Source organism: Sphingomonas sp. P3_C5, assembly GCF_056402635.1.
Genome location: NZ_JBFUHA010000005.1, coordinates 1 through 227,422, shown reverse-complemented (window position 1 = coordinate 227,422; position 227,422 = coordinate 1). Strand labels below are relative to the sequence as shown.

At 64.6% G+C, this 227,422-nt stretch carries 219 protein-coding genes and 2 tRNA genes (1 of these 221 cut by a window edge); 110 read left to right on the top strand and 111 right to left on the bottom strand.

Annotated features, from left to right (window positions below; translation table 11 throughout):
* Nucleotides 1-521, bottom strand: the 5' portion of a protein-coding gene (locus tag AC1DVS_RS14505; protein WP_478024145.1) for a hypothetical protein. Its footprint begins 46 nt before the window's first position; 521 of the gene's 567 nt are visible here — the first part of the coding sequence; its start codon is at nt 519-521; its stop codon lies beyond the left edge, outside the window.
* Nucleotides 522-649: 128 nt separating this feature from the next.
* On the opposite strand from AC1DVS_RS14505, the gene AC1DVS_RS14500 reads away from it, so the two are divergent.
* Nucleotides 650-737 (top strand) — tRNA-Ser (locus tag AC1DVS_RS14500).
* A 118-nt stretch (nt 738-855) separates the two neighbouring features.
* Here AC1DVS_RS14500 and AC1DVS_RS14495 read toward each other — a convergent pair.
* The 4 genes from AC1DVS_RS14495 to AC1DVS_RS14480 all read right to left on the bottom strand — a co-directional run bounded on the left by AC1DVS_RS14495 (nt 856) and on the right by AC1DVS_RS14480 (nt 4,413).
* Nucleotides 856-1,278 carry a YybH family protein gene (locus AC1DVS_RS14495; protein ID WP_478024144.1) on the bottom strand — a complete coding sequence of 141 codons (423 nt, stop codon included), beginning with the start codon at nt 1,276-1,278 and terminating at the stop codon, nt 856-858.
* Entirely contained in the window at nt 1,271-1,840 is a 570-nt protein-coding gene (locus AC1DVS_RS14490) for an alpha/beta fold hydrolase (RefSeq protein WP_478024142.1), read from the bottom strand. The genes AC1DVS_RS14495 and AC1DVS_RS14490 overlap by 8 nt, the downstream gene beginning before the upstream one ends.
* Before the next feature lie 860 nt (nt 1,841-2,700).
* Nucleotides 2,701-2,955, bottom strand: a complete 255-nt coding sequence (locus AC1DVS_RS14485) for a DUF6356 family protein (protein ID WP_478024140.1) — start codon at nt 2,953-2,955, stop codon at nt 2,701-2,703.
* A gap of 36 nt (nt 2,956-2,991) precedes the next feature.
* Nucleotides 2,992-4,413 (bottom strand): glutamate ligase domain-containing protein, encoded by a 1,422-nt coding sequence (locus AC1DVS_RS14480; RefSeq protein ID WP_478024139.1) that lies wholly within the window; start codon nt 4,411-4,413, stop codon nt 2,992-2,994.
* A 56-nt stretch (nt 4,414-4,469) separates the two neighbouring features.
* Between AC1DVS_RS14480 and AC1DVS_RS14475 the strand changes: the two genes are divergently transcribed.
* From AC1DVS_RS14475 to infC, 5 genes are all read left to right on the top strand, one after another.
* The gene (locus AC1DVS_RS14475; RefSeq protein WP_478024137.1) at nt 4,470-5,315 is read left to right on the top strand and encodes an LD-carboxypeptidase; all 846 of its coding nucleotides are present in this window, start codon (nt 4,470-4,472) and stop codon (nt 5,313-5,315) included.
* A 207-nt stretch (nt 5,316-5,522) separates the two neighbouring features.
* Complete coding sequence (locus tag AC1DVS_RS14470) at nt 5,523-5,894, top strand: protocatechuate 4,5-dioxygenase subunit alpha (protein WP_478024135.1); 372 nt, start codon at nt 5,523-5,525, stop codon at nt 5,892-5,894.
* On the top strand, nt 5,891-6,733 hold the full coding sequence (locus AC1DVS_RS14465) for a class III extradiol dioxygenase family protein (protein WP_478024134.1): 843 nt from the start codon (nt 5,891-5,893) through the stop codon (nt 6,731-6,733). The genes AC1DVS_RS14470 and AC1DVS_RS14465 overlap by 4 nt, the downstream gene beginning before the upstream one ends.
* Nucleotides 6,734-7,218: 485 nt before the next feature.
* Nucleotides 7,219-9,210, top strand: a complete 1,992-nt coding sequence (thrS, locus tag AC1DVS_RS14460) for a threonine--tRNA ligase (protein ID WP_478024133.1) — start codon at nt 7,219-7,221, stop codon at nt 9,208-9,210.
* Between the two features lie 133 nt (nt 9,211-9,343).
* Nucleotides 9,344-9,880 (top strand): translation initiation factor IF-3, encoded by a 537-nt coding sequence (infC, locus tag AC1DVS_RS14455; protein WP_343891954.1) that lies wholly within the window; start codon nt 9,344-9,346, stop codon nt 9,878-9,880.
* 13 nt (nt 9,881-9,893) lie between these two features.
* On the opposite strand, the gene AC1DVS_RS14450 is transcribed toward infC, so the two are convergent.
* Entirely contained in the window at nt 9,894-10,283 is a 390-nt protein-coding gene (locus AC1DVS_RS14450) for a VOC family protein (protein ID WP_478024131.1), read from the bottom strand.
* A 29-nt stretch (nt 10,284-10,312) separates the two neighbouring features.
* Complete coding sequence (locus AC1DVS_RS14445) at nt 10,313-13,060, bottom strand: [protein-PII] uridylyltransferase (RefSeq protein ID WP_478024449.1); 2,748 nt, start codon at nt 13,058-13,060, stop codon at nt 10,313-10,315.
* A gap of 253 nt (nt 13,061-13,313) precedes the next feature.
* Here AC1DVS_RS14445 and AC1DVS_RS14440 point away from each other — a divergent pair, with 253 nt between their 5' ends.
* The 10 genes from AC1DVS_RS14440 to AC1DVS_RS14395 all read left to right on the top strand — a co-directional run bounded on the left by AC1DVS_RS14440 (nt 13,314) and on the right by AC1DVS_RS14395 (nt 19,862).
* Complete coding sequence (locus AC1DVS_RS14440; RefSeq protein WP_478024130.1) at nt 13,314-13,721, top strand: hypothetical protein; 408 nt, start codon at nt 13,314-13,316, stop codon at nt 13,719-13,721.
* Nucleotides 13,718-13,927 carry a helix-turn-helix transcriptional regulator gene (locus AC1DVS_RS14435; RefSeq protein ID WP_478024128.1) on the top strand — a complete coding sequence of 70 codons (210 nt, stop codon included), beginning with the start codon at nt 13,718-13,720 and terminating at the stop codon, nt 13,925-13,927. Before AC1DVS_RS14440 ends, AC1DVS_RS14435 begins: the two co-directional genes overlap by 4 nt.
* Nucleotides 13,924-14,862: an alpha/beta fold hydrolase gene (locus AC1DVS_RS14430; RefSeq protein WP_478024126.1), complete on the top strand. Its 939-nt coding sequence runs from the start codon at nt 13,924-13,926 to the stop codon at nt 14,860-14,862. The genes AC1DVS_RS14435 and AC1DVS_RS14430 overlap by 4 nt, the downstream gene beginning before the upstream one ends.
* 390 nt (nt 14,863-15,252) lie before the next feature.
* Complete coding sequence (locus AC1DVS_RS14425) at nt 15,253-15,996, top strand: alpha/beta hydrolase (RefSeq protein WP_478024124.1); 744 nt, start codon at nt 15,253-15,255, stop codon at nt 15,994-15,996.
* A 14-nt stretch (nt 15,997-16,010) separates the two neighbouring features.
* Nucleotides 16,011-16,751 carry a tetratricopeptide repeat protein gene (locus AC1DVS_RS14420; protein ID WP_478024122.1) on the top strand — a complete coding sequence of 247 codons (741 nt, stop codon included), beginning with the start codon at nt 16,011-16,013 and terminating at the stop codon, nt 16,749-16,751.
* 74 nt (nt 16,752-16,825) lie between these two features.
* Nucleotides 16,826-17,242, top strand: a complete 417-nt coding sequence (locus AC1DVS_RS14415; RefSeq protein WP_478024120.1) for a VOC family protein — start codon at nt 16,826-16,828, stop codon at nt 17,240-17,242.
* A gap of 1 nt (nt 17,243) precedes the next feature.
* Nucleotides 17,244-18,302, top strand: a complete 1,059-nt coding sequence (locus AC1DVS_RS14410; protein ID WP_478024118.1) for an NAD(P)H-dependent flavin oxidoreductase — start codon at nt 17,244-17,246, stop codon at nt 18,300-18,302.
* A complete protein-coding gene (gene gloB, locus AC1DVS_RS14405) occupies nt 18,299-19,033 on the top strand; it encodes a hydroxyacylglutathione hydrolase (RefSeq protein ID WP_478024116.1) in 735 nt (244 codons plus the stop codon). The genes AC1DVS_RS14410 and gloB overlap by 4 nt, the downstream gene beginning before the upstream one ends.
* Nucleotides 19,034-19,080: 47 nt before the next feature.
* The gene (locus AC1DVS_RS14400; RefSeq protein WP_478024115.1) at nt 19,081-19,476 is read left to right on the top strand and encodes a hypothetical protein; all 396 of its coding nucleotides are present in this window, start codon (nt 19,081-19,083) and stop codon (nt 19,474-19,476) included.
* Nucleotides 19,473-19,862, top strand: a complete 390-nt coding sequence (locus AC1DVS_RS14395; RefSeq protein ID WP_478024113.1) for a hypothetical protein — start codon at nt 19,473-19,475, stop codon at nt 19,860-19,862. Before AC1DVS_RS14400 ends, AC1DVS_RS14395 begins: the two co-directional genes overlap by 4 nt.
* Before the next feature lie 79 nt (nt 19,863-19,941).
* Here AC1DVS_RS14395 and AC1DVS_RS14390 read toward each other — a convergent pair whose 3' ends face one another.
* Entirely contained in the window at nt 19,942-23,055 is a 3,114-nt protein-coding gene (locus AC1DVS_RS14390; RefSeq protein WP_478024111.1) for a TonB-dependent receptor, read from the bottom strand.
* A 385-nt stretch (nt 23,056-23,440) separates the two neighbouring features.
* On the opposite strand from AC1DVS_RS14390, the gene AC1DVS_RS14385 reads away from it, so the two are divergent.
* On the top strand, nt 23,441-24,223 hold the full coding sequence (locus AC1DVS_RS14385; RefSeq protein WP_478024110.1) for a FadR/GntR family transcriptional regulator: 783 nt from the start codon (nt 23,441-23,443) through the stop codon (nt 24,221-24,223).
* A 70-nt stretch (nt 24,224-24,293) separates the two neighbouring features.
* Here the strand turns inward: AC1DVS_RS14385 and hslU are convergent, their stop codons facing one another.
* Together hslU and hslV are read right to left on the bottom strand one after the other, a co-directional pair.
* Nucleotides 24,294-25,589 (bottom strand): ATP-dependent protease ATPase subunit HslU, encoded by a 1,296-nt coding sequence (gene hslU, locus AC1DVS_RS14380; protein ID WP_478024109.1) that lies wholly within the window; start codon nt 25,587-25,589, stop codon nt 24,294-24,296.
* 123 nt (nt 25,590-25,712) lie between these two features.
* Nucleotides 25,713-26,267 (bottom strand): ATP-dependent protease subunit HslV, encoded by a 555-nt coding sequence (gene hslV / locus AC1DVS_RS14375; protein ID WP_478024107.1) that lies wholly within the window; start codon nt 26,265-26,267, stop codon nt 25,713-25,715.
* 47 nt (nt 26,268-26,314) lie between these two features.
* Between hslV and AC1DVS_RS14370 the strand changes: the two genes are divergently transcribed.
* Complete coding sequence (locus AC1DVS_RS14370) at nt 26,315-26,968, top strand: TMEM175 family protein (protein WP_478024106.1); 654 nt, start codon at nt 26,315-26,317, stop codon at nt 26,966-26,968.
* 59 nt (nt 26,969-27,027) lie between these two features.
* A complete protein-coding gene (locus AC1DVS_RS14365; RefSeq protein ID WP_478024105.1) occupies nt 27,028-27,264 on the top strand; it encodes a hypothetical protein in 237 nt (78 codons plus the stop codon).
* Nucleotides 27,265-27,285: 21 nt separating this feature from the next.
* Here the strand turns inward: AC1DVS_RS14365 and AC1DVS_RS14360 are convergent, their stop codons facing one another.
* Together AC1DVS_RS14360 and AC1DVS_RS14355 are read right to left on the bottom strand one after the other, a co-directional pair.
* A complete protein-coding gene (locus tag AC1DVS_RS14360) occupies nt 27,286-27,624 on the bottom strand; it encodes a hypothetical protein (RefSeq protein WP_478024103.1) in 339 nt (112 codons plus the stop codon).
* Between the two features lie 100 nt (nt 27,625-27,724).
* Nucleotides 27,725-28,957, bottom strand: coding sequence for a hypothetical protein (locus AC1DVS_RS14355; protein WP_478024102.1), 1,233 nt, complete (start codon nt 28,955-28,957; stop codon nt 27,725-27,727).
* 135 nt (nt 28,958-29,092) lie between these two features.
* Here AC1DVS_RS14355 and AC1DVS_RS14350 point away from each other — a divergent pair, with 135 nt between their 5' ends.
* Nucleotides 29,093-29,689: a DUF4126 domain-containing protein gene (locus AC1DVS_RS14350; protein WP_478024100.1), complete on the top strand. Its 597-nt coding sequence runs from the start codon at nt 29,093-29,095 to the stop codon at nt 29,687-29,689.
* A 6-nt stretch (nt 29,690-29,695) separates the two neighbouring features.
* Here the strand turns inward: AC1DVS_RS14350 and AC1DVS_RS14345 are convergent, their stop codons facing one another.
* Nucleotides 29,696-30,334 (bottom strand): SOS response-associated peptidase family protein, encoded by a 639-nt coding sequence (locus AC1DVS_RS14345; protein WP_478024098.1) that lies wholly within the window; start codon nt 30,332-30,334, stop codon nt 29,696-29,698.
* Nucleotides 30,335-30,465: 131 nt separating this feature from the next.
* On the opposite strand from AC1DVS_RS14345, the gene AC1DVS_RS14340 reads away from it, so the two are divergent.
* From AC1DVS_RS14340 to AC1DVS_RS14315, 6 genes are all read left to right on the top strand, one after another.
* Nucleotides 30,466-30,864 carry a hypothetical protein gene (locus tag AC1DVS_RS14340; protein ID WP_478024097.1) on the top strand — a complete coding sequence of 133 codons (399 nt, stop codon included), beginning with the start codon at nt 30,466-30,468 and terminating at the stop codon, nt 30,862-30,864.
* Between the two features lie 61 nt (nt 30,865-30,925).
* Nucleotides 30,926-32,014 carry a phosphatidylinositol-specific phospholipase C1-like protein gene (locus AC1DVS_RS14335; RefSeq protein WP_478024096.1) on the top strand — a complete coding sequence of 363 codons (1,089 nt, stop codon included), beginning with the start codon at nt 30,926-30,928 and terminating at the stop codon, nt 32,012-32,014.
* 85 nt (nt 32,015-32,099) lie between these two features.
* Nucleotides 32,100-33,458 (top strand): methyl-accepting chemotaxis protein, encoded by a 1,359-nt coding sequence (locus AC1DVS_RS14330; protein ID WP_478024094.1) that lies wholly within the window; start codon nt 32,100-32,102, stop codon nt 33,456-33,458.
* A gap of 136 nt (nt 33,459-33,594) precedes the next feature.
* Complete coding sequence (locus AC1DVS_RS14325; protein ID WP_478024092.1) at nt 33,595-34,710, top strand: extracellular catalytic domain type 1 short-chain-length polyhydroxyalkanoate depolymerase; 1,116 nt, start codon at nt 33,595-33,597, stop codon at nt 34,708-34,710.
* A gap of 87 nt (nt 34,711-34,797) precedes the next feature.
* Nucleotides 34,798-35,637 (top strand): CE1 family esterase, encoded by an 840-nt coding sequence (locus AC1DVS_RS14320; protein ID WP_478024090.1) that lies wholly within the window; start codon nt 34,798-34,800, stop codon nt 35,635-35,637.
* A gap of 55 nt (nt 35,638-35,692) precedes the next feature.
* Nucleotides 35,693-36,181 carry a hypothetical protein gene (locus AC1DVS_RS14315; protein ID WP_478024089.1) on the top strand — a complete coding sequence of 163 codons (489 nt, stop codon included), beginning with the start codon at nt 35,693-35,695 and terminating at the stop codon, nt 36,179-36,181.
* A 17-nt stretch (nt 36,182-36,198) separates the two neighbouring features.
* On the opposite strand, the gene AC1DVS_RS14310 is transcribed toward AC1DVS_RS14315, so the two are convergent.
* Nucleotides 36,199-36,657 (bottom strand): PA2169 family four-helix-bundle protein, encoded by a 459-nt coding sequence (locus AC1DVS_RS14310; protein WP_478024087.1) that lies wholly within the window; start codon nt 36,655-36,657, stop codon nt 36,199-36,201.
* A gap of 180 nt (nt 36,658-36,837) precedes the next feature.
* Between AC1DVS_RS14310 and AC1DVS_RS14305 the strand changes: the two genes are divergently transcribed.
* From AC1DVS_RS14305 to AC1DVS_RS14290, 4 genes are all read left to right on the top strand, one after another.
* Nucleotides 36,838-37,992 (top strand): site-2 protease family protein, encoded by a 1,155-nt coding sequence (locus tag AC1DVS_RS14305; protein ID WP_478024085.1) that lies wholly within the window; start codon nt 36,838-36,840, stop codon nt 37,990-37,992.
* A 146-nt stretch (nt 37,993-38,138) separates the two neighbouring features.
* Nucleotides 38,139-38,582: a UrcA family protein gene (locus AC1DVS_RS14300; RefSeq protein ID WP_478024083.1), complete on the top strand. Its 444-nt coding sequence runs from the start codon at nt 38,139-38,141 to the stop codon at nt 38,580-38,582.
* Between the two features lie 22 nt (nt 38,583-38,604).
* On the top strand, nt 38,605-38,874 hold the full coding sequence (locus tag AC1DVS_RS14295) for a hypothetical protein (RefSeq protein WP_478024082.1): 270 nt from the start codon (nt 38,605-38,607) through the stop codon (nt 38,872-38,874).
* 190 nt (nt 38,875-39,064) lie between these two features.
* The gene (locus AC1DVS_RS14290) at nt 39,065-40,264 is read left to right on the top strand and encodes a hypothetical protein (protein ID WP_478024080.1); all 1,200 of its coding nucleotides are present in this window, start codon (nt 39,065-39,067) and stop codon (nt 40,262-40,264) included.
* Nucleotides 40,265-40,312: 48 nt separating this feature from the next.
* Here AC1DVS_RS14290 and AC1DVS_RS14285 read toward each other — a convergent pair whose 3' ends face one another.
* From AC1DVS_RS14285 to uvrA, 5 genes are all read right to left on the bottom strand, one after another.
* Nucleotides 40,313-40,906 carry an NIF family HAD-type phosphatase gene (locus tag AC1DVS_RS14285; protein WP_478024078.1) on the bottom strand — a complete coding sequence of 198 codons (594 nt, stop codon included), beginning with the start codon at nt 40,904-40,906 and terminating at the stop codon, nt 40,313-40,315.
* A gap of 104 nt (nt 40,907-41,010) precedes the next feature.
* Nucleotides 41,011-42,807: an AAA family ATPase gene (locus tag AC1DVS_RS14280; RefSeq protein WP_478024077.1), complete on the bottom strand. Its 1,797-nt coding sequence runs from the start codon at nt 42,805-42,807 to the stop codon at nt 41,011-41,013.
* Between the two features lie 383 nt (nt 42,808-43,190).
* A complete protein-coding gene (locus tag AC1DVS_RS14275; RefSeq protein WP_478024076.1) occupies nt 43,191-44,453 on the bottom strand; it encodes a hypothetical protein in 1,263 nt (420 codons plus the stop codon).
* Between the two features lie 157 nt (nt 44,454-44,610).
* A complete protein-coding gene (locus AC1DVS_RS14270; protein ID WP_478024075.1) occupies nt 44,611-45,267 on the bottom strand; it encodes a hypothetical protein in 657 nt (218 codons plus the stop codon).
* Between the two features lie 388 nt (nt 45,268-45,655).
* Nucleotides 45,656-48,742, bottom strand: a complete 3,087-nt coding sequence (gene uvrA / locus AC1DVS_RS14265) for an excinuclease ABC subunit UvrA (RefSeq protein WP_478024074.1) — start codon at nt 48,740-48,742, stop codon at nt 45,656-45,658.
* A 196-nt stretch (nt 48,743-48,938) separates the two neighbouring features.
* Between uvrA and AC1DVS_RS14260 the strand changes: the two genes are divergently transcribed.
* The 6 genes from AC1DVS_RS14260 to AC1DVS_RS14235 all read left to right on the top strand — a co-directional run bounded on the left by AC1DVS_RS14260 (nt 48,939) and on the right by AC1DVS_RS14235 (nt 54,784).
* Nucleotides 48,939-49,130 (top strand): hypothetical protein, encoded by a 192-nt coding sequence (locus tag AC1DVS_RS14260; RefSeq protein WP_478024073.1) that lies wholly within the window; start codon nt 48,939-48,941, stop codon nt 49,128-49,130.
* 85 nt (nt 49,131-49,215) lie between these two features.
* Nucleotides 49,216-50,226, top strand: a complete 1,011-nt coding sequence (locus tag AC1DVS_RS14255; protein WP_478024072.1) for a hypothetical protein — start codon at nt 49,216-49,218, stop codon at nt 50,224-50,226.
* On the top strand, nt 50,226-50,612 hold the full coding sequence (locus AC1DVS_RS14250; RefSeq protein ID WP_478024071.1) for a hypothetical protein: 387 nt from the start codon (nt 50,226-50,228) through the stop codon (nt 50,610-50,612). Before AC1DVS_RS14255 ends, AC1DVS_RS14250 begins: the two co-directional genes overlap by 1 nt.
* Nucleotides 50,613-50,784: 172 nt before the next feature.
* On the top strand, nt 50,785-52,320 hold the full coding sequence (locus AC1DVS_RS14245; protein ID WP_478024069.1) for a PQQ-binding-like beta-propeller repeat protein: 1,536 nt from the start codon (nt 50,785-50,787) through the stop codon (nt 52,318-52,320).
* 271 nt (nt 52,321-52,591) lie between these two features.
* The gene (locus tag AC1DVS_RS14240; RefSeq protein ID WP_478024067.1) at nt 52,592-54,247 is read left to right on the top strand and encodes a tyrosinase family protein; all 1,656 of its coding nucleotides are present in this window, start codon (nt 52,592-52,594) and stop codon (nt 54,245-54,247) included.
* A 69-nt stretch (nt 54,248-54,316) separates the two neighbouring features.
* The gene (locus AC1DVS_RS14235) at nt 54,317-54,784 is read left to right on the top strand and encodes a GFA family protein (RefSeq protein WP_478024066.1); all 468 of its coding nucleotides are present in this window, start codon (nt 54,317-54,319) and stop codon (nt 54,782-54,784) included.
* Between the two features lie 14 nt (nt 54,785-54,798).
* Here AC1DVS_RS14235 and AC1DVS_RS14230 read toward each other — a convergent pair whose 3' ends face one another.
* Nucleotides 54,799-55,431, bottom strand: coding sequence for a trimeric intracellular cation channel family protein (locus tag AC1DVS_RS14230; protein WP_478024064.1), 633 nt, complete (start codon nt 55,429-55,431; stop codon nt 54,799-54,801).
* A 118-nt stretch (nt 55,432-55,549) separates the two neighbouring features.
* Here AC1DVS_RS14230 and AC1DVS_RS14225 point away from each other — a divergent pair, with 118 nt between their 5' ends.
* The 3 genes from AC1DVS_RS14225 (at nt 55,550) to AC1DVS_RS14215 (ending at nt 58,415) form a co-directional block, all read left to right on the top strand.
* Nucleotides 55,550-56,257: a YoaK family protein gene (locus AC1DVS_RS14225; RefSeq protein ID WP_478024063.1), complete on the top strand. Its 708-nt coding sequence runs from the start codon at nt 55,550-55,552 to the stop codon at nt 56,255-56,257.
* A 170-nt stretch (nt 56,258-56,427) separates the two neighbouring features.
* The gene (locus tag AC1DVS_RS14220; RefSeq protein WP_478024061.1) at nt 56,428-56,700 is read left to right on the top strand and encodes a helix-turn-helix domain-containing protein; all 273 of its coding nucleotides are present in this window, start codon (nt 56,428-56,430) and stop codon (nt 56,698-56,700) included.
* Nucleotides 56,701-56,702: 2 nt separating this feature from the next.
* Nucleotides 56,703-58,415: a SulP family inorganic anion transporter gene (locus AC1DVS_RS14215; protein ID WP_478024447.1), complete on the top strand. Its 1,713-nt coding sequence runs from the start codon at nt 56,703-56,705 to the stop codon at nt 58,413-58,415.
* 14 nt (nt 58,416-58,429) lie between these two features.
* Here AC1DVS_RS14215 and lpdA read toward each other — a convergent pair whose 3' ends face one another.
* The 8 genes from lpdA to AC1DVS_RS14175 all read right to left on the bottom strand — a co-directional run bounded on the left by lpdA (nt 58,430) and on the right by AC1DVS_RS14175 (nt 67,426).
* Nucleotides 58,430-59,821 carry a dihydrolipoyl dehydrogenase gene (gene lpdA, locus AC1DVS_RS14210; protein WP_478024059.1) on the bottom strand — a complete coding sequence of 464 codons (1,392 nt, stop codon included), beginning with the start codon at nt 59,819-59,821 and terminating at the stop codon, nt 58,430-58,432.
* Nucleotides 59,822-59,870: 49 nt separating this feature from the next.
* Nucleotides 59,871-60,362 carry a YfbM family protein gene (locus AC1DVS_RS14205; RefSeq protein WP_478024057.1) on the bottom strand — a complete coding sequence of 164 codons (492 nt, stop codon included), beginning with the start codon at nt 60,360-60,362 and terminating at the stop codon, nt 59,871-59,873.
* A 10-nt stretch (nt 60,363-60,372) separates the two neighbouring features.
* Entirely contained in the window at nt 60,373-61,608 is a 1,236-nt protein-coding gene (gene odhB, locus AC1DVS_RS14200; protein WP_478024056.1) for a 2-oxoglutarate dehydrogenase complex dihydrolipoyllysine-residue succinyltransferase, read from the bottom strand.
* A 74-nt stretch (nt 61,609-61,682) separates the two neighbouring features.
* Complete coding sequence (locus AC1DVS_RS14195; protein ID WP_478024054.1) at nt 61,683-64,616, bottom strand: 2-oxoglutarate dehydrogenase E1 component; 2,934 nt, start codon at nt 64,614-64,616, stop codon at nt 61,683-61,685.
* A gap of 116 nt (nt 64,617-64,732) precedes the next feature.
* Nucleotides 64,733-65,617 (bottom strand): succinate--CoA ligase subunit alpha, encoded by an 885-nt coding sequence (gene sucD, locus AC1DVS_RS14190; RefSeq protein ID WP_478024052.1) that lies wholly within the window; start codon nt 65,615-65,617, stop codon nt 64,733-64,735.
* 89 nt (nt 65,618-65,706) lie between these two features.
* Nucleotides 65,707-66,669, bottom strand: a complete 963-nt coding sequence (mdh, locus tag AC1DVS_RS14185; RefSeq protein WP_478024051.1) for a malate dehydrogenase — start codon at nt 66,667-66,669, stop codon at nt 65,707-65,709.
* A 134-nt stretch (nt 66,670-66,803) separates the two neighbouring features.
* On the bottom strand, nt 66,804-67,100 hold the full coding sequence (locus tag AC1DVS_RS14180; protein ID WP_478024049.1) for a hypothetical protein: 297 nt from the start codon (nt 67,098-67,100) through the stop codon (nt 66,804-66,806).
* Complete coding sequence (locus tag AC1DVS_RS14175; protein ID WP_478024047.1) at nt 67,100-67,426, bottom strand: YbjQ family protein; 327 nt, start codon at nt 67,424-67,426, stop codon at nt 67,100-67,102. The genes AC1DVS_RS14180 and AC1DVS_RS14175 overlap by 1 nt, the downstream gene beginning before the upstream one ends.
* 97 nt (nt 67,427-67,523) lie before the next feature.
* Here AC1DVS_RS14175 and AC1DVS_RS14170 point away from each other — a divergent pair, with 97 nt between their 5' ends.
* On the top strand, nt 67,524-68,681 hold the full coding sequence (locus AC1DVS_RS14170; RefSeq protein ID WP_478024045.1) for an acyltransferase family protein: 1,158 nt from the start codon (nt 67,524-67,526) through the stop codon (nt 68,679-68,681).
* Here AC1DVS_RS14170 and zapE read toward each other — a convergent pair.
* The 3 genes from zapE to AC1DVS_RS14155 are packed head-to-tail and all read right to left on the bottom strand — an operon-like array spanning nt 68,620 to nt 71,007.
* The gene (zapE, locus tag AC1DVS_RS14165) at nt 68,620-69,732 is read right to left on the bottom strand and encodes a cell division protein ZapE (RefSeq protein WP_478024043.1); all 1,113 of its coding nucleotides are present in this window, start codon (nt 69,730-69,732) and stop codon (nt 68,620-68,622) included. The genes AC1DVS_RS14170 and zapE overlap by 62 nt on opposite strands.
* 5 nt (nt 69,733-69,737) lie before the next feature.
* Nucleotides 69,738-70,214, bottom strand: a complete 477-nt coding sequence (locus AC1DVS_RS14160) for a PaaI family thioesterase (protein WP_478024042.1) — start codon at nt 70,212-70,214, stop codon at nt 69,738-69,740.
* Nucleotides 70,215-70,221: 7 nt separating this feature from the next.
* A complete protein-coding gene (locus AC1DVS_RS14155; protein WP_478024040.1) occupies nt 70,222-71,007 on the bottom strand; it encodes a succinate dehydrogenase iron-sulfur subunit in 786 nt (261 codons plus the stop codon).
* Between the two features lie 209 nt (nt 71,008-71,216).
* Here AC1DVS_RS14155 and AC1DVS_RS14150 point away from each other — a divergent pair, with 209 nt between their 5' ends.
* Nucleotides 71,217-72,368: an alpha-hydroxy acid oxidase gene (locus AC1DVS_RS14150; RefSeq protein WP_478024039.1), complete on the top strand. Its 1,152-nt coding sequence runs from the start codon at nt 71,217-71,219 to the stop codon at nt 72,366-72,368.
* Between the two features lie 168 nt (nt 72,369-72,536).
* On the opposite strand, the gene creD is transcribed toward AC1DVS_RS14150, so the two are convergent.
* The 7 genes from creD to sdhC all read right to left on the bottom strand — a co-directional run bounded on the left by creD (nt 72,537) and on the right by sdhC (nt 79,292).
* Nucleotides 72,537-73,925, bottom strand: coding sequence for a cell envelope integrity protein CreD (creD, locus tag AC1DVS_RS14145; RefSeq protein ID WP_478024037.1), 1,389 nt, complete (start codon nt 73,923-73,925; stop codon nt 72,537-72,539).
* Nucleotides 73,926-74,485: 560 nt separating this feature from the next.
* Nucleotides 74,486-75,049, bottom strand: a complete 564-nt coding sequence (locus tag AC1DVS_RS14140; RefSeq protein ID WP_478024035.1) for an ATP-dependent Clp protease proteolytic subunit — start codon at nt 75,047-75,049, stop codon at nt 74,486-74,488.
* A gap of 76 nt (nt 75,050-75,125) precedes the next feature.
* Nucleotides 75,126-76,001, bottom strand: a complete 876-nt coding sequence (locus AC1DVS_RS14135; protein WP_478024034.1) for a glycoside hydrolase — start codon at nt 75,999-76,001, stop codon at nt 75,126-75,128.
* Between the two features lie 23 nt (nt 76,002-76,024).
* Complete coding sequence (locus tag AC1DVS_RS14130; protein ID WP_478024032.1) at nt 76,025-76,684, bottom strand: hypothetical protein; 660 nt, start codon at nt 76,682-76,684, stop codon at nt 76,025-76,027.
* A 1-nt stretch (nt 76,685) separates the two neighbouring features.
* A complete protein-coding gene (gene sdhA / locus AC1DVS_RS14125) occupies nt 76,686-78,488 on the bottom strand; it encodes a succinate dehydrogenase flavoprotein subunit (RefSeq protein WP_478024030.1) in 1,803 nt (600 codons plus the stop codon).
* Nucleotides 78,488-78,874: a succinate dehydrogenase, hydrophobic membrane anchor protein gene (gene sdhD, locus AC1DVS_RS14120; RefSeq protein ID WP_478024029.1), complete on the bottom strand. Its 387-nt coding sequence runs from the start codon at nt 78,872-78,874 to the stop codon at nt 78,488-78,490. Before sdhD ends, sdhA begins: the two co-directional genes overlap by 1 nt.
* A gap of 1 nt (nt 78,875) precedes the next feature.
* A complete protein-coding gene (sdhC, locus tag AC1DVS_RS14115; protein ID WP_478024027.1) occupies nt 78,876-79,292 on the bottom strand; it encodes a succinate dehydrogenase, cytochrome b556 subunit in 417 nt (138 codons plus the stop codon).
* Between the two features lie 205 nt (nt 79,293-79,497).
* Here sdhC and AC1DVS_RS14110 point away from each other — a divergent pair, with 205 nt between their 5' ends.
* Genes AC1DVS_RS14110 through AC1DVS_RS14090 form a run of 5 tightly spaced genes read left to right on the top strand, consistent with a single transcriptional unit; the run spans nt 79,498 to nt 84,574 of the window.
* Nucleotides 79,498-80,841, top strand: coding sequence for a methyl-accepting chemotaxis protein (locus AC1DVS_RS14110; protein WP_478024445.1), 1,344 nt, complete (start codon nt 79,498-79,500; stop codon nt 80,839-80,841).
* A gap of 22 nt (nt 80,842-80,863) precedes the next feature.
* Complete coding sequence (locus AC1DVS_RS14105; protein ID WP_478024443.1) at nt 80,864-82,234, top strand: methyl-accepting chemotaxis protein; 1,371 nt, start codon at nt 80,864-80,866, stop codon at nt 82,232-82,234.
* A 45-nt stretch (nt 82,235-82,279) separates the two neighbouring features.
* Complete coding sequence (locus AC1DVS_RS14100) at nt 82,280-82,978, top strand: SDR family NAD(P)-dependent oxidoreductase (RefSeq protein WP_478024025.1); 699 nt, start codon at nt 82,280-82,282, stop codon at nt 82,976-82,978.
* Entirely contained in the window at nt 82,968-83,666 is a 699-nt protein-coding gene (locus AC1DVS_RS14095) for a hypothetical protein (protein ID WP_478024023.1), read from the top strand. The genes AC1DVS_RS14100 and AC1DVS_RS14095 overlap by 11 nt, the downstream gene beginning before the upstream one ends.
* Nucleotides 83,666-84,574, top strand: coding sequence for a 50S ribosomal protein L11 methyltransferase (locus AC1DVS_RS14090; RefSeq protein ID WP_478024019.1), 909 nt, complete (start codon nt 83,666-83,668; stop codon nt 84,572-84,574). Before AC1DVS_RS14095 ends, AC1DVS_RS14090 begins: the two co-directional genes overlap by 1 nt.
* 152 nt (nt 84,575-84,726) lie before the next feature.
* On the opposite strand, the gene phhA is transcribed toward AC1DVS_RS14090, so the two are convergent.
* Nucleotides 84,727-85,602, bottom strand: a complete 876-nt coding sequence (gene phhA, locus AC1DVS_RS14085) for a phenylalanine 4-monooxygenase (RefSeq protein ID WP_478024016.1) — start codon at nt 85,600-85,602, stop codon at nt 84,727-84,729.
* A 23-nt stretch (nt 85,603-85,625) separates the two neighbouring features.
* Between phhA and AC1DVS_RS14080 the strand changes: the two genes are divergently transcribed.
* Entirely contained in the window at nt 85,626-86,336 is a 711-nt protein-coding gene (locus AC1DVS_RS14080; RefSeq protein WP_478024015.1) for a TIGR02117 family protein, read from the top strand.
* A gap of 5 nt (nt 86,337-86,341) precedes the next feature.
* Entirely contained in the window at nt 86,342-87,067 is a 726-nt protein-coding gene (locus AC1DVS_RS14075; RefSeq protein WP_478024013.1) for an esterase/lipase family protein, read from the top strand.
* Between the two features lie 359 nt (nt 87,068-87,426).
* Here AC1DVS_RS14075 and AC1DVS_RS14070 read toward each other — a convergent pair whose 3' ends face one another.
* Nucleotides 87,427-87,681, bottom strand: coding sequence for a hypothetical protein (locus AC1DVS_RS14070; protein WP_478024011.1), 255 nt, complete (start codon nt 87,679-87,681; stop codon nt 87,427-87,429).
* A gap of 13 nt (nt 87,682-87,694) precedes the next feature.
* A complete protein-coding gene (locus AC1DVS_RS14065; RefSeq protein ID WP_478024009.1) occupies nt 87,695-88,786 on the bottom strand; it encodes a glycerophosphodiester phosphodiesterase in 1,092 nt (363 codons plus the stop codon).
* Nucleotides 88,787-88,855: 69 nt separating this feature from the next.
* On the opposite strand from AC1DVS_RS14065, the gene AC1DVS_RS14060 reads away from it, so the two are divergent.
* The 5 genes from AC1DVS_RS14060 to AC1DVS_RS14040 all read left to right on the top strand — a co-directional run bounded on the left by AC1DVS_RS14060 (nt 88,856) and on the right by AC1DVS_RS14040 (nt 94,174).
* Nucleotides 88,856-89,374 (top strand): 2Fe-2S iron-sulfur cluster-binding protein, encoded by a 519-nt coding sequence (locus AC1DVS_RS14060; protein ID WP_478024007.1) that lies wholly within the window; start codon nt 88,856-88,858, stop codon nt 89,372-89,374.
* On the top strand, nt 89,371-90,345 hold the full coding sequence (locus AC1DVS_RS14055; protein WP_478024006.1) for an FAD binding domain-containing protein: 975 nt from the start codon (nt 89,371-89,373) through the stop codon (nt 90,343-90,345). Before AC1DVS_RS14060 ends, AC1DVS_RS14055 begins: the two co-directional genes overlap by 4 nt.
* Nucleotides 90,342-92,549 (top strand): molybdopterin cofactor-binding domain-containing protein, encoded by a 2,208-nt coding sequence (locus tag AC1DVS_RS14050; RefSeq protein ID WP_478024004.1) that lies wholly within the window; start codon nt 90,342-90,344, stop codon nt 92,547-92,549. Before AC1DVS_RS14055 ends, AC1DVS_RS14050 begins: the two co-directional genes overlap by 4 nt.
* Before the next feature lie 114 nt (nt 92,550-92,663).
* A complete protein-coding gene (locus tag AC1DVS_RS14045) occupies nt 92,664-93,602 on the top strand; it encodes an XdhC family protein (protein ID WP_478024003.1) in 939 nt (312 codons plus the stop codon).
* Nucleotides 93,599-94,174, top strand: a complete 576-nt coding sequence (locus AC1DVS_RS14040) for a nucleotidyltransferase family protein (protein WP_478024001.1) — start codon at nt 93,599-93,601, stop codon at nt 94,172-94,174. The genes AC1DVS_RS14045 and AC1DVS_RS14040 overlap by 4 nt, the downstream gene beginning before the upstream one ends.
* A 153-nt stretch (nt 94,175-94,327) precedes the next feature.
* On the opposite strand, the gene AC1DVS_RS14035 is transcribed toward AC1DVS_RS14040, so the two are convergent.
* The 13 genes from AC1DVS_RS14035 to AC1DVS_RS13975 form a co-directional block, all read right to left on the bottom strand.
* Nucleotides 94,328-95,536 (bottom strand): ABC transporter permease, encoded by a 1,209-nt coding sequence (locus AC1DVS_RS14035; RefSeq protein ID WP_478023999.1) that lies wholly within the window; start codon nt 95,534-95,536, stop codon nt 94,328-94,330.
* Nucleotides 95,537-95,582: 46 nt separating this feature from the next.
* Complete coding sequence (locus tag AC1DVS_RS14030) at nt 95,583-96,317, bottom strand: ABC transporter ATP-binding protein (RefSeq protein WP_478023997.1); 735 nt, start codon at nt 96,315-96,317, stop codon at nt 95,583-95,585.
* Nucleotides 96,307-97,686, bottom strand: coding sequence for an efflux RND transporter periplasmic adaptor subunit (locus AC1DVS_RS14025; RefSeq protein ID WP_478023996.1), 1,380 nt, complete (start codon nt 97,684-97,686; stop codon nt 96,307-96,309). The genes AC1DVS_RS14030 and AC1DVS_RS14025 overlap by 11 nt, the downstream gene beginning before the upstream one ends.
* A gap of 2 nt (nt 97,687-97,688) precedes the next feature.
* On the bottom strand, nt 97,689-99,110 hold the full coding sequence (locus AC1DVS_RS14020) for an efflux transporter outer membrane subunit (RefSeq protein ID WP_478023994.1): 1,422 nt from the start codon (nt 99,108-99,110) through the stop codon (nt 97,689-97,691).
* Between the two features lie 111 nt (nt 99,111-99,221).
* A complete protein-coding gene (locus AC1DVS_RS14015; RefSeq protein WP_478023992.1) occupies nt 99,222-101,240 on the bottom strand; it encodes an ATP-binding protein in 2,019 nt (672 codons plus the stop codon).
* On the bottom strand, nt 101,241-101,477 hold the full coding sequence (locus tag AC1DVS_RS14010; protein ID WP_478023990.1) for a hypothetical protein: 237 nt from the start codon (nt 101,475-101,477) through the stop codon (nt 101,241-101,243). It abuts the gene before it with no gap.
* On the bottom strand, nt 101,474-102,460 hold the full coding sequence (bioB, locus tag AC1DVS_RS14005; protein WP_478023988.1) for a biotin synthase BioB: 987 nt from the start codon (nt 102,458-102,460) through the stop codon (nt 101,474-101,476). Before bioB ends, AC1DVS_RS14010 begins: the two co-directional genes overlap by 4 nt.
* A 125-nt stretch (nt 102,461-102,585) precedes the next feature.
* Nucleotides 102,586-104,727 (bottom strand): methylmalonyl-CoA mutase, encoded by a 2,142-nt coding sequence (scpA, locus tag AC1DVS_RS14000; RefSeq protein WP_478023986.1) that lies wholly within the window; start codon nt 104,725-104,727, stop codon nt 102,586-102,588.
* Entirely contained in the window at nt 104,724-105,089 is a 366-nt protein-coding gene (locus AC1DVS_RS13995) for a 3'-5' exoribonuclease domain-containing protein (protein WP_478023985.1), read from the bottom strand. Before AC1DVS_RS13995 ends, scpA begins: the two co-directional genes overlap by 4 nt.
* A 177-nt stretch (nt 105,090-105,266) precedes the next feature.
* Nucleotides 105,267-106,037 (bottom strand): enoyl-CoA hydratase-related protein, encoded by a 771-nt coding sequence (locus AC1DVS_RS13990; protein ID WP_478023983.1) that lies wholly within the window; start codon nt 106,035-106,037, stop codon nt 105,267-105,269.
* A gap of 11 nt (nt 106,038-106,048) precedes the next feature.
* Nucleotides 106,049-106,468, bottom strand: a complete 420-nt coding sequence (gene mce, locus AC1DVS_RS13985; protein WP_478023982.1) for a methylmalonyl-CoA epimerase — start codon at nt 106,466-106,468, stop codon at nt 106,049-106,051.
* Entirely contained in the window at nt 106,465-107,004 is a 540-nt protein-coding gene (locus tag AC1DVS_RS13980) for a hypothetical protein (protein ID WP_478023980.1), read from the bottom strand. The genes mce and AC1DVS_RS13980 overlap by 4 nt, the downstream gene beginning before the upstream one ends.
* Before the next feature lie 109 nt (nt 107,005-107,113).
* Nucleotides 107,114-108,640: an acyl-CoA carboxylase subunit beta gene (locus AC1DVS_RS13975; protein WP_478023978.1), complete on the bottom strand. Its 1,527-nt coding sequence runs from the start codon at nt 108,638-108,640 to the stop codon at nt 107,114-107,116.
* Between the two features lie 105 nt (nt 108,641-108,745).
* Between AC1DVS_RS13975 and AC1DVS_RS13970 the strand changes: the two genes are divergently transcribed.
* Nucleotides 108,746-110,143, top strand: a complete 1,398-nt coding sequence (locus AC1DVS_RS13970) for a helix-turn-helix domain-containing protein (RefSeq protein ID WP_478023976.1) — start codon at nt 108,746-108,748, stop codon at nt 110,141-110,143.
* 40 nt (nt 110,144-110,183) lie between these two features.
* Nucleotides 110,184-110,927, top strand: a complete 744-nt coding sequence (locus tag AC1DVS_RS13965) for an HD domain-containing protein (RefSeq protein ID WP_478023974.1) — start codon at nt 110,184-110,186, stop codon at nt 110,925-110,927.
* Here AC1DVS_RS13965 and AC1DVS_RS13960 read toward each other — a convergent pair.
* The 5 genes from AC1DVS_RS13960 to AC1DVS_RS13940 form a co-directional block, all read right to left on the bottom strand.
* Nucleotides 110,924-111,676, bottom strand: coding sequence for a DUF6058 family natural product biosynthesis protein (locus AC1DVS_RS13960; protein ID WP_478023972.1), 753 nt, complete (start codon nt 111,674-111,676; stop codon nt 110,924-110,926). The two genes, AC1DVS_RS13965 and AC1DVS_RS13960, sit on opposite strands and share 4 nt — an antisense overlap.
* A gap of 64 nt (nt 111,677-111,740) precedes the next feature.
* On the bottom strand, nt 111,741-112,079 hold the full coding sequence (locus AC1DVS_RS13955; protein ID WP_478023970.1) for a hypothetical protein: 339 nt from the start codon (nt 112,077-112,079) through the stop codon (nt 111,741-111,743).
* A gap of 19 nt (nt 112,080-112,098) precedes the next feature.
* A complete protein-coding gene (locus AC1DVS_RS13950) occupies nt 112,099-112,656 on the bottom strand; it encodes an SRPBCC family protein (RefSeq protein WP_478023968.1) in 558 nt (185 codons plus the stop codon).
* A gap of 11 nt (nt 112,657-112,667) precedes the next feature.
* On the bottom strand, nt 112,668-113,270 hold the full coding sequence (locus AC1DVS_RS13945) for a TetR/AcrR family transcriptional regulator (RefSeq protein ID WP_478023966.1): 603 nt from the start codon (nt 113,268-113,270) through the stop codon (nt 112,668-112,670).
* Between the two features lie 167 nt (nt 113,271-113,437).
* Nucleotides 113,438-114,451: an SDR family oxidoreductase gene (locus AC1DVS_RS13940; protein ID WP_478023964.1), complete on the bottom strand. Its 1,014-nt coding sequence runs from the start codon at nt 114,449-114,451 to the stop codon at nt 113,438-113,440.
* A 110-nt stretch (nt 114,452-114,561) separates the two neighbouring features.
* Here AC1DVS_RS13940 and acs point away from each other — a divergent pair, with 110 nt between their 5' ends.
* From acs to AC1DVS_RS13915, 5 genes are all read left to right on the top strand, one after another.
* Nucleotides 114,562-116,502, top strand: a complete 1,941-nt coding sequence (gene acs, locus AC1DVS_RS13935) for an acetate--CoA ligase (protein ID WP_478023962.1) — start codon at nt 114,562-114,564, stop codon at nt 116,500-116,502.
* 50 nt (nt 116,503-116,552) lie between these two features.
* Complete coding sequence (locus AC1DVS_RS13930) at nt 116,553-116,879, top strand: ArsR/SmtB family transcription factor (RefSeq protein WP_478023960.1); 327 nt, start codon at nt 116,553-116,555, stop codon at nt 116,877-116,879.
* Nucleotides 116,876-117,337 carry an SRPBCC family protein gene (locus tag AC1DVS_RS13925; RefSeq protein WP_478023958.1) on the top strand — a complete coding sequence of 154 codons (462 nt, stop codon included), beginning with the start codon at nt 116,876-116,878 and terminating at the stop codon, nt 117,335-117,337. The genes AC1DVS_RS13930 and AC1DVS_RS13925 overlap by 4 nt, the downstream gene beginning before the upstream one ends.
* Entirely contained in the window at nt 117,334-118,005 is a 672-nt protein-coding gene (locus AC1DVS_RS13920) for a glutathione S-transferase family protein (protein ID WP_478023957.1), read from the top strand. The genes AC1DVS_RS13925 and AC1DVS_RS13920 overlap by 4 nt, the downstream gene beginning before the upstream one ends.
* 79 nt (nt 118,006-118,084) lie before the next feature.
* Nucleotides 118,085-119,182: an AbrB family transcriptional regulator gene (locus AC1DVS_RS13915; protein WP_478023955.1), complete on the top strand. Its 1,098-nt coding sequence runs from the start codon at nt 118,085-118,087 to the stop codon at nt 119,180-119,182.
* On the opposite strand, the gene gor is transcribed toward AC1DVS_RS13915, so the two are convergent.
* The gene (gor, locus tag AC1DVS_RS13910) at nt 119,179-120,531 is read right to left on the bottom strand and encodes a glutathione-disulfide reductase (RefSeq protein WP_478023953.1); all 1,353 of its coding nucleotides are present in this window, start codon (nt 120,529-120,531) and stop codon (nt 119,179-119,181) included. The two genes, AC1DVS_RS13915 and gor, sit on opposite strands and share 4 nt — an antisense overlap.
* A gap of 109 nt (nt 120,532-120,640) precedes the next feature.
* Nucleotides 120,641-122,140 carry a glucose-6-phosphate isomerase gene (gene pgi / locus AC1DVS_RS13905; RefSeq protein WP_478023951.1) on the bottom strand — a complete coding sequence of 500 codons (1,500 nt, stop codon included), beginning with the start codon at nt 122,138-122,140 and terminating at the stop codon, nt 120,641-120,643.
* A 109-nt stretch (nt 122,141-122,249) separates the two neighbouring features.
* On the opposite strand from pgi, the gene lepB reads away from it, so the two are divergent.
* On the top strand, nt 122,250-123,128 hold the full coding sequence (gene lepB / locus AC1DVS_RS13900) for a signal peptidase I (protein ID WP_478023949.1): 879 nt from the start codon (nt 122,250-122,252) through the stop codon (nt 123,126-123,128).
* Nucleotides 123,125-123,805, top strand: coding sequence for a ribonuclease III (gene rnc / locus AC1DVS_RS13895; RefSeq protein WP_478023947.1), 681 nt, complete (start codon nt 123,125-123,127; stop codon nt 123,803-123,805). The genes lepB and rnc overlap by 4 nt, the downstream gene beginning before the upstream one ends.
* 378 nt (nt 123,806-124,183) lie before the next feature.
* Here the strand turns inward: rnc and AC1DVS_RS13890 are convergent, their stop codons facing one another.
* Nucleotides 124,184-124,417, bottom strand: a complete 234-nt coding sequence (locus AC1DVS_RS13890) for a hypothetical protein (RefSeq protein WP_478023945.1) — start codon at nt 124,415-124,417, stop codon at nt 124,184-124,186.
* A 258-nt stretch (nt 124,418-124,675) separates the two neighbouring features.
* On the opposite strand from AC1DVS_RS13890, the gene era reads away from it, so the two are divergent.
* Entirely contained in the window at nt 124,676-125,578 is a 903-nt protein-coding gene (era, locus tag AC1DVS_RS13885; protein ID WP_478023943.1) for a GTPase Era, read from the top strand.
* A gap of 172 nt (nt 125,579-125,750) precedes the next feature.
* Here era and AC1DVS_RS13880 read toward each other — a convergent pair whose 3' ends face one another.
* Both AC1DVS_RS13880 and AC1DVS_RS13875 read right to left on the bottom strand, forming a co-directional pair.
* Complete coding sequence (locus AC1DVS_RS13880) at nt 125,751-126,452, bottom strand: NAD-dependent deacylase (RefSeq protein ID WP_478023941.1); 702 nt, start codon at nt 126,450-126,452, stop codon at nt 125,751-125,753.
* Between the two features lie 68 nt (nt 126,453-126,520).
* Entirely contained in the window at nt 126,521-127,495 is a 975-nt protein-coding gene (locus tag AC1DVS_RS13875) for a hypothetical protein (protein WP_478023939.1), read from the bottom strand.
* Nucleotides 127,496-127,854: 359 nt separating this feature from the next.
* On the opposite strand from AC1DVS_RS13875, the gene dapB reads away from it, so the two are divergent.
* From dapB to AC1DVS_RS13840, 7 genes are all read left to right on the top strand, one after another.
* Nucleotides 127,855-128,583 (top strand): 4-hydroxy-tetrahydrodipicolinate reductase, encoded by a 729-nt coding sequence (gene dapB, locus AC1DVS_RS13870; RefSeq protein ID WP_478023937.1) that lies wholly within the window; start codon nt 127,855-127,857, stop codon nt 128,581-128,583.
* 15 nt (nt 128,584-128,598) lie between these two features.
* Nucleotides 128,599-129,270: an endonuclease III gene (gene nth, locus AC1DVS_RS13865; protein WP_478023936.1), complete on the top strand. Its 672-nt coding sequence runs from the start codon at nt 128,599-128,601 to the stop codon at nt 129,268-129,270.
* A gap of 17 nt (nt 129,271-129,287) precedes the next feature.
* Nucleotides 129,288-129,659, top strand: coding sequence for a hypothetical protein (locus AC1DVS_RS13860; RefSeq protein WP_478023934.1), 372 nt, complete (start codon nt 129,288-129,290; stop codon nt 129,657-129,659).
* A gap of 59 nt (nt 129,660-129,718) precedes the next feature.
* Nucleotides 129,719-129,795, top strand: a tRNA-Arg gene (locus AC1DVS_RS13855).
* Nucleotides 129,796-130,070: 275 nt separating this feature from the next.
* On the top strand, nt 130,071-130,583 hold the full coding sequence (locus AC1DVS_RS13850) for a MarR family winged helix-turn-helix transcriptional regulator (protein WP_478023932.1): 513 nt from the start codon (nt 130,071-130,073) through the stop codon (nt 130,581-130,583).
* Between the two features lie 218 nt (nt 130,584-130,801).
* A complete protein-coding gene (locus tag AC1DVS_RS13845; RefSeq protein WP_478023930.1) occupies nt 130,802-132,829 on the top strand; it encodes a M13 family metallopeptidase in 2,028 nt (675 codons plus the stop codon).
* Nucleotides 132,798-133,277 carry an iron chaperone gene (locus AC1DVS_RS13840; protein ID WP_478023928.1) on the top strand — a complete coding sequence of 160 codons (480 nt, stop codon included), beginning with the start codon at nt 132,798-132,800 and terminating at the stop codon, nt 133,275-133,277. Before AC1DVS_RS13845 ends, AC1DVS_RS13840 begins: the two co-directional genes overlap by 32 nt.
* Nucleotides 133,278-133,422: 145 nt before the next feature.
* Here AC1DVS_RS13840 and AC1DVS_RS13835 read toward each other — a convergent pair whose 3' ends face one another.
* Nucleotides 133,423-134,010, bottom strand: a complete 588-nt coding sequence (locus AC1DVS_RS13835; RefSeq protein WP_478023926.1) for a cysteine hydrolase family protein — start codon at nt 134,008-134,010, stop codon at nt 133,423-133,425.
* 77 nt (nt 134,011-134,087) lie between these two features.
* On the opposite strand from AC1DVS_RS13835, the gene AC1DVS_RS13830 reads away from it, so the two are divergent.
* Together AC1DVS_RS13830 and pncB are read left to right on the top strand one after the other, a co-directional pair.
* The gene (locus AC1DVS_RS13830; RefSeq protein ID WP_478023924.1) at nt 134,088-134,789 is read left to right on the top strand and encodes an NUDIX hydrolase; all 702 of its coding nucleotides are present in this window, start codon (nt 134,088-134,090) and stop codon (nt 134,787-134,789) included.
* Between the two features lie 26 nt (nt 134,790-134,815).
* Nucleotides 134,816-136,120 (top strand): nicotinate phosphoribosyltransferase, encoded by a 1,305-nt coding sequence (pncB, locus tag AC1DVS_RS13825; RefSeq protein WP_478023922.1) that lies wholly within the window; start codon nt 134,816-134,818, stop codon nt 136,118-136,120.
* Nucleotides 136,121-136,218: 98 nt separating this feature from the next.
* On the opposite strand, the gene AC1DVS_RS13820 is transcribed toward pncB, so the two are convergent.
* Nucleotides 136,219-136,593 carry a hypothetical protein gene (locus AC1DVS_RS13820; RefSeq protein WP_478023920.1) on the bottom strand — a complete coding sequence of 125 codons (375 nt, stop codon included), beginning with the start codon at nt 136,591-136,593 and terminating at the stop codon, nt 136,219-136,221.
* Nucleotides 136,594-136,750: 157 nt separating this feature from the next.
* Nucleotides 136,751-137,095, bottom strand: a complete 345-nt coding sequence (locus AC1DVS_RS13815) for a hypothetical protein (protein WP_478023918.1) — start codon at nt 137,093-137,095, stop codon at nt 136,751-136,753.
* A 123-nt stretch (nt 137,096-137,218) separates the two neighbouring features.
* Here AC1DVS_RS13815 and AC1DVS_RS13810 point away from each other — a divergent pair, with 123 nt between their 5' ends.
* Together AC1DVS_RS13810 and lgt are read left to right on the top strand one after the other, a co-directional pair.
* Nucleotides 137,219-137,617, top strand: a complete 399-nt coding sequence (locus AC1DVS_RS13810; protein WP_478023916.1) for a hypothetical protein — start codon at nt 137,219-137,221, stop codon at nt 137,615-137,617.
* Between the two features lie 223 nt (nt 137,618-137,840).
* Nucleotides 137,841-138,722, top strand: coding sequence for a prolipoprotein diacylglyceryl transferase (gene lgt, locus AC1DVS_RS13805; protein ID WP_478023904.1), 882 nt, complete (start codon nt 137,841-137,843; stop codon nt 138,720-138,722).
* An 86-nt stretch (nt 138,723-138,808) separates the two neighbouring features.
* Here the strand turns inward: lgt and AC1DVS_RS13800 are convergent, their stop codons facing one another.
* Together AC1DVS_RS13800 and AC1DVS_RS13795 are read right to left on the bottom strand one after the other, a co-directional pair.
* Nucleotides 138,809-139,861 carry a 4-oxalomesaconate tautomerase gene (locus tag AC1DVS_RS13800; protein ID WP_478023903.1) on the bottom strand — a complete coding sequence of 351 codons (1,053 nt, stop codon included), beginning with the start codon at nt 139,859-139,861 and terminating at the stop codon, nt 138,809-138,811.
* A gap of 266 nt (nt 139,862-140,127) precedes the next feature.
* Nucleotides 140,128-140,799, bottom strand: coding sequence for a 4-carboxy-4-hydroxy-2-oxoadipate aldolase/oxaloacetate decarboxylase (locus AC1DVS_RS13795; protein ID WP_478023901.1), 672 nt, complete (start codon nt 140,797-140,799; stop codon nt 140,128-140,130).
* Between the two features lie 95 nt (nt 140,800-140,894).
* On the opposite strand from AC1DVS_RS13795, the gene AC1DVS_RS13790 reads away from it, so the two are divergent.
* The 7 genes from AC1DVS_RS13790 to AC1DVS_RS13760 all read left to right on the top strand — a co-directional run bounded on the left by AC1DVS_RS13790 (nt 140,895) and on the right by AC1DVS_RS13760 (nt 147,326).
* On the top strand, nt 140,895-142,094 hold the full coding sequence (locus tag AC1DVS_RS13790) for a LysR family transcriptional regulator (RefSeq protein WP_478023899.1): 1,200 nt from the start codon (nt 140,895-140,897) through the stop codon (nt 142,092-142,094).
* A gap of 54 nt (nt 142,095-142,148) precedes the next feature.
* Nucleotides 142,149-142,991 carry an NAD(P)-dependent oxidoreductase gene (locus tag AC1DVS_RS13785; protein ID WP_478023897.1) on the top strand — a complete coding sequence of 281 codons (843 nt, stop codon included), beginning with the start codon at nt 142,149-142,151 and terminating at the stop codon, nt 142,989-142,991.
* Nucleotides 142,988-144,007: an amidohydrolase family protein gene (locus AC1DVS_RS13780; protein ID WP_478023895.1), complete on the top strand. Its 1,020-nt coding sequence runs from the start codon at nt 142,988-142,990 to the stop codon at nt 144,005-144,007. The genes AC1DVS_RS13785 and AC1DVS_RS13780 overlap by 4 nt, the downstream gene beginning before the upstream one ends.
* 18 nt (nt 144,008-144,025) lie before the next feature.
* Nucleotides 144,026-144,910 (top strand): amidohydrolase family protein, encoded by an 885-nt coding sequence (locus AC1DVS_RS13775; RefSeq protein WP_478024441.1) that lies wholly within the window; start codon nt 144,026-144,028, stop codon nt 144,908-144,910.
* The gene (locus AC1DVS_RS13770) at nt 144,907-145,854 is read left to right on the top strand and encodes a Gfo/Idh/MocA family oxidoreductase (RefSeq protein WP_478023893.1); all 948 of its coding nucleotides are present in this window, start codon (nt 144,907-144,909) and stop codon (nt 145,852-145,854) included. The genes AC1DVS_RS13775 and AC1DVS_RS13770 overlap by 4 nt, the downstream gene beginning before the upstream one ends.
* Nucleotides 145,851-146,237, top strand: coding sequence for a hypothetical protein (locus AC1DVS_RS13765; RefSeq protein ID WP_478023891.1), 387 nt, complete (start codon nt 145,851-145,853; stop codon nt 146,235-146,237). The genes AC1DVS_RS13770 and AC1DVS_RS13765 overlap by 4 nt, the downstream gene beginning before the upstream one ends.
* Nucleotides 146,238-146,321: 84 nt before the next feature.
* Nucleotides 146,322-147,326 (top strand): aldo/keto reductase, encoded by a 1,005-nt coding sequence (locus AC1DVS_RS13760; protein ID WP_478023889.1) that lies wholly within the window; start codon nt 146,322-146,324, stop codon nt 147,324-147,326.
* Here AC1DVS_RS13760 and AC1DVS_RS13755 read toward each other — a convergent pair.
* The gene (locus tag AC1DVS_RS13755; protein WP_478023887.1) at nt 147,323-148,438 is read right to left on the bottom strand and encodes a 5-methyltetrahydropteroyltriglutamate--homocysteine S-methyltransferase; all 1,116 of its coding nucleotides are present in this window, start codon (nt 148,436-148,438) and stop codon (nt 147,323-147,325) included. The two genes, AC1DVS_RS13760 and AC1DVS_RS13755, sit on opposite strands and share 4 nt — an antisense overlap.
* A 122-nt stretch (nt 148,439-148,560) precedes the next feature.
* Here AC1DVS_RS13755 and AC1DVS_RS13750 point away from each other — a divergent pair, with 122 nt between their 5' ends.
* The 7 genes from AC1DVS_RS13750 to AC1DVS_RS13720 all read left to right on the top strand — a co-directional run bounded on the left by AC1DVS_RS13750 (nt 148,561) and on the right by AC1DVS_RS13720 (nt 160,699).
* Nucleotides 148,561-149,439: an ABC transporter ATP-binding protein gene (locus AC1DVS_RS13750; RefSeq protein ID WP_478023885.1), complete on the top strand. Its 879-nt coding sequence runs from the start codon at nt 148,561-148,563 to the stop codon at nt 149,437-149,439.
* A 3-nt stretch (nt 149,440-149,442) separates the two neighbouring features.
* On the top strand, nt 149,443-153,036 hold the full coding sequence (locus AC1DVS_RS13745) for an ABC transporter permease/M1 family aminopeptidase (RefSeq protein WP_478023883.1): 3,594 nt from the start codon (nt 149,443-149,445) through the stop codon (nt 153,034-153,036).
* Nucleotides 153,037-153,276: 240 nt separating this feature from the next.
* Entirely contained in the window at nt 153,277-153,891 is a 615-nt protein-coding gene (locus tag AC1DVS_RS13740) for a TetR/AcrR family transcriptional regulator (RefSeq protein ID WP_478023881.1), read from the top strand.
* 330 nt (nt 153,892-154,221) lie between these two features.
* A complete protein-coding gene (locus AC1DVS_RS13735) occupies nt 154,222-154,629 on the top strand; it encodes a hypothetical protein (protein WP_478023879.1) in 408 nt (135 codons plus the stop codon).
* On the top strand, nt 154,626-155,894 hold the full coding sequence (locus AC1DVS_RS13730) for an efflux RND transporter periplasmic adaptor subunit (RefSeq protein ID WP_478023877.1): 1,269 nt from the start codon (nt 154,626-154,628) through the stop codon (nt 155,892-155,894). Before AC1DVS_RS13735 ends, AC1DVS_RS13730 begins: the two co-directional genes overlap by 4 nt.
* A gap of 186 nt (nt 155,895-156,080) precedes the next feature.
* A complete protein-coding gene (locus AC1DVS_RS13725; protein WP_478023875.1) occupies nt 156,081-159,266 on the top strand; it encodes an efflux RND transporter permease subunit in 3,186 nt (1,061 codons plus the stop codon).
* Nucleotides 159,267-159,277: 11 nt separating this feature from the next.
* Nucleotides 159,278-160,699 carry an efflux transporter outer membrane subunit gene (locus AC1DVS_RS13720; RefSeq protein WP_478023873.1) on the top strand — a complete coding sequence of 474 codons (1,422 nt, stop codon included), beginning with the start codon at nt 159,278-159,280 and terminating at the stop codon, nt 160,697-160,699.
* 6 nt (nt 160,700-160,705) lie between these two features.
* Here AC1DVS_RS13720 and AC1DVS_RS13715 read toward each other — a convergent pair whose 3' ends face one another.
* From AC1DVS_RS13715 to AC1DVS_RS13655, 13 genes are all read right to left on the bottom strand, one after another.
* A complete protein-coding gene (locus tag AC1DVS_RS13715) occupies nt 160,706-161,965 on the bottom strand; it encodes an adenosylmethionine--8-amino-7-oxononanoate transaminase (protein WP_478023871.1) in 1,260 nt (419 codons plus the stop codon).
* Complete coding sequence (gene bioD / locus AC1DVS_RS13710) at nt 161,962-162,591, bottom strand: dethiobiotin synthase (RefSeq protein ID WP_478023869.1); 630 nt, start codon at nt 162,589-162,591, stop codon at nt 161,962-161,964. Before bioD ends, AC1DVS_RS13715 begins: the two co-directional genes overlap by 4 nt.
* Nucleotides 162,588-163,712, bottom strand: coding sequence for an 8-amino-7-oxononanoate synthase (locus tag AC1DVS_RS13705; protein ID WP_478023867.1), 1,125 nt, complete (start codon nt 163,710-163,712; stop codon nt 162,588-162,590). The genes bioD and AC1DVS_RS13705 overlap by 4 nt, the downstream gene beginning before the upstream one ends.
* Nucleotides 163,713-163,802: 90 nt before the next feature.
* A complete protein-coding gene (locus AC1DVS_RS13700; RefSeq protein WP_478023865.1) occupies nt 163,803-164,048 on the bottom strand; it encodes a hypothetical protein in 246 nt (81 codons plus the stop codon).
* 166 nt (nt 164,049-164,214) lie between these two features.
* Nucleotides 164,215-164,844 carry a PilZ domain-containing protein gene (locus tag AC1DVS_RS13695; RefSeq protein ID WP_478023863.1) on the bottom strand — a complete coding sequence of 210 codons (630 nt, stop codon included), beginning with the start codon at nt 164,842-164,844 and terminating at the stop codon, nt 164,215-164,217.
* A 333-nt stretch (nt 164,845-165,177) separates the two neighbouring features.
* Nucleotides 165,178-166,815, bottom strand: a complete 1,638-nt coding sequence (locus AC1DVS_RS13690; RefSeq protein WP_478023862.1) for a glycoside hydrolase family 43 protein — start codon at nt 166,813-166,815, stop codon at nt 165,178-165,180.
* Nucleotides 166,812-168,134, bottom strand: coding sequence for an MFS transporter (locus AC1DVS_RS13685; protein ID WP_478023860.1), 1,323 nt, complete (start codon nt 168,132-168,134; stop codon nt 166,812-166,814). Before AC1DVS_RS13685 ends, AC1DVS_RS13690 begins: the two co-directional genes overlap by 4 nt.
* A gap of 116 nt (nt 168,135-168,250) precedes the next feature.
* Nucleotides 168,251-169,123 (bottom strand): RDD family protein, encoded by an 873-nt coding sequence (locus tag AC1DVS_RS13680; RefSeq protein WP_478023858.1) that lies wholly within the window; start codon nt 169,121-169,123, stop codon nt 168,251-168,253.
* Nucleotides 169,120-170,139 (bottom strand): stage II sporulation protein M, encoded by a 1,020-nt coding sequence (locus AC1DVS_RS13675; RefSeq protein WP_478023856.1) that lies wholly within the window; start codon nt 170,137-170,139, stop codon nt 169,120-169,122. The genes AC1DVS_RS13680 and AC1DVS_RS13675 overlap by 4 nt, the downstream gene beginning before the upstream one ends.
* On the bottom strand, nt 170,136-171,491 hold the full coding sequence (locus tag AC1DVS_RS13670; RefSeq protein WP_478023854.1) for a DUF58 domain-containing protein: 1,356 nt from the start codon (nt 171,489-171,491) through the stop codon (nt 170,136-170,138). Before AC1DVS_RS13670 ends, AC1DVS_RS13675 begins: the two co-directional genes overlap by 4 nt.
* A complete protein-coding gene (locus tag AC1DVS_RS13665) occupies nt 171,488-172,444 on the bottom strand; it encodes an AAA family ATPase (protein ID WP_478024439.1) in 957 nt (318 codons plus the stop codon). Before AC1DVS_RS13665 ends, AC1DVS_RS13670 begins: the two co-directional genes overlap by 4 nt.
* The gene (locus tag AC1DVS_RS13660) at nt 172,441-173,652 is read right to left on the bottom strand and encodes a hypothetical protein (RefSeq protein ID WP_478023852.1); all 1,212 of its coding nucleotides are present in this window, start codon (nt 173,650-173,652) and stop codon (nt 172,441-172,443) included. The genes AC1DVS_RS13665 and AC1DVS_RS13660 overlap by 4 nt, the downstream gene beginning before the upstream one ends.
* The gene (locus AC1DVS_RS13655; protein ID WP_478023850.1) at nt 173,649-174,353 is read right to left on the bottom strand and encodes a DUF4129 domain-containing protein; all 705 of its coding nucleotides are present in this window, start codon (nt 174,351-174,353) and stop codon (nt 173,649-173,651) included. The genes AC1DVS_RS13660 and AC1DVS_RS13655 overlap by 4 nt, the downstream gene beginning before the upstream one ends.
* Nucleotides 174,354-174,567: 214 nt before the next feature.
* Between AC1DVS_RS13655 and AC1DVS_RS13650 the strand changes: the two genes are divergently transcribed.
* From AC1DVS_RS13650 to AC1DVS_RS13620, 7 genes are all read left to right on the top strand, one after another.
* Nucleotides 174,568-175,017: a cupin domain-containing protein gene (locus AC1DVS_RS13650; RefSeq protein ID WP_478023848.1), complete on the top strand. Its 450-nt coding sequence runs from the start codon at nt 174,568-174,570 to the stop codon at nt 175,015-175,017.
* Nucleotides 175,018-175,026: 9 nt separating this feature from the next.
* Nucleotides 175,027-176,202: a Gfo/Idh/MocA family protein gene (locus tag AC1DVS_RS13645; RefSeq protein WP_478023846.1), complete on the top strand. Its 1,176-nt coding sequence runs from the start codon at nt 175,027-175,029 to the stop codon at nt 176,200-176,202.
* A 12-nt stretch (nt 176,203-176,214) separates the two neighbouring features.
* Entirely contained in the window at nt 176,215-177,597 is a 1,383-nt protein-coding gene (locus AC1DVS_RS13640; protein WP_478023844.1) for a Gfo/Idh/MocA family protein, read from the top strand.
* A 22-nt stretch (nt 177,598-177,619) separates the two neighbouring features.
* On the top strand, nt 177,620-178,630 hold the full coding sequence (locus tag AC1DVS_RS13635; RefSeq protein ID WP_478023842.1) for an alpha/beta hydrolase: 1,011 nt from the start codon (nt 177,620-177,622) through the stop codon (nt 178,628-178,630).
* Nucleotides 178,631-178,653: 23 nt separating this feature from the next.
* Entirely contained in the window at nt 178,654-181,293 is a 2,640-nt protein-coding gene (locus tag AC1DVS_RS13630) for a glycoside hydrolase family 3 C-terminal domain-containing protein (protein ID WP_478023840.1), read from the top strand.
* Between the two features lie 384 nt (nt 181,294-181,677).
* A complete protein-coding gene (locus AC1DVS_RS13625) occupies nt 181,678-182,721 on the top strand; it encodes a rod shape-determining protein (protein ID WP_478023838.1) in 1,044 nt (347 codons plus the stop codon).
* A gap of 120 nt (nt 182,722-182,841) precedes the next feature.
* Complete coding sequence (locus AC1DVS_RS13620; protein ID WP_478023836.1) at nt 182,842-183,870, top strand: hypothetical protein; 1,029 nt, start codon at nt 182,842-182,844, stop codon at nt 183,868-183,870.
* Here AC1DVS_RS13620 and AC1DVS_RS13615 read toward each other — a convergent pair.
* Nucleotides 183,848-184,942 (bottom strand): hypothetical protein, encoded by a 1,095-nt coding sequence (locus tag AC1DVS_RS13615; RefSeq protein WP_478023834.1) that lies wholly within the window; start codon nt 184,940-184,942, stop codon nt 183,848-183,850. The two genes, AC1DVS_RS13620 and AC1DVS_RS13615, sit on opposite strands and share 23 nt — an antisense overlap.
* Nucleotides 184,943-185,033: 91 nt before the next feature.
* Here AC1DVS_RS13615 and AC1DVS_RS13610 point away from each other — a divergent pair, with 91 nt between their 5' ends.
* Nucleotides 185,034-185,975, top strand: a complete 942-nt coding sequence (locus tag AC1DVS_RS13610) for a LysR substrate-binding domain-containing protein (protein WP_478023832.1) — start codon at nt 185,034-185,036, stop codon at nt 185,973-185,975.
* Between the two features lie 82 nt (nt 185,976-186,057).
* Here the strand turns inward: AC1DVS_RS13610 and AC1DVS_RS13605 are convergent, their stop codons facing one another.
* From AC1DVS_RS13605 to AC1DVS_RS13590, 4 genes are all read right to left on the bottom strand, one after another.
* Nucleotides 186,058-186,429, bottom strand: coding sequence for a response regulator transcription factor (locus AC1DVS_RS13605; protein WP_478023830.1), 372 nt, complete (start codon nt 186,427-186,429; stop codon nt 186,058-186,060).
* Nucleotides 186,426-187,298 carry a S1C family serine protease gene (locus AC1DVS_RS13600; RefSeq protein ID WP_478023828.1) on the bottom strand — a complete coding sequence of 291 codons (873 nt, stop codon included), beginning with the start codon at nt 187,296-187,298 and terminating at the stop codon, nt 186,426-186,428. Before AC1DVS_RS13600 ends, AC1DVS_RS13605 begins: the two co-directional genes overlap by 4 nt.
* 104 nt (nt 187,299-187,402) lie before the next feature.
* Nucleotides 187,403-188,185: an energy transducer TonB gene (locus AC1DVS_RS13595; RefSeq protein WP_478023826.1), complete on the bottom strand. Its 783-nt coding sequence runs from the start codon at nt 188,183-188,185 to the stop codon at nt 187,403-187,405.
* A gap of 172 nt (nt 188,186-188,357) precedes the next feature.
* Nucleotides 188,358-190,349 (bottom strand): hypothetical protein, encoded by a 1,992-nt coding sequence (locus AC1DVS_RS13590; protein ID WP_478023824.1) that lies wholly within the window; start codon nt 190,347-190,349, stop codon nt 188,358-188,360.
* 473 nt (nt 190,350-190,822) lie between these two features.
* On the opposite strand from AC1DVS_RS13590, the gene AC1DVS_RS13585 reads away from it, so the two are divergent.
* The 6 genes from AC1DVS_RS13585 to AC1DVS_RS13560 all read left to right on the top strand — a co-directional run bounded on the left by AC1DVS_RS13585 (nt 190,823) and on the right by AC1DVS_RS13560 (nt 194,270).
* A complete protein-coding gene (locus tag AC1DVS_RS13585) occupies nt 190,823-191,551 on the top strand; it encodes a Crp/Fnr family transcriptional regulator (protein WP_478023822.1) in 729 nt (242 codons plus the stop codon).
* A gap of 33 nt (nt 191,552-191,584) precedes the next feature.
* A complete protein-coding gene (locus AC1DVS_RS13580; RefSeq protein WP_478023820.1) occupies nt 191,585-191,827 on the top strand; it encodes a DUF6894 family protein in 243 nt (80 codons plus the stop codon).
* Between the two features lie 83 nt (nt 191,828-191,910).
* Nucleotides 191,911-192,369 carry a group III truncated hemoglobin gene (locus AC1DVS_RS13575; protein WP_478023818.1) on the top strand — a complete coding sequence of 153 codons (459 nt, stop codon included), beginning with the start codon at nt 191,911-191,913 and terminating at the stop codon, nt 192,367-192,369.
* 125 nt (nt 192,370-192,494) lie between these two features.
* The gene (locus tag AC1DVS_RS13570; protein WP_478023816.1) at nt 192,495-192,971 is read left to right on the top strand and encodes an Hsp20 family protein; all 477 of its coding nucleotides are present in this window, start codon (nt 192,495-192,497) and stop codon (nt 192,969-192,971) included.
* 78 nt (nt 192,972-193,049) lie between these two features.
* Complete coding sequence (locus AC1DVS_RS13565; protein WP_478023814.1) at nt 193,050-193,565, top strand: Hsp20/alpha crystallin family protein; 516 nt, start codon at nt 193,050-193,052, stop codon at nt 193,563-193,565.
* Nucleotides 193,566-193,640: 75 nt separating this feature from the next.
* Nucleotides 193,641-194,270, top strand: a complete 630-nt coding sequence (locus tag AC1DVS_RS13560) for a MarC family protein (protein WP_478023812.1) — start codon at nt 193,641-193,643, stop codon at nt 194,268-194,270.
* A gap of 15 nt (nt 194,271-194,285) precedes the next feature.
* Here the strand turns inward: AC1DVS_RS13560 and AC1DVS_RS13555 are convergent, their stop codons facing one another.
* The 4 genes from AC1DVS_RS13555 to AC1DVS_RS13540 all read right to left on the bottom strand — a co-directional run bounded on the left by AC1DVS_RS13555 (nt 194,286) and on the right by AC1DVS_RS13540 (nt 197,490).
* Nucleotides 194,286-195,560, bottom strand: coding sequence for an NRAMP family divalent metal transporter (locus AC1DVS_RS13555; RefSeq protein WP_478023810.1), 1,275 nt, complete (start codon nt 195,558-195,560; stop codon nt 194,286-194,288).
* 81 nt (nt 195,561-195,641) lie between these two features.
* Nucleotides 195,642-196,730: a winged helix-turn-helix domain-containing protein gene (locus AC1DVS_RS13550; RefSeq protein ID WP_478023808.1), complete on the bottom strand. Its 1,089-nt coding sequence runs from the start codon at nt 196,728-196,730 to the stop codon at nt 195,642-195,644.
* A gap of 77 nt (nt 196,731-196,807) precedes the next feature.
* A complete protein-coding gene (locus AC1DVS_RS13545; protein ID WP_478023806.1) occupies nt 196,808-197,068 on the bottom strand; it encodes a hypothetical protein in 261 nt (86 codons plus the stop codon).
* Between the two features lie 2 nt (nt 197,069-197,070).
* Entirely contained in the window at nt 197,071-197,490 is a 420-nt protein-coding gene (locus AC1DVS_RS13540) for a secondary thiamine-phosphate synthase enzyme YjbQ (protein WP_478023804.1), read from the bottom strand.
* A gap of 29 nt (nt 197,491-197,519) precedes the next feature.
* Between AC1DVS_RS13540 and AC1DVS_RS13535 the strand changes: the two genes are divergently transcribed.
* The 4 genes from AC1DVS_RS13535 to AC1DVS_RS13520 all read left to right on the top strand — a co-directional run bounded on the left by AC1DVS_RS13535 (nt 197,520) and on the right by AC1DVS_RS13520 (nt 201,073).
* The gene (locus AC1DVS_RS13535) at nt 197,520-198,203 is read left to right on the top strand and encodes a sulfite oxidase-like oxidoreductase (protein ID WP_478023802.1); all 684 of its coding nucleotides are present in this window, start codon (nt 197,520-197,522) and stop codon (nt 198,201-198,203) included.
* A gap of 128 nt (nt 198,204-198,331) precedes the next feature.
* Nucleotides 198,332-199,219 carry a class A beta-lactamase gene (bla, locus tag AC1DVS_RS13530; protein ID WP_478023800.1) on the top strand — a complete coding sequence of 296 codons (888 nt, stop codon included), beginning with the start codon at nt 198,332-198,334 and terminating at the stop codon, nt 199,217-199,219.
* A gap of 74 nt (nt 199,220-199,293) precedes the next feature.
* A complete protein-coding gene (gene dinB, locus AC1DVS_RS13525; protein WP_478024437.1) occupies nt 199,294-200,343 on the top strand; it encodes a DNA polymerase IV in 1,050 nt (349 codons plus the stop codon).
* Nucleotides 200,344-200,410: 67 nt separating this feature from the next.
* Nucleotides 200,411-201,073: a DUF2490 domain-containing protein gene (locus tag AC1DVS_RS13520; protein ID WP_478023798.1), complete on the top strand. Its 663-nt coding sequence runs from the start codon at nt 200,411-200,413 to the stop codon at nt 201,071-201,073.
* A gap of 1 nt (nt 201,074) precedes the next feature.
* Here AC1DVS_RS13520 and AC1DVS_RS13515 read toward each other — a convergent pair whose 3' ends face one another.
* The 16 genes from AC1DVS_RS13515 to AC1DVS_RS13440 form a co-directional block, all read right to left on the bottom strand.
* Nucleotides 201,075-202,073 carry an inorganic phosphate transporter gene (locus tag AC1DVS_RS13515; RefSeq protein ID WP_478023796.1) on the bottom strand — a complete coding sequence of 333 codons (999 nt, stop codon included), beginning with the start codon at nt 202,071-202,073 and terminating at the stop codon, nt 201,075-201,077.
* Nucleotides 202,074-202,080: 7 nt separating this feature from the next.
* Nucleotides 202,081-203,196 (bottom strand): DUF47 family protein, encoded by a 1,116-nt coding sequence (locus tag AC1DVS_RS13510; protein WP_478024436.1) that lies wholly within the window; start codon nt 203,194-203,196, stop codon nt 202,081-202,083.
* Between the two features lie 87 nt (nt 203,197-203,283).
* Nucleotides 203,284-203,997 (bottom strand): haloacid dehalogenase type II, encoded by a 714-nt coding sequence (locus AC1DVS_RS13505; RefSeq protein WP_478023794.1) that lies wholly within the window; start codon nt 203,995-203,997, stop codon nt 203,284-203,286.
* Between the two features lie 52 nt (nt 203,998-204,049).
* A complete protein-coding gene (locus AC1DVS_RS13500; RefSeq protein WP_478023792.1) occupies nt 204,050-204,793 on the bottom strand; it encodes a hypothetical protein in 744 nt (247 codons plus the stop codon).
* 33 nt (nt 204,794-204,826) lie between these two features.
* A complete protein-coding gene (hisC, locus tag AC1DVS_RS13495; protein ID WP_478023790.1) occupies nt 204,827-205,927 on the bottom strand; it encodes a histidinol-phosphate transaminase in 1,101 nt (366 codons plus the stop codon).
* 220 nt (nt 205,928-206,147) lie between these two features.
* Entirely contained in the window at nt 206,148-207,839 is a 1,692-nt protein-coding gene (locus AC1DVS_RS13490) for a DEAD/DEAH box helicase (protein WP_478023789.1), read from the bottom strand.
* 64 nt (nt 207,840-207,903) lie between these two features.
* Entirely contained in the window at nt 207,904-209,082 is a 1,179-nt protein-coding gene (locus AC1DVS_RS13485) for a BaiN/RdsA family NAD(P)/FAD-dependent oxidoreductase (RefSeq protein WP_478023787.1), read from the bottom strand.
* A 160-nt stretch (nt 209,083-209,242) separates the two neighbouring features.
* Nucleotides 209,243-210,814, bottom strand: coding sequence for a sensor histidine kinase (locus AC1DVS_RS13480; protein WP_478023785.1), 1,572 nt, complete (start codon nt 210,812-210,814; stop codon nt 209,243-209,245).
* A complete protein-coding gene (locus AC1DVS_RS13475) occupies nt 210,811-211,497 on the bottom strand; it encodes a response regulator transcription factor (protein ID WP_478023783.1) in 687 nt (228 codons plus the stop codon). Before AC1DVS_RS13475 ends, AC1DVS_RS13480 begins: the two co-directional genes overlap by 4 nt.
* A gap of 373 nt (nt 211,498-211,870) precedes the next feature.
* Nucleotides 211,871-212,395: an SRPBCC family protein gene (locus AC1DVS_RS13470; protein ID WP_478023781.1), complete on the bottom strand. Its 525-nt coding sequence runs from the start codon at nt 212,393-212,395 to the stop codon at nt 211,871-211,873.
* Nucleotides 212,388-212,828, bottom strand: coding sequence for an SRPBCC family protein (locus tag AC1DVS_RS13465; protein ID WP_478023779.1), 441 nt, complete (start codon nt 212,826-212,828; stop codon nt 212,388-212,390). Before AC1DVS_RS13465 ends, AC1DVS_RS13470 begins: the two co-directional genes overlap by 8 nt.
* Complete coding sequence (locus AC1DVS_RS13460; RefSeq protein ID WP_478023777.1) at nt 212,825-213,154, bottom strand: ArsR/SmtB family transcription factor; 330 nt, start codon at nt 213,152-213,154, stop codon at nt 212,825-212,827. Before AC1DVS_RS13460 ends, AC1DVS_RS13465 begins: the two co-directional genes overlap by 4 nt.
* A 502-nt stretch (nt 213,155-213,656) precedes the next feature.
* Entirely contained in the window at nt 213,657-214,316 is a 660-nt protein-coding gene (locus tag AC1DVS_RS13455; protein ID WP_478023775.1) for an MAPEG family protein, read from the bottom strand.
* A 6-nt stretch (nt 214,317-214,322) separates the two neighbouring features.
* Entirely contained in the window at nt 214,323-215,690 is a 1,368-nt protein-coding gene (locus AC1DVS_RS13450; protein ID WP_478023773.1) for a dihydrolipoamide acetyltransferase family protein, read from the bottom strand.
* A 1-nt stretch (nt 215,691) separates the two neighbouring features.
* Nucleotides 215,692-216,696: an alpha-ketoacid dehydrogenase subunit beta gene (locus AC1DVS_RS13445; protein ID WP_478024434.1), complete on the bottom strand. Its 1,005-nt coding sequence runs from the start codon at nt 216,694-216,696 to the stop codon at nt 215,692-215,694.
* Between the two features lie 62 nt (nt 216,697-216,758).
* Nucleotides 216,759-218,048: a thiamine pyrophosphate-dependent enzyme gene (locus tag AC1DVS_RS13440; protein ID WP_478023771.1), complete on the bottom strand. Its 1,290-nt coding sequence runs from the start codon at nt 218,046-218,048 to the stop codon at nt 216,759-216,761.
* Between the two features lie 227 nt (nt 218,049-218,275).
* Here AC1DVS_RS13440 and AC1DVS_RS13435 point away from each other — a divergent pair, with 227 nt between their 5' ends.
* Together AC1DVS_RS13435 and AC1DVS_RS13430 are read left to right on the top strand one after the other, a co-directional pair.
* Nucleotides 218,276-219,004: an ImuA family protein gene (locus AC1DVS_RS13435; protein WP_478023770.1), complete on the top strand. Its 729-nt coding sequence runs from the start codon at nt 218,276-218,278 to the stop codon at nt 219,002-219,004.
* A gap of 289 nt (nt 219,005-219,293) precedes the next feature.
* On the top strand, nt 219,294-220,814 hold the full coding sequence (locus AC1DVS_RS13430; RefSeq protein ID WP_478023768.1) for a DUF6504 family protein: 1,521 nt from the start codon (nt 219,294-219,296) through the stop codon (nt 220,812-220,814).
* 2 nt (nt 220,815-220,816) lie between these two features.
* Here the strand turns inward: AC1DVS_RS13430 and AC1DVS_RS13425 are convergent, their stop codons facing one another.
* Nucleotides 220,817-221,224, bottom strand: coding sequence for a type II toxin-antitoxin system VapC family toxin (locus tag AC1DVS_RS13425; RefSeq protein WP_478023766.1), 408 nt, complete (start codon nt 221,222-221,224; stop codon nt 220,817-220,819).
* Nucleotides 221,221-221,514, bottom strand: coding sequence for a type II toxin-antitoxin system Phd/YefM family antitoxin (locus AC1DVS_RS13420; RefSeq protein ID WP_478023764.1), 294 nt, complete (start codon nt 221,512-221,514; stop codon nt 221,221-221,223). The genes AC1DVS_RS13425 and AC1DVS_RS13420 overlap by 4 nt, the downstream gene beginning before the upstream one ends.
* A gap of 57 nt (nt 221,515-221,571) precedes the next feature.
* Between AC1DVS_RS13420 and AC1DVS_RS13415 the strand changes: the two genes are divergently transcribed.
* Nucleotides 221,572-224,913, top strand: coding sequence for an error-prone DNA polymerase (locus AC1DVS_RS13415; RefSeq protein WP_478023762.1), 3,342 nt, complete (start codon nt 221,572-221,574; stop codon nt 224,911-224,913).
* Between the two features lie 160 nt (nt 224,914-225,073).
* On the opposite strand, the gene AC1DVS_RS13410 is transcribed toward AC1DVS_RS13415, so the two are convergent.
* Nucleotides 225,074-226,075 (bottom strand): fumarylacetoacetate hydrolase family protein, encoded by a 1,002-nt coding sequence (locus AC1DVS_RS13410; RefSeq protein ID WP_478023760.1) that lies wholly within the window; start codon nt 226,073-226,075, stop codon nt 225,074-225,076.
* A gap of 121 nt (nt 226,076-226,196) precedes the next feature.
* Between AC1DVS_RS13410 and AC1DVS_RS13405 the strand changes: the two genes are divergently transcribed.
* Nucleotides 226,197-227,351: an acyl-CoA dehydrogenase family protein gene (locus AC1DVS_RS13405; protein WP_478023758.1), complete on the top strand. Its 1,155-nt coding sequence runs from the start codon at nt 226,197-226,199 to the stop codon at nt 227,349-227,351.
* Nucleotides 227,352-227,422 lie beyond the last annotated feature (71 nt).

Genomic DNA, 227,422 nt, shown 5'->3' with positions numbered 1-227,422 from the left:
TTCATGAGAAAATCAATCAGGTCCAATAGCGTATCGGCAGGAGCAGAGCCGAAATCAATCGTCAGATACCAAAGCTGTCCATTCGATTCTATCGGCGTAACCGAATGTATTGAGTTCGCCGCACCGGATGGAGACGCCGCCAAGTCGCTTACGTCTAACCACTGAGTCAACAAAGCTTCAAGCCGATCGACATTCGGTAGCGGGCGATCAAACGCAATTTGTGTTGCGCACCAAGTAAACGGATAAATCTCGATACCAACCGGACCGAGCTGAAAACCACGGGCCTCGGCGTCCTCCGCCGGATCAAGCCAAGCCTCAAAAACCTGGTCGGCATCATTTGGATTCTTGGTAATGAAATCGGCACGAATGTATCTATAGGGGTATGCCAATGTCTCATTGTTGATTGAGATGAGCAGTTCCCGCGCGAATGGTTTGCCGCTCGACTTAATTTCTTCCGACAGTTTCTCGAAATAGGCCACGTAGCGGTCCCGCTCAGCAGCAATCATTGATACCACGGACATTGCGTAACCTTCCCCCGGTCGTCTGTGCGCGACAATATCCCGGCTTGTGGCGTCCGCAACTGCGAAAGAGCGCGGCCTCAAGGCAAATCCGCACTTTGGTGCGTTTGCTGCGTAAGGCCACAATATCGGGAGTGTGATCCAGCGAAGGTCGCTGGCTTCGCCTGCTAAGCGAGAGGTGCCGCGCGGCATTTGGTTCGATCCCAGCGCACTCCACCAGTTACAGGACCTCTAGCTCAACAGGCAGGAGGCGACACCCTCAAAAGGTGGACAGTGAGGGTTCGACTCCCGCCCCCGGCACCATTCTTCCTTCACAAACGGCGACGGCGGATCGGCCTCAAGGCGCCAAATCCGTGAGAGGCCGGCCGTTCTCAAGATCCGCCGGGATAGAAGCATGATCGTGCACGATCAGCCAGACCCCGTCGATCTTCCGGAAACACCCCGTCCAGCGCAGCCACAGCGTAGAGGCCTCACCATTGGCCAGTGTCCCGCTCACGCGGTTCAGGCTGTGCGCGAAAGCCAGATCGCCCTGCGCCGTGACGTCCAGCTCATGTACGTCATAGCCGATCGGCCCCTCATAGCCGGCAAGGGCCTCTCGCCAGGCCCGCCGCTTCTTGTCGGCGCCGGCATAGCGCAGCGACGCCACGATATCGAACGACACGATGTCAGGCGCGTAGAAGGACAGGATCGCCTCCAGGTCCCGGTTGCGAAGCGCCGCCGCCCAATCCTCGACGCGCTGCCTGATCACGTCCTCAGTCACATGTCTCCTCCTCGACGGCGTGTCGGATGTCTCGCGCGACCTGGCGCAGGTCGTTCCCGAGCTGGTGATCCGCGCCTTCGAGCGTGCGGACCAGGGCGTGCGGAATCGCTTTCGCATAGAGATGAACATGCGCCACGGGCACTTCGGCATCGTCCACGCCATGATAGAGACAGACAGGAAGGTCGCGCGGCAGGCGCTCAGCGAAGTCCGTGCGACCGTCCATCTCGTCGCTCGGCCATCCGCCTTCGCCGATGAAGGGCGCGGCAATCAGGAACAGTCCACCGATCCTGAATTTCGGTGCCTGCTCGGCAAGCGCATGGATCAGCACGGTGCCACCGACTGAGTGGCCCACCAGAATTGCCCCGTCCGTCAAGGAGGCGAATTCTTCCGTCAGCGCAGCCTTCCAGGCGGCATAGCGGGGGTCTTCCTCGCCCGGCATTCGGGGATAGCGGACGGCATAGCCTCGTCCGAGTTCATGCTCGAGGCTCGCCACGAGCTTGTTGTCCCAGCTGTCATGGACGTCCTTGCCGGCGCCCTGAACGAAGAGGATCTGTCTGGCCATCGCTCAACCAACTGGTCCCGTGTCAATTGCCGGACCAAAGCCCTCCCGACCCGAAAGGTTCCAGGTCGGCCTTGAGCGCCGCTAGCCTCGTCTCACACCCGCCGCGGCGAGAATGCCGGAGCTCGCTGATGTGTCAGGCGAATGGCCCTAAGCTCGACGCACTATCAGATGAAGGTCCTTCTCGATCAGCCTCCGCCGTCATGCCGGACTTGTTCCGGCATCCACCGTGCCGCACACCCACCGACATTGTGGTTTGCGGCGCGGTGCGTTCGAGCGAGATTGTGTTCCCCGAACACAATCTTGGCTTTCCGGGGGAAAGCCAAAGCTCGAACGCCGGAACAAGTCCGGGGTGACGGCTCAGGGCCGTCGTAAAATTGCATAACTATTTGAATTATAATAATAATGTCGCACGTGACATTCGTTGGAAATGTCAGCGCCGCATGACATCTCCAACAGACGCGCCGGCACCCGCGCCGCCTTCTTCCTTGATTCAACCCGAACGGAAGATGCCGCATAAGCTGGAGAACGGGGCGCTCTGCGTACCCGTCACGCTCTTTCTCAGAACCTCGAAGATGTTGCGAATGCGGCCGATCTCCCTGCTCCGGAAAGCCCCTTCCCTGTTATGTCCAACACTGCTCCCTGTTAATTCCAACAAGGCTCCCTGTTATTTCCAACATCTTCCCTGTTATGGAATTAACAGGGAAGGGCACAATATCTCTTTGATTCTAAACGCTAAAAATGGTGTTTTTTCGGGAAAAACGGCCAATAACAGGGAAGAAAAGTTTTTTCTTCCCTGTTCCGCGCTCGGAACAGGGAAAGATCGCGACTTCGCTCGCCCGGCGACTCGGCCGAGCAGCGCCTCAGATCACATATTCGACAGTCGCCATCTGGGTCTGTGCCGCGCGCGCAGCGTTGCGCTTGGTCACCAGCTCGGCGTGGAGCGCGGAGACCGTGTCGCTGCCGGCAGTCTTGAACAGGAAGGGCAGGAAGGCGTGGAGTGCACAGCGCGCGCCGCCCCACATCATCTTGAAGCCGAAGCGCGAGGCGACGCCGAAATGCGCGCCATAGCTTTCACCGACCGATGTGGGGTGATCGAGAAACAGGCGGCGGAACATGGGCGAGACCTCATCGATGGGCGAAGGCCCCCGATATCACGCCTGCGCGTCGTTGCCAGCCTTGTTCGCGATTATTGCCAGCATATCCGCCGCGAGCTGGCTGAGCGTATCGTCGCGCGCGCCCATCACGACGATCCGGTCGCCGGGCCGCGCCTCGGCCGCGAGATGCGCTGCCGCCGCGTCGCGCGCCGGGATATGGAGCGCGTGCCGGCCGGTCGCGGCGACATCGGCGATGATGTCGGCGCTCGTCACCTCGCGGTTGACGGTGCCGCCCATATAGACCGGGTCGGGCAGGACGAGCAGGTCATCAGCACCGAGCTTGGTCGCGAGCGTCGCGACCAGTTCGCTGCGCATCACCTTGAGCGGACCATAGCCATGCGGCTGGAACAGGATCAGCAGCCGTCCGGGAAAGGCGTGGAGCGTGTCGAGCGTCGCCGCGATCTTGTCCGGATTGTGCCCGAAATCGTCGATTACCGCGACGCCGCCCGCCTCGCCGACCAGCTCCATCCGGCGCCTGAGCCCGGTAAAGCCCGCGATCGCCCGCACCGCCTCCACCAGCGGCACGCCAGCCGCCCGTGCCGCGCCGATCGCGGCCAGCGCGTTCGAGACATTGTGGCGCCCGGGCACCATCAGCGACACCGCAATCGGCGGCGCGCCGCGCTCGGACAGCAGGAAATCCACGCCGAACGGCCGCTCGACCAGCCTGGTCGCTGTGAGATCGGCCGGCCGCCCGATCGAAAAGGTCAGGCGGCGCTCGGGCGGCAAGGTCATCGCCAGCGCCGCGCCGTCGCCATTGTCCATGTTGATCACCGCGGTCGCCGCCCGCGCGATGAAGGCGCCGAAGAGCGTCCGCAATTCATCGAGCGATTTGTGATCGAGACTGACATTGTTGAGCACCGCGATCTTCGGCCAGTAGAGCGCGATCGAGCCGTCACTCTCATCGACCTCACTGACGAAAGCCGCGCCCTCGCCGACCAGCGCGCTGGCGAAGGGCGCATCCTCGGCCACGAAGTTCTTCATCACCGCGCCGTTCATCACCGTCGGGTCGCGGCCCGTCGCATGCAGGATCCAGCCGATCATGCCCGTCACGGTCGATTTGCCGCTGGTGCCGGCGATGCCGATCGCAAGGCCGCTCGCGTTGAACAGGCTGGCGAGCAATTCGGCCCGGCTCATCCGCGCCGCGCCCACCGCGTCGGCAGCGACGATATCGGCGACGGTCGACTCGACCGCAGCGGAGGCGACCACGATCTGGTCAGCCGAGACGATCCCGCTGCCATCCTGCGGGAACAGCCTCACGCCCTTAGCGCGCAGGTCGTCGAACTTGGCGGGAAGCCGCGCCTGGTCGAGCGTCCGGTCGGATCCGGCAACGGTCGCGCCCTTGCCGGCGAGGATCATCGCGAGGGGCATCATGCCGCTGCCGCCGATGCCAACGAAGAAGTAGGATTTGCCGTCGTGCATGGCTGGGGGCTATCGCGGGATTTCAGGCACGGGGCAAGCAGGCGCGGGAGACGGAAATGAGGATCGGCATCGTCGCCCCGGCAAGGCCGATCGACAAGGTGGTCGTCGCGCGCGCTGAAGCGTTTGCCGCGATCGCCTTTCCGACCGTGGAGCTCGTCTTCCATCCGCAATGCTTCCTCAGCGATGGCGGCCATTTCGCCGGCACCGACCAAGTCCGCGCGGCTGCCTTTCTCGAATTCGCCAATGATCCCGGTTTCGACGCCCTGTGGTTCGCCCGGGGCGGCTATGGCGCGAACCGGATCCTCCATAGCGTGATGGGCAATCTCGCCCCCGCCGCCTCGGCCAAGAGCTATTGCGGCTATTCCGACACCGGCTTCCTGCTCGGCGCGCTCTATGCGCGGAAGATCGGCCATAGCATCCACGCGCCTTTGGTCGGCGAAATCAACCGCGCCGGCGGCGACGCGGCGATCGGCCGGACGCTCGACTGGCTGGTCCGCCGAGACCCGTCAGCGCTCGAGCCGAGCGTCGGCGATCGGCCGACCATCGCGTTCAACCTCGCCATCCTGAACGCACTGATCGGCACGCCTTATTTGCCCGACCTCACCGGCCATGTCCTGATGATCGAGGAAGTGTCGGAGCCGCTCTACCGGATCGACCGGATGCTCTTCCAGATGGCCCATGCCACCCAGCTCAAGACTATTGCCGGCGTGAGGCTCGGCCGCGTCAACGACGTAATCCCCAACGATCCGCCCTTTGCCGAAACCGTCCAGCAGATCATCGAACGCTGGTGCCGGGAGATGGGCGTGCCATTCCTGGGTCCGGCCGATATCGGCCATGACGTGGAGAACAAGGTCGTGCCGTTCGGGCGCTTACAGGGTGCCGCCGCCCGCCCCTTAAAGTAGATTTAGCCGTCATGCCGGACTTGTTCCGGCATCCACCGTGCCGCACACCCATCGAGCTTTGGTTTGCGGCGCAGTGGACCCCGGAACAAGTCCGGGGTGACGATTGAGCGTGGCGCAGTCACCCCTTGAATATCCGCGTTTGATTTTCGTCAATGATGCCGCGCTCCGGTCGGCAGATGCTTCGCATCATTGGGAGGCGAAAAGCACATGGCACAGGCATTGGCACGGCCGGCTCGCGAGGAGATCGCGGGTACGACCATCTTCGACGGCGCGATGGCGCAACGCGGCTATGCCCTGAACGCCATGTGCTTCAGCTTCAACGACGCCGCCAACCGCGACGCATTTCGCCGCAATGAGGCAGCCTATTGCGATCGGTTCAAGCTGAACCCCGAACAGCTACAGGCAGTCGCCGACAGGGACGTGCTCGGCCTGATCGCGGCGGGCGGCAACATCTATTATCTGGCAAAGCTCGCCGGCATCTGGGGTCTGAACGTGCAGGACGTCGGTGCCGCCCAGACCGGGATGAGCGTGCCGGAATTCAAGGCGATGCTGCTCTGCCAGGCGGAGGTGGCGCGATGAGCGAGATCCTGGGCGGCTATTTCACCAGCCACGTCCCCGCCATCGGCGGCGCGATCGTTCGTGGCGATGAGGAGGATCCCTATTGGAAGCCCTTTTTCGACGGCTTCCCGGCGGTGCGCGACTGGCTTGCGCGCAAGCGGCCGGAGATCGCGGTGGTGTTCTACAACGACCACGGCCTCAATTTCTTCCTCGACAAGATGCCGACCTTCGCCATCGGCGCGGCGCCCGAGTATCGCAACGCGGACGAGGGCTGGGGCCTTCCCGTGTACAAGCCGTTCCGCGGCGCGCCCGAGCTGAGCTGGCACATCATCGAGTCGCTGGTCGAGCAGGAGTTCGACGTGACGATGTGCCAGGAAATGCTGGTCGATCACGCGCTGTCGATTCCCTTCGAACTGGCCTGGCCTGATTGCGACGCATGGCCGGTCAGGCTCGTGCCGATCGCGATCAACACGGTGCAGCACCCGCTGCCCTCGGCGAAGCGCTGCCTGGCGCTGGGTCGCGCGGTCAACCGCGCTCTCCGCAGCTGGCCCGGCGAGGAGCGCATCGTGGTGATCGGAACCGGCGGTCTGTCGCATCAACTCGACGGCCAGCGCGCCGGCTTCATCAACCCGGTCTATGATCGGTTCTGCCTCGATAATCTGGCGTTGAAGCCCGATCTTCTGACTCACGACAGCGTTCGCCAGATCGTCGCGAAAGGGGGCACCCAAGGCGTCGAGATCCTGAACTGGATCGCCGCACGCGGCGCTCTCGGCGACGTTGCGCTGCACGAGGCGAGCCGCAACTATCACATCCCGATCAGCAACACCGCCGCGGCGACGGTCATCCTCGAACCGGCCTGATTGCCGGGGGATCGTCCTCCTGTTGCAGCCGCGCAAAGAATGCCAGGAATCGCGCATGGGTGTCGTTGCGGGTGCTCTGGCGCCGGACAGGGCAATCTCTTATATGCGTGCCATGCAACGCCGGTTCGCCATCGTCACGACTACCACTCCCTCGGGTCCCCGGGGGTTCTTCGGCGTGCGCATCTTCAACTGACGTTATCGCCGAAGACTTCACCCGGAAACGGGTGAGTCGGCGTCTCTCCCCGTTTCCGCTTTCATCAAGGCGCCAGGAACGGATACCGAGACATGCGCTACTATATTGATGCTGAATTCAACGGGAATGGCGGCCGGTTTATCAGAACCGCGCTGGCTCGGCGGGACTGCGCCGAGTCGCGCGATGATGGAGGGCGCTTGAGATGAGACAAGTCCAAGCGCCTTGCCTATATGAGCCGGGCGAAGGCATAAGCCGCGCTCCCGATACCCCCTCCGATAGAAAGTCCAATCCCGTGTCTGAGATGTTCCGCATAACGCTGCCCGACGGTTCCGTCCGTGAGGTAGCCCCGGGGACTACCCCGGCGGACATCGCTGCGGCGATCGGTCCGGGCCTTGCCAAGGCGACGATCGCCGCGCGCGTCGATGGCGATCTGCGCGATGCCATGCGTCCGTTCGACGGCGACGCAAACCTCGCGCTCGTCACGGCGCGGGATGAGAAGGATGCGCTTGAACTCGCCCGCCATGATTTCGCGCATGTGCTGGCGGAAGCGGTGCAGAACCTGTTCCCCGGCACCCAGATCACCTTCGGTCCCTCGACGGACGATGGCTTTTATTACGACTTCGCGCCCAAGGACCGCCCCTTCACAGAGGAGGATCTGCCGGCGATCGAGGCCGAGATGCGCAAGATCATCGCCGCGGACAAGCCGATCAGGCGTGAGGTCTGGAGCCGCGAGCAGCTCATCACGCGCTGGCGCGAGCAGGGCGAGAGCTTCAAGGCCGAATGGGCCGCCGAACTCCCCGAGCATGAGGAGCTGACGGTCTATTGGTCGGGTGGCGACTGGCTCGACATGTGCCGCGGCCCGCATCTCGCCTCGACCGGCAAGCTCGATCCCCAGGCGTTCAAGCTCACGCGCGTCTCGGGCGCCTATTGGCGCGGCGACCAGGCCAACGCCATGCTCAGCCGCATCTACGGCACCGGCTGGCTGAGCAAGAAGCAGCTCGACCAGCACCTCTTCCGGCTGGAAGAGGCGGCGAAGCGCGATCATCGCAAGATCGGCCAGGAGATGGACCTGTTCCATCTCCAGTCCGAAGCTCAAGGGTCGGTGTTCTGGCATCCCAAGGGCTTCATCCTGTGGCGCCAGCTCGAGGCCTATATGCGCCGCCGGCTCGATGCGGCCGGCTATGTCGAGGTCAAGACGCCGCAGCTGATGGACGCGCGCCAATGGGAGCAGTCCGGCCATTGGGGCAAGTACCGCGAGAACATGTTCATCGTCCCCGACGAGATCCCCAATGCCGAGGAAGAGGGCCCGATCCTCTCCGGCAAGGCGGAGCTGATGGCGCTGAAGCCGATGAACTGCCCCGCGCATGTCCTGATCTTCCGCCAGGGGATCAAGTCGTACCGCGATCTGCCGATCCGCATGGCCGAGTTCGGCTGCTGCCACCGCAACGAGCCGCACGGCGCGCTGCACGGCATCATGCGCGTCCGCCAGTTCACCCAGGACGACGCGCATATCTTCGTGCGCGAGGATCAGCAGATCGAGGAGATCAAGGCGTTCTGCGATCTGCTCGACAGCATCTACCGCGATCTCGGCTTCGAGAATTACGCGATCAAGCTGGCGCTCCGCCCCGAAAAGCGCTTCGGTAGCGAAGAGATGTGGGACCGGGCCGAGCAGACGCTGCGCGATGCGGTCGAAGCGACCGGCCGTGCGACCGCAGACTATGGCTGGGAGGAGCTGCCCGGGGAAGGCGCCTTCTACGCGCCGAAGCTTGAGTTCCATCTGACCGATGCGATCGGCCGGACGTGGCAGGTCGGCACGATGCAGGCCGATACCGTGCTGCCGGAGCGACTCGATGCGAGCTATGTCGGCGAGGATGGCAATCGCCACCGGCCGGTCATGCTCCACCGCGCGATCCTCGGCACGTTCGAGCGCTTCCTCGGCATATTGATCGAGCACCATGCCGGCCGCTTCCCGCTCTGGCTCGCGCCGGTACAGGCAGTGGTCGCGACGATCGTCTCGGACGCTGACGATTATGCGAAAGAGGTCACGGCGAAGCTGGCCGCGGCCGGCCTGCGAGTGGAGACCGATCTGCGCAACGAGAAGATCAACTACAAGGTGCGCGAGCACTCGCTGGCCAAGGTCCCGAACCTGCTCGTCGTCGGCAAGCGCGAGGCCGAGGAAGGTACCGTCGCGCTGCGCCAGCTCGGCAGCGAACGGCAGCAGATGCTGAGCCTCGACGAGGCTATCGCGATGCTCAGGAAAGACGCGACCCCGCCCGATCTGTGACGCCCTTGCCACCATTCCCGCCACTTCGGGGATGGTGGCTCGGATGCCGGCAAAGCAGCACCTTTCATAACGCACTAAAAATCACTATATGCCGCCGCCTAACCTCCAAGGAGCAATACCTATCCGTCCTCCCATGATCCGGCGTCCGCAAGGGGCGCCCGTGCCGATGAACGGCCCGCGCTTCAACGAATTCATTGTCTCGCCCAAGGTCCGCGTGATCGATCAGGACGGCGAGAACCTCGGTGTGATGTACACCCGCGAAGCGATGGAGCAGGCACAGAGCGTCGGGCTCGACCTTGTCGAAGTGTCGCCCAACGCCGATCCGCCCGTCGCCAAGTTCCTCGATGTCGGCAAGTTCAAATACGAGGCGCAGAAAAAGGCGAACCTCGCGCGCAAGTCGCAGAAGACGCAGGAGATCAAGGAGATCAAGATGCGTCCGAACATCGACGACCATGATTACGACACCAAGATGAAGAAGGTGCTCGAGTTCATCGACGAGGGCGACAAGGTGAAGATCACCCTGCGCTTCCGCGGCCGCGAGCTCAGCCATGGCCAGCTCGGCATGGCGCTGCTCCAGCGCGTCCAGGCCGATGTCGTCGAGACCGCCAAGGTCGAAGCCTATCCGCGCATGGAAGGCCGTCAGATGCTGATGGTACTCGCGCCCAAGTAACGTCTCGCGCCGGTCAGTCAGCGGCTGCCGGCGGTTCCCATAGCTCGATCGCATTGCCCTCGGGGTCGTGGATTCGCGCGAACTGGCCGATCGACGGGTCGTTCCACTCGGGCTTGGTGATGATCTCGACGCCGGCGGCGTTCAGCTGCTCAAGCAGCGAATCGAGATCGCTGACCCGCAGGTTGATCATCCATTGCTTGTCGGCGGCGAAATAGTCGGTGGTCTCCTTGAACGGCCCGAACACCACTGGCCCGCCCTCGGTCTGCCACGACCATTCGTCAGCCGTGCCGCCAGCCGTCGCGACGCAGCCCGAGCCCACATTCAGATGCTCGCGATACCAGGCATTCAGCGCGTCGGGATCCTTTGCGCGAAAGAACAGCCCGCCAATTCCCAATACCGGCATCGCACTCTCCTTCAGTTCGGGCCTTCAGTTCAGGCAGCTTCCTTGATCGGCGTACCCGCCGCTGCTTCGAGCAAACGCCGCTCGATCGCCTTCAGCCGCGCCGCGCCGGCAATCTTGTCACCAATCAGATCAGTTAGATAGAAGGTATCGACCGCGCGCTCGCCATAGGTCGCGACATGCGCCGAGTGGATCGTCACCTTGGACTGGAACAGGCCGTGCGCGAGCTGGTGGAGCAACGCCGGCCGGTCGCGCGCATTGACCTCGATCACGGTGAAGCGGTTCGAGGCGCGGTTGTCGATCAGCACATTGGGGGCGATGTCGAAGGCTTCGGCGCGGGTCCGCGGCAATGGCTTGGCCATCAGCCGGTCGGCGAGCCGGGAGCGGTTGGCGAGCGCGTCCTCGATCGCCCCTTTCAGCCGGTTGAGCTGGACGGTGTCGTCGAACGGCCGCCCGACCGGATCCTGGACGAGGAAATTGTCGAGCGCCATGCCGTCCCGCGTCGTGTGAATCCGCGCATCGATGATGTTGCCGCCCGCGACGCTGATCGCGCCCGCGATCCTGTAGAACAGGCCCGGATGGTCAGCGGCATAGACGGTGACGAGCGTCGCGCCGCGCTCGGGATAGACCTGTGCTGCAATGAAGAGCTGCGCATCGCCCGCCTCCTCGATAACGCGCGCGTTGCGGACCAGGATGTCCTCGGGCTCGGCGACCCAATAGGGTTCGGGCAACCGCTTCACCAAAGCGGCGAAACGCTTCTCGTCCCAGCCGAGCGCTGTCTTGAGCGCCTCCTGCTTGGCGGCGATGCGCTCGCTGCGACCCTTCTGCTTGTGGCCGAGGCGCAGCACTTCCTCAGCTGACTCATACAGGTCGGACAGGAGCTGACGCTTCCAGCCATTCCACACCCCCGGGCCCACCGCGCGGATATCGACCACCGTCAGCGCCAGCAGCAGCCGGAGCCGTTCCGGGCTTTGCACGATGTCGCAGAAATCGAGGATCGTCTTAAAGTCCGAAAGGTCGCGCTTGAAGGCGGTCGCCGACATCAGGAGATGCCAGCGCACCAGCCACGCGACCGTCTCGGTCTCGGCCGGTGACAGCCCGAAGCGTGGCCCCAGCCGGTTCGCAACCTCAGCGCCGAGCAGCGAATGGTCGCCGCCACGCCCCTTGGCGATGTCGTGCAGCAGCACCGCGACATAAAGCACGCGGCGCGAGACGATCTGCTTCATGATCGCGGCCGAAAGCGGATGGTCCTCGTTGAGCTCGCCGCGCTCGATCTTCGACAGCAGCCCGATCGCCCGGATAGTGTGCTCGTCGACCGTGTAATGGTGGTACATGTCGAACTGCATCTGCGCCACGACGCGGCCGAAATCGGGCACGAAGCGGCCGAACACACCCGCCTCGTTCATCCAGCGCAGCACTGTCTCCGGATCACGCGGGCTGGCCAGCACATCGAGGAACAGCGCATTGGCCTTGGGGTCGCGGCGAATATCGTCGGCGAGCTTGGCGTCGCGCGCAGCAGCCCGCATCGCCAGCGGATGGATCTCGAGGCGATGCTTGTCGGCGAGCGCGAACATCTCGATCAGCCGCACCGGATCCTTTTGCAGGAAATCGTCGGACGGCAGCGCAATCCGCCCGCGCACCAGGGTGAAGCCGTTGAGCTTGCCCGGCGAGCGCCGCAGCGTCGGAAAGCCGAAGCGGCTCCCGCGCGCCGCGAACTTCTCGTCGAGATGGGCGAGGAACACCCCGGTCAGATCCCCCACCGTCTTCGCCTGCAGGAAATAATACTGCATGAACCGCTCGACGCTCGATTTGCCGGGCCGGTCGGCAAAATGCATCAGCTCGGCGATCTCGCGCTGCAGGTCGAAGGTCAGCCGGTCCTCGGCGCGGCCGGCAAGGCTGTGGAGATGGCAGCGCACCGCCCAGAGGAAATTCTCGGCGCGGTGGAACTGGCGGTATTCGGCGCGGCTCAGCAGCCCTGCCTCGACCAGCTCGGCGGGCTCTGTGACGTTATAGGCGTATTTGCCGATCCAGAAGAGCGTGTGGAGATCGCGCAGGCCGCCCTTGGCTTCCTTCACATTGGGCTCGACGACATAGCGGGTGTCGCCCATCTTCTTGTGGCGCTGGTCGCGCTCGATCAGCTTGTCGGCGATGAACTGGCGCGCGGTGCCGGCCTGCACCTCGGCGCGGAAGCGCGCGGCCGCCTCGTCATAGAGCGGCTGGTCGCCCCACACATAGCGCGCCTCGAGCAAGGCGGTGCGGATCGTCACGTCGCTCTTCGCCTGGCGCACCATCTCATCGAGCGAGCGGCTCGAATGGCCCACCTTCAGCCCGAGATCCCATAGCGCATAGAGCATCGTCTCGATGATCTGCTCAGCCCAGCCGGTCTGCTTCCACGGGGTCAGGAAGCCGATATCGATGTCCGAATAGGCGGCCATCTCGCCGCGCCCATAGCCGCCGACCGCGATCAGGGTGAGTCGCTCGCCTGCGGTCGGGTTGCTGCTGCGATAGAGGCGCTTGGTGGTGAAATCATAGAGCAGCCGCAGCAGCTGATCGGTTAGAAAGGCCTGCGCTGCCGCCGCTTCGAGCCCGCGCGAGGGATGTTCGATCAGCCGCCGCGCGATCTCGGCGCGTCCGGCGTCGAGCGCGACCTTGAGGATCGCGGTGGCGTCCCGGCGCAGCACCGTCTTGTCGTCGCCCTCGATCGCGGCGAGCGCATCAGCGAGCCCCCGGCGATCAATGATGGCGCGGCGATGGGGCAGGGTGTCGAAACGGCTTGGCATGATCAGCAGATAGGGCTTCCTGGGGGTCACGTCATCTTATTCCAGGGCGCGCAGTCAATCCCGTCTCTCTCTGGTCGATCCGCGCAGGAGGCACGCAATCTCCCGATCCTAAAGGTCTACGGCATTGCGGACTCCGACAGCAATGACCCGGATTTCCCTGACAAACACACACGTCCATTTGACAACCTTGCTTGACAGGCAGGCGACCTTGACTGTAAAGCTTCCTTCACTGATTCGAAAGGAGCCTTTACCCGTGACCAAGAACCAAGCCGTCAAGCGCTACAACCGGAGCGTCATCATCCTGAGCCTGATCTACGCCCTGCTGCTGTGCGGCGCGGTATATCTGTTCGTCCATCATTTGCTGAGCGGGCCGGTCGCCTATGTCGCTGCGGTGCTGCCGGCGCTGCCGATCATCGGCATCTTCGTGGTGATCGGCCGCTATCTCGTCGAGGAGACGGACGAGTATCTGCGCGACCAGTTCGTCCGCAAGGCGCTGATCGCCAGCGGCTTTACGCTCAGCGTCGCCAGCGCCTGGGGGTTCCTCGAGAATTTCGATCTCGTGCCCCATGTCTATGCCTATTACGCCGCGATCCTGTGGTTCGCCGGGCTTGGGCTCGGCTCCTGCTTCAACGCATTTCAGACACGGCGAGGTGAGGCATGAAAAACCGCCTCAAGGTGCTCCGCGCCGAGCGCGACTGGAGCCAGGGCGACCTTGCCGACCGGCTCGAGGTTTCGCGCCAGAGCGTGAACGCGATCGAGACCGGGCGCTACGACCCCTCGCTCCCCCTCGCCTTCAGGATCGCCGAGCTTTTCGAGCTCTCGATCGAACAGATTTTCACCAGCCCTTCCAGGGAGAATGACCAATGACGCCCGCCAATAAAGGCCGCCTGATTGCCGCTTTCGCTTTCCCGCTGTTCCTGCTCAACGCCAATCCGGCGCACGCCGCGCCGGCAGCTGCGGTCACCGCCCCTGATGGGCGTTGGCACATCGCCGTGGTGATGGACCATATCTCGATTGAGGTGACGGGCAAGGGATCGCCGATTTTCCTGATCCCCGGCCTCGCCAGCCCGCGCGCGACCTGGGAGGGCGTCGTGCCTGAACTGGCAAAGACCCACCGTGTCTATCTCGTCCAGGTCAACGGCTTCGGTGGCGATGCGCCCGGCGCCAATCTGAAGCCTGGGATTCTCGACGGCGTGGTCGCCGATCTCGATAGCTTTATTGTGGAGAGCAACATCAAGGGCGCGGCGATCGTCGGCCATTCGATGGGCGGGCTGGTTGGCCTGATGTTCGCCAAGGCGCATCCAGACCATGTCTCGCGGCTGATGATCGTCGATTCGCTGCCCTTTTTCGGCATGCTGTTCGGCCCGACTGCGACCGTCGCAATGGTCGAGCCTCAGGGCAAGGCGATGCGTGACCAGATGGCCGCCACTTATGGCAAGCCGGCCGATCCGACGCAGGCGGAGGCTACGGCGAACCGGCTTGCACTGAAGCCTGAGTCGCGGGCCAAAGTGAAGGCTTGGGTGATGGCGGCTGATCCCCGGGTTTCGGGCGAGGCTATGTATGAGGATCTGACCACGGACCTGCGGGAAGATCTGGCGAGCATCAAGACGCCGATCACTTTGGTTTATCCATGGGCAGAGACTGGGCCGACCAAGGCCATGGCGGATCCGCTTTATCGCGGCGCCTATGCGGCTGCGCCGAATGTTACCTTTGTCGATGTCGGGGATTCAGCGCATTTCGTGATGCTTGATCAGCCGGCGGCGTTTGCGGCGGCGCTGAAGGTGTTTGCTGAGGGGAAGTGACTCTGTTCCTCCCCGAGCTTGCTCGGGGAGGGGGTGCGCGAGCTTTGGATTGCCCCCGGCAATCCAAGATCCTGTCCGGGGGACACGATCTCGCTCGCACACCCGCTTCTTCAGCGGGTGGTGGAGGGGCTTGGAGCGTGGCAATCTCGCCGCGCTCCAAGCCCCTCCACCATTCGCCAGAAGATGGCGAATGCGTCGGAGCGAGATCCTGTCCCCCGGACAGGATCTTGGCCTGCCGGGGGCAGGCCAAAGCTCCAACGCCCTCCCCGCGCCGKGGAGGAACTAAGGGACGCTTGACCCTTCTCCGGGCCGCGCTCCATCCGGGCGCGGCCGGGGGATTTCGGTTCTGACGGGGTGACGCTGCCGGACGCATCTCGTAGATAGCCGGCCATGTCCGACTCCCCTCTCTCAGCATCTCCCCCAGGCCGCCCGGCGCTTGCCTATCATCTGACCAAGGGCTCTGGGCCGACCATCGTCTTCCTGCCGGGCTATGCCTCCGACATGTCGGGCACCAAGGCGCTTGCGCTCGAGGCCTGGGCAAGAGCGGCGGGGCGGGGGTTTCTGCGGTTCGATTATAGCGGCTGCGGACAAAGTGAGGGCGTGTTCGAGGAGCAGAGCCTGGCGGGGTGGCGCGACGATGTGGTGACGATGCTCGACCAGCTGGTCGAAGGGCCGGCGGTGCTGGTCGGATCGTCGATGGGCGGGTGGCTGATGCTGCTCGTTGCGCGCGATCGGCCGGAGAAGGTGGCGGCGCTGGTCGGCGTTGCGCCGGCGCCCGACTTCACTGACTGGGGCTTCACCATGGAGGAGAAGATGGCGCTGCTCCAGACCGGTCGCCTGGAACGGCCTTCCGCTTATTCGGACACGCCGACGCTTTATACCGCGAAATTCTGGCAATCGGGCGAGGCGAACCGGCTGATGTTCGGGCAGATCGCCATCGATGTGCCGGTGCGCCTGCTGCAGGGTCAGGCCGATACCGATGTGCCGTGGACTCGCACCACACGGCTCACCGAGCTGATCCGTTCAGCCGATGTGCAGACAATACTCATCAAGGACGGCGACCACCGCCTGTCCCGCGATCGCGATATCGCTTTGCTCATCCAGGCAGTCGAGGATGTGATCCAGCGCCTATGATCCTGCTTCTACCAATGCTTCTGCAAGCCGCCGCTGCCCCGCAGGCAGGGCCGCCCGATCCGGTCGAGCAGCGCTTCGAGCGGTGCGTCAACCTCGCATCGAGCGATCCGGTCAAGGCCGAGGGCGACGCCGGCCAATGGCAGCGCGATGGCGGCGGATTCCTGGCGCATCAATGCCTTGGCATCACCTATGCGGCCGAGTTGCGATGGAGCGCGGCGGCGGCTGAGTTCGAATCGGCGGCGCGCGGCGGCGAGATCGCGCATGACAGGCGCGCGGCGAATTACTGGGCTCAGGCGGGTAATGCCTGGCTCGCCGCGGGCCAACCGCTGAACGCGCGCGGCGCGCTCAACGCGGCGCTGGCAAGCGGTACGCTCGAGGGCCTGCAGCGCGGTGAGGCCAATCTCGACCGGGCACGGGCGTTCGTCGCGAGCGGCGACCTTGCGAGTGCCCGCGCCGACCTGGATCGCGCCTGTGTCGATGCCGCGAGCGACCCGCTTGCCTGGCTGCTTTCGGCGACGCTCGCGCGGCGGATGGGCGAGGTGCCGCGGGCGAAGAAGGACATCGCCCAGGCGCTCCACCTTGCCGGCGACGATGCCTCGGTGCAGCTCGAGGCGGGCAATATCGCAGCGCTCGCAGGTGACGAGCCGGGCGCGAAGCTGGCCTGGCAGCGGGCGGTGAGCATCAAGCCGGACGGCGCTGCGGGCCGCGCTGCGCGCAATGCCCTGAGGCAGTTCGATCCGCCCGCAAAACCATAGGGTTCGGGGCTGTCGGGGCTGGCAAGAACGGCCGTCCGGCCCTATCTGGCTGTGGTCCCGACTGGAGCCTGACAATGCAATATCTCCACACCATGATCCGTGTCTCCGATCCCGATGCGACGATCCGTTTCTTCGAGCTGGTCGGCCTGAAAGAGGTGCGGCGGATCCAGAGCGAGCAGGGGCGCTTCACCCTGATCTTCATGTCGGTGCCGGGCGAAGAGGGTAAGGCCGAGGTGGAGCTGACGCACAACTGGGACCCGGAGGAATATGGCGGCGGGCGCAATTTCGGGCACCTCGCCTACCGCGTCGATAATATCTACGAGACCTGCCAGCGGCTGATGGACGCCGGCGTGACGATCAATCGCCCGCCGCGCGACGGCCATATGGCGTTCGTCCGCAGCCCGGACAATATCTCGGTCGAGCTGCTGCAGGACGGGCATCTCGCGCCAGCCGAGCCATGGGTATCGATGCCGAATACGGGCGTCTGGTAGCATGAGCGCGGCGGCGCGCGCCTTTCTGGCGATGACCGGCGCGCGCTTGCCGATCGTGCAGGCGCCGATGGCGAATTTTGCCGGGACCGAGCTGGCGATCGCGGCGATCGGCGCGGGGGCGGTTGGATCGCTGCCCTGCGCGGTGCTGGATGCCGAGGCGGTGGCGGCGCAGGCGGCGACGGTGCGGGCGGCCGCAAGCGGGCCGCTAAACCTCAATTTCTTCTGCCATCATCTCGGCCCGGCGCCTGACGAAACGCTGTGGCGGCAGAGCCTTGCGCGCTTCTATGCCGAGGAGGGCATCGCGCAGCCGACCGACAGCCCACCGCTGCGCCGGCCTTTCGATGCTGCGCTGGCGGATGCGGTCGAGGCAGTGCGGCCGGAGATCGTGAGCTTCCATTTCGGCTTGCCTGATGACGCCCTGCTGGCGCGAGTCCGAGCGAGCGGCGCGCGTGTTTTCGGCAATGCCACCACCTTGGCCGAAGCGATCTGGCTCGCAGAGCATGGCTGCGACGCGGTAATCGCACAGGGTTTCGAGGCGGGCGGGCATGCCGGGCATTTCCTGTCGGGCCATCATCCGGTCGGGCTGTTCGCACTGGTCCGCCAGATCGTCGAGGCGGTTCGCGTGCCGGTGATCGCGGCGGGCGGCATTGCCGATGCGCGCGGTGCGGCGGCGGCGATCGGGCTGGGTGCGGCGGCGGTCCAGATCGGGACCGCCTATCTGCGGACGCCCGAGGCCAAGCCGAGTGCGGTCCACCGCAAGCGGCTTGAGACCGCGACGGCTGACGACAGCGTCTTCACCAATGTGTTCACCGGCGGGCTCGCACGGGGCCTGCGCAACCGGCTGGTCGACGGGCTCGGGCCGGTAAGCGATGCGGCACCGCCCTTCCCTTATGCGAGCTCAGCGCTCGCCCCGTTGCGCGCCCATGCCGAGGCTGAGGGACGGGATGATTTCTCGCCGCTCTGGGCGGGCCAGGGCGTGGCACTGGCCCGCGCCGAGCCCGCGGCCGTCCTGACCGAGCGCCTCGGCGGCGCCGCCCTTTCTTCCGGGAGCTTTGCATGACCAATCTCGAAATCGTCCGGATCCCGGCGCTCAGCGATAATTATATCTGGTTGGTCCATGATTCGGTGTCGGACCAGACGATGGTGGTCGACCCCGCAGAAGCGGCACCGGTGCTGGCGGAAGCCGACCAGCGGGGCTGGCGGATCGGGCAGATCTGGAACACCCACTGGCACCCCGATCACACCGGCGGCAATGCTGCGATCAAGGCGGCGACCGGGGCCTTGGTCTTCGGTCCCTCCACCGAGGCGGAGCGCATCCCGACGCTCGACATCCCTTTGCGCGAGGGCGACACGGTGCGGCTGGGCACTCACGTTGCGACCGTGCTGGAGACGCCGGGCCACACCGCCGGCCATATCGTTTTCCATCTCCCCGGCGACGCAGTCGTCTTCACCGGCGATACCCTGTTCGCGATGGGATGCGGACGACTGTTCGAGGGCGATGCCGAGCAGATGTTCGACAATATGCAGCGGCTGGCGGCGCTCCCGCCCGAGACGATCGTCTATTGCGCGCATGAATATACCCAGGCCAATGGCCGCTTCGCGCGGGTCGCCGAGCCCGACAACCATGCAGTCGCCGATCGTATGACTGAGGTCGATGCAGCGCGCGAACGCGGCGAGGCGACGGTGCCGACGACGATCGCCGAGGAGCGCGCGACCAACCCGTTCCTCCGCGCCACTTCAGCTGAAGAGCTCGCCGAGCGACGCGCGGCAAAGGATGCTTTTCGCGGCTGAATGCGCTATGGGACAGGTGGCGGGGGCGTCGCACGAAGGAGCTTGTGATGCGTGTCCTGATCTCGCTGCTCGCAGTCGCTCTCGCGGGGTCGGCGGTTGCTGCCGATCGTGCGCCGCGCCAGACCGATGAGGAGAAGCTCGCCGCCGCGCTGAAAGGCCTGGTTCCCGACAAGCCGATGGACTGTCTCACCGATCGGACTCAGCCGTCGCAGCTCGAAGCTTATGGCTCGACGATCCTCTACAGGGTCAGCAAGAACCTGGTGTATCGCAACGACACTGGTGGCGGCTGCGAGCACATCGCGAGTGGCGACATCCTGGTCACGCAATCGATCTCGGGCCGGCTGTGCCGCGGCGATATCGGCCGGACCGTCAGCCCCTCGCCGCGTTTCCAGACCGGAAGCTGCTCGCTCGGCAGCTTCATCCCCTATCGGAGGCCGAAATGACCAAACTCCCCCTTCTCGCGCTTATCTTCGTCGCAGCGGGCGCAATGGCCGCCGACAGCAACCGCGATGAACGCGATCTCGCCAAGGCGCTTGCCGGCCGCACACCCGGAAAGCCCGCCGATTGTATGAGCTCGTCCTGGACGGACGGTCCGCAGATTATCGGCAACCGCACCCTGATCTATCGCGCGGGTAGCCGGGTCTGGCGCAACGACCTGCCCGCTGCATGTCCGGGGCTCGATGATGATTCGATCATCGTGGCCGAGATCCATGGCAGCCAGCTGTGCCGCAACGACCTTTTTTATACGCTCGAGCGCGGCGGCTCCCGCATCCCGGGCCCGCATTGCCGGCTGGGGATGTTCACCCCGTACGAGAAGCCGAAGAGCTGAGACCTGCCGCCGCGCTCGGTAAGGCAACCTGATCAGGAAGGAGACGGGGGCGCGGTTCAGTGCGCCCCCGGCCTGTCAGCTAGAAGGTACCGCGCAGCCCGACCAGCACCTGACGGCCCGGCTTGTACTGCGTGAAGGTGTCGTTGCTGAACTGGAAGTATGAGCGCAGCGTCGCATCAGTGAAGTTCGATACGTTGACGGTCAGCTGCGGCAGATGCGGAACGCCCAGGATCTTGTCGAGATCGAAGGCCGAGGAGAAGTCGTAGGTCGTATAATTGCTGTTGAACAGCGCCGCGGCCGGGATGCCGTTCTGCGCCGGACCGGAGCTCTGCGAACCACGCCGCGACGTGGTCGAGACGCGCAGCATCACGCCGTGCTTCTCGTAATAGCCGGTGATGTTGTAGGTGAACGGCGCGACGCCGAAGGCGACCGCGGCGCCCTTGGTCGTCTGATCGACGATCGTCGCATTGGCGTTGAAGCCGAAGCCGGTCACGCCGATGTGGCGGGTCAGGAAGTCGAGCGGCTGGACCCACTGGAATTCGAGGCCGTTGATCGTCAGCTTGTCTGCCACGTTGATCTGTGAGGTCAGCTGGACCTGCGCCGCGGTGGGGCCGCCGCGCGAGGTGATCGCGATCTGCTGAGTGGGATTCAGCGTGTCATAGGTGATGCCGTATTGGGCAAGCGACGTGAACGGCACGGTGGTGATGTTGGTGGTCGTGAAGCCAGTGATCGCCTTGCGGAACGCATTGAAACTGATCACGCCCTCGCGCCCGGTATAATATTCGAAGCCGAGATCGAGATTGGTTGACAGATAGGGCTTGAGCGCCGGGTTGCCGATCGTTGCCTGGTCGGCCGATGGCGCGCCGAAGTTCACGCCCGGAAGCTGCGCCGAGGGATCGGGCCGGGTCATGGTACGCGATCCGGCGAGGCGGACAACGGCGTGCTCGCCGATATCATAGGCGAAAGTCGCCGCCGGCAACCAGTTCGTATACTGGTTGCGGGTCGTCACCTGGTTGACGATATTGGGATAGCGGCTGCCATCCGGGATAGTCGCACCGCCGGCAGTGGTATTGCGCGGATCGGGCAACGAGACCCGGCCCCTGATCGTCTGGATCGTGTTGACGTAGCGCAGACCCACATTGAAGCGCAGCGTATTGCCGCCAAGCTCCTGCGAGCCGTTCAGGGTGGCGAAGGCGGATTTCACCACCTCACGAATAAAGCCGCCGCTTGCACCGGTATTGGCGCCGCCCGTGTCAGGCTCATTGTCGTGATAAAATTTGTAATTGGTCGCCTTGGCGAAGGCCGGGAAATTCACCGTCACAAAGCCTGCAGGACCAGGCATGAGATAGCCTGGGAAGGCCGAATTCGGCACCAGCGAACCGCCATAGGTCACCGGGCCTGTCAAGCCTGACGTATAGCCGGTGCCATATCCAGGATAGGTCGGATAGCCGGCGGGGGCAGCGCCCGGCGCATTCAGTCCGACACAGGGTGGCTGAGTGTTGGGGGAAGGCACAAACACATTGGGATTGTTGCCGCAGGCCGCGTTCTGCCACGCCTGGGTATTGTCGAAGCCCTGGATAAGGCGCGACACATCGTCAAAGGCGGCGCCGACCTTCAGGTTGAGCGCCGCGCTGCCCCAAATGACATCCCCGCGCACGCCCTTGGTCACATAGCGGCGGCGTTCGTCCTGGAGATTGACGCGCGCGCCGGTATTCCAGCCGAAATTCGCCGGATTGTTGAGGTCGATGCTCGATTTGATGATCGGGACGCCGCCGGTATTCGTATAATCGACTGTCGTGCCGAGGCCGAGAGGAGTCGTCCCGCCCACGGTCGGGCTCTCGCGATGGAAGGTCGAGCGGGAATAGTTGCCTTGGACCTCGACCTTCAACGAGTCGGAAACCTCCCACTCGCCGCCCGGGTTGATGTTGAACAGGCGAGTCGTCTCGATATAGGGACGGAATTCATCGAAGAACTGCGTATTGGCAAAGGTGCCGCTGGTCACCGAGCAGCCGGCGCTGCAATCCGATTTGTCGAATTTCAGATTGAGCGGGATGATGGCGCTGTTGCGCACGATCCAGGCCATATCTTCGCGGATCAGGTCGTTGTGCTTGTAGCCATAGAGCCCGTCGACATAGAAATGCAGCGTGTCGGTGGGGCGGAATTCCAGGCTGACAATGGCGTTGAAGCGGTCTCGCGTGCCGCGCTCGTCCGCAGGACGGCCAAGGCGCGGCAGCAGTGCATTGTCGATCTGCTGGATCGTCGCGCCCGGATTATGGGCGAGCAGAAAGGCCTGGTCGATGACCGTGCCGGCGACAAGCCCGCCGCCCGCGCCCACCGGAACGACCGCCGGAATGGTCCAGTTGCCGCCGCCCGTGCTGTTGCAACCGGTGGCGGCGCCGCACTGCGCGGCCGAGAGCGCTGGATTGGTATAGCCGATCGTCTCGAAACCCCGCGTCTCGGTGTGCAGGCGCTGGCCGGAGAAGCCTGCGAGGATGCCGATCGTATCGGTGTGCCAGCTGCCGAGCAGCGATCCGCGAACGCCGAGGGCATGTTCGATGCCCTGCTGTGATCCCTGAACATTGTAGCTGATATAGTTATTGGCACGGTCGAACGGACGCGCCGCGCGCAGATCGACATTACCGGCCGCGCCGCCCTCGAGCAGATCGGCTGTGTAGCTCTTGTTGACCGTCAGCTTGGTGAAGAGATCCGTCGGGAAAAAGCTGAGATCGACCGAGCGATCGGTGCCCTGAGCATCGGTCGCGCCGGAGGACGCTACGGGCATTGGCGATCCGTTCAGCGTCACGTTGGTGAAATTAGACCCCAGTCCGCGGATCGCGACGTTCACGCCTTCTCCGGTGATATCGCGGCTGATCGTGATGCCCGGGATGCGGTTGAAGGATTCGGCGATGTTGGTGTCGGGAAATTTGCCGATGTCTTCAGCGAAGATCGAATCGGTGAAGCCGGTGGATGCACGCTTGGCGTCAGTCGATTTGGCGAGGCTCGAGCGGTAGCCAGTCACGACGATATCTTCCGTCGCGCCCTGTGCCGGCGGGCTCGCATCCTGCGCTGCGGCGGCTTGGTCCTGCGGGGGCGCGGTTTGCGCGCTCGCGAAACTGATGGGGAGCACCGCGGCTGCGGTGGCGCAGAGCAAGGCAGCGCGGGTGAGGCGTTGGCGGGATTCAATCTGAAGCATTTCGGTATCCTCTCTGAGTTTCGCCGCCTCTTCATGAAGCGCGCGACAGCTGTGGGCGGGTGAAAGCGGTCGTTAGGGACTGGATCGGGCACTTGCCGGGGCGCGACTATTCGATGGCCTGCACTGGGCGCCCGATAATCGGGGGCAAAACCGCCATGACACCGGATATAGCCACATCACTGAAATCCCGCCCCTGTCATAACATTTTATGATAGCGCTATCATGCTATAGGATTGGTCATAATGTCAATCGCGCATTGGCAAGGCCAATTTAGCCTTTATTGGCACGGCAGACTCGCCACTTGGCGTGGATTCCGATCAGGCCATGTAGATTATAGGCGCGGATGTGATATCGCTCGGCAGCTTCAACCAACCAGGACATGCCCATGGCGTCGCGACCCAATCTCCTGGACTCTCAAGACCGGCGCGGCGGGGATCGCCTTTATCAGCGCCTTGCTCGAATCCTGTTTGACGAGCTCGCGACGCGCAAATACGCCGTTGGCGATCGCCTGCCGGCAGAGCGCGAACTTTCGCTCGAACACGGGGTCAGCCGTCCTGCTGTTCGCGAGGCCCTGATCGCGCTCGAGGTGCAGGGTTATGTCGAGGTGCGCCTTGGAGCCGGCGCCTTTGTGCGGCGGTTGCCGGGAGACGAAGAACATCAAGGCTTTGCCATTACGGCGTTCGAGCTGACTGAAGCGAGGCTGGTTTTCGAAGGTGAAGCAGCCGCATTGGCTGCAGTGCATATCACTGACGAGGAACTTGATGAGCTCGACGCCCTGGTTGAGCAGATCGGCCGCGAAAACCTGAAAACGGAGGTGACGGAGGACGCTGACCGCGAGTTTCATTTCGCCATCGCCAAGGCGACGCGCAATGCGGCGATGGTGATGACGCTGGAAAATTATTGGCGGGTGCGCTCCACTTCACCCGAATGCGCCTTGCTCCATGACAAGGCCCGCAGTGCCAAGGTGCGGCCGGTCGTGTCCGAGCACAGTGCGATCGCGGTCGCGTTGCGCGCGCGCGATCCCATGGCAGCGCGCGCTGCGATGCGCGCGCATTTGTCCGCCGTGATGGAGCACCTTCTCTTCACCACCGAAAAGCTGGCGGTCGAAGAAGCGAGGCGGACTGCAGCGACGACGCGTGAGCGCTACCGCGCGGCGGTCCAGGCCTAGCCGCGATCGGGTAACCAAAACGCAGAAACTGGTAGGACCAGTATGCTGTTCAGTACGTCCTGACTCAGACCTACAGCACGAACCGCGAGAGATCGGTGTTGCGGGCGATCGCGGCCAGCTGCTTGTCGACATAGGCGCCGTCGATCACCAAGGTCTCGCCGCGGCGATCCTCAGCGTTGAAGCTGACCTCCTCGAGCAGTTTCTCCATCACCGTCTGCAACCGGCGGGCGCCGATATTCTCGATCTCGCCATTCACCTCGGCGGCGATGCGCGCCACGGCACGGATGCCGGTCTCGGCGAATTCGATCGTCACCCCCTCGGTGCCAATCAGCGCAACATATTGCTGCGTGAGCGATGCCTTGGTGTCGGACAGGATCGCGACGAAATCCTCCTCGGTCAGCGCCTTCAGCTCGACGCGGATCGGCAGGCGGCCCTGGAGTTCGGGGAGCAGGTCGCTCGGCTTGGCGACATGGAAGGCGCCTGACGCGATGAACAACACATGGTCGGTCTTCATCGGCCCATATTTGGTCGCGACCGTGGTGCCCTCGATCAGCGGCAACAGATCGCGCTGCACGCCTTCGCGACTGACCGAGCCGCCACGCACGTCCGACACAGCGATCTTGTCGATTTCGTCCAGGAAGACGATGCCGTTCGCCTCAGCATCGGCAAGCGCGACGCGGCTGACCTCATCCTGGTCGAGACGCTTGTCCGCCTCTTCCTCGATCAGCTTTTCCCAGGCGCTGGGGACGGTGAGCTTGCGGCGCTTGAGCGGTGCGCCGCTGCCGAACGCCTTGCCCATCATCTCGCCGAGATTGATCATGCCGATCTGGCCAGGCACCTCGAACGGCATTTGCGGCTGGGCTTCGAGCTCGACCTCGATCTCGGTATTCTCGAGATGGCCGTCGCGGAAGCGCTGGCGGAAGGCCTCGCGGGTCGCCTCGCTGGCGCCCTTGCCAGTCAACGCGTCGAGCAGGCGCGCCATCGCGGCCTCCTCGGCCTTGTCCTTCACCGCGACGCGGCGGCGCTCCTTTTCGAGCCTGATCGCTTCCTCGACGAGATCGCGCGCGATCTGCTCCACATCGCGGCCGACATAGCCGACCTCAGTGAATTTGGTCGCCTCGACCTTCACGAAAGGGGCGTCGGCGAGCTTTGCCAGGCGGCGGCTGATCTCGGTCTTGCCGCAGCCGGTCGGGCCAATCATCAGGATGTTCTTGGGGGTCACCTCATCGCGCAGATCGGCACCGAGCTGCTGGCGGCGCCAGCGATTGCGCATCGCAACCGCGACCGCTTTCTTGGCGTCGGCCTGGCCGATGATGTGCTCGTCGAGCGCTGCGACGATGGTCTTGGGTGTGAGTGCTTCGTTCATTTTCTACTCTTTAGCCCCTCCCCTTCAGGGGAGGGGTTGGGGTGGGGCAATGTGTCATGATGCGGGGGCGGAGGAGAGTCCCCCACCCCCAACCCCTCCCCTGAAGGGGAGGGGCTTTTGAAGTCAGGTCGCGCTGTCGAGCGCCTCAACGGTCAATCGGTCATTGGTGTAGACGCAGACCTCGGCCGCGATGGCCATGGCCTTGCGGCAGATCTTCTCGGCGTCGTCCTCGTAATCGACGAGCGCGCGCGCGGCCGCGAGGGCATAGTTGCCGCCCGAACCGATCGCCGCGATCCCCGCTTCCGGCTCGAGCACATCGCCGTTGCCGGTGAGGATCAGAGTCACATCCTTGTCGGCGACAATCATCATCGCTTCGAGGTTGCGGAGATATTTGTCGGTGCGCCAGTCCTTGGCCAGTTCGACCGCTGCCCGCAGCAATTGGCCGTGATGCTGCTCGAGCTTGCGTTCGAGCCGCTCGAACAGGGTGAAGGCATCGGCCGTCGCCCCGGCGAACCCGCCGATCACCGATCCGTCACCGAGGCGGCGGACCTTCTTCGCATTGGGTTTCATGACTGTCTGGCCCTGAGTCACCTGGCCGTCTCCGGCGACGATGACGCGTCCATTCTTGCGCACGGAGAGAATTGTCGTGCCGTGCCACGTGTTGTCGTTCCCGCTCATGGGCGGCATATGGGATGGAGAATGCGGCTGTGCAATCCGGGGGCGACATGACGACAGGCAGCGGGAAAGCCAGTGGGGACAGGCCCGACCATCCGCTCGAGCGGCTGATCTTCTTTTCTGACGCGGTGTTCGCGATCGCGATCACCCTGCTGATCATCGATGTGCATGCGCCCGAAGTGCGATTGGGGTCGCCGGACCAAGCCTATATCCACGCACTGCTCCATCTGACGCCGAGCCTGTTCGGCTTCTTCATCAGCTTCTTCGTGATCGGCGCCTTCTGGGCTGGGCATCACCGCGCCTTTGCACTGGCGGGCCATTATTCGGAAAAGCTCAACGGGCCGAACCTCATGTTGCTCTGTTCAGTGGTGTTCCTGCCCTTCAGCACATCCTTTATGAGCCACAATATCGGCACGCTCGTCCCGGTCCAGGTCTACAACCTGTCGCTCATCGCGGCCGCGCTGCTGAACATTCGGCTGATTCGAATCGTCACCGCACCCCCGATCGTCTCCGAGGCGGTGAGCGCCGAACGGATTGCGATTGTCCGGGCGCGCGGCCCGTCGGTCGTGCTCGGCGCCCTGTGCGCGATGCTGGTCGCCATCTGGGATCCGCGGTTCAGCCAGATGGCGCTGGTGACCATCCCGCTATGGCTGCGCCTGTTGCGCGTGTGGACGCAAAGGCGGTTCGCGGCGGCGGTCGCCTGAACGATCGGGCCAAGGAACAGGGCGCGCCGAAGCGGGTTGATCGGGCGAGGAGACCCGCGATGACCCATGACAGCGACGTCAAGCCGACCACCACCCAGCCTGCCCCCAACATCTCGACCGAGCGCCCGCGCGGCGATGATCATGGCGCCGACCAGACCGAGACTCAGCCAGCACCCAACCTTTCGACTGAGCATCAGGAGGAGGGCGATGCGCGCTTTCCAGCCGCCGGGCTCGATCGCGGCAAACCGGCGGAGGATGATGGCGGCCGGAAGAGTTCGCTGACCAAGAACGCCTGAGTGCGGTCGTACTCCGGCGCGTCAGCCGTTCGCGCCGGCCGTTGCCGAGTTCATTGCCCCGCGATCTTCGACCAGCGAAGGTGCCGGCCCGGTAGCGGGGCGAAGCGCGTCGCGCTCGCCTGGCGGGACCGGCGCGGTCGGATCCGGACGGAAGTCGATCGGCGCACGGGCGTCGGGCCCGGGATGCGGCTGATCGAGCGCGAGATCCGGCGCCGGGTGTTCGGCCGAGCCGGCACTATCCCGGCGGCGCGCAAAGATCGCCGCAATCGCGCCGCCGATCGCCAGCACGGCTGCGCCCACTGAAACTGCGGTAACGGTGCGGTTCGGCTTCGACGACTTCGCGGATTTCTTGCTCGCCATGCTCGGGGGTCCAGCTGTCAATGGGATCGACCGCACCAACGGACCTGAGCCGCCGGTGTTCCTCTCTACGCGGCCAAGCGCTGCAAGACTGAGAGCGCCCCTACGAACAGGCCTGGCCGACGGGGATGAAGCGATAGCCGATATCCTGCCGCACGCGATTGCTGCGGAAGCGCATGCGCGCGACCATGTCGGACTCGCAGCGTCCGCTCGTCTCATAATACCAGAGCCCTTCCGGATCGCCCCGCAACGAACATTCGCCGACATAGGAATCCGCGCCCCGCGCCGGATCGGCGCAAAGGCGGTAGCCGGCGGGAACCGGCACATTCTCCGACCAGTCCTTGCGCGCCGCCGATACATTGCCGGGCTTCGGCACCACCGCCAGCGCCTCGGTCGCAGCCGCTTCCTTGCGCGCCTCGACATGCGCCTGGACGCCCGCCAGTGCCGAATCATATTTCTGGCCGACCCAGCCGGTCAGCGTGGTGCGGTCCTTCTGAGCATTGGCGACGATCGCTTCGTCCTCCGGCGTGAGCGGCTCGCCCGCCTCTATCTTGAGGCGGATCGCGTGGAGCTGCGCCGCGCGCGCCTCGTTCTTGCGCTGCTCGATCAACGCCTCCACCCGGGCAAGCTCCTCGTCCTGCGGGCGTGCGGCTCGCAGCCAGGCGGGGATGCCGAGCGCAGCCAATGTATTCGGCGGGATGAGCATATTCCCGCCCGCGACCAGCAGCGCACCGAGCGGAAGCCCGACGAACACGGCCTTCTCCACCTTTGGCGCCACATGGCCGAACAGCCAGAGCGCGATCGCCGCGACCGGCACCAGCGCGAGAAAGCTGAGCGAGGTGCCAAGCGAGCGGTCCCCAGGTGCCAGCGCGAACACCAGCAAAGGCACCAGAAAGACGAGGAAGCAGCGGCCAAGCAGCTTCGCATAACCAAGCAGTGCGGCCCGTGCCCCATCAGCGCCCTTTGCAATGCCCGCGCCGCCGCCGAGCAGCAGCACGCCAGCGATATGGATCGGGTTGAGAAAGGCATAGAGCGCGCCGATGCAGAACAGCGCGATCAGCAGATAATTGAGCTTCGGGAAATCGAGGCTGCGGAAGACCGCACCAAGCAGCAATATGCCGATCAGCGCTGCAACCACCAGGAGGAGGCGGCGATGGACTGCCTCGATCGTGGTGCCGGCCTGGTGCAATTCCTCGGACAAGCCGGCCTGGGTCCTGCCCCACAGCCCAAGCGCGCGCTGCTGCAAGGGTATGGCGGAGGTGCCCACGGTTTGCGGCACGACAGCACCGCCACTTTGCGGGGTGCCGTCACCGGCATTCGACGGAACGTCGTTCATTGCTTTCCCCCGGGGGCGCCGGCGGGCGCCGGTCAGGGGTGCAAGTGTACCGCAGGAATCGAATGGATCAACATCTGGCCGGTTCGGGCTGATCAGCGTTGCGCCCGCCGGGATGGCATGTGATCCTGCACGGCGATGGGCGCGAGCGAGATCCTGGGGGTAGCGGCGAGCGTCAGCCTGTTGTCAGGCTGGCGGCTATATCTCTGCGTGTTCGCGACCGGCCTCGCGATGCGCGGCGGCTGGATCGCGCTGCCTGAGCATCTCCATCAGCTCGACGTGCTCGCTAACCCCTGGGTGATCGGGGTCGCCGGCGTAGCGGCCTTGGCTGAGTTCCTCGCCGACAAGGTGATGTGGATCGACACGCTGTGGGATGCTGTCCACACGCTGATCCGGCCGATCGGCGGCGCGCTGCTCGCACTGGCCATCGTCGATCCGAGCGATCCGACCTGGCAGGTCATCGCTCTGATCCTTGGCGGCACCGCCTCGTTCCTGACTCACAGCGCCAAGGCCGGGACGCGGGCTGCGGCGAATATGAGCCCAGAGCCGGTGAGCAATCTGCTGCTTTCAACCGGGGAGGACGTCGCGACCAGCGGGCTGCTGTTCCTGGCGCTGGCGCATCCGATCGCGGCGATTGGTGTGGCGGGCGTGCTGGCTGCGGGGGCGATCGGGGTATTGCTGTTGCTGCGCAAACTCTTCGGCAAGCTGATGGGGCGGCGCGCGAAACCCTCCTGAATCGCCTTAGCGCGCCGGCGCGACGGACAAGGTGCCTGCCGGAGTCGGGCGAATTAGCTCGGGCGCCGGGACGGTGCCGGAGAGCCAGTCGCCCCAATGGGCGCGAGGCATCAGCACGATCTGGCGGTGATGATAGGGTGCGATGTCGGGTCCCGGTTCGCAGGTCAGCATACTGAACGCCTCGCCGACCTTCGCATCGACGCGCCACACGCCGGCTACGCAGAAGAAGTCGCTGCCCATGATGCTGCCGGGCGCCAGCGTGAACAGCCATTTGTCCTTTTTCTGGCGCTTCGGTTTCGGCGCATCATCGGCCGGTGTGCCGGGCTCGGTGAATTCGTAGAAACCATCGAGCGGGATCAGGCAGCGGCCGCCGGTTGGCGAATTGTGGAAGGAGCGCCCCTCGCCGCGATAATTATAGACCGGCTTGCCGCTCGGGCCGGGCCAGCTCCAGCGGCGCTGGACCAGTTCAGCCGCGTTCGCGCCTGCCGGGGCAGCTCGGACGATCACGCTAGGGTCAGTGATGCGGATGCTGTCGAGCGCGGCGAGGTTGGGCAGCCCGTCCGGGAAGAGCAGCGGGATGCGGAGTTCCTTGAACGCGTCGTGGATCTGATCGACCGAGACGCGGCGGGCGGCTTCATTGCACATGCGCCGGATGATGGGGTGGACGCCCGCGCGAGGCAAGCGCCGCCCTCGGCCAGCCGGACGGGAAACAGGCCGGAGGGGAACGGCCGGAGCCGTCTGTCCGTTTACCCCGCCCGACCTTTCGGAGAATGATCATGAAGATCGCCAGCCTCGCCATCGCCGCGGCCCTGATGGGCATCGCGACCGCCGCGCCGGCCCAAACCGCCCCTGCACCCGCGCCCGCCGACACGCCTGAGGCAGCCGCCAACCGTGATGTCGCAGCGCAGGCAGCTGCCCGGCAGCAGACGGTGGAGGCAGCGCAGGCCGATGCCGCCGCCGCGAGCCAGGACCAATATGAGGCAGACATGGCATCGTACCGCGCGGCATTGCGGGCGCATCGCCGCGCCGTCGCCGCCGATGCCCGAATCGCCGATCGCCAGCAACGCGCTTATGCCGATGCCATGGCGGTGTGGCGGCACCAGGTTTACGCCTGCAAGCATGGCGACAATCGCGCCTGCAAGGCACCGACGCCCGATCCCGCCGCCTTCTGGTGAGGGGCCTTGCGGCGCCTCGCTGTCGCCATATACCGGCGTCCGGAGATGCGAGGGGCGAGCAATGAGCCGGGATGAGCCCGAGAGCACCAACCTGTTGCGATGGGCTCTTCTGCCGCTGGCCGCCTTGCTCTCCGCAGAGGCGCCCGCCGAGCTGCGCCTCAATGACATCAGCGTGGTCGGCACGCACAACAGCTACAAGAAGGCGATGCCGCCCGAGACGATGGCGAAGGTGCGCGCAGTCAGCATCGCGATCGCGGATTCGCTCGATTATGCGCATCGCCCGCTGGCCGAGCAGCTCGACGCTGGCGCGCGGCAGCTCGAGATCGACGTCAATTACGATCCAAAGGGCGGGCATTATAGGAAGGGATCGAGCGATCCCGCGCTGCTCCGCCCGGGCTTCAAGGTGCTGCATATTCCCGGCATCGACACTTCGAGCAGCTGCGTGCTGCTGACCGACTGCCTGCGGATTATCCTGCGCTGGTCCAATGCGCATCCGCGGCATGTGCCGATCATGCTGATGTTCAACGCCAAGGACGAGCAATATGCAGCGCGTGGCGGGATCGACGCCCTGCCCTTCGATGCCGCCGCCTGGGACGCGCTCGACGCCGAGATCCGGTCAGTCATGCCTGCGCGAAAGCTGATCACGCCGGACGATGTCCAGGGCAGCTATCCCACGCTGCGAGACGCGGTGCGCGCTGACCATTGGCCGACGCTCGCAAAGGCGCGCGGGCGGTTCCTGTTCGCGCTTGACGAAACGCCCGCCAAGGTGGCCGCCTATCGCGGTGCGCGGCGGTCGCTCGAGGGGCGGATATTCTTCATCAACACTGACGAGGATTCGCCCGCCGCCGCCTATCTCACGCTCAACGACCCGATCGCTGACGGCCCCCGCATCGCGCGCGACGTGGCGGCGGGCTATATCGTGCGCACCCGCGCCGATGCGGACACCAAGGAAGCTCGCTTCAATGACGCCAGGCGACGCGAGGCGGCGCTGGCGAGCGGTGCGCAATATGTCTCGACCGACTATCTCTGGCCTGATCCGCGCTTTCCTGGAGGCTATCAGGTGCGGCTGCCGGGCGGCGTAGTGGCGCGGTGCAACCCGGTGCGCCGCGAGCCCGATTGCAGCAACCGGGATCTCGACCCGGTGCGGTGAGACCGTAAACACATATAATGTAAATCGAAATTAAACGATGATCGTCCACAAGCACCCGTGCGGGAAGGGAGGGCGATGATCGATGATGGCAAACCAGCACAAAGACGGCGCTGAAGCCGGAATGATGTCCGACCGGGACATCGCCCTGCGGCTGAAAATCTATAATCCCGACAACGCGCTGGGGAAGGCATTGGCCGAGGCCTGGGCCGCCGCCGGGCCGATCATTGTCGAGACCCAGCGCGAATGGCTGACGGCAGCCTTGGACAATGCCGGGCCCAGCGGCGCCACGCCACAGGCTGAGCGAGATGCCACTCTCGCCGGCGCGATGCAGGCGCTGCATCACAAGTTCGAACGGCCGGTGGACGCCAGATGGGTGCAATATATCGCCGAGGAAGCGATCGCCATGACGCGGCGCTCCACGCCGATTCCGGTTATCATCCGGAGCAAGACCAGGATCGTCAGCAGCACCGTCGCGCGCATCCGTAAGGATGTGGACGATCGCGAGCTTGCCCCGCGGATCTGCGAGACCCTGCGGGAACTCTGCGCCTTCGAGTGCGAAATCCTCTCATGGCAGGTCGGCGAGCTGCGCCGGTGGGAGGCAGCGGCCGAGCGGATGGAGAGGAGCGAGGCATTCCACCGCGAGGTTTCGACCACGCTCGCCGGCGCTCTCGACGATGCACGCGCCTTCCAGACCCTCACCGACACGACGATCAAATCCACCCGTGACACGCTCGAGCAGATCGCCGAAGTCGCCTCTGCCGCCGAGCAGTCAGCTGACGCGATGAACAGTGCGGCGCGCACCGCGGCCGGCCTGAACGGCGTATTGTCCGAACTCAACGACCAGTTGAAGGACGCGACCAAGATCACCTTGCTGGCCGCTGACCGGATGAACCACACGGTCGATGCCTCCGGCACCCTCTCCGAGGAAGTGCAGGAGATCACCTCGATCATCGGGCTGATCCGCGAAATCGCCGGCCATACCAACCTGCTCGCGCTCAACGCGACGATCGAGGCTGCCCGGGCGGGCGATGCCGGCCGCGGTTTCGCGGTGGTGGCGCAGGAGGTGAAGTCGCTCGCAGCGCAGACTGCGCACGCCACTGACGCGGTCTCGGCGAAGATCGTTGCGATCCAGGCAGCGAATGCCGAGTCCGTCGCTTCAGTCGCTTCCGCTCAGCACACGATCGCCGAAGTGCGTGTGACGGCGGAGCGGATGGCGGAGAAGGTGGCCGGGCAGAGCCAGCAGGTCTCGCATATCGCCGAGGCAGTCGATGAGACGGCGCTCACGGTGCGCACCGTCTCGCAGCTCGTGGCATCAATCACTGACCGGACGCGCGGCATGGCCGATGACGTGGTGCGCCTGGGCGAAGGCTTTGGCCGGGTCGACGGCCAGCTTGCGCGCATGGATGCGGTCACGACCAGTTTCGTCGACGCACTCGCCGCGTGAGAGCCGGAGAAGCGCCGGACGCCATGCGCGCGCGGCGCCTCATCCTTTTTGTGCAGTGCAGCAACCAAATTTCTGGGGTAACGTTCTATTCGAGTCGGTGCCGTTCCCCGGGCATTGCGATGGAGCAGGTGGCGGCATGAGAAGCATTACCGACACGATGGCGCGCCTCGCCGCATTTCGCGAGCTGACGCCCGGCGGCCATGCCCAGCGCGGAGCCGGGCCGGTCGTCCCACCGCGGCTTGCGACGCTCACTGCGTTCGGCACCAACCCCGGCGCGCTGGTGGCGAGATATCATGTGCCGGCCGGGCTACGGTCCGCCGCGCCGCTAGTCGTGGTGCTGCATGGCTGCACGCAGACGGCGGATGGCTATGATCATGGTGCCGGCTGGTCGACGCTCGCCGACCGCGAAGGCTTTGCGGTGTTGTTCCCCGAACAGACACGGGCGAACAACCCGAACCTCTGCTTCAACTGGTACATGTCCGAGGACATTGGCCGCGAGGGCGGCGAGGCGCAGTCGATCCGCCAGATGATCAGGGCGATGATCCTCGCGCATGATCTCGATCCGGCGCGCATCTTCGTCACCGGCCTGTCGGCGGGCGGCGCGATGACCTCAGTGATGCTGGCGACCTATCCCGAGCTGTTCGCTGGCGGCGCGATCATCGCCGGGCTGCCCTATGGATCAGCGCATAATGTGCCTGAGGCGTTCGACCGGATGCGCGGGCATGGCGGGCCCGACGATGGCGAACTGGCCGCGCTGGTGCGCGAGGCATCGCGCGGCCATCGCGGCGATTGGCCGACGATCTCGGTCTGGCACGGCACCGCCGACCATACGGTCACTGTCGCCAATATGGGCCGGATCGTCGCTCAGTGGCGGGACCTGCACGGCACCGACGAGGCGGCCGATATGGTCGAGGTCCTGGGCAAGGATACGCACTCGGTGTGGCACGATGCCGATGGCCGGGTGGCGATCGAGCAGCATGAGATCGCCGGGATGGGGCACGGGACACCGATCGACCCGCGCGGGCCTGATGGGCTGGGCAATGCGGCGCCGCACATGCTGGATGTGGGGATATCGAGCACCGCGCAGATCGCCAGGTCCTGGGGAATCGCGGAATGCAGGCCCGCGACGATGAACGCGCGCCCGGCGCCCCGGCGGCATGAGCCCGCTGCTGAGAAGGAGCCACGCGAGCGGGTGAACGGGCCTCAGAAGGTCATCGAGGATGCACTGCGCGCGGCTGGCCTTTGGCGGTGACGACCCAGGGCTGGACTGGAACGACCCCCCTGCCCTTGCCGATCGGCGCCTGATAAACCCTTCCCGGACTATCGGGAGGGACGCGCGATGATCCTGTTTCGGAACTGGTGTTTGCTGGCGTTTGCGGGTGCGGTGATCGCGCCGATATCGGCCCAGGCTGCCGATACGGTGGACCATTATGGCGGGCGGGATATGGTCGTCCATGTGCCGGCGCGATTGCCGTCCAGCGGATCGCGCGCGCTGATCGTCGTGCTGCACGGCGGGATGGGCAATGCCGACCGGATCGCCAACAGCCAGTCCGAGAGCGGGCTCAACCTGGACGCCGAGGCGGACCGGGACGGCTTTGTCGTGGTCTATCTGAACGGCACGGCGGTGACGCGCCTGCTCAGTGCCAAGGCGCTGGGATGGAATGCCGGTGGCGGGTGTTGCGGGCAGCCGGCGCGGAACGGGACTGACGATGTCGCCTATATCAGCGGGGCGGTCGGTTATCTGGCAGGGAAATACGGCATCGACCGTGCGCGTGTCTTCGGCATCGGCCATTCGAACGGCGCGATGATGACTCAGCGGATCCTGTGCGAGACCAGCCTCTACGCGGCGGGCGTCGCGATCTCCGGTCCCCTCAATCTGGAGGCCGCCCATTGCCCCGGCGCCAAGGGCAAGCGCATCCTCGCGATCCACGGCGCCGACGACCAGAATGTGCCGATCGCCGGCGGGCGCGGCACCAGGGGACTGGCGCAGGTGGCCTGGAGCTCCGAAGCGCGGGCACGGCAGGTGATGACGGGTTCGGGCGCGACCTATGATCTGCAGATCGTGCCGGGCGCCGACCATATGCTCGACCATCTCTCCGCGGCGATCGCGAAGAGCGAGGGCGTGACGATCGCGAGGAAGGCGGCGGCGTTTTTCGGGCTCGCGGGAAAGAAGGGCTGACGCCGGGCGTTACGGGAGCGCGTTCAGCGCTTTCAAGGGATGAGGGAACACGGAAATGATATCTGCCAGATCCAGCTCAGTCTCGTCCCTGATGGCGGCTCTGGCGGTGCTGGCGGCGCTGCCGGCATCCGCGCAGACCGTCCAGAAGGAGTCGAACGTCAAACAGGCCGGAGAGGTCGTTTCCCAGCCGGTGCGCGATGTCGGCCTTGCCAAGACCAAGATCCCGCCGCTGCTGGTGGAGGTGAGCGAGGATCCCTATGGCCCGGACGGCACCGCGACATGCCGGCAGATCGCGGCCTCGATCCGCGACCTCAGCGCGGTGATCGGCCCTGACTATGAGAGCACGGCGGCGCCGAAGAAGCAGAGCCTCATCAAGGCCGGCGGCCAGGCGGTGGTGAACTCGCTGATCCCGTTCCGCGGCATCGTCCGCGAGGTGAGCGGCGCGGCACCGGCCGAGCGGCGCTATGCGGCGGCGGTCACCGCCGGCTTTGCGCGGCGCGGCTTCCTGCGCGGGCTGCAGCGGGCGCGGAAATGCGGGGACTGATCCGGCTCGTGGCCTGATCAGGCAGCGACGGCGAGCTCGTTCTCGAGCTCTTGCATCTCGACATGCCCGTCGCGGATTGCGGCGAAGCTGGCGCGGACCACCGCCTCGACCGGAAGCGGGAGCGCGTCATCGGCAAGGGCGCTTTCGAACATCGCCTCGAGATGCTCCTCGCCACGCTCGACCTCGTCCAGGATCGCGCGAAGATCATTGCGGATCACCGCTGTCTTCAGTGTGAGGAAGTTGCGGTGCAGGCCGGCCAGGAGAGTGCCCTGCTCCTCCGGCTCGCCGCCGAGACGCACGACCTCGGCCTGAAGGTTGCGGATCACGGCGCGACGCTCATTGGCGTGAGCGCGGAACATGCCGCCGAGACGCTTGTCCTTGGCGTTCTCGGCCGCGACTGTGAAGCCATCCATGCTGTCGAATGTGTTGGCGATCAGCCCATTCAGCGTGCGGATTTCGTGGCTGCTCCCTGTCATTGCGGTATCTCCCTTTAGTGCCAATCGGCGGTAACGCACGAACCGGCCTCCGGGCCCGGACATGATCGATTTTTCGTCGCAAATCTGACGATCTTCGTATTTTCCGCCGCGCTGGCCGGGGACCATTCTGCTCCTGCCGAGGCTTTCGGCATCAGCAGCGCGGTTGGCAGCGATCAAGGCGTGATCTATGCCCTGGCGGATGCCGCTTCCGATTGCCAGGGCCCCGTCGTGAACCAGGGCGACAAGGCCGCACTTCCCTATTGGCAGGAATTCCTCCAGCGGACCCTTGCGATCGGGTGGTGGATTGCGATCCTTGCGGTCTACGTCGCCGCTTACCGCCATCAGCCGCACGTCATTCTTGTAGCGCTCTCTCTTCTGGTCGGAGCGTTTATCTGCACTCTCGCGCATGAGGCCGGGCATGCTGCGGCGGCTCTCGCATGCGGGTGGCGGATCATCGTTTTTGTAGTGCGGCCGTTGGCCTGGCAGATCCCCAACCGCAATCTCGTCGTGCTGCCGCGCGACTTCAAGAAACAGTTTCGCGGCTGGGTGGCGACCGTGCCCAACCAGTTCGATTCCAGGGAAAAGGAGCAGTGGTGTACCATATTGGCGGCCGGCCCCGCAGCCAGCCTGGCACTCGCGCTGATCGCTTTTTTCGGGTGCTGGCTTTTTTCGGAGGAGCCGGACCATGCGGGCATTGCTTTTAGCGGGGTCGCGCTTGGCCTGGGGCTCCAGTCGCTGAAGGTCTGCGTGTTCGCCATATTGCCGTCGGCGGCTGACGGCGTCGCGTCGGACGGAGCCCAGTGGCGGGCAGCACGGCGGACAGACAGCAATTATGAGGCTAGCAAGGCACTGCAGTGGATCGGCACGATGCTGCATTATAATGTCCGTCTTCGCGATCTGCCTGAGTGGCTGCTTGCCAGAGTGGAGGATATCCCTGCACCATTAGCGGAAGTCTCACGAGCTTGCGCCACGCTGCGGATCGGTCAGGTTCTTGACTCGTCGCCCGTCGATGCCGCGCTTGCCCGACGCCTGATCGATCAGTTTCGCGCGAGCAACGAGTCGAGCGAATGGCTCACGGCATGCGACACCTATCTGACGGCGATGTGGGAGGCGGACCTTGATCGCGCTCGAGCCTTGCTGGCCGAGCGCGCCGACCTCCCCGTCACGACGCCCGTTTTCATGGCGGCGGAAGCGGCTGTCGCGGCGCGGGCGGGGGAGCGGGATGTTGCGCGAGAGAGAGTGAAGGCGATGGTATCGGCACGCCGACGCGAATCGCCGTTCCGCGACCCCACCTTCCGCGATATCCGAAGCCAGATCGAGGCGTTGCTCGCCTGACGCCTGTCGGCTGGCGTGCGATCATATCCCGCGCCGGCGACAGCTTGCGCGCTTTTGGGGAACATGGCGCGGGGCCTGCGGGTTTTGACGGTGCGGGGGTTCGACCGCGCAGGCTTTGGCCGCGCCTTGAACCAGGAGAAGCACCCATGAAAATGCCATTGATCGCGCCCGCGTGTTGCGGGCTGCTGACCGCTATGGCCATGATGACCGCGGCGACGCCGGCCGTGGCGCAGGACGAACCGGAATATCAGGACGATATCGTCATCACCGGCCATTACGGCCGGCTGCCCAGCGATGTGGAATCGGCGTCACAGCATGTGAGCTATGCCGATCTTGATCTGAGCTACCGCGAGGACCGCGCCGAATTGCGGCGCCGGATCAGCCTGACCGCGCGCTATCTCTGCGACCGGCTCGGCGAGGACGACAGTAGCTCGGTGCTCGAGCCGAGTTGCCGCGAGGCGGCGACGCGAGATGCTCTGCGGCGGGTCGGCAGGATCGAGGCGCATTTCGCGCCGCGCGGCACGGCGTGGGTCGCACCCGCGCGCTGGCAGGCGCCCTATCCGGACGACTGGGGGAGCGACTATCCCTGAGGCGGGATCGGAACAGGCGGATTTGGTCCTCGTCGGCCCGGTTGCTTCCCTGTTCCTCCCTGTTCCTCCCTGTTCCTCCCTGTTATTCGCCGAAAAAACTTTTGCGGCTGCCCCGCCCGACGCCTCATCTGGCGATATTTCCATTATCCTTCAGCAAGTTCTGCGGATCCAGATGCTCCTGATGGCGGTAATTTTGTTGGAATTAACAGGGAAGCTGTTGGAATTAACAGGGAAGATCGCTTTCCCTGTTATCGCCGGAACAGGGAAAACCGGTTCCCTGTTCCGGCTATAACAGGGAAGCCGTGGGCTGCGTCTCGGTCATGTGAAGGAGCTCCGCGACTGTTGTACCACCTGTAGCAGCACGATGCCCGAAGCCGATCGCGAGTTGAATCAATAAGGTTACGTAATAAGATAACATAACGCATTGACAGGCAGGCTCGTCAGCGCCAGCCTTGGCCGCGTCGACAAGCGGGAGAGGCGAGATGATGCGGACTTTGTGGCTGGCCTGGCTTTTCGCGCTGATGTGCCTGCCTTCGTTCGCGCGCGCCGACAGCTGGGCGCCGGCCACGCGCCAGACCTACCTCTCCGCCGATCAGAATGCGCGCTTCACGGTCGAGCCGCGTCAGATCAAATCGCCGCTGGCCTTTTTCAAGGACAAGGTGAAGGACAAGGAACTCGCCGGCCAGCAACGTGGCGGCCCCACCAAGGCGGAAGGATGGCTTGAGCGCCGGGGGCCGGACGGCAGCTGGACGATCCTGTGGCGCAAGCCGCTGGTCAACGACGTGGCGCCGGTGAGCGCGCTTGTCTCGAACGACGGCGCGCATGTGATCACTTTCGACAATTGGCACAGCCTGGGCTGGGGCGACGACGCGGTGGTGATTTATGGCGCCGACGGCACTCCGGTACGTGCCATGCCGCTGACGGCGTTCCTCCCGAAACACTATGTCGCCGTATTGCCGCACTCGGTCAGCTCGATCCACTGGCGCGGCGAGCCGTCCCTGTCCGCGGCGGGCGAGCGGCTGATCCTGCCGGTCACGATTCCGCCGGAGGGTGACGACCCGGAGGCCAGGGCCTTCGTCCGGATCGAGATCGACCTCGCGACGGGCCGGGTCATCCCGCCAGCCGGTCCGGCATGGGAGGCAGCGCTGGCGCAGGCGCACCGCGTGGCGACAGCGCAACAGGCATACGAAGCGGCGCGGATCAAGGCGCTGATCGACCCTCTGTACGGGCCCAAGACGCAGGGGGAGCGCGAATGGCACGATTATCTGCGCGAGGCCTTTATGCGGACCGACGCCGGATGGATGGAACCCAATAGCTCGACCACCGTGCTGCGCGATCCCACAGCAGAGGATTATGGCGCTTCAGAGACCTGGGTGCACGACGCCCTCAAGGAAGGTGGGAAGGGCGACGTGGTCTCGATCGCTTCGGTTGGCCCGCCAGACAATCTTGTGCGCGTGCTCGGCGATGCCGCGCGCGCGGTGAAGCCCGGAGCCTTGAAGGGCGCGCGCCTTTACATCGTCACCACTGACCAGGATCGCGACCGTATCGCGGCCATCCTTGCACCGACCGGTGCGACGTTCATCCAGCTCGACCCCACCCGGCCGATCCCGCAACGCAAGGAGCGCATCCCCGGTTCGGAGGAGGAGAAGAAGGCGCGGGCGAAGATGATGCGGCGGTGGTAGAAATAGGCGCCGCGCGGATCAGCAATTGTCGCCCGCGCCTGACATGCGCTAGTGCCCGACGATCCGTTCGCGCCAGCGACGCTTTTCGATCGTCCTCACATTCGGCTCGTCCTTCAGGGTCGCGAGATAGGTGGCGAGGTGCTTCAGCTCGTCATCGCCCTCGGCGCCCTCGAACGGGCGCGGATAGATCGCGTTGCCGAAATTCCGGACGCATTTTTCCGGCGTGTCATCGACGATGAGCACGCGCTCGAGCCGCCATCCCGCCTTCCGCACCTTGGTGAGCGGCTTGATGTAATGAAGATGGTCCCAGGGATCGAGCATATAGCCGTCGTCATAAGGCGACATGCGGCGCAACGACGCGCGGCTGCGGCCCCAGACGAAGTGCAGCGCGGCGGGATCGGGGAAGATGTGCTCGACCACGGCCCGAACATAGTCGTCGGACGCCGAGGACCAGACGGCCAGTTCGAAATGCCGGGCGCATTCGGCGATGAAGGCGTCGAGATGGGGGCGGCGATAGACGTGATAGCCATAGACGGAGAAGTCCGCGGCGCGATCGAGCGGCTGCTCGGCGGCGTGGATCAGCGTCTCGTCCAGATCGAGGATGAGTAGGGTTCGCGGCGGGGATGGGCTTGGGGGCGGCATGGGTGTGTGGGTTAGCGTAGTTTTGCGCGGATTGCCCCGTCTTCGCAAGCGAGCTTAATTTGTCATTTTTCTGCATGCGTGACGGAAATTAAGCTACGGTCCGATTAGCCTTTCTTCTTTTTCAATTTATTGATTATTATCCGAATGTATCTTTGGAGCTCTCGAATATCCTTCGGGTTAGCATTCTTTATTTCTATAAGAATTTCAGAAGAATGCTTCGTTTTACGAAACTCAACTCTATTTTCAGATAATTCTGCGAATAAATCGCCAATTAATCTTGCTCCATCCACTCGTTTAAGCCAGTCTCGGTCGGTTATCTCACCCCTCCAAAACTTAGAGGCACTATAAATTTCTTTTCCGCCATTTTCTACGAGCCATTTTCTGACAATTTCCTCGGAAACGAGGTTTTCTTTGATGTAACTATTAATCACCGTCGTTATCGCATGGCAATTTATTAAATAGCATTCTATATTTCTTCGCGGCAATAAATAAACTTTGTCTTTAAAATTAGACTGGAATAAATTTACCGTCTCATCAGACAAATCTTCGCGATCAAACGAAAAAACCATTCCCTCTATGAGAGGAACGACCGACGACACCACTGAATTATACAGATCAATTATCATCTTTTTTGTTCGTTTTTTTGCGGTAAAATCGCCCGTAGCGGGCACAGCTTTTATTATTATTCCAGACATATCTTCAGTGTCATTCAATAATAATGGGAAGCAAATCTCTTCAGTCTGCCCCTCTACCCAGAATATTCTGTCAGCCCCAAACACATCCATCATAGATACACCGAGAGATCGGTATATTGATCTGGCATCTTCTATCTTTTTTAGATCTAGAGATTTTGCGCTACTAACGAATCCCGTTTTTTCAACAAAATAAGCAGTAGAGGGTGACGCGAACGCTATAACATCAGCGGAATGCGTAGAAACAATATACTGATGTTGATTATAGTATTCTCGCAGAATAGATATGAGTGATCTTACTGCGCGCGGATGCAAGAAACTATTTATCTCGTCAATTAATATGCATGATGGAAAACCAGAAGAAGCAGCAACTAATATTGTTAGACACTGCGCGACGCCTGTTCCACTATCGCTAAGTCTAAATGACAATTCTTCTCGATCCATTCGGTCGGTAGGCCAAATCATTATTTCGCACCCGCTTCCGCGCGGCACAACAGTAATCTCGTGGACATTTCCTATTATGGAATTTAGGTGAACCACGATCTCGTTGAAGACATCTGGCCTCTTGTTCTGTAGGAATGTCAATACGAGTTGCAGATTATCTCCATTAGGCGTAAGTACGCTTGCCTCGCCGTACGGTAAAATTTCCGGAGCGACCCTTTGCGGCCTTAGATAGAATATAGTATTCGTAATATTGTGATCGAATAACTTGGCGAGACTATTTTCATCACCTACGTAGCCAGACACTGTAACAGCAGCGTTAACTATGCTTAGGTAAGCGTACGTATTAGCCTTGTTTAAATACGAAAAAGGGACAGGATTAGAGAAGCGGCTCGGATTACCGCGAGTCACACTAAATGATATGTGCTCCGTATTATCAAAGAAATCAATTGCAGATTGCTTCGATTCCGGCTCCTGACCTTCCAGCGGTATAGTCATTCTTTGCGAGGTCTCGGCTAATAGCTCGGATATTTCAGCGCCGGTAGTTATAATCTCTAGTCCGATCGCAGTTTCAGTCGTATCTCCGCGCAGATAACCGTCCAAGCCTCTGTGTGGATTTACCTCCACTGGCGTAGTAATCGATTTCAAAATCGCCGTTTTTCCAGAGTTATTGGCTCCAATAATAAGGTTGATGCCCGGCGCGAATTCGAGTTCCGTCCGGTCTCCGAACGAGGCGAAACTTTCAACAGACAGGCTTTTAATCCACATGAATGCCGTCCCCCGTTTTTCCTTGCTCCACCGCGATGCGTTCACCGCACTCCAACCACAAGCCAGATACCGCGCGCCGAGAGTGTCTTTCGCCTTGACCCCCGGCGTGTGCGCCTTCAGCTAAGCTCCGCGTTAGCGTTTAAGATCAAAAATCTAATCAGCCGCCCCGATCTCGATTTTGTCCACGATTGCAACAGTATTCCTGCCATCCATCAAATGTCCACCGCTCCGGCGACGCAGTTACGGTGCGCAGTTACCAGTTACCGTGCTACGCGCAATAAGCCTTCCGGGCTCATTCGTGTTGTCTCCGATTTCGGTGAACGCACGGCAAGTCTTTTTCTCATGTCGCTCGCAGATGTGGTGCATTGAGGGGTTATTATTAATCACAAAAACCCCTTCGCCTTCAGCTCCGCAAACGCATGATCCAGTATCTTCTTCGACCGCGCCTGGGCGTTCTCGCTGTCCTTGAGCATCACCATATGCTTGCCGCTATAGACATATTCCCAAAGCTGCTTGTTGAGCATGGTATCCATCAGCTGGAACCGCACGTCATAAAAGCGCCAGACGCCCGAGGTGGTGAAGTTGGACGGGAAGATGGTCAGCCGGAAGCGCGCGCCGGATACATGTTCGTCGTCGAAATTGCGCGCGATGGTTTCGCCGACCGGGACTGACCTGCTGCTGTCCCCATAGCCCGTCTTCTGGGCGTAGGTTTCCTCCTTGCCGCGGCTGCTCTCGTTGAAGCGGAGGATCTTGCTGGAGATGTGCAGCGCGCCGAGCCGTGCGGTCAGATCGGCATCGAACTGGCCGAGCACCTTCGGCGTATATTCGTCCTCGCGCACATCGAGGAACGAATAGACATAGACGAAGGAACCCTGCAGCTTCGCGGGAAGCGCGGCGGCGGACCCGGGCGGGGGCGGCGCCAATGGCGGAATGGGCGCGTCCGCATAGAGCTCCAACAGGCCCCTTTCCTGCGCGTAGAGATTGGCTTCGCGGTGGGCCAGCTTGAAGGCGTTGGTGCCGATGTCGACGATCGCCTTATGATCCTGCTCGAGCAGCGGTGTCATCGAGCGCTGATACGCGCCAACCTTGTTCACGAGCGCGACACCGCCGGGCGTCCGCGCCAGGGCCATCTGCCCGGCGCGCAAGCGCTGGTTCCACGCCGCGGGCTCCGGCGGAATGCGGTCGACAATGTCTTTCATCGTGTCGCCGGGACGGACCTCGATCCTGAGGCCCCGAGCTTCTTCGACGGAGACGGCCAGGGTGCGCGCGAGACGGGCGAGATCGGCCGGCGAAACCTGGGCGGCCCAATAGGTGCGGACCTGATCCTGACGACGGTCGAGCACCCCGGCCATCTCGATGTCGCAATGCGATGCGGCTGCCTTGACCATCCGATCAATGATGCCTGGAAGCACTTTCTGGATGTTCGCCATTTCCGGATCGCCGACCAGCGCGGTGCGGAAGGCCGTGTCGCACATCTCGCGGCTCATCGCGAGAATCGCCCTTCGGGGAACGAAGAAATCCGCCATGAGATCGAGTTGGGCGGTGCGCGAAAGCGCGGGCACCGCGGCGGGACGAGTCTGGGCCGGCGCCGCCGACGCAGCCGGCAGCGCGAGAATGAGACACGCGGCGACGCGCAGGAATTTCATGTGACAGGCCCCCCTTGGGCTGACGTTACCCGAAGTTCGAGCAGGTTCAAGCAGTTGCGGTGGTGGGAGCGGCGCGTTGGTCAGGAGCCCCGCGAACCGGTTCACGGCGGCGCTACGCGGCGTTCACGCAAGGCAGCTCAACGCGGCGGGGGAGCCTTCACGAAGCCGGCTTCTGCAGAAGGCGGTTGCGCAATTCCTCCATCGTCACGCCGGCGACCGCCGCCGCCCGGTCCGTGGCACTGAGGACGGCGGCGAGATGGCTGAGGGCCTGGCAGCCGAAATCGAAGCGCTGCAGCGCCTCACCGTAGCGCTGGAGCAGCTCCATATCGTCGCTGAGTTCATCGCCGACGGTCTCCAGGAGCCGTCGCACGACTTCGATCTCCTCGGCAATGCGCTGGTCCAGATCGGCAACCGCGACCGGCATGCTTGGCGGCGGCGCTTCTTCGGGTGGCGCCTCGCCACGGCGCAGCGCGAACTGGATCGCATCGACCCGCGCCTGGCCGGGCACCACGAAGCGCTGCGGCAGGCAGTTGCCCGCCACCCAATCCTCCACCGACACCTTGCCGGCAAACGAGATATCGCAGCGCCCGGACTCGCACCACATGACCGTGGCGGCGACGTCGAGCTGGAGCCGGCGCAACGTCAGCACAGTGCCGGGATCGGGCAGCACAGTGCCGTCCAGCATCGCCGCGCTCTCCGACAGGCTTCGAATCCGCACCGGCACCTTGAGCGCGCCGGATTCGATGGTCGCGGACAGCAGCACATTCTTGCGGGGCGGAGCCACTTGCGCGTCGATACCGGCTTGATCAGTCACTCTGAGTATTCACCCGATCCGGAGTAGTGCTTCTGCTACAAGGCGGCTTTCGATTTTGATTATAGTCTTAGCTACCTAAAATTTTGGAAACGATTCATGAACAGATCCCTAATTCGGCTGTTTGCGGCGAGACCTGCTACTTTCTGAGGGTGCCGCAGGAACCTGCTGACTGGACGGAATATTTTGTTCCACTAGTGCGTCACGGGGAGTGGCGGTGACCAGGGCAGTTACAACCGAAGGCGTGATATCTTGCCCGGTCGATCGGGAGCGGCCCGATGGCCCAGCGCGCTCGTTGCCCGGCTTGATTTAACCCTGTGCCGAACGCGGTTCGGCCTTTCCGGCAGGCGCACTGATCCGCCTGGATACAGAAGCGGGAAGCGGACGGAGACTATTCCGCCGCCACGCTCTCCCGCCCGCGCTCGAGCAGTGGCTTCAGATAATGTCCGGTGAATGACCCCTTTGCCTTGGCAACCTGTTCCGGCGTACCTTCCGCCACGATCTCCCCGCCCTTCACGCCACCCTCGGGGCCGAGGTCGAGCACCCAGTCGGCGGTCTTGATCACGTCGAGATTATGCTCGATCACCACCACCGTATTGCCGTGATCGACCAATGCGTGGAGCACTTCCAGCAGTTTGCGCACATCCTCGAAGTGAAGCCCGGTGGTGGGCTCGTCGAGGATATAGAGCGTCTGGCCGGTCGCGCGGCGAGAGAGTTCCTTGGCGAGCTTCACGCGTTGCGCCTCGCCGCCAGAGAGCGTCGTGGCCTGCTGGCCGACCTTGACGTAACCCAGGCCGACCTCGGCCAGCATTGCCATCTTGTCGCGGATCGGCGGGACGGCCTTGAAGAACTCGACTGCGTCCTCGACGTTCATGTCGAGCACATCAGCGATCGACTTGCCCTTGAATTTCACCTCCAACGTCTCGCGATTGTAGCGGGCGCCGTGGCAGACGTCGCACGTGACATAGACGTCGGGCAGGAAGTGCATCTCGATCTTGAGCAGGCCATCGCCCTGGCAGGCCTCGCAGCGGCCACCCTTGACGTTGAAGCTGAAGCGGCCCGGCTTGTAACCGCGCGCCTGGCTTTCGGGGAGGCCGGCGAACCAGTCGCGGATCTGGGTGAAGGCGCCGGTATAGGTTGCCGGATTCGAGCGCGGGGTGCGGCCGATCGGCGACTGATCGATGTCGATCACCTTGTCGAGATATTGGAGGCCGGTGACCTTTTCATGCTTGCCGGCGAGGACGCGAGCGCCGTTCAAGGAGCGCGCGGCGGCGGCGTAGAGCGTGTCGATGGTGAAGCTCGACTTGCCCGAGCCGGACACGCCAGTGACGCAGGTGAAGGTGCCGAGCGGGATGCTTGCCGTCACGCCGCGCAGGTTGTTGGCGGTGGCATTGTGGACCGTCAGCTTCTTGCCATTACCCTTGCGGCGCTTGTCCGGGAGGGGGACTTCGCGGGTGCCGTTGAGATAATCGGCGGTGATGCTGCCCTTGGACGCCAGCACCTCGTCGAGGGTGCCCTGTGCCACGACCGCGCCGCCATGGACGCCGGCGCCGGGGCCCATATCGATGATATAGTCGGCGGTACGGATCGCATCCTCGTCATGCTCGACGACGAGGACGGTGTTGCCGAGATCGCGGAGCCTTCTGAGCGTCTTCAGCAGCATGTCGTTGTCGCGCTGGTGGAGGCCGATCGAGGGCTCATCGAGGACGTAGAGCACGCCCGACAGGCCCGAGCCGATCTGCGATGCGAGGCGGATGCGCTGGCTCTCGCCGCCCGAAAGCGTGCCGCTGGTGCGATCGAGATTGAGATAATCGAGACCGACATTGTTGAGGAAGCCGAGCCGCTCGAGGATTTCCTTGAGGATGCGCTCAGCGATCTCGCGCTGCTGGCCGGTAAGGACTTCCGGAACGCCCGTGAACCAGGCGAGCGCATCGACCACCGAGAGGCGGGTGACCGAGGAGATATCGCGCATGCCGATCTTGACCGCGAGCGCCTCGGGCTTGAGGCGTGCCCCGTGGCAGACCTCGCAGGGCGCGCTGCTCTGATATTTGGAGAGTTCCTCGCGCATCCAGGCGCTCTCGGTCGAGAGCATGCGGCGGTTGAGGTTGCCGATCACGCCTTCGAAGGGCTTCTTCACGTCATAGGATTTGCGGCCGTCGATGAAGGTCAGCGTGACCGGCTTGCCCTTGGTCCCGTAGAGGATGATGTCGCGGATCTCCGCCGGGAGATCCTCCCAGGGCGTATCGAGGCTGAAGTCGAATTCGCGCGCGAGGCTGCCGAGCACCTGCATGTAATAGGGGCTGGGCGGGTTGGATTTCGCCCAGGGGACGACGGCGCCCTTCTTGATGCTGAGCGCATGGTTGGGGACGACGAGCTCCTCGTCGAACAGGAGCTTCTCGCCGAGACCGTCGCATGTCGGGCAAGCGCCTTGCGGAGCGTTGAAGGAGAAGAGGCGCGGCTCGATCTCGGCAATGGTAAAGCCGGAGACGGGGCAGGCGAATTTTTCCGAGAAGACGATGCGATTGGCCGGGATGCCAGTGTTTTTCATTTTTCCTTCGGTGACGAAGGTTTGAGGCATTTCACGGACGGCGTTCTTAAGCCCCTCCCCTTCAGGGGAGGGGTTGGGGGAGGGGGACTCACTCGCGCCAGAGTTTGAGGCACTGCCCCACCCCAACCCAGCATCGCTGCCCTTTGTCCTTTCCGGGGGAAAGGACTGCAGCGATGCTCCTGAAGGGGAGGGGCTTAGCTGAGCCACCGTCGTATCGACCAGGTCCACATAAGCCAGCCCTTCGGCCAGCTTCAGCGCGGTCTCGAAGCTGTCGGCAAGGCGTGTTGCCATATCGGGCCCGACCACCATCCGGTCGACCACCACCTCGATGTCATGCTTGAACTTCTTGTCGAGCGCCGGCGCCTCATCGATCTCGTACAACTCGCCATCGATGCGGACGCGGGTGAAGCCCGCTTTCTGCCACTCGAGCATCTCCTTGCGATACTCGCCCTTGCGGCCGCGTACGACGGGGGCGAGCAGATAAAGCCGCGTGCCCTCGGGCAGCGCCATGACGCGGTCGACCATCTGGCTGACCGTCTGCGCGGCGATCGGCAGGCCGGTCTCGGGCGAATAGGGAATGCCGACGCGCGCCCATAACAGGCGCATATAATCATAGATCTCGGTGACGGTCGCGACCGTGGAGCGCGGGTTGCGGCTGGTCGTCTTCTGCTCGATCGAGATGGCGGGGCTGAGGCCCTCGATATGATCGACATCGGGCTTCTGCATCAGCTCGAGGAACTGGCGCGCATAGGCCGAGAGGCTCTCGACATAGCGTCGCTGGCCTTCCGCATAGATGGTATCGAAGGCGAGGCTCGACTTGCCCGACCCCGACAGCCCGGTGATGACCGTGAGCGTGTCGCGCGGGATGTCGATCGAGACATCCTTGAGATTGTGCTCGCGCGCGCCGCGGACGGAGATGTGGGTCAGCATAAACCGCTCTGTTCCAGATTTGTTCTAGCGATAATGGAGGCCGCGCCGGAGGTCAACGCGTGAAGCGCGGATGTGGGGGTGCGCGGGCGCGGTGGCAAGGCCGCGCGATCGTTGCGGGGGGCGTGATGGCCGTCACATGCGAGGGTGTGCGCCGCCGACACCGCGCCTGGCACGGAGCGCGACCGCGATCAAGGACGTGGCCGAGGCGCTCAAGGAGCCGATCGCTGCTTTGTCGGCGGCAACAGTCTGGCTCGCGCTGTTCGGCGCGGGCATCATGCTGTTCTGGCTTCCAGGTAACGCCCTGGAGGGCTGCCCGGCCTCAATGAACAAGGAGCCCGTCAAGAGCCATGCCTCCCTCGTGCCACCCCCCGGCGACAGCCAAGGATAACACCAATCCGGTGGCAATTCGGACGAGCCACTTTCACATCGGGCGTTTTTGGATCAGCCTGTGTGAACGACGGGGAGGCGGGTTTATGAACAGAGGCTTGGCGCGAAGAAGCCGGATCAATCGGCTGCGCACGATATTGGCGGTCGCCGCCGCCACGGCGCTGCTGGGCGGCTGCATCAACACGACCTATCGCGACTCGATCGGTCAGTTCGGCACGCTCACCAAGGAATCAGTCGCGATCCAGAACCAGCGGCTGACTGCCCTCGCTGCCGCCGAGAGCGAGCGGATCCATCAGGCCCTGGCGGACAACCATGTCGATCTGCGCCTCTCGCCACAGTGCGCGCTGTTGCTCCTGCCGCCCGATCCGACAGCAACAACACCGCCAGCGCCGTGCACCCTGGTCGATGCAACGGGCAAGCCGATCGAGAAGATACCGACCTACTCGAACATCAAGGCGCTCGACCAGGCGCTGTCCGACTATTCCGACAACCTGATCCTGCTCGCGGCCGACACCACCAAGGATCAGGCGGCGTTTTCCGATTCGGTGACCGGGCTTGCCACGTCACTTGGCAATCTCGACGGAGCGATCCGCAAGGCGACCGGCGCGCCGCCTGGCACTTCGGGCGCGAAAATCGGCGCTGTCGCCGCGGTCGTCGCCAAGGCCGGCGGGCTAATCCTGGCGGCACAACGGGGGCGCGTACTGAAGAAGATCGTTATCGCCGGCGACCCGCTGGTGCAGGAAGCCACCAACATCCTGGCGGACGTTGATGACCGGCTGAACCTCTATGATTCGGTCGGGCTGTTACAGGCGGCCAATGCCGCGCAGACTGCGGCATCGCGTCTTGCGGCGGCGTCGGCCCCGCCGTCGGACCTGCGCGCGGCGCAGGACGCGTTGTTCGCCAGGGTCGCTGATTTCAACGCACGCAGCAGCGAGCAGCAGCGCTATCTGGCGATCGGCAAGGCCCATGCGAAACTCGCCGAGGCGGCGCGGACCGGCAACACGATCGATTTCGAAGCGGCGATCAGCGCGGTGATCGAACTGGCCAGCGTAACGAACACCGCGGTCGACGCACTCAAGAAGAAGGAGGGCGAGTGATGCCGGTCAAAATCCAGACACTCGGCGCCTGGGCGCAGACGCGCAACACGCTGGTCCAGGACCTGACGATGTCGATGCAGATCCTGCAATCGGCACCCTTTTCGGACGATCCGAACTCCGATTTCCAGCGTGCCACCGCGACCGACAACAAATTGCTCGACGCATTGCGTCGGCACGCCGTGCTTGGCATCAACCAGATCGACGACGCCATCGCCTCCGGGCCGCTGATCAGCGAGATCAATAGCTTGTCCAAGGCGGCGAAGAAGGAAGCCGACCGGATCCAGGCAATCGCCCACACGATCGCTGACGTGGCCGGCGTGGTCGACAAGGTGACGGGAGTGGTGACCAAATTCGCCGCCCTGCCCTTCATCGGCGGCGCGGCATGAGTCGCTTGCTGCAACGTCGCCAGGCGGCCGCCATCCAGCGGCGGTGCTCGCGCTTATGGCAAGACTGCACGTCGTGCATTTCAAGTTTCCCAATGGGTTGGCGGGAATCTTAAGACTTGGCCGCCCATTATTTCGACGCGGCGAGCGCGGTGGCGGTTCAGGGGAATATATGATGCGTGTGGTTTTCGGGATGATCGCGGCGCTGGTCGCGGCAGGTGCTGCGCCTGTGATGGCCCAGACAACGCCGACGCTTTTCCCTTCGACACAGACTGCGAGCGTCACCGAGGGTGCGACTGATACGGCGGTCCAGTTCGACGCGGTGACGCCAGGCTATGACAAGCCGCTCTTCCCCGATGTGCAGTTCGATTCGGCCAAGCTGACCCAGGACGGCCCGATATCCTCCGCGGCGCCGAACACTTATCACGCCGCGTTCAAGACGGTCGCGACCTTGCCGGGCGGCGTGACGACCGGCACCATCACCTTCCGTATGTGCCGCGACAGCCCCTGTACGCGTCCGTGGCCGGGTACTGAGCAGGTCTTCACCTACACGATCAACGTCGCGCTGAAGGACTGGGTGACGTATCAGCGCGATGCCGGGCATAGTGGCTATGTCCATGCCAGCTATGCAGGCGTCATCAAGAAGCGTTGGGTGTGGCAGCCATCGAGTACCTACAGATTCACGCGGGTTGCGACGAAGGGGAGCACGATCCTTGTCGGGAGCGAGGATAACAGAGGCCCCACCAGCGTCGTTGCGCTGACGATGCAGGGAGCGCCGATCTGGGTTTCTCCGATTGGACTGGCGCCCTGGGTCGGGCAGCCGGCGGTTTCAGGCGACACGGTCTATTTTCCCTCCATCCCCGTGTCTGGCAACGACAATCCGATCAGCGCCTTCGACGTGGCCACGGGCGCGCCCGTCACCCCGGCGATAACGTTCGATTCGCAATATTCGCCGCTCCTCGCGCCGACGCCGTTCGGCGACAGTCTTTACGTCGCAGCGGGATATAATGGGAACGAGGTCATCTCCTACGACCTCGCAGCAGGAACGCGGCGCTGGACTTCCTACGGCCAGGGCGCGTGGATCTGGGGTGGCGAAACCCCGGCGGTCGATGACGGCCATGTCTATTATTACAGCGGCGGCTATGTCGATTTTTTCGATCGGGCCACGGGCCAGCGCACCATGTCCATCCGGGACCCCAATTACGACTTCGCCAGTCATAGCGGCTCTTCCGACCATTATTATTACAGTGCCCCGATGCTGGGCACCGGCGGAAATGTGATTCTGCCCAATGACGCCGCCGGGCAGGTTCCGCTGGTGAAGTTCACGCCAGCGGGAGTTGCGACACAACTCGGTTCAGGCACCTATCAGGCTCCGCCGGCCTTCGCGAATGGTGTCATCTATGCGGCGGGCACCCAAAACGGCACGGCGCACCTCGAAGCGGTGAACGAGGCCGATGGAGCGATCCTGTGGACCTGGTCGCCGCCGGCGGACGACCAGACCTCAGTTACAGACAATGTCATCGCGACGGATACGCTGATTTTCGTGAGCACTCTGTCGAAACTTTATGCGGTCTCGGCAACCGATCCAGCGCACCCAGTGGTGTGGTCGGCGGCGACCCCAGGTTCAATCGCGATTTCGCGCGACAGTCTGTTGCTGGTCACGACCACGCTGAACGGGCACGCTGCGCTGGTGGCCTATAGCGTGAAGTGAGGGCCGCGCGTCTGATTCGTCCCGTCAAGACGGAGCCAATCCAAAGTCCCTCGACGGATTGAGCGTTGACACCGGCAATGCGTGCGAAGTCGCAATATGGTTTTCCCACCAGACCGGCGTTATCTCTCCAAGACCAGCTCGCTACTAAATTGTACCATGATCACCGCGACGGCGAAGTGGAATCGCCGCGAGTCGGAGGGTTGGCGCCGAGGTCGACTGATCCGCTATTTGCATGTCGGCGACATGCGCGTCCGGTTGAGGGGTATCCGTCATGAAAATCCAGGCAAGCATGTGCTCCATCCTATTTTTCGGCGCGGCGGCACTCGCGGTGCCCACCGCTGCCCAAGCCGGGGCGCCCGGTACCGGCCCGGTGGCTGCGCGGCTCCCAGCAAGCCCGTTGCTGCGAGCGAACGAAGCGCAGCGCGAGCAGTGGATGTGGGCATTCGCGGCCGCGCGGCTGCAGGCCGTTGCCGCCGATGCGTTGGGGACGACCGTTGCCGCGATGCCGCCTCCCCCGCCGCCGCCGCTCAACATCACCCGCAAGTCGATCACCTTGCTCAGCGCGACCGAGCTCGCCAGCCTGCGCCGGGGCATCGCGCAGATGATCGCGTGGAATTCGGCGCCGCATGGCAGCGCCAATTTCAAGCGCAGCCTGCGTTACTGGGCGAACATGCATGCTTATATCGGTGCCGGCTGCTCGAAGGATTCGGGGCTCAGCTATCCCGGCATGAGCGGGCTATCGCTGCAATCCAAGGCCACGCCCGACGAGATCGCGACATGGTGCACGTGCCAGCACGGCACCATCCAGTTCCTGACCTGGCACCGCATGTACCTCTTCTATTTCGAGCAGGTGCTGCAACAGGCCTCGGGCGATCCGAACCTTCGCCTGCCCTTCTGGGACTATGAGACCGACGGCCATCTCCCGCCCGCCTATCGCGCGCCGACCTATGTGGATGGCGGGGTGACCAAACCCAACCCGCTTTATATCGCCAATCGCCAGGCCCAGCTCAATGCCGGCACGGCGGCGCTGACCTCAGCGGTGACCTCGACCGCGGGCGCGATGCCGAGCACGACCTATTCGCCGTTCAACACAGCGCTCGAGCAGACGCCGCATGGATCGGTGCACTGCGCGACGGGCGTGGCGAGCTGCCCGAGCGGCTATATGGGCTATGTGCCCTCGGCCGGGAACGATCCAATCTTCTACAGCCACCACGCCAATATCGACCGTCTCTATGAATGCTGGCTGCGGGTGAACCCGGCGGCGCGGCTGCCGAACAATGCGGCGCAGCTCGCGGCGCATTTCAGCTTCATCAATGGCAGCGGTACACTCGTCTCGAGCAAGGTCGGCGACATGGTGACGCTGGCCCAACTCCATTATCGTTATGCCTCGGGCGGCGGCTGTCCGCTGATCATCAAATTCCCGCCAATCTATGCGCAGCTGGAAAGGCCGTTTCACGTGTATCCGCTGACTGGCCCGATCAAGTTGCAACGCGGGACCACGACGGTGCCGCTCAAGCTTGCGCCGACTACGCGCAAACAGATGCTGACGGCGCCGGTGCCGAAGGGCCGGGCGCTGCGCTCGATGCTGGTAATCGACGGGTTGAGCTATGACGAGCCGCCGGGCGTGCTCTACGAGGTCTATGTTCAGGGCGCCGACGGCAAGCGGGCGCTGGTTGGCGTGATCAACTTCTTCAACGACACAGCACCGCACCATGACGACATGAAGGGCATGGAAGATATGGCTGACACGGCATCGCGCACCTTCGATGCGACAGACGCGCTTGCCTCGCTCGGGGTCAGCGGTGACGCTTCGCTGGTGCTCGTACCGACGACCGGAGTCACCGGCGTTACCGCGCTCAAGGCGGCGGAGCGAATCAGCCCGCGCGCCAATGTGCGCTTCAAGGAGGCCCGGATCGAGCAGCGCTAGCGGCTTGCTGCCTCGGTACTTGTGACCCCGTATCGGTGCGATATGATCGCGCCGATGCAGGAGGTGTCGATGACCGAATTTTCCGGCGGCTGTGCGTGCGGCGAGATCCGCTATCGGCTCATTTCAGCGCCGATGTTCGTGCATTGCTGTCACTGCACCTCCTGCCAGACCGAGACAGGATCGGCCTTTGTGATCAACGCGATGATCGAAAGCGATCGGGTGGAGGCCATCAGGGGCGGGCCTGAGCCGGTGTTGACGCCGTCGGAAAGCGGCAGGGGGCAGCAAATATGGCGTTGCCCCACTTGCCGGGTTGCGCTGTGGAGCAACTATGGCGGCGCGGCCGATATCCTGCGCTTCGTGCGGGTCGGCACGCTCGACAAACCGGGCGGTCTGCCGCCCGACATCCATATCTATACCCGCTCGAAACTGCCGTGGGTGCAGCTGCCCGAGGGCGTGCCCGCGGTCGAGGCCTATTATGACAGCAAGACGCTCTGGCCCGAGGCGAGCCTTGCGCGGCGCAAGGCGCTGTTCGGATAGGCTTGGCGGCGCGCTCAGCGGCGCCCGCGATAGCTTGGCAGCGCCAGTTTCCAGTGAATCGCGGCGGCGCGCAGTCCGAAGCCTGCGGTGGCGGCGATGATGGCGGCCACGAATGCAGGAAGGCCGGCGACGACCAGCATGACGTGAAGCCCGGCGGCGAGCGCCGCCGCGGTAACATAGAGCTCGGGCCGCATCAGGATCGAGGGCTCGCCGGCGAGGACATCACGGATGATGCCGCCGACACAGGCGGTGATGACGCCCATCAGCGCGGCGGGCACCGGCGGGACGCCGAACGCAAGCGCCTTGGCGGCACCGAACACCGCATAGGCGGCGAGGCCGGCCGCATCGAGCCAGTCGAGCGCGGCGTCGCGCCACCAGCCTTGTGGCGTCACCCAGACAAGCGCCGCGACTGCGAGGCAGATCCCGGCGACGAGCGGATCGTGCACCCAGAAGACGGGCGCCCCGATCAGCAGGTCGCGGATCGAGCCGCCGCCGACGCCCGTCACCAGCGCGAAAAACGCGGCGGTAACGAAAGTCTGGGCACGGCGCGTCGCGGCGAGCGCGCCGGTGGTCGCGAACACAGCGATGCCGAACAGATCGAGCCAGGGCAGGATCGAGCCGAATTGCCAGAGGAGCGGGGCGTGCATCGGCACTCTCTACGCCCGGCGCAACGCGACGCCAAATCGCTGCGGCGGATCCAGGTTTTTGTCGTTAGGTCACGAAAGCCGAAAACCTGTGGTCAGTTTTCAGCAGGAGACTCTAGCGATGCGGAGCGTGCTGACACATATGGACGCGATGCAACGCACCCAGTCGCCGATGATCGTCCTCGCCGTCTGCCTCGCCGCTCTGGCGGGATTCGTCGATGCCCTGGTCTTTTCGAGCCTCGGCGGCTTCTTCGCCGCCTTCATGAGCGGGAACACGACCCGGCTCGGGGTTTCGCTTGCGGCCGGTCGCTATGATGAGGTGCGCATGGCTGGGGCGCTGATCCTGAGCTTCGTCAGCGGGGCGATGATCGCCACGGTTATCGCCAGGCATTGGCCACAGCGCGCCCAGACGATGGCAATGATCGGCGTCACGCTGCTGATCGGCTTTGCGGCTATGCTCGCGCAACACCAGCCCGACACAAGGACGCTGCTGCTGCTCGCCGGTGCGATGGGTCTCGAGAATGGCGGGTTCGCACGCGGACGCGAGATCGGTGTCGGGCTCGCGCGGATGACCGGGTTGCTGGTGCGGATGGGCGAAGGCCTGGCGGGTGCGCTGATGGGGGATGCCGATCGCTGGGGATGGCTGCGCCATCTCCTGTTGTGGCTCGCATTCCTGTGCGGCGTGGTGATGGGCGCGCGTTGCTATGGGGCGTTCGACAGCAAGGCGCTGTGGCTCGCGGCGGGTGCCGCCGGAGCGCTGGCAATCTCGATCGCGGCACTCTCCCGTGCGGGTGCGCAAACCGGCCCCTGGGGACCGCGCGCCGTCTGACGCGCCGGCCGCAATGGCGGCATATCGAGCCAAGCCTTCATTTCAATGCGTAAAAGTCCGCTGGCAGTGGCTTGTGTGAAAACATGCAGAACTGGTGTCTTGAGTATTATCACTAATATATTGAACATCTGTCATGATGTATGATACATGCCTGCCCACCGAGGGAACAGATGATCACATCCGCCCAGATGCGCGCCGCACGCGCCCTAGCCGGGATCGACCAGCGCCAGCTTGCCGAGCTCTCCGGCGTTTCGCTCCCGACCATCCAGCGCATGGAAGCCAGCGGGGGCAATGTGCGCGGCGTCATCGATACGCTGACCAAAGTCGTCGAAGCCTTTGAGCGCGCGGGCGTTGAGCTCATCGGCGAGGGCATGGAAAGCCGCGACGGCGGCAGGGGCGTACGGCTCAAGCAGGGCGGGCGCGTCGACAGAGCCAGCCGGTGACGATGCAGGCGCGGCATTCCCCGCGCTTTCTCGATCTCTACACCCCCAAGCTCGTGACCGTCCTGCGCGAGCGCTATTCATGGACTGACCTGAAAGCAGATGCGCTTGCCGGGCTGACCGTTGCGATCGTCGCCCTGCCGCTCTCGATGGCGATCGCGATCGCCTCTGGTGTGACGCCGGATCGCGGGCTTTACACCGCAATCGTCGGCGGGTTCTTCGTCTCGGCGCTCGGAGGCAGCCGGTTTCAGATCGGCGGGCCGGCCGGCGCCTTTATTGTGCTGGTTGCCGCGACTGTTGCGAAATATGGTGTCGACGGGTTGATCCTCGCGACGATGCTCTCGGGCCTGATCCTGCTGGTGGTGGGCTTTCTTCGGCTCGGCACCTTCATCAAATATATCCCCTACCCGGTGACGGTCGGCTTCACTTCAGGGATCGCGGTCATCATCTTCGCGAGCCAGCTCAAGGACCTGCTTGGATTGACGCTGGCCGGCACCGAGCCCGGGCCCTTTCTGCCCAAGCTCCTCGCACTCGGCGGAGCTTTGCCGAGCCTCAGCATCACCGCCGCGACGATCGCCGGGGTTTCCGTGGCGGCGATCCTGGTATTGCGCCGCCTGCGACCGCACTGGCCGGGCTTTCTGATCGCGGTTGCACTAGGCGCACTTGCCGTCTGGCTGCTGGCATTGCCGGTCGAGACGATCGGGACGAAGTTCGGCGGAATCCCGCGCTCGCTGCCGATACCGCATCTGCCCGACCTGTCGCTGGCGAGGATCGAGGCAGTGCTGCCGGCGGCCTTGTCCTTTGCTCTGCTGGGGGCGATCGAAAGCCTGTTGTCCGCAGTCGTCGCCGACAGCATGACGGGGCGGCGCCACCGCTCGAATTGCGAACTGGTCGCGCAAGGGGCGGCGAATATCGCCTCTTCCCTGTTTGGCGGGATCTGCGTGACCGGCACCATCGCCCGGACAGCGACCAATGTCCGCGCCGGCGCACGCGGGCCAATCGCCGGGATGCTTCACTCGCTGATCCTGCTCGGCTTCATGCTGGTAGCAGCTCCGCTGGCGAGCCTGATCCCGCTTGCGTCGCTCGCGGCGGTGCTCGCCGTTGTCGCATGGAACATGGCCGAGAAGCACGAGTTCGCGATCCTGTTGCGCGCGTCACGGGGTGACGCGGTGGTGCTGATCACAACCTTCCTGCTCGTCATCTTCCGCGACCTGACCGAGGGCATCCTGGTCGGTTTCGGCATCGGTGCCCTGTTGTTCCTGCACCGCATGGCGCAGGCGGTGGAGATTGAGCAGCCGGCGTTGCGCGTCGAAGGAGACCTGAGCGACGATGCCGAGGGCGACGATCGCACGCCTTATGATGCGGCGCTCGCAACCGACCCGGACATCATCGTCTATCGCATCACCGGAGCCTTCTTCTTCGGCGCAGCGGGTGCGGTCGCGGCCGCGCTCGACCGGATCGGCGAGCATCCCAAGGCCTATGTGATCGATGTCTCCAATGTGCCGGTGCTCGATTCAACCGCTGCCGCCACGATCGCCGGTTTTGCGCGCCAGGCACATCGGCACGGCGCGACCGTCTATGTCGCGGGGGCGCGTGCGGCGGTGCGCCGCCTGCTGCTGTTGCATGGCGGGCGGCCGCCTGAAGTGCGTTACCGCACGACGATCGAGGACGCCGTCTCCGCCGCGCGGCGGCATGAGGCCGGAGTGGCTGAGGACTGAACTGCGCGTGCCGATCAGATGTGGATCGGTTTCCCTAACACCGCCATCGCCGCTTCCTTGATCGCTTCCGAATGCGTCGGATGGGCGTGGCAGGTATAGGCGATGTCCTCCGAGGTCGCGCCGAACTCCATCGCCTGCGCGGCCTGGGCGATCATCGTGCCGCCGACCGAGGCGATGACCCAGACGCCGAGCACTCGGTCCGTCTTTGCATCCGCAATCACCTTCACGAAGCCGTCAGGCTCGTGATTGGTCTTGGCACGCGAATTGGCGAGCATCGGGAATTTGCCGACCTTCAGTTCCCCGCGCTCCTTCGCCGCTTCCTCAGTGAGGCCGACGCCGGCGATCTCCGGGCTGGTGTAGACCACGCTCGGGATCACGTCATGATTCACGATGCCGGTGAGGCCGGCGATGTTCTCGGCGACCGCGATCCCTTCGTCCTCGGCCTTGTGCGCGAGCATCGGACCGGGGATGACGTCGCCGATCGCCCAGATGCCGTCGACTGAAGTCTTGAAGCGGTGGTCGGTTTCGATTTGGCCACGCTGGTTGGTCGCCAGGCCGGCGGCATCGAGGCCGAGGCCGTCGGTGTTGGGACGACGGCCGATCGAGACGAGCACGGCATCGGCCTCGATCGTCTCAGGCGTTCCGCCGGCGGCTGGCTCGACGGTGAGCGTCGCGGTGGCGCCGTCGACCTTCACGCCGGTGACCTTGGTCGAGAGGCGGAATTCCAGCCCCTGCTTCTTCATGATCTTGTTGGATTCCTTGCGGACCTCGCCATCGAAGCCGGGCAGGATCTGATCGAGGAACTCGACGACCGTCACCTTGGCGCCGAGCCGGCGCCAGACCGAGCCGAGCTCGAGCCCGATCACGCCGCCGCCAATCACCACCATGTGCTTCGGCACGGCCGGAAGTTCGAGCGCGCCGGTCGAATCCACCACGATTTTCTGGTCGATGGTGACGCCGGGCAGCGGGGTGACTGAGGAACCGGTGGCGATGATGATGTTCTTCGCGCGGACTTCGCGGTCGCCGACCTTGACGCTGTCCTTGCCGGTGAAGCTGGCATAGCCCTTCAGCCATTCCACCTTGTTCTTCTTGAACAGGAACTCGATGCCGCCGGTGAGCTGCTTGACCGCGTCCTTGCGCTGGCCGTGCATGGTGTCGAGATCGAGGCTGGTCTCGACCTTCACGCCAAGCTTGGCGAGCCGGCCGGAGACGGCTTCGTCATAGAGCTCGGACGCGTGCAGCATCGCCTTGGAGGGAATACAGCCGACATTGAGGCAGGTGCCGCCAAGCGTCTCGCGACCCTCGATGCAACCGGTCTTGAGCCCGAGCTGTGCAGCACGGATCGCGGCGACATAACCGCCCGGGCCGGAGCCGATTACCAGGACGTCGAAATCATAGTCAGCCATTGTTGGTTTCCAGTTCTTGCGCACCGCGAGCGGCCCGTCTCGTAACGTGTCAGGTTATCCAGATAGCGATTGCGGAGCCGGTCTCAACGCTACGATCCAGAAGGGAGCGGAGTTCAGGCATGCTCTGCATCACATATTCCCAGCCCGTCTCTCCCTCATCGGCGAGGGAGCTCGCAATGTAGACGTCCTGAGCGGCCATCGCTGCAGGGTCATAGCGGCGCCGGAGCTCGTCGTCGCTGAGCTCCGCCAAGGCATCACGAAACGCCCGGACCTCGGTTGGTGCAGCGAGACGGGTGGGGCCATAGCCGAAGTCTTCGCCGATCGGTGAGCCTGCGTGCAGCAGGAAGGTGAGCGGGCCGCTCCCCTCCCATGGCGATCCGGTCAGGAGGAAGTGGATCGCTTGCCACGCCTTATCGAAATCGACGAGATCGCCGGCAGCCTCGGGTTCGTTGAGAAATTCATAGAATCCGTCGGGGTCGACGACTTTTTCCCAAAGCGCGGGGACGTCTGCGACGCGCCGGAGGCAAAGCACCATTCCCATCCCGAAATCCTTACAAGTCGATCAAAATCCGGGTCGGATCCTCGATCGCGTTCTTGAGCGCGACGAGGAATGTCACTGCCTCGCGGCCGTCGATCAGGCGGTGATCGTAGCTGAGCGCGAGGTACATCATCGGGCGCACCACGACCTGACCGTCGCGGACGACCGGGCGATCCTCGATGCGGTGAAGGCCGAGCACCGCCGACTGGGGCGGGTTGATGATCGGGGTCGACATCAGTGAACCGAACACGCCGCCATTGGAGATGGTGAAGGTGCCGCCCTTCATCTCTTCCATCTTGAGCGTGCCGTCCTTGGCGCGCTTGCCGAAATCGCCGATCGTGCGCTCGATCTGCGCGACCGACATCTGATCAGCATCGCGCACGACGGGGACGACCAGGCCGCCCGGGCCGGACACCGCGACCGAGATATCGGCATAATCATGATAGACGATCTCGTCGCCGTCGATCGAGGCGTTGACGCTCGGCACGTCCTTCAGCGCGAGGCAGGCTGCCTTGGCGAAGAAGCCCATGAAGCCGAGCCGGACACCATGCTTCTTCTCGAACAGATCCTTGTACTTGGTGCGCGCCTCGATCACCGCCGTCATGTCGACGTCGTTGAAGGTGGTGAGCATCGCGGCGGTGTTCTGCGCTTCCTTGAGACGCTTCGCGATCGTCTGGCGGAGGCGCGTCATGCGGACGCGCTCTTCCTTGCGGCCCGAGGCGGCTACAACCGATGGTGCGAGCTGCGGCTCGGGTGACGGCGCGGGAGCCGGAGCGGCGGGCGTCGCAGCGGCTGCGATCACATCGTCCTTGGTGATGCGGCCGTCCTTGCCGGTGCCCTTGACCGTCGACGGATCGACACCGTGCTCGAGCACCGCGCGGCGCACCGACGGCGAAAGGGCCGCTGGGCCGTCACCGGCGGCGGGTGCCGGCTGGGCGGCGCTGGCCAGGACCGGCGCTGGCGATGCGGTTACGGCCGGCTGCGGCGCGGTCGCCGCGGCGGGAGCGCCGCTGCCTGCGTCGATCGTCGCGATCATCGCGCCGACCTGGACGGTATCGCCGACCTGCACCGCATGCTGACCCATCACGCCGGCAACCGGGCTCGGCACCTCGATCGAGACCTTGTCGGTCTCGAGGCTGGCGATCGGCTCATCGGCCTTCACCGGATCGCCCGGCTGCTTCAGCCATTCGCCGAGGGTCGCTTCAGTGATCGACTCGCCCAGCACGGGCACTTTGACTTCGGTTGCCATCTTCTCTTCCTGTTGTGCCCCACAAGCGCGGGGCGCCAGACCGGGCTCCCGCATTCGCGGGAGCATGAATATCGTCAGTTCTTGCGCGTCCGGCGGATCTCTTCGCGGACATTATGGCCGAGCGCGTCGGCGACGAGCGCGGCCTGTTCCATCTGGTGGCGTTTCATCAGGCCGGTCGCGGGCGAAGCGGCGGCGGCGCGGCCGGCATAGCGGGCACGCTGCGGCTTGATCGCGGCTTCCTTCAGGCATTCCTCGATGAAGGGCTCGACGAAGGACCAGCCGCCATTGTTCTTCGGCTCTTCCTGCGCCCAGACCACTTCTTCCAGATTCGCCATCTTCTTGAGGCGGATCGTCAGCGGCTCGCTCGGGAAAGGATAGAGCTGCTCGACGCGGACGATGGCGGTGTTCTTGTCGCCGGCAGCGTCGCGCGCCTCCATCAGATCATAAGCGACCTTGCCGGTGCACAGCACCAGCCGCTTCACTTCTGCGTCAGCGGGCGCCGAAGGATCCGAGAGGATTCGCATGAAGTGGCTCTCGCCCTGGAAATCCTGCGCCTTCGACACCGCGAGCTTGTGGCGCAGCAGCGATTTGGGCGTGAAGATGACCAGTGGCTTGCGGAACGAGCGGTGCATCTGCCGGCGCAGCAGGTGGAAATAGTTGGCCGGGGTGGTGCAGTTCGCGACCTGGATATTGTCCTGGGCGCAGAGCTGCAGGAAACGCTCGACGCGCGCCGAGCTATGCTCCGGCCCCTGCCCTTCATAGCCATGCGGCAGCAGCATCACGAGGCCGTTGGCGCGCAGCCACTTGGCCTCGCCGCTGGCGATGAACTGATCGATCATGATCTGCGCGCCGTTCATGAAATCGCCGAACTGCGCTTCCCACAGGACCAGAGTCTTGGGGTCGGCGAGTGCATAGCCATATTCGAAACCGAGCACGCCATATTCGCTCAAGGGGCTGTCGAGCACCTCGAAGCGGCCATGCTCGATCTGCGCGAGCGGCAGATATTTATGCTCATCCTTCTGGTCGATCCAGACGGCATGGCGCTGGCTGAACGTACCGCGCCCCGAATCCTGGCCCGACAGACGGACGCCATACCCTTCCGAGAGGAGCGAGCCATAAGCGAGTGCCTCGCCCGTCGCCCAATCGAAATTGGCGCCGGATTTGAACATCTCGCGCTTGGCATCGATGACGCGGGCAAGCGTCTTGTGGATGGTCAGATCGTCCGGGACGGTCGTGAGCGTGCGGCCGATCGAATCGAACAGCTTGGTCTCGATCCCGGTCTCGACATTGCGGCGTCCGCTCTCGCTATCCGCCGGCGCGTGCAGGCCCGACCAGCGCCCGGCGAACCAGTCAGCCTTGTTGGGCTTATAGGCGGCGCCAGCTTCGAACTCGCCTTCGAGCAGGGTGGTGAATTGCGTGATGTTATCGTCGATCCAGGCCCGGTCGACCACGCCCTGCTCGATCAGGCGCTTGCCATAGACTTCGCTGACCGGCGGGTGCGCGCGGATGCGATCGTACATCAGGGGCTGGGTGAAGCCGGGCTCGTCGCCTTCGTTATGGCCGAAGCGGCGGTAGCACCACATGTCGATGACGATGTCGCGGTGGAAGCGCTGGCGGAACTCGATCGCCATCTTGCAGGCGAAGGTGACTGCCTCGGGATCGTCGCCATTGACGTGGAAGATCGGCGCCTGGACACCCTTCGCCACATCCGACGGATAGGGCGAGGAGCGCGCGAATTGCGGGCTGGTCGTGAAGCCGATCTGGTTGTTGATGACGAAGTGGATGCAGCCGCCGGTATTATAGCCGCGAATCCCTGAGAAGCCGAGACACTCCCAGACGATCCCCTGCCCCGCGAACGCCGCGTCGCCATGGATCAGCACGGGCAACGCGCCCTTGTGCTCGGCGAGATCATTGTTGATCGTCTGGATCGCGCGGGTCTTGCCGAGCACGACCGGATCCTCGGCCTCGAGATGCGAAGGGTTGGCGACCAGCGACATATGGACGCTGATCCCGTCGAACTCGCGGTCAGTCGAGGTGCCGAGGTGATATTTGACGTCGCCCGAACCGGCGACATCATCGGGATTGTCGGAGCCGCCGCCGAATTCGTGGAAGATCACGCGGAACGGCTTGGCCATCACGTTCGACAGCACGTTCAGACGGCCGCGATGCGCCATGCCGAACACGATCTCGCGCACGCCGAGCTGGCCGCCATATTTGATGACCGATTCGAGCGCGGGGATCATGCTCTCGCCGCCATCGAGGCCGAAGCGCTTGGTGCCGACATATTTGCGGCCGAGGAATTTCTCCCACTGCTCCGCTTCGATCACCTTGTTGAGAATCGCCTTCTTGCCCAGGGCTGAGAACTCGATCGCCTTATCCTTGCCCTCCATCCGCTCCTGGAGGAAGCGGCGCTCCTCGACATCAGCGATGTGCATATATTCGAGGCCGACATTGCCGCAGTAATTCGCGCGCAGGATGTCGACCAGCTCGCGCACCGTCGCCCATTGCAGGCCCATCGTGCCGCCGAGATAGATCGGCCGGTCGAGATCGGCATCAGAAAAGCCGTGATATTCCGTGGTGAGATCAGCCGGCATCTCGTGCTTCGACAGGCCGAGCGGATCGAGATTGGCGGCGAGATGGCCGCGCACACGGTAAGTGCGGATCAGCAACATCGCGCGGATCGAATCGGCGGCGGCGCGGGTGATATCCTCCTGCGACGGTGTCGCGGCAACGGGCGCAGTCGTTGGCTTGCCGCCTTTCGCGGGCTTGGGCGCAGGTTCCATCTGAGTCGGATCGAGCGCCGCGGTCAGATCGTCGGTAGTCGAGGACGGCCAATTGGCCTGTTCCCAGCTTGGGCCCTGGGCGGAACCCTCGAGCCCCTCGAACCAGGAGCGCCATGACGGCTCGACGCTGTCGGGCGACACTTTGTAGCGCGCGTACAGAGTCTCGATAAAGGCGGGGCTTACCCCGCCTGCGATATCCGCGAAATCCTGGCCTTCATAGCCCATCGTCTTCGTCCTTCCTTCCCTCCCCTGCAGAGGAGGGGGCGAGGGTTACGTTACCGCTACCATTCGCCCATTTAGCGCTTCAGCGCCACCTCCTGCCCAACGGCAGAAGGTTTTTGTTAGCCCTTCAATACTGCGAGCAGCGTCGTCCCGAGTTCCGAGGGACTGTCCGCCACCCTGATCCCTGCCGCTTCCATCGCCGCGATCTTGTCCTCGGCGCCGCCCTGGCCGCCCGAGACGATCGCACCGGCATGGCCCATGCGGCGCCCCGGAGGCGCGGTGCGGCCGGCGATGAAGCCAGCCATCGGCTTCGAACGGCCGCGCTTCGCTTCGTCGCGGAGGAACTGCGCCGCTTCTTCCTCAGCCGAGCCGCCGATCTCGCCGATCATGATGATCGACTTGGTCTCGTCGTCAGCGAGGAAGAGTTCGAGCACGTCGATGAAGTTCGTGCCGTTGACCGGATCGCCGCCGATGCCGACCGCGGTCGTCTGGCCGAGGCCCGCATTCGACGTCTGGAACACGGCTTCATAGGTAAGCGTGCCCGAGCGGCTTACAACGCCGACCGAACCCTGCTTGAAGATGGAGCCGGGCATGATGCCGATCTTGCACTGGCCGGGGGTGAGGACGCCTGGGCAGTTCGGGCCGATCAGCCGCGACTTCGAGCCCGACAGAGCGCGCTTGACCTTGACCATGTCGAGCACCGGGATGCCCTCGGTGATCGTCACGATCAGCGGCACCTCGGCGTCGATCGCCTCAAGGATGGAGTCAGCGGCGAAGGGGGGCGGAACATAGATGACGGAAGCGGTAGCACCGGTCTTCGCGACGGCCTCCGCGACGGTGTCGAACACCGGCAAGCCGATATGCTCAGTGCCGCCCTTGCCGGGCGTGACACCGCCGACCATCTGCGTGCCGTACGCCAGCGCCTGCTGGGTATGGAAGGTGCCGGTTTCGCCGGTCATCCCCTGGGTGATGACCTTGGTGTTCTTGTCGACGAGGATGCTCATTCGGTTTTCTTCCTCATTGTTCCCTGGCCGACGCCGGGGCTCATCTGGGTTCGGGAATGCCGTACGCCCTTGCGGGGGTACGAAAAGGATCAGGCCAGCGAGCCGTCGATCGCCTTGCAGGCGACCAGCAATTCCTTGACCGCCTCGACCGAGACGTCGAGATTCTTCTTGGCTTCGGCGTCGAGCTTGATCTCGATGACCTTCTCGACACCGCCGGCGCCGATGATCACCGGCACGCCGACATAAAGATTGTCGACACCGTACTGGCCGGTCAGGTGAACGGCCGCCGGGAGCAGGCGCTTCTGATCGTAGAGATAGGCTTCGGCCATCGAAATCGCGCTGGTGGCGGGGGCATAATAGGCCGAGCCGGTCTTGAGCAGGGCGACGATCTCGCCGCCGCCCGAGCGGGTGCGCTGGACGATCGCGTCGATCCGCTCCTGGGTGGAAAGGCCCATTTCGATCAGGTCGGGAACCGGAATGCCCGAAACGGTCGAGTAGCTGATCACCGGCACCATGGTATCACCGTGCCCGCCGAGCACGAAGGAAGTGACGTCCTTGACCGAGACCTTGAATTCTTCCGCGAGGAAGTGGCTGAAGCGCGAGCTGTCGAGCACGCCGGCCATGCCGACCACCTTCTGGTGCGGCAGGCCGGAGAATTCGCGCAGCGCCCAGACCATCGCATCGAGCGGGTTGGTGATGCAGATGACGAACGCGTCGGGGGCGTTGGCGGCGATGCCCTCGCCGACTGCCTTCATGACCTTGAGGTTGATGCCGAGCAGATCATCGCGGCTCATGCCCGGCTTGCGGGCGATGCCGGCAGTGACGATGATGACATCCGCGCCCTTGATGTCAGCGTAATCATTAGAGCCGGTGATCGTCGCATCGAAGCCCTCAACGGGCGAACACTGGCTGAGATCGAGCGCCTTGCCCTGGGGGACGCCTTCGACCACGTCGAACAGGACGATGTCGCCCAGACCCTTCAGGGCTGCGAGATGGGCGAGCGTGCCGCCGATATTCCCAGCGCCGATCAGCGCGATCTTCTTGCGGGCCATTCATCGTCCTTTCGGAGGTGCTATCGCCGCGCGCGCGGCCAAACTGCGCGGCGGCTTAGGCGCGTTTTGACGTGGGGGCAACCGGTAAAGACTAGCAATTATGCGAGCATGATGCGAATGCTTCGCAACTGCATTTAGAGCGGCGTATCGCCTTCAATATCGACATAGCGGCGCTCGCCGGTTGCTTCATTATACCAGACCGCAACTGGGCGGCCGCTCGCATCGTCTATGAAACGCTCGGATGTCTCGCGCCAGGCGGAGCTGGCGGGCCGGGCTTGGGCGGCGCCGTAGCGCCTGCGCTCGAAGAGGATTCCGGCAAGCAGGACGGTGGCGGCGATCAGCGTTGGCCAGACCGCGGGATCGACCACTACGCCGATTGCCGCTGCCGTGAAGAACAGCATCGCCGCGACCAGGACGAATGTGCGCAGCATCATTCCGGCGCGGGATCGAGGATGACGGCGGTGCCATAGGCCACCACCTCGTTCATCGATTGCGCAAGCTCGCCCGAATCAAAGCGCATCATGACCACCGCATTAGCGCCCATCAACGCGGCGTTGGTCACGAGCCGGTCGATCGCGTGGCGGCGGGTGTCCTCGACGAGCTGCGAATATTCGCGGATTTCGCCGCCGACGATCGAGCGCAGGCCGGCCATCAAATTGCCGCCCAGGCCGCGGCTGCGGACGACGACGCCGAACACCTGGCCGAGCGTCCTGGTGACAGTGTGGCCCGGTACATTCTCTGTGGTGGTGACGAGCATCGAATCCCCCTCTGGTGACGCCCCATCCTAGCGATTCTCGCGCTCCGGTGCGAGCGTTACACGCGATCTTAAAACCTGATCGGGCATCGGAGCATGGATGGCCAGTCCCAAGCCCCGCGAGATCATCGCCCTTGATCTGTTGCGTTTCGTCAGCGCGTTGCTGGTGGTTGCCTTTCATTTCGGCTGCGCGTTCGCGCGGGCTCCGGGCTGGGCGAATGTGGAGATGCTCGGAGGATTGCCGATCTCCGATGTGGCCACGCCCTGGACCTGGTTCGGGTGGATCGGCGTCGAGCTGTTCTTCGTGATCTCGGGCTTCGTCATCGCCATGTCGGCCGAAGGCGCGAGCCGGGGTGTGTTCCTGCGCCGCCGCGCGCTGCGGTTGCTGCCCGCCGCCTGGATCTGCGCGACCGCGACATTGCTGGCGCTGATGATCGTCGCGCAAGGGCCGGGGCTGATCCGTGAGTGGCTGCGCTCGATCAGCTTCTGGCTGCAAGGGCCATGGATCGATCCGTCCTATTGGACGCTGGGGATCGAGGTGGTCTTCTATGCGGTGATCGCGGCAACGCTTGGCCGCGCCGGCCGTGCCGAGACGATCGAGCGCAGCGCGGTGCTGCTCGGAGCCATCTCCAGCGCTTTCTGGCTGTTCGCGGTGATGGCGGGATGGGCGGCGACGCCGCTGATGGACTATCGTCCGGCTCAGTTGCTGTTGCTGCCGCATGGATGCTTCTTCGCGATCGGCGTGCTGGCCTGGGCGATGCTGAACCGGGGCGTGACGGCAGGCCGGGTGCTGATGCTTGCCATCTTCTTCGCGACCGCACTGACCGAGATCGCGGGGCGCACCGTGGAACGCACCCACGCGCTGGGTATCACTGCCGGGCCGCTGGTGCCGATCCTTGCGTTCACCGTCGGGCTCGGCGTCGTGCTTGGCTCGGCGCGACTGCAGGGGCTGCTTGGCAGGCGGATCGATGCGCGGCTGGCGGCAACCCTGGGACTGATGACCTATCCGCTTTACCTGCTCCATCAGGAGGTCGGTGCGGCGATCGTCTCCGCGTTGATGCGGCAGGGGGTGCCGTTCGCGGTTGCTATCATGATTGCGCTGGCGACGGTGCTGGTTTCTGCCTGGGGGGTCGTGCGGGTGGCCGAACCGGTGCTGCGTGCCCGGCTCGCCGCGCTGATCGACGGCGCGGTGGCGATCAGTGCGCGCCGTGGCCCTGTTCGAGATACTCGTCCGAGCGCATCTCCTCCAGCCGGCTGATCGTGCGTTCGAACTCGAAGCGGCCGTCCCCTTTTTCATAGAGCTCGCCGGGCTGAGCGTCGGCCGCGGCGAGCAGCTTGACCTTATGCTCGTAGAGCGCGTCGATCAGCGATACGAAGCGCGCCGCCTCGTTGCGGTTCTCGGGGCCGAGCTTCGGGATGCCGACGATGATCACGGTGTGGAACCGCCGCGCGATCGCGAGATAGTCAGCCGCCCCCCGCGCCTCGCCGCAGAGCCGCTTGAACGAGAAGACGGCGACGCCCTTCAGGCTCTTCGGCACGTGCAGGGTGCGACCGCCGCCGAGCGGCAGGTCCTCGGCCGGAACGTTCTTGCGGTCCTCAGGCGGATAGTCGGTCAGGCGGAAAAAGGCAGCGGAGAGCTGGGCGGTCGCCTCGGGGCCGTTGGGAACGAGCCAGGTCTCTACCTGGCCGAGCCGATCGCGGCGATAATCGACCGGGCCGTTCAGCCCGAGCACGTCCATCTTAGTCTCGATGAGATCGATGAAGGGGAGGAAATGCTCGCGGTTCAGGCCGTCCTTGTAGAGATCGCGCGGCGGGCGATTCGAGGTCATCACAACCGTGACGCCCTCGCGCAGCAGCTCAGTGAACAGGCGCGACAGGATCATCGCATCGGGGCTGTTGGTGACCATGATCTCGTCAAAGGCGAGCAGCCGCACTTCGTCGGCGATCGCGGCTGCGACCGGCAGGATCGGATCGCCGACCTCTTTGACGCGCTCGACGCGGAGGCGGGCGTGAATGTCGAGCATGAATTCGAGGAAATGGGTGCGCTGCTTGCGGCGGACATCGAGGCAGGTGAAGAACAGGTCCATCAGCATCGACTTGCCGCGGCCGACCCCACCCCAGAGATAGATGCCGCGCGGCGGATCGGGCCGCCGGCCGAGCGCGCGCCACAACACGCTGCCGCGCTTCGGTACTGTTTCCAGTTCGGTAGCGAGCTGGTCGAGGCGACGCGCCGCTTCGGCCTGTTCGGGATCGGGTTTGAGTTCGCCGGCTGCGACGAGCGCTTCGTAGCGGGCAAGGACGTTGGGCAATGCCGTCAGCCCTCGGCCTGGGGAATGGTCTTGGCCGACTTGCGGATCGTGCCGGAAAAGCTTGCGACCTTCTCATCGCCCTGCACGACCAGGCCGCGCAGGAAGAGGAGGCGGCCGGTTTCCTTCAGGAGTTCGACCTGGGCCTCAAGCAGCTCGCCGATGCGCCCGCCGCCGATGAACTGGACGGAGAGGTCGAGCGTCACGGCCGATCCGGCCGTGATCAGCCCGAAGCTGCGCGAGGCGGCGAACAGGGCGACGTCGATGAAACCGAGCATCGCGCCGCCATGGACATTGTCGCGCAGGTTCGAATGGCGGCGCTCGGGCGTCATGCGGACGAGGGCGATACCGGCGTCGACCTTCACCAGCATCGGGCCGAGAAAGCTGTTGTACCGCGTCGGATCCGTGAAGCCCCAGCGCATCCAGCCGGGATGATCGGGATCTTCCTCATAGAGGAAGGTGGCTGGCCTGGCTTCCTCCGTCATTACGGCCTCAGACGACTCGCTCGGCTTCCATCTTCTTGATCTCGGCGATCGCCTTGGCGGGGTTCAGGCCCTTGGGGCAGACATTCGCGCAGTTCATGATCGTGTGGCAGCGATAGAGGCGGAATGGATCCTCGAGCTCATCGAGACGGTCGCCGGTCATTTCGTCGCGGCTGTCGGCGAGCCAGCGATAGGCCTGCAACAGGATGGCCGGGCCGAGGAACTTGTCGGAATTCCACCAATAGCTCGGGCAGGCGGTCGAGCAGCAGGCGCACAGGATGCACTCGTACAGCCCGTCGAGCTTTTCGCGGTCAGCCGGCGACTGGAGGCGCTCCTTGCCCGAGGGCGGCGGCGTGACGGTCTGCAGCCACGGCTTGATCGAGGAATATTGCGCGTAGAAATGCGTGAAATCCGGCACGAGATCCTTGATCACGTCCATATGCGGCAGCGGGCTGATCCGGATATCGCCCTTCACGTCCTCGATCGCGGTGGTGCAGGCGAGGCCGTTCTTGCCGTCGATGTTCATCGAGCAGGAACCGCAAATCCCCTCGCGACACGAGCGGCGGAAGGTGAGCGACGAATCCTGCTCCGACTTCATCTTGATCAGCGCGTCGAGCACCATCGGCCCGCAGCTGTCGAGATCGACCTCGAACGTGTCGTAATGCGGATTCTCGCCGGCATCGGGATCATAGCGGTAGATCTTGAAGTTCCGGACCCGCTTTGCGTCCGCCGCTGCCTTATGGACCTTGCCGCCCTTTTTGGGTCGGCTGTTCGGGGGCAGTCTGAATTCGGCCATGCCTGAAACTCTCCGGCGGATGCGAAATGGTGCGTCGCGGTAGCGGCTATGCCTTTCGGCGCGCGCGTGCAACCCTTTGGCGTACTCAGCGGCACCAACAATATGACGGGTTGCGGAACGCGGGGCGGAGCGGGCACCATCACCGGCGTTGCGACCGCTGGACGCGGACCGTAAGGCGAAGTCCAGAATATGGGCGAATGGGGCAAAATATGAGACTGAGCGATTGCCATAATGTCGAGGATTTCCGGACCCTCGCCCGCAAACGCCTGCCCGGGCCGGTCTATCATTATATCGACGGCGCCGCAGACGACGAGACGACCAAGGCGCGCAACACCAGCGCGTTCGACGATTGCGACCTGGTGCCGCGCGTGCTCGCCGGCGTCGAGACGATCGACATGAGCACGACCGTGATGGGCCGCAAGATCGCGATGCCCCTGTTCCTGTCGCCGACCGCCTTGCAGCGGCTGTTCCACTGGCAGGGCGAGCGCGGCGTGGGCCGGGCGGCGGAGAAGTTCGGTACCTATTTCGGCATCTCCAGTCTGGCGACAGTCGGCATCGAGGAGATCGGCCGGACGATATCGACCCCCAAGATGTTCCAGCTCTATATCCATAAGGACAAGGGTTTGAATCACGCGCTGGTCGAGCGGTGCAAGGAAGCGAAGTTCGATTGCATCGCGCTGACCGTCGATACGATCGTCTCGGGCAATCGCGAGCGCTGCCTGCGCACCGGCTTCAGCTCGCCGCCGCGGCTGACGCCCTCCTCCGCCATCAGCTTTGCGACTCACCCGCGCTGGACGCTCGACTATCTGTTCCGCGAGAAGTTCGAGCTGACCAATCTCAAGGACCATGTGTCCGAGGGGACCAATGTCGCGCTGTCGGTGGCCGACTATTTCAACAAGATGCTCGACCCGTCGATGGACTGGAAGACGGCGGAGAATGTCCGCGCGCAATGGGGCGGGGAATTCTGCCTGAAGGGGATCATGTCAGTCGAGGATGCCAGGCGCGCGGTCGATATCGGCGCGACGGCGATCATGGTGTCGAACCATGGCGGACGACAGCTGGACGGATCGCGGGCGCCGTTCGATCAGCTCGCCGAGATCGTCGATGCGGTCGGCGACAAGATCGACGTGATCTGTGACGGCGGCATAAGGCGCGGCAGCCATGTGCTGAAGGCGCTGAGCGTTGGCGCCAAGGCGTGTTCGGGCGGGCGAATGTATCTCTATGCGCTGGCGGCGGCGGGCCAGGCCGGGGTCGAGCGGGTGCTCGGGCGGCTGCATGACGAGATCGAGCGCGACATGAAGTTGATGGGGGTGAAGTCGGTTGCCGAGCTTGGCCGGGGGAATTTGAGGTGGCGCAACTAAGCCCCTCCCCTTCAGGGGAGGGGTTGGGGGTGGGGGCGTGCGTGTGCACGCTCAAAAGACTCTGCAACGCCCGTAAAAAGCAACGAACAGGGCATCGAGCCCTGTTCGTTGCTGCCCCACCCCTTGCCCCTCCCCTGAAGGGGAGGGGTTGAAGAAGCGGATGCGCGCTCACTCCGCTGTAAGCGCCTCCTCCATCTCCGGCGCAGCGCCGCCCCAGTCGATCCCCCGGGTGAGGTACATCACTGCGGCGAGGGCCAGGAAGAGCAGCACCGAGCCGGCGAGGAGCGACAGGTCCTCCAGGCTGAGCAGCAGATAGAGGATGCCGTAGAGCGACGAGAGCAGGACCGCGATGAACATACCGCGCTTCCGGCTGGCGAGCACCGCCGCCGAATAGAAGGTGAGCAGCGAGATGATCGCGCCGCCAGCGATCAGATAGGCCGGCGTGAAGCCGACGACTTCGGCAAAAGCGAGCAGCATCACGAAAAACAGCACCAGCCCCGAGCCCACCAGCGCATATTCGATCGCCGAGACCCGCACGCCGCCGATCACGTCGAACATCAGGAAGGCGAGGAAGGTGAAGCCGATGAACAGGAAACCGTATTTCACCGAGCGATTGACCTGACTGTAGATATCCACCGGCGTGACGAGGTCGACCCGCGCGACCAGAGCGCCATTGGGGCTTACGATCGCGTCCGACCGCGACGAAATATCGGCACTCTCGGCGCGCGGGGGATCCGTCTGCGGCACATCGACTGCGACGAGCGCCTTGCCGAGCGCGAGGTTACCGCCGCGCCAGGTCGCCGAGAACCCCGTATCGTTGATCACCGGCGTAGCGCTCGGCAGGATGCTGCCCTGGAAGCTTGGGCTTGTCCAGGACGAGGCCATCTTCCAGCTCGTGTCACCGGCGTTTGGAACGAAGGACAGCGATCCGGTGCCGCGCACGCCATATTCGAAGGTCACGGCGATCGACCGGGCCTTCAACTGGCTCGCATCGACAAAGGCCGAAAAGCCCGACCCGCCGGTTTCACGCACACCGTTGCCGGGCTGGAGGGCGAGGCGCTTGCCGTCCGCAACGACTGCGGGCGGGGCCCCGAACAGCCCATGCGCATCGCTGATGCCGAAGCGAAGCTGGGCGCGATCGAAGGCCAAAGTGTCGGGCGTTATCCCCGAGCGATCGAGATCGGGCGGCAGCATAAAACGCACGCTGCCGCGATTGTGCGCCTCATAGACGACCACATCATAGATCGAACGGTGGCGCACATTGGGCGTGAGATCAGTCTTCAGATCAGCCATATCGGGCGAGAGCATCATATCGTGCCACTCAGTGCTGACCTTGGTGGTGCGCTTGCCGTCTTCGCCGGTGATGGTCTCGCTGACCTGCTTCGACCAGGGGATGACGAGCACCGGCCCCGCAATCACCTGCGGCCCGCCCGACCCCTGGGCGATCGAGGTCTGCGCAGTCTCGGACTGCGCCTGGCGATCATAGACGAGCAGATAGATCGCAAAGAGCGGGATCGCGAGCAGCGCGCCGATCAAGGACGGAAGCAAAAGCTTCATCGTCGGCGAGCGTTCGGATGCAGATCGAGCGGACATAGTGAACCTCCCTGTAGGAGGCTCCGGGATAGGGAGGCGCGATCGGAGGGGCCAAAGTCGATCGCGAGGAATGATTGTGCAGATCGGGTGCAGGCGGAGAATGCTCGACCGGAGTGGCGTTACTTTCGATTCGTTCGTTCAAACTGGCGGCGGGCGCGCGGACTGCTCGGGGACACGGCGGCGATGCAAATTCCCTGTTCCGCCGCCGTTAACAGGGAATTTTTTCTTTTTTTCGATGCCGCTTCCAGTTGAATTCTCCGAAATGTTCTTATTCAACAATAACTTATATAAAACTTCATCCTTCTGTTGGGCCCCGGAACAGGGAATAACAGGGAAATAACAGGGAATTTTCAGGGAAATCGCGCGCGCAGGCGATGACGCCGGCGCAGCGAAACACGTTCAGGATCCGACGATGAGAAAGAACTTTTCGGGCTTCTGAAGCGTCCCGTGCCTATCCCATGACCGATCTCGCGCTGCGTTTGAATCGCCGCATTCGCAGAGAACCGAAGACCCGTATCTCCGGATCAGATCACGTCGAGGACCAGCCCCAGATCGCGCGCTTCTTCGGCCTCGATATACCAGTTGGCCGGCGCTTTTTCGCGCAGATCCTCGAAATCGACCCGGCTGCCCTTCACGATATCGCGAAAGCCCTCCTCCTCGATCAGGATCGAATGCTCGATCTCGTGAAGCGCCGCCTTGATCGACGCGACGCACATGCGGAGCGGCCCGTTGATATTGAGCTGCTTCGAGATGATCCGCTCATGGATCATCAGTCGCGTGTGCCGGGTTAGGAAGCGCCGGTCGACCGGGAACGCAGCCATGAAGGTCGCCCCCGCCGAATAGACAGCGACCTTGCCGAGGAACAAAATCTCGCGGCCATCATGATCCTCGAGCAGGCGGATATCGTCGGCCATGGTGCGGGCGACTTCGGGGTCACCGCCGAGCGTGGTCAGCGCGATCACGAGCGCGCCTTCCTCGGGGCAAGCGTCGAGTTGCTGGCGGAAGCTCTGGTACATGAACTGATCGACGGTTCCCGACAGGCGAATATGTGGCCTGGCGAGGAGCGGGTATCTGGCAGTATCTGGCATGGGGCGCCCAACTGCGCGCTGGCGTCGATGTTCCGGAGGTGAGCCGAAAAACCCGCTCCCCCGGATCAATCCGCCCTCAGCATTCCTCCGCGGTGTTAGCTGGGAGTGGGCCGGGTGGGACCCGTGCTTCGCTCATGTAGAAGGGGTCGGCGTCGATATGGTGGTTCGTGCCATAAGCCTTTTCCAGCACCGAATAGAGCGCTGGATCATAGGCTTTGAGATCGGCATCATTGAGGATGCGGCGGTTGTTGAAGATCACCACCCGCCCGGAGTTGAACCAGAACTGGCTGCCCACCGCCCAATATTCGTCGATCGTCGTCGAGGCATATTCACCCTTCCAGCGGCCGGCCCGACGCGCAGCGGCATAAGCGCGGCCGACCTCGGCATAGAGGTGCGGATCGACCGCGCGGATCGCCCAGAGCAGGTTGTGGGAGAATTCGTGGAGGAAGATCGTCTGGCCATAATAGCGCGAATTGCGCTGGCCGAGCAGATCCTCGACCGAGCCGCTGGTGAGCGCGCCCGACATGCCGCGCGCGCGGGCGTTCCAATAATCGCGGTCAGTCAGGCGACCGATCCGCTCGTCATAATGTTTGCGTTCGCACCGGGTGAGCCGCTTGTCGTCGCGCGCAGGCTTCTTCCAGTCCCGCTGTTCGGGAAGATCCAGCGTGCTCTCATCCTCCGCCATGATCGCGACGCGGAATTTCCAGGCGACCAGCACGCGTGCAAGGTCCGGCCGATGGGCGAGCAGCCCCTCGACGATCGCCTTCGCCCTCAGCAGTGCGCGATCCGGGACCTTGGCCGAGGACAGGACCGGGATGCCGTCCGCGTCGACATATTTGGCGTAGAACGGGTCAGCGAAGCCGGGCGGGGGCGTGGTGATGGGGCTTGCGGAACCTATCAAGAAGATGGCGAGCGCGATCGAAGGCAGGCGACGGGCCGTGTGTGGAGACAAGCCGGCAGCCGGCACCACGATCTTCAGCGTGCCAATCCGCAGCTCTTTCCGGAGAGTCCGACATCCGGAATGCGTTGCCGCATGACCCGATAACGTGTCGGAACGACGGAATCCTTTAGCGAGGCGACGCTGAAGATATTGCCGGCCGGCAAGACATTCATAATGGCGTTCGGCTCGATCTGAAAACATGGCGCCGGCGATCCATTCTTCGCCGACCAGATCGATCGGACGATCACGCCATGCGCATCTATCGCATAGAAGCGCGTAAATCTCGTATCCGTGATCCTGACCACATCGAGCCGGCCATATTTGCCGGTGACTGGCGCAAGCCGATCGGTCGCGATCACATCGGGGGCATCGACGATGCCGCAAGCCCCCTTGTAGATGTCGGGCGCCTTTTGGAGCTGCTGACTTTCGACATCAAAGGCGTAGCCAACATGCGTTCGGCAGTTAGCGATGACGCGAAACTTCGCGCTCTCATTGCGATGCCAGTCTCCCGAATGAAATTCAGCGGCCCAGCCATTATCGGCATCGCCGTCATCGGTGAGTGCAAAGACGCGGGAATAGGTCGCGTAGGTAGCGCTGGTGGTACGAGTCCGCCCCACGACGGCATCGGCGCCATCATTTGCGGCAGCGACCAATGTCAGCAGCAGCAGGCTCGCCGTTCCTGCTACTATGCGCACCTCAGTAAACCCGCTTCTTAGGTTTGATATATTCGATATCGTCCGTGAGCGTGTAATCGTGCACCGGGCGATAGCCGATATTGGTGGCGCCGCCTGTCCCAGCCCAGCCGGTGAAGGTCGCGGTGGTGTGCTTCATCCAGTTGGCATCGTCGCGCTCGGGGAAATCCTCGTTGACGTGTGCGCCGCGGCTTTCCTTGCGGTTGGCCGCCGAGTTCATCGTCACCACCGCCTGGGCGATGAGATTGTCGAGCTCGAGCGTCTCGACCAGATCGGTGTTCCAGATCAGCGAGCGGTCCTGGATGCCGATGTCGGTCATGCGGCTGTAGGTGCCGGCGATCTTGGTGACGCCTTCGTTGAGCAGCTCGTCCGAGCGGAACACAGCGCAATGCTTCTGCATGGTGCGCTGCATTTCGAGGCGAACCTCGGCGGTGGGTGAACCGCCCTTGGCGTTGCGGAAATGATCGAGCCGGCCCAGCGCCAGTTCTTCCGAGCCCTTGGGCAGCGGGTTGTGCGACGTGTTGGGCTTGAGCGTCTCCTTGAGTCGCAGGCCGGTCGCGCGGCCGAACACGACGAGATCGATCAGCGAGTTGGAGCCGAGCCGGTTGGCGCCGTGGACCGAAACGCAGGCCGCCTCGCCGACCGCGAACAGGCCGGGGACGACCGTGTCCGGATTGCCGTCCTTGAGCTGGACGACCTCGCCGTGGAAGTTGGTCGGGATGCCGCCCATATTATAATGCACGGTCGGCGTGACCGGCAGCGGTTGGCGGGTCAGATCGACGCCGGCGAAGATCTTGCCGGTTTCGGTGATGCCGGGCAGGAGTTCGTGCAGCACGTGGGGAGGGATATGGTCGAGATGGAGATAGATATGATCCTTCTCCTTGCCGACGCCCCGCCCCTCGCGGATTTCCATTGCCATCGAGCGTGACACGACGTCGCGCGAGGCGAGGTCCCTGGCGCTCGGGGCATAGCGCTCCATGAAACGCTCGCCCTCGGAGTTGGTAAGATAGCCGCCTTCGCCGCGTGCGCCCTCAGTGATGAGTACGCCAGCGCCGTAAATGCCGGTCGGGTGGAACTGGACGAATTCCATGTCCTGCAACGGGAGCCCGGCGCGGAGCACCATGCCGCCGCCGTCACCCGTGCAGGTATGCGCCGATGTCGCCGAGAAATAGGTGCGGCCATAGCCGCCGGTCGCGAGCACGACCGCATGGCTGCGGAAGCGGTGGATCGATCCGTCGTCCATGCACAGCGCGATCACGCCGCGGCACTGGCCGTTCTCCATGATGAGATCGAGCGCGAAATATTCGATGTAGAAGTCGGCGTCGTACTTCAGGCTCTGCTGATAGAGCGTGTGCAGCATGGCGTGACCGGTGCGGTCCGCGGCGGCGCAGGTGCGCTGCGCGGGTGGGCCCTCACCCATATTCTGCATCATGCCGCCGAATGGGCGCTGGTAGATCTTGCCCGCGTCGGTGCGGCTGAACGGCATGCCGGCATGTTCGAGCTCGTAGACTGCGGCCGGCGCCTCGCGCACCATATATTCGATCGCGTCCTGGTCGCCGAGCCAGTCCGAGCCCTTGACGGTATCGAACATGTGCCAGGTCCAGTGATCGGCGCCCATGTTTCCGAGGCTGGCCGCGATGCCGCCCTGTGCGGCGACGGTGTGGCTGCGGGTCGGGAAGACCTTGGTGATGCAGGCGGTCTTGAGGCCGCTCTCGGCGATGCCCATCGTCGCGCGCAGGCCGGAACCGCCGGCGCCCACGACCACGGCATCATAAGTGTGGTCGATGATCTTATAGGCATCAGCCATTATGCTGGAACTCCGGCGAGCGCGATCTTGAGGATCGAGAAGATGGCGATCGCTGCGGTCGCGATCACGAAGAAGTTGAGCAGCACCATCGTCACGACGCGGCTTTCGCCATGCTGGTAATCCTCGATGAGGACCTGCAGGCCCAGGCGGAAATGGTAGAAGACGGAGACGATCAGCAGGATCATCGGGATCGCTACCCAGGCCGAGGCCATCCAGGCATGGAGCGCGCCGAAATCATAGGCCGGCTGGCGCGCGACCGAGATGACCAGCCACAGCATCAGGAACAGGTTGGAGCCGGCCGTCAGCCGGTGGTGCCACCAGTGATGCGTGCCCTCTTTCGCCGAGCCGAGGCCGCGAACGCGACCGAGTTCAGTGCCGTTCCCCATCTTACTTCCCCATGATCAGATAGGCCCAGTACAGGACGGTGAGCGTGACGGAGGCAATGACCGTGGCCCATGCGCCCATGCGATTGACCTTCAGCTCGAAGCCAGCGCCCGCGTCCATCACGAGGTGGCGGATGCCGCTCGACATGTGCTGGAAGAAGGACAGGGTCAGCCCGACGCCGATGATATAGCCGAGGATGTTCAGCGCGCCGTTCGAATAGGTGAAGACATCGACGAACTTGTCATAGGCTTCCTTGCCGCTTGCCAGCGCCGCGAGCCACCAGACGAGCAACAGCGTCCCGACCGTCGCCATTCCGTCTCCGGTGATGCGGTGGACGATCGAGACGGTCATGTGGATGCCCGGCTTCCACGCCGTGAGATGCGGCGAGAGCGGACGGGCGGGATTGCGTGGGCTGGCCAAGGCGTAGGGTCCTCTCGGGCGATAGTGGCGCCGTATTAGTCCGCACGCCCCATGATGCAAGCGCCTCCGGGATGCCTCTTTTAGGGAGGGGCACGGATATCGCGCCCTAACGCCCCCTTAACCTAATCATACTAGCCCGTACTCAGGACCGCCAACAGGCGAATAGTTGCCACACACGGAGTTTCACCCTTTGACCCCTTCCGACTTGCCCGTTCCCGGCACCATCGCTGCGACGATCGATGTCTCCGCGCGGCTGCGCGTCTTCGATGTGGATGGCTCACTGGCAAGCGCCAGCCGAGACACCTGGAAAGTGATCGAGCCGGAAATCCGCTCGATTTCAGAGGCCTATTGGCAGCAATGGCAGCGCTGTTTCGCCGACAACGGCGCATGGCAGTCGCACGAAACCGAAAAGATGATCGAGGTCGGCTGCACGTTCCTCAAGAATCGTTTCCTGGATACCTCGGGCCGCGCCTGGATCGAATCGATCGAGCGTTCGGTCGCCGCCGCCTATGTCGGCGAGGTATCGCCGCTTGCCTTGCTGTCGATGATCAACGCCAGCGACCGCGTCGCGCTCGATGTGATCACCCGCGCCGTAGATCGCACCGACGTAAAGCTGCCGGTGCTGGTCGACACGCTGATGCGGCTCTCGGCGATCGAGGGCGAGATCACCGTTGCGCTTTATAACGGCTATCGCGAACATCTCGCTCAATCCGGCCGCGACAAGCTCGCCGCCGAATTTCGTGACGGCATCGCCTCCATGGTTGAGCATGCGACTGAGGAATCGACTGCGCTACGTGGCCAGTCGATGCGCACTTCCACCTCTGCCCGCGGGATGCTGGGCAAGACATCAGAGGTCGCGGCGGCCGCCGAGCAATCAGCGGTGGCGATGCGAGAAGCGGCCCAGACCGCTGCGGGCCTGATCCGCGCGATCGAGGACGCCCGTACGGAAGTCGAAGCAGCAGCCGAGATCGCAACGCGCGCAGCGACGCAGGCAGGCGCCGCTGTCGGAATGTCCGAGGCACTCTCCGAACATGCCCAGTCGATCGAATCGATCCTGAGCCTGATCCGCGACATTGCCGGGCAGACCAATCTGCTCGCGCTCAACGCGACAATCGAGGCGGCACGCGCAGGCGACGCAGGGCGCGGCTTTGCTGTCGTCGCTCAGGAAGTGAAGAGCCTCGCCAACCAGACCGCGCGCGCAACCGACGATATCGCCGGCAAGATCGCCGCGATCCAGTCAGCGACCCGCTCGACCGTCGACACCAACGCATCGATCAAGTCGACCGTCTCCGAGGTGCAGGAAAGCGCCAACCGAATCCGCTTCGCGATGGAAGCGCAGGCGCAGACGGTGACCGCGATCACCGCAGCCGTCGATGAAACGGCGTTGGCCGCCGATTCGATGGCGAACACGATCGCCGCGATCCGCGAGGACACCGAAACCGTGGCCTCCGACATCGAGCATTTCGGCCAGGGATTCGATTCACTGGATAGTAGGCTTGGGACTTTAAAGCACAGCGCAGGCGAGTTCGTCGCCAAAGTTGCTGCGTAAGCAAGGTGGGGGTGTCGAACTGATGGCGCAAAATCACGCTGAGGATCTGGGCGGATGGGGCGGGCAATCGCGCAGCATCGCCGACCGGGTGAGGGAATATGACTGGGACGGGGCGATGGGCCCCGCGACCGCCGAAATCGCCCGGCTGATCGAAGGCCAGGAAGAAGCCATTTCGACCGCCTTCTGGAAGCATTATCTTTCGCTGCCGGCCGCAGCACATCTCCGCCACCATTTCGACGCGGACCGGCTCGCTCGCGAGGCCACGAAGAGCGCCCAATATACGCGCATCAAATTCATGCATGTCTTCGACGACCAGTGGATGACGATGGCGTTCGGCCACGCCGCCGAGTCGCAAAAGGCGAGTGTCCCGCTCCAGGTCCTGCTGGCATCGCTGAGCGTCGCGCACAGCCGCACGCTGGAGGTGATCGAAGAAAAACTGGGAGAAGACCGCGAGCGCTTCCGGTTGCTATCCGATGTCGTCCAGCGGATGGCGCTGGTCGAGGCCGATGTGATGGCATCGCACCTCGGCACGCGCGATGCCGAAATGGCCCGTGACGAGCGCCGGACGCGGTCGGCCCAGTTCAGCGAGAGCATCGCCCGGTCGATCGAGGGCACTGCCTCGCTCGGCAACCGGCTTCGCGTGCAGGCGCAGACCGCGTCTGCATCAGCGCGCGGCATGCTGGGCAAGACCTCCGAAGTCGCCGCCGCCGCCGAGCAATCCGCCGTGGCGATGCGCGAGGCGGCGCAGACTGCCACCGGGCTGATCCGCGCGATCGAGGATGCCCGTACCGAGGTTGAAGCTGCAGCCGAGATCGCGACGCGCGCCTCCGCTCAGGCGGGGGCCGCTGTCGGCATGTCCGAAGCGCTCAGCGACCATGCCCAGTCGATCGAATCGATCCTGAGCCTGATCCGCGATATCGCCGGACAGACCAATCTGCTTGCGCTCAACGCAACCATCGAGGCGGCACGGGCCGGCGATGCCGGCCGCGGCTTTGCCGTCGTCGCGCAGGAAGTGAAGAGCCTCGCCTCCCAGACCGCGCGGGCGACCGACGATATCGCCGCCAAGATCGCGGCGATCCAGTCGGCGACCAAGGGCACGGTCGACACCAATGCCTCGATCAAGGCGACGGTGGCCGAGGTGCAGGAAAGCGCCAACCGGATCCGCTTTGCGATGGAAGCGCAGGCGCAGACGGTGACTGCGATCACCGCAGCCGTTGATGAGACCGCGCTTGCGGCTGATTCGATGTCGAACACGATCGCTACGATCCGTGAGGATACCGAAAGCGTGGCCACCGAAATCGACTCGCTCGAGCGCGACTTCGGCGAGGTCGATGACCGGCTGAGCAACCTCAAGGGCGCTGCCGACAGTTTCTCGGAGAGCGTCGCGGCCTGACCGCCTGGGGTGACGGATGGGGGTCGCCGGGGCTAAGAGGCCCCGATGACCCATATTCTCCTGACCGGCAGCAGCCGGGGGATCGGCGCGGCGATCGCTGCCTCGCTTATCCGACCCGATGTGACCCTTGTCGGCCATGGCACAGCGAGCGGCATTCCCGCCGATTTCGCCGATCCGGCGGCGCCGCATGCGCTATGGGACGCCGCGCTCGCCCGGCTTGATGGGCGCATCGACGTGCTCATCAACAATGCTGGCATCTTCGAGGCGAACCCGATCGACCGGCCGCAGGGCGAATGGGTCGCTGACTGGGAGCGGACGATGCGGATCAACCTGACCGCGTCTGCCGAGCTTTGCCGGCTCGCCATCCTGCACTGGCAGCAGCGCGGATCGGGCGGGCGGATCGTCAACATCGCCAGCCGCGCCGCCTATCGCGGCGACAGCCCGGCGCACTGGCATTATGCCGCTTCCAAGGCCGGCATGGTCGCAATGACCAAGAGCATCGCGCGGGGCTATGCGGCCGAGGGCATACTGGCCTTTGCTGTCTGCCCTGGCTTCACCATGACCGGGATGGCCGAGGATTATCTCGCGAGCCGCGGCGGCGACAAGCTGCTGGCCGACATACCGCTCGGCCGGGTGGCGGCGCCCGAGGAGATCGCCGAGACAGCGCGCTTCCTTGCGCTCGACGCCCCACCGTCGATGACGGGCGCGGTGATCGATGTGAATGGAGCAAGCTATGTCCGCTGAACCAGCGCCGGCCGGTTCGGGCATTTTCGCCAAATGGACGATACGCAGCTTTGCCGCGCTCGGGCTACTTGGCTGCCTCGCCTTTGTCGCCATCATGGTTATCATTATGCTTGTAGAGATGAATAGCCCGAGACGCGCGCCCGCGGCGGTGGAAGCTGCAGCCACGCATGAAGTTTTCACGGTCGAAAACATCAACCCTGTCCCGCACACTGACCTGATCAGCATGGAGGTCCACCCCTCGGACGAGCAAAGTGGCGCATCGGGCTATAGCGTTCGCGGATCTGGCACCGACCGGCGCAACATCGTCCTGCTCAATACGGTGACGGGTGCCAGTCGCCGCATACTTCCGGACAATCATCGCCACATCGACGAATATGGCTTCCTGCCGGGCGATCACGGTAATCGCGACGAGGTAACGGTCGGAGATCCCGCATCGAAACCAGCGACAAGCTATTACCTGGTCATTGCCCAGCCGGGCGATACCCATCTCGTCGACCTGATGGTGGGATCGATCGCGGGCGAAAGGCAGGCGCTCGTCCTGAACGGGATCGACGGCGTCGACTCGGTCTGGATGCCGGATGCGGGACATGTCGCCATTATCGTGCGCGACAAGCGCAGGCTTTTCTATCGGATGATCGACATGAGCAATTTCAAGGTCACCGCCTCGCATTCGATTGCGATCGACTGATGACCACCAGCTGGAAACTCACCTTCCCCTGCACACGCGCGGAAGCCGAGGCGATCGATGTCGATATGGACGCGCTGGCGATGCTCGAGCCGCCCCCGGTGCTGATGACGACCGAGGAGGTGGTCGACGACGCCGAGCGGTGGCGGCTCGATGCCTATTTCGACGCCAAGCCCGACAAGGCGACGATTGCCGCGATCCGCGCGCTGGTGCCGAGTGCGGCCGGGAGCAAGGCGAAGGCCGAGCCCGTGGCTGATGCGGATTGGGTTACGTTGAGTCAGGCTGGCCTGGAGCCGGTCCGCGCGGGTCGGTTTTTTGTTCACACGGCCGAGTATGCGGGCGCGATTCCGGCCGATGTGCGGGCGTTCGCGATTCCGGCGGGGCTGGCGTTCGGGACCGGGCATCACGAGACGACCACCGGCTGCCTGACGATGCTCGATGCGATGAAGCGGAGCGGCTCGCGGGTTGAGAATCTGATCGATCTCGGCACCGGTACCGGCCTGCTCGCCTTTGCCGCGCTGCATTTGTGGCCGCGCGCTTATGCGACCGCGACGGATATCGATGCGATCGCGATCGATGTGACGCGCGAGAATGCCGAGGCGAACGGCGTGGCTTTGGGGCAGCGCCAGGGCCGGGTGGCGCTGGCCGTTGCCGATGGCACCGACGACTCGCTGGTGCAGCGGCGCGCGCCCTATGATCTGGTGATCGCGAATATCCTTGCCGGGCCGCTGGTCGAGATGGCCGCGGATATCGCCGGCATCATGGCGCCGCGCGGGCAGCTCGTGCTGGCGGGATTGCTGAAGACCCAGGCTGACGGCGTTGCGCGGGCCTATCGGCGGCAGGGGCTGCGGCTGGCGGCGAGGCTGGACCTTGGGGATTGGGCGATTTTGCGGTTGCGGATGCGGGCCTGACGTTCCTCCCCGGCACGGGGAGGGGGACCGCCCGCTTCTTCAGCGGGTGGTGGAGGGGCTTGGAGCGCGGCACCGTCGCCGCGCTCCAAGCCCCTCCACCATTCGCCAGAAGTGGCGAATGGTCCCCCTCCCCGAGCAAGCTCGGGGAGGAACTAAGAAGTCGCCGCCTTCTCTCGCGCGTAATTCTGGGAGCCGTAGGTCAGCACGATATCGTCCGGCGCGATCGCGGCGACGGGGATGTCGGGCTCGGCCATGATCTCCTGGTAGAGCGGTGCGAAGTCAGTCTCGACTGTCACGCGGAGGAGTTCGTTAAAGCTGGGGATAACGAAGTAATTCTGCTGGAAATCGTCGATCCGATACTCCGTGCGCATCACGCGTTTGAGATCGAAGGCGACGCGGTTGGGGCTTGGATCGTCGAGGGCGAAACGGCTTTCGGCAAAGCTGCTGACAATGCCGGACCCGTATATGCGCAGGCCCTCGGGCTCCGCGATCAGGCCGAATTCGACTGTGTACCAATAAAGCCGGGCGAGATGCTTCAGGGCGCCCAGTTCGAGCGCGCGCCGGCCACCCTGGCCGTAGGCGACGAGATAATCCGCGAACACAGGGTCGGCGAGCATCGGCACATGGCCGAACACGTCGTGGAAGACGTCCGGCTCCTGCAGATAATCGAGCTGATCGGGGCGGCGGATGAAATTGCCTGCGACGAAGCGGCGATTCGCCATATGCTCGAAGAACACCGCGTCGGGGACCAGCCCAGGCACCGCGACGACCTGCCAGCCGGTGAGCTTCATCAGCCGTTCGGACAGCTCCTCGAAATCGGGGATGCCGGGCTTTGAGAGCTTGAGCACATCAAGCCCGCGCAGATAGGCTTCGGAGGCGCGGCCGGGGAGCAGGCTCGCCTGGCGCGCGAACAGCTTGTCCCAGACCGCATGCTCGTCGGCCGAATAATGCGACCATTCCTGTGGCACGGTCCAGTCCGCCGCGGCGCCTTCAGGAGGGCGATCGAGAACATGCGTTTCGTCTGACATCAAAATGCCATATCATATTCCCGATGGAGCCGAAAACCTCAGCCGCGCGAACCGGCCTCAACCACGGGATGCGCGCGGCGAGATGGGCTGCCACGGGTCTTGTCCTCCTGTTTGCGAGCTATGGCGCGGCCGGGATGGTGGGCGGCGCGATCCCCTCCAATGCCGGCTGGCGTGCGCCTGAAACGGGCGTGCGCATCTATGTCGAGAGCAACGGCATTCATACCGGGCTCGTCGTGCCGATGGTCGCCGAAGGGGTGGACTGGCGCGATCTGCTCAAGCCCGAGGATGTACGCGATCCGCGCTATGCCGGGTACAGCCATGTCCTGATCGGCTGGGGCGAGCGGACCTTCTATCTCGAGACACCGACCTGGGGTGATGTCCGGTTCAAGACCGTGGCCGCAGCCGCGATCGGCAGCGACCGGACGGTGATGCATGTGGATCACGTGCCCGAACCGCGCCTCGGTGCCGATGACGATATCCGCGTCATCACCCTGCGACCCGAGGAATATCGTCGTCTGGCTGAATATATTCGCGGAAGTTTCAGCAGCGACCGGAGGGAACGACCTGCCCACCAATATGGTTATGACGTTTATGACGTTTTTTATACAGCGCGGGGTCATTACAGTGCTATTACAACCTGTAATACATGGACAGGCGATGCGCTGCGCCACGCCGGCGTTCGCATCGGGGCGTGGACACCCTTTCCTGTGACCGTGTTGGGATGGTTCGCGTAATGGATATGATCGGGACTGCAGACGGAACGATGACGGTAAGGGCGCCGTCCAAGCTGCTCTGGGCTGCCGAGGTGCCGCGCGGTGCCTTCGGGCTTGCCTCGCTGCTCTGGGCGGGCGCTAAGCTGGCGGCGGGCGCGAAGGGCGATGGCCGGCCGATCCTGCTTCTGCCCGGGCTGGTCAATTCGGATCGCTCGAACTTCCTGATGCGGCGCTATCTGAAATGGCTCGGTTATCGGGTCGAAGGCTGGGGCCTCGGCCGGAACCTTGGCACAAAGGCGATCGGCACCAATGGCGAGAAACTGATCGAGCGAATCAGCGCGCTTCACGCCGAGACGGGTCAGCCGGTCACGCTGATCGGCATCAGCCTGGGCGGGATCATGGCGCGGTTCGCGGCGCACCGCGCGCCCCATCTGGTGCGCGAGGTGATCACCATCAGCGCGCCTTTCGCTGGCTCGCCGCGGGCGACCAATGTGTGGCGCGCCTTCGAATTCCTGACCGGCGACCGGATCGACAGCGACCATGTCCGCGCCCAGGCGGCGGAGATCGCGCAGCCCTTGCCGGTCAAGGCGACTGCGATCTGGAGCCGGACCGACGGGCTGGTCAACGGGCTGATCTGCCGCGCGAACGACCCCGGTTGCCGCAATATCGAGATCCGGAGCAGCCATCTCGGTGTGCAGGTGCGGCCGGAGACGTTGCGCACGCTCGCCGACGTGTTGTCGGGGAAAGACTGAGTCAGTCGAGACCGTGGCAAATGTCAGACGCGGACACATTTCCGACCGGCGCCTAAGCCGCAACAAATTACCTGTTTAATCAGTGACTTACGCAGAATCGGCTATCGTCTGCCGAGGCGGAGAGATGCTGCCTTTGGCAAACTATGTACAATGTTCTGTACATGTAGGAAATGTCAGCTACCCCTCATGACATTTCCAACAAAGCGATGCCATTCCCTGCGCCGGCGGCACTACCGACGCGATTCAAACACGGTGCGAAATCGGCCATAACGGCAAGGTCACGGATGCCCGAGGCCACCGCGTCTGTTCTTTCACATGACTGAAACACCTGATGTCGGGCGAAACACCGGCCCGTTGCCCTAGCGCGCGTCGTCCCGATAGCGTTCGCAATCGGGGCCGCCGTGTTTGCGGCATTCCTTTGCGGCCCTCTCCCGCTCCTTGCGGGCCTTGCGGCCGGCATTGCGATCGGCTTCGCTCTGGCTTGTCGTCGTCCAATCGACGGCCTTGCTGGTCGCCTTGACCGGAAAGGTTACGACATCGAAGGCGGTTTTTGCAGCACAGCCGCCGGCCAGCATCGGCAGCAGCGCGGCGGCGGGGAGCAGATATCGGCGCATCGCGAAAAACTCTTCACTGGCCCGGGCCATTCCGGGCGGCGGCGTCGCGGGCCTGGACACCGATATAGGTAAAATCGGTGAAGAAGCCGTCGATGCCAAGTGCCAGATAACGCTGAATTTCGTCAGAAAGACGGCCATGGCCGCGCGGATTTATGCCGACCCGGAGCGATGACGGCAGGAAGTAGTTTTCCGCGCGGAAGGTCCAGGGGTGGAGCCGGAGCCCGACGGCATGCGCGTCGGCGACAAGCGTCGTTGGCGGTTTGTCGCCCTTCTGGATCATCTCCTTGTTGGGGCCGATTCCCCAGGCGTAAGCAGCAACCGCCTTCAGGCCCTCGGGCGTCGCCATCGCGGCGTAGCTGGGGGCGGCGTTGTCGGCGGGCGCGCCGCTCGCATCCATCAGCTGGATCAGGCGGATGCCGGTGAGGCTGTGCAGCAGCTTCAGATTGTTCACCTCGAAGGACTGGATGAACACCGGCGCATGCGCATCATGCCAGCCGGCCGCAGCGAGCTGCGCCGCCAGCTTCTTCTCCATCGGCTTGCCGATCGAGGCGAAATAGCTCGGATGCTTCGTCTCGGGGTAGATGCCGACGACCCGGCCGCCGACCGAGTTCTTCTTGGCCAGCGCGATGATCTCGACGAGCGTCGGCACTTCGAACTGGCCGTCGAACTGAGTATTGTCGGGGCGGAGCAAGGGCAGCCGCTCCTTCGCGCGGAGGGTCTTCAGCTCGGCGAGCGTGAAGTCCTCGGTAAACCAGCCATTGTGCTTTTCGCCGTCAATCACCTTCACAGTCTTGCGATCAGCGAATTCGGGATGCTTCGACACATCCGTCGTGTCAGTGATGTCGTTCTCGTGCCGGGCGACGAAGACATCGTCCTTGGTGAAGACCAGATCAGGCTCGATGAAATCGGCGCCCTGCTCGATCGCGAGCTGATAGGAGGCGAGCGTATGTTCGGGGCGCATGCCGCTGACGCCGCGATGCGCAATGATGATCGGGGGTGAGAGCGGGGCCACGGGCGCAGTTTGCCCGATGGCGGCGGCCGGCGCCAGCAGCAGCAGGGCCGGAATAATATTTCGCTTGCGCAAGGACCGCTTAAAAAGTTTCATAGTCGTACTTATCTCCCGGAAACCATCCAGCCTGAACGCGTTACCCCAAAACCAGGAGGGGCGATCCCCATGCACTTCACGATCAACGGGATGGCCCATGAGGCCGAGCCCGATATCCGCGCTTCGCTGCTCGATCTGCTCCGTGAGCATCTCGGGCTGACCGGCACCAAAAAGGGCTGCGACCATGGCCAATGCGGCGCCTGCACCGTGCTGGTGAACGGCCGGCGGATCAATTCCTGTCTCACGCTGGCGGTGATGCATCAGGATGATGACATTCTGACGATCGAGGGCCTCGGCAGCGCCGACAATCTTCATCCACTTCAGGCAGCGTTCGTGAAGCATGACGGCTTTCAGTGCGGCTATTGCACGCCCGGTCAGATCTGCTCGGCGGTCGGGATGCTCGACGAAGTGGCGAAGGGCTGGCCAAGCCATGTCAGCGGCTCGCTCGACAGCATTGAGCTCAGCGACACCGAGATATCGGAGCGCATGAGCGGCAATCTCTGCCGCTGCTCGGCTTATCCTAATATCGTCGACGCGATCGCCGAAGTGGCCGGGCTTGCGCCCGTTGGCAAAGAGGCGGAGGCATGAAAAGCTTCGAATATGCGAAAGCCGACAGCCCCGAAGCTGCGGTAGCAGCCGGCGGGCGCTTCATCGCCGGCGGCACCAATCTGCTCGACCTGATGAAGCTGCAGATCGAGACGCCCGACAAACTCGTCGATATCAGCCGGCTCGATCTGGCCGATATCGAGGAGCGCGCTGATGGCGGGCTGACGATCGGCGCGCTGGTGCCGAACAGCGACCTCGCCGCCGACCGCCGCGTGATCAGGGGCTATCCGGTGTTGAGCCGGGCGTTGCTCGCGGGTGCGTCAGGGCAGCTCCGCAACAAGGCGTCGACCGGCGGCAATCTGCTCCAGCGGACGCGCTGCTATTATTTCTATGATACCGCCATGCCCTGCAACAAGCGGACGCCCGGCAGCGGCTGTTCGGCGATCGGCGGGTTTAACCGGATCCTCGCCGTGCTCGGGACGAGTGATCAGTGCATCGCGACTCATCCGAGCGACATGGCGGTGGCAATGCGCGCGCTCGACGCGGTGATCGTGACCCTGAAGCCCGATGGCGACCGCCGCCGGATCGCGATCGGCGATTTCTACCGGCTGCCGGGCGACACGCCGCAGATCGAGACGGTGCTCGAGGCCGGTGAGCTGATCACGCATGTCGAGCTGCCGCCGCCGCCCAGGGGCACCCAGCTCTATCGCAAGGTCCGTGACCGGGCGTCCTATGCCTTTGCGCTGGTTTCAGTGGGGGGGATCATATCGGTCGAGGGCGGCAGGATCGCTTCCGCCGCGCTTGCCTTTGGCGGCATTGCGCCGATGCCGTGGCGCAATCCAGCGGTTGAGGCAGCACTGATCGGCCAGGCGCCGTCGACCGCTGCGTTCGAGGCAGCGGCGGATGCGCTGCTCGCCGGAGCGAAGGGCTTTGGCTCGAATGACTTCAAGATTCCTCTCACCAGGCGCGTGCTGATCGCGTGCCTGCGCGACCTGACGGGCGGTGCGGCATGAGCGACTATGTCATGAACGCAGACCATCCCGGCCTCGCGATGGATCGCGGGGTTCAGGATGTGCTCGGCAAGGGAGTCGACCGGATCGACGGCGTGCTCAAGGTGATGGGCGCCGCCACCTATGGCTATGAACATCAGGTCGGCGACGATGTCGCCTATGGCTATCTGATCACCGCGCCCGCCGCGAAGGGCAAGGTGACTGGCTTCGATACCGAAGCGGCCCGCGCCCTGCCCGGCGTGCTCGACATCATCATCGACGATCAGCGTGTCGCGCGGCAGGCGGCCGGCTTCGTCCCGGCGGCGGCCGGTAATGACGCGATCGACCATTGGGACCAGGTACTCGGCGCCGCCATCGCGACCAACTTCGAGGCGGCGCGCGCGGCGGCGCGGGCTGTGCGCGTGACGATCGAGGAGGAGCCGGGGCGGTTCGACACCATGGCCGACATTGCCGAGGCGAGCGGGCCACCAGCGGATTCGCGCCTGCAGGACATCGCCAAGGGCGATATCGACGCCGCGATGGCCGAGGCGGCGGCATGCGTCGACCAGGTCTATTCGACCCCAAACCAGGTGCATGCCGCGATGGAGCCGCATGCCTCGATCGCGGTGTGGGACGATGGGAAGCTGACGCTCTATTCGAGCCTGCAGATCCTGAGTGCGGCGAAGCCGATCCTGGCGAAAGCGGTTGGCATCGCGCCAGATCAGGTCAGGGTGGTCTCGCCCTATATCGGCGGTGGATTTGGCGGGAAACTGCTCGGGCCCGAAGCGGTGATGGCGGCGATCGCGGCGCAGCGGCTGGGCCGGCCAGTCAAGATCGCGATGGCGCGTGCGCAATTGTTCCACAATATCTATCGGCGCACCGACACCCATCAGCGCATCCGGCTCGCGGCTGACGCCGAAGGCCGGATGACGGCGATCGGCCATGACAGCGTGGTGAGCCAAGGGCCTGACGGCGGCTTCATGGAGCCGGTCGCGCTCGGCTCGATTTCGCTCTACGCGGCGCCGGTCAGGCATTTCAGCCACAAGGTTGTGACGCTCGACATGGTGCAGGCGGGCGCGGTGCGCGCGCCGGGCGAAGCCGTCGGCATGCTCGCGCTTGAGACAGCAGTCGACGAACTCGCCGAGAGGCTCGGTCGCGATCCGATCGACTTCCGCAAGATCAACGAGCCACCGGTCGACCCGATGACCGGCGCGCCTTTTTCGACGCGGCGGCTGGCTGAATGCCTCGACGAAGGCGCGCGGCGCTTCGGCTGGGCGAAGCGCCAGCCGACGCCCGGCTCAGTGCTCGACGGGGAATGGCTGATCGGCATGGGCGTGGCGGCTGCGGTGCGGATCAACCTGCTGGTCGATTCCGAGGCACGGGTGACGCTCGGCACTGACGGCCGCGCCACCATCGAAACCGACATGACCGATATCGGCACCGGCACCTATACGATCCTGGCGCAGATCGCGGGCGAATCGCTTGGGCTGCCGGTCCACTGCATCGACGTGAAGCTCGGCGACAGCGACCATCCCACCGGGGCCGGGTCGGGCGGATCGTTCGGCGCGGCGAGCGCAGGCTCGTCCGTGGCGCTTGCCTGCGAGGACATCGTCGCCGAGCTGGCGAAGCGGATGGACACCAGCCCTGAGAATATGACGCTGAAGGACGGGCATGCGATTGCGGGCAATCGGCGGGTGGCGCTCGACACGCTGGTTGGCGATGCGCCGCTGGTCGCGACGGGCAAGATCAGCCAGGGCAGGAATGCGCGCAGCTTCAGCCAGGCGGCGCACGGCGCTCAATTCGCCGAGGTCGCGGTCAACGCAGTGAGCGGCGCGGTGCGGGTGCGGCGGATGCTCGGCGTGTTCGAGGCGGGCCGAATCCTCAACGCCAAGACGGCGCGCAGCCAGGCGATCGGCGGGATGATCTGGGGGATCGGCTATGCGCTGATGGAAGGCGCCGAGCTCGACACGCGCTACGGTCAGTTCGTGAATCATGATCTCGGCGAATATCATGTGCCGGTCCATGCCGATGTGCCGCATCTCGATGTCCATTTCATTGAAGACATCGACCGGCATGCCAATCCGATCGGGGTGAAGGGGCTTGGCGAGCTGACCATCTCGGGCGCGGGTGCGGCGGTGACCAATGCGATCTACAACGCCTGTGGTGTGCGCGTGCGCGATTTCCCCATGACGCTCGACAAGGTGCTGGCCGGGTTGCCGCCGGTATGAGGGAACCCCAACACCCGTTCGTGCTGAGCTTGTCGAAGCACCCTTCTTTTCCCCTTGCGGCGCGAAGGGAGAACAGCCCTTCGACAAGCTCAGGGCGAACGGAGGGTGGTGTGTATGGCCGATAACGACACTGTCCTCGCCGCCGCGCAAAGCTGGAAGGGGGCGCCGATGGCGATTGCCACGGTGGTCTCGACCTGGGGATCGGCGCCGCGGCCGCGGGGGAGCCATATGCTCGTCCATGTCGATGGCCGGTTCGAAGGATCGGTCTCGGGCGGGTGCGTCGAGAGCGACATCCTGGCGGCTGCGGCTGAGGTGATCGCGGGGGCGCCGTTCCAGGTGAAAACCTACGGCGTTGCCGATGCGGCGGCGTGGGAAGTCGGCCTGCCCTGTGGCGGCGAGATTTCAGTGTTGGTCCAGCCAGTTTCGGCCGAGGGCTTCGATCCCGAATTGTTCGACCGGATCGCCGAGGCGCGGGAAGCGGGCAAGGCGCTGACGGTTTCGACCAATCTCGAGACCGGGCATAGCGATGCACGGCCGATCGAAACCGGATCGGTGTTCATCAATCGCTATGATCCAGCGCGTCGGCTGCTGATCGTCGGTGCGGTGCAAATCGCGCAAGCGCTGGCCGGGCTGGCGCGGGAGCTCGGGATCGAGACGGTGGTGATCGATCCCCGCGCCCGCTTCCTGACTGAGGAGCGGTTTCCAGGCGTGAAACTTGACGACAATTGGCCGGACGAGGCGATTGCCGCCTATGCGCCAGGGCCTTCGACTGCGGTGGTGACGCTCAGCCATGATACCAAGATCGATGATCCGGCGCTGATCGCGGCGCTCGCGGCGCCGACCGCCTATGTCGGCGCGCTGGGATCGCGGCGCAGCCATGCCGCGCGGCGGGAACGGCTGGCGGCGGCGGGGGTTTCGGAGACGGATCTCGACCGGATCGACGCGCCGGTAGGCCTCGATATCGGCGCGATCGGTCCGGCGGAGATCGCGCTCTCGATTGCCGCGGCGATGGTGGGCGCGTTCAACGCACGTGGAGACAGGAAGACGGCATGATCGCGGCCGACAAGACTGCGCTGATCCTGCTCGCGGCAGGCCGATCGAAGCGGTTCGGCGATGCGGACAAGCTGGAACAGCTGTTCCTGCGCAAGCCGCTGGCATTCCATGTGGTGACGGCGCTGGAGGGTGTTCCGTTCCAGACGCGGTTCGTGGTGAAGAGCGGTACCAGTCTCGATTTCGAGAGCCGGGGCTACCGCGCCTTGCACAATGATCAGCCGGAGATCGGCATGTCGGAGTCCGTAAAGCTGGGGGTCGCGGCGGCGCGTGACGAGGGGGCCGAGGCGGTGCTGATCGCGCTTGCGGACATGCCGCGTGTCACGGCGAACCATATCTATAATCTGCTCGACGCGGCGGACAGCCATGACGCCGTGGTCGCATCCAGCGACGGCGTGAGTCCGCGGCCACCTGCCCTGTTCGGTGCGGGGCAGTTCGAGGCGCTGTTGACGCTCGAAGGCGATGCGGGCGCGCGGGCGATGGTGCGCAGCGGGCGGCATGTGATCGCGCCTGAGGGCGACTTGCTTGATATCGATACGCCGGAGGATCTGGAGCGGCTTAGGGCGTTGCGGTGAATCATTCCTCCCCGAGCTTGCTCGGGGAGGGGGACCGCGCTTGCGCGGTGGAGGGGCTTGGAGCGCGGCGACGGTGCCGCGCTCCAAGCCCCTCCACCACCCCGCTGAAGAAGCGGGGCGGTCCCCCTCCCCTGGTTCCCAGGGGAGGAATGATTATTCGTGTCGCAGCGCGTCGATCGGATTCAGCGCGGCGGCGCGTCTTGCCGGGAAATAGCCGAAGACCACGCCGATCAGCGCCGAGATGCCGAAGGCGATCAGATTGATCTCGGGAACGAACAGGAACGGCAGGCCGCCGAGCGCTGAGAGCGCGCCGATCACGATCTGGGCGAGCAGCAACCCGATGACGCCGCCAAGCATCGACAGGGCAATGGCTTCGACGAGGAACTGGGTGAGCACCTCGCGCGCGACCGCGCCGATGGCGAGGCGGATGCCGATCTCGCGGGTCCGCTCCGTCACCGAGACGAGCATGATGTTCATGATGCCGATGCCGCCGACGATCAGGCTGATGGCGGCGACCGCAGTGACGATCTGGGTGAGCAGATTGGTGGTCGCGCTCAGCGTGTTCGAGATCTGGGCTGTATCGAAAATGTTGAAATCGTCTTGCTTGCCGCCGGTGATATGGCGGCGTTCGCGCAGCAGATCCTCGATCGAGGCCTGGACGGCGGCGGTCGAATAGGCCTCGTCGACGCCGACCAGCATCAGGCGGATGTCGCGGTTGCCGGTGAAACGGCGCTGCACTGCCTTGATCGGCATGATGACGACATCGTCCTGATCGCCGCCAAAGCCGGCCTGGCCGCGCGTCGAGAGCGTACCGATCACATCGCAGGAGATGCCGCTGAGCCGAATCCGCGTGCCGATCGCTTCGCCGCCGTTGAACAGGTTCTTGGCGACGGTGCTGCCGACGATGCAGACTGCCTTGCCGGCCTGTTCCTCGGCGCGGGTGAAAATGCGGCCTCCGGTGAGCGGCCAGGGCTGGACCTCGAAATAGCCGCTCGTGGTGCCGTTGATCGTCGTCGTCGCGTTGGCGCCTTCATAGATGGCCGTCGTGCTCGACTGCGCCTGGGGCGCGACGGCGGTGACGCCGGCGATCTGGCGCGCGATCGCATCGACATCCTCGGGCTTGAAATTGGCCGGCTGGGGCCCGCCGCCGCCACGGCCGAAACCCTGGCCGGGACGGACCTGGAGGATGTTGGTGCCGAGCGACGAAATCGATTTCTGCACGGCAGCTGTGGTAGCCTGACCGAGCGTCACCATCGTGACCACGGCGGCGACACCGATGATGATGCCGAGCGTGGTGAGGAACGAGCGCAGCTTGTGGCGCAGGATCGACCGGATCGCGAGGAGGAAGGTGGTGCCTAGCATCTACTCCCCTCCCATTTTTGGGAGGGGGATTTTAGGGCGCGTGTTTTCACGACACTCGCTCCCCCTGAGGGTGCTGCGCTTCGATGCGTTCCACCAGGCCGTCCTTGAAGTGCACGATGGTGCGGGCGAACGCGGCCATTTCGGGCTCGTGGGTGACCATCAGCACAGTGATGTTGCTGTCCCGGTTGAGGCCACTGAGGAGTTCCATGATCTCGACCGAGCGCTCCGAATCCAGATTACCGGTCGGCTCGTCGGCAAGCAGGACGTCGGGTGAGGTGACGATGGCGCGGGCGATCGCGACGCGCTGTTGCTGGCCGCCGGAAAGCTCGGCGGGGGTGTGATCCCACCATTTGTCGAGCCCGACCTTTTCGAGTGCGGCCATCGCCGCGTCATGCCGGTCCTTCTTCGCGTCGCCGCGATAGAGCAGAGGCAGTTCGACATTTTCGAGCGCACTGGTGCGGGCGAGCAGGTTGAAGCCCTGGAACACGAAGCCGAGATATTTGCGGCGCAACAGCGCGCGCTGATCGCGGTCGAGCGTCTCCACATGATGGCCACGGAACAGGAAGGTGCCGGAGGTCGGCACGTCGAGGCAGCCGAGAATGTTCATCGTCGTCGACTTGCCCGAGCCCGATGCACCCATCACCGCGACGAAATCTCCGGGCACGATATCGAGATCGATTCCCTTCAGCGCCTGGAAGGCGGTCGGGCCCTCGCCGTAGACCTTGGTGACGCCGCGCAGCGAGATGATCGGTGCGCTGTGGCCGGACGCATTACTGGCCACTTTGCTGCCCGCCGCCGCCCGGTCCACCCGCGCCGCCCGGACGCCGCCGCTTGGTGCTGGTGCCGGAAAGCTGACCAGTGATGACCTGCATGCCGGGCTGGAGATCGCCGCCGATCACCTCGGTCATGGTGCCGTTGGTGACGCCGGTGGTGATGCTCACCGGCTTTGGCTGGCCGTTCGCGTCCTTCACATAGACCGTCTGCGATCCGCCGCGCACGACTGACACATCACCCCTGCCGCCGCCGCCACGACGGGGCCGCGTCGGCACGAGCGCGCCGGCGATGCCGCCACTTGGAGCGGCGCCCGGCGTGGCGGTGGTCGGCTTGAAACGGAGTGCGGCGTTGGGGACGAGAAGCACATTGTTCTTCGCTGTCGTCACGATATCGGCGGTCGCTGTCATACCCGGACGGAGGTTCAGGTCCGGATTGGCGACCGTGAGGGTCGCGCCGTAGGAGACGACCTGGGCTGAGCTGGTGGTCGTCGTGGTGCTCGACTGGGCGCTCAGGTTGGAGCCGAGATCGACGCGGGTGATCGACGCGGGGAAGGTCTTGCCGGGAAAGGCATCGACAGTGAACTTGGCCTGCTGGCCTTCCTTCACCGAGCCGACATCGGCTTCGTCGATCGCCACTTCGAGCTTCATCTGGCTGAGATCCTGGGCGATGACGAACAGGGTCGGGGTGCTGAACGAGGCGGCGACCGTCTGGCCCGGCTCGATCTGGCGGGCGAGGACCACGCCGTTGACCGGCGAGCGGATCACCGTCTTGGTGAGCTGGGTGGCATTCGAGGACAGCGTCGCCTGTGCCGACACGACATTGGCTTGCGCCGCGCGCAGATTGGCGATGGCGCGGTCCCGATCGGCGATTGCCTGGTCCATCTCGGTCTTGGCCGGCACGCGCCCGCCCGAAAGCCTGCTGACTTCCTGGAAACGAGCCAGCGTCGCCTTTGCCTGATCGAGCGTCGCCTGATTCTGCGCGACCGTCGCCACCGATGCGTTGAGTGCCGCCTTGCTCTGGTTGACCGTATCGCTAAAGCGCGACGGATCGATCAGGGCGAGCGGCTGGCCAGCGACGACCCGATCGTTCACATCGACCACCACCTTGGTGACGAGGCCCGACAGTTCGGAGCCGACATCGACCTGGTTGGTCGGGGCGAGCTTGCCGGTCGCCGAGACACTGACCGAGAGCGAGCCGCGCTCCACCGTCTCAGTGGCATAATCGACCTTCGCGCTGCCGCCGAAGAAGCGAAGGCCGAGCAGGATGAGGAGGAGGACCCCGACGCCGATCGCCACCCATTTCACATAGCGTCGCCACCAGGGCGCCGGCTTCACGCCCAGGAAATCGTCCAGATTATTGGTGTCGGTTGTGGCCATCGTCATTCCCGGGGCAGTTGGGCTTTGGCGGGTGCCTGTGGGACGCTGTTGCTGTCCCAGCCGCCGCCAAGCGCCAGATAAAGCTGGACGAGCGCTTGCGCCTGATCGGCCCGGGCGTTGGAGAGCCCATTCTGCGCGGAGAGCAGGGCGCTCTCATTGGTGTTGAGCGTGGTGATGTCGGTGAGCCCGGCGCGATACTGGCTGCGCGACAGGATCGCCGCGTTGTTCGATGCGTCGAGTGCGATCGCGAATTGCGCCTGGCGATCCTTGGCGGCCTGAAGCGCGGTGAGCGCGTTCTCGACATCCTCGAGGCTGGTCAGCACGACCTTCTTGTAGTTGGCGAGCGCGCCTTCGGCCGCAGCCTCTTGCGCGCGGACGCGGGAGCGGGTGCGGCCGCCGTCGAAGATCAGCTGGGTCAGCCCGGCGAACAGGCTGCCGGTGACGACGCTGGCGAGCCCGCCGATCGAGCTGGCGGCGGTGCCGATATTGCCGGTGATGTTGAGGGCCGGATAAAGCTGCGCCTCGGCCACGCCGATCTGAGCGGTCGAGGCGGCGAGCTGGCGTTCCGCCGCCCGGACATCGGGGCGCTGGCGCAGCGTATCGGCGGGAATGCCGACCGCGAGCGAGTCTGGGCCTTTCGGGATTGGCGCGGTCGCCTCGAGCTCGGCCTTGAGCGCGCCGGGCGCCTGGCCGGTCAGCACACCGAGCAGATTGACCGCGCTTTGATAGCTTTGCTGGAGCGAGGGGATCGTCGCGGCGGTTTGCGCGCGTTGCTGGCGCGACTGCTCGACGTCTAGTGAGGAGACGAGCCCGGCCTGGACGCGAAAGCCGGTGATTTCGAGATTGTCGTCCTGAATGGCGAGCGAGTTGCGCGCGATCGCGAGATTGGCCTGGGCCTGGCGGGCGAGGATATAGTTGCGCGCTGCCTCGGCGGCGATAGAGGTCTGGATGGTGGCGAGATCGAAGCCGCTTGCCTCATAGGTCGCGCGCGACGCCTCGATCCCGCGGCGCACGCCGCCGAACAGATCGGCCTGATAGGCGACATTCGCGCCCAGCGAGAAATTGTCGCGGGCGCCGACATTGTCGAGCAGCGCGCGGTTATATCCTGCCGAGCCCGAGACCGAAGGAACCAGATCGGCGCGCGACTGGATCAGCGCCTCATGCGCCTGACGGAGGCGCGCCACGGCCTGGGCGATATCGAGATTGCCGGCCCGGGCGCGTTCGACGATCGAGGTTAGTTCCGGATCGTTGAAGTTGGTCCACCACGCCTGAATATCGCCAGGCGCGCCGGCCGGTGCTGGCGTGGAATAGGTGCCGGGCACGCCCAGCGCCACGGGTGCGGGCGGCGCATAATTGGGGCCAACCGCACATGCCTGGAGCGACAGCGTGGTGACGAGCAACAGGGCGATACGGTTGCGAAACATGTCGTCCAAATGGCTATCGTGCCGATTTGGGTCCACCGAAATATTGTCGCAATTTGTAACCTGGTACAACCAATCCGACGCCGCGGGCGAGCCAACGGCGCCGACAAGTCCTTATTCCATCTCGAGAATCACCTCGTCCACCGCGAGACTGTCACCTGGCGCGGCGTTGATGGATTTGACGATACCGGCCTTTTCGGCGCGGAGGATATTTTCCATCTTCATCGCCTCGACCACCGCCAGCGACTGGCCGGCTTCGACCTTGTCGCCGGCCGAGACATCGAGCCGCATCAGCAGGCCAGGCATCGGTGCGAGGAGGAAGCGCGAGAGATCGGGCGGGATCTTCTCGATGAGATGCGCGGCATAGGGCGCGATATGGGCTGGCAGGACCCGGGCGACATGGCTTGCTCCGTGCGTGGTGAGTTTGAAGCCGGCTCGGGTGCGGGCGATCTTCACGACAAGATCGTGATCGCCGAGCTCGGCCGCCACGACGCGGTCGCCGGGCGTATATTCGAGCGCGATCTCGAGCTCTTCCCCATCGACCTGGATGCCGTCAGTCGAGACCGAGACCTGATGCTCGGCGCCCTCGATCTTCACGCTCCATTCGGCTGGCGGGCGCAGGCGCTTGCCGAGCTGGCCGTCGATGCGGCGCGCCCGGTCCGCCTCGGCGGTAGCGGCGAAGGCGGCGATGGCGGCGAGGCTCCGCAGCAGATCGGGCGATGCCGGTGCGCCGTGGAAGCCGTCGGGATATTCCTCGGCGATGAAGCCGGTGGTCAGCGCGCCCTCGCGGAAGCGGGGGTGCTGCATGAGCGCGGAGACGAAATCGATATTGTTGCCGGGCCCTTCGATCTCGAAGGAATCGAGCGCGGCGATCTGCTGGTCGATCGCTTCGAGGCGGGTCGGCGCCCAGGTGATCAGCTTGGCGATCATCGGATCGTAGAACATCGAGACTTCGCCGCCCTCGCGCACGCCGTCGTCGACGCGGACATAGGCCTCGCCTTTCGCATCGACCGGGCCGTAAGCCGGACGCGCGTCCTCGGGAGGATTGTAGCGCACGAGGCGGCCGATCGAGGGCAGGAAGCCGCGATAGGGGTCCTCGGCATAAACCCGGTTCTCGACTGCCCAGCCAGTGAGTTTCACGTCGTCCTGCGTGAAACCGAGCGGTTCGCCTGCGGCGACTCGGATCATCAGCTCGACCAGATCGAGCCCGGTGATGCACTCAGTGACGGGATGCTCGACCTGGAGCCGCGTATTCATCTCGAGGAAGTAGAAGCCCTTGCCCGATGTGTCGGCGCCGGAGACGATCAGCTCGACGGTGCCGGCCGAATAATAGCCGACGGCGGCGGCGAGCGCGACTGCCTGCTCGCCCATATTCTTGCGCATCTCGGGCGTGACGAAGGGCGACGGCGCCTCTTCGACGACCTTCTGGTGGCGGCGCTGGATCGAACATTCGCGCTCGCCGAGATAGACGATGTTGCCGTGCTGGTCGCCCATCACCTGGATTTCGATGTGGCGCGGGCTCTCGATGAACTTCTCGATGAAGACGCGGTCGTCGCCGAAGCTGGCGAGCCCTTCGCGCTTGGTCGCTTCGAAGCCTTCGCGGACATCCTGCTCGCTGTACGCGAGGCGCATGCCCTTGCCGCCGCCGCCGGCCGAGGCCTTCATCATCACCGGATAGCCTATGTCCGAGGCGATGCGGACGGCATGTTCGGTGTCATCTATCTCGCCGAGAAAGCCGGGAACGACGTTGACGCCGGCCTGCTTGGCTAGCTTCTTGGACTCGATCTTGTCGCCCATCGCGGCGATGGCGTTCGGCGGCGGGCCGACAAAGGCGATGCCCGCTTCGGCACAGGCCTTGGCGAAGCTCTCGCGCTCGGAGAGGAAGCCATAGCCGGGATGGATGCAGTCAGCGCCGGTTTCCTTTGCGGCGAGCAGGATGAGATCGGCCTTGAGATAGCTTTCGTTGGCGGGCGCCGGGCCGAGGCGGACGGCTTCGTCGGCCATCAGCACATGCGGGCTGCGGGCGTCGGCGTCCGAATAGACCGCGACAGTGGCGATGCCCATTTTCTTGGCGGTACGCATGACACGACAGGCGATCTCGCCGCGATTCGCGACCAGGATTTTCTTGAACATCTATTTACCCGACGATTTGAAGAAAGAGACCAGAAGTAGGATCGTCAGCGCTGAGGCGAAAACGGCGAACATCACGATGTCGTCGAGCGCGAAATATTGCGCGATTGCACGACAATTGCCGCCACCCTCGTCAGGCCCGCAAAACCTTTCGGCTAACCGATAGATATCCCGGATCGCAGAGGCGAAACTACCAACGACACCAATCAACGCTACAGCGATGAGCAGAGGCCTGATCACTCGGCCGCGACCCGCATCGGCTCCTCGCCCTCCATCGGCTTGAGACCGAGTTTGGCAAACAGCGCCGCGTCGGCGCCGCCGCCGGCATTGCCGGTGGTGAGCAGCTTTTCGCCTGTGAAGATCGAATTGGCGCCGGCGAGGAAGCAGAGCGCCTGGGTCGCGTCGCTCATGCTTTCGCGGCCGGCCGACAGGCGGACCATGCTGAGCGGCATGGTGATGCGCGCGACCGCGACGGTGCGGACGAACTCGATATCATCGATCTTCGCCAGCGGCGTGTCGGCGAGCATGTCGCCGAGCACGGTGCCCTTCACCGGCACCAGCGCGTTGATCGGCACGCTTTCGGGATGCTTCGGCAAGGTCGCCAGCGCGTGGACGAAACCGACTCGGTCAGCGCGACTCTCGCCCATGCCGACGATGCCGCCGCAGCAGACATTGATGCCGGCCTCGCGCACATTCTCCAGCGTATCGAGCCGGTCCTGGAAGGTCCGGGTGGTGATGACGTCGCCATAATGTTCGGGCGAGGTATCGATATTGTGGTTGTAGTAATCGAGTCCGGCCTTGGCGAGCTGATGCGCCTGATGCGGCTCGAGCATGCCGAGCGTCATGCAGGTTTCGAGGCCCATCGCCTTGACGCCCTCGACCATCGCGACGACCGCGCCCATGTCGCGATCCTTGGGATTTCGCCAGGCGGCGCCCATGCAGAAACGCTGTGAGCCGGATGCCTTGGCCTCGGCGGCGGCGGCGAGAACGGCGTTCACTTCCATCAGCTTGTCGGCCTTGAGGCCGGAATCAGCCGAGGATGATTGCGAACAATAGCCGCAATCCTCTGGGCAGCCGCCGGTCTTGATCGACAACAGGGTGCAGAGCTGGACCTCGCCGGCGGCGTGGTGCGCGCGGTGGGTTTCGGCGGCACGAAAGACGAGCTCGGTAAAGGGGAGATCGAACAGGGCGGCGATTTCCGCGCGGGTCCAGTCGATCCTCAAAAGCCCCTCCCCTTCAGGGGAGGGGTTGGGGTGGGGCAGTGCCTCAAGCGACGTCACGAGCGAGGCAGAGTCCCCCACCCCCAACCCCTCCCCTGAAGGGGAGGGGCTTAAAGTAAGAACTGCACTCATTCCGCGGCTTCCTCGATCGGGGGCTGATTGTGGCCCAGCAATTTCAACACTTCGGTCGCGGCGCTTACCAGATTGGTGCCGGGGCCGAAAATCCCCTGTACGCCGGCGTCGCGGAGATATTGGTAATCCTGTGCCGGGATCACGCCGCCGGCGATCACCTTGATGTCGCTCCGGCCGGCATCGCGGAGATGGCCGATCAGTTCAGGGATCAGCGTCTTGTGGCCAGCCGCCAGCGATGAAGCGCCGACGACATCAACATCGGATTTGATCGCGAGATCAGCGGCTTCCCTGGGCGTCTGGAACAATGGGCCCGGCACAACCTCGAAGCCGAGATCGCCAAATGCGGACGATACGAGATTGGCGCCCCTATCGTGACCGTCCTGACCCATCTTCGCGACGAGCAGACGCGGCTTGCGACCCATGCGGTGAGTCAGCGAGCCGACGCCCTCAAGCAGGCCATTCCAACGCGCGTCGAATTCATGCGCGCCGCCGTAGATGCCCGAGACCGGCGTCGGATTGGTGCCGTAGCGCCCGAAGACATCTTCCATTGCCTGGCTGATCTCGCCGAGGGTGGCGCGCTGGCGGGCGCATTCGACCGCGAGACCGAGCACATTCTCGCTGCCCCGAGCGCCTTCGCGAAGCGCGTCGAGAGCCGCTTGGCACCTGGCCTCGTCACGTCCGGCCTTCGACTTTTGGATGCGCGCGATCTGCGATTCCCGCACCGCGACATTGTCGACGTCGAGAATGTCGATATCGTCTTCTTCAGCGAGCTTGTACTTGTTCACGCCGACGATGACGTCCTCGCCCATGTCGACCCGTGCCGCACGGCCGGCAGAGGCCTCCTCAATCATCGCCTTGGGCCAGCCCGCTGCCACGGCTTTCGCCATGCCGCCTTCAGCCTCGACGCGTTCGATGATCTCCCAAGCCTTGTCGTACAGTTCCTGGGTCAGGCTCTCGACATAGTAGGAGCCGCCGAGCGGATCGACGACGTGTGTCATCCCGGTCTCTTCCTGGATCACGATCTGCGTGTTGCGGGCGATCCGGGCGGAGAAGTCGGTCGGCAGCGCGATCGCTTCGTCGAGAGCATTGGTGTGCAGGCTCTGCGTGCCGCCGAGCATCGCGGCCATCGCTTCGATCGTGGTGCGGATGACATTGTTGTACGGATCCTGCTCAGTCAGCGACACGCCCGAAGTCTGGCAATGCGTGCGCAGCATCTTGGAGCGCTCGTCCTTCGCGCCGAGATCGGTCATCACCCGGTGCCAGAGCTTCCGCGCGGCGCGGAGTTTCGCGACTTCCATGAAGAAGTTCATGCCAATCGCGAAGAAGAAGCTGAGGCGTCCGGCGAATGCATCGAGATCGAGCCCCGAGGCCATCGCCGCCTTCGCATATTCGCGGCCATCGGCGATGGTGAAGGCGAGCTCCTGGAGCTGCGTCGCCCCGGCTTCCTGCATGTGATAGCCGGAGATCGAGATCGAGTTGAACTTCGGCATATGGCGCGAGGTGTAGCCGATGATGTCCGAGATGATCCGCATGCTCGGCTCGGGCGGGTAGATATAGGTGTTGCGAACCATGAACTCCTTCAGGATGTCGTTCTGGATCGTGCCGTCCAGAAGCTCCTGAGGAACGCCCTGCTCCTCGCCCGCGACAATGAAGAAGGCGAGGATCGGGATGACCGCGCCGTTCATCGTCATCGAGACGCTCATCTTGTCGAGCGGGATGCCGTCGAACAGGATCTTCATATCGTCGATCGTGTCGATCGCGACGCCGGCCTTGCCGACATCGCCGGTCACGCGCGGATGATCGCTGTCATAGCCGCGGTGCGTGGCGAGATCGAAGGCGACCGACAGGCCCTTTTGCCCGGCGGCCAGATTGCGGCGGTAGAATGCGTTCGAGGCTTCAGCGGTCGAAAAGCCGGCATATTGGCGGATCGTCCAGGGCCGCCCGGCATACATCGAGGCGCGCACCCCGCGCGTGAACGGCGCGAAGCCGGGCAGGCCGGGGTCGATATCGGCAACGTCAGCGGCGGTGTAGAGCGGCTTGACCTCGATCCCCTCCGGCGTGTGCCAGGTGAGATCCTTGCCCTTCACTTCCTTTGCGGCAGCGGCGGCCCAGGTTTCGATGGTCGGTTTGTCAGTCATCGCAGCTTGCCTAATTGATCATGCTCGCGAAGGATGCTGACGAGCGCCTCTGCATTTCCTTTCGCGTCGTTCAGCGGGTCATGATCGTGAACGGTCTGCCGCAGCTTCTTCCAGCCCTGAGTGTTGCCGAAATTTCGCGTCAGGCCCGCATAAAGATCGCCGATACGTCGCGCTGAAAAGCCGAAAGGGTTGCGCAAGCCTGCGACGGCAAAGCCATGATTGATCCATTGCCAGTCAAAAGCCGGGTTATCCGACCAGAAAACCACCCTGTCCGCCGCAAGCGATTCCAGCCACGCGTCAAACGAAACCATTGCTTCGGCGAGCGACTCCGTCGCCTCGGCGAGATGGCGAGCGAGCGTCATGCCGATCGAGGCATAAGCCGCGTCGACATGCGAATCCGAATAAGGATGAATTGTCGCCGACCGCCAGCCCCTCGCCAGTTCAGGCTCAGCGACGAAAGCGCCGAAGCAGATCATGCTCCCGAAACCGGGACATGGCCCCGAGGCCTCACAGTCGACGATGACATGCGCCTTCACCGCCTACGCCCCCCGGAACGCCGGCTTGCGCTTCTGCAGAAAGGCCATGCCGCCCTCCATCGAATCCGCGGAACCCCGCGCCGCGCGCTGGTTCTCGGCCTCGCGGTGCATTGCCGTCGCGTAATCCACTTCGAGCGCATGGGCGAGGCCGCGGCGCATCAGGCCGAGCGCGACGGTCGGACCCGCCGCCAGCCGCTCGGCTAGCGCGAACGCCTCGGCGTCGAGCGCGTCGTCAGCCACCACCTTGTAGATCATGCCCCATTCGAACGCCTTTGCCGCGGGAACCCGCTCGCCGAGCATCATCATCTCAGTCGCACGCGCCTTGCCGATCAGGCGCGGCAGCATCCAGCTCGCCCCGCCGTCAGGGACCAGGCCGATATTGACGAAGGCCTGGAGGAAATAGGCCGTTTCGCTGGCGAGGCAGAAATCGGCGGCAAGCGCGAGACTGCAACCGATCCCGGCCGCCGGTCCGCGCACGGCGCTGACCACCGGCACCGCCAGATCGGCAAAGGCTGCGATCGTCCGATGGAAATGGTTGGTGAGCGCCTCAAAGGTCGCCTCGCCCGGATCGTCGCTGGTGAGCGCGCCGCCTCCGACATCGGCACCCGAACAGAACGCCCGGCCCTCGCCCGCGACCAGCACTGCGCGGGCACCACCGAGATCGGCGATGGCATCGCGCAGTTCATCGAACATATGCGGCGGCGCGGCGTTGAGCCGCTCGGGCCGGTTGAGGGTAAGAACGAGTATGTCACCCCGGCGCTCGCTGCGGATCATGTCATAAGCCATCAATGCGCCTCTCGCGGTGTTTCCATCAGCTCGACCAGCGTGCCGCCCATATCCTTCGGGTGCACGAAGACGATCAGCGTGCCGTGCGCGCCGATCCGCGGTTCACCGAGAACCCTGGCGCCCTTTGCAGTGAGATCGGCGATCGCGACATGGATATCGGGCACCTCGAAACAGACATGATGCTGCCCGCCGGTCGGGTTCTTCGCGATGAACGCGGCGATCGGCGAACTCTCGTTCAGCGGCTCGATCAGCTCGATCTGAGTGTTGGGCGTATCGATGAAGCAGACCTTCACCCCCTGAGCGGGGAGATCGAACGGTGGATGCACCTTCGTCGCCCCGAGCAGGTCGCGATAGAGCGCGATTGAGGTCTCGATCGATGGAGTCGCAATACCGATATGGTTGAGGCGCCCGATGCTCATGGGTTCGGCGTCGCCGGCGGTGCGGGCTCAGGTACAGGCGCGACACCAAAGGTATAGCCGCAGGATTCGACAACCTGCTTGATCGGCGCTTCGCTCGGCGGGCCGACGAAGGTTGCGTCGAGCGGCTTTTCGGATGGATCGATCACATGGACCTTGATCGTCTTCCCGTGCGCGATTGCGACGGTGAGATTGGTCACGACTGTTGGATCCGAGATCACTGCGCCCCTGCCCGGGAAATCCCAGTTCGTGCCGAGCGGCGCGCCGCCATCGACCGTTATCGACACCGGCCGTGGCGTCGCGGCGGCAAAAGGCACGGTCGGGATGAACTGGATCGACACGACATTGTCGACGCGACGATCGCAACGGACGACCAGCCTGGCATTGCCGTCCTGCGATGTCGCCGAAACCGAACCCGCCGGCCGATTGGTGAGCGGGTCCATCTTCATGCGCGGAGTCCATGGCGGCGGCGGCGGTGCGGGCGGAGTCGCAGTGGCGGGCGCAGCAGCCTGCAGGGCCATCGTCAGGAAAAGGATCATGCGTCACCTGTCTTGAGTTGAGGTGCGAACCCTGCGCCAAAGCCGATGCGAAGCGCAAGAGATCGCTCGGTGACGCGAGCCGCGCGCCGGGCTGATGCAAATGCGCGCGTCACAGCGGGATGTTGTCGTGTTTCTTCCAAGGATTTTCGAGGCTCTTGCCACGCAGCTTGCGCAAGCCAAGCGCAATGCGCCGCCGGGTCGAATGCGGCAGGATCACCTCGTCAATGAAACCCTTGGATGCCGCTACGAACGGGTTGGCGAAACGCGCCTCATATTCAGCAGTGCGCTCGGCAATTTCGGCGGCGCTCTTGCCACGGAAGATGATTTCGACCGCGCCCTTGGCACCCATCACCGCGATCTCTGCGGTTGGCCAGGCATAGTTCAGATCGCCACGCAGATGCTTCGACGCCATGACGTCATAGGCACCGCCATAGGCTTTGCGCGTGATCACGGTGATCTTGGGCACGGTTGCCTCGGCATAGGCGAAGAGCAATTTCGCACCGTGCTTGATGATGCCGTTCAGCTCCTGCGCGGTGCCCGGCAGGAAGCCCGGGACATCGACAAAGGTGACGATCGGAATTTCGAACGCGTCGCAGAAGCGCACGAAGCGCGCGGCCTTTTTCGACGAGTTGATATCGAGGCAGCCCGCCAGCACCATCGGCTGGTTGGCGACGACGCCAACGGTGCGACCTTCGATCCGCCCGAAACCGATGATGACGTTGCCGGCATGAGTCGGCTGGACCTCGAAGAAATCGCCTTCGTCGACCGTCTTCCGGATCAGCTCGTGCATGTCATAGGGCTGGTTGGCATTGGCCGGCACCAGCGTATCGAGGCTTTCCTCGAGCCGGTCCCACGGGTCTGAACTTGGCCGTTCGGGCACCGCCTCACGGTTCGAGGCGGGAAGGAAATCCACGAAGTCGCGGGCCGCGAGCAGCGCCTCGATATCATTCTCGAAGGCCACGTCAGCGACCCCCGACTTCGTGGTATGCGTCACCGCTCCACCCAGCTCCTCCTGCGTGACAATCTCGTTTGTAACGGTTTTCACTACATCCGGGCCGGTGACGAACATGTAGGAGCTGTCCTTCACCATGAAGATGAAGTCGGTCATGGCGGGGGAATAGACGGCACCCCCTRCGCATGGCCCCATGATCAGCGAAATCTGGGGCACAACGCCTGACGCGAGAACGTTGCGCTGAAACACTTCGGCATAGCCGCCGAGCGACGCCACGCCCTCCTGGATTCGCGCGCCGCCCGAATCGGCGATGCCGATCACCGGCGCGCCGACCTTCATCGCCATGTCCATGATCTTGCAGATCTTCTGCGCATGCCGCTCCGAAAGCGAGCCGCCGAACACGGTGAAATCCTGGCTGTAGACGAACACCAGCCGCCCATTGACCGTACCCGATCCGGTGACGACGCCGTCGCCGGGGATGGTCTGGGCGGGCATGCCGAAATCGACGCAATTATGCTCGACATACATGTCGAGCTCCTCGAACGATCCCTCGTCGAGCAGGATGTTCAGCCGCTCGCGCGCGGTGAGCTTGCCGCGCGCATGCTGAGCGGCAATCCGCTTCTCGCCGCCGCCCAATCGGGCAGCTGCGCGCTTGCGTTCAAGCTCGGCGATCGTCGATGACATGCGCGCTCCCGGATAACGAATGCCCCCCTCTTTCAAGCTGCGGGGCACTTTGCAAATGTGAATTTGCGAAGTTGCGAACAGTTATTTTGCGAAGTACTGCATGATATGCGCACCCCCACGCCCCGCCTCTATGCCGGAGAACAGCTCCGTGCGATCCGCCGGTCGGCTGGACTCAACCAGGCCGCGATGGCTGCGCGGCTCGGCATTTCAGTCAGCTATCTTTCACAACTCGAAAGCGGCGACCGTCCGCTGACCCCCGCGGTGACGGCGGCATTGCGACGGCGGCACCCCGGCGCGCTGGCTGCGATCGAAAGCGCAGCACCGGCGCTGCGCCTCTCAGCCCTTGCCGATGCGCTGGCCGATCCCGTCCTGCCGCCATCTCCGGCGCCGGATGTGATCGCCCGACTGGCGGAGGAGCGGCCGGAGATCGCCGACCGCATCATCGCGCTGCACGGCGCGGTACGCACTGCCGAGGAGCGGCTGCAAATGGTCGAGGAGAGCATGGCTGCGGGCGCGTCGGGAGCCGGGGCACGCATGCCGTGGGAAGCGGTGCGCGACTGGTTCCATATCTCGGGCAATTATATCGATCCGCTCGATCGCGCCGCCGAAGCCCTGGCGGAGGAGCTTGGATCGGACGAGGCAGCCTATGTCGCGCGACTCGCTTCACTGGGCATCGCGATCCTCGCGCCAGCCGATGACAGCGCCCCCCTGCGCGCACTGAATCGCCAGCGCGGCACCCTGACGCTGGGCGGCGCATTGCCACCTGAAAGCCGCCGCTTCCTGATCGCGCATCAGCTTGCGGCGACGGTGTTCGCCGGCATGATCGAGTCGATCGTCGAGACGGCCGCGGTATCGAGCAACGAAGCGCGTAACTTGCTCCGCATCGGGCTCGCCAATTATGCAGCGGGCGCACTGACCATGCCCTATGGCCGCTTCCGCAGCGCCGCGCGAACGATGCGCCACGATATCGACCGGCTGTGCCGGCATTTCGGGGTGAGCTTCGAACAGGCCTGCCACCGGCTGTCGACGCTGCAACGCCCCGGGGCGAAGGGCATCCCCTTTTACTTCTGCCGGGTCGATATGGCCGGCAACATCACCAAGCGGCATTCGGCGACGCGGCTGCAATTCGCCCGCTTCGGCGGTGCCTGTCCCTTGTGGATCGTCCATGAGGCGGCCGCGATCCCTGATCGGATCGTCGTCCAGCATGCCGAGACGCCTGATGGCGTGCGCTATGTCTCGATGGCCAAGGGGCTGGTGAAGCCGAGCGGCAGCTTCACCCGCAGCCCGCGTCGTTATGCGGTCACGCTCGGCTGCGAGGCGGAGCACGCCGCCGATTTCGTCTATGCCGACGCGATCGATCGCAGCGCGGCGCCGATCCCTATCGGCATTTCGTGCCGGCTCTGCTCGCGCGACGATTGCGACCAGCGCGCCTTTCCGCCCGCCGACCGCGAGATCAGCGTCGATCCCGACATGCGGGGCACGGTGCCGTACCGGGTGGTGTGAGCCCCTTTCGCCAGTGCCCGCGATTTGGCACAGCATAACCATGTGCATGGATCATCTTCCCGAAGCCGAGTGGCCGCAACAGGGCCGCGAGCGGATCATCGTGCCGGCCCCCGTCGCGATCGTCGGCACGGGGCAGTCGACCGGCGAGCATGAAGCGCTGGCCAGGCTCGGGCCCGACACGGTCATGATGATGGGCGACAACCCGGCCTTGCCGCGGATGCCCCAGGCGCCGACCCTGCTCGATTTCTTCCGCCTGCGGATCACCGGCATCACCGCGCAACATCTGCTGACCGCCGCCAAGCGCGCATTGGACGAGGGGCAGGAGGAGAAGATCGTCCTTGCCTGCCTGCTCCACGACATCTCCAACGCGTGCCTGATCCGTGCCGACCATGGCTATTGGGGCGCGCAGATGATTGCGCCCTATGTCGATGAGGAAGTCGCCTGGGCGGTGCAGCAGCATCAGGCGCTGCGCTATTTCGCCGATCCCTCAGTCGGCTATGAATATCCCGAAAGCTATCATCGCTTCTTCGGCGCCGACTATGTTCCGCCCGATTATATCAGGCGCGAAGCGGAGGCTGCGCGCAAGCACCGCTGGTATATGAGCGCCCGGCTGGTGACGCTTTACGACCGCTATTTCTTCGACGACACGCCCGCGCCCGATCCGGAATTCCTGACCGATGTGATCGGCCGCAATTTCCGCCAGCCAGTCGAGGGGCTCGGCTTCGACGGCTCGCCCACCGCGCATATGTGGCGGACGATGATCTGGCCGAATAACTTCCTTTAACCCGGCACCTCGTCATCGCTCCGAAAAGGGAGTTCGACGCCGAGCCCCAGATCGGCGACTAGCCGGTCGATCGTCACGCCCGGTGTGCCGTGCGGTCGCTGCCACGGGGCGAAGGGCAGCATCAATTGCGCCAGTTTCTCGCAGATCGACAACACCGCGTCCGCTGTGAGCGGATGGTTCTCGGGATTGGCGATATGCGCCTTCAGCCAGGCGCCCAGCGATTCCTTCCGTACGCACGTCTCGCCGGTGAAGATCCGGAGGCAGACCGCGTATCCGCCTTCGATCCATGCTGCCCATTCCTCCGCCGCGCGGGCGCGCGCGACCGTGTCGACAAGGCCGTGCGGGCCAAAACAATCGGCAAAACCGAACCGCGCTTCGGGCAGGCGCTCAAGCGCTTCGATGAACTCCTCGGTGAACAGCGCGGCATTCTGCCGGGCGGCTTCTTCGAGCGAGGCACCCCGCCGCCGCGCCAGAACTGCACGCCGAAAACCCCAGACGGCTGCAGGCGCGAGCCAGCGTTCGGCTTCCGGGGGTGGCGGTTCCTCATGGCCGTCGACATGGCCCGCAAGCGCACTCCACCAGCCATATCGGCTGCTGAACGCGTAAATCGCGTCCGGACCGCATCCGGCTTCGATCAGGTCGCCCAGATCAGCGGCTGATATGCCGGCCGCGCGTGCGAGTCTGTCGAAAGGCCAGAACCACTCGGTGACATAGCGATAGTTCGGATCTTGCCGTGAGATGTCGTGCATCGCGAACCGATAGCGGTGCAGGCGACCCTATTGGTTCGAGGGTGGACGAACTATGGGAGTTGGATCAGGGAACCAGCTTCGCGATTGCCCCGCCGATCAGCCCGGCCACTGCCGATCCGATCGTGCCGAACACCAATATCATCGCCGCGACATCGCCCAGCGCGCATGACACCGCGATTCCGACCAGCGCGCAGATTCCGCCGGCGAGCGCTCCGCCGACAAGCGAATCCTTCCATCCGTTTCGCGCCATTCGGCCATAGGTCATGCCCGCAACGAGCGAGATCAGCATGCCGCCGATCGCGAACCATGCCGCGATGGCCGATTGATAATGGCCGGCGATCACCATGATCAGCTGGAGAACCAGCCCGATGTCAGTGGCTATGATCAGTGCCTTCCGATTCATTTGCTCTCTCCCCGGTTGATTATGTCTCCATCGCCTTTTTCAGCGTCACCAGCATCTGACCGTCCCCCTGCGAGAAGAAGGCATAAAGCTGGTCGAAGCCCGCACCGTTTGCGAAGCCCATGCCGGAGACGGTGACGCGGGTCCGGTTCGGCCCGAGCGACTCGAACTCGACGGTCTTCACCGTCCTGGCATAGTCGGCCTTGCCCGGACGCTGGTCAGGCGCCTGCACGTTCTGGAACACGAGAAGGCGGCCTGGAATATAGGCGATAAAGGCATTCCTGATATTCTGCGGATCGCCGATATGGCCCTTCGGATCGTAGCTGGCCTCGATCGCGCCGCCGAGGCGGAAGTCGATCGCCGAGACGGGCACCGCCCATTGCCGGTACACGGTCACATCGGTGAAGGCGGCCCACAGCTTCGATGCGGGCGCGTCGATGACGAGCGAATCCTCGTAAAATCGCGTACCGTCTCCGGCGGTGCCTTTGACCTGTTCGAATGTGGGAGCAGGCTGATCGGGCGCGGCCATGGCGGGAGCCGCCCAGAACGTCAGGGCGATCAGAGCGGGCAAGGTGTGCATGGTCATTCTCCTCATCGGGCGGCCAGAAGGCGGTCGAGATAGTCGCGCAGGCCGGCTACCGAAGCGTCGAAGGCTTCCAGCGTGCGGTGCGTGCGCGACTGCATCACGCCGCCCTCCATCACCGTCAGCACGAACTGGGCGAGCCCCTGCGTGTCGGTCCCCGCAGGAAGCCGGTCGACGGCCGCATCGAGGCACCCCTTGATCGCCGCCACCCACCCGTCAAAATTTGCGGCGAGGAGTTCGCGCACCGGGGGATCGGGCTCGTGGATTTCGAGCGCGAGGCTGCCGATCGGGCAGCCATAAGTGCAATCGGTCATCTCCAGCCCGGCACGGTAGCGGGCGAGTAGCGCGAAGATCCGTTCGATCGGGTCCTCCACGCCTTGCCATGCCGGATCGAGCAGCATTGGGCCGATGCCCTGGCGATAGCGCTCAAGCACGGCGAGCAGCAGATCCTGCTTGGTCGGGAAGGCGTGGTAAAGGCTGCCGGAATTCGCGCCCGCCTCGCGCAGGATGTCGGCGACGCTGGTCGATTGATAGCCCTTCGCCATGAACAGCATCATCGCCGTGTGGACGAGGCGCTCCGACGTGGATTGCTTTGGTTCTTGAGTGCTCACTCAAGAGATGTACGCCTAGTTGATTGACCAATCAATCAACTCTTCATTCCGTCACCCTGGACTTGTTCCGGGGTCCATCGCACCGCGCCCCTTACGCCTGTTGCGCTCGCGGAGAGATGGATGCCGGAACAAGTCCGGCATGACGGCGGAGACGGGTCGGAAGTGCCTCAAACTTTCACGATTCCGCGATCGATCAGGCTTCGTGCGGTATCGATAATCGAATCCTCCGCAGGGCGCGTCTTCCAGCCGAGGACCGCAAGGGCATAGGCGGAATCAGCCGCGCGTGTCCGGCCGAGTTCGCCGACGACCTGTTTGATGCTTCCGTCGAACATCGCCATCAGCCGGAGGACGAAATCAGGAATGACCCGCTTCGGCACCTTGCGTGCCTCAGGGCCGAGCCGGTCGCGCAGCAGTTGCCCGACCTCGCGCATCATCATGAAAGGCCCGGCGCCGATGAATCGTTCGTTCGCCATATTCGGTGCGTTGAGGGCGCGGACATGGAGATCGGCGAGATCCCGTACATCCACGACCGCGAAACCGAGGCGGGGAAAGCCCGGCATGGACCCGTCGATCAGGCGCTTCACGAATTCGATAGAGGTCGAGAAATCATCACTCAGCAAAGGTCCGAGCACCGCCGACGGGTTGATCGTACAGAACTCCATCATGCCGCCGTTCTGGGCCACCCAATCACGCGCCACGCGTTCGGCAATCGTCTTGGATTTGACATAGGCGCCAAGGCCGGGGGCGTTCACGTCAGTCCAGTCCGCCTCGGTGTAAGTTCGCTCCCCCGCGTGACCATAAGCGATCGCCGCCACAGAAGACGTCATCACGAAGCGCTTTACGCCCGCGTCCGCTGCGAATCGGAGTGCCCGAAGCGCACCTTCGCGTGCCGGCACGATCAGATCGTCCTCGTGCTTCACCGCCCCCGCTGGAAAGGGCGAGGCGACATGCGCGACGTGGCTGCACCCGGCAACGGCCTCCGCCCAGCCGCTATCGTCCATCAGGTCGGCAGCGAAGAAGCGCAGGCTCGCCTCGGGCACGCCGAGCCAGGCGCGTACCTCGGCCTCGCGCTTCAGCGAGCGGACCGTGGTGTGGATCGTCCAGCCTTCGGCTGCGAGCTGCCGGATCAGATAGCCGGCGATATAGCCGCTGCCGCCGGTGACCAGGATCGTGCCTGCCATCACGCGTCTCCCTTATTATCGCGCCAGGTTGTTGCATTGAACTGAACGTTCGCCAAGCGGGCTTGCATTCCCCGCCCTCGACCCGGCAAATGGGGGCTCAGGAGAAAAGCATGTCCGATCAGGATCTCTACCCCGTACCCTCGGAATGGGCGAAGCGCGCACGTGTCGATGCGGCGGGATATGAGAAACTCCATGGGCGTTCGCTGGCCGATCCCGGAACCTTCTGGCTCGAACAGGCGCGGCGACTCGACTGGATCAAGCGCCCCGAGATCGCGGGCGACTGGTCGTTCGACGAGAAGGATTTCCGCATCCAGTGGTTTGCCGACGGCAAGCTCAATGTCGCCGCGAACTGTCTCGATCGCCACCTCGCCAAGCGCGGCGACCAGATCGCGCTGATCTGGGAGCCCGACGAACCCGGCGAGGAACCGCGCCGCTTCACCTATCGCGAGCTCCATGCGGAGGTCTGCCGTTTCGCCAATGTGCTGAAGGGCCAGGGCGCGAAGAAGGGTGACCGAATCACCATCTACATGCCGATGATCCCCGAAGCCGCGTTTGCGATCCTCGCCTGCGCGCGCATCGGCGCGATCCATTCGGTCGTGTTCGGCGGCTTCTCGCCCGAGGCACTGGCCGGGCGAATCACCGATTGCGACAGCGCCTTTCTGATCACCGCCGATGAGGGCCGACGCGGCGGCAAGCGCATTCCGCTGAAGGCCAATGTCGATGCCGCGGCAGAGCGCGCGCCGGCGCTGAAGACGGTCATCGTCGTCAAGGCGACGAGCGGCGCGGTGACGATGCGCGAAGGCCGCGACATCTGGTATCATGAGGCGGCTGAAGATCTGCCCGCCACCTGCCCCGCCGAGCCGATGGGCGCCGAGGATCCGCTGTTCATCCTCTACACCAGCGGCTCGACCGGCCAGCCCAAGGGCGTGCTGCACACATCGGGCGGCTATCTGCTCTGGGCGAGCCTCACCCATGAGCTCGCCTTCGATTACCGTGCCGGCGACGTCTGGTGGTGCGCGGCCGATATCGGCTGGGTGACCGGGCACAGCTATATCCTGTACGGCCCGCTTGCGAACGGGGCGACGACCCTGATGTTCGAAGGCCTGCCGACATGGCCCGACGCAAGCCGCATCTGGCAGATCGTGGACCGCCACAAGGTCCATACGGTGTTCACCGCACCGACTGCGCTCCGGGCGTTGATGAAGGAGGGCGATGCGTTCGTCACCAAGACCAGCCGCGCGTCGCTGAAGCTGCTCGGCACGGTCGGCGAGCCGATCAACCCGGAGGCGTGGCGCTGGTATCATGATGTCGTCGGCGAGGGGCGCTGCCCGATCATCGACACCTGGTGGCAGACCGAAACCGGCGCCGCGATGATCGCGCCGATGCCGGGCGCGACTGACCTCAAGCCGGGCTCCGCGACCAAGCCGATGCCGGGAGTGGACCCGCAACTGGTCGATCCGGAGGGCGAGGTGCTGCAGGGCGCGACGTCCGGCAATCTCGTCATCGCGCGGAGCTGGCCGGGCCAGATGCGCACTGTGTGGGGCGACCATGATCGCTTCTTCCAGACCTATTTCACCACTTATCCCGGCAAATATTTCACTGGCGACGGCGCCCGGCGCGACGAGGATGGCTATTGGTGGATCACCGGCCGGGTCGACGATGTGATCAACGTGTCCGGCCACCGCATGGGAACCGCCGAGGTCGAATCCGCGCTGGTGCTGCATTCCAAGGTGGCGGAAGCAGCGGTTGTCGGCATGCCGCACGACATCAAGGGCCAGGGCATCTACGCCTATGTCACGCTCAACTCGGGCGAGGTTTCGTCGGACGAGCTTCGCGCGGAGCTGGTGAAATGGGTCCGCAGCGAGATCGGCCCGATTGCGGCGCCGGACAAGCTCCAGTTCGCGCCCGGCCTGCCCAAGACGCGCTCAGGCAAGATCATGCGCCGCATCCTGCGCAAGATCGCCGAGGGCGACGTGTCGAGCCTCGGCGACACCAGCACACTGGCCGATCCTGCGGTGGTGGATGATCTGGTCGCGAACCGGGTGGTTTAGGACTTTTCAAAACGCTTGACTGATATGTTAGCCATGACTTACCGTTAGTCATGGCTAACCGAGTCGCACATGCCTTCGACATGCTCGCTGATCCCACGCGCCGGGCGATACTTGAGCGCATCGGTCGCGCGCCCGCCGCTGTCGGTGAGATCGCAGCTGGCCTGCCGGTCTCGCGTCCTGCGGTTTCGCAGCATCTGAAGCTGCTGAAGGAGGCCGGGCTGGTGACCGAGACCGCATCCGGCACGCGCCGCATCTATCGTATCGATCCCCGCGGGCTTGGCGCCATGCGCGATTGGCTGGACCAGTTCTGGCAAGACGCGCTCGACAATTTTGCGGCTTATGCGGACGCGCAGGCGAAAGAGGAGAAGCAACCATGACCATCGCGCCGATCGTCAGATCCGTCTCCGTCGCGGTGCCGCCCGAGCGCGCCTTTGCGCTGTTCGCGGGCGATATCGGCCGCTGGTGGTCGCCCAATATGCATGTCGCGCCCGAGCCCTTCACGGAGATCGTGGTCGAGCCGCATGCTGGCGGCCGCTGGTTCGAGCGCGATGCGTCTGGCGCCGAATGCCAATGGGGCAGCGTGCTCGCCTGGGAACCGCCGGGGCGGTTGCTGCTTGCCTGGCAGCTCGACGCCAGCTTCACCTTCGACCCCAATCTGATCACTGAAGTCGAGGTGACCTTCGAGCCCGAAACGACCGGGAGCCGCGTCACGCTCACGCATCGCAACCTCGAGCGCTTCGGGCCCAGCACCGAGACGATGGTGGGCAAGCTCTCCGGCGGCTGGCCCGGCCTTGTCGAACGCTTCGCCACTTTTGTGCAGGAGAAGACAGCATGACCGAACAGTTCGTCCTCCATGGAATCCCCGGCAGCCCCTATGTCCGCACGCCCTTGCTGGCGCTTGAGGAAAAGGGCCTGCCCTGGCGCCTTGCCGCGATACCGATGGGCGGCAACCGCACGCCCGAATATCGCGCGATCCACCCTTTCCAGAAAGTCCCGACTCTCGATCATGGCGATTTCCGTTTGTACGAAACCCGGGCCATTTTGAATTACCTCGACCGGATTGCTCCCGAGCCGGCGCTGACCCCGGCCGATCCGAGAAAGGCCGCCCGGATGGATCAGCTGATCGGTATTACCGACAGCTATCTGGCGTCGCGGCTCAGCGGCCCACTTACCTTCCCCCGCGTGGTCGCACCCGGCTTTGGCATGCCGGTCGACGAGGAGGCGGTGGCCGCCGCGGTGGGGCCTGCCACCGAGGTGGTCGACGAGGTTGCGCGGCTGCTCGGCGACCAGCTCTTCATGGCGGGCGACGCGCTGTCGCTCGCTGACCTGATGCTGGCGCCGCATCTCGTCTTCCTGCCGCATTTCGCGGAAGGGCGGGCGATCCTGTCGCGGCATGACAATCTCGCCGCCTGGATCGAGCGAATGGACGCGCGACCGAGCATGGCTGCGACGACATGGGACCGTCTTAATGCGCTTGCTGCGCGGGAAACCGTAGCCGCCTGACGGGGTGGCTGGACAAGCGCGTGTCGAGCGGGTTGAGAGGAGCTTCCCCTCCAGCCCGCACGAGGCCCCGTGGAACTGCTTGCCCGCGCCCAATGCCTGGCCGTCCGTGGTGCCTGAAGCGGAGGCGCTCTCGCCGCTGAAGCGCTGGGCGCTATTGCTTAGTCTGTCGGCGCTGTTCGGAGGGGTGCTCGACTGGATCGGCCTGCCCGCCGGATTGCTGCTCGGGCCGATGATCGCGGCGATCCTGCTTGCTATTCGCGGGCAGGCAGTGAGCGTTCCGGCTTTGCCGTTTCAGGGTGCGCAAGCGATTGTCGGGTGCCTGGTCGCGGCCTCATTCAATGCCGGGACCGTTCACATGGTCGGCGCGCACTGGCCCGTGTTCCTTGGCACCACGGTAGCGACGCTGAGCGTGGCGGTGCTAATCGGCTGGCTGATCGCGCGGCTTGGCTGGCTGCCTGGCAGCGTCGCGATCTGGGGCTGCATGCCGGGCGGCGCGGCGGCGATGGTGCTGATGGCGCAATCCTATGGCGCTGAATGGCGGCTGGTCGCGGTGATGACCTATAGCCGTGTGGTCTGCGTCGCCGGGACGGCCTCGATCGTGGCCGCGCTGCTCGGTGCACATGGTGGAGCGCACAGCCCGACGAGTGTCTGGTTTCCGGCGATCGACCCGATCGCGTTCGGTGAGACTCTGTTGATCGCGACGATCGGCGCGTGGCTCGGGATCAGGCTCAAGCTGCCAGCGGCACCGATGATCGGCGCGCTTATCCTTGGCGCGGGGCTTAACATCGTTGGGCTCATCCACTTCGAGTTACCGGGCTGGCTGCTGGCTGTGAGCTATGCGGTGGTTGGCTGGCGGATCGGCCTGCATTTCACCCGCGATATCGTACGCGCGGCGGCGCGGGCCCTACCCCGCATCCTGCTGTCGATCGCGCTGCTGATCGGCTTTTCGGCCATGCTCGGAATGCTGCTCGCCAAGGTCGGCGGGGTCGATCCGGTCACCGCCTATCTCGCGACCAGCCCCGGCGGCATGGACTCAGTCGCGATCATCGCCGCCTCGACCAAGGTCGATGTGCCCTATGTGATGGCGCTCCAGGCACTGCGCTTCTTTGCCTGCGTCATCGCCGGGCCGGCTCTCGCGCGCTTCGCGGTCAGGCGGCGAGGCGGTGCGACCGCCTAACGCAGCAGCACCAGTTCCTCCGCCATGGTGGGATGCAGCGCGACCGTCTCGTCGAAGGCCGCTTTGGTCAGGCCCGCCTTCACCGCGACTGCGGCCGCCTGCAGGATTTCCGGCGCGTCGGGGCCAATCATGTGGAGGCCGAGAATCTTGTCCGTCTCGCTGTCACAGATCATCTTGTAGAGCGCGCGCTCGTTGCGGCCGGCGAGGACATTCTTCATCGGCCGGAAGTCCGAGGTATAGACCTTCACGGCGCCGAACTTCGTCTTGGCCTGGCTCTCGGTGAGGCCGACGCCCGCCATCGGCGGATGGCTGAACACCGCCGAGGGGACATTGGCATAATCGACCCGGGTCGGCTTGTTGCCGAACAGGGTATCCGCAAAGGCCTGGCCCTCGCGAATGGCGATCGGCGTCAGCTGGATGCGGTTGGTGACATCGCCGACAGCATAGATGCTGGGGCAGGTCGAACGGTTGTCATCATCGACCTTGATCGCGCCCTTTTCGTCGACCTCGACGCTGGCGCTTTCGAGCCCGAGCCCTTCGGTATTGGGATCGCGTCCGGTCGCGAACATCACGCAATCGACGATGATCGGCTCGTGCCCCGACATGCTGACCTTGAGGCAGCCGTCCTTCATCTTCTCGATGCCCTGGAAATCGGCGTGGAAGCGGAATTCGATCCCCTTCATCAGCGAGATCTGGAGCAGCCGATCCCGGATCGACTCGTCGTAGCCGCGCAGGATCACATCAGTGCGATTGATCAGCGTGACGTGCGCGCCCAGCTGGTGGAAGATGCCGGCGAACTCATTGGCGATATAGCCGGCGCCCGCGATCAGGATCCGCTTGGGCACGGCGTCGAGATGAAAGGCCTCGTTCGAGGTGATGCCATGTTCATGGCCGGGGCATTTCGGCACTGACGGGGTGGCACCGGTCGCGACAAGGATGGTCCTGGCGGTGACCTCCCGACCATCGCCGAGCTTGATGTTGTGCGGGCCGGTGATGGTCGCGCGCTCGAGGATGATCTCGACGCCGTTATTGGTCAGCGTGCCCGAATAGGCGGCGTTGATCCGGTCGACCTCCTCGAACACATTTTTCGTCAGGACCTTCCAGTCGAACTCGCAATCGGGGACATTCCAGCCGAAGCGCCGTGCATCGGCCAGATCCTCGGCGAAATGCGCACCATAGATCAGCAGCTTCTTTGGTACGCAGCCGCGAATGACGCAGGTGCCGCCGACCCGATATTCCTCGGCGACCGCCACCCGCGCGCCGTGCGCGGCAGCGACGCGCGAGGCACGGGTGCCGCCCGAGCCGGCGCCGATGACGAAAAGATCATAGTCGTACTCGGCCTTGGCCATCATCACTTCCTTCGTCACCCCGGACTTGTTCCGGGGTCCACTGCCCCACAATTACCGCGCATTTGCTGCACGTTGGATGCCGGAACAAGTCCGGCATGACGGCCTTTTATCAGCTGTCGCCGAATGCCCGCTTGATCAGATCCTCGGTCGAGGCGTCGAACTTTTGTCCGCCCTCACCCGCCGCCTTGGCCATTTCCTTGCCGAGCTCGACCCCGAACTGGTCGAAGGGATTGATGCCGAGCAAGGTGGCATTGACGAACACGCGGTGCTCGTAAAAGGCGATCAGGGCGCCGAGCGTGCGTGCGTCGAGATCGTCCAGCAGGATCGTCGAGCTCGGCCGATCGCCCGAATAGCTGCGCGCCGGATCCTTGTCGTTCGCGCGCCCCTTCATCAGCGCCGCACCCTGGGCAAATGCGTTGAGCAAGAGCTGGCGGTGGTGATCCTCGGCGAGCGTATCGCCAGCCTCGATCACCGCGACGAACTCGACTGGCACGAGATGCGAGCCCTGGTGGAGCAGCTGGAACACAGCATGCTGGGCATCCGTCCCCACACCGCCCCAGGTGATCGGCGCGCTTGGCCGGCCGAGCGGCTTGCCGTCGACCGTCACGCTCTTGCCGTTCGACTCCATCTCTACCTGCTGGAGATAGGAGGGCAGCAACCGCAATCTTTCGTCATAGGCAAAGGTCGCCCGCGTCTCGGCGTGGCGGACCTGAGTATAATAGAGATCGGCAAAGGCAGCGAGCGCGGGTGCGTTCTCCGACAGCGATGCGAGGCGGAAGTGCCGGTCCATCTCGGCGGCACCTTCCAGCAATTCCTCGAAACAATCCCAACCGAGCGCGAGCGCGGCCGGAAAGCCGATCGAGGACCAAAGCGAATAGCGGCCGCCGACGCTTTCCATGAAGGGCAGCACGCGGGTTTCGTCAACGCCCCATTCGATCGCCTTGTCGGGCGAGGCCGTGAGTGCGATCACCCGACCATAAGGATCCTCGACGCCAGCTTCCTCCATCCATTCGAGCGTGCTTTCGGCGTTGAGCATCGTTTCGGTTGTGGTGAAGGTCTTGGACGCGACCACAAGCAAAGTCGCCGCTGGATCGAAGCGGCTGAACGCCTCTTCGAGCGCGACGCCATCGACGTTGGAGACGATCGCTGTGTCGTAGCGCCCCGATTCACGACCGAGTGCATCGACCAGCAAGTCCGGCCCAAGCGCCGAACCGCCGATGCCGACATGAAGGACATGGCGGATCGGCCCAAGCGCATCGGCCTCGATCGCATCGATCAGCGCACGCATCCTTGCGTGAAAGGCCTGGGCGAGACTGACATCATCGGCCTTACCCTCGCCGCGCTCGGCAGTGTGGGTCGCGGCGCGGCCCTCAGTCACGTTGACGATTTCGCCTGCGAAGAGCGCCTCGCGCTTACCCGCCAGATCCTGCGCCTTGGCGAGCTTTTCAAAGGCAGTGATGGCATCCGCAGTGAGGTGGGTCTTCGACCAGTCGAAGTGCAGGCCGGCGACATCGAGGCTCAGCCTCTTCAGCCGATCGCCATCCTCGGCGAACAAGGTTTCGAGTCTGGGCGAAGGCAGGGCTTCGATCGCAGTCCAGTCGGCAGGCATGGTCACCTCATTCATCGTCCCGAAGAAATCCCCCGTTAGATCGCCCTAGCGCCGCCTCGTTACAACCGCCAGCTTGACGCCCGCCGCCCGCCACAGCAAACCGCCGCGCATGTCAGAGACCGAAGCCCCGCCCGAACCCGCGACCGCCAGCGGCACGACTCAAGCGGCCACAAAGCCGCCTTCCGAGATACTCAGCACGCTCCGCTTCCTCGTCACACTGGCTGTGGTCGTGCTGATCTTCCGCAGTTTCCTCCTGTCGCCCTTCAGCATTCCATCGCAATCAATGCTGCCGCGGCTTTATATCGGCGACTATCTGTTCATTTCGAAATGGAATTACGGCTTTTCGCGCTGGTCGCTGCCGTTCGGCCCGCCACTGATCCCGGGGCGGATCTTCGGGCGCGACCCGACACGCGGCGATGTCGTGGTGTTCCGGGGGCCGCCGGGGGAAGACCATGATGTCATCAAGCGCGTCATCGGCCTGCCCGGCGACATGATCCAGGTGCGCCATGGCCAGGTGATTCTGAACGGCGTGGCGATCCCGAAGCAGCGGGTCGCTGATTTCACGATTCCGATCACCCCGAATTATCCGGCCGATCGTGAGTGCCCCACGCAGTTCCAGGATGCGGACGCCAAGGGCGAACCGATCTGCCGCTATCAGCAGTTCCGCGAGACGCTGCCGAACGGCAAGACCTATATGGTGCTCGATCGCGGCGAGTTTGCTGACCGTGACGATACCGGCATCTATTCGGTGCCGGCCGGCCACGTCTTCGTGATGGGCGACAATCGCGACGACAGCGGCGACAGCCGCTTCCCGGCCCCCGCCGACGCGCTGCCGGGGCAAGCGAGCGGCATGGGTTATGTCCCGATGGACCGGATCGAAGGCAAGGCAGTCGTCTCCTTCTTCTCGACCGACGGCACGGCAAACTGGTTCCTGCCCTGGACCTGGTTCACCGCAGCGCGCTGGAAAAGGATCGGAGAAGGCTTTTGAGCAGCCCGCTCGGCGCCTGGATCAAGAAGACGTTCGGCCATGCGCCGAGCGACCTCGCCAGCTTCGAGCGCGCGCTGACCCATGGCAGCCAGGCGGCGGCGAATTACGAACGGCTCGAATTCCTGGGTGACCGCGTGCTCGGCCTGGTGATGGCCGAATGGCTGTTCGAGGTGTTTCCGGGCGAACCCGAGGGCGCCCTGTCGAAGCGCCTCAATGCGCTGGTGACGGGCGCGGTCTGCGCCGATGTCGCGCGCGGGCTCGAGATCGGCGCGCAGCTCAGGCTGGGTAAACAGGCCCGCGACGACGGAGCGGCCGACAGCGACAATGTGCTGGGTGATGTGATGGAGGCGCTGATCGGCGCGCTGTATCTCGATGCCGGGCTGGACGTCGCGCGCACCGCGATCCGCAAGGCGTGGGGCGGTCGAGTGGTGACGCATTCGATCGCGCCGCAACATCCGAAATCGGCGCTGCAGGAATGGGCCGCCGCGCATAATCGCCGCACCCCGGCCTATGAGGTCATCGAGCGTTCCGGGCCGCACCACGCACCGCGCTTCACCGTGAAAGCCTCGATCGGCGCGCTCGCCGAGGCGGTAGCGGAGGGGAGTTCGAAGCAGGAGGCGGAGACCGCGGCAGCGGCGGCATTGCTGGAAAAGCTGGAAAGCGTGCCGGCGCGATAGGGCGCGAGCCCCTCGGGGTGGGCACTTTGTTGGATAATTTCGGTAGACTGTATGGGAACCGCCCCACACCGTTCGCCGTTCTAATCAAGTGATTGATAAACCAGCATAATATCAAAATCGGCCCGGCGCAGTGCGCCGGGCCCGAGGTTGTGCCGTTCGCTAGGGAGCATCGGCGTAAAGCGGTATAATTCCTATCTCATCGATAGGATATAAACTGTTGCTTGGCATGGTGACAGGCGGGCTTGGGCGCACGCCCTATCGAGCGCACAAACAAAGACCGCGCGCCCTTCTCAGGACACGCGGTCTCCCGGTGCGTCGACGCCGCTTGGGGGGAGCGTCGATGCCGGCTGGGCGTCAGCGCGTTACCGCGCCAGCGCTTTACTTTGCGGTTGCGTTCGAAGCGGTGTCGATCGCGGTCGCATTTTCCACAACGGTTGCGTTGTCGACAGTGCTGGTGTTGAGCGTCTCTTCCGTGACGTTGCCTTCCAGCGGCGTCTCGGTGTTCAGCACTTCGGTGCCGTTGGACGAATTGTCGACGGGCGGCGTCGGCTTGCAAGCGGCGAGGCTGAGAGCTGCAACGGCAACCGTCGAAAGGATCATGAGCTTCTTCATAGGACTATCTCCTGGTAATTTCAGATCGAGCCCCGGACGCGCCCCATTAGCTCGCCCTCTCCCGACCTGATCAGCGTCCGCCATCTTTATGCCGCAATCCCCATCGATTTAATAGGAGAAAATTAAACTGGCCGAATTTTTGTCGCAGCGCGGGCTGACATCGATTTCGACAAAGCCGGCGCAAGGCGTATAGCAGCCTCGCTTCCCCATTCGACGCGGGCCAGTCCCGGGTCGTTGATCACCTGATTGAGGTTTCTCATGACTGACACCCAAACCCATTGCGGCCTTGTCGCCGTCGTCGGCGCGCCCAATGCGGGCAAATCCACGCTCGTCAACGCGCTGGTCGGCCAGAAGGTCGCGATCGTCAGCCCCAAGGCCCAGACCACCCGGGCGCGGCTGATGGGCGTGGCGATCGAGGGCGGTACCCAGTTGTTGCTGGTCGATACGCCCGGCATTTTCGAGCCCAAGCGCCGGCTCGACCGGGCGATGGTCTCGGCCGCCTGGGGCGGGACCGAGGGCGCTGACGTGATCGCGCTGGTGGTCGACGCCAAGGGCGGGCTCGGACCGAAGGTGATACCGATCGCCGAATCGATCGCCAACCGCCGCGAGCCCAAATATCTGATCCTCAACAAGGTCGATCTCGCCGACAAGGCGAAGCTGCTGCTCCATGCCGAGCGGCTGAACGGGATCGTCGACTTCGCCGAGACCTTCTTCATCAGCGCGACGACCGGCGATGGGCTGGCCGAACTCAAGACTGCGTTCGCCAAGGCAATGCCCGAGGGGCCGTGGCATTATCCCGAGGACCAGGTCTCCGATGCGACCGAGCGCAGCCTCGCCTCCGAGGTGACGCGCGAGCAGCTTTACCTGCAGCTCCATGCCGAGCTGCCCTATGCGAGCGCGATCGAGACCGAGCAGTATAAGGAACGCGAGGACGGGTCGGTCGAGATCCGCCAGCAAATTCTCGTCGAACGCCCGACCCAGCGCGCCATCGTGCTCGGCAAGGGCGGTGCGCGGATCAAGGAGATCGGTGCGCGGGCACGAGCCGAGCTGAGCGCGATCATGGGCAAGCCTGTGCATCTGTATCTGCACGTGAAGGTGAAGCCCGGCTGGGATGACGAGCGGGACATCTACCGGGAGATGGGGCTCGACTGGGTGGAGTGAGCCGGTTTCCTTCTTGATCCTCCCCGGCACGGGGAGGGGGACCGCCCGCTTCTTCAGCGGGTGGTGGAGGGGCTTGGAGCGCGGCACGGTTGCCTCGCTCCAAGCCCCTCCACCATTCGCCGGAAGTGGCGAATGGTCCCCCTCCCCGTTCCGGGGAGGAACTAAGGAGGAATTAAGGAAGGAGGAGCCCCTCGACCCAATCCGGCACCAGTTCGCTTGCCGGGCCAAGCCGCGTTTCCGCGAAATAGGCGCTGCCGGCCGAAGGCTCGAGGTTCATTTCGAGCGTTTGCGCGCCGTGGTAGCGGGCGGTCTGGACGAAGCCCGCCGCCGGATACACCGCGCCTGAGGTGCCGATCGACACGAACAGATCGGCCTCGGCCAGAGCAGCTTCGATCCGATCCATCGCATAGGGCATCTCGCCGAAGAACACGATGTCGGGCCTGAGTGTGGGCTCGCTGCATGCCGGGCATGGCGTCCGCGGCGGCATCGCGCCCGACCAGCTCGACCGCGCGCCGCATGCCGCACACAAGGCCGAGTTCAGCTCGCCGTGCATGTGCAGCAAGCGTTTCGCCCCGGCGCGCTCGTGCAGATCGTCGACATTCTGGGTGACGATCAGCAGCTCGCCCGGCCATTCGGCATCGAGCCTCGCAAGCGCGCGGTGCGCCGCGTTGGGCTCGACCGTCGCGAGCGCGGCGCGGCGTGCGTCATAGAAGCGGTGCACCAGATCGGGATCATCCGCGAGTGCCTTGGGCGTGCAGACATCCTCGACGCGGTGCCCTTCCCACAGGCCGCCCGGCCCGCGAAAGGTTGCGAGGCCGCTTTCGGCGGAGACGCCGGCGCCGGTGAGGATCACGATGTTGCGAGGCTTGGTCATGCCGTGTTTTTAGGCGAGCATGACCACGGGCGCTACCGCCAAGCCTTTATGATCCGACCGGCCGCGCTTCACGGTTCGATCGGCACGACATAGCTGTTGACCCCGGTCGTGCCCGAGACCGCGTAGATGCCCATCAGGCTATTCTCGTAGATGCTGTTGCCGGTGGTGATCTCCGAACCCTGATAGCTGAAGGAAACCCAGGTCGCGTCGCTGAACGAGCCGTCCGGATTGACCTCGATCGAGGCAAACAAGGCGGGCGAGCCGGTCGAGCCCCCCGCCAGGTTGAAGCCCTTGGGCGTGGCGACAATGCCTTCGAAATGGGTGACGAGCTGCGGCTGATCGAGATAGGAGTAGAGCTTCATATTGCTGAACTTGCGGGTCTCTGAATCATAGTCGATCACCAGGCCCTTATTTACGCCGTGCCCGTCGCAGGTTCCGCCGACGATCGTGAAATGCGTGCTGCCGATGCCATTCTGCCAGATCCCATAGGCAGTGGTCAGGGTGCAGCCTGGGATGTCGAACAGGGTCCATTGCTTCGTATGGATATGATAGACAAAGGCATTGGCAGACAGGCGCACGCCGAGCAGATCGTAATTGCCGACCACCAGATCGCCCATGGTGCTGTGCGGGATGGTGTTCCACACCGTTTCCCCGCCAACCTCGCTGCTCGGCACGTCGAGCTGCGACCAGCCTCCGCCACCCTGGGGCGACCCCTCATAGACCATGCCGCAATTCCGGACGTCGCCGCTTCCGTCATATTGGTAGCTGCCGACTGCGCGGATATTTCCCTCGCCAAGGCCTGGATTGAATATGAAGGTGTCCGGTCCATAGAAGGTCGAGGTCGTCGCCGTCCGCCCCAAGATGCCGGGCGTCAGAGTATAAATGCCGGCGCTGTCGGTCGGCGAAAGCGGGCCGAGATAGATCATCGCGGTGACCGGATCGATTGCCGCGTTGGACCCGGTCAGCACCACATCGGAGCCGGTCCAGCCGCGCACTCCGGTGACGAGTTGATTAGGACCCAAGATGGTCGTGCCTGTGGTCATGACATGTCTCCCCCCGAGCCAGCCCGTGGCGCACCATGCCCACGGCCCATGGCAACGCCATTCCCCCCGGCAAGCCGGAGAAAAGAGGATAGATTTGCCGTGCAACTCGGTATTGGCTTTTTTACCGCCCGCTCACTCGGTGCGAAAGCGCAACAATATCCAGAGTCACTATGATCGACGCCATGACGCCCGATATCCACATGCCCGAACCGGGCCCAAGCGCGGCCGGCGAGGCTCGCCGACCTGGGCCTCTGTCCTATCGCATTGCATTGTGGCATCTGCCCGCCAACGGCTTGAATATGGATTCGGGGCGTGATCCAGAATGGCGAAAATCGCTCGAGTCCCCGGAGAGGAAGCGCATGACCAAAATCGGAATCATCGGCAGCGCGGGCCGGATGGGCCAGGCGCTCGGTGCCGTGCTTGACGATCTGGGTGCCAGCCTTGCCGGTGGAATCGATGCCGGCGGCGATCCGGCGGCCCTTGCCGAGGCGGCGGATGTGCTGGTCGATTTCTCGGCGCCGTCGGCGCTCGAGACCAATCTTGCCGCTGCTGTCGCCAAGGGCACGCCGATCCTGATCGGCACCACCGGCCTCTCACCGACGCACCATGCTCTGATCGACTCGGCCGCGACGAAGGTCGCAGTGCTGCAGACCGGCAATGTCTCGCTTGGCGTTACCCTGCTCGCACGCCTCGTGCGCGAGGCGGCGGCGCGGCTGAACAGCGACTGGGATATCGAGATCGTCGAGATGCACCATCGCCACAAGGTCGATGCGCCGTCCGGCACTGCGCTGCTGCTCGGCGAGGCGGCAGCGGCCGGGCGCGGCGTGCCGCTTGCCGAGGTGAAGGTCGCCGACCGCTCCGGACTCACCGGAGCGCGGGCTGAAGGGACGATCGGCTTTGCGTCGCTGCGCGGCGGATCGGTTGCCGGCGACCACCAGGTCATCTTCGCAGGCACGGGCGAGCGGATCGAGATCGGCCACCGCGCCGAGGACCGTGCGATCTTCGCGAAGGGAGCAATTACCGCCGCGCTCTGGCTCGCGGACAAGCCGGCGGGGCGCTACCAGATGGGCGACGTATTGGGCCTTTAAGAAGGTATCGGGATTTTGAAGAAGGCGGATATCGTCGAATTCTACGCGCGGCTCGCGGCGGACAATCCGCATCCCGAGACCGAGCTCAGTTACACCAATCCCTATACCCTGCTGGTCGCGGTGGCGCTGTCGGCACAGTCGACCGATATCGGCGTCAACAAGGCGACGCGACGGTTGTTCGAGGACGTCGATACGCCCGAAAAGATGGTCGCGCTGGGCGAGGAGGGGTTGAAGCAGCACATCAAGACGATCGGGCTGTTCAACACCAAGGCGAAGAATGTCATCGCCCTCTCCGAAAAGCTGATCGCCGATTATGGCGGCGAGGTGCCGGCGAACCGCGACGCGCTCGAGACACTGCCGGGCGTGGGGCGCAAAACCGCCAATGTGGTGATGAACACAGCGTTCGGCGCCGAGACCTTCGCGGTCGACACCCATATCTTCCGGGTCTGCAACCGCACCGGGCTGGCGCCGGGCAAGACGGTGCTGGCGGTCGAACTGAAGCTCGACAAGGCGACGCCCCAGCCATTCCGCCTCCATGCCCATCACTGGCTGATTTTGCATGGCCGCTATGTCTGCAAGGCACGGACGCCGGAATGCTGGCGCTGCATCGTTCACGACCTTTGTGCGTTCAAACCCAAGACGCCCCCACCCAAGACGGGAGCGCCCAAGACGCGCGCCGCGCCATAGCCCAGGAAGACCAAGCCATGCGCATGATCCTGACCGCTCTCGCCATTGCCGCCGTCGCCGCGCCCGGCGGCGCGCGCGACCGCAACCAGGTCCCGGAGGCGACACCCGTCGGCAAGCCGGAAAGCTGCATCCGCACCATCTCGATCCGCCAGACCCATGTCCGCAGCGACAGCGTGATCGATTTCGACATGGGCGGCGGCAAGATCTATCGCAACACGCTCCCTTATGCCTGCCCGCAGCTCGGGTTCGAGGAGAAGTTTCTCTACAAGACGTCAACCGGCGAACTGTGTTCGGTCGACACCATCACCGTTCTGACTGACCCGCCGGTCGGGCACGGCGCGACCTGCGGCCTCGGGCAGTTTCAACCGGTGAAGCTCGTCAAGCATTGACGGTACGATCGAAACGGCTGGCGTAGCGCCGCGGCCTTTGCTAGGCGCTTGCCACCTAAGCACCCGTAGCTCAGCTGGATAGAGCGCTGCCCTCCGAAGGCAGAGGCCACAGGTTCGAATCCTGTCGGGTGCGCCATTTTCAAAAATCGCGGCGTTGACGGCAAGCGGCGGCGGAATGCGGCCTGGCGTAGCGTTCCCAGCAATAGACCTTGGCTGTCGGACCTCCCGGTCAGCCGCGTCGCTCCAGAGTTGCGACATTCTATCGTCGGAATGCGAACCCTGAAATGGTCCAAGAGGAAATGGGAAAAGTCGCCATTGGAGAATATACCGCGTGCATGAAGCGACGACGAAATAGGATGTCAGCGCCAAACAGATTTGGTGAGACGCTTTGCGGGAGGTCTGAAGCCGGCAATGAATCAATCCTCTGACTACAGCCGGGAGGCCGGGGGAGCGGCGCTGGCCGCGCGCTTGCGGCGTCTGTCGGAGCGGATCGATCGCGACGCAACGCGGATCTACGCCGCGCATAGCATCCGGTTCGAGCAGCGCTGGTACGGCCTGCTCAACCAGCTGATCCTAAACGGCCCGATGTCGATCGGCGAAATCGCACAAGCCCTCCGCATCACCCATGTCTCGGTCAGCCAGGCGAGCCGCTCGCTTGAAACCGAAGGCATCATCACTTCCGCCGCTTCGCCGGCCGATGCCCGCCGTCGGCAGCTCAGTCTGACGGGGAAAGGCGAAGAACTCGTCGCGCAACTCGCTTCCTTATGGCTCGCGTTCAGCGATGCCGCCGAGGAATTGAATACGGAGGCGGGGGATGTTGTCCGAGTGTTGGACAGGCTCGACGATGCATTGGAGCAGAAATCCCTGTTCGATCGGATCGCCGAGAAGGCCGGCATCACGGCGCAGGTGAGTGAGGACGATTGACACTTATGTAGGTACCTACATAATAGAGGAATGCGACGTCGCGACCTGCTCTCCGCCGGCGGTATGACCTCGATTTGGGCGACAGCCCATGCTCGAGGGCGAGCGCGTGCGGCCGGGCCGGCGATCACGGTGCCCGAGCCCGATTTCATAGGGTCGCTGCCCGATTTGTTGGTTTTCCGCGCCGTCACCGGCCGCGAGCATCGCGTATTCTTGTGGGCATGATCGTCAAACGCCTTCCGCTACGGGTGATCGTCGCGGCGGCGCTCGCAACGGCACTGACTGGCGCGGCGCCGAGCGTGCCGCCATGGGGCTTCGATCTCGCCGGCATGGACGGATCGATCCACCCTGGCGACGATTTCGCCCGTTTCAGCGGCGGCGAATGGATGCGAACGACAGCGATCCCACCCGACCGCAGCGCCTGGGGGCCATTCGCGATGCTCCGCGCCAACGCAGAGGCGGACGTCAAGGCGATCGTCGACGATATCGCCGGCCGGCCGCAGCGCGCTGGCTCGATCGAGCGGAAGATCGCCGATACCTATAACGCCTATCTCGATGCCGAAGCTATCGAAGCGGCGGAACTGAAGCCAGTCACCGCGGACCTCGCCGCGATCTGGTCCGCGCGGTCGCACGCTGACGTTGCGCGACTGATGGGGCGGCCCGAACTGGGCGTCGCCGGCCCGGTGTCGCCAACCCCCTGGCCCGATGCGGCCAACCCAGACCGCTATGCGATCAACATTGTCCAGTCCGGGCTCAGCCTACCCGATCGAGACTATTATCTGAAGGACGATGCGCGATCGATCGAGGTGCGCGTCAAGTTCCGAACCTATGTCGCGGCGATGCTGGCGCGGGGCCGTTATGCGAACACGGACGCTGCCGCCAACGCGGTCCTGGCGCTGGAAACGGCGATGGCGCGACTGCAGTGGACGCGGGAGCGGCGCGGTGACCGCGACCTGACCTATCACCCCAAATCGCGCGCCGAGCTGAAGGCGTTCGCGCCCGACTATCCCTGGGAGGCAATGCTCGACGCACTCGGTGTTCCCGGTCAGGACGTCTTCGTAGTGAAGGAGGATAGCGCGATCCGCGACCTCGCACGGCTGTTTCACGCCACTCCGGTCGGGACGTGGCGCGCTTATATGACGTTCCATTATCTTAACGGCATGGCCGACATCTTGCCGGCGGCGTTCGACGACCTGTCGTTCGACTTTAACAGCCGCGTTCTCGGCGGCCAGCTTCAGAAGCGCGAACGGTGGAAGCGCGCCACGACCACACTCAATTCGGCGCTCGGTGAGGCGGTCGGCCAGCTCTATATCGAGCACCACTTCACGCACGCGGCTAAGGTGCAGATCACCACGCTGGTCGAGAATCTGCGCACCGCCTACCGGACCCGGATCGAGCAGCTCGACTGGATGTCGGCCGATACCAAGCAAGCGGCGCTGGCCAAGCTTGCGGGCATGCGGGTGAAAGTCGGCTATCCCGATCGCTGGCGAGACTATTCTACGCTCGAGGTTCGTGCGCATGATCCCGTCGGCAACCGAAAGCGTGCCATCCTGTGGGATTGGAGGCGGCGGATTGCGCGCCTCAGTCAGCCGACCGACCGCGACGAGTGGGGCATGACTCCGCAAAACGTCAACGCTTACTCGAACAGCTTTTTCAACGAGATCGTTTTCCCCGCCGCGATCCTCCAACCGCCTTATTTTGATCCCGACGCGGATCCGGCAGTGAACTATGGCGGTATTGGTGGGGTTATCGGCCACGAGATGGCCCACGCCTTCGACGATCAGGGCGCCAAGACCGACGCGCGCGGTGCTCAGCGCAACTGGTGGGCCGAAGCGGATGTCGCGCGCTTCAAGGCGCTGACAGCGCGGCTAGCGGAGCAGTATTCGCGATACCAGCCTCTGCCGGGCCATCAGGTGAACGGGCAAATGACGCTCGGCGAGAACATCGGCGACCTTAGCGGGCTTAACATCGCGCTCGAAGCCTATCACGTGTCGCTGCACGGAGTCGCTGCACCCGTTCTGAACGGCTTCACCGGCAACCAGCGTTTCTTCCTGTCATGGGCGCAAACCTATCGCGAAAATATCCGCGATGAGGCGCTACTTGCCAACCTCGCGTCCGATCCGCACAGCCCGGCGACATTCCGGGTGAATGGCGTCGTCCGCAATATGGACGCCTGGTATACGGCGTTCGACGTCAAACCGGGCGATCGGCTCTATCTTGATCCGAAGGATCGCGTGCGAATCTGGTAGGCGTGAGCGTCATCACAAGGGACTGAAACAGGCGTCGTTCGTCTCGTTGAATGCCGAACAAGGACTGGCCGGGGATCGCTTTCAGAAAAGGCGGGTAGGGCATGGCAGGCACGGCACCAACAACCATCGATGCCTATCTGGAGCGCAAATCCGGGAGCGCATCTCCGCCGCCGCCCCGGATTCTGTGGAGGGGATCAAATACGGGATGCCGACGGCGACGCTGAAGGGAAAGAACATCCTCTATTATGCGGCCTGGAGGGCGCATGTGGGGCTTTATCCAATCTATCGTGGCCCGCCCGACTTCGAGGCTGCCCTGGCACCGTATCGCGACAAGAAGGATACGGTGCGCTTCGCTCCGGATCAGCCCCTGCCATGCGAGATCATCGATCTGATCCTGAACACGCGCGTCGCGATGATGCGAGGAGAGGCGGCCGCGGGCGAGGGTTGAGGATGGCGGTCAGTATTGCGGGTTAAGGTTGAGTGCGAGACGCTCATGCCAGTCACCCTCACCCTTCCCGTGCTTCGCACGGGCCCCTTCCCTCTCCCGCTGGGAGAGGGAGAGGGAGAGGGAGAAGTAGCCTCCCCCTGAACCATCACGCCGCCACGTCCAGCCGGATCGCGGCGCCGGGGAAGTCGCTTTCGGCGACCTGTTCGATTGAGCGTTCGATGCCGCGGGTCAGTCCGGCCGGAATCTCGACGTTGAAGCCGCGGGCCAGCAGGCCCTCGATTGCCCAGCGCACGCAATAGTCGGCGGCGACGCCGATCACCGCGACGTCCGTTACGCCGCTCGCCTTGAGCTCGGTGAAGAACCGGTCGCGTTCGACGCCCTCGCCCGCACCCGCGACCTGGACGCCGGATTCCGCCCACATGTCGAACACGTTTTTTTCGAGCCGATAGGTCGGGATGGCCGGATCGATCGTGGCTGCGTCGAGCATATTGTTCCAGCCCGGGGTGCCGCGAACACAATGGATGGGGAACTGTTCCGCCTCGGCCGAGCCTGGATAGGTTTCGGCGGAATGCGTGTCGAAGGTGAAGAGGATGCCTGCCGTCTCTTCGGGCCGGAGCGCCGCCAGCCAGGCCTGCATCGGCGTGACCAGCGCCTCAGCGCCACTGACCGGCAGGGCGCCGTCCGCCAGCATGAAATCGGCCTGGGTATCCACGATGATGATGAAACGCTGCATGACACATCTCCAATCTGTGATTTGACATATACGCATTCCGTATATAAGTAAAGTGCATCTTGCATATAAGGTCGATGATGAGCGACGAGAGCTTCCTTCGCGATTATGATCCAGCCGCGTTCGATCGTCCCTCAGTGACGGTCGATCTCGTGCTGCTCGGGATGCGCGAAGGCAAGCTCTCGGCGCTGCTGATGCACCGCGATCAGCCTCCGCAGGCGGGGTGTTGGGCGCTGCCCGGGGGCTTCGTTGCGATGGACGAAAGCCTCGACGCCGCAGCGTCGCGCGTGCTCCGCGACAAGGCGGGGATCAAAGAGGCGCATCTCGAACAGCTCTACAGTTTCGGCGCGGTCGATCGCGATCCGCGGATGCGGGTGATCACCGTCGCCTATCTGGGGTTGTTGCGAGAGGATCAGCTGGCGTCCGCGATCCATGGCGGGCTGGTGCGTGCCGCGACGCTGGCCGGCGCACTGCTCAAGGCGATCGGCGATACGGGCACGCCGCTGCCGCTGGCGTTCGATCATCAGCGGATATTGGCGCTCGCCCGTGATCGGCTGCGCGGCAAGATCGACTATTCGGACATTGCCTTTGCCCTGCTCCCCGAACAGTTCACTCTGCGCGCGCTTCAGGATGTGCATGAGGCGGTGCTGGGCGTCCCGCTCAACAAGTCCGGTTTTCGCCGGCGGATGCTCGATAGCGGCCGGCTGGTCGCGACCCGGACGCGCGAAGAGAATGCCTCGCACCGCCCCGCCGAACTTTTCCGTCTGCGCGACGCGGACTGAACCGCCCTCACCTCCTGGAGCCACTCATGGTCTATACCGACATTGCCACCCGCACCTATGATCATGGCTGGCGCCTCGACCCGATCGTGCGGAGCCTGCTCGACACGGATTTCTACAAGCTGCTGATGTTGCAGCTGATCTGGCGGCTCCACCGCGACACGCATGCGACCTTCGCGCTGATCAACCGGACCCGCTCTGTGCGCTTGGCCGAGGTGATCGACGAAGGCGAGCTGCGCGCCCAGCTGGACCATGCGCGGAGCCTGCGCTTTACCAAGAAGGAGCTGATCTGGCTCGCCGGCAACAGCTTCTACGGCGAGGCGCGGATGTTCGAGCCGGCTTTCCTCGCCTGGCTGAAGGATTTCCAGCTGCCGGAATATGAGCTGCGCACCGTGGACGGGCAGTTCGAGCTCCACTTCGCCGGGCCCTGGACTGATACGACGATGTGGGAGATCCCGGCGCTCTCGATCATCAACGAGCTGCGCGCGCGGGCGGCGATGCGCGGCAAGGGGCGGTTTGCGCTCGATATCCTCTATGCGCGCGCCAAGGCGAAGATGTGGGGTAAGGTCGAGAGGCTGCGCGAGCTGCCCGACCTCGTCCTCTCCGATTTCGGGACGCGGCGCCGGCACGGTTTCCTGTGGCAGCGCTGGTGCGTCGAGGCAGTGAAGGAAGGGCTGGGAAGCCGCTTCATCGGCACGTCCAATGTGCTGCTGGCGATGGACAGCGACCTCGAGGCGATCGGCACCAACGCTCATGAGCTGCCGATGGTGACCGCGGCGCTGGCCGAGGACGATGCCGCGCTCGCAACCGCGCCCTACCGCGTGCTGGACGACTGGCGGCACACCTATGGCGGCAATCTGCTGATCGCCCTGCCCGACGCGTTCGGGACGACTGCCTTTCTGCACGACGCGCCTGACTGGGTCGCCGACTGGACCGGCTTCCGACCCGACAGCGCACCGCCGATCTCGGGCGGCGAGCAGATCATCGCCTGGTGGCAGGCCCATGGGCGTGATCCGCGCAGCAAGCTGCTGATCTTCTCCGACGGGATGGACGTGGATTCGATCGAGGCGACCTATCGCCATTTCGACGGGCGGGTGCGCACCAGCTTTGGCTGGGGCACCAATCTGACGAACGATTTCCGCGGCTGCGACCCAGACGGCGATGCCGGCCTCGCGCCGATCTCGCTCGTCTGCAAGGTGATCAGCGCCAATGGCAGGCCGGCGGTGAAGCTATCCGACAATCTGGAGAAAGCGACCGGGGAACCGGCGGAGATTGCGCGCTATCTGCGGGTGTTCGGCGGTGCGGATCGTGGGGCGCAGCCTGTTACGGTTTAGCGTTGCGGTCAGGTCGCGGACTCATGAGCGGGATAGTGGAGGTGGTGGTAGCTGCCGTGGCTGGCGGTTTGGCCGGCCGACATATGGTAGCAGCTCGGTCAACGACTCCACGGCCACCAACGTTTTTTGTCCTCCGGCTCGGGAATGCTCGCCTCTGCTGGATCAGCCTTGTCATATGAAAAGTCTATTTTGAATTTGAGATCATCATCCTCACGCCACCAATGAAGATAAGCTTCTTTCCAGACATCTCCCACATTCCGCATGCGCACGTAAAGCTCGTCGATCTGGTCGCGCAGCGCTTCGCTTATCGCCCCTTTTTCGGGACTGTCATCGCTCTTCAGTTGATACGTGATGCGCGTGCCATCGCACTGAATTGAAAGCATGGCCCTATGCCAAGATGCTGGGGAACACTTGACCGTTTCGCCGGCGAGACGGCTAATTACATCTGTGTAGCCATCGAGCTTTGCGCTCATACCGCCCTCTTCTATTGTAGCGAAAACGCACCCGTTGTGATTGTGACGAGAGACCGAACTGACCGCAAGTGGGGCGACTGCCGACCGGCTGTTTCGGACGGGCCCCGTTATCCGGCGGCACGGAAACGGCGACAGCTGATGTTTAGCTGCCATTCGCTCAGCGGGATTGTAGGCGCCGCAACTGAGACATAATCGCAGCGCTCATCGGCGCTTTCATGTTGATCGCCAGCGCTGTTCCGACCTCTGGCACATCGTAGGTGAGATGAACTTCGAGGCGATCGTCCGTTGGCAGGCTTATCGAACTCAACCCGCCATAGCGGCCGAAGAGTTGATCCTTCACCTCGACATAGTGGTCATGGCCGAAGAAATCGCCTTCCGCTTCACTACCGGCGTCCGGCGCGGAGATGATAAGGTATTCGGGCGCCGAGCCACTCAGGTCGAAGGCGATCTGGACCACTCCGTCCTCGAGGGATAAAATCTGCGCCGCGCTATGCACTTCCATCTGACCACCTCATCGCAGCGATCTTACGGTTGATCGTTGTACGACCGCAACTGCTCCGGTGAAGTCGATTACTCGCCATTAACGGAGGTGCCATAAGCCATAGGCCCAAAAGGAAATTTCGATATGTCTCGCATGATAGTCGCCATAGGTTTTTGGGGGCTTGCTATCTACGTTGCTGCGTCGAAATTTGCGTTATCCATAGCCGTCCCGCTGGCAATTCTTCTCGCTGCTGTCGGGTTGAAGTTCCTGGCTGCGGGCATGCCGATCTGGGTATTCCTGACCTTTGTGGGCGTGTTGTGGTTTGGCGCCGCTCTCGGATTCGCAGTTGATGGCGTCAAGGCGATGATGCGCGATCAGCACGACGAAGCCAGCCTCAAGTGGACCACAAGCATATCGCTCGTGGGCGTCGCGCTCACCTTCATCGTCGCGATACACTCGTCGCAAAGCAGCTTGCACGCTATTCAGCGCGATCTGTCGTATTATCGCGGCAGCGCCAGTGCCGGCGGGAAGGCAAGCGATTGAGCACCAGCCCTTGCGCCCGCTTGCCGCTTCCATCGGCATCGGGTTCGCTATTGGCCTGCTGGCGGTGGACGACGACCATCTTCAGTGAAGTGGTTGCTGGTAACCTTTCCGGTGGGCGCGTGGATGGCTGCCTTGCGTTCGGCGATGAGGCTTTCCGAAGCCGCCGTTGTTTGATCGCCAGATCATGGCATATGCAGTCGTAAATCCGACCCAGGGACTTTCGATGACAATGCTCGCATCTGCGGCGTCCGCAATCCGGTACGATCAGCTCCATTTGTCGCCGATCGCGCTCGATCTGGGGTTCTTTCAGGTGCGCTGGTACGCGCTCAGCTATGTCGCCATGATTATCCTCGGTTGGTGGTATCTCACAAAGCTGATTGGCCGGCCCGGTGCACCGATGGCCAAACGTCATGTCGACGATATCGTCTTCTACGCTTTTCTGGGGATTATTCTCGGCGGCCGGCTGGGTTACTGCCTGTTCTACCGCCCGGAGATCTGGCGTCATCCGATCGACGTCCTCAAGCTCTGGCAAGGCGGCATGTCGCTCCATGGCGGCTTCCTCGGTGTCATTTTCGCCCTGTGGCTGTTCACGCGCCGCCATGGCCTTTCGATGCTCAGGGTGTGCGATTATTTCGCCTGCGCGACACCTATCGGCCTGATCCTGGTGCGGCTTGCCAATTTCGTGAACGGTGAGCTTTGGGGCCGGCCCAGCTCGCTGCCTTGGGCGATAATCTTCCCCGGCACCCAAGACGGCATTCCGCGCCACCCGAGCCAGCTGTATGAGGCGCTGTTCGAGGGCGTGCTGACGATGATCGTCCTCGTCTACCTGTTCTGGCGAACCAACGCGAGGTTGCGCCCCGGTCGCCTGGTCGGCACGGGACTTGTCATATACGGGACCGCGCGCTTCCTGATCGAATTCGTGCGTCAGCCCGATGCGGGACTGGAGCATCTATGGTGGGGCCTGACGATGGGGCAGACGCTCAGTACGCCGATGATCGTGGTCGGCATCTGGCTCCTTGTGCTATCGGGCCGATCGGCAGGCTCCAAAGTTCGGGAGACGGATGACCGCTTGAAGGCGCGGCAGTCGGCTGATGGCGTGACCTGAACCGGGCGCTGGCCGTCATCCTCCATTTATCGGTTCACGGCCTGGTAAGTCGCGGTTCGGCTTTCGCACTCGCCAGACCGGGAGGTTCAGCCGAAGACGGTGCCGTCCATCAGCTTGCGTGCGGTGCGCAGCAGGGCCGCGGTCGCGACCTCGCCCTTCTCGTTCAGTTCGAGGACGCAGCTCATTTCGCCGGTGGGGTGCTCGACCGACAGCGTCTTGCGCGCGCGCTCGGGGATCTCCGCGACATCGGCCGCGGGCGAACCGGGGACGAGGCAGGCCGTGGCGACGCTGACCGCGCCGAGCACGCCGATCGTTGCATGGGCACGGTGCGGGATGAAGCTGCGGACCGTCACCGCGCCGCCATGCATTGGCGGGGCGACGAGCATCATCTTGGGGACGGATTTTTCAGTCACGTCGCCGAGGTTCATCATGGGGCCGGCCTTGAGGCGGATCGCCTCGATGCGGGCCTTGAGATCCGTCGCGGCATCGAGCGTGTCGCGATCCTCGTAACCGGTTGCGCCGACATCGGCTGCCTTGAACACCACGCAGGGCATGCCGTTGTCGATCAGGGTGCAGGCGACGCCTTCGATCATGTCGGCGGCATTGCCGGTCGGCAGCAGCGCGCCGCAGGACGAGCCGGCGGTATCGCGGAATTCGAGCGGGATCGGGGCGGCGGTGCCGGGCACGCCGTCGATCCGGGCATCGCCCTGATAGGTGGGCACGCCGCCGGGGGTCTGCACGGTCGCGACCGCGATCTGGCTGGTGTTCACCATGAAGATCGCGACCCTGGTCTCGTCGCCAGTCGCGGCGAACAGTCCGCGCTCAATGGCGAAGGGGCCGACGCCGGCGAGCATGTTGCCGCAATTCTGCGCGTCCGTGACGATCGGCTGATCGACGAAGACCTGGAGGAAGAGATAGTCGATATCGACGCCTGGGCGCGACGATTTCGAGACGACCGCCACTTTGGAGGTGAGTGGGTCGGCGCCGCCCATGCCGTCGATCTGGCGCGGATCGGGCGAGCCCATGACGCGGAGGAGGAAGGCGTCGCGCTCGGCTGTGTCGGTGGGGAGGTCTTCGGCGAGAAAGAAGGCGCCCTTCGAGGTGCCGCCGCGCATCCACATGCAGGGGGCGGATGTCATGATGGTTGCCTTGCGGAGCGCCCTCGTGGATTCACACCCAGCGTTGCTACGCGGAAATCCTTCTCCCCCTGTGGGAGAAGGAGGGAGGAGCGAAGCGACGGAAGGATGAGGGGGAGTGAGGTTCGGGACGTCATCATCGAGAGTCCCCCTCACCCTTCCCGTGCTTCGCACGGGCCCCTTCCCTCTCCCACAAGGGGAGAGGGAGAAGACTCGCGGCGCGCTGGGTGAATCCCCTAGCCGACTGCGTGAGGGAGGATTGGAAGGGGCTATTCATAGGTTAGGCCCAGTTCGGCGAGCTTGCCGCGCATGTCGTAGATGTCGAGGCCGAGTTCGCCGGCGGCGAGGCGCTGGCGTTTCGATTCCTCGTTGGCCTCGCGGGCCTGTGCCTTTGCGAGGACCGAGGCCGCGTCGCAGCGCTTGACGACGCAGACGCCGTCATCGTCCGCCACAATGACATCGCCGGGCTCGATCGCGGCGCCGGCGCAGACGATCGGCACGTTGACCGAACCGAGCGTCGCCTTGACCGTGCCTTGCGCGAACACGGCCTTCGACCAGACCGGGAAGCCCATCGCCGTGAGATCGCGCACATCGCGCACGCCGGCATCGATCACCAGCCCGCGACAGCCGCGCGCGATCGCCGAGGTCGCGAGCAGATCGCCGAAATAGCCGTCTTCGCAGGGGCTGGTCGGCGCGAGGACGAGGATGTCGCCCTGCTTCAATTGCTCGATCGCGACATGGATCATCCAGTTGTCGCCCGGCGGGGCCGAGATCGTGACTGCCGAACCGGCGATCCGCGCGCCGGGATAGATCGGCCTGAGCCGGCTGGCGAGCAGGCCGATGCGACCTTGCGCCTCGTGCACCGTGGCGACTCCGGCCCCGGCGAGGCCGTCGATCACCGCCGGATCGGCGCGCTGGATGTTGGTGACGACCTTGGCCATGACGATCTCCTTTGCAGGGTGCGTGCGCGTAGCGGCGGCGCGCTCGCAATTCGGAATTGCGCGCGGCCAATAAGTTTTCTCTATACGTCGGCGCAATGATAGCCCCGTTCGATCTCAACCTGCGCCATTTGCGCGCGCTTTCCGCGATCGTCGCACGAGGGAGCATGAGCGCCGCGGCCGAGGTGGTCAGCCTCTCGCAGCCGGCGCTCACCCAGGGGTTGGCGAAGCTGGAGGGACAATTGGGCGCGGCCTTGTTCGACCGGCGCGCCGACGGGATGCTGCCAACCGAGGCGGGACGGGCGCTGGCGTCGCGGGCTGAAGCTGCGTTCGCGCATCTCGCAGGCGCGGTGCGCGGCGGCGGACGTGGCTTTGCCCGGCCAGACCGGCTGATGACGGCCACGCAGTTGCGCGCCTTTCTCGCGCTCGCGGATGCCGGGAGCTTTGTCGGCGCCGGGCTGGCGACCGACCTGTCGCAACCGGCGATCCACCGCGCCGTTCGCGACCTGGAGCAGGTGTGCGGCGCGGTGCTGGTCGAGCGGCGCGGGCGCGGGATCGGGCTGAGCGAGGCCGGGCGGCGGCTCGCGCGCGGTATCAGGCTGGCGAGTGCCGAGATCGCGGCGGGCATTGTCGAGGTCGCGGCCGAGCCGGGCGGAAGCGGCACGATCGCGGTGGGGGCGATGCCGCTTTCCCGGGCGGTGCTGTTGCCGCGTGCGATTGCCCGGATCGCGGCCCAGGCACCGCGCGCGCGGTTCGATATCGTCGAAGGATCGTGGCGCGAGCTGGTCGAGCCGCTGCGCGACGGTGCGATCGACATGATGATCGGGGCGCTGCGCGAGACGCCGCCGCCCGACCTCGCGCAGGCGCCGCTGCTCGACGACCGGCTGGTGATCGTCGGCCGTGCGGGCCATCCGCTGGCGGGAAGCGCCATGCCGCCGCGCGAGGCGTTGCTGCACTTTCCCTGGATCGTCGGACGCGCCGGCGCACCAGTGCGCAGCCTGTGGCGGGGGCTGTTTGCGGATAGCGCGCCGCCAGCCGCGCCGATCGAGTGCGGATCGGTGATGGTGATCCGGGGCGTGCTGCGGGAGAGCGATTTCCTCACGTTGCTCTCGCCCGACCAGGTCGCGCTCGAGATCGACAGCGGCGTGCTGGCTACGGTGGGGCCCATTCTTGCCTCAAGCGGGCGGGTGATCGGCGTGACGACGCGGGCCGGATGGCGCCCGACTGAGCTGCAGACGCGGTTCCTCGAAGCGCTGACCGAAATCGCCGCCGAGATCACGACTCAGGATTTCGAATAGCGCCGCCGCCTTTCCGATTAGATATGGCCCGGCGCCCCGCCCTAGGCCGAACCTATGGCAATCCGGGTGGCGATGATCGGCTTTGGCGAAGCGGCGATGGCCTTTGCGCCGGGTCTTTCCGCGTCGCTGGCGGCTTTCGATATCAAGCCGGACCGGCCTGCCCTGGCGAACGTGCAGTCCATGGGCTCCGGCAAGGACGCGCTCGCTGGTGCCGGTGCGGTACTTTCGCTTGTGACAGCGGATCAGGCGCTCAAGGCAGCGACTGATGCCGCCGCCTGTCTCGAGCCCGGTGCCCTGTGGTTCGATATGAACAGCGTCGCGCCCGACACCAAGATCGCGGCGAGCCGGGTGATCGAGGCTGCAGGCGGGCGCTATGTCGATGTCGCGGTGATGGCGCCGGTACACCCTGCTCTTACCGGGGTGCCGCTGCTCGTCTCGGGGCCGCATGCCGGGGAGGGCGCCGCGGTGCTGCGTGCGATCGGCTTCAGCAAGGTTAGGATCGTCGAGGGGGCGGTAGGCCGCGCTTCGTCGATCAAGATGATCCGCTCCGTGATGGTCAAGGGCATCGAGGCGCTGACCGCCGAATGCATCCTTGCCGCCGACCGCGCTGGCGTGCTGGGCGAGGTGATCGCCTCGCTCGATGCGAGCCCGTCGCCGGGCGACTGGACTGCGCGGGCCGATTATAATCTCGACCGCATGCTCGAACATGGGCTGCGCCGCGCCGCCGAGATGGAGGAAGTGGTGAAGACGCTCGATGCGCTCGGCACCGGCTCGGCGATGACGCGGGGCACGGTGGTCCGCCAGCGTGAGATTGGCGCACTCGGCGCGACATCGCCTGAGGGCCTTGCCGCGAAACTCGCATTGCTCGATCCGAACAGGAAAGCCGAAGCTGCATGATCATCGACTGTCACGGCCATTATACGACCGCGCCCGCCCCGCATAACGACTGGCGGGACGCGCAAAAGGCTGCGTTCAAGGCCGGCGAGGCGCCGCCGCCCTACCCTGTCATCTCCGACGACGAGATCCGCGAGACGCTGGAGAAGAACCAGCTCCGCCTGCTCAAGGAGCGGGGCGCGGACATGACGATCTTCAGCCCGCGCGCCTCGGCGATGGCGCATCATGTCGGCGATGAGGGCGTCTCCAGGGCCTGGGCGCGGGCGAACAATGATCTGATCAAGCGTTGCGTCGATCTCTATCCCGAGATTTTCGCCGGGGTCTGCATGCTGCCGCAATCGCCCAAGGCGGACCTCGCGGGATCGATCGAGGAGCTCGAGCGCTGCGTCTCCGAGCTTGGCTTCATCGGCTGCAACCTCAACCCCGATCCGGGCGGCGGCCATTTCACCTCGCCGCCGCTGACCGACCGCTTCTGGTATCCCTTTTACGAGAAGATGGTCGAGCTCGACGTGCCGGCGATGATCCATGTCTCCGGCTCGTGCAATCCGGGGCTGCATGCGACCGGCGCCTTCTACATCGCGGCCGACACGATTGCCTTTATGCAATTCATCGAGGGCGATCTGTTCGCCGATTTCCCGAGCCTGAGGTTCATCATACCCCATGGCGGCGGGGCGGTGCCCTATCATTGGGGGCGCTATCGCGGGCTTGCCGACATGCTGAAGAAGCCGGCGCTGGCGGGGCATGTGATGGACAATGTCTATTTCGACACCTGCGTCTATCACCAGCCGGGGATCGATCTGCTCGCCGAAGTGATCGACACCAAGAACATCCTGTTCGGCTCGGAGATGGTCGGCGCGGTGCGCGGGATCGACCCCGAGACCGGGCAATATTTCGACGACACCAAGCGCTATATCGACGCGCTGCCGATCAGCGATGCCGAGCGCCATGCGATCTTCGAGGGCAATGCGCGGCGCGTGTTCCCGCGGCTCGACGCGCAGCTGCGCGCGCGGGGGCTGTAAGTGGCGGGCAGCTTCACAATGGACGCCGACTGGCTGTGCTTCGACCCGGCACCGTCGAAACCCGCCTTCACGCCGCCGCCGGGTGCGGTCGACGCGCATTGCCATGTGTTCGGGCCAGGGGATGATTTCCCCTATGCGCCGGAGCGGAAATATACGCCGTGCGATGCGGGCAGGGACAAGCTCTACGCGTTGCGCGATTTCCTGGGCTTTTCGCGCAATGTGGTGGTGCAGGCGACGTGCCATGGCACCGACAATCGTGCGATGGTGGATGCGCTCGTCCATTCGGGCGGCAAGGCGCGCGGTGTCGCTACGGTGAAGGCTGACATCGGCGAGGACGAGTTGGCCGCGATGCACGCGGCCGGGGTGCGGGGGGTACGCTTCAACTATGTGAAGCGGCTCGTCGACCCCAAGCCCGATGCCTATTATCGCGGGATCATCGACAAGATCGCCGCCTTTGGCTGGCACATCGTCGTCTATTTCGAAGCTGCCGATCTCGCCGAGAAATGGGACTTCTTCACCTCGCTGCCGACGACCGTCGTGGTCGATCATATGGGCCGGCCCGATGTGACCAAAAGCCCCGCCGGGCCTGAATTCGCGCAGTTCCTGCGGCTGATGGAGCGGGACAATATCTGGTCGAAAGTGACGTGCCCCGAGCGGCTCTCCAGATCGGGGCCGCCGACCTATGACGATTTCGTGCCCTTTGGCCGTGCCGTGGTCGAGCGCTTCCCGGACCGGGTGCTGTGGGGCACTGACTGGCCGCACCCCAACCTCAACATGGTCGGCCATATGCCCGACGACGGCAGGCTGGTCGACATGATCCCGCGCATTGCGGTGACGGCCGAGCTGCAACGCAAGCTGCTAATCGACAATCCGATGCGGCTCTACTGGAAGGAAGAAGAATGAAGATCGCGCTCGCCGGTGCCGGTGCCTTCGGGGAAAAGCATCTCGACGGCTTGAAACTGATCGACGGCGTCGAGGTGATCTCGTTGGTCGGGCGCCGGCTCGAGCCGACCCAGGCGGTGGCGGACAAATATGGCGTTCCCCATGCCTGCACCGACCTCGCCGAGGCGCTCGAGCAGCCCGGCCTCGATGCGGTGATCCTCTGCACGCCGACCCAGATGCACGCTGCGCAGGCGATCCAGTGCATGGACGCGGGCAAGCATGTCCAGGTTGAGATCCCGCTCGCCGACAGCCTTGCCGATGCCGAGGCGGTGCTCGCCAAGTCGGTTGAGACCGGGCTGACCTGCATGGTCGGCCACACCAGGCGCTTCAACCCGAGCCATCAATATATCCATGACCGGATCGTGGCGGGCGACTTCAACATCCAGCAGATGGATGTGCAGACCTATTTCTTCCGCCGCCGCAACATGAATGCCAAGGGCGAGGCACGGAGCTGGACCGACCATCTGCTCTGGCATCATGCTGCGCATACAGTCGACCTGTTTGCGTACCAGGCAGGGCCGATCGTCAAGGCCAATGCCATCGAAGGGCCGATCCATCCCGAGCTCGGGATCGCGATGGACATGTCGATCCAGCTGAAGGCGGAAAGCGGGGCGATCTGCACGCTGTCGCTCAGCTTCAACAATGACGGACCGCTGGGGACCTTCTTCCGCTATATCGGCGACAGCGCGACCTATATCGCGCGCTATGATGATCTGTTCACCGGCAAGGAAGAACCGATCGACGTCAGCCAGGTCGCTGTCTCGATGAACGGCATCGAGCTGCAGGATCGCGAATTCATTGACGCGATCCGTAAAGGGCGCGAACCTAATAGTTCGGTCGCGCAGGTTTTGCCCTGTTACCGTGTGCTCGACGCGCTCGAGCAGCAGCTGGAGGACAGTCCATGAGCGATTTCGCGCTGCTTTTGAAGGAGTTGAGTTCCCTCGAAGCGGTGCAGGCCGAGCTGGCCGGCATTGCGACGCGAACCGATGACGCCCGCAAGCACGACATGATCCAGCTGCGCCGCAAGCTCGCCGCGCAGATCGGGCAGGTCGGCACGGTTGCCGATACGATCTTCGCGAACGCCGATGTCGCCATCAAACAGGCCTATCGCGACCATTTTTCGCGGATGCGCTCGGCCGCCGCGCTGCATCAGGCGAATTGGCCAGCAATACGGCTCGGCGAGGATATCGAGCAGTATCACGCCTCCGCCAAGGGCGTCCGACAGGCCAATAAGGAATTCATCGCTTGGACCCGCGATGCGATCGCGCAGCTCCAGAAAGGCCGGTGACCGGCGGCGCACGAATGCTTGCCTCCGCGGCCTGTTTCGGGGCAGGCGGCAACCGCTGAAACTTCCAGGTCTGGCGCTCTCTTCATGACATTCCCTACCCGTGTGATCGGCCCCCTCACTGTCTCCGCCATTGGCCTTGGCTGCATGAATCTGAGCCATGCTTATAGCGTGCCGCCATCCGAGGAGGAGGGCGCGCGCCTGCTGAACCACGCGCTCGATCTCGGCGTGTCGCTGATGGACACGGCGGCTTTGTACGGCATGGGCGCGAATGAGCGGCTGGTCGGCAAGGCGATCCTGCACCGCCGTTCCGAATTCACCCTTTCGAGCAAATGCGTGCTCGATGTGATCGACGGCAAGCGCGCGCTCGACGGATCGCCCGAGCAGATCGCGCGGACAGTGGAAGGGTCGCTCGGGCGGCTCGGCACCGACCATATCGACCTGGTCTATCTGCACCGGCTCGACCGGCGGGTCGCGATCGAGGATTCGGTCGGTGCGCTCGTCAGGCTCAAGGAGGCGGGCAAGATCGGTGCGATCGGGCTTTCCGAAATGTCCGCCGCGACGATCCGCCGCGCGCAGGCGGTGCATCCGATCGCGGCGGTGCAGAGCGAATATTCGCCGATCGTCCGCAACCCCGAGATCGCCGTGATCGATACCTGCCGCGAACTTGGCATCGGCCTCGTTGCCTTCTCGCCGGTTGCGCGCGGTATGCTGGCGGGCGGGGTGCGTGACGACAATTATGCGCCGAACGATATCAGGCTGTTCATGCCGCGCTTCGTCGGGGCCAATCTGGCGCATAATCTGGCGGCGGTCGCCCGGTTCGATGCGCTCGCCGCCGACCTGGGCTGCACCCCGGCGCAATTGTCGCTGGCCTGGGTGTTGGCGAAGGGCGACCATATCGTGCCGATCCCCGGCACCACCAGCATTGCCCATCTTGAGGAGAATATGGCCGCGGTGGCGCTGAGGCTGAGCGACGAGACCATCGCTGAGGTCGAGGCGATCTTCTCCGGCACGATCGCGGGGCCGCGCTACGCCGCGCCGATGCAGGCGCAGATCGACACCGAGACCTTTGCCGGAGAAGAGCTGGCCTAGATTTCGCCCCAGACCTCGCGCGCGACGTCGAGGACGAGGCGCATCTTGGCTGCCTGTTGCTCGACCAGGATGTCATTGCCATGGACGGTAGAGGAGAAACCGCATTGCGGGCTCAGCGCCATCTGGTCGACCGACAGGAACTTCGCCGCTTCCTCGATCCGACGCAGGATATCGTCGCGGCTTTCGAGTTCGCCGAGCTTGGTGGTGACGAGGCCGAGCACAACCGTCTTGCCTTTGGGGACGAAGCGAAGCGGCGCGAAATCGCCTGAGCGGGGATCGTCATATTCGAGGAAGAAGGCGTCGATATCCAACTCGTTGAACATGACCTCGGCGACCGGCTCATAGCCGCCCTCGGCTGCCCAGCTCGACCGGAAATTGCCGCGGCAGAGATGGACTGCGGTGACCATGTCCTCGGGTTTGTCGCGGATCGCGCTGTTGATCAGGCTGGCATAAAGGCGCGGCGCATCGTCCGGATCCATGCCGCGCTTGCGGGCATTTTCGCGCTGGGTGTCGTCACACAGATAAGCGAGGTTTGTGTCATCGAGCTGGAGATAGCGGCACCCGGCATCGGCGAGTTCAGCGACTTCCTGGCGATAGGCAGCGCCGACATCAGCGAAGAAATCGTCCATCTCGGGATATACGTCCATCGGGATGCCTTCGCGGCCGGCCCGGAAATGGAGCATGGTCGGCGAGGGGATCGTTACCTTGGGCGTCTTGCTCGTGACGGATTTCAGGAATTCGAAATCGGCCTTCTGGATCGGCTTGGCGTGGCGGACCTTGCCGTCGATCACCATCGCCGGCGGGGCGTAATCGAGCTCAGTGCCGCTGATGTGCCGGAAATTGACCTGGGTGCCGCCCTTCTCGACGACGCCATCGAGTTGCAGCAGGAAATCGGTGTGGAAATAGGTGCGGCGGAACTCACCGTCCGTGATTCCCTTCAGCCCCAGATCCTCCTGGAATTTCACGACGCCGCGGATCGCCTCGTCCTCGACCACGCGCAACGCCGCCGCGTCGATCTCGCCGCTGCGATACTGGGTGCGGGCATCGAGCACGGCCTTGGGGCGCAGGAAACTGCCGACATGATCGGCACGAAAAGGCGGTCTGGAAGACATGGAAACTCCGCTGGTGTGGGGCTGGGCGGCTCGTATGCATGACGTACGAATTCCCGACAAGGCCATGCCGGCTGCTTTACAGCAACAATACACCTGTTAGATTGCCCCAACCGGAGGGTCCTATGCTGAAGATCGAGAAGCTCACGCATGTCTATGGCAACGGTACAAAGGCGCTGGATGCGGTCGATCTGACCATCCCCGCCGGGATGTTCGGCCTGCTGGGGCCGAACGGCGCGGGCAAGTCGACGCTGATGCGCACGGTCGCCACGCTGCAGACGCCGACATCGGGCACGATCGACTTCGACGGCATCGACGTGATCGCCGAACCCGAAAAGCTCAGGCGGACGCTCGGCTATCTGCCGCAGGATTTCGGCGTCTATCCGCGCGTTTCGGCGTATGACATGCTCGACCATATGGCCGTGCTGAAGGGCATCGCCGGCAAGGGCGACCGCAAGACGACGGTCGACGGGCTGCTCAACCAGGTTAATCTCTGGGATGTCCGCAAGAAAGCGCTGGCCGGTTTCTCCGGGGGCATGCGCCAGCGCTTCGGCATTGCCCAGGCGCTGATCGGCAATCCGAGGCTGATCATCGTCGACGAGCCGACCGCCGGCCTCGACCCCGAGGAGCGCAACCGCTTCCTCAACCTGCTCGGCGAGATCGGCGACAAGGTCGTGGTGATCCTGTCGACCCATATCGTCGAGGACGTCGCCGATCTCTGCCCGCTGATGGCGGTGCTGGCCGAGGGGCGAATCCTGCTCGAGGGCGCACCGCTCGACCTGATCGCGGCGACGCGCGGAAATGTTTGGCAGAAGACGATCGACCGGAGTGCGCTTGACGCTGCGCGCGCCGAGTATCGTATCATCTCGACCCGCCTGTTCGCGGGGAGGACGATCATCCATGTCATGGCGGATGCGTCGCCCGGCGAAGGCTTCGAGCCTGTCTCGGGCGGTCTCGAGGATGTCTATTTCTCGACACTCGACACCTCCCGCCGCGCGGCCTGAGCGATGGGCATTTTTCTCGGCGTCTTTCGCTTCGAGCTTCGTTACCAGCTGCGCAACCCGGTCTTCTGGGTGGCAGTGGTGGGCTTCTTCCTGTTCGCATTCGGCCTGACCACGATCGAGCAGATCAGCGTCGGCCTTGGGCCCAGCGTCCACAGGAACGCGCCCTTTGCCATCGCGACGGATATGCAGTCAGCGATTTTGTTGTACATGTTCGTCTCCACCGCGTTCGTCGCCAATGTCATCGTGCGTGACGACGACACCGGATTCGGCCCCATTGTCAGGGCGACGCGGCTGACGCGTACCGCTTACGTCATGGGCCGGTATTGGGGAGCGTTCGCCGTCGCCGCGATCGGATTCCTCGCGGTTCCGATCGGTGTGTGGATCGGCTCACATATGTGGTGGGTCGACAGCGAGCTGATCGGGCCCAATAAATTCTCTTATTATCTAGCGCCTTATCTGTGGATCGCGCTACCCGATCTGCTGCTCACCTCGGCGCTGTTCTTCGCGCTGGCGACCGTCACGCGATCGATGATGGCGACCTATCTCGGCGTGATTGGCTTTCTGATCCTGTGGACAATCGCCACCGTCGTGCTCAACCGCAACCCAGCGCTGGAGGCGATCGGCGCTTATATCGAACCGCTCGGATTCGGCGCCTTCGGCTATGCGACCAAATATTGGACGGCGGCCGATAGCAACACCCTGCTGCCGCCGATCGACGGGATGCTGCTGTTCAACCGCGCAATGATCATCGCGATCTCCGCCATGATCCTGACAGTGGCGACCGCGACTTTCCGGTTCGGGACCAAGGCTTCCAAGGCAAGCCGGCGCGCGCTGAAGCTTCAGCAACAACAGGCCGAGGGCCCTGCTTCCGCCGGGCCAGCCGGCCCATTGCCCGCCCCGAGATTCGACCAGGCGACTGCCTGGGCTCAGCTGCGCACACGCACCGGTTTCGAAATGGCGCAGGTCTTCAAGAGCCCGGCCTTCTTTGTGCTGATGGTGCTCGGCCTCTTCCTGGCCGGCACCGGGCTGATCGACCTCGGCCAGTTGTTCGGTACGCCGGTGCTGCCGATCACCCGTGTGATCGTCACCCTGCTCGCGCAAAGTTTCACGATCATCCCGGTGATCATCGCCGTATATTATGCTGGCGAGCTCGTCTGGCGCGAACGCGACCGCAAGATCCATGAGATCATCGACGCGTCGGCGATTCCAGACTGGGCCTATGTCGTGCCCAAGGCGCTCGCGGTGACGCTGGTGCTGTTCTCAACCCTGGTGGTCAGCGTTCTCGCCGGACTGCTGACTCAAATACTTCACGGCTATACGGACTTCGAGCTCGGCAAATATCTGCTCTGGTACATCCTGCCCAACGCGATCTTCTTCACGTTGATCGCCGTGCTCGCGGTGTTCATCCAGGCGCTGAGCCCCAACAAATATGCCGGCTGGGGCCTGATGGTGTTTTATTTCATCATCATCCGGGTGACCCTGCGCAATCTCGGATTTGGCGACGCGCTGTACAATTATGGCCAGACGCCCGGGATGCCGCTGTCGGACATGAACGGCCTTGGCCGATTCTGGATCGGTTCGTGGTGGCTGCGCTTCTACTGGTCGGCCTTCGCGCTGATCCTGTTGGTGCTCGCCCATGCCTTGTGGCGGCGCGGCACCGAGACCCGGCTGGCGCCGCGGCTCAGACGATTGCCGAGCCGGCTGAGGGGAACCGCCGGGGTGATCGGCGGCATGGCGCTGACGGCCTTTGTCGCGAGCGGCATATGGATCTTCTACAACACCCACATCCTCAATCAGTACAGCACGCCGGTCAGCAACGAGCGGTTCTCGGCCGATTATGAGAAGGCGCTGTTGCCGTACGAAACGGTGCCGCAGCCGTCAGTCAAGGCGGCGCGGGTGGCGATCGATGTGCGGCCGAAAGAGCCGGGCCTCTCCGCGAAGGGCGTGCTGACCCTGATCAACAACACCCCCGCACCGATCCGCGACGTCCATATCCGCCTCGGCGACCGGATCACGAAGCTTGTCTCGCTCAGCCTGACGGGCGCTGCGCTGATCAAGAATTATCCCGACTATCAATATCGGATCTACCGGCTCGCGAGCCCGCTTGCCCCCGGTGCGACGACCGAACTCGGCTTCACTACCGAGCGGACCCAACATGGCTTTCTCAACACCGGCAACGACACCAAGGTGGTCGAGAACGGCACCTTCGTGAACAATTTCGAGATCGTGCCGTCGATCGGCATGGATCGGGGCGGGCTGCTGCAGGATCGGGTCAAGCGGCGCAAATACGGCCTGCCGCCCGAACTGCGACCTGCAAAGCTCGAGGATCTTTCCGCGACCCGCTTCAGCCAGATCCGGACCGATCTGGTGACGACCGACATCACCGTCACTACCGATGCCGACCAGATGCYGATCGCGCCGGGCTACAAGGTCAGCGACACGACCGCGAACGGGCGGCGCACCGCGCGTTTCGTGACTGACGCGCCGATCCAGAACTTCTACTCGGTCCAGTCGGCGCGTTATGTCGAGAAGCATAGGATGCACAACGGCGTTGACCTCGCCGTCTATTATGACGCGCGCCACGCCAGGAATGTCGACCGGATGCTCGCCGCCTTCGCGCACGGGCTGGATTATTATCAGCCCAATTTCGGGCCTTACCAGTTCCGCCAGGCGAGGATCATCGAATTCCCGGATTACGCGCAGTTCGCCCAGGCCTTTGCCGGGACCATGCCCTATTCGGAAGGGATCGGCTTCAACGCCGACCTCAGCGACCCCAACAAGATCGATTATGTCACCTATGTCGCGGCGCACGAGCTGGCGCATCAATATTGGGCGCATCAGGCGATCGGTGCCGACATGCAGGGCGCGACGATGCTGACCGAGACGCTGGCGCAATATTCGGCGCTGATGGCGATGGAGAAGCTTTACGGGCGCGACCAGATCCGCCGCTTCCTGAAATATGAGCTCGACCGATATCTGCGCGGTCGCGGCGGCGATGTGGTCGAGGAAATGCCGCTCTACCGGGTCGAGAACCAGGACTATATCCATTACCGCAAGGGCTCGCTGGTCATGTACCGGCTGAAGGACGCGCTGGGCGAGGCGCGGGTGAATGCGGCGCTGAAACGCTATCTCGAGCGCTATCGCCTGAAGGGCCCGCCTTATCCGCGCTCGCTCGATCTGATCGCCGAGTTCCGCAGGGGCGCTAGCGCTGAGGAGCAGGCGCTGATCACCGATCTGTTCGAGCGGATCACGCTCTATGACATCAAGACGAAGAGCGCGGCGGTGAGGAAGCTGGCGGACGGCCGCTTCGAAACGACCCTGACGGTCGAGGCGCGCAAGCTCTATGCCGACGGCAAGGGCAAGGAGACCGAGGCGAAGATGGCGGAGACGAGCGAGTTCGGCCTGTTCGCGGCAATGCCTGGACAAGGCAGCTTCAAAGCGAAGGACGTGTTGCTGCTGACCCGGCTGCCGCTGCGCAGTGGCACGCAGACCGTGAAGCTGGTGACCGCCAAGCGGCCGGCTTATGCGGGTGGCGATCCGTATAATGTGCGGATCGACCGCAATTCCGATGACAATGTTGTGGCAACGACGGAGTAAACGCGAGAGCTGGTTGCGCTGGGCACCAAGGCGCCTCCTTGCGGTAACCCGTCATGCCGGACTTGTTCCGGCATCCATGGCGCCGCAAACGCAAATGGCGGTTTGATTCGCGGCACGATGGACCCCGGAACAAGTCCGGGGTGACGATGCTTTTTAATGAAACCGGGACTTTGATACGCCTACGGCCCGCGTTCCGCACCCTCTGGACGTTTCGGGAAACGTCTCTATATACCGATCGGTATGGAACAAACACTCGCCCCAGCGCCGCCCAAGGGCAGGCCGCGCGAATTCTGTGTGGATGCGGCGCTTGCCGCCGCGCTCAGGGTGTTCTGGCGTCGCGGCTATGAAGGCGCGTCGATGACCGAACTGACCGCTGAAATGGGGATCACCAAGCCGAGCCTTTATGCTGCGTTCGGCAACAAGGAAGCCCTGTTCCACAAGGCGCTCGACCTCTACGAATGCGAGAAGCTTGCCTATATGAGCACCGCACTCGAAGCGCCCACAGCACGCGGCGTCGCCGAGCGGTTGTTGCGCGGCGCGCTCCAGATGCAGATGGATCCGGGCGATCCCAAGGGTTGCCTCGGCGTGATCGGCGCAAATGCCTGCGGGGTCGAAGCCGAATCGATCAAGGCTGAGGTGGTCAAGCGCCGGGCATCGTCCGAGGCAGCGCTGATCGCGCGTTTCGAGCGAGCGAAAAGTGAAGGCGATCTGCCGAAAACGATTGAACCCGACGCCCTTGTTCGCTATTTGTTCGCAATCATGCAGGGCCTGTCGGTTCAGGCGGGATCGGGAGCAACGTGCGTCCAGCTGGAGCAGCTCGTCGAAACCAGCCTCGCGCTGTGGCCGACACGCTAATGTAATCGGCCGCTTTTCCCGCTCGCCGGGTTGAAAGCGTCCCGAATAAAAATAAATATACCTCACGGTACAAAAGGCGGTTGACGCGCCGCAGCACAGAGTTATATACCGCTCGGTATGGAACGTACGAAAAGGGATCGACCCATGATCGTAGCGACCGGCTGAACTATCGCGACTGGCCCAGGCCTGCCGCGCCCCATCATTGCCAACCACGACAACGGGCGCCCGATCTGCGTCCCGCGCCGAACCGTCACGCCTTCAGGTGCTCCAATGCGAACCACCCGGTTTTCGCGAAGGGAATCCTGCGGCCAGAATTCAGGGAGAAAATCCATGGCCTATCTGGACATCGACAATATGTTCGCAGCCCCCGTCCGCAGCCGTGGCGTGCAGACTCAGCCGACAGGCGAGGCCGGCTTCTCGGCGCTCGAATGGAGTGTGATCGCCGTTTCGCGGCGCGATGGCATCGCGTCGCTGGATGATCCGAGCCCCATGTCGCGGGCGCTGGGCAGCCTGTTCGGCTTCGGCACCAAATCGCGCCTTGCCGATCCGCGCCTCGAGGCGCTGCGGCGAATCGCCGTTTATGCCTGGCGGCGCGGCTATGCCCTGCCCCAGGTCGAGATAGACCGGTTCGTCGAGGCCGGTTTCACCATCGATCAGGCCGAGACCCTGGTGGCGAGCGTCACCGGCGACCGGGTCGGCCTGACCCAGATCTATTCCAAGCCGAGGATCGCCGCATGAACATGATCACTCATATTGACGCCGATGAGGCGCAGCCGGTCCAAACCAGGCTTTCCGGTTTCCCGCGGACGAAGCGCGCCGCGCTCGTTCTGATTCCTCTCGCGTTGATCGCGGCGGCGGGCACCAAGCTCGCCGAGAAGTCCCCGGCCGTTGCCGCCGCCCCTCCCCCTCCGGCGGTAACGGTCGCGGCGCCTTTGGTGCGCGATGTCAGCGAGTGGGACGATTATGTCGGCCGCTTCGCGCCGAGCCGCTCGGTCGAGATCCGCCCGCGCGTCGCTGGTGAGGTGATCGGCATCCATTTTCGCGACGGCGAGGTCGTGCACAAGGGCCAGCTGCTCTTCACGATCGATCCCCGTCCTTTCAACGCAGCGCTCGCCGAGGCACGCGCCAATGCAGCGAGCGCCCGCAGCGCTTTGGCCTTGGCGCAGGCAGATCTTGGACGCGCTACACGGTTGATCGCAGATGAGGCGGTTTCCGCCGGCGAGGTGGATTCGCTTCGGGCCAAGGTGCAGGCGGCGCAGGCCGCCCTGGCAGCCGCCGATGCCCGGGTTCGAGCAAGGGCGCTTGATGTCGAGTTCACCCGGGTCCGCGCGCCGATCTCGGGCCGCATCTCGGATCGCAAGGTTGACGCGGGCAACCAGGTGGCCGGCGGCGAAGGCACCACAGGCACGGTGCTGACGACCATCAATGCGCTTGACCCGATCTACTTCACCTTTGACGGCTCCGAGGCGCTCTACCTCAAGGCGCAGCGCGCGCGTCAGCCGGGCGCGGTGCCGGCCGCTGTCGAGATCCGGCTGCAGGACGAAACCGAGCATCGCTGGAAGGGGCAGCTCGATTTCACTGACAACGGGCTCGACCAACGCTCCGGCACGATCCGTGGCCGAGCGGTGCTGCCCAACCCGGGCTATTTCCTGACCCCGGGCATGTTCGGGAATATGCGGCTGGCCAGCGCTGGCAAGGCGCAGGCCGTGCTCGTCCCCGACAGCGCGATCCAGACCGACCAGGCGCGCAAGATCGTGTTGACAGTCGATGCGCAGAACCAGGTTTCGGCCAAGCCGGTCGTGCTTGGGCCGGTGGTCGATGGGCTGCGGATCATACGCTCCGGGCTCAAGCCGACTGACCGGGTGGTGATTGCGGGGACGCAGATGGCAATGCCGGGCGCAAAGGTTGCGCCCAAGACGGGCCATATTGCTTCCAGCGCCGTACAGGCGCCGCCGCCTACGGTGTCGCTGCCGGTCGCTGGCGAGGCGACGATCGCGAACTGACCGCGCCACACCCACTCCCGTCACCCCGGACTTGTTCCGGGGTCCACCGGGCCGCGCAATCAGAGCGGTTTGCTCTCGCGGGACAGTGGATGCCGGAACAAGTCCGGCATGACGGATGGGGAAAGTGTTCGTCTTAAAGCTCCCCCGCCTTGTGGTGGGTCAACCTCTTCTTCGAGGACGAAATCCATGCGCCTTTCGCGCTTCTTCATCACGCGGCCGATCTTCGCCGTGGTGATTGCCGTCGTCATCACCCTGGTCGGGGCGATCGCTTATATGAGCCTGCCGGTGTCGCAATATCCCGACATCGTGCCGCCGACCGTGACGGTCGCCGCCAATTATCCCGGCGCGTCGGCCGAGACGGTCGCGGAGACGGTTGCCGCGCCGATCGAGCAGGAGATCAACGGCGTCGACAACATGCTCTACCAGTCGTCGCAATCGACCGGGGATGGCAAGCTCGTCATCACCGTCACCTTCAAGCAGGGCACTGATCTGGATGCGGCGCAGGTGCTGGTTCAGAACCGGGTCGCCATCGCGGTGCCGCGGCTGCCCGAAGAGGTGCAGCGCCTCGGTGTCGTCACGCGGAAAACCTCGCCTGACTTCCTGATGGTCGTGAATCTGATCTCGCCCGACAACAGTCTCGATCGGGGCTATGTCTCGAACTACGCGCTGACCCAGGTCCGCGACCGGCTGAGCCGGATCGACGGCGTTGGCGATGTGCAGCTGTTCGGATCGCGCGACTATGCGATGCGGGTGTGGATCGATCCCGGCCGTGCCGCCGCACTCGACCTGACTGCTGGCGAGATCGTCGCTGCGCTCAAGGCGCAGAATGTGCAGGTCGCGGCGGGTACGCTCGGCCAGCCGCCTTATTCGTCGGGCAATGCTTTCCAGCTCAATGTGGAGACTCAGGGCCGGCTGACCGACCCCAAGCAGTTCGCCGATGTGGTGATCCGGACCGACCCCGATGGCCGTCAGGTCAAGGTGTCGGACGTCGCCCGGGTCGAACTTGGTGCGCAGGATTATGGCACCAACACCTATATCAGCGGCCAGCCGACCGTGATCCTCGCTGTGTTCCAGCGCCCCGGCTCGAATGCGCTCGCCGCCGCCAATGCCGTGTCCGCCGAGATGAAGGCGATGTCGGCGCACTTCCCCAAGGGCCTCGAATATCGGGTGATCTATAACCCGACCGAGTTCATCGCCCAGTCGATCGACGCAGTGAAGCACACCCTGCTCGAGGCGATGATCCTCGTGGTGCTCGTCATCCTCGTCTTCCTGCAGAAATGGCGGGCGGCAATCATCCCGGTGGTCGCGATCCCGGTCTCGCTGATCGGCACTTTCGCGGTGCTTGCTGCCTTTGGCTATTCGCTCAACAACCTGTCTTTGTTCGGGCTGGTGCTGGCGATCGGCGTGGTGGTCGATGACGCGATCGTCGTGGTCGAGAATGTCGAGCGCAACCTCGAACGGGGGCTGTCCCCCTTGCAGGCGGCCAAGACCTCGATGGACGAGGTGTCGGGCGCGCTGGTCGCGATCGTGCTGGTGCTTTGCGCCGTGTTCGTGCCGACGGTGTTCCTGTCGGGCCTGTCGGGCGCCTTCTACCGCCAGTTCGCGGTGACGATCTCGACCGCGACGGTGATCTCGCTCGTGCTCTCGCTGACCCATTCGCCTGCGCTCGCCGCTTTGCTGCTGCGCCCGCATCAGGACGTGTCGACGGGCAATCGCTTCCAGCGCTTCATCCGGCGTGCCGGCGACCGCTTCAATGCGGGCTTTGAGCGGCTGAGCCTTGGCTATGCGGCGCTCACCCGCCGGCTGGTCGGGGCGCCGCGGCGGATGATGTTCGTCTATGCCGGCCTGATCGCGCTCACCGCTGGTGTGTTCGCCTGGACTCCGTCCGGCTTCGTGCCGGCGCAGGACCAGGGTTACTTCCTGACCGTGATCCAGCTGCCGCCGGGTTCCTCGATCGAGCGCACCGATGCGACGATGCGCAAGGTCGCAGCGCGCATCCTGCCGCTCGCGGGCGTCAAGGGCGCGGTGATGCTTGCCGGCTTTGACGGGCCATCGCAAACGCTCGCGCCCAATTCCGCGGCTGCCTATATCCCGCTGAAGAGCTTCGAGGAGCGCGAGAAGCTCGGCGTGACGCTTGCCAGCATCATGGGCGAGGCGCGCAAAGTGACGGCGGACATAGACGAGGCACGGCTGATGATCGTGCCACCGCCGCTGATCCAGGGCATCGGTTCCGCCGGCGGCTACCGGATGATGGTGCAGGACCCGCAGGCGCGCGGTTACGACGCCCTGGGCAAGGCGAGCTTCGGGCTGATCGGCCAGGCCAATCAGACCAAGGGGCTGCAGCAGATCTACACCTTCTTCGACACGACCACGCCGCGCGTGTTCACCGATGTCGACCGCACCAAGGCGAACATGCTCGGCGTGCCGCCGGAGCGGGTGTTCGAGGCGCTGCAGGTCTATCTCGGATCGGCCTTCGTCAACGACTTCAACCTGCTCGGGCGGACCTATCATGTCACCGCCCAGGCGGATGCCCCGTTCCGGAACACCACTGCGGATATCGCCAATCTGAAGACGCGGTCTAACTCGGGGCAGATGGTGCCGATCGGATCGGTTGCGACCTTCCAGGACAAGACCGGGCCGTATCGGGTCGTCCGCTACAATCTCGCCCCCGCGGTCGAGGTGGACGGCGATACGGCGCCGGGATTTTCCTCGGGCCAGTCGCTGGTGACGATGGAGAAGCTCGCCGATAAGGTGCTGCCGGCCGGTTATACCCATGAATGGACCGGCATCGCCTATCAGCAGAAGCTGGCGGGGAGCACGGCGGGCATCGTCTTCCTGATGGCGGTGGTGTTCGTCTTCCTGGTGCTGGCGGCGCAATATGAGAGCGTCACCCTGCCGCTGGCGATCATCCTGATCGTGCCGATGTGCTTGCTGGCGGCGATGACCGGCGTGAACCTGCGCGGCATGGACAACAACGTCCTGACTCAGATCGGGTTGGTCGTGCTGATTGCGCTGGCCGCGAAGAACGCGATCCTGGTGGTCGAGTTCGCCAAGCAGGCCGAGGAGCAGGACGGGCTGTCGCCGGTCGAGGCGGCGGTGCGCGCCGCGCAGACCCGGTTGCGGCCGATCCTGATGACGAGCTTCGCCTTCATCCTCGGCACCGTGCCGCTGGTGCTGGCGACCGGCGCGGGCTCCGAGCTCCGCCAGGCGCTGGGGACGGCGGTGTTCTTCGGAATGATCGGGGTCACTGCGTTCGGCCTGCTCTTCACGCCGACCTTCTATGTCGTGTGCCGGGCGCTAGCGCTGAGGCTCGCAAGCCTCCGCCGTCGCCGCCCGGCAGCCCATGACGCCAGCCTTCAGCCCGCCGAATAAGGAGCGGAACCATGAAACGCGTATTGCTTGCCTCACTCTCGGCGCTTGCCTTGTCGGCCTGTGCCGCCGGGCCCGACTTCAAGGCGCCGATCGCGCCGCCCAAGGCGACGGGTGCGTTTATCGGGAGCACCAACCCCGCGGTTTCGACTGCCGCTGCGGACAACAATTGGTGGCGGCTCTATAACGACCCGGTGCTCGATCAGCTGGTGGCGGATGCGCTTGCCGCCAATACCGATATCCGGGTTGCAGTCGCGCGGCTCGACAAGGCTCGGGCGAGCTTGCGCGAGACTCGGTCCGACCGGCTGCCCCAGGCGAATGTCGGTGCGACCGGTGGCTATGGCCGCTCGGCCGACGTGCAGCGTTTGCCGGGCACGCCGGCTGAGGGGGCGTCTTATGATGTCGGTCTCAATGTTTCGTACGAGGTCGATCTGGCAGGGCGCGTCCGGCGCAGCATTGAGGCTGCGCGTGGCGATGTGCGGGCGGCGGACGCCGATGCGGACGCGGTGCGCGTGTCGGTCGTCGCCGCGACCACGCGCGCTTATGTCGATGCGGCGTCTTCTGCCGAGCGGCTCGAAGTGGCGAAGCGGATCGTCGATCTGCTCGACAAATCGGCGATCCTGACCGGCAAGCGGGCCGATGCCGGGCGGGCCGAGAAGCTCGATCTTGTCCGCATCACCACCTTGCGCGATCAGCGCGCCGCGCTTGTTCCGCAGATCGAGGCGGAGCGGCAAGCGGCCTTGTTCCGGCTGGCGACGCTGACCGGCCGCACCCCGCAGGACCTGCCTCCGATTGCGGCCGAGCGTTTCACCACGCCGACGCTCGACCAGCCGATCCCGGTGGGGGACGGAGCCGGACTGCTCGCGAGGCGCCCCGATGTCCGGGCCGCCGAACAGAGGCTGGCGGCGGCTACTGCGCGGATCGGCGTGGCGACGGCCGATCTCTATCCGCATATCTCGCTGGGCGGATCGGTCGGCGCGAGCAGTGCTTCATTGAGCGACCTGTTCACCGGCGGCGCATTGCGCTGGCTAGTCGGGCCGCTGATCAGCTGGTCGCTGAACCAGGACGCGGTGCGTGCGCGGATCGCCGGGAGCCAAGCGGACAGCCGCGCTGCGCTCGCGCAGTTCGACGGGACGGTGCTCGGCGCACTGGAAGAGACCGAGACTGCGCTCTCGACCTATCAGCAGGAGCTGCGGCGGCATGCGGCTTTGGTGTCGGCGCGGGACGGTGCCGCCGCGGCGGCGCGCATTACGCGGGCGCGGCAGCGCGAGGGGCAGATCGACTTCCTCGAAGTGCTCGATGCCGAGCGGACTTTTGCCGATACGGATGCCGATTTGGCTGCATCGAACGCGCGGATTGCGGGGGCTCAGGTCGATCTTTTCCGCTCGCTTGGTGGCGGATGGGGCAAGGCGGATGTAAAGGTGGCGAGCCGATGAGCTTGTTCAGGCCAGCTCAGGCCAATCGCATGCCTCAGTGATCGCGGCGTAGATCGCATCCAGATCACCGTCGCTGATGCAGTAGGGCGGCATGACATAGATGGTATTGCCAAGTGGCCTGAGCAGTAGGTTGCGGTCGCGGAAGAAGGCCAGCAGCTTCGGGCCGAGCTGGGAGAGATAGCTGCCCTCGGCTCCGCCCAACTCCAGTGCGGCGATGGTGCCGATCGACCGCGCGTTGCTGATTGCGGGAAGCTCGGCGAGCGTGGCGAGCCGCTCGTGCTGGCGGGCGCCCAGATCGGCGATCCGCGCCAGAACCGGCTCTTCCCGCCAGATGGCGAGATTGGCGTTGGCGGCGGCGCAGGCGATCGGGTTGGCGGTGTAGCTCGAGGAGTGGAAGAACATCCGCGCGCGGTCTTGCGACAGGTGCGCTGCGTAGATCGCTTCCGTCGCGAGGGTGACGGCGAGTGGCACCGCGCCGCCGGTCAGGCCCTTGGACAGGCAGAGGATATCGGGCACGACATCGGCCTGCTCGCAGGCGAGCAGGGTTCCGGTGCGGCCCCAGCCGGTCATCACCTCGTCAGCGATGAACAGCACCTCGTGGCGCGCGCAGATGGCGCGCATCTCGGCGAGGATCGCGGCGGGGTAGATCAGCATGCCGCCGGCGCCGAGGATCAGCGGTTCGACGATGAAGGCCGCGGGCTTGGCGCGACAGGCCGCTTCCAGCGCATCAAGCGTGGCTTGCTCCTGCCCAGCGGCGGGGAATGGCACAGTGCCGACGTCGAACAGCAAAGGCGCATAAGCCTGGTTGAAGACGCCGCGCGCGCCGACCGACATCGCGCCGATCGTGTCGCCATGATAGCTGTGCTGCATCACCAGGATGCGGCCGCGTGGTTCGCCGCGATTGGCCCAATAGCCGAGCGCCATCTTGAGGGCGACCTCGACGCTGGTTGAACCCGAATCCGAGAAGAAGACGCGGGTCAGGGCCGGGGGCATGATCTCCACGAGACCGCGCGCGAGCGTCTCGGCGGGTTCGTGAGTCCAGCCGGCAAAGATGATCTGGTCGAGCTGTGCCGTCTGAGCCGCGACCGCGGCCATGATCCGGGGATGGCAATGGCCGTGCGTCGTGACCCACCAGGAGGAGATAGCGTCGACGACCCGACGGCCATCGGCCGTGTAGAGCGCAGCGCCCTCGGCATGGGTGACGAGCGGGATCGGCTCGGCGAGACCATGCTGGGTGAAGGGGTGCCAGACGGGGGATTCTTTCACCGGAAATCCTCCACGTCGAAATTCTCGAGGAAGGCGGCGCGGAGCGTTCCGGCATTGAGCGCCGCGAGGCGCGGGAGGCGTCCAAGCCTTCGTACGCCACCGATCTGCGCGATGGTCGCTTCGCTGTCCTCGACCGCCTCGCCGACGAACGCGATGCCGAGGATCGGCACGCCGCGCGAGCGCAAGGCTTCGATCGACAAGAGACTGTGGTTGATCGTGCCGAGGCCGGTCCGCGCGACGAGCACCACTGCTTGCCCCCAGCGCGCGAACAGATCGGCGAAGAGGATATCGCGCGTGACGGGCACGAGGACGCCCCCTGCTCCTTCGACGATCAACGGGCCATGGATGGCCGGAAGCATGAGCCGGTCGATCTCGATATCGACGCCATCGATCTCGGCGGCGCGGTGCGGCGAGCAGGGAGTTTGCAGACGGTATGCCTCAGGGAAGATTCGCGCTGGCGGCAGGCCACCGAGCGTCGCCACTGAGAGGGCATCGCCGCCACCCTCCATCCCGGCCTGAACCGGCTTCCAATAGGATGCATCGAGCGCTCCGGCGAGCGCGGCCGCGAATACGGTCTTGCCGATATCGGTGTCCGTGCCGGTGACGATGATCGTCCGGCCGCTCATCCGAGCGCTGCCTCGACCGCGGCGCCGAGTGCCTCAATCTGCGCCAGGGTGACGTTGAGCGTGATCGATATGCGCAGCCGCGAGGTCCCCGCCGGCACCGTCGGTGGCCTGATGCCGCGCACATCGAAGCCGGCTGCCTGCACCGCCGCCGCGACCCGCATCGTCAGTGCGTCGTCGCCGAGGACCAGTGGCAGGATCTGCGAGCCGCTCGGCACGACGCCGCATGGCGCCAAGGCCCGTTCGGCAGCCGCGACCAGCGCCCAAAGATGCTCGCGCCGTTCGGGCTCATCGACGATGATGCGCAGGCTTTCGCGCACCGCGCTCGCCATCAGGGGCGAGGGCGCGGTCGAGAAGATGAAGCCGCGGCCGCGATTGATCAGGAAATCGCGGACCACCATCGGCCCGCACAGCAGCGCGCCCTCACACCCCAGCGCCTTGCCGCATGTGCGCAAGGTGATGACATTCTCCCGGCCTTCGAGATGACCGGCGAGGCCGCGCCCGTCGGCGCCGAACACGCCGGTCGCGTGGGCTTCGTCGATCAGGAGGAAAGCCTCATGGCGCGCTGCTATGCCCGCAAGGGCATCGAGCGGCGCGCAGTCGCCATCCATGCTGTACAGGCTTTCGACCGCTATCCAGGGCCGCCCGGTTCCGCCGCCATGACGCCAGCTTATGATCGCGTCATTGAAGGCGTGCGGATCATTATGGGTTACCGCCACGCAGGCAGCGCGACCGAGCTTCATCCCCTCATGCGCGCTGGCATGGATCAGGGCGTCATGGACGATCAGGTCGCCGCGTTGCGGCAGCGAGGCGAACAGGGCGGCGTTGGCGGCAAAGCCGCTCGAAAAGAACAAAGCGGACTCTGCCCCGAAAAAGCGGGCCGCCTCATCCTCGAGCGCTTCATGCTCCTCGGCATTGCCGCGCAACAGCCGGGACCCGCCCGAGCCGACGGGCACGCCGCGCGCGATCGCCTGCATGATTGCTTTGGCGAGGCGCGGTGCGGATGCCAGCGCGAGATAGTCGTTCGACGAGAAGTCCACCCCGCTCCTGGGCGTCAGCGCGCGCAGGCGATCCCGTGCGGCGAGCCCGGCAAGATGAGCGTGATGGACTTCGAGCATCGACATGCCGCAGTCCGTTAGCGTGCCTATGCGGTTTTGACGATCACCAGTCGTGATAGGTCGCGAGATAGGCAGGCAATGCCGAGCGGGTTTCAGTCAGGTGCCGGGGGTGAGATCCTGTTTGTGCGAATTCCATTCGCGCACGGCTTCTTCGATCTCCTCGGGCGTCACTTCCCGCGTTTCGCTCCTGATACTGAAGGAGGCGCGCAGCTCGGGATCGAAGGCGAGATAGCCGGCTGCCATGACGATGAAAGGCCCCCGCGCGATGACTGTCTCCCAGGAGCGCCGCCCCGGATGCGTGGTATCCCCCATCTTGCGATACAGCATCGCTGGTTCGTTCATCGTGATTCGAGGCACAACGCCACACCGCCCGACCTTTCCGCCCAAGACAGAGTTCTGGTCGACTGCCAAACAACTCATGTCGTAGTTCGTTCCGCTATATTGGGCAGTTAAGACGTGCATCGACGAGTCATTCCTCCGAGCCAAACCAACTGAAAAGCTTCATCCGTCAGCGACGCAATGTGGGCACCCATTTCGCCAACAGATCGAACGAGAGCGGAACATCGAACTTGATGCCCGCATGATGCTGATCCTGCCAGCGGACCACGCCCGCGATCGGCGGCAGGCCGTTTGCCATGAGGATCAGCTTCTGCCCCAGCTCGCCGGGCTCGGGCGGGCTGATGCTCGCACCACCCTGGGAGATGTTGCACAAGGTGACGAACCGGTACTGCGTCCCCACCCTGATCCGGGCACGCACGTCTATCCCGACGCGCGGCGCACGTTGCGGGACCGGCGCGTGAACCTCGCCGGAGAGAATGCTGACGGGATCCACATGCTCATCGAAGCCGATCCCGGCCACGCCCTCGCGGCGCCACAGGATCTTGCCGGAAATTCGGTGGCCGGAGCTGATCTCGGCATGGACGGGATCGCCGACCTCGAGCTCGGAATAGATGTGCGCCATCATGCCACCGGCCGAGATATTGCGGACGAGGCAGAATTCTTCGCTGTGCGGCGTGCTCAATTTGGCCACGCGCAGAACGGTGACATGGCGCTGTTGATTGCGGCGATCGCCCTTTGCCAGAGGGGTGCCGAAAAGCGGTTCAGTCGTTAGCTCATTGTCTTGAAACGAATCGAGCATGCGGGTGCCTCCAGCGAGCGACCACTTCGGTGTCCGCGCTGCCCGCCAGGCCAGCCACCGCCCTCCCCCTACTTCAATTCAAAGCCCACCCGAGGTTCATCATTGCCCTGATGTGCTTAGAATTCGTTAATATGTTCATTTCCGTTCTATCTTGCGGCCATAGCGGACAGTGCAAAACCGCCCGCAACTGTGCCGGATCGCCCGCCGCGATGTAAACGCGACGCCGTGCCGCCCATTCCTCGGCACTGGACTCCGAATAGATAGAACTAATCTTTACGCGGAGTAATGAACCGCACCTTGCTCCAGACCAACTCTCGATGCGCCGGTCTTAGATCAGTCAATATCGCGCAAAATGAGCTGGAAGTCGCGTTCGCAATACTCGAACCAGTCAAAGTCAGCCGATCGGCCGCTCCCGGCAAGATCCTGACACGCCATGCCAACAAAAGCGCCTGTGAAATTGGGCTGGCCGGGCGCGGTCGCCTCATCGGAAAGGATGCTGGCGTCGAACTGTTCAGGGAGCCAAGTCCAGTCATCAGCACCTTCGGCCCGGAAAGCGAAGCGGAGCCGATCGAAGTCGATCTCGGCGCGCAAGCTGATCGGGCCGGGCGGAATCGGGATCGGCGGCGTGAAGGCATCAGCCTGGGGCTGGTCGGGCAGGGCCGACATCACGCGGATGTGCCTGCCGATGGCCTCGTCGTACGTCACGTGAAGGTAATGGAATTTGGCGGCGTTGTAATAGCAGACCAGACCCGCCGCCTGCTGGAAATGCTCGGGCGTGAAATCCATCACGGTGGTCACCGAACAGTAAAAAGCCTGGAGCCGGCGCGCAACCAGCGCCTGGGTGAACAGGCTGCCGATCGTCTCGCGACCGTAAAGGCGCAGGTGCCCCGGGCGTTCGGTAAGGCTGAAGATGTCGCCCGGATGTGGCGTGCGCAGCCATTGGAAATCGATCGGCAGGTCCGGGCCGTCAAAATCACTACGGGCGGGCGCTTCGGTGAACCGAGTGGCGGGCAGATCGGGTGACGGCGTTTCGATCACCGGCATTGCGTCGCTGGCGAGCGTGCGGAGCCACCCGTCATCGCCCCAGCGCATCGGCTGGATCGCGGTCTCGCGGCCCAATGTGCAGCGCCCGCGATTGGGCAAGGGGCGGCCGCAGAGATAGACCATCCAGGGCTCGCCATCCGGCCCATCGACGATGTCGGCATGGCCGGCCCGCATCAACGGCGCATCGGGCCGGTCGCGCGCGGTCAGGATGTAGGCGTCGGGATGGAGCTCATAGGGCCCAAGCAAGGTGCGCGAGCGCGCCATCGTCACTGCGTGATTCCAGCCGGTACCGCCTTCAGCGGTGATCAGGTAATAATAGCCGTCGTGCTTGTAGAGATGCGGTGCCTCGGTAAGGCCGAGCGGGGTGCCGGCGAAAATCACCGTCCGTTCGCCGACCAGTGCCCGTGCCTCGGGCGCATATTCCTGGCAGACGATCCCGGCGAAGCGATTCTTGCCCGGCCGGTGATCCCACAGCATGTTGACGACATATTTGCGGCCGTCGTCGTCATGGAACAGCGACGGATCGAAACCGCTGCTGTTGAGATGGATGGGATCGGACCACTCGCCGTCGATCGTCGGGCAGGTCACCAGATAATTGTGGAAATCCCGAAGCGATGCCCCCGAGGAGCCACCAGTGGTGGTGCGGCCGTAGCGCTTCACATCGGTATAGGCGAGGTAGAACAGCCCGTCCGCATAAGAGAGACAGGGCGCCCAGAGGCCGCAGCTATCCGGATCGCCGCGCATATCGAGCTGCGCCGCCCGGCGGAGCGGCCGGGTAAGCAGCCGCCAATGCTTCAGGTCGCGCGAATGATGGATCTGCACGCCCGGATACCATTCGAAGGTCGAGGTCGCGATATAGTAGTCGTCGCCGACGCGGATGATCGACGGATCGGGGTTGAAGCCGGGGAGGATCGGATTGCGGATCATGCGGTTTCGGCATCCTTTTCAGGCACGGGCTTTTCAGGCACGGGCTTTTCAGGCACGGGCTTTTCAGGCACGGGCTTTTCGGTCTCGGGCGCGCGGACCAGGGTCCATAACAAGGCAGCGGCGAACAGGTCGAGTACGCCGAGCGCGACGAAAAACGGCCCATAGCCGATCCGCTCGACGAAATGCCCGATCGCCAGGGAGAACAACAACACACCGAGATTGGCCATGGTCCCGGCGATCCCCGCGGCGGTCCCCACCTCATTGCGGGGAAACAGATCGGAGGCCATGGTGATGCAGGTGACCGACAGCGTCTGATGCGCGAAGCCGCCAAGGCAGAGCAAGGCGACCGCCGCGACCGCGCTGTCGACCTGTCCGACGAACATCATGCCGGTCATCATCACCGCGCCAAGCGTGTAGGCGCTGCGCCGCGCGTTGATCAGGCTGATGCCGCGCTTCTGCAGCCGGAATACGATGAACGGCCCGAACAGGCAGCCGAGATCAGCCGCGATGAAGGGGAGCCCGGCGAACATGGCGATCTGGCCGAGATCGAAGTGGCGCACCGTCGTGAGATAGAGCGGCATCCACAATGTCAGCGTTCCCCAGGTCGGGTCGGCCAGGAAGCGCGGCAGCGCGATGCCCCAAAGGTTGCGCCGGCGCAGCAACTGGCCGATCGGCGGACGGCCCGGCACTGCCTGGAGATATGTCTCCTGGCCGTCGCTGATCTCGGCCTTCTCCTCGGGCGAGATAGCCGGATGGAACTCCGGCGAATAATAATAATGCCGCCACGCAGCCGCCCAGAGGAGGGCGAGCACGCCGGCGACTACGAAGGCGCCCCGCCAGTCCCACACCCAAACGGCGCCGGCGACCAGCAACGGCGCCAGCACCGAGCCTAGCGACGCGCCGATATTATAGACTCCGCCGGCAAAGCCTCGCTCCCGTGCTGGAAACCATTCGGAGATGACCTTGAGCGCGCCCGGATGTGCGGTGCCCTCGGCAAAGCCGAGCAGGGAGCGCAGCCCGGCAAGGCCAAGCCAGCCGGTCGCGACGCCGTGCACCATCGTGATCAGGCCCCAGGCCAAAGCGAACAGCGCGAGGCCCGACTTCAAACCGATAACGTCGAGGATATAGCCAGCGACCGGCTGAAGCATGATGCCGAGCTGGAAGCCGCTGGTGATCCAGGAATATTGCTCGGTGCTGATATGGAGCTCGGCCATGACGGTCGGCGCGGCGACGCCCATGATGCTGCGCGTGAGATAGTTCAGGATCGTGCCGAGCATCACCAGCCCGATGATCCACCAGCGCAGCTTTTTGCCGAGCATGAGCCCCTCCCCGCGATCGCGGCTGTTTGTTTTTCGCATTTTTCCGAATCGTCAGGTGATTCCACCTAACTGGAAAACGCTCCGATGTTAACGCTAACGCATTGTCGCGTGCGGTGCTATCCCCGGCTGGCCGCGAACTTGTCCTCGCGTCGCCGGCCGAGCATCAGGCCACGTTCGAGCCGCGCGCAGAGCGCGGCATAATAATCCGACAGGAAGCCGAAATCGTCGCCATCATCAGCGATTCCCGCCTTGTTGCGGATCGTCCAGGCGACTGTCGCGATCGCTTCATCCTGGCCGTTGCGCAGCACATCCTCGAGCGTCTGGAGCTCATAAACGCCGTAAAGGCCAAGCGCCGCGTCAGTGAAGGTGCGGCGTGCGCTCTCCTTGCCGGCGACGAGATCATGGCCGAGCTTGCCATTGACCGTGCGAACCACCCAGGTGCCGGCGATCAGATCGCCGACGCGCAGGCGATCCCGATTGAACAGCGGGAAGAGCAGGAAGATACCGCTCCAGCACAGAGCGAAGATGGTCAGGAAGGTATCCGCGGTACCCTCGGCAGCCTGGGAGCCCAGAAAAGACAAAGGCAGGAATATCTCGATTTCGCGCATCGCGTTGCGGGCGATCACCGCTCCGCCAGTCAGCCGGGCGCCATCGCGGGCCACGACGCGCAGACCCATCACCCGCTTGCCCGGCGTCGCACCGCGACCGCCCATCTCGAACAGCACGAACCAGCCATTGCGCAGTGTGAAGAAGCCGATCAGCCAGAGAACCGCCAGCACGCTGCCCTGGTGGCTGGCAACGAGCAAGGTGACGATGGCGATCGTCAGGACGATGAGGACGAGGAGGATGAACAGCCCGTCGAGCATGAAAGCGCCGGCCCGCGCGCCCGCGGTGCCGAGCTCGAGCTTGAGATCGACGCCTTCGGGCGTGACGAAACTGCGCCGGAGCGACACCGGACCTTTCGACTTTCTGCGGAGCGACCAGCTCATCGGGCTTTCCGCGGCGTGTAGAAATAGACGAGCCAGCCGAACAGCATGGTGAGGCCGATCGCATAGCGGGCCCAATCGTCAGTCACAGTCTGGCGGCCAATCCCCTCCAGCATGCCCGCCACGATCAGCATCACCACCGTGCCCGCCATCGCCGTCGCGGCCGAACGCCCCGCCGCAATCGCTGAATCGCCACGCGAGAGACGGCCGGGAAAGGCGATCGCCATGCCGATCCTGAAACCGGCGGCGCCCGACAAGATGATCGCGAAAATCTCGGTCGTGCCATGGATCATCAGCCAGCCGCCGAGATTCCAGCCGAGCCCCTTGGGCACGAACACCGCCACGAACGCGCCGAGCATCAGGCCGTTATAAAGGATGAGCAAGATGGTCGGGACAGCGAAGGCGAAACCGAGCGCGAAGGAGAAGATCGCGATCTGCGCATTATGGGTGAAGAGATAGGTCGCGAAAAAGGCGAGGCCATCGCCCTTGTTCGTATCGTACAGCGTCGCCCTGAGCGACTCAGCCGAGGCGGAAGGATCGCGGCCGGCCGACAGTCCTTCGGGCATGATCCCGAAAAACCAGGTCGGGTCACTCCGCACGAGCAGATAGGCGACCACCGCGCCAGCCACCGTCAGCAGGAAGGCAACCAGGGTTTCGCGCCAGATCGCCTGCACCGCCTCGGGCCAGCTCCTGGCGAAGAAGCGGCCGATCTGGCGCAGCGCCGAGCTCGGGACGCCGTAGATCTGGAAATAGGCGCGGGTGCAGAGTTGCTCGAGATAGGCGATCAGCGCCCGGTCGAGCGAGGTTTCGCGTGCGACCGACAGCGACGACAGCGCCGAGCGATAGAGCAGAGGCAGCACCAGCAGATCTTCATCGGAAAGTGAACGCACCGAACGTTTCTCGATCCGGCTCACCAGATAGTCGAGCCGCTCCCATTCAGCCTCATGGGCTTTGCGGAAGCGGGTGGCGTTGACGAGGATCGGCTGCGCCCCGAGGATCGCCGAACTGGCTGCGCTCACAACAAGTTCCTCCGCTTGAGATCGACATAGCCTGCGACGAGCCGCTCGCCGACCCGATCATATTCGCTTTCGATGACATGGACGCCAAGATGTTGCAGGCGGGTCAACGCAATGCGACGATCGCGGAGCAGCCCGGCCGCGGTGACTGCGCGGGTCACGTCGTCCGCCTCTTCCGGTGCGCGATCGGCGATCGCCTCGACCTCTTCGTCGCGGAGCACGACGACGAGCAGCAAATGGGTCTGGACCAGCCTGGCGGCGGCGCGGACCATGAAATCGGCCGAGGTGAGATCAGTGAACTCAGTGAACAGCACGATCATCGAGCGCCGGGTAAGGCGGGCGGATAGCGTGGTCAGGCCGAAGGTATAATTGGTTTCGTCAGCGCTATAGTCGATTCCCGCCGCAAGCCGTTGCAGAGCGGCGAACGAAGCCGCGCCCGAGACCAGCCCGCTGGCGATCCGCGGCCGCGAATCGAACGCGTGGAGCGCGACCCGGTCACCAAGCTTGAGCGCGACCCAAGCGGTCAGCAGCATCGCCGAGACAGCGCGGTCGACGCGCGGCAGGCCGGCGACGGGTTCCGACATCTGGCGTCCGGCGTCGATTGCGAAGACGATCTGATTGTTGCGCTCGGTGCGGAATTCCTTGGCATGGAGCTTCGAGTGCCGCGCCGATTGCTTCCAGTCGATCGCGCGGCGATCCATCCCTGAGCGAAACTCGACCAACGATTCGAAGTCCGCGCCGTCGCCGCGGTCGATCTGCGCGATCAGGCCCTGCAATGCATGGCGCTGGAAGATCTGCGCGCCGCGCTGCTGGACGGGCCTGATATCGGGCAAGATCGGGAAGGCAGTGTCGATTTCGATCACCTGCTGTTTCCAGGTCAGGCCGAACGGCCCGCGCCAGCGCAGCCAGAGCCGGTCGAACCGCACTGTGCCCCGCCGGACCGCCGTGATCGGCAACAGGGCCGCGCCCCGGGTCCCGCCCCGGTCCGTCGTCAGTGGCGGAGAGGCCGGGCTTCGTTCTCCGTCGAGCGCGACCCACAGCCGCCCGTCATCCTCAACCGAGACCAGCGGATTGGCCGGGATCGCAACCTCGGCGGTGCGCGGCGCTCCACTCCCTGCGAAAATGACGGTGACCCTGGCGTTGACGGTCGCGCCGACGCAGACGGAGGGGATTCGATCGATACGTGCGCTGCCCTTGCGGATGCCGGACACAGCATCGAGCAGGGTCAGCAGCAGCACCGCCACGGGCCAGGCCAGCCCGGCATACMAATTTTCCGGCACGAATACGCCGACCAGCAGCGCGAACGGCGCACCCGCCGCTGCCGCCAGTACAGCCGCGCGGGTGGGATAGATCAACGCGGGGCCTCAATCGTTTCGATGATGCTGGTGACGACATCCTCGACCACCCGCCCATCGATCTCGGCGGCCGGCGACAGGATCAGGCGGTGGCGCAGCAGCGCCGGCGCGAGCGCCTTGACGTCGTCTGGGATGACGAAATCGCGGCCGTCGAGTGCCGCCCGCGCGCGCGCCGCGCCCGCGAGCATCGCACCGGCACGCGGGCTCGCACCGCTTTCGAGATCAGCGACATCGCGCGTGCCACGGATCAACGCGGCGATATAGTCGATCACCTCGTCGACCAGCTTGACCTGCGAGACGACATCGATCGCAGCGCCGATCGTGGCCGCGTCAGTCTTCTTCTCGACGCCCCAATCCTCAGGCGCCATGGTCGATTTGCGCGCGCCGTGGGTGGCGATGATGCGGCGCTCCTCGGCGGCCGACGGATAATCGACGACCTGCTTGAACAGGAAGCGATCGAGCTGCGCCTCGGGCAAGGGATAGACGCCTTGCTGCTCAATCGGGTTCTGGGTCGCGACCACCATGAAGCGGTCACCGAGCGAGAGGCTTTCGCCATCGATCGTCACCCGGTGCTCCTGCATTGCTTCGAGCAGGGCCGCCTGGGTCTTGGGCGGCGTGCGATTGATTTCGTCGGCGAGCAGCAGATCCGTGAAGATCGGGCCCCGGGTGAGGGTGAAGGTCGAGGTCTGGAAGTTGAACAGATTGGCGCCGATGATATCGCCCGGCATCAGATCCGGCGTGAACTGGATGCGCCCGAAATCAAGGCCGATCACAGCGGCAAAGCTGCGCGCGAGCAGGGTCTTGGCGGTGCCGGGCGGCCCTTCGAGCAGGATATGGCCGCCAGCGAACAACGCGACCAGCATCATCTCGACCGTCGCCTCCTGCCCGACGACAGCCTTGCCGATCTCTGCGCGGATCTGCGCGGCGAGTGCGCGAACCTCTTCTACCGTCACCGTGTTTTCTCCCATAACCATTTGTGCAGCGCCTGCGCCGCCGAAAGTGCCGAATGCCGATCTGTCGCCGTCTTTGCCGCTTCAGCGAGCTCGGAGAAGCGAGCGCGCCCGTCGAGCCGGTCGAGCTGCGCATCGAGCGCTGCGTCGTGCAGCCGCGGCGACATGCCGAACACGATTGCGGCGCGATCCCGGATCACATCGGCATAGCGGCCGCTGAGCATTGCCTGACGTCCTGCCTTGCGGACCAGGGTCGCGGTATTGTCGATCAGCGCCGCCTTGCCGAACGCGATCTCGCGCTCGCGCCGTCGCGGCGAACCGAAACGCGCGGTGGCCTGCCATGCGGCGAGCGCCACGGCGGCGGCAATCGCCAGCGTCATGGCGAGAAAAGGCGGTTCGAATGCGAGCTTGAGCGGGCTTCGCGAGCGGCCGAGGCCGTTCACCGTCACGTCGAAATCGATTTCCCTCGACCCGCTCGAGTTCATCCAGTCGAGCAGCGCGAGCGCGGCCGCCGCCTGGCGCGCGTCGGCGACGCCCTTGTTGTTGAGCAGATCGGGATCGGCGATCACGTAGAGCGGCCCCTCGCCAAGCTGGGCGACGACCACCCGCCCCGCCTCGTCGGTGATGAGCGGATGGACGCCGGGGCCGCTGATCGTCTGGAGCGGACGCGGTGCCGAGAAGCGGATCTCCGGCGGCAGGTCGCCGGTGGTGATCAAGGGGCGGCCACCGCTTGGGTGCCGATCTACCTTGAGCTTCTGGGCCGGTGCCAGGACCGCTTCCGGATCGTCGGCGGACTTCAATCCGACATAGCGCACCCAGCCTCTATGGGTGGGATCGCCCATGGTTTGCCATTTTGGAAAGATGAAGAGCGTCGGCTTGGCGCCGCGACCGGTTATGCCGAGGCTGATATCCTGTCTGCCGTTATCGGGCGTGAAGATGATCAGATCCTCGCTGTCCATCATATGCGGATCGCGAATGATCTGCGGGTTCCGACCGGTCGCCTGAGCGAGCTGGACGATGCCGCTGAAGCCGATCGCAGCGTTGGACAGGGCGTGGCCCCCGCCATTGCGGCCCGATCGCAAATCCGGCGCATAGGCACCGAGCACCAGCGTGCCGATAAAGCCGAGCACACCGATCGCGAGGATCAGGATGACGGTGCGCATGCGGAAAGCGCCGTCCGCTTCCCCTTTGCCGATGCTGATATCGCTCATGCCCGCCATGTCCCAGCCAGAGTGAAATCGGCATAGGCGGTGCGCGCTGATCCCCAGTCCTCGGCATTCACCGGCCGGCCCCCGAACAGGCTGCGCTCGACCAGCCGGGCGATCCCGGAGAACAGATCGCGCGCCGGTTCCGGAATCGCGTCCGCTGCAGCGAGCTCGCGACTGGTGAGCGCGGGGCGAACGAGGCGCGGCCGGCGCTTGGCGATATCCTCGATCGATCTGAAAAGAAGATGGTGGACGGCCTCGGCATAGCGACCTTGCTCGGCCATCAGATCGGCCTCGCGGAGCCAGGCCCGAACCGGCGCGGCGTCCGGCGCCCAGGCCTCCTCTTCCGTCTCCACCGCGGCGGGCGGCGCGCGCCGGCGGCGCGGCAAGCGCCAGACACCGTAGCGCAGCCGCTGATAGATCACCCAGAGGAGCATCGCCGCGGCAAGCGCGAGGACGGTCCACAGGAAAATGCGTGCATAAGGCGCGTCGGGAAAGAAGCTGCCGATCCAGTGGAGCAGACGCCCAACGGGCCGCAGCACCTGACCGAGCCAGTGGAAGAAATCGATCAGCCATTGCGGTGGCGCCGGCGGTGCGGGCGCCGGCTGAAGCGTGAATTGAATCGACCTGTCTGCCTTCAGCGCCGCGTGAGCAGCCGCGAAGCGGTCGGCGGCGGCTGCCGCTTCGTGCGAATTCCCCCCGCTCACGTCATCTCCCCCGCGCCCGTAAGACGCTATCAGCACTAGACTTAAAGCAAGCTCTACCGGGCGCAACGCGTAAATGCATCCGCTTCAGCCGCTGTGACGATATCGCTCTTTGACAATCATATAGGATAGGAAATAACAGGGTAGCGCTACCAGACAATGTGCGCCCGGTGAGTCCTCCGTCAGGAGAGGGACGCCGGCCTGGAGAGGACGGGTCATGATTCGCATCACGCGCAGGGACGTGTCCGTTGCCTTGGGAGCGGTGGCGCTCACCTGCTCGGCGGGGCTCCTCGCCCAGAACAAGCGCCCGATCATCGGCCCGTCGGTTTGGGACTGGAACAGCCTGTCCGTGACGAAGACTGATGTCGGCGAGCTGCGCAGCGTTGTCGACGGCCCGACCGCGACGCTCGACCAGATCGAGATGCATATCACCACGCTCAACCCGGGCGTCGCGTCGCATCCGCCGCACAAGCACCCGAACGAGGAGCTGGTGATCATCCGCACCGGCACCGTGGAGACGCTGTCGAACGGGGTGTGGAAGCGGCTCGGGCCGGGATCGATCATCCTCAACGCCTCCAATTCGCTTCATGCGCTGCGCAATGTCGGAGCGGAACCGGCGACCTATCACGTCATCAACTGGAAGACGGCGGCAACACCGGCGAATTGAGGAACTGACATGAACCCGATCGACCGCCGCTCGATGCTCACCGGTGCCGGCATGGCGGGCTTCGCCGCGGCCTTGCCGGGCGATGTCTTTGCGCAGGCGATGGATGCTTCGAAGGGCGGCAACGCGATCCCGGAGGTGGTGAACACCGGAGCGCCGACTGACCCCCGGCCGAAGCATCACATCAAATTCGCGGTGATCGGGCTCGACCATAACCATATCTATGGGATGACGGCGGCGGTGATCCGCGGGGGCGGCGAGCTGGTCGCGCTCTACGCGACCGATCCGGCGCAGATCGCCAGTTTCCGTTCGAAGTTCGGCGATGTGAAGCTCGCGCGGAGCGAGGCCGAGATCCTCGACGACCCTTCGATCCAGCTCATCGCCGGCGCGCCGATCCCCGATCTGCGGGCGCCGCTCGGCATCAGGGCAATGCGCGCGGGCAAGGATTTCCTTGGCGACAAGCCGGCGATCACCACGCTGAAGCAGCTTGCCGATGTGCGGCGGACGATCAGGGAGACAGGCCGCAAGTTCGCGATCATGTATTCGGAGCGGCTCGAGGTTCCCGCCGCGATCAAGGCGGGGCAGCTGATCGACGAGGGTGCGATCGGCCGCGTCCTCCAGACGATCAATATCGCGCCGCACCAGATCAACCCGGCGAGCCGCCCGGCCTGGTTCTGGGACAAGGCACGCTATGGCGGCATATTGACCGATATCGGCAGCCACCAGGCCGAGCAGTTCGTCTATTTCACAAGGAGCACGCGAGCGAAGGTGGTCGCCTCGCAGACCGGCAATCTCGCGCATCCCGACCATCCGCTGTTCGAGGATTTCGGGGATATGATGATGAGCGGATCGGGCGGCACCGGCTATGTTCGGGTCGACTGGTTCACCCCGGGCGGGCTCGGCACCTGGGGTGACGGGCGGCTCTTCGTGCTCGGCACCGAGGGCTATATCGAGCTGCGCAAATATGCCGACCCCGCGGGCAAGCCGGGCGGCAACCACCTGTTCGTCGTGGACCGCAAGAGCGCGCGCTATCTCGATTGCAGCAGGGTCTATCTGCCGTTCGGGCCGCAATTCGTGACTGATGTGGTCGAACGCACGCAGATTGCGCAGGACCAGGAGCAGGCGCTGCTTGCCGCCGAACTCGTGCTCACTGCGCAGAAGAACGCCACCCGGCCTGTGATGGCCTGACGGAGACTTGTGATGACCAAGGCACAGGGTTTCACACGGCGCGGGGTTCTCCAGTCGGGCGCGGCTGCGGCGATCGGCTTTCCGGCGATCGTGCCGTCGAGCGTGTTCGGGGCGACTGCGCCGAGCAACCGGATCAATATCGGCGCGATCGGGGTGGGGCGAATCTCGCGCGGTCATGACATGTTCGAGATCTTCAAGAATGACGATGCCCATATCGTCGCGGTCTGCGATGTCGATACGCGGCGCCTGAAGCAGGGGATCGAGCTGGTCGACAAGAGCTATGGCGACAAGGCAGGCAAGCCGTACAGCGGCACGCGCGGCTATGCCGACCATCATGAACTGCTCGCCAACAAGGATGTGGATGCTGTTCTGGTCTCGACCCCGGACCACCAGCATGCCCGGCTTTCGATCGATGCGGTGCGGGCGGGCAAGCATGTCTATTGCCAGAAGCCCGCCTCGGTGACGATCGCCGAGGGCCGCAAGATGGCGGATGCGGTGGCGAAGAGCGGCCGCATCCTGCAGGTCGGATCGCAGCAGCGCTCGCTTGAGCCCTGGCCACAATTCCATCGGGCCTGCGAGCTGGTGCGCAACGGGCGGATCGGGAAGCTGGAACGGGTCGAGATCGGCCTGCCGGGCGATCCCTCCGGCCCCGAGGCTGGGCCGATGCCGATCCCCGCCAACCTCAACTATGATGCATGGCTCGGCTCGACGCCGGAGGTCTATTATACCGAGATCCGGGTGCATCCGCAGGATGGCGGTTTCGGCCGGCCGGGCTGGCTGCGCTGCGAGCAGTTCGGCGCCGGGATGATCACCGGCTGGGGCGCGCACCATGTCGATATCGCGCATTGGGGCATGGATACCGAGCATACGGGGCCGGTCGAGATCTGGGGATCGGCCGAGTTTCCCAAGAGCGGGCTGTGGAACGTGCACGGGCCGTTCGAGACGCATGGCCGCTATGCCAATGGCGTGGTGATGACGATTTCGGGCGCACTGCCCAATGGCGTGAAGTTCATCGGCAGCGACGGATCGATCTTCGCGACGCGTACCGGCGGCGGGGTGACTCCGAGCGACCCGGCGATCGCCGCGGCAGGCGAAAGCGGGCTGGTAGCGAGCAACCCGAAGATCCTCGACAGCGTGATCGGGCCCAACGAGATTCATCTCTATCGCAGCCCCGAGCAGCACCGGAACTGGCTGGACTCGATCCGCTCGGGCAAGCCCAATGTCTCGCCCGCCGAACTCGGCCACCGCGCCTGCTCGACCTGCCTGCTGCATTGGGCGGCGATGCACCGCCCCGACCGGCATCTGCACTGGGATCCGGCTGCCGAGCGCTTCATCGGCGATGACGAGGCCAATACGACGCTGAGCCGGCCGCAGCGCGCCGGCTATGCGATCTGAGGCTCAAATGGGGGGAATTGCCGTGAGGAGCATCATCGTTGCCGCCGCGCTGATCGCGAGCAGTGCCCTGGCGCAGGACAGCAGGATCGAGAGCGTGATCGGGCCGGATTATGCCGATGCGCCCGAGATGGCGGTCAATCCGAAACAGCCGATGGGGTCGCTGCACGGCTTCGTGATGCTGTCCTCCGAGAGCCAGATCTATCCCGGCATCCGTCAGCTGGCCAACGACTATACCGCGAAGCGCGACGCCTATGGCAATCGCATCGCCGCCACGGCCGCGCAGCAATCCGAGGCGGCGCCCTATCGGCGCGAGGTGATCGTCTACATTCCCGCCGGCTACAAGCCGGGGACCGAGACGCCTTTCATGGTGGTGCAGGACGGGCGGGACTATGCGGTGCGGGTGGCGCTGGCGCTCGATACGCTGATCGCGCAGCACCGGGTGCCGGCGATGGTCGCGGTGATGATCCAGTCGGGCGGTGGCGATGCGCAAGGCTCCGAGCGGGGCCTCGAATATGACACCATGTCGGGCCGCTATGCCGAATTTGTCGAGCGCGAGGTGCTGCCGCGCGTTACCGCCAATTACCATATCAAGTTCACCGCAAACCCCGAGGGGCGAGCGACGATGGGCGCGAGTTCGGGTGCGTCAGCGGCGCTCTCCATGGCGTGGTTCCACCCTGAATGGTACCACCGCGTCCTGTCCTATTCGGGCACCTTTGTGAATCAACAGTCCCCGGTCGATCCGGCGACGCCCGAGGGCGCCTGGGACTATCACGCTCATCTGATCCCCGAGAGCCCGGCCAAGCCGATCCGGATCTGGATGGAGGTCGGCGAGAAGGACCTGCATTTCGGCGATCCTGAATCGACCTTCCACAACTGGCCGCTCGCCAACCAGCGCATGGCCGCGGCGCTGAAGGCGAAGGGTTATGCCTATCGCTATGTGTTCGCGAAGGACGCCGTGCATGTCGACCAGCGCGTCGTCGGGCAGACTTTGCCGGAGGCGATCGAGTGGGTTTGGCGAGGCTATCGCAAATGACCGGATTTTTCAGGAGAAAGATGATGCGCGTTTCGGGGATGACAGCTCTGTGCGGATGCCTGGCGGCGCTCACCCTGGGCGGGGCTGCCAGCGCGCAGACCGCGCCGCCCGCCGATGCGCCGTGGCGCAACCCTGCCCTCCCTACGGAGCAGCGGGTCGATGCGCTGATCGCGCAGATGACGATCGAGGAGAAGGCGTCACAACTCGTCAACCAGGCGCGGGCGATCCCGCGGCTCGGCGTGCCAGCCTATGACTGGTGGAGCGAGGCGCTGCACGGCGTCGCACGGAATGGCTATGCCACTGTGTTTCCGGAACCGATCGGCCTTGCCGCGACCTTCGACCCGCCGACGATCGAAGAGATGGGCGTTGCGATCGGCACCGAGGGGCGCGTCAAATGGAACCAGGTCGAGCGCGCCGGGGGCGAGCATCGCATCATGCAGGGGCTGACCTACTGGTCTCCCAACATCAACATCTTCCGCGATCCGCGCTGGGGGCGCGGGCAGGAGACTTATGGCGAGGACCCGTATCTGACCGCGCAGATGGGCGTTGCGTTCGTGCGGGGCATGCAGGGCAACGACCCGCATTATTACCGCGTGTCGGCGACGGCCAAACATTATGCCGTGCATAGCGGCCCCGAGCCGGGGCGGCACAGCGACGACATTCCGGTGAGCAGGCACGACCAGGAGGACACCTATCTCCCCGCGTTCCGCGCGCTGGTGACCGAGGGCAAGGTCGAGTCCGTGATGTGCGCCTATAACCGGGTCAACGGCCAGCCGGCCTGTTCGAGCGACTTCCTGCTCAACGACCGGCTCCGCGGCGCATGGGGTTTCAAGGGGCATGTCGTCTCCGACTGCGACGCGATCGCCGATATCGAGCGCGGGCATCATTTCACCAAGACGGTGGCCGAGGCGGCGGCGGTGTCCTTGAAGCACGGGGTCGACAATGACTGCACTGAATATGGCCGGATGGCCGGGCCGACCTCCGACTATGACCGCTATACCGATGCGATGAAGCAGGGGCTGGTGAGCCAGGCGGTGGTCGACCAGTCGCTGCGGCGGCTGTTCACCGCGCGGATGCGGCTGGGGATGTTCGATCCGCCAGCGATGGTGCCCTATTCGAGCATCCCGGACAACGCGCTCAATTCGCCGGCGCATGGCGCGCTGGCGCTGAAGCTTGCGCGGGAATCGATGGTGCTGCTCAAGAACAACGGGCTGCTGCCGCTGAAGCCGGGCGTGAAGCGGATCGCCGTGGTCGGGCCGCTTGCCGACCAGACCGATGTGCTGGCGGGCAATTACAACGGCACGCCGGTGTCCCCGGTGAGTGCGCTGGACGGCATTCGCGCCGCTTTTCCGGGTGCCGAGATCGTGTTTGAGCCGGGCACCAACTTCCTGCGCACCGCGCAGCCGGTGCCGGGATCGGCGCTGTCCAATGGGGACGGGCAGCCGGGGCTGAAGGCCGAGTTCTGGCGCGGTGCTGACTTCAGCGGGGCGCCCGCCGTCTCGCGGATCGATGCGGTGATGAGTTTCGAGCGCAACATGCCCGCCGCCATTCCCGATGCGCCGGTGATATCGGCGCGCTGGACCGGCTTCGTCACCGCGCCGGCGGATGGGCTCTACAAGATCGGCATCAGCGGTCGCGCGGCGCGCTTCTGGCTCGACGACAGACTGATCGCCGACAATAGCGACCCGCAGCAGCGCGGGCCCAACCTCACCGAGATCCGGCTCGAGAAAGGGCATCGCTATGCGGTGAAGATCGAGCAGACGCCGAGCCGCTTCCTGCCCAATCTGGTCTGGGCGCCGGTGGTGGAGGATCCGCTCGGCCGGGCGGTGGCTGCGGCGAAGAATGCGGATCTGGTGATCGCGGTGACTGGTATCACCTCTGCGCTCGAGGGCGAGGAAATGAAGGTTGATGTCCCGGGTTTCCTGGGCGGCGACCGCACCAGCCTCGACCTGCCGGCTGATGAGGAAGCGGTGCTGAAGGCAGTGAAGGGCACCGGCAAGCCGCTCGCCCTGGTGCTGATGAACGGATCGGCCCTTTCGGTGAACTGGGCTGCCCAGAATGCCGATGCGATCCTCGATGCCTGGTATCCGGGGCAGGCCGGCGGCACTGCGATCGGCGAGACCCTGTCGGGGGTGAACAACCCGGCGGGGCGGCTGCCGGTGACCTTCTACACGGGCGTCGACGAGCTGCCGCCGTTCAAGGATTATGCGATGAAGGGGCGGACGTATCGCTATTTCACGGGCACGCCTTTGTACCCGTTCGGGCATGGGCTCAGCTATACGAGCTTTGCCTATGCAAAGCCGCTATTGTCGCGCGCGGTGGTAAAGGCGGGGGATCCGCTCGGCGTGGATGTCGCGGTGCGCAACAGCGGCGCGCGCGAGGGCGATGAGGTGGTTCAGCTCTATCTGAGCTTCCCGCAGGCGCCCGGCATGCCGATCCGCGCGCTGCGCGGCTTTGCCCGGGTGCATCTCGCGGCGGGGGCAAGCGGCAAGGTGCATTTCGACCTGAGCCCGCGCGACCTTTCCAGCGTGACCGAGGCCGGGGACCGCGTCGTCGCGCCGGGGGCCTATTCGCTGAGCATTGGCGGTGGACAGCCGGGGACGGGTGCTGTGACGGTCGCGGCGGGGTTCAAGGTGACCGGGTCGGTTAAGCTGCCTGAGTGAGGCGGTGTGCTCCGCTCGGGGGGTACCGATGTTGGAGGTGTGACATAATTCAGCCCGGTTTTGGACGGCCGCGTTGGAGTTTCACGAGGGAGAACGGGCGAAAATGGCGCCCGGCCTGTTGGAGAATTTTGTCATGCCTGTCGGCTGGTCCGCTGGCGCTGTACAGAACATTGTACAGATGACGCAACGTGCGCGTCGGGCGGTGACGTAGTGGGTGTGGGCGCCTCGCCGCCCCTCGTCGTTCGCACAGCCCGTCCGAACGCGCGGCGCGGCTGGCGGCATTGACGCGCGCACCGGGCGCGGCCACGCCGCCCTTCTCGACGCCCGGGTGCGTTAACTTCAGGTGGGATGGGCCTGAGCAAACACGGAAATGATATAGCCTCAATGCGATTTCCTCGCCTGCTCAGCCGAGCCTCAAACGACATGGCGATCGACCTCGGGACGGCGAACACCGTCGTTTATCTGCGCGACAAGGGCATTGTTCTCAACGAACCCTCGGTGGTTGCGATCGAAACGCTGAACGGCGTGCAGCGCGTCCGCGCGGTCGGCGCCGAGGCCAAGCTGATGATGGGCAAGACGCCGGAAGGCATCCGCGCGATCCGGCCGATGCGCGACGGCGTGATCGCCGACATCGACGTCGCCGAGCAGATGATCAAGCATTTCATCGACAAGGTGCATGGCGGGCCGAGCCGGCTGCCGCGCCGTCCCGAGATCGCGATCTGCATCCCCTCGGGCGCGACCCCGGTCGAGCGCCGCGCGATCCGCCAAGCGGCGGAGAATGCGGGCGCGCGGATCGTCCATCTGATTGAGGAGCCGATGGCCGCGGCGATCGGCGCTGGGCTTCCCGTCACCGAGCCGATCGGCGCGATGGTGGTCGATATCGGCGGCGGCACGACCGAAGTCGCGGTGCTGTCGTTGCGCGGCCTTGCCTATAGCACCTCGGCGCGGGTGGGCGGCGACCGGATGGACGATGCGATCGCCTCCTATATCCGGCGCAAGCACAACCTGATGGTCGGCGAATCCACCGCGGAGCGGGTGAAGCTCGAGATCGGCATGGCGAGCGTCGACCAGGCGCGCGAGGGCGTCGTCATGACCGTGAAGGGGCGCGATCTCGTCGCGGGCTATCCCAAGGAAGTCGAAGTCAGCCAGATCGAGATTGCGGGATCGCTCGCCGACCTGGTCGGCCAGGTGGTGGAAACCGTGCTCGGCGCGCTCGAAAAGACCGAGCCCGAACTGGCCGCCGATATCTATGACCAGGGGATCGTGATGACCGGCGGCGGATCGCTGCTAAGGGGGATCGATGCGGTGCTGGCGCGGGCGACCGGGCTGCCGGTGGCGGTGGCGGACGATGCGCTGATCTGCGTGGCGCGGGGGGCCGGGCAGGCGCTGGAGGATCCGGTGTATCGGGGGGTTATGACTTCGGCTTGAGGGGGGCGTGGATTGTGCGCCTGACAAGGTTGGTCGGGTAAGGGTGATCTTAATCCGACATGGCCTATCCAGACCCGAGTTGCTCCGGAGCCACCAATAACCGCTAAGGGTCGATCCGAATTGATCGAACAGAAGATCGCAGAATGTCACGCGACGCTTGCCAATTCGGCGAGCAAAGTGTCGAAACTTGGGTCGACCAAACCATCCTATGGCGCGGTGTCCGCGCTCGCGGGGCTTGTCGCGATAGTCGTGGTTCTCGGCTCAATCGGATATCTGTTGATTCACCTTGCGCCGCACAAGACGACGATGATTACCCATAGAGGCGTCGGCTCGGTCGACTCCGCATTCAAGACCAGCGCTTTCATCTGGGCCGGGCTCTCGCTGGCGATGATGTTCAAACCCAAGGTCGCGTTCGGTAAAAAGCTGACATTGGCGCTGTGGCTGAGCCTGGGCGGTTTTCCATCGCTGGCCGTGGCGATCGACGACCATAACGAACGGGTCGCCGAGACACGGATATTTTCGAAGGGTGGGGTCGAATCCACCAAGAACTATCCAATCGTCGGGACGCGGATCGACCACGGGTGGAGCGGCGGCGTAAGCTATCGCGCCATGATCGATCCCCACAATCATGGCCATCGGCAGGACTTGCGTATTTCAGCGGCCGACTTCAACATGATCGGCACCGTGGCGCCGCATGATATCTATTCGCCGAAGGCTCCGGACGCCAAGTTTTGCGTTACTCTCAAGCTCCAGACCAGTGGAGACAATGAACGTATCCTGTGGTCGTCGTTCGACATGTTGCCTTTAGGCTGGATTGCGCCCTGCACCGCAGCGCAGACCGCGCGCTTTCAACAAGCCTATCACGAAGAGCACTGGTTCATCTCACACCGACAGAATGCAAAAGACTCAAGCAGGAAGCTGCCGACAACGACAACGGGATCGAGCAGTACAGAGCCAAACACCCCGATGCGCCACAATTTCACACCGGATCTTTCAGCGGCCCGGTCAGGCGTTTCACACCGGCTGATGTGGGGCCGATATATGGTGGCTACGGCCCCACGCAGGCAGTCATTTGCGCTTAGGGCGACAGCCCTCATGACCGGCTCGATCGCAGCTTTGAAGTCATTTATGCAGCGCCCCGCCGCGTGAAATCGCTCACCCAGTTGGTCTCCCAGCTCTGGCCGCCGTCCGCGGACATAGCCTGTTCCCAGCGGGCGGAGACTGGGGTGATCCGCGACCAGGTAATGCGGGTCTTCACCGGCCGATCGTCCTGGACATCGTCGCCGAGCAACAGACCCGTCGCGCCTGCGAAGCCGCCGCGGGCGGGCGCGCCGATCGCTCCGGGGGCGCTGCCGTCAAGCCACCAGCTCTGCCATTGCTTTGTGGTGGGATCATAAGCGCGAAGGCCGATGCCGCGGCGGACCCTGTCCGGGCGATTGAAGACATTGTCGCCGACATTGCCGTGGCCGCCGAGCACCGGCCAGTTGACCAAGGTGCCGTCGAATTCCTCCCAATCCGTGCTGCCGACGAGCCTTTGCTTGAGCCGGCGATGATGCACCGACCAGCTCCCGACAAGGAAGTTCCAGTCGTCGGGCGCGCCATCCAGTCGGGGCATCGGCTGCGGCTCGGCAGCGGTGCGGGTGAAGAAATTGACCCAGTTGACCTCCCAGGTCCTGCCCTTGTCGGGCGAGAAGGCCTGTTCCCAATGCGGCCGGGCGCTGTGGATATCGAGCCAGCGGAAGCGCGCGGTGATCGGCTTGCCGCGCAACGTATCGTCGCCGAGAAAGACGCCGGTATCGCCCTGAATCGTGCCGGACACCGGCGGCTCGATCCGGGTCGGATCGCGGCCGTCTAGCCACCAGATCGACCATTTGCCGGTGGCGGGATCGAAGGCGCGCACCGAGAGGCCGCGATAGGTGCCGCTCGGGATCGCCACCACATTATCGTCGACATTGCCGAGGCCGCCCAGGGTGCGCCAGAACACGCTCCTGCCGGGGAATTCCTCCCAGCTTGTATCGCCGACCAGCCGCTCCTTCAGTCGGCGGTGCCAGACTTGCCAGGTGCCGACCAGCCAATCCCAATCGCGTTCGTGCGCAGGGCCGGCCATCGCCCGCGCCAGGGCGTCCGGGATGCCGAAGCCGGCAGTGCCGAGCGCAAGGGCAGCGAGGACATCGCGGCGCGCCAGCAGGGGTGCGGCTCCGGAAAGCATAGGCTGGATCATGTATGGCTCCACGATGGGTGCGGTTGCGAAGGTGCGGCAGGCGGGCAGCGTTGACTATGCGAGAGTTGCGGCTAGACCCCAAGGCAGACTTATGGTCGACGATCGCCGCTTCCCTTCGCTCGCCTCGATCCGCGCCTTCGAGGCGGCGGCCCGGCTGGAGAGCTTCGCCCGGGCCGGGCAGGAGCTCGGCACCTCCGCAGCCTCAGTGAGCTATCATGTCCGCCAGCTGGAAGAGCAGATTGGCGTAGCCTTGTTCCGGCGCCATCCGCACCGGGTCGAGCTGACCGAGCCGGGCGCGGTGGTGGCGCGCGAGGCGACGGACGCCTTTGCGGCGCTCCGCGCGAGTTTCCTGCGCGCGGCGGACATGGACGAGGCGCGGCTGTCGCTCACTACCCTGCCGACGATCGGCACGAGCTGGCTGACGCCGAAGCTCGGCCGCTTCCGGGCGCAGAACCCCGAGATCCTGCTCGAGCTCGAGCTGTCGCAGCAGGCGCATGATCTCGGCGCCGGGCGCTATGACGCGGCGATCCGCAACGGCCATGGCCGTTGGCCGGGCTTGCGGACGGTCGGGCTGTTGCCGAGCATCTTCATGCCCCTTTGCATTCCGGCGCTGAAGGATGCGGCGATCGGGATCGACGATCCGCGCCGCGTACTGGAGGTGCCGCTGCTGGGGCGGCCCGACTGGTGGGCCTTGTGGTACCGCGCCCTTGGTTTTGCCGATGGGCCGCCGCCGGAGCGGTTCGGCACCAATCTCGCGACCGAGCATATGGATGTGGCGGCGGGGCTTGCCGGGCAGGGAATCGTGATCGCCTCGCCGATCCTGTTCGCGAGCGAGATCGCCGCGGGGCGGCTGGTGCCGGCGCATGATCTGGTCGCGGGGGACGGGCGATCCTTCTGGTTCGCCTATCCGGTCGCGCGGCAGCACAGCCGCAAGATCGCGCGGTTTCGGGAGTGGCTGTGCGACGAGGCGGCGCGCGATTGCGAGGCGGGGCGGGCGTTTATCCGCGGGGCGGTGGTGGTGGCCGCTTCCTAGGACCGCGCGTGGGCTGGTTCAGGGTGTCGAACCGGCTGGATCCCTGGGGAGGGGCTGAACTTAGCTAACGCGACCTCCACCCTCAAAGATGGATGACGCCGCGGCGGGCGGCGTGGGCTACGGCGTCGGTGCGGCCGGTCGCATCGAGCTTGTCGATCACGCGGGCGACGTGGAACTTGGCGGTGTCGGGCGCGATGCCGAGGCGGAGGGCGATCTCCTTGTTGGAGAGGCCCTCCGCGAGCAGGATGACGACCTCGCGCTCGCGTGGCGTCAGGGGCTGGGAGAGGGTTTGCCCCCCAACGTCCGCAGCCGAAACCACCACGTCCGCCGCATCGCCGTCGGCGACGATCCGGATGCCGGCGACGCCCCCGAGCAGCGCGGTGAGGCGGTCGGCGAGCGCGCCGTCCTCGATGCGAAGGGCGAGCGCGATCGGACCGGCGGGAGCGTCGCTCATCCGCGTGGCCGCTCGCCGATGATGATCTCTACCTCACACTCCTGCCCGCCGCGCCTGATCCCGACGCTGACATGCGTGCCGATACTGTCCGGGCCGAGACTGTGGAGGAGCCTGGCGACCGAGCCGACTGGCTCCCCGGCCCAGCGGGTGATCACATCGCCCTGGTGGAGGCCGGCGGTAGCGCCGGGGCCGCCCGGTTCGACCGCCATGATCATCGCGCCTGTCTGGTCGTCACCGATCTCGACCTCGCGCAGGCCCAAGCCGAGATAGCCGCGGGGGATGCGGCCATGGGCGAGCAGCAGGGCGGCAACCCGATCCACGGTCGCGCCGGGGATGACGAGCGCGCGGCGGCGGGGGCCGAGGACGGCCATGCCGAACGCGCCCTGGCCGGGATCGAGGGCGAGACCGCCCTCCCCGCGCGCGGGCAGCCGCAGGTCGAGCTCGATACGCGCCGCGATCTCGCCGCCGCGCATCGAGCGCCATGCACCGCCGACCGCAGCGACGACGCCGAGCGCGACGAGCGATGCGCTTTCCGCCGCGCCGATGGCGAGGGCGAGCGACCCGGGGCGGGGCGCGGTGGCGGCGAAGGAGACAGGCGCGAGGGGGGTACCTTCGACGCGGAGCAACGCGATATCGGTGGTCGGATCGCGGCCGATAAGGGTGGCGGTGCGGACCTCGCCACCGGCGAGCTCGACAAGGACCTCGCCGCTATCGGCCAGGGTTTCCTCCGCGGTCACGATCAGATTCTCGCGCCAGACGAAGCCGCTGGCGAGCGAGCGGTGGGAGGCGACCTCGACGATCGACGGCGCGGTCGCCGCTACGAGATCGGCGAGGCCGGTGGAGAAGAGGGCGAGGGGCGAGCTGGTCATTCGAGAGACTCCTTCGCCACACCATGTGCGCACGAAGGGCGCGGTTCGCCAGCTACCCGGTCAGGTAGGTGCGCGGGTAGTGAGTTTAGTATAGTGTCCCCGAATTAGTTGTCGCGTTCGTCGGGAGGGGGCGGGCGGCCGGTCCATTCATGCTCGCCCTCGGCGAAGCTGGGGATTGGTTTGCCATGGGCGTCGCGGGCGGGGGCGAAGCGGAAGCGTTGTTCGACGAGGCGGCAGGTGACGGCGTCATAAGCTGCGTTGCCGCTCGATCGGGTGATGGCGCAGTGGGTAACGCGGCCGGTCGCGTCGATGGTCAGGCGGGTCAGCAGCGATTGGGGGACGCTGCTTTCCCACACCGCCGCCGGGTAATCCGAATCCTTGATGCGGCCGCGCACCAGGCGCGGCGGGGTGTCGTCGCCATCGCCGTCGCCCGAGCCCTGATCGCCGCTCCCGGTACCCGTGCCCTGGCCGCCCGCGCCCGTGCCGGGACCTGGCACGTCGCTGGCACCTGCCGATGGGGCGGTGCCGGGGCCGGCTTTGGGTGCGGCGGCGATGGTCTGCGGTATTGGCGGGGGGAGCGTCGGGGCCACCAGGTCGGTCGGCTTTGCCTTGAGATTGGCGGGCGACGCTGCGCCGTCGGGCTTGTGGCTCTTCGGCTTGGGCGGGGTGACGTGTTCGACGGGCGGCGGCGGTGGGCTCGGACTGACGCTGAAGGTCTGGAGCATTTCCGGCACATGGCCGCCGAGGCTGACCGCGAGGCCGGTGATCAGGAGATAGCCGATCAGTAGCTGCACCAAGACCGCGACGATCGCCGGGGCTGGCGAGCGCGAAGGACGGTACCGGTCGGGCGGCTGGTCGAATGCCGAGAGTTCTAGTGCAGTCATCATGGCTTAACGCATGAGCATGGGTTCGGGGCTTTGGGCGACGCCTGTCCATGTACGCCCCGCATGTTCAACCCGGAACTCTTCGCCGGCGAACAAGAGAAAGAAGAAAGGCGCGGTCCCACCCTCTCGCCCGGTAGTGCCGGACGAAAGGGTGGGATGCGTCACCTCACTGGCTTCAGCTCGGCCTCACCACACGCCGGCCGATGCAGAAGGTCTTCGGGTTCGGCGAGCCCGGATCGTCGGTCAATCCGTCGGTCAGCCGCCGCCGCGTCGTCAGCGTCACCGTGTAGGAGCAGGTCGGCCAGGCCGAAATGTCCTCATGGTGGATGCCGAAGCCGCCGCGCACGGTCGAGGGCGGCGGTGGCGGGTTGGTCAGCGAGACGCCCGGCGCAGCGGTCGCCAGGCCGATGCTCCAGTCGCGGATCAGTTCGTGATCGACACTATATTCGATGTCGAGATCCGTGCTGAGCGGCGAGCAGGGCGTGCCGCCACCGCTGTGGAACTGAAGCAGGTCGAGCAACGAGACCTGATTCCAGTTGTTGATCCGCACCTTGTCGATCTGGTTGGCATAATCAGGCGCGCCGCCCATGTTGACCGCGCCAATGGTGCTGACCCGCGTCGCCTGGAAGATGATGGCGCAATCGACGCCGTTCTTCTGGTCGACGACCGGCACTTCCGTTCCGGCCAGTACGCTGGTCGGTGCGTTGCCATTGGGCACGACCCCGGCGATTGAGTTGAACCCCATCAGATAGCCGCTGAACGCATCGTCGAGCGCGTCCTGGTCGACCAGGATCCAGCCATCCGCGTCCGGCACGATGAAATGTTCGGGCGGGCTCGGATCGGCATTCGGGATCGGCGGGGTCGGCGTAGGGTTGGTGCCGCGGATCCGGATGGTCTGCAGCGTATTGGGGTCGCCGTTCCACAGGCAGTGACGCGTGCCGACCAGCACTCCATGGACGAAACCGGGCCCGATCGGCGTCGGCTGCACGGCGCCGGCCGGCTGGAACAGGAAGCGGTACGCCATATTCTCGCCTGGGTGCGCGGGGTCCTTTTTCGGGCAGAAGCCGCGCAGGCTCATCGCGCCATAAAAGCCGAAATCGGGGCCGCCATGGCCACCGCGCGGGCCTGTAGTGAGGCCGGTCGCCGCGCTGATATCGCCGCCGCCGATGACGCTGAAATCGCCGATATGCGTAAACCAGGGGTGATAATCGACACCGACGCACACCAGCTTGCAGAAGCGCACACAGCGCCAGCCGCAGATCCAGTGGCAGAGCTGAAGCGCGAAGGCTTCGAACTTGTACTGCTTGATCAGCGCTGCCCATGCCTCGACATTGCCGGTGCCGACGGCGGTGCTGAAGCGCATCAGATCCGTCGGGTTCTGCGCGAGCTTGACCAGCGCGGCGGCGAAATCATGCGCCTCGCGAACCTGGAGCGGCCCTTCGATCGCCTTGAACGGATAGGCGCGGGCCAGGGTCAGGCAGACCAGGACACAGCGCCACGAACAGAAGAATTCACAGACGAAATGGCAGCGCAGCCCAAGCCGCGCGGCAGTGATCGCGGCACCGAGTTTGGCTGTGTCGCCGGCGGTGGAGGCGGCAACCGCTGCCCGGAACGCCTTTTCGTCCTTGAACAGAACGGCGATGGCCCGCGCCGCGTTCTGCAATTCGGCTGCCAGCACCGGACGTTCGATCTTGCCGACATGGCAGATCCAGCGGCACACCAGACGGTAGCGGATGATGCACAGCCAGTGGCAGAAGAGATGCGCATAGGGCTGGATCTCGAGCTTTTTCAGTATCTCGGCAAAGCCGGCACGATCCCGCTTCACCAGGACATCGGCGATATGTTTGGCGAGCTTCGGATCGTCGCCGATCCGCGCAATCGCTTTGGCAAGCACGCGGGGATCGAGACCCGTTGCCGCGACAGGCGGCCCGGCCAGCTCCAGGCACAGGAAGACGCATTCCTTGGTGCGAATCCAGTGACAGATCCGCTCGCAATAGAGCTGCAGATTCGCCTGCGCGATCACCGACTGGAATTTCTCCGCATCCTCGGCGCGGAACGCAGCATAAGCGGCTTCGAAACTGCCCCTTGCCTGGAGCAGATTGGCCATTGCGTCGGATTGCCCGAGCAGATCGCCCAACACTTCTATGTCTTGAATATGGTCAGTCATGATTGCTTTCCTCAGGATGAAAATTCCCCGGTCTGGGGATGCGACCCTGCGGATAGAGGTGGCATCAAGTATCGACTCGATTACATCGCCTCGGTGAGCGGCACTATCGTGGCCTCATGATCCTGTATTGTTTGAAAACGACATAAAGTTTTATTTAACTGAGAGAGTTTTTATCGGCACGTCAATTTACTGCGTTTCAAACACTTGGCGGCAATCTCGTCGTTTCTGTACAATCTTCGTATCGGGTACGTATCGATTTTGGCGGTGCTTGATATCGACTTGCAGAGCTAAGACCGCGATCGCTGAGCGGGGCGCGGGACCGTTCTTGCCCGCCTTGACGGCGGGATCCCCGGAAACCATCTACCCCCTTGTATAGTCAGCAATCTTGTACGAAATCAGCGTACCCGCGTTGCGGGAACGTTCTCAGCCATCGCGCTTTGTTGTCGCGATGACGTTTGTCTGCAGAGAGACCCATGACGAGCAGTGATCCACCCTTCTCAACACTCGTTCGCAAGCTGCGCCAACTGGCCCAGATCGACGAACAGGACGAGCGCGCAATCCTCGCCCTGCCCCATCGGCTTTCCCAGGTCCGGGCGCGCCAGTATCTGGTCCGCGACGGTGACGTGCCCCGCGAATGCTGCCTGCTGATCCAGGGCTTTGCGGCGCGGAGCAAGCTCGCGGCGGATGGCGGGCGGCAGATCGTCTCCTTCCATATCGCCGGCGACATCCTCGATCTCCAGCACCTGTTCCTCGAACAGGCCGACCATAATGTTCAGGCGATCACTGACGCGACGGTCGTGTGGATTCCGATGGGCGCGCTCCGCGCGCTGATCGCCGAGCGACCGACGATCGGCAATGCCTTCTGGCGCGATGCGCTGATCGACGCCTCGATCTTCCGCGAATGGGTGCTGAACGTCGGCCGCCGCGATGCGAAGACTCGCGTCGCGCATATGCTGTGCGAGTTCATCGTGCGCTGCGAGGCGGTCGGCCTCGGCACGCCGCAGCGGATGAAATTGCCGTTCACCCAGGAAGAGATCGCCGATGCGACCGGCCTGACCCCGGTGCATGTCAACCGCATGTTGCGGGAGCTGACGGAGGAAGGCCTGATCAGCCGGAAGGGCGGCTTTCTGGAGATCCAGGAATGGGAGGGCTTCCGGCGCGCCGCTGCATTCGATGCGGCATATCTCCACGCGGCGGCCTGAGCGGCCGGGACGAAACGGACGGGTTTGGCAGCAATGACCCGCTATTTTTTACATCTCAATGAATGCGGCACCGTGCTTGACGACCCCGAGGGGCAGGAATGCGCCTCGCTCGAGGAGGCGACGCATGTTGCGATCGTCAATGCGCGCGATGTGATGATCGGAGAGATGCGGGCCGGCAGACTGTGCCTCGACTGCTATATTTCCATCGCGAACAGCGCGGCTGAGGAGCTCGGGCGGGTCTATTTCCGGGATGCCGTGGTGGTGACGGGCCGCTGACCCGGGAGCCTGGCGCTCACCCGCAATGCGTATATTTCCCAATGGGCGCATGAGGTTGCACCCGGTAAAGGCGCTGCAACGGCATGACCAAGGCAGCGTTTGTGACTCAATTCGACCATATCGACGACACCTCTTTGAAGGCGCTCGTCGACCTTTTCTATGACCGCGTTCGGCACGATGACCTGATCGGGCCGCTGTTCAACGACGCGATCGGCGACTGGCCGGGGCACCTCGAAAAGCTGACCGCTTTCTGGTCCTCGGTGATGCTCTCCAGCGGACAGTATAAGGGCCAGCCGGTACCGGCGCATTTCCGGCATCGCGATCGGATCGCGCCGCAGATGTTCGAGCGTTGGCTCGCGCTGTGGCGGCAGACCACCGCCCAGCTGTTCGCGGCGCCCGCCGCCGCTGCGCTTCAGGCCAAGGCCGAGCGCATCGCCGAGAGCCTGAGCCTCGCTTTATATTTCACCCTCGAACCATCCCCCGCCGGCCGTGCGACAATGGATGCGTCCAGCGATATTGCAGACGGCAATCGGGGCCCTTGAAGTCGCTTTTCCGCTTACTAGATTTTCCTCGCCGGACGCCGAACCGGGTCCGGTTGGACATGGAGGGCGCCGGCTCTTCTACCGGCGCGGCTCATGCCCAGATTGCTCTTGAGGAGGATTTGGAGATGAGAACCAATTTCGACTTTACGCCCTACAGGCGGTCCACGGTCGGTTTCGACCGGTTGTTCGACCTGCTCGAAACCGGGATGCGCGGCGATGGCAGCGACGGCTATCCGCCGTTCGACATCGTGAGAGAAGGCGAGGACAGCTACCGCATCACGCTTGCGGTGGCGGGCTTCGCGCCCGGCGATATCGAGGTGGTCGCCCAGCAGAACCAGCTGACCGTCACCGGCAGGCACGCCGAGGGCAACCACGGCGAATATCTGCACCGGGGCATTGCGGCGCGGCCGTTCGAGCGCCGCTTCCAGCTCGCCGACTTTATCGAGGTCGGTGCGGCAAACTTCGAGAATGGCCTGCTCAGCATCGAACTGAAGCGGGTCGTACCCGAGGCGATGAAGCCGCGCCGGATCGAGATCGGCGGTGCGAGCCCCGCGAACGACCGGATCGAGGCACCGGCGGCCGAGAGCCGCGAGGCCGCCTGATCCATTACCCTGGCTCACCGGCGCCGCGTGCGGCGGCCGGTGGGCCATCCCTCCCACCGCAGAACAGGAGAAAGAACCATGGCTATCCGTGATCTGATTCCCTGGAGCCGGCAGGAGAACCGGCTCTCCGTTCCGGCCGGCACGCAGCGCGACCGGGACGACCATCCCTTGCTGTCGCTCCACCGCGAAGTGAACCGGCTGTTCGACGATGTCTTTCGCGGGTTCGGCGCGCCGTCCTTCGGCGGGTTCGAGCGCGGCCTGTCCTGGCCGAACCTCGAGCTCGGCGAAAGTGACAAGGAGATCCGCATCACCGCCGAGCTGCCCGGGCTCAGCGAGAAGGATGTCGAGATCGTCGTCGAGGACGGCGTGCTGACGCTGCGCGGCGAGAAGCGCTCCGACGTCGAAGACAAGGAGCGCGGCTATTCCGAGCGCAGCTATGGCCGCTTCGAGCGCCGCATCGGCCTGCCGCGCGGCATCGAGGCGGACAAGGCGGCTGCCTCTTTCACCAATGGCGTGCTGACCGTGACGCTGCCGAAATCGGCGGCGGCGAACGAGAATGTCCGTCGCATTCCGGTGAACTCGCAGGCGGCATGAAGACGCAGGCTCGTCCGGGGCACCAGCCCCGGGCGGGCAGCAGCCTCTGCGGCAATCACGATCCAACCCTGACCTGTGCACGTAGCACCAAGCATCCTCTCAAGCTTCGTCACCCTGCTCGTCACGATCGGACCGGTCGAGACGGCGGTGGTGTTTGCGAGCCTGACCGCCGACGTCCATCGCGGCGAGCGGCGCAGCCTTGCGCTGCGCTCAGTGGCGATCGCGGGCGGGGTGCTGCTGCTGTTCGCGGTTGGCGGCGCGCTCGTCCTGTCGCTGCTCCATATTTCGCTGCCGGCGTTCCGCGTCGCCGGCGGGCTGTTGCTGTTCCTCCAGGCGCTGACGCTCACCTTTTCGAGCCCCGGCCTGTCGTCGCTGAGCGAGGGGGAGAAGCGGGACGCCGAGCGGCCGGGCGACATCGCCGTATTCCCGCTCGCCTTTCCGATGATCGCCGGGCCGGGCAGCCTTTCCGCCGCGGTGCTGGTGATGGGCCGCACCGCCGGCTGGATCGAGGCGGCCGGAGTGATCGCGATGGTGCTGGTGTGCCTGGCCCTCACCTTTGTCGCGATGCGGGCGGCCGAGCGGTTGATCGCGATCCTCGGTCGCACCGGGGCCGATGTGGTCAGCCGCGTTTCGGGCATCCTGCTCGCTGGACTTGCGGTGCAGTTCGTATTCGATGGGCTGGCCGATGCGCCATTCCTGCATTGAAGGCGCGCGATCCGCTTATACGACCAGCATCGCCACCGCCGCTGCCGCCATCACCGCCGTCGCCGTCCAGCCGAAGAATTGCAGGGGCAGCGAGGCGGTATAGTCGCCCATCGCGGATTTGCGGGTGACGACGATCATCATCACCGCCATGATCGGCACCGCGACCACGCCGTTGATCACCGCGCTCCAGAACAGGGCCTTGATCGGATCGATCGGCGACCAGTCGATGCCGATGCCGAGCAGCGTGGAGATCGCGATGACCGCATAGAAACCGCGCGCCTCCCATGGCTTGTGCTCGAGCCCGACCTTCCAGCCGCGCGCTTCGCCGATCGCATAGGCGGTCGAGCCGGCCAGCACGGGAATGGCGAGCAAGCCGGTGCCGATGATGCCGAGGCTGAACAGCAGGAAGGCGAACTGGCCCGCGACCGGCTTCAGCGCGCTCGCCGCATCGGCAGCGGTGGCGATGTCGGTCTTGCCGGACGCGTGGAGCGTCGCGGCCGTGCCGATCATGATCGCCAGCGCGACGAGGTTCGAGACCGCCATGCCGGTAAAGGTATCGAGGCTGATGCGGCGGAATTCGGCGGGCGCTTCTTTCGGGGCATATTTCAGCGCGTGCTTGGCCGAATCCTGATCGATCTCCTCGACCTCCTGCGAGCTCTGCCAGAAGAAGAGATAGGGGCTGATCGTCGTCCCGAAGATCGCGACCACGGTGGTGATGCCGCTGACACCTGCGATGGTCGGCCAGACCAGGCCCTTGCCGGCCGCGCGCCAGTCGACATGGACCATGAAGACCAGCGCGACATAGGCGAGCAGCACCAGCGTCAGCCATTTCAGGATGTTGGAATAGCGATGATAGGGCGCGAACATCTGCAGGAGCAGCGACACAATCGCGAAGCCTGCGGTGAAGATGTGATCGCCCCGGCCGGCCACCAGCTGGGCCGCCTCGCCCATCGCAGCGAGATCGGCGCCGATGTTGATGGTGTTGGCGACGAACAACAGGCTGACCAGCCCCATCACGATCCAGCGCGGCAGGATCTTTGCCATGTTGCGGGCGAGGCCGGCATCAGTGACACGGCCGATCCGCGCGCTGACGAGCTGCACCGCAGTCATCAGCGGATAGGTGAGGACCAGGGTCCAGAGCAGGCCGAAGCCGAATTGTGCGCCGGCCTGGGAGTAAGTGGCGATGCCGCTGGGGTCGTCGTCCGCGGCACCAGTGACGAGCCCGGGACCGAGCTGCTTCAGCACCGAGGTCGGTTCGGCATGCTTTTCCGGAGACGCGTCCAGACTCATTCAGTGTCCTTGGCTCGGGCGGAACGATGGCCGGTCGCGCAGGGGGACGGGATACAGGAGTGATGCCTGACCGTGCATGATCTATGTTAATATGGGCCCTAGGCCGACTTCCTCCAGCGCCAGCCAGTCCGCCATTCGGCGCAGCTCAGCGGTGAGGCGCTCGATTGTTTCGGGCGGGGCGGCGGGCTCGAGATGGATGCGGTGCGCGATCAGGCGCGAGGCCTGGCGATCGGCCTTGAGATCCACCCTCGCGACGATCCGGTCGTCGAGCAGGAAGGGCAGGACATAATAGCCGTACACTCGCTTTTCGGCCGGGGTGTATATCTCGATGCGGTAGCGGAAATCGAACAGCCGCTCCGTGCGGGCACGCTCCCAGATCAGCGGATCGAACGGCGCGAGCAGGGCCGCGGAGCGGATGCGCCGCGGACGCTTCGCATCGCGGTGGACAAAGGCCTGGTGGCTCCAGCCTTTCACCGCGACCGGCACGAGCACGCCCTCCTCCGCCAGTGTCGCGACCGCCGCGCTCGCCTGTTCGGGCTTGAGGCGGAAATAGTCGCGCAGATCGGTGGTGGTGGCGACGCCGTGCGCGCGGGCGGCGCGTTCGATCAGCGCGCGGTGCGCGTCCTGATCTGAGGGCGTCGGCAGCGACAGGATGTGCGGCGGGATGACGCGCTCCGTCAGATCATAGAGGCGCTCGAAGCTGTTACGGCGCGTGGCGGTGGTGACATGGCCTGACCAGAACAGCCATTCGAGAGCATGCTTGGTATCGCTCCAGGCCCACCAGCCGGTGCTGCCCTTATCCTCGAAATCCGAGGCGGCGAGCGGACCCTCCTTTCTGATTCGCGCGAGGATCGCCTCGGCCTCGGCGCGACGCTCGCCGGCGAAGGCGCGCATGGTTTTCCAGCCCGCCTCGCCGTGATCCGCCTGCGCCATTCGCCAGCGGAACAAGGGCTGCAGCGCGAGCGGCAGCAGCGAGGCCTCGTGCGCCCAATATTCGAACAGCCGCCGCTCGCTTTTCCGCCCCCAGGCGGCGCGGTCGATCAGGCTGCGATCATAATTGCCGAGCCGGGAGAAAGCGGGGAGGTAATGCGCGCGGACGAGCACATTGACGCTGTCGATCTGGTGGAGCGACAGCCGGTCAATGACGCGGCCGAGGCGCCCCTGGTCCACGCGATCGGGCAGGGCCGCGCCAAAGCCCTGCGCTGCGAGCGCGATCCGCCGCGCCTGGGCGAGCGACAGCTGTTCGCTCAGGGCCGTTCCGCCAGTCCGGCAGCGCGGGCATAGGCCTCGGCCGCGGCACGCTCGCGCATGTCCTTGAACGCGGTGGACGGATCGGGCGCCTCACCGAGCGCGTGAAGCAGGGCCCAGAGCGCGAAGCGCCGGCCGGGTTCGTGTTCGGTCCAGAAGGCAGTGCCGAGCCGCTCGACGCCGAGCTCGATCGCAGCTTCGTCGAGGGTCTCCAGATCAGTCGTACCGAAATAATGATAGAGCAGCGCGTCGAGATCCAAGCCTATTCTCCGATCAGGTGCAGCGCGAGCTCCCGCCGGTGCGGGCGCCGGCGATGCTCGAACAGATAGATGCCCTGCCACGTGCCCAGCGCCAAGCGTCCATCGACGAGCGGGATCGAGAGCTGCACGCCGGTGAGCAGCGTGCGGAGATGCGCCGGCATGTCGTCCAGCCCCTCATCGTCATGCGCATAGGCTGACGGATCTTCTGGTGCGATGCGGGCGATCCAGGCTTCGAGATCGCTCCGCACCTCGGGCGCGGCATTCTCCTGGATGAGCAGAGATGCCGAAGTGTGGCGGCAGAAGACCGTGAGCAGGCCCTCCCCCATCTCCTGCCCGGCGACCCAGAAGGTGACCTCCCGGGTGACCTCGACCAGCCCTTGCCGCCGGGTCTCGATCGTCAAACTGCCTGTCGCCTGCCTCATGCCGGATGCTATAACGCGCGAAGTGCCAAATGATCGAGCCGGCAAAGGATCGAACCCTGGACGACGATATCTCGCCCGAGGCAAGCAAGCTCACCCGCTCCAAGCAGCGCTGGGCGAGCGAGGGCAAATTCCTGACCGGCCATGTCGCGCGGCCGGAGACCGAGCGATTGCCGCCGGGCCAGCATCTCGTCCGCGACTGGCCTGTGCTCGATCTTGGCCAGCAGCCGAATGTCCCGCTCGAACGATGGAAACTCGCCATTGGTGGCCTGGTCGAGCGTCCGGTCACGCTCGACTGGGCCGCTTTCATGGCGCTGCCGCAGACCGATCTCAGGTCCGACATCCACTGCGTCACGACCTGGTCGCGGTACGACAATGACTGGCGCGGCGTGGCGACGCGCGACCTGCTCGATTTGGTCCAACCGCGGGACGGAGCCGCCTATCTGATGCTGCACGGATCGGACGGCTATACCACCAATGTGCCGCTCGCCGATTTCGCGGCGCCAAACGCGGTCCTTGCACATGGCTGGCAGGGCAAGCCGCTTGCGCGGGAGCATGGCGGGCCGGTGCGGCTGGTCGTGCCGCATCTCTATTTCTGGAAGAGCGCCAAGTGGATCAGCGGGATCGACTTCCTGCCCGCGGACAAGCCCGGCTTCTGGGAAGTGAATGGCTATCACATGCGCGGCGACCCATGGGCCGAGGAGCGCTATTCCTGAGGGCTCCCGCTCGGGCGAGGCACGGCCGGCAGCCGATATGAGTTTTATTCATGGCTTTGCCGAGGAATGATGCTTTGCCGCGCGCAGGCCGGCCTGTCAGGTTTCGCCTGACATCGGGAGACGGGCAAATGGACAGACGGGCATTTCTGGTGGCGGGCGGCGCGGGGCTGGTATCGGCCTCCGCATGGGCAGCCATGCGAAAAATCGAGCCTCCGCATTCGGAAATTGCCGATCCGCTGCATGAAGCGATCGCGCGGATCGAGGCCAGAAGCGGCGGGCGGCTGGGCGTCGCCTTGCACGATACCGGCACCGGCCGTCGCTTCGCCTATCGCGGCAATGAGCGGTTCCCGATGTGCAGCACCTTCAAGCTGTTGCTCGCCGGGGCCGTGCTCGTCCGGGTGCGACAGCGCGCCGAACGCCTCGATCGGCCGGTGCCGGTTCGCGCAAGCGACGTGATCGGCCACGCCCCCTTCGCGGCGAAGCGCGTGGGGGGCACGGCGACGGTCGTTGAGCTATGCCGAGCGATGGTGGTGGAAAGCGACAATGGCGCGGCAAACCTGATGCTCGCCGCGATCGGCGGTCCCGCGGCGCTGACCCGGTTCCTGCACCAGATCGGCGACACGGCGACGCGGCTCGACCGCAACGAACCGTCGCTCAACGAAGCGACGCCCGGCGATCCGCGCGATACGACCACGCCGCTCGCCATGCTGGGCAGCGCCGCGCGACTGTGGCTGGGCGCCGTGCTCTCGCCGGCTCATCGGGCGCAGCTCATTGCCTGGACGATCGAATGCCGGACCGGCCTGGAACGCCTGCGCGCAGGACTGCCGAAGGACTGGCGCGCCGGCGACAAGACCGGGACGGGCGACCGCGGCACCTATAACGACGTCGCGATCTTCTGGCCGCCGCGGCGCAGGCCCGTGCTGGTGGCGAGCTATCTCTCTGAGACCGATCTCGGCGCCGATGCGGGAAACGCAGTCCATGCGCAGGTGGCCAGGGCGCTGCTGGGCATGATCTGAGCGCGTGTCGCGAGACAAAAGCCGCGCGTCGCCCTAATCTTCACCGCGTGACCCGCAAGATCATCCATGTCGATATGGACGCGTTCTACGCATCGGTGGAGCAGCGCGATAATCCCGACTTGCGGGGTCGCCCGCTCGCGGTCGGTGGTCGGAGCGGGCGCGGCGTGGTCGCGGCGGCGAGCTATGAGGCGCGGCGTTTCGGCGTGCGCTCGGCAATGCCTTCAGTCACCGCGCTCAGGCGCTGCCCCGACCTGATCTTCGTGCCTCCGCGCTTCGACGTCTACCGCGCTGTCTCGCAGCAGATCCGCGCGATCTTCCATGACTATACGCCACTGGTGGAGCCGTTGTCGCTCGACGAGGCCTATCTCGACGTCACCGAGAATCTGCGCGGGCTGCCATCGGCGACCGAGACGGCGGCCGAGATCAGGGCGCGGATCTTCGAGACGACCGGCCTCACCGCGTCAGCGGGCATCTCGTACAACAAGTTCCTGGCGAAGCTCGCGTCCGACCAGAACAAGCCCAATGGCCAATGCGTGATCACCCCCGGCATGGGGGCCGCCTTTGTCGCCGAGCTTCCGGTCGGTCGTTTCCACGGCGTTGGGCCGAAAACCGCCGAGCGGATGAACCGGCTCGGCATTTTCACCGGCGCCGACCTGCGCGACCGCGAGCTGAATTTCCTCCAGGCGCATTTCGGCAAGGCGGGGAGCTGGTACCACGCCATTGCCCGCGGTGAGGACGATCGACGGGTCAACCCCGATCAGCCGCGCAAATCATCCGGATCGGAGACGACCTATGAAGTCGATCTCGTCGAGCCAGAGCAGGTCGAGGCGGGCGTGCGCGCGATGGCGGACGATGTCTGGGCATGGTGCGAGAAATCCGGCGGGCGGGGCCGGACGGTGACTGTGAAGGCGCGCTATGCCGATTTTCGTACGGTGACGCGGAGCCGGACGCGGGCTTCGGCGGTGAACGACCATGACACGCTGCACGAGGTGGCGATCGCGCTGGTGCGGACATTGTTTCCGCTTCGCGCCGGCATTCGCCTGATCGGCGTCACCCTGTCGACGTTCGATCAGGCGGGCGAGGACGCGCAGCTCGATCTGCTGGGGCAAGTGCGCCCCGAATGAAGCATGCGTGAGGCGCGCTGCAATATTGCTGGTTGTCACAAAACTGTAACAAACTAGAGGGAGGCCGATGCGGCCACTTCCCACCCTCGCTTTCATGGCCGCGTGCGCGCTCGCCAGTGCTCCAGCCTATGCGAAAAAGGTGCAGCCCTGGCCGACGGTCTATGTCAGCGCGCCGATCGGCAAGGGCTGGTCGATCTCGGGCGAGGTGGTTGGTCGAGCGGACCGCGAACATAGCGGTCCGTCACAACTCGAAACGCGGCTTCAGCTTGGCCACAGCCTCGGCAGCGACCTGACTCTCTGGGTCGGCTATGTCCATGTCGTCAGCTATCCGCCGCTCGGCCGCGTGGGGCTTGAGGATCAGGTCGTCGAGCAGCTCAACTGGAAAGCCGGATCGATCGCCGGCATCACCTTCTCGTCACGCACCCGGCTCGAGCAGCGTTTCCAGCGCGGCGCGAATGCGACCAACTGGCGGGTGCGCGAGCAGGTGAAGGCCTCGCTACCGCTTGGGCATCATGTGACCGGGATCGTCTGGGTTGAGCCTTTCATTGCGCTCAACCAGACATCGAGCGTGCGCAGCGGCTTAGACCAATTGAGGAGCTTTGCCGGGATCTCAGTACCGCTGAGCCGGAGGGTCGAGATCGAAGCCGGCTATCTCAACCAGTTCCTGCCGCGCGCCAGTGGGGACATCCACAATGATGCCATCCCCATAACACTCTCCATCCGGTTCTAGCCTAGATGAACAGTCCAGTGATCCAATAGGTCAGCGCGGCGACCAGCCCGGCCGCTGGAAGCGTGACGAACCAGGCAATGACGATGTTGCTCGCGACATTCCAGCGCACTGCCGAGAAGCGCCGCGCCGCGCCCACGCCGACGATGGAGCCGGTGATGGTATGGGTGGACGAGACAGGGACGCCGCCGAAGGTCGCCATGAACAGCGTGATGGCGCCGCCGGTTTCAGCGCAGAAGCCCTGGGCGGGCGTGAGCCGGGTGATCTTCGAGCCCATGGTGTGGACGATCTTCCAGCCGCCCGACATGGTGCCGATCGCCATCGCCGCCTGGCAGGCGAGCACCACCCAGAACGGCACATGGAAGGCGCCGCTATAGACGCCCTGCGAATAGAGCAGGACGGTGATGATCCCCATCGTCTTTTGCGCATCATTGCCGCCGTGACCGAGCGAATAGGCGGCGGCCGAGAGCAACTGCAGCTTGCGAAAACGCTTATCGACCGCGATCGGGGTGAGTTTGAGGCTTGTCCACGCAACGATCAGCACCAGCACCAGCGCCAGGCTCAGGCCGACTGCGGGCGATGCGAAGATGCCGACGACCGTCTTGGTCACGCCTGCCCACACCACGACGCTCAACCCCGCCTTGGCAATGCCCGCGCCGAGCAGTCCGCCGATCAGCGCGTGGCTGCTGCTCGAGGGGATACCGAGCAGCCAGGTTATGACATTCCACACGATCGCGCCCATCAGCGCGCCGAAGATCACCTGCGCATCGACGATCTGCGTCGAAATGATCCCCGTGCCGACGGTTTGGGCGACGTGCTGCCCGAACACCGCAAAGGCGATGAAGTTGAAGAAGGCGGCCCAGAGCACCGCATGATGCGGCTTGAGCACGCGCGTCGAGACGACGGTGGCGATCGAGTTGGCGGCGTCATGCAGGCCGTTCAGGAAATCGAACAGCAGGGCGACACCGATCAGGCCGATCAGCAGGGGGAGGGAGAGCGTCACCGGCGGTTCAAGCGTGGTCGATCACGAGACCCTGGATCTCGTTTGCGACATCCTCGAAGCGGTCGACGATCTTTTCCAGGTGGCTGTAGATTTCACGTCCGACGATGAAGTCCATCGGCGAGCTGGCACCATGCGCCTTGAACAGGGCCTTGAGCCCGGCGTCATGGATATCGTCGGCATGACCTTCGATCTGGATCAGCCGGGCGGTGAGATCATGCAGCCGGCTGGCATTGCTGCCGACCGAGCGGAGCAGCGGGATGGCCTCAGCGGTCACCCGCGCGGCCTCGACGACGATGCCGGCCATGTCGCGCATCTGCGGCTCGAAGCTGGTGACCTCGTAGAGCTCGATCGACTTGGCGGTGCCGTTCATCTGGTCGATCGCGTCGTCCATCACCCCGATCAGGCTGGTGATCGCGCTGCGGTCGAAGGGCGTGACGAAGACGCGCCGGACATCCTGCAGCACTTCGCGGGTGATATCGTCCGCCTCATGCTCGCGCTTGACGATCTCGGCGATGTTCTCGGCGATCGGACCTTCATTGTGGAGCAGCTTGGCGAGCGCATCGGCGCCCGCGACGAGCGTCGCCGCATGCGCTTCGAAATGATCGAAAAAGCGCCCCTGTGTCGGCATCAATGCCTGAAACCACGCAACCATCGGAACCCTCTTTCTTGCCTTGCTTCGAAATGCCGGCAGCACACGTTGCGCCAGGCTCGCCGGAATGATGGGCTCGCGGAAACCGGCAATAAGCGCTTTAAGTTGCAGTTCTGTGACACTCTTAGCTGCCTGATCCAGATCAAACCAGCGGGTATCGCGCTCAGCCTGTTCGGGCCAGGATTCGACCTGCTCGACCACCGCGATCGGGAAGACGGTGACGGTGAGGTTTCGGCTCCGCCGGGTGCGGCGGCGCTTCAGATAGGTGAAGGTCCCAAGCGGCGTCGGGCACGGAATTCCGCGGATTCCGGCCTCTTCGAACGCTTCCTCGGCAGCCGCTTCATGCGGGGCGAAGCCTGCCATCGGGTTGCCCTTGGGGATGACCCAGCGCCCCGAATCGCGCGAGGTGATCAGCATCACCTGTGCGCTACCGTCGGGCATGATACGATAAGGAAGGGCGCCTACCTGGTCGATGTCAGCTCTCTCCAAATGGTCATCGCTCGTCCGCGAGGGCCAATGTTGCAGAATCACGACACGCGGCTCGTGTCCAGCCTTTAGGACTCAACACCCAAGGCGATCGGCAAGATCCTCGAGCCCGCTGGCGTCATATTCCCAATCCTGGCGCAGATGCCGGTCCGGCGCCGGGCGCCCGCCATATTCCTGCGGACGATCGATATAGGCGGTGCTCAGCCCACAGGATCGGGCGGCGGCAAGATCGCTGTGATGGGCCGCGACGAGGCAGAGTTCGGCGGGGGCGATACCGAGGATGTCCGCGGTGCCGAGATAGGATTGCGGATCGGGCTTATAGGCGCGGGTAACCTCGGCGCCGAGGATCGCATCCCAGGGCAGACCGGCGCGGCGCGCCATTTCCACCATCAGCGCGATATTGCCGTTAGAGAGCGTCACGATCGGGAAGCGGGCCTTCAGCCGTATAAGGCCCGGGACCACATCCGGCCAGGGATCAAGGCGGCGCCAGGCAAGCGCGAAATGGGCGATCGACGCTTCGTGCGCGCCTTTGATGGCATGGCGATCGAGCAAGGTGTCGAGCGTTTCGCGGTTAAGGATGTCGAGCGGCGTGAAAGGGCGCCTGCCCGAACGGCATTCCTCCATCGCCGGCTGATAGAGGCCGCGCCACTCATCGGCGAAACCATGCGGATCGATATCGGTGCGGCCGATCTCGCCGAAAAAGGCGGCCGCCTCGCGGGCGATGCCCGATCGCCAGTCGACAACCGTGCCGAACACGTCGAATGCCAACGCCTTGATCGAGCCGGTCATTACTTCTCCCAAGGGCATCGCCGATCCCTGACAATAGAGATTTGCTGGTCGATCAGAAAGCCAGGAGATTTTTTGTGAGGTGATTCACCCAAGGTGCCGCGACCTCGTCACCCCGCCAATCATCGTGCGGATTCTCTTTCGACAGGCCCGGAAAGCCGCCCCAATCGAGGATCGCCGTCCGGAGATACGGTACGAAGTTCGTCACGTGCCATTCGTCCCGAAGCAATGCGTCAAAGCCGGCATTCGGGAGGCATATCGCATAGGGCGCGCCGCCGCTGACGTTGTCCTTGTGCAATATGTCGGGTGCAATGGTGCAGAGAAAGCCGCCGCCGCCATCGTCCGCAAACTCCGGGCCGTCGCTGAGGTCAACAAGGCCCGATCGAGGACCTTCGACCCACAGCGGATCCGAATAGGAGGGGAGCCCTCCGTCAGGCGCGCGGCCCACGAGGCTCACCTCTCCCACAACCCTCCAAAACGTCTGGAGCGACAACGGTGCCGGGCCGACCTCGGCTTGCAAGGCCTCGGCATCAGACAGCATGTCGAAATCAGGCTTCACGCGCGCCCCAAGAAATCCGGGGACGTCCTCCCCATCCGGATAGACGCCGAACGCATAACCCCTAGCCGCCAGTCGTTCGATGAGCAGGTCCAGATTGGTGGCGACGCGTTCCATCGTCGCGAGTGCTACGGCTTCGGCATCGACCAGAATGTCTGATCCACAGGCAGCTGGATCGAGGCCGCCAAGCTCATGCCATACCGCCTCATGCTCACCCGCGAGATATCGATGAAGGTAGCTCATTCCCGGCCCTCCGCTGCCCGGGGGCCCGGGCGATTAGCTGTTGTCAGCGACGATCTCGCGCAATGCGTCAGCGAGCAAGCGCGTCTCGGTCTCGGTGCCGATGGTCATCCGCAGGCCGTTCGCCAGCCCCTGCCCCGGCAGCCAACGGACGATGATGCCGCGCTCCATTAGCTGGCGATAGGCGACCTCCGCAGTGAGCGCGCCTTCGAACAGAACGAGCAGGAAATTGGCGTGACTCGGCACGACACGCAGGCCGGCATTGCCCATCTTCGCGATCTCGTCCGCGAGCCAGGCGCGCCAGGCGATATTGTGGCTGCGGCTGTGTTCGATGAACTCGGTCGCACCGAGCGCCGCGATCGCCGCCTGCTGGCCGGCCGTGGTGATGCAGAAAGGCGCGCGGATGCGGTGCATCGCGGCGACCGCCTCGACCGAGCCATAGCCCCAGCCGATCCGCTCGGCGGCGAGGCCGTGGATCTTGGAGAAGGTACGGGTGATGATGACGTTCGGCGCGTGGCGCGCGAGATCGAGGCCGCCGTCATCCTCTTCGGGCGTGAGATATTCGGAATAGGCCTGGTCGATCACCAGCATCACGTCCGACGGCAGATTGGCGTGCAGGCGCAGGATCTCGCCGCGCTCGGCAAAGGTGCCGGTCGGGTTGTTCGGGTTGGCGATGAAGACGACCCGGGTGCGATCCGTGACGCAGGCGAGGATCGCGTCGACATCAGTCGCATGATCCTTGTCGGGCGCGACCACCGGGTGCGCGCCGACGCGGCGGGTCGCGATCTCGTAGACCGCAAAGCCGTAGCGGACGAAGATGATCTCGTCGCCAGGACCTGCATAGGCGCCGGCGGCGAGGTGGAGCACTTCGTCCGAACCGGTGCCGTAGATGATCCGCGCCGGATCGAGATCATGATAGGCGGCGATCGCCTCGCGCAGCTCATGGGCGGTCGCGTCGGGATAGCGCGAAAGATCGGCGACGTGCTTCGAGAAGGCAGCCTGAGCCTCGGGGCTGGTGCCGAGGGGATTCTCGTTCGACGAGAGCTTGGCGACGGGCGCGCCGCTGTCAGTGGTCGAGCGCCCCGGCACATAGGGGGCGATCGCCATGATCCAGTCTTTGGGCTTGGGTGCGGTCATGGGTGCGCCCTAGCGGGAGAGGGGCGGGATTGGAAGCGGTGCCAATCCTCCCCGGCTGTTCCCTAAATCCTCCCCGGCACGGGGAGGGGGACCATTCGCCTCTTCTGGCGAATGGTGGAGGGGCTTGGAGCGAGGCAACCGTGCCGCGCTCCAAGCCCCTCCACCACCCGCTGAAGAAGCGGGCGGTCCCCCTCCCCGTTCCGGGGAGGAACTAGGGGATTTAATTGGACCGCTTCCTGAGCGTCGGCCGCGGATGATGGCGCACGGGTGCCGGGCCGTGGTGACGGCGGGGTTCGCGGGCTGCTTGTTGCGGGCCGCCTTCAACGACCTGGAACTGGACATTGCCCTCGGCCTCCTCGCCCGCGGTGCGCTTGACCGAGGCCATGAACTTGCCGGCGATGGGGCGGGGAATCTGGAACATCGTCTCGTTCGGGGCGATGCGGATTGCGCCGACTTCGTTCTTGGTGATGTGGCCGCGGCGGCAGATCAGCGGCAGGATCCAGCGCGGATCGGCATTCTGGCGGCGGCCGATATCCATGCGGAACCAGACCACATCGTCAAAGCCTTCGCGGTGATGCTCCTTGCCTGCCGGCTGGGCGGCACCCTGGGTCAGCATCTCCTCAGGGGCGGGGAGGCGGGCGCGATAGGTCTTGACCAGGGCGGCCGCGATATCCTCGGGCGACTTCTGCTCGAGCAGCTGCGCGGCGAGGGCGCGATCATCGTCATCGACCTCGACATCCTCGAGCAGCATCGACATCAGGCGGGTGCGATCGGCCTTGCGGATGTCGTCGGCGGTCGGGGCATTGACCCATTCCACCGCGATCCGCGCGCCGCGCAGCATCATCTCGACGCGGCGCTTGCGCTGGAACGGCACGATCAGGACAGCGGTGCCCTTCTTGCCCGCGCGGCCGGTGCGGCCCGAACGGTGCTGGAGGGTCTCGGCGTCGCGCGGCAGCTCGACATGGATGACCAAGCTGAGCGTCGGCAGATCGATGCCGCGTGCCGCAACGTCGGTCGCGACGCAGACCCGGGCGCGCTGATCGCGCAGTGCCTGCATCGCTGCGTTGCGCTCATTCTGGCTGTGCTCGCCAGAGAGGGCGACGGCGGCGAAACCGCGCTCGACCAGGCTGGCGTGGAGATGGCGGACATTGTCGCGCGTCGCGCAGAACAGCATCGCCGATTCGGCTTCGTGAAGGCGGAGCAGGTTGACGACGGCGTTCTCGATATCGGCAGGCGCTACGGTGACTGCCTGATAGCTGATATCGCCGTGGCCGCGATCTTCGCCGACGGTGGAGATGCGCAGCGCATCGCGCTGATAGCGCTTGGCGAGCGCGACGATCGGCTTGGGCATGGTCGCCGAGAACAGCAAAGTGCGGCGCTGATCGGGGGTCGCATCGAGGATCTGCTCGAGATCCTCGCGAAAGCCCATGTCGAGCATCTCGTCGGCTTCGTCGAGAATGACGGCCTTGAGCGCGCCGAGATCGAGCGCGCCGCGTTCGATATGGTCACGCAGACGGCCGGGCGTGCCGACGACAATATGCGCGCCGCGCGAGAGGGCGCGGCGTTCGCTCGACGCGTCCATGCCGCCGACGCAGGTGGCGATGCGGGCGCCGGCCTTTTCGTAGAGCCAGGCGAGCTCGCGGCTGACCTGGAGGGCGAGCTCGCGGGTCGGCGCGATGGCGAGCGCGAGCGGGGCGCGGGCGGGCGGCATAGTGCCGTCCTCGCCGAGCAATTGCGGCGCGATGGCGAGGCCGAACGCGACTGTCTTGCCCGAGCCGGTCTGGGCCGAGACTATCATGTCGCGGCCGATGGCTTCGGGTTCGAGTACGGCGGCTTGTACGGGAGTAGGCGCGGCATAGCCACGGGCGGAAAGCGCTTCAGCAAGAAGCGTGGGCAGAGATGAGAAAGGCATGATATTCCGGATATGGGGATGCGGCGCGTACGCGGCAAAGGCGAGCCCTAGCACATAATCTGGATTAAAGCACCTGCCCCGCTGCCCAGCCGCTCGCCCAGGCCCATTGGAAGTTGTAGCCGCCGAGCCAGCCGGTCACATCGACCGCTTCGCCGATCGCGTAAAGGCCCGGAACCTTGCGTGCTTCCATGGTCTGTGAGGAAAGGCCGTCCGTCGCGATTCCGCCTGCGACGACCTCGGCCTTGGCGAGACCTTCAGTGCCGTTGGGGGTGAAGCGCCAGTCGGCGAGGCGGCGGGCGGCGTCTTCGAGTCGCTTGTCGGTGAGCGCGACGAGTTCGCCATCGAGGCCGAGCCGGTCGGCGAGGGTTTCGGCGAGGCGTGCCGGCAGGTGGCTCGCGAGGGTGTTGCGGAAGCCGGCGCGGGGTTTGGCGCGCTTGGCTTCGATCAGCCAGTCCGGGCGCTGATCGGGCAGGAAGTCGATGCCGATCGACTCGCCGTGGCGCCAATAGGAGGAGATCTGCAGGATCGCCGGGCCGGAGAGGCCCTTGTGGGTGAACAGGGCGGCCGCGCGAAAGGCGGTCTTGCCGCAGCGGGCGATGACCTCAGCTGCCACGCCCGAGAGGGAGCGGAACAGCGTCTCCTCGCCGCCGAGGGTGAAGGGCACCAGCGCGGGCCTTGGTTCGACCACTTTCAGCCCGAAGCGACGGGCGAGATCATAGGCGAAGCCGGTCGCGCCCATTTTCGGGATTGAGGGGCCACCGGTCGCGATCACCAGTGCGGGGGCGGTTGCGGTGCGGTCGCCATAAGTGACGCGGTACTGGCCGTCGGCGTGATCGATCTCGCGCGCCGGGTGGCCGAGGCTGATGGTGACCTGGCCGGCATCGCATTCGTCGAGCAACATCGCGACGATCTGCTTTGCGGAACCATCGCAGAAGAGCTGGCCGAGCGTCTTTTCGTGCCAGGCGATGCCGTGGCGTTCGACCAGGGCGATGAAATCCGTGGCGGTGTAGCGGCCGAGCGCCGACTTGGCGAAATGGGGATTGGCGGAGAGATAGCGATCGGGCGCGGTGTGGATGTTGGTGAAGTTGCAGCGGCCGCCGCCGGATATCAGGATTTTCTTGCCGGGCTCGTCGGCGTGATCGAGCAGCAGGACGCGGCGCCCGCGCTGGCCCGCGGTGAGCGCGCACATCATGCCTGCGGCGCCTGCGCCGAGGATGATTGCGTCATAGGGTTGGGGATTCATGCTGGCACTCGATTGGTCGCGCACGATCCACCACGGCCGTCACCCCGGACTTGTTCCCGCGTCCATGGTGCCGCGTAAACAACCATTGCGGTGCGTGCGGCACGATGGATGCCGGAACAAGTCCGGCATGACGGGATGGTGGGTTCGCGCATAATCGCCTTCACGCCACCGGCAACCGCAGGCGGAAGCAGGCGCCGGCCGGCACTTCCTTTGCCACGATCGTCCCGCCGGTCGCGGCCAGCAGCGACCGCGCGATGGCGAGGCCGAGGCCTGCGCCGCCGGCTTCGCGGCGGCCGGTGAAGAAGGGTTCGAAGATCCGCTCCAGGTCCGCGATGGCGATGCCGGGGCCGTCATCGGTTACCCAGAGCACTACACCTGTATCGGCGGGTTCGATCCGTATCGTTACCCTGTCCGCCCCGGCCTGGCGGCTATTCTCGACCATCGTCTCGAGCAGCGTCTCGACGACTTCGGGCGTGATCCGGGCCATCGGCACGGCGCCGTCTTCAGCGACCTCGACGGCGAAGCGATCCGACCGGAACGAGTCCGCGACCCGGCGCGCCGCCGCGACCACGTCAGCCCGGGCGCCGGCGTCGACGCTTGCCATGTCGGCGCGCGCCAGATCGAGCAGGCGCTGGACCAGGCGAGATAGTCGGTCCGCGTCCCCGGCGGCATTGGCGATGAAGCGGTGGCGCTCCTCCTCGCTCATCTCGGCGCCGTGCTCGTCGAGCAGTTCGAGCGCGCCGCGAATGCCCGCCAGGGGTGTCTTGAACTCGTGGCTTACCGCTGCGGCGAAATCCTTGAGGTAGCGCGAGCGCCGCTCGATGCGGTCGGCCATCGCGCGGAAATTGTCGTAGAGCAGGGCGATCTCGATCGCTGCGGTTGCGGGCGTTTCCGGGACCGCCGCCCGGCCGCGCGCGATATCCTCGCTTGCCCGGGCCAGCGCATCGATCGGCCGGGCGATGCCGCGCGAGAGCAGGGCGACGAGCACCAGCAAGGTCATCAGGATCAGGACGATGCCGAGCATGATCTTGCCGCGATCCTGATAGATGCCGACGAACAGGCCGCGCGGGCTGCGCGACAGCATCACCACGCCGATCACCCTGCCCTGATCGATCACCGGCCGAGCGTGATGGACCCGGATCGCGTAAGCGCGGCTGATCACTGCAAGCCAGCTCTTCCGCTCATATTCGCCGCGCGCGCGCAGCACGGTGCGCGGCCGGCCGGCGAGCGCCGCCTGGACCTCGGGCAGATTGGCGTAGCTGAGCAGTACGTCGTCGCGGCCGAGCACGACCACGCCGTGCGCATCGAGCAGTCGGGTCGCCGTCAGCGTAACGGCGGCTGCGTCGCTGGCCATCGGCAGCAGGGTATGCGCGACGCGGACAGCGTGGAGATCAGGCATCTTGCGGCCGGTCTCGGCGGGCCTAGGTGGCAGGATGGGCATGGTACGCAGATCGATCGTCGGCGTTTCGGGCGCGAGGTAGAGCCTGTTTCGATCGGGCGCTCCGTCCCGCCAGGCCGATTTATACGCCGATGCCAGTACCACCGACTGCGAGATCAGCTCGGCCTCGGTCTGCTGGACGATCGTGTTCTCATAGACGCGCAGGAACAGGGCGGCGACGCCGGGGAGCGCGGCCACGAACAGGAAGGTGCCGAGCAGGATCGTGCGCAGCCTGAGCTTTGGCCAATGCGCCTTGGCGAAAGTCTTGAAGGCCCGGATCAGATTGGGGATCAACCGCAGCCGCCGATCCGGTAGCCAATGCCGGCACGGGTCTCGATCAGGTCCACCTCTCCGAACTTGGCGCGCAGATTGCGGATATGGCTGTCGATCGTCCGATCAGTGATGGCGAAGCCCGGGCCGTGCAGCCGATCGATGATCGCATCGCGTGAGAAGACCTTGGCAGGCATGGTGGCGAGCAGCAGCAGGAGCTGGAACTCGGTCGCGGTCAGCGGCACCGGAGCGCCGTCCCACCGCGCCTCCCAGCCTTCGGTATCAAGCGTCAGCCGGTTATGGGTGATGCTTTCAGCGCGCGGCGGGGTCGCCGCGCCGCGCTTCAGGATCGCGCCGACCCGCGCCACGACTTCACGCGGCGAGAAGGGCTTCACGACATAATCATCGCCGCCGATCTCGATGCCGACGATGCGGTCGATCTCGTCGTCGCGCGAGGACAGGAACAGGATCGGGAGCGCTGCGGCGGCCGGGGTGCCGCCGCGCAACCGCCGGCACAGATCGAGCCCGTTGAGGCGCGGCATGTTGATATCGAGCACCATCAGATCGGGCATTTCCCGCGTGATTGCGGCGAACGCCTCCTCGCCATCGCTTGCCTCGCTTGGCTGCATGCCGGCCTTGTCGAGCGCGAACATCAGCAGCTCACGGATATGCGGATCGTCATCGACGACAAGGATGCGGTGGCTCATAGGCTTCATCAGTGTCTTCCAGCGCGAGTTCGGTCAATCGCTGGAGATAGATGAGGCGCGTCGATGCCTGATCCGCGGCATGTGGAGAAAATGTGCAGACGGTGATTCGGCGCCGGGTCTGCGACATTCGAGCGCTCAGATTGAACAGCCCCTCCCCTGAAGGGCTACCAGATTCACACATATTGTGGGCGCCCTTCTTCCCCTCTCCTTTCAGGAGAGGGGCAAGCTGCGCAGCAGCGCGGGGTGAGGTTGAGGGCGAGCCGCGCATACTCATCACCCTCACCCTTCCCATCGCTAAAGCGATGGGCCCCTTCCCTCTCCCGCTGGGAGAGGGAGAAGTGGTGCGGGCTATGTGTGAACGCTGTTGCGTCGCTCAGGTCTGTTCGTCCTCGCGGGCGAAGGCCGCTTCGGATTGCTTGTGGAGCGCCCAGAAGTCCCGGACCTCGCGACCCGCGAGCTTCGCTTCGAGCACCGCCAGGTGCGAATGCCAGCCCGCGCCGATGCCGCCTCGCCCGGCCTGGGTCACGCCGGTCTGGGTCAGAACCAGACGGGTCCGCTCACCTTCCCGAGACAGGGCGAACTCGGCAACGCCGTCGCCCCCGCCGAACGTGTAGGCCAGCAGATGCGGCGGCTCGAAGCGGACGATTTTCTCCTGCGACTTCACGCCTTTGTACTTCGCGTAATCGGGCGGATAGGGCACATCGTCAGCCGACAGATTGTCGTGATCGAAGATCAGCTCGAGATCGCCGCCGACGCGCGGCTCCATCTTGCCGGCGGCGAACCAGCGGCCGCGCTTTTCGGAATCGACGAGCCATTCCCACACCGTCTCGACTGGTGTGTCGAGCAGGCGTTCGAGGCGGATGGCGTCGGCAGCGGTCTGAAAGGCCTGCTCAGTCATGAGAGATCACCTTTGCGAGAGACTCGAGGATCGTGGTCCAGCCCTTGCGGGTCTGGTCTTCATACGAGGCCCATTGCGGGTCCATCTCATGAGTCAGGGTCAGGGTAGATCCGGAACCTTTTGGGGCGATGTCGATCGAAACGCGGGTCCAAGCCCCCTCCTCGGCCGGATCGGCGCGGAACAGGAAGACGAGGCGGCGGGGCCGATCGATCACCTCATATTGGAGGTGGTGATGCGCATCGCCCGAGGCGCGGCGTTCGACGACGAGCGCCCGGCCGCCGACGCGCGCGTCGATCTCGACCTTGATCATCTCGCCATCGGGCGTCGCGAACAGGAATTTGCCGGCCTTTTCACGGTCAAGCCAGGCGTCGAACAGCGCCTCGGGCGATGCATCGAAATCGCGTGAGACGGTCAGGATGACGGGTGCACTCATTCCGCACGCTCCTTTTCAGCCTTGAGCAGCGCATCGAGGACGTCGAGCCGCTCGTTCCAGAATTTCTCCCATTGCCTGAGCCATATCTCCGCCTCGCGGAGCGGCTCGGCCTGGAGCCGGCACAATTGCTGGCGGCCGGCCTTGCGGCGTTCGACCAGCCCGGCGCGTTCGAGCGCCTTCACATGCTTGGCGGCGCCCGCGAAGCTCATCGCATGCGGTGCGGCGAGTTCCCCGATACTGCGCTCGCCGCCCGACAGGCTGGCCAGCATGGCGCGGCGGGTGGGATCCGCCAGCGCGGCGAAGATCATGTCGAGTCGTTCAACCATGTGGTTTACAATATGTCGCTAAGGATCGATTGTCAACTAAACGGTTGAATGTTGCGTTTGTTCCGAAACATCGCCGGCGGCCGCGACCGATCGCCTGATCTGATATGAAACGCCTTGCGGCTGAAAGACGCGCCATCGGCAGGGCACGAAAATCGACGGTTTCTCCCTGTTATCGGCAATTAACAGGGAGGATTTTATTTTTTCGCCCGATTTTGGCCGTTTTGTTGGAGTTTTTCGGTAAATTTATCGCTCTTATTCAACGCCTTGCAAGGCGCGCTCCCTGTTATTCAATAACAGGGAGGCGTGTTGGAGATAACAGGGAGAGGTGTTGGACATAACAGGGAGAGCCGCGCCCGTAACAGGGAAGGAACAGGGACAGGCGGAACACCGAGGTTTCGACCGTCATGTCAAAGAGCCGGCCCGAGTTTTTACGCTCCGTCCGGTTTGCACATTGCAACGATTCGGACTGCGGTTGAATCAGCTACCCACGAGCAGGCGCCGCTCAGAGCGCGCTGTCGCGCTGTGCCTTCCAGCGATCCCAGCGCAGCATCCCGACGATATACAGCTCGGCTGCGACAAACGGCGCGATCAGGGCGATCGCGCCGGGCAAGCCAAGCCAGAGATAGCCGAAGCGCCAGATGCAATAGAACAGCACGACCATGCTCTGGACCATGCCGACCAGCCCGGCGGAGCGGAAGCGCGAGCCGAAATGATAGCCGATCCAGAAGGTCCAGCGCGCGAGTACCCAGACGATGGTGCAGGCGACGACAGCGCGCATCGAGGCGCCGTCGCGGGCCTGCACTGCGAGCATCAACAAGCCAGGCACGAACAGCCAGAGCTGCTCGATCGTGTTCTGCACATAGCGCTGATTGACCCGCAGGCGCGGGGACTCCGCCGCCGCGAGCGGATCGATCGCCGGCGTGACCAGCCGCTCATGCGCGACCGCCTCGATCCCCGGTAGCAGCGCCAGCAGGACAGCGACGCCTACACAATGCAGCGCGAACAGGGCGCGCGCGATCTGCGTGGTCATGCCGGGGACCGGAGGCATCAGGCGGTCGATCCCGACCCACAGGCCGATCGCGACCGGCAGGGCCAGCACCACACCCATTGCGAGCGTGCGCTGCTGCGCCTCGATCGAGCCGGGAAGGAGGCGGTGCGACATCGAAGGTCAGTCAGCGAACAACAGGACTGGCGTCTCGAGATATTTCTTGAGCGCCTGGACGAAACTCGCCGCATCCCAGCCATCGACGACGCGGTGATCGCAGCTGATCGAGAGGTTCATCAACTTGGCGCGCCGGATCTCGTCGCCGTCAAAGACGGGGCGTTCGACGATCTTGTTCGGGCCGATGATCGCGACTTCGGGGCGGTTGATCACCGGTGTCGTCGCGATGCCGCCGAGCGGGCCGAGCGAGGTGATGGTGAGGGTCGAGCCGGACAGCTCCTCCGACTTCGCCTTGCCGGTGCGCGCTGCCTCGGCGAGGCGGCCGATCTCGGTTGCGAGCTGCCAGACATTGCGGTCCTGCGCGTCCCGGATGACGGGGACCATCAGCCCGGCGTCGGTCTGAGTCGCCATGCCGAGATGGACCGAACCGTGGCGGGTCACCACGCCGGCTTCGTCGTCATAGCGGGCGTTGATCATAGGGAAGGCGGGGATGGTCTTGCAGATCGCGACGATCATCAGTGGCAGCATGGTGAGCTTGGGCCGGTCGCCGCGATTGGCGTTGAGATCAGCGCGCATGTCCTCGAGCGCGGTTACGTCGATCTCATCGACATAAGTGAAGTGGGGAATGGCGCGTTTCGACGCGGCCATGTTCTCGGCGATGCGGCGGCGCATGCCGATGACCTTTACCGCCTCGTCCGGGCGGGCATGGCTTGCGTGGGGGGCGTGATAGCCCTGGTTTGCGCCGTAGCGGAGATAGGCGTCGAGATCGGCGTGGCGGATTCGGTCGCTATCGGATTTGACGCTGGCGAGGTCAATGCCGAGGTCGGCTGCGCGGGCGCGGACTGCTGGGGAGGCCAGGACGTGTTCTGGCTTACCCCTTCCCTCATCTGCGGGGGGAGAGGCAGTCGGAGGCGATACCGCCTGTGGCTCCACGCTCGCTTCGCTTTGCTCTGGGCCCCTCACCCTCCCAAGCTGCGCTTGGGCCCCTCCCTCTCCCACAAGGGGAGAGGGGTCTGAGATCGTCTCGACTCCGGGATTCTCTGCCTCGAATTGCTCTTCGACCGGCAGATCGCCTGGCGCGATATCGTTGATCGTCTCCGCCGATGGTTCGATCGCGTCTTCGCCATCGACCGCGTCGGTCTCGATCACCACCAGCGCTGCGCCGATCGATACCTGATCGCCGACATCGCCGGCCAGTTCGATGACCGTACCCGTAACGGGAGACTCCATCTCGACCGTTGCCTTGTCGGTCATCATGTCGGCGAGTTGCTGGTCTTCCTCGACGCGGTCGCCGACCGCCACGTGCCAGGCGACGATCTCCGCTTCGGAAATGCCTTCGCCGATATCCGGCAGTTTGAAAACAAAGCGCGCCATGTCAGTCCTTCATCACTTTTTTCAGCGCTTCGCCGATCCGAACCGGGCCGGGGAAATAGGCCCATTCAAGGCTATGCGGATAGGGCGTGTCGAAGCCGGTCACGCGCTCGATCGGCGCCTCGAGATGGTAGAAGCAGCGTTCCTGGACGATCGCGGAGAGCTCGGCGCCGAAGCCGCTGGTGCGGGTCGCTTCATGGACGATCATGCAGCGGCCGGTCTTCTTCACCGAGGCCTCGATCGTTTCGATATCGAGCGGCACCAGGGTGCGCAGATCGATGATTTCCGCGTCCACCCCGGCCTCGGCGATGACCGCCTGGCAGACATGGACCATGGTGCCATAAGCCAGGATGGTGAGCGCCTCGCCGGGGCGGACGATCTTCGCCTTGCCGAGCTCGATCTTGTAATAGCCGGTCGGCACTTCGCCCGCGGGATGCTGCGACCAGTTCTGGGTCGGCTTGTCCCAATGGCCGTCGAATGGGCCGTTATAGATTCGCTTGGGTTCGAAGAAGATCGTCGGATCATTGTCCTCGATCGCGGCGATCAGCAGGCCCTTGGCATCATAGGGCGTTGAGGGGATCACCGTCTTCACGCCCGAGACATGGGTGAAGATGCCCTCGGGGCTCTGGCTGTGGGTCTGTCCGCCGAAGATGCCGCCGCCAAAGGGCGAGCGCACCGTGATCGGCGAGGTGAATTCGCCGGCCGAGCGGTAGCGCAGCCGCGCCGCCTCGCTGACCAGCTGATCGAGCGCTGGATAGATATAATCGGCGAACTGGATCTCGGGCACCGGGCGCAGACCATAGGCGCCCATGCCGACCGCGACGCCGATGATGCCGCACTCGGTGATCGGCGTGTCGAACACCCGCGTCTTGCCGTATTTGGCCTGGAGCCCGGCGGTCGCGCGGAAGACGCCGCCGAAATAGCCGACATCCTCGCCCATCACGATCACGTCCGGATCGCGGGCCATCATCACGTCCATGGCGCTATTGATCGCCTGGATCATGTTCATCCGCGCGGTGCCGTCTTCGCCGCCTTCAGGGGCGATGATGTCGGCGGGATCGGTGATGGCGCTCATGACTTACGTGCCCATGGCCGGCCCGAGGCGGCTTCCTCAGCGAGCATCTGCGCCCGTTGCTCCCTGAGATGCCAGGGCAGTTCTTCGAACACCCCGTCGAACAGCGTATCGAGCGGCTGGTGCAGGCCGTGGCCGAGGATGCCGTTCTGTTCGGCTTCCTTCTGCGCCTTCTTCACCTGCTCGGCGAGCTCGACATCCTGGGCGGCATGGCGCGCCTCGTCCCATTCGCCCAGCGCGATGAGGTGATCCTTCAGCCGGGTGATCGGATCGCCGAGCGGCCAGGCGGTCGCCTCGCCGGCAGAGCGATACTGGCCGGGATCGTCCGAGGTCGAATGGCCTTCGACGCGGTAGGTGAAATGCTCGATCAGGGTGGGACCCTTGTTGGTGCGGGCGCGCTCGGCGGCCCAGGCGGTTGCAGCATAGACAGCGAGTGCGTCATTGCCGTCGACGCGCAGGCCGGCGATGCCATAGCCGATCGCGCGCGCCGCGAAGGTGGTCGATTCAGCGCCCGCGAAACCGGAGAAGCTCGAGATCGCCCATTGATTGTTGACGACGTTGAAGATCACCGGTGCGCGGTAGACGCTGGCGAAAGTGCAGGCGGAGTGGAAATCGCCCTCCGCAGTCGAGCCTTCGCCGCACCAGGTCGCCGCGATGCGGGTGTCGCCCTTGGCGGCCGAGGCCATCGCCCAGCCCACGGCTTGCGGATATTGAGTCGCGAGGTTGCCGGAGATCGAGAAGAAGCCGGCTTCCTTGACGGAATACATGATCGGCAATTGCTTGCCCTGAAGCCGATCGCCCTTGTTCGAATAGATCTGGTTCATCATGTCGACCATCGACCAGCCGCGCGCGATGAGCAGGCCCTGCTGGCGATAGGAGGGGAAGCACATATCCTCATAATCGAGCGCGAAGGCGGCGGCGACCGCGACCGCCTCCTCGCCGGTGCACTTCATGTAGAAGCTGGTCTTGCCCTGGCGCTGGGCACGGAACATGCGCTCGTCGAACGCGCGGGCCAAAGCCATGCTGCGCAGCATGGCGCGCAGCGTCTCGGGCGACAGGCGCGGATTCCAGGGGCCGACCGCCTTGCCCTCATCGTCGAGCACGCGGACCAGCTCATAAGCGAGATCGATGAAGCTCTCAGCCCGGTCGGCTGTGTCGGGCCGGCGCACCTCGCCCGCTGCCGGGATTGTGACCTGAGTGAAATCGACTGTGTCGCCCGGCCGGAATTTGGGCTCGGGCACATAGAGCGACAGCGGTTGCAGATTGGCGCGCGGAAGGTCGCTTGCCATGGGTTCTCCAAATCAAATCGCGGGTGCACATGCGCTCGCATCAAGGGCTAACGCATGGACTCGCTGTTTCGCGCCCTTGTTATAAAATTTCAAAGCGCTTGGCGAGGGGCCTGTCGGAGCGGGCTGTTGCCCTGTGGATCACACGCGACTTGACTCAGTTCCCATAGTAGGAACAAAATGGGAACATCATCATTGAGCGAGTCGTGTTTTTGCCGTCTGCCACCGCCTTGTCCACGTTACGCGAAACCTTGCGCGCGATCGAGGGCGATGGCCTGCGCCGTCGCCCGATATTGCCGTTCGGCGTGGGCGCGATCGATTCGCGGCTGGCGAGCACTGGGTTGAGGCTCGATTCGCTCCACGAGGTCGCCGCCGCCGGCCCCGGCCTTGGCGACGATGCCGCCGCGACTTTGTTCATGGCGGGGATAGCCGCGCGCGCCTGGGGGCCAGTGCTGTGGGTGGTCAGGCGCCGCGACCTGTTCGCGCCCGGCCTGTACCAGTCGGGGCTCGCGCCCGAGCGCGTCGTTTATGCCGAGGCGAATGACGATGCCGAACTGCTCGCGCTGATGGAGGAGGGGATACGGCACCGCGGGCTTGGCGCGGTGATCGGCGAGGTGAAGCGCGCCTCGATGCCCAATACACGCCGGCTGCAGCTGGCGGCTGAGGGCGGCAAGACGATTGCCTTGCTGCTTAAGCGCCATGCCCGCGAGGGCGGCAATCCGCTTGCCGTGCCGTCCGCCGCCGTCACCCGCTGGAGAATCGCCGCCGCGCCCTCGACTCCCCTCCCGGTCGAAGGCGTTGGTTGCCCGCGCTGGCGGATCGATCTGGTCCGCCAGCGCGGCGGCGAACCGCATTCATGGATCATGGAGGCATGCGATGAAACGGGTCGCCTCGCTCTACCTGCCCGACTGGCCGATCGATCGGCTGCGGCGGGCAGCGCGCACCGCCGCGCCGCCTGAGGCGGGGGCGCCATCGCGGGTGGTCGGTATGGAGACGGCGCCGCGCGGCGGCGGCTGGCGTCCTGGCGCGCGCTGGGCGCGGGGGGAGGATTCGGGGCCGGCGTTGCGGCGACTGCGGGGTGACGATGGCGCCCCTCGTTCCTCCCCGGAACGGGGAGGGGGACCGCGCTCTTGCGCGGTGGAGGGGTTTGGAGCGCGGGGCAGCGGTTCCGCGCTCCAAGCCCCTCCACCATCCGCTGAAGAAGCGGATGGTCCCCCTCCCCGTTCCGGGGAGGATTTAGGGAAACTTTTGGTCACCTCCCTCCGCGAGGGCAGCAAGATCCTCATCGCAGCGGCCAGCCCGGCCGCTCGGGCGCTTGATATCAAGCCCGGCATGGCCGTCACCCAGGCGCGCGCTCTGGTGCCCGGGCTCGATATCCGGCCTGCCGATCCCGAGGGCGACCGTGCCGAGCTGACTCGCCTCGCCATCGCGGCGGCGCGCCACTGGTCGCCTGTTGTCGCGCTTTCGGGGGAGGATGGGCTGTTCATCGATATCACCGGCACCGCGCATCTGTTCGGCGGCGAGGAGGCGATGGCGCGGCGAATCGTGCGGCTGCTGGCCCGGCTCGGCTTCACCGCGCGGATCGCGGTGGCGGACAGCGCCGGTGCGGCATGGGCGCTCGCGAGATACGGCCCTTATGCCCGCCGCGGCATTTGCCGGGACGATGGCCGGATCTTGCTGTGCCCGCCTGGCGCACAGGGCGATGCCATCGCCACACTGCCCACGACTGCGCTGCGGCTCGAGCCCGCCGCCGTCGAATTGCTCAGGCGCCTGGGCGTCGACTCGATCGGCCAGCTCGCCGCCATGCCGCGCGCGCCACTCATGCGCCGCTTCGGCGCCGCCATGGTTGCGCGCATCGACCAGGCGCTGGGCCGCATCAGCGAGCCGCTCGACCCTGTCGTTCCGCTCGAGCACATCATGGTCTGCCAGCGTTTTGCCGAGCCGATCCTGACCGGCGAGGTGATCGCGCATTGGCTCGGGCATCTCGTTCCCCAACTGACCGGCAAGCTCGGCGAGGCCGGGCGCGGCGCCCGGATGATAGAACTTGTGGCCGACCGGATCGACGGCAGGCCGCAGACGATCCGGATCGGCGTCGCCCGCGCCAGCCGCGATCCGGCGCATCTCGAACGACTGCTGCTGCGCCGGATCGAGACGATCGACCCCGGTTTCGGCATCGATGCACTGACGCTCCATGTCCGCCGCAGCGAGCCGCTCGGGGCCCAATTGTTTGTCGAGCGGCTGGACGAGGAGACGAAGCCGGATCTGGCGCCTCTGGTCGATACCCTCGCTACCCGGATCGGCACTGGCCGGCTGTGGCGGATGCGGCCGGTGGAAAGCGATGTGCCGGAACGCGCCGCGGCCCCTGCCCCCGTGCTCGACCCGCCCGAACGCGCGGCGCCGCCGCTCAAGCCAGGCGATGTGCGGCAACTCGATCGCACCGCCGATCTTCACCCCTGGCACCATCGCTGGCCGCGCCCGGTGCGCATGCTGCGACGGCCCGAGCTGCTCGATCATGTCATCGCCGAGCTCCCCGACCAGCCGCCACGCCGCTTCACCTGGCGCGGCACGACGCACAAGGTGGTGCGCGCCGACGGCCCTGAACGCGTGCTCGGTGAATGGTGGAAGCGCGCTTCGGAACAGCACAGCGTGCGCGATTATTTCCGGGTGGAGGACGAAGCCGGCCAGCGCTTCTGGCTATTCCGCCGCGGCGACGGCGAACGCAGCGAGACCGGCGATCTCAGCTGGTTCATGCATGGGGCGTTCGGGTGATGTCAGTGCGCGGCGTCGAGCGCCTCGACATGGCCTTTGGCTGCATAGGCAAGGATGGGTCCGTCAGCCGTCAGGACCGGGCAGCCAAGCGACCGCGCCGTGGCAATGATCATGCGATCGGATGGGTCGCCATGAATGTCGCCGGGCAGCGCACCGGCATCGCGCGCGATCGCTGCGTCTATGGATATGATCCTGAACTTGCCCAGGTCCATCAACCGTTCGGTCCATTGGGCAAGCGGCATCGAGAGGGCGATGCGCTGTTTGTCCACCAGCATCGCGATCTCCCAGAACGACATAGCCGAAAGATGGACGTCGCCGGAATCGGCCTCGATCCGTTTTCGCGCCTTTGCACCAAGCCTTTTGCTGTCCTCAGTCAGCCAAAGCAGCACATGCGTATCCAGCAGGATCATGCCGGCCGGGATGCCGGTTTCGACGCGTATAATTCAGCCGGATTGTTCGCGTCCCATTCGGCTTCCCAATCGGGATCGACCGGGCCGATGATATCGCCAAGGATCGTCACCGAGCCTTTCAGGCAGCCGAAGATGCTTTCCGTTAGAGGCGGCCCGGCCTTGCGCGCGCTGAGCGTAAGCGAGGGCTTGCCGCGACGCGTGATGGTCAGCGGCTCTCCGCTGCGTTCCATCTCGTCGATCAGTTTCAGGCTCTTCGCCTTGAACTCGGTTGCGCTCACCATCTTGCCCATAGCGGCACCTCTGGATGAAATGTACATCTCATATAGTCATTTCGTGCGTATCTGCCAATGACCTGGTCCGAGCTCCAGGTGACGACGCATTACAGCTTCCTGCGCGGGGCATCTTCGCCTGAGCAATTGTTCGCCACCGCAGCCAATATGGGCATGCCGGCGCTCGGCATAACCGACCGCAATTCGGTTGGCGGCGTGGTGCGCTCTCTGGTCGCCGCCGAGCAGATCTCTAAACAGGGTTATCCGATCCGGATGATCGCCGGCTGCCGGCTCGATCTGGTCGACGGCACTTCCTTGCTCGTCTGGCCCGAGGACCGGCCGGCCTGGAGCCGCCTCACGCGCCTGCTCACGCTCGGCAAGGGCCGCGCCGATGCCCAGAAGGGCGAGAAGGGGCGATGTTTCCTGCATTGGGAGGATGTCGCTGACTATGCCGCAGGGCTGGTCGGCGCGATCGTGCCCGGGATGACCGAGACCTTTGATCGGGACGATCTTGCCCTGCGCTGGATGACGGATATCTTCGGCGAGCGTGGGCATCTCTGCCTGACGCAGCATCGTCGGCCGGGCGATCCGATGCGGCTGCACCTGCTGGCGGAGAAGGCGCGGCACTTCGGGCTGGCACCCTTGGCCACCGGTGACGTGCTCTATGCCACGCCCGACCAGCGCATGCTGCAGGATGTCGTCACCGCGATCCGCAACACATGCACAATCGATGATCTCGGCTTCCGGCGGGAACGCAGCGCTGATCGCCACCTGAAATCGCCTGAGGAAATGGTGCGGCGCTTCAGGCGCTATCCCGAGGCGATCGCCGCGGCCGAGGCGATCGTCGAGCGCTGCACCTTCTCCTTGCGCGAGTTGAAAGAGCAATATCGTTATCCGGACGAAGTGGTGATCAGTGGAAGGTCGCCGCAGGATGCGCTGGCGAAAATGGCGCGTACCGCGCTCGCCGACCGGTTCGCGCCCGAGCCGATCCCGCCCGCCTATGCGAAGCTGCTCGAGCACGAACTCGCACTGGTCGAGCAGATGGGATACGCGCCCTATTTCCTGACCGTGAATTCCATCGTGCGCTACGCCCGCAGCCAGGAAATCCTGTGCCAGGGCCGCGGCTCGGCGGCGAATTCAGTGATCTGCTTCGTGCTCGGCATCACCTCGATCGATCCGGTCAAGCACAAGCTGCTGTTCGAGCGCTTCATCTCGACCGAGCGCCATGAGCCGCCCGATATCGATGTCGATTTCGAGCATGAGCGGCGTGAGGAAGTGATCCAGTGGATCTATGAAACCTATGGCCATGACCATGCGGCGATGACTGCCGTGGTCAGCCGGTTCCGCACCCGTGGCGCGCTCCGCGAGGTCGGCAAGGCGCTTGGCTTGTCCGAGGATATGACGTCGGCATTGTCGGGCCAGGTCTGGGGCTGGTCGAGCGACGGTTTGCCAACCGAGCATGTCGAGGCACTCAATCTCGACCCTACCGAACAGCGCCTCGCCCTGACGCTCGAGCTGGCCAGGCAGCTGATTGGCTCGCCCCGGCATCTGTCGCAGCATCCCGGCGGCTTTGTGCTGGCGCATGACCGGCTCGACGAGCTGCTGCCCATCGAGCCCGCCGCGATGGTCGATCGGCGCGTGGTCGAATGGGAAAAGCTCGATGTGGAAGAGCTTGGCCTGATGAAGGTCGATATCCTCGGCCTCGGCATGCTCGGCTGCATGCGCCGAACCTTCGATCTGCTGCGCGCACACAAGGGCATCGATCTCAGGCTGGATAGCCCGGCAATGCAGGACGACGACGACGAAACCTTCGCGATGATCTGCAAGGCCGATACGCTCGGCGTCTTCCAGATCGAAAGCCGCGCGCAGATGTCGATGCTGCCACGGATGAGGCCGGAGAATTTCTACGACATCGCCATCCAGGTCGCGATCGTCCGGCCGGGGCCGATCCAGGGCGACATGGTCCATCCCTATCTCAAGCGGCGCGAGCAGAAGCGCAAAGGGAAGGTCGAGATCGAATATCCCAGCCCGAAGCTGCGCGTGGTGCTGGAGAAGACGTTGGGCGTTCCGCTGTTCCAGGAACAGGCGATGCAGGTCGCTATCGTCGGCGCCGGCTTCACCCCGGGCGAAGCAGATCGACTGCGGCGTGCGATGGCGACATTCAAGCAGACCGGCGGGGTCGGCGAATTTCGCGACAAGCTCATCAGTGGCATGCTGGGGAATGGCATCTCGCTCGATTTCGCCGAACGACTGGTCAAGCAGATCGAGGGTTTCGGCAGCTACGGCTTTCCCGAAAGCCATGCCGCGAGTTTCGCCAAGATCGCCTATGCCTCCTCATGGATGAAGTGCCATCATCCCGATATCTTCTGCGCCGCGTTGCTGAACGCGCAGCCGATGGGTTTCTATGCGCCCGCCCAGATCGTCCGCGATGCGCGCGAGCATGGGGTCGAGGCACTGCCGGTGTGCATCAATGGCAGCGATTGGGACACGATCGTCGTTCCGGCTGCACCGAACCTCCGGCGGCGCGACGACCGGTTCTGCGGCAGCGACGAGGATTGGCGGAGCCTCATGCCGCTGCGGCTCGGCATGCGGATCGTGCTTGGGCTCAGCGAGGATGATGCAGAGGCGATCTTGGAAGCCCGCACGGCCGGGCCGTTCACCTCGGTAGAGGATGTCTGGCGTCGTTCCGGCGTGAAGCCGGCGGCGCTCGAGAAGCTCGCCAGGGCCGATGCTTTTCAGTGCCTCGGCCTCAACCGGCGCCAGGCACTGTGGGCAATCAAGGGGCTGGGCCAGGCACCGCTTTCCTTGCTCACCGCTGCCGACAATCGTGCCGGCGCCATCCTTCCCGAATCACGCGAGCCGGCCGTCGCGCTGATTCCGCTCACCGCGGGCCGGGAAGTGGTTGAGGATTATCGCGCGACCCAGCTCACGCTGCGCAACCACCCACTCCATTTCCTGCGCGGAGAGCTCAATCGGCTGCGCATCCGGAAATGCGCGGATCTCAAGACGATGAAGGATGGGGTACGGGTCGAGGTGGCCGGGATCATCCTGGTGCGGCAACGGCCGGGCAGTGCCGAGGGCGTTGTGTTCATCACGCTGGAGGACGAGACGGGAATCGCCAACGCGATCCTGTGGAAAGACCGGTTCGAGGCACAGCGGCGCATCGTGATGTCGGCCTCGATGATCAGCGTGGTCGGCCATGTGCAATCGGAAAGCGGCGTGATCCATGTCGTTGCGGATCGAATCGTGGATCATACCCATTTGCTGCGGAGCATTGGCGATCTGGAGTTGCCCAACATGAAGATGCCGGGCGATGGCGCCACGCATGGCGGGACGATCGATCCGCGCGATCGTCAGAAGCTGCCGCTATTTGCCGGGCTTGAGGAGGTCATTCCGATCAAGTCGCACGACTTCCACTGAACTTATTCCTCCCCGAGCTTGCTCGGGGAGGGGGACCGCCCGCTTCTTCAGCGGGTGGTGGAGGGGCTTGGAGCGAGGCCACGTCGCCGCGCTCCAAGCCCCTCCACCATTCGCCAGAAGAGGCGAATGGTCCCCCTCCCCGTGCCGGGGAGGAATTAAGTCATTCCACCGTCTGCTCGATCACCCCAAAGATCGGATGGTGGCGATCATCCTCGGCCCAGATCCTCACCGTATCGCCCTTCTTCAGAAACGGCGTCACCGCCGCACCGCCCTGGATCGTCTCGACCGTGCGCACTTCGGCAATGCAGGAATAGCCGACGCCGCCATCAGCGATCGGCTTGCCCGGGCCGCCATCGGCACCGCGATTCGAGACGGTGCCCGAGCCGATGATCGTCCCCGCGCCAAGCGCCCGCGTCTTTGCGGCATGAGCGATCAGCGTGCCGAAATCGAAGGTCATGTCCTCGCCCGCTTCGGCCCGGCCGAACGGCTTGCCGTTCAGATCGACCATCAGCTTGCGGTTGAGCTTGCCATCCTTCCACCAGTCGCCGAGCGCTTCGGGCGTCACGAAGACCGGTGAAAAGGCGCTGGCCGGCTTTGACTGGAAGAAGCCGAAGCCCTTGGCCAGCTCGCCCGGGATCAGGTTGCGCAGCGACACGTCATTGGTCAGCCCGACCAACCGCACCGCCGCCAGCGCTTCGTCGCGGCTCGCACCGAGCGGCACGTCGCCGGTCACCACAACCACTTCGCCCTCGAGATCACAGCCCCAGGCTTCATCCGCGAGCGGGATCGGGTCGCGCGGGCCGAGGAATCCGTCGGAGCCGCCCTGATACATCAGCGGATCATGCCAGAAACTGTCCGGCATCTCGGCGGCGCGCGCCTGCCGCACCAAAGCGACATGGTTCACATAGGCAGAGCCGTCAGCCCATTGATAGGCCCGCGGCAAAGGCGCCGCCGCGTCACGCTCATGGAAGCGCCGCATCGGGATCATCTCGTGTTCGAGATCGGTCGCGAGATTCTGCAGATCGGGCAGCAGCCGGTCCCAGTCGTCGAGCGCTGCCTGCAGGGTGGGGGCGATGTGCCCCGCATCGGCATACCAGGCCAGATCGTTCGAGACGATGACGAGCTTGCCGTCGCGTCCATGCTTGAGGCTGGCCAGTTTCATGCGCTCTCCTGTGTTTCGACTGAGCATAGTCCGATCGTCCCGGCTGTCGAGCGGCAGCGCGCTTGACGTTCGCGTAAACGCGCCGCACACCCTCAAGAAAAGTTGCAGGAGAGGACTGAAAATGACCCCCGACACAATCCCGGGCCGCTTCGCGTACAACGAAGATCATGAAGCCTTTCGCGAGACGGTGCGCAGCTTCCTGCAGAAGGAAGGCGTGCCCAACGTCACCGATTGGGAAGCGAATCGACTCGTCCCCAAGGAATTCTGGCGCAAGGCCGGCCAGATCGGCCTGCTCTGCCCGACCGTGCCCGAGGCCTATGGCGGGCTCGGCCTCGATTTCGGCTATAACTCGATCGTCAATGAGGAGCTCGCCTATAACGGTGTCCCCGCCGGCTTCACGCTCCATTCCGATATCGTATGCGACTATATCGTCGCTTATGGCTCGGAAGAGCAGAAGCAGCATTGGCTGCCGCGCTTCGTCTCGGGCGAGACGATCACTGCGATCGCGATGACCGAGCCGGGCACCGGATCCGACCTGCAGTCGATCCGCACCAGCGCGAAGAAGGACGGCAACCATTATGTCGTCAACGGCTCCAAGACCTATATCACCAATGGCCAGAATGCTGATCTGATCCTGGTCGTCGCCAAGACCGATCCCGATGCCAAGCCCGCCTACAAGGGCATGTCGATTCTGCTGATCGAAAGCGACCGCGAAGGCTTCCAGCGCGGGCGCAAGCTCGACAAGATCGGCCAGGATGCCGCCGACACAAGCGAGCTGTTCTTCGAGGACGTCCGCGTGCCGATGACCAACTGCCTGGGCGAGGAAGGCAAGGGCTTCATCTATCTGATGAGCCAGCTGCCCCAGGAGCGGCTGTCGATCGCCGTCGGGGTCCAGGCCTCGGCGCAAAAGGCGTTCGACGAGACGGTCGAGTTCACCAAGAGCCGCAAGGCCTTTGCCGAGATGGTATTCGATTTCCAGAATACGCGCTTCGTGCTCGCCGACCTCAAGAGCAAGCTTCAGGTCGGCTGGGCCCATCTCGACTGGGCGATCCAGCGCCATCTGAAAGGCGAACTCACCCCGACCGAGGGCGCCGCCGCCAAGCTGTGGCACACCGAGCTGCAATGGGAGGTGATGGACAAATGCCTCCAGCTCCATGGCGGCGCCGGCTATATGAATGAATATCCGATCGCGCGGATGTGGCGCGCGGCCCGCGTCAGCCGCATCTATGGCGGCACGAACGAGATCATGAAGGAGCTGATCGGGCGGTCGCTATAGGGTCGAATTCGATCAAGATTAGTCAGCCCCTCCCCTTCAGGGGAGGGGTTGGGGGTGGGGCTGGGGCAGCG

Coding starts and splice junctions, on each gene's coding strand:
- AC1DVS_RS14490 (WP_478024142.1), bottom strand. CDS start 1,840: ATGGCCAGACAGATCCTCTTCGTTCAGGGCGCCGGCAAGGACGTCCAT.
- AC1DVS_RS14485 (WP_478024140.1), bottom strand. CDS start 2,955: ATGTTCCGCCGCCTGTTTCTCGATCACCCCACATCGGTCGGTGAAAGC.
- AC1DVS_RS14480 (WP_478024139.1), bottom strand. CDS start 4,413: ATGCACGACGGCAAATCCTACTTCTTCGTTGGCATCGGCGGCAGCGGC.
- AC1DVS_RS14475 (WP_478024137.1), top strand. CDS start 4,470: ATGAGGATCGGCATCGTCGCCCCGGCAAGGCCGATCGACAAGGTGGTC.
- AC1DVS_RS14470 (WP_478024135.1), top strand. CDS start 5,523: ATGGCACAGGCATTGGCACGGCCGGCTCGCGAGGAGATCGCGGGTACG.
- AC1DVS_RS14465 (WP_478024134.1), top strand. CDS start 5,891: ATGAGCGAGATCCTGGGCGGCTATTTCACCAGCCACGTCCCCGCCATC.
- infC (WP_343891954.1), top strand. CDS start 9,344: ATGATCCGGCGTCCGCAAGGGGCGCCCGTGCCGATGAACGGCCCGCGC.
- AC1DVS_RS14450 (WP_478024131.1), bottom strand. CDS start 10,283: ATGCCGGTATTGGGAATTGGCGGGCTGTTCTTTCGCGCAAAGGATCCC.
- AC1DVS_RS14445 (WP_478024449.1), bottom strand. CDS start 13,060: ATGCCAAGCCGTTTCGACACCCTGCCCCATCGCCGCGCCATCATTGAT.
- AC1DVS_RS14435 (WP_478024128.1), top strand. CDS start 13,718: ATGAAAAACCGCCTCAAGGTGCTCCGCGCCGAGCGCGACTGGAGCCAG.
- AC1DVS_RS14430 (WP_478024126.1), top strand. CDS start 13,924: ATGACGCCCGCCAATAAAGGCCGCCTGATTGCCGCTTTCGCTTTCCCG.
- AC1DVS_RS14425 (WP_478024124.1), top strand. CDS start 15,253: ATGTCCGACTCCCCTCTCTCAGCATCTCCCCCAGGCCGCCCGGCGCTT.
- AC1DVS_RS14420 (WP_478024122.1), top strand. CDS start 16,011: ATGCTTCTGCAAGCCGCCGCTGCCCCGCAGGCAGGGCCGCCCGATCCG.
- AC1DVS_RS14415 (WP_478024120.1), top strand. CDS start 16,826: ATGCAATATCTCCACACCATGATCCGTGTCTCCGATCCCGATGCGACG.
- AC1DVS_RS14410 (WP_478024118.1), top strand. CDS start 17,244: ATGAGCGCGGCGGCGCGCGCCTTTCTGGCGATGACCGGCGCGCGCTTG.
- gloB (WP_478024116.1), top strand. CDS start 18,299: ATGACCAATCTCGAAATCGTCCGGATCCCGGCGCTCAGCGATAATTAT.
- AC1DVS_RS14400 (WP_478024115.1), top strand. CDS start 19,081: ATGCGTGTCCTGATCTCGCTGCTCGCAGTCGCTCTCGCGGGGTCGGCG.
- AC1DVS_RS14395 (WP_478024113.1), top strand. CDS start 19,473: ATGACCAAACTCCCCCTTCTCGCGCTTATCTTCGTCGCAGCGGGCGCA.
- AC1DVS_RS14390 (WP_478024111.1), bottom strand. CDS start 23,055: ATGCTTCAGATTGAATCCCGCCAACGCCTCACCCGCGCTGCCTTGCTC.
- AC1DVS_RS14385 (WP_478024110.1), top strand. CDS start 23,441: ATGGCGTCGCGACCCAATCTCCTGGACTCTCAAGACCGGCGCGGCGGG.
- hslU (WP_478024109.1), bottom strand. CDS start 25,589: ATGAACGAAGCACTCACACCCAAGACCATCGTCGCAGCGCTCGACGAG.
- hslV (WP_478024107.1), bottom strand. CDS start 26,267: ATGAGCGGGAACGACAACACGTGGCACGGCACGACAATTCTCTCCGTG.
- AC1DVS_RS14370 (WP_478024106.1), top strand. CDS start 26,315: ATGACGACAGGCAGCGGGAAAGCCAGTGGGGACAGGCCCGACCATCCG.
- AC1DVS_RS14365 (WP_478024105.1), top strand. CDS start 27,028: ATGACCCATGACAGCGACGTCAAGCCGACCACCACCCAGCCTGCCCCC.
- AC1DVS_RS14360 (WP_478024103.1), bottom strand. CDS start 27,624: ATGGCGAGCAAGAAATCCGCGAAGTCGTCGAAGCCGAACCGCACCGTT.
- AC1DVS_RS14355 (WP_478024102.1), bottom strand. CDS start 28,957: ATGAACGACGTTCCGTCGAATGCCGGTGACGGCACCCCGCAAAGTGGC.
- AC1DVS_RS14350 (WP_478024100.1), top strand. CDS start 29,093: ATGGGCGCGAGCGAGATCCTGGGGGTAGCGGCGAGCGTCAGCCTGTTG.
- AC1DVS_RS14345 (WP_478024098.1), bottom strand. CDS start 30,334: ATGTGCAATGAAGCCGCCCGCCGCGTCTCGGTCGATCAGATCCACGAC.
- AC1DVS_RS14340 (WP_478024097.1), top strand. CDS start 30,466: ATGAAGATCGCCAGCCTCGCCATCGCCGCGGCCCTGATGGGCATCGCG.
- AC1DVS_RS14335 (WP_478024096.1), top strand. CDS start 30,926: ATGAGCCGGGATGAGCCCGAGAGCACCAACCTGTTGCGATGGGCTCTT.
- AC1DVS_RS14330 (WP_478024094.1), top strand. CDS start 32,100: ATGGCAAACCAGCACAAAGACGGCGCTGAAGCCGGAATGATGTCCGAC.
- AC1DVS_RS14325 (WP_478024092.1), top strand. CDS start 33,595: ATGAGAAGCATTACCGACACGATGGCGCGCCTCGCCGCATTTCGCGAG.
- AC1DVS_RS14320 (WP_478024090.1), top strand. CDS start 34,798: ATGATCCTGTTTCGGAACTGGTGTTTGCTGGCGTTTGCGGGTGCGGTG.
- AC1DVS_RS14315 (WP_478024089.1), top strand. CDS start 35,693: ATGATATCTGCCAGATCCAGCTCAGTCTCGTCCCTGATGGCGGCTCTG.
- AC1DVS_RS14310 (WP_478024087.1), bottom strand. CDS start 36,657: ATGACAGGGAGCAGCCACGAAATCCGCACGCTGAATGGGCTGATCGCC.
- AC1DVS_RS14300 (WP_478024083.1), top strand. CDS start 38,139: ATGAAAATGCCATTGATCGCGCCCGCGTGTTGCGGGCTGCTGACCGCT.
- AC1DVS_RS14290 (WP_478024080.1), top strand. CDS start 39,065: ATGATGCGGACTTTGTGGCTGGCCTGGCTTTTCGCGCTGATGTGCCTG.
- AC1DVS_RS14285 (WP_478024078.1), bottom strand. CDS start 40,906: ATGCCGCCCCCAAGCCCATCCCCGCCGCGAACCCTACTCATCCTCGAT.
- AC1DVS_RS14280 (WP_478024077.1), bottom strand. CDS start 42,807: ATGTGGATTAAAAGCCTGTCTGTTGAAAGTTTCGCCTCGTTCGGAGAC.
- AC1DVS_RS14275 (WP_478024076.1), bottom strand. CDS start 44,453: ATGAAATTCCTGCGCGTCGCCGCGTGTCTCATTCTCGCGCTGCCGGCT.
- uvrA (WP_478024074.1), bottom strand. CDS start 48,742: ATGCTGACCCACATCTCCGTCCGCGGCGCGCGCGAGCACAATCTCAAG.
- AC1DVS_RS14255 (WP_478024072.1), top strand. CDS start 49,216: ATGAACAGAGGCTTGGCGCGAAGAAGCCGGATCAATCGGCTGCGCACG.
- AC1DVS_RS14250 (WP_478024071.1), top strand. CDS start 50,226: ATGCCGGTCAAAATCCAGACACTCGGCGCCTGGGCGCAGACGCGCAAC.
- AC1DVS_RS14245 (WP_478024069.1), top strand. CDS start 50,785: ATGCGTGTGGTTTTCGGGATGATCGCGGCGCTGGTCGCGGCAGGTGCT.
- AC1DVS_RS14240 (WP_478024067.1), top strand. CDS start 52,592: ATGAAAATCCAGGCAAGCATGTGCTCCATCCTATTTTTCGGCGCGGCG.
- AC1DVS_RS14235 (WP_478024066.1), top strand. CDS start 54,317: ATGACCGAATTTTCCGGCGGCTGTGCGTGCGGCGAGATCCGCTATCGG.
- AC1DVS_RS14230 (WP_478024064.1), bottom strand. CDS start 55,431: ATGCACGCCCCGCTCCTCTGGCAATTCGGCTCGATCCTGCCCTGGCTC.
- AC1DVS_RS14225 (WP_478024063.1), top strand. CDS start 55,550: ATGCGGAGCGTGCTGACACATATGGACGCGATGCAACGCACCCAGTCG.
- AC1DVS_RS14220 (WP_478024061.1), top strand. CDS start 56,428: ATGATCACATCCGCCCAGATGCGCGCCGCACGCGCCCTAGCCGGGATC.
- AC1DVS_RS14215 (WP_478024447.1), top strand. CDS start 56,703: ATGCAGGCGCGGCATTCCCCGCGCTTTCTCGATCTCTACACCCCCAAG.
- lpdA (WP_478024059.1), bottom strand. CDS start 59,821: ATGGCTGACTATGATTTCGACGTCCTGGTAATCGGCTCCGGCCCGGGC.
- AC1DVS_RS14205 (WP_478024057.1), bottom strand. CDS start 60,362: ATGGGAATGGTGCTTTGCCTCCGGCGCGTCGCAGACGTCCCCGCGCTT.
- odhB (WP_478024056.1), bottom strand. CDS start 61,608: ATGGCAACCGAAGTCAAAGTGCCCGTGCTGGGCGAGTCGATCACTGAA.
- AC1DVS_RS14195 (WP_478024054.1), bottom strand. CDS start 64,616: ATGGGCTATGAAGGCCAGGATTTCGCGGATATCGCAGGCGGGGTAAGC.
- sucD (WP_478024052.1), bottom strand. CDS start 65,617: ATGAGCATCCTCGTCGACAAGAACACCAAGGTCATCACCCAGGGGATG.
- mdh (WP_478024051.1), bottom strand. CDS start 66,669: ATGGCCCGCAAGAAGATCGCGCTGATCGGCGCTGGGAATATCGGCGGC.
- AC1DVS_RS14180 (WP_478024049.1), bottom strand. CDS start 67,100: ATGCTGCGCACATTCGTCCTGGTCGCGGCGATGCTGTTCTTCACGGCA.
- AC1DVS_RS14175 (WP_478024047.1), bottom strand. CDS start 67,426: ATGCTCGTCACCACCACAGAGAATGTACCGGGCCACACTGTCACCAGG.
- AC1DVS_RS14170 (WP_478024045.1), top strand. CDS start 67,524: ATGGCCAGTCCCAAGCCCCGCGAGATCATCGCCCTTGATCTGTTGCGT.
- AC1DVS_RS14160 (WP_478024042.1), bottom strand. CDS start 70,214: ATGACGGAGGAAGCCAGGCCAGCCACCTTCCTCTATGAGGAAGATCCC.
- AC1DVS_RS14155 (WP_478024040.1), bottom strand. CDS start 71,007: ATGGCCGAATTCAGACTGCCCCCGAACAGCCGACCCAAAAAGGGCGGC.
- AC1DVS_RS14150 (WP_478024039.1), top strand. CDS start 71,217: ATGAGACTGAGCGATTGCCATAATGTCGAGGATTTCCGGACCCTCGCC.
- creD (WP_478024037.1), bottom strand. CDS start 73,925: ATGAAGCTTTTGCTTCCGTCCTTGATCGGCGCGCTGCTCGCGATCCCG.
- AC1DVS_RS14140 (WP_478024035.1), bottom strand. CDS start 75,049: ATGCCAGATACTGCCAGATACCCGCTCCTCGCCAGGCCACATATTCGC.
- sdhA (WP_478024030.1), bottom strand. CDS start 78,488: ATGGCTGATGCCTATAAGATCATCGACCACACTTATGATGCCGTGGTC.
- sdhD (WP_478024029.1), bottom strand. CDS start 78,874: ATGGGGAACGGCACTGAACTCGGTCGCGTTCGCGGCCTCGGCTCGGCG.
- AC1DVS_RS14105 (WP_478024443.1), top strand. CDS start 80,864: ATGGCGCAAAATCACGCTGAGGATCTGGGCGGATGGGGCGGGCAATCG.
- AC1DVS_RS14100 (WP_478024025.1), top strand. CDS start 82,280: ATGACCCATATTCTCCTGACCGGCAGCAGCCGGGGGATCGGCGCGGCG.
- AC1DVS_RS14095 (WP_478024023.1), top strand. CDS start 82,968: ATGTCCGCTGAACCAGCGCCGGCCGGTTCGGGCATTTTCGCCAAATGG.
- AC1DVS_RS14090 (WP_478024019.1), top strand. CDS start 83,666: ATGACCACCAGCTGGAAACTCACCTTCCCCTGCACACGCGCGGAAGCC.
- phhA (WP_478024016.1), bottom strand. CDS start 85,602: ATGTCAGACGAAACGCATGTTCTCGATCGCCCTCCTGAAGGCGCCGCG.
- AC1DVS_RS14080 (WP_478024015.1), top strand. CDS start 85,626: ATGGAGCCGAAAACCTCAGCCGCGCGAACCGGCCTCAACCACGGGATG.
- AC1DVS_RS14075 (WP_478024013.1), top strand. CDS start 86,342: ATGATCGGGACTGCAGACGGAACGATGACGGTAAGGGCGCCGTCCAAG.
- AC1DVS_RS14070 (WP_478024011.1), bottom strand. CDS start 87,681: ATGCGCCGATATCTGCTCCCCGCCGCCGCGCTGCTGCCGATGCTGGCC.
- AC1DVS_RS14065 (WP_478024009.1), bottom strand. CDS start 88,786: ATGAAACTTTTTAAGCGGTCCTTGCGCAAGCGAAATATTATTCCGGCC.
- AC1DVS_RS14060 (WP_478024007.1), top strand. CDS start 88,856: ATGCACTTCACGATCAACGGGATGGCCCATGAGGCCGAGCCCGATATC.
- AC1DVS_RS14055 (WP_478024006.1), top strand. CDS start 89,371: ATGAAAAGCTTCGAATATGCGAAAGCCGACAGCCCCGAAGCTGCGGTA.
- AC1DVS_RS14050 (WP_478024004.1), top strand. CDS start 90,342: ATGAGCGACTATGTCATGAACGCAGACCATCCCGGCCTCGCGATGGAT.
- AC1DVS_RS14045 (WP_478024003.1), top strand. CDS start 92,664: ATGGCCGATAACGACACTGTCCTCGCCGCCGCGCAAAGCTGGAAGGGG.
- AC1DVS_RS14040 (WP_478024001.1), top strand. CDS start 93,599: ATGATCGCGGCCGACAAGACTGCGCTGATCCTGCTCGCGGCAGGCCGA.
- AC1DVS_RS14035 (WP_478023999.1), bottom strand. CDS start 95,536: ATGCTAGGCACCACCTTCCTCCTCGCGATCCGGTCGATCCTGCGCCAC.
- AC1DVS_RS14025 (WP_478023996.1), bottom strand. CDS start 97,686: ATGGCCACAACCGACACCAATAATCTGGACGATTTCCTGGGCGTGAAG.
- AC1DVS_RS14020 (WP_478023994.1), bottom strand. CDS start 99,110: ATGTTTCGCAACCGTATCGCCCTGTTGCTCGTCACCACGCTGTCGCTC.
- AC1DVS_RS14015 (WP_478023992.1), bottom strand. CDS start 101,240: ATGTTCAAGAAAATCCTGGTCGCGAATCGCGGCGAGATCGCCTGTCGT.
- scpA (WP_478023986.1), bottom strand. CDS start 104,727: ATGACTGACAAACCGACCATCGAAACCTGGGCCGCCGCTGCCGCAAAG.
- AC1DVS_RS13995 (WP_478023985.1), bottom strand. CDS start 105,089: ATGACGCTCGCTCGCCATCTCGCCGAGGCGACGGAGTCGCTCGCCGAA.
- AC1DVS_RS13990 (WP_478023983.1), bottom strand. CDS start 106,037: ATGATCCGCAGCGAGCGCCGGGGTGACATACTCGTTCTTACCCTCAAC.
- mce (WP_478023982.1), bottom strand. CDS start 106,468: ATGAGCATCGGGCGCCTCAACCATATCGGTATTGCGACTCCATCGATC.
- AC1DVS_RS13980 (WP_478023980.1), bottom strand. CDS start 107,004: ATGATCCTTTTCCTGACGATGGCCCTGCAGGCTGCTGCGCCCGCCACT.
- AC1DVS_RS13970 (WP_478023976.1), top strand. CDS start 108,746: ATGCGCACCCCCACGCCCCGCCTCTATGCCGGAGAACAGCTCCGTGCG.
- AC1DVS_RS13965 (WP_478023974.1), top strand. CDS start 110,184: ATGTGCATGGATCATCTTCCCGAAGCCGAGTGGCCGCAACAGGGCCGC.
- AC1DVS_RS13960 (WP_478023972.1), bottom strand. CDS start 111,676: ATGCACGACATCTCACGGCAAGATCCGAACTATCGCTATGTCACCGAG.
- AC1DVS_RS13955 (WP_478023970.1), bottom strand. CDS start 112,079: ATGAATCGGAAGGCACTGATCATAGCCACTGACATCGGGCTGGTTCTC.
- AC1DVS_RS13950 (WP_478023968.1), bottom strand. CDS start 112,656: ATGCACACCTTGCCCGCTCTGATCGCCCTGACGTTCTGGGCGGCTCCC.
- AC1DVS_RS13940 (WP_478023964.1), bottom strand. CDS start 114,451: ATGGCAGGCACGATCCTGGTCACCGGCGGCAGCGGCTATATCGCCGGC.
- acs (WP_478023962.1), top strand. CDS start 114,562: ATGTCCGATCAGGATCTCTACCCCGTACCCTCGGAATGGGCGAAGCGC.
- AC1DVS_RS13930 (WP_478023960.1), top strand. CDS start 116,553: ATGGCTAACCGAGTCGCACATGCCTTCGACATGCTCGCTGATCCCACG.
- AC1DVS_RS13925 (WP_478023958.1), top strand. CDS start 116,876: ATGACCATCGCGCCGATCGTCAGATCCGTCTCCGTCGCGGTGCCGCCC.
- AC1DVS_RS13920 (WP_478023957.1), top strand. CDS start 117,334: ATGACCGAACAGTTCGTCCTCCATGGAATCCCCGGCAGCCCCTATGTC.
- gor (WP_478023953.1), bottom strand. CDS start 120,531: ATGGCCAAGGCCGAGTACGACTATGATCTTTTCGTCATCGGCGCCGGC.
- pgi (WP_478023951.1), bottom strand. CDS start 122,140: ATGCCTGCCGACTGGACTGCGATCGAAGCCCTGCCTTCGCCCAGACTC.
- lepB (WP_478023949.1), top strand. CDS start 122,250: ATGTCAGAGACCGAAGCCCCGCCCGAACCCGCGACCGCCAGCGGCACG.
- AC1DVS_RS13890 (WP_478023945.1), bottom strand. CDS start 124,417: ATGAAGAAGCTCATGATCCTTTCGACGGTTGCCGTTGCAGCTCTCAGC.
- era (WP_478023943.1), top strand. CDS start 124,676: ATGACTGACACCCAAACCCATTGCGGCCTTGTCGCCGTCGTCGGCGCG.
- AC1DVS_RS13880 (WP_478023941.1), bottom strand. CDS start 126,452: ATGACCAAGCCTCGCAACATCGTGATCCTCACCGGCGCCGGCGTCTCC.
- AC1DVS_RS13875 (WP_478023939.1), bottom strand. CDS start 127,495: ATGACCACAGGCACGACCATCTTGGGTCCTAATCAACTCGTCACCGGA.
- dapB (WP_478023937.1), top strand. CDS start 127,855: ATGACCAAAATCGGAATCATCGGCAGCGCGGGCCGGATGGGCCAGGCG.
- AC1DVS_RS13860 (WP_478023934.1), top strand. CDS start 129,288: ATGCGCATGATCCTGACCGCTCTCGCCATTGCCGCCGTCGCCGCGCCC.
- AC1DVS_RS13850 (WP_478023932.1), top strand. CDS start 130,071: ATGAATCAATCCTCTGACTACAGCCGGGAGGCCGGGGGAGCGGCGCTG.
- AC1DVS_RS13845 (WP_478023930.1), top strand. CDS start 130,802: ATGATCGTCAAACGCCTTCCGCTACGGGTGATCGTCGCGGCGGCGCTC.
- AC1DVS_RS13835 (WP_478023926.1), bottom strand. CDS start 134,010: ATGCAGCGTTTCATCATCATCGTGGATACCCAGGCCGATTTCATGCTG.
- AC1DVS_RS13830 (WP_478023924.1), top strand. CDS start 134,088: ATGAGCGACGAGAGCTTCCTTCGCGATTATGATCCAGCCGCGTTCGAT.
- pncB (WP_478023922.1), top strand. CDS start 134,816: ATGGTCTATACCGACATTGCCACCCGCACCTATGATCATGGCTGGCGC.
- AC1DVS_RS13820 (WP_478023920.1), bottom strand. CDS start 136,593: ATGAGCGCAAAGCTCGATGGCTACACAGATGTAATTAGCCGTCTCGCC.
- AC1DVS_RS13815 (WP_478023918.1), bottom strand. CDS start 137,095: ATGGAAGTGCATAGCGCGGCGCAGATTTTATCCCTCGAGGACGGAGTG.
- AC1DVS_RS13810 (WP_478023916.1), top strand. CDS start 137,219: ATGTCTCGCATGATAGTCGCCATAGGTTTTTGGGGGCTTGCTATCTAC.
- lgt (WP_478023904.1), top strand. CDS start 137,841: ATGACAATGCTCGCATCTGCGGCGTCCGCAATCCGGTACGATCAGCTC.
- AC1DVS_RS13800 (WP_478023903.1), bottom strand. CDS start 139,861: ATGACATCCGCCCCCTGCATGTGGATGCGCGGCGGCACCTCGAAGGGC.
- AC1DVS_RS13795 (WP_478023901.1), bottom strand. CDS start 140,799: ATGGCCAAGGTCGTCACCAACATCCAGCGCGCCGATCCGGCGGTGATC.
- AC1DVS_RS13790 (WP_478023899.1), top strand. CDS start 140,895: ATGATAGCCCCGTTCGATCTCAACCTGCGCCATTTGCGCGCGCTTTCC.
- AC1DVS_RS13785 (WP_478023897.1), top strand. CDS start 142,149: ATGGCAATCCGGGTGGCGATGATCGGCTTTGGCGAAGCGGCGATGGCC.
- AC1DVS_RS13780 (WP_478023895.1), top strand. CDS start 142,988: ATGATCATCGACTGTCACGGCCATTATACGACCGCGCCCGCCCCGCAT.
- AC1DVS_RS13775 (WP_478024441.1), top strand. CDS start 144,026: ATGGACGCCGACTGGCTGTGCTTCGACCCGGCACCGTCGAAACCCGCC.
- AC1DVS_RS13770 (WP_478023893.1), top strand. CDS start 144,907: ATGAAGATCGCGCTCGCCGGTGCCGGTGCCTTCGGGGAAAAGCATCTC.
- AC1DVS_RS13765 (WP_478023891.1), top strand. CDS start 145,851: ATGAGCGATTTCGCGCTGCTTTTGAAGGAGTTGAGTTCCCTCGAAGCG.
- AC1DVS_RS13760 (WP_478023889.1), top strand. CDS start 146,322: ATGACATTCCCTACCCGTGTGATCGGCCCCCTCACTGTCTCCGCCATT.
- AC1DVS_RS13755 (WP_478023887.1), bottom strand. CDS start 148,438: ATGTCTTCCAGACCGCCTTTTCGTGCCGATCATGTCGGCAGTTTCCTG.
- AC1DVS_RS13750 (WP_478023885.1), top strand. CDS start 148,561: ATGCTGAAGATCGAGAAGCTCACGCATGTCTATGGCAACGGTACAAAG.
- AC1DVS_RS13740 (WP_478023881.1), top strand. CDS start 153,277: ATGGAACAAACACTCGCCCCAGCGCCGCCCAAGGGCAGGCCGCGCGAA.
- AC1DVS_RS13735 (WP_478023879.1), top strand. CDS start 154,222: ATGGCCTATCTGGACATCGACAATATGTTCGCAGCCCCCGTCCGCAGC.
- AC1DVS_RS13730 (WP_478023877.1), top strand. CDS start 154,626: ATGAACATGATCACTCATATTGACGCCGATGAGGCGCAGCCGGTCCAA.
- AC1DVS_RS13725 (WP_478023875.1), top strand. CDS start 156,081: ATGCGCCTTTCGCGCTTCTTCATCACGCGGCCGATCTTCGCCGTGGTG.
- AC1DVS_RS13720 (WP_478023873.1), top strand. CDS start 159,278: ATGAAACGCGTATTGCTTGCCTCACTCTCGGCGCTTGCCTTGTCGGCC.
- bioD (WP_478023869.1), bottom strand. CDS start 162,591: ATGAGCGGCCGGACGATCATCGTCACCGGCACGGACACCGATATCGGC.
- AC1DVS_RS13705 (WP_478023867.1), bottom strand. CDS start 163,712: ATGTCGATGCTCGAAGTCCATCACGCTCATCTTGCCGGGCTCGCCGCA.
- AC1DVS_RS13700 (WP_478023865.1), bottom strand. CDS start 164,048: ATGAACGAACCAGCGATGCTGTATCGCAAGATGGGGGATACCACGCAT.
- AC1DVS_RS13695 (WP_478023863.1), bottom strand. CDS start 164,844: ATGCTCGATTCGTTTCAAGACAATGAGCTAACGACTGAACCGCTTTTC.
- AC1DVS_RS13690 (WP_478023862.1), bottom strand. CDS start 166,815: ATGATCCGCAATCCGATCCTCCCCGGCTTCAACCCCGATCCGTCGATC.
- AC1DVS_RS13685 (WP_478023860.1), bottom strand. CDS start 168,134: ATGCTCGGCAAAAAGCTGCGCTGGTGGATCATCGGGCTGGTGATGCTC.
- AC1DVS_RS13680 (WP_478023858.1), bottom strand. CDS start 169,123: ATGAGCTGGTCGCTCCGCAGAAAGTCGAAAGGTCCGGTGTCGCTCCGG.
- AC1DVS_RS13660 (WP_478023852.1), bottom strand. CDS start 173,652: ATGAGCGATATCAGCATCGGCAAAGGGGAAGCGGACGGCGCTTTCCGC.
- AC1DVS_RS13650 (WP_478023848.1), top strand. CDS start 174,568: ATGATTCGCATCACGCGCAGGGACGTGTCCGTTGCCTTGGGAGCGGTG.
- AC1DVS_RS13645 (WP_478023846.1), top strand. CDS start 175,027: ATGAACCCGATCGACCGCCGCTCGATGCTCACCGGTGCCGGCATGGCG.
- AC1DVS_RS13640 (WP_478023844.1), top strand. CDS start 176,215: ATGACCAAGGCACAGGGTTTCACACGGCGCGGGGTTCTCCAGTCGGGC.
- AC1DVS_RS13630 (WP_478023840.1), top strand. CDS start 178,654: ATGCGCGTTTCGGGGATGACAGCTCTGTGCGGATGCCTGGCGGCGCTC.
- AC1DVS_RS13625 (WP_478023838.1), top strand. CDS start 181,678: ATGCGATTTCCTCGCCTGCTCAGCCGAGCCTCAAACGACATGGCGATC.
- AC1DVS_RS13615 (WP_478023834.1), bottom strand. CDS start 184,942: ATGATCCAGCCTATGCTTTCCGGAGCCGCACCCCTGCTGGCGCGCCGC.
- AC1DVS_RS13610 (WP_478023832.1), top strand. CDS start 185,034: ATGGTCGACGATCGCCGCTTCCCTTCGCTCGCCTCGATCCGCGCCTTC.
- AC1DVS_RS13605 (WP_478023830.1), bottom strand. CDS start 186,429: ATGAGCGACGCTCCCGCCGGTCCGATCGCGCTCGCCCTTCGCATCGAG.
- AC1DVS_RS13600 (WP_478023828.1), bottom strand. CDS start 187,298: ATGACCAGCTCGCCCCTCGCCCTCTTCTCCACCGGCCTCGCCGATCTC.
- AC1DVS_RS13595 (WP_478023826.1), bottom strand. CDS start 188,185: ATGATGACTGCACTAGAACTCTCGGCATTCGACCAGCCGCCCGACCGG.
- AC1DVS_RS13590 (WP_478023824.1), bottom strand. CDS start 190,349: ATGACTGACCATATTCAAGACATAGAAGTGTTGGGCGATCTGCTCGGG.
- AC1DVS_RS13585 (WP_478023822.1), top strand. CDS start 190,823: ATGACGAGCAGTGATCCACCCTTCTCAACACTCGTTCGCAAGCTGCGC.
- AC1DVS_RS13580 (WP_478023820.1), top strand. CDS start 191,585: ATGACCCGCTATTTTTTACATCTCAATGAATGCGGCACCGTGCTTGAC.
- AC1DVS_RS13575 (WP_478023818.1), top strand. CDS start 191,911: ATGACCAAGGCAGCGTTTGTGACTCAATTCGACCATATCGACGACACC.
- AC1DVS_RS13570 (WP_478023816.1), top strand. CDS start 192,495: ATGAGAACCAATTTCGACTTTACGCCCTACAGGCGGTCCACGGTCGGT.
- AC1DVS_RS13565 (WP_478023814.1), top strand. CDS start 193,050: ATGGCTATCCGTGATCTGATTCCCTGGAGCCGGCAGGAGAACCGGCTC.
- AC1DVS_RS13555 (WP_478023810.1), bottom strand. CDS start 195,560: ATGAGTCTGGACGCGTCTCCGGAAAAGCATGCCGAACCGACCTCGGTG.
- AC1DVS_RS13540 (WP_478023804.1), bottom strand. CDS start 197,490: ATGAGGCAGGCGACAGGCAGTTTGACGATCGAGACCCGGCGGCAAGGG.
- AC1DVS_RS13535 (WP_478023802.1), top strand. CDS start 197,520: ATGATCGAGCCGGCAAAGGATCGAACCCTGGACGACGATATCTCGCCC.
- bla (WP_478023800.1), top strand. CDS start 198,332: ATGGACAGACGGGCATTTCTGGTGGCGGGCGGCGCGGGGCTGGTATCG.
- dinB (WP_478024437.1), top strand. CDS start 199,294: ATGGACGCGTTCTACGCATCGGTGGAGCAGCGCGATAATCCCGACTTG.
- AC1DVS_RS13520 (WP_478023798.1), top strand. CDS start 200,411: ATGCGGCCACTTCCCACCCTCGCTTTCATGGCCGCGTGCGCGCTCGCC.
- AC1DVS_RS13505 (WP_478023794.1), bottom strand. CDS start 203,997: ATGACCGGCTCGATCAAGGCGTTGGCATTCGACGTGTTCGGCACGGTT.
- AC1DVS_RS13500 (WP_478023792.1), bottom strand. CDS start 204,793: ATGAGCTACCTTCATCGATATCTCGCGGGTGAGCATGAGGCGGTATGG.
- hisC (WP_478023790.1), bottom strand. CDS start 205,927: ATGACCGCACCCAAGCCCAAAGACTGGATCATGGCGATCGCCCCCTAT.
- AC1DVS_RS13490 (WP_478023789.1), bottom strand. CDS start 207,839: ATGCCTTTCTCATCTCTGCCCACGCTTCTTGCTGAAGCGCTTTCCGCC.
- AC1DVS_RS13485 (WP_478023787.1), bottom strand. CDS start 209,082: ATGAATCCCCAACCCTATGACGCAATCATCCTCGGCGCAGGCGCCGCA.
- AC1DVS_RS13475 (WP_478023783.1), bottom strand. CDS start 211,497: ATGAGCCACCGCATCCTTGTCGTCGATGACGATCCGCATATCCGTGAG.
- AC1DVS_RS13470 (WP_478023781.1), bottom strand. CDS start 212,395: ATGACTGAGCAGGCCTTTCAGACCGCTGCCGACGCCATCCGCCTCGAA.
- AC1DVS_RS13465 (WP_478023779.1), bottom strand. CDS start 212,828: ATGAGTGCACCCGTCATCCTGACCGTCTCACGCGATTTCGATGCATCG.
- AC1DVS_RS13460 (WP_478023777.1), bottom strand. CDS start 213,154: ATGGTTGAACGACTCGACATGATCTTCGCCGCGCTGGCGGATCCCACC.
- AC1DVS_RS13455 (WP_478023775.1), bottom strand. CDS start 214,316: ATGTCGCACCGCCTCCTTCCCGGCTCGATCGAGGCGCAGCAGCGCACG.
- AC1DVS_RS13450 (WP_478023773.1), bottom strand. CDS start 215,690: ATGGCGCGCTTTGTTTTCAAACTGCCGGATATCGGCGAAGGCATTTCC.
- AC1DVS_RS13445 (WP_478024434.1), bottom strand. CDS start 216,696: ATGAACATGATCCAGGCGATCAATAGCGCCATGGACGTGATGATGGCC.
- AC1DVS_RS13440 (WP_478023771.1), bottom strand. CDS start 218,048: ATGGCAAGCGACCTTCCGCGCGCCAATCTGCAACCGCTGTCGCTCTAT.
- AC1DVS_RS13425 (WP_478023766.1), bottom strand. CDS start 221,224: ATGATCCTGCTGGATACGCATGTGCTGCTTTGGCTGACTGAGGACAGC.
- AC1DVS_RS13420 (WP_478023764.1), bottom strand. CDS start 221,514: ATGGGCAAGATGGTGAGCGCAACCGAGTTCAAGGCGAAGAGCCTGAAA.
- AC1DVS_RS13415 (WP_478023762.1), top strand. CDS start 221,572: ATGACCTGGTCCGAGCTCCAGGTGACGACGCATTACAGCTTCCTGCGC.
- AC1DVS_RS13410 (WP_478023760.1), bottom strand. CDS start 226,075: ATGAAACTGGCCAGCCTCAAGCATGGACGCGACGGCAAGCTCGTCATC.
- AC1DVS_RS13405 (WP_478023758.1), top strand. CDS start 226,197: ATGACCCCCGACACAATCCCGGGCCGCTTCGCGTACAACGAAGATCAT.